The 200624-nt window shown below is 59.4% G+C and carries 179 protein-coding genes, 3 tRNA genes, 1 rRNA gene, 3 pseudogenes and 1 riboswitch (1 of these 187 running past the window's edge); of the genes and pseudogenes, 91 read left to right on the top strand and 95 right to left on the bottom strand.

The genetic code is table 11. The features are described from left to right. The first annotated feature begins 4 nt into the window (after positions 1 to 4). From rrf to KUV52_RS07565, 4 genes are all read left to right on the top strand, one after another. Positions 5 to 119: ribosomal RNA gene (rrf, locus tag KUV52_RS07580) — 5S ribosomal RNA — on the top strand. A 72-nt stretch (positions 120 to 191) separates the two neighbouring features. Next, positions 192 to 267 (top strand) — tRNA-Thr (locus tag KUV52_RS07575). 321 nt (positions 268 to 588) lie between these two features. Next, positions 589 to 2424 (top strand): AMP-dependent synthetase/ligase, encoded by a 1836-nt coding sequence (locus tag KUV52_RS07570; RefSeq protein ID WP_222525331.1) that lies wholly within the window; start codon positions 589 to 591, stop codon positions 2422 to 2424. A 72-nt stretch (positions 2425 to 2496) separates the two neighbouring features. Further along, on the top strand, positions 2497 to 2907 hold the full coding sequence (locus tag KUV52_RS07565) for an acyl-CoA thioesterase (protein ID WP_222525330.1): 411 nt from the start codon (positions 2497 to 2499) through the stop codon (positions 2905 to 2907). A gap of 46 nt (positions 2908 to 2953) precedes the next feature. On the opposite strand, the gene KUV52_RS07560 is transcribed toward KUV52_RS07565, so the two are convergent. From KUV52_RS07560 to hutI, 3 genes are all read right to left on the bottom strand, one after another. Further along, positions 2954 to 3340: a hypothetical protein gene (locus KUV52_RS07560; RefSeq protein ID WP_222525329.1), complete on the bottom strand. Its 387-nt coding sequence runs from the start codon at positions 3338 to 3340 to the stop codon at positions 2954 to 2956. Between the two features lie 14 nt (positions 3341 to 3354). Then, a complete protein-coding gene (mtnC, locus tag KUV52_RS07555) occupies positions 3355 to 4032 on the bottom strand; it encodes an acireductone synthase (protein ID WP_222525328.1) in 678 nt (225 codons plus the stop codon). Positions 4033 to 4120: 88 nt separating this feature from the next. After that, positions 4121 to 5350: an imidazolonepropionase gene (gene hutI, locus KUV52_RS07550; protein WP_222525327.1), complete on the bottom strand. Its 1230-nt coding sequence runs from the start codon at positions 5348 to 5350 to the stop codon at positions 4121 to 4123. A 111-nt stretch (positions 5351 to 5461) separates the two neighbouring features. Here hutI and hutC point away from each other — a divergent pair, with 111 nt between their 5' ends. The 4 genes from hutC to KUV52_RS07530 all read left to right on the top strand — a co-directional run bounded on the left by hutC (position 5462) and on the right by KUV52_RS07530 (position 10790). Beyond that, entirely contained in the window at positions 5462 to 6175 is a 714-nt protein-coding gene (gene hutC / locus KUV52_RS07545; protein WP_222525326.1) for a histidine utilization repressor, read from the top strand. 10 nt (positions 6176 to 6185) lie between these two features. Next, on the top strand, positions 6186 to 7865 hold the full coding sequence (hutU, locus tag KUV52_RS07540; RefSeq protein WP_222525325.1) for a urocanate hydratase: 1680 nt from the start codon (positions 6186 to 6188) through the stop codon (positions 7863 to 7865). Continuing rightward, positions 7865 to 9403: a histidine ammonia-lyase gene (gene hutH / locus KUV52_RS07535; protein ID WP_222525324.1), complete on the top strand. Its 1539-nt coding sequence runs from the start codon at positions 7865 to 7867 to the stop codon at positions 9401 to 9403. Before hutU ends, hutH begins: the two co-directional genes overlap by 1 nt. Before the next feature lie 109 nt (positions 9404 to 9512). Next, complete coding sequence (locus KUV52_RS07530; protein ID WP_222525323.1) at positions 9513 to 10790, top strand: mechanosensitive ion channel family protein; 1278 nt, start codon at positions 9513 to 9515, stop codon at positions 10788 to 10790. Positions 10791 to 10838: 48 nt separating this feature from the next. On the opposite strand, the gene KUV52_RS07525 is transcribed toward KUV52_RS07530, so the two are convergent. Genes KUV52_RS07525 through KUV52_RS07515 form a run of 3 tightly spaced genes read right to left on the bottom strand, consistent with a single transcriptional unit; the run spans position 10839 to position 13406 of the window. Then, entirely contained in the window at positions 10839 to 11405 is a 567-nt protein-coding gene (locus KUV52_RS07525) for a lysophospholipid acyltransferase family protein (protein ID WP_222525322.1), read from the bottom strand. Between the two features lie 11 nt (positions 11406 to 11416). Then, the gene (locus tag KUV52_RS07520; protein WP_222525321.1) at positions 11417 to 12193 is read right to left on the bottom strand and encodes a hypothetical protein; all 777 of its coding nucleotides are present in this window, start codon (positions 12191 to 12193) and stop codon (positions 11417 to 11419) included. A 46-nt stretch (positions 12194 to 12239) separates the two neighbouring features. Next, entirely contained in the window at positions 12240 to 13406 is a 1167-nt protein-coding gene (locus tag KUV52_RS07515; RefSeq protein WP_222525320.1) for an HD-GYP domain-containing protein, read from the bottom strand. A 120-nt stretch (positions 13407 to 13526) separates the two neighbouring features. Between KUV52_RS07515 and KUV52_RS07510 the strand changes: the two genes are divergently transcribed. Then, positions 13527 to 14117, top strand: coding sequence for a YhgN family NAAT transporter (locus KUV52_RS07510; RefSeq protein ID WP_222525319.1), 591 nt, complete (start codon positions 13527 to 13529; stop codon positions 14115 to 14117). A gap of 34 nt (positions 14118 to 14151) precedes the next feature. Here the strand turns inward: KUV52_RS07510 and KUV52_RS07505 are convergent, their stop codons facing one another. Then, complete coding sequence (locus KUV52_RS07505; RefSeq protein ID WP_222525318.1) at positions 14152 to 14418, bottom strand: DUF1145 domain-containing protein; 267 nt, start codon at positions 14416 to 14418, stop codon at positions 14152 to 14154. Next, positions 14415 to 15035: a 16S rRNA (guanine(966)-N(2))-methyltransferase RsmD gene (gene rsmD / locus KUV52_RS07500; protein WP_222525317.1), complete on the bottom strand. Its 621-nt coding sequence runs from the start codon at positions 15033 to 15035 to the stop codon at positions 14415 to 14417. Before rsmD ends, KUV52_RS07505 begins: the two co-directional genes overlap by 4 nt. Before the next feature lie 115 nt (positions 15036 to 15150). Between rsmD and ftsY the strand changes: the two genes are divergently transcribed. The 5 genes from ftsY (at position 15151) to KUV52_RS07475 (ending at position 19675) form a co-directional block, all read left to right on the top strand. Continuing rightward, positions 15151 to 16764 (top strand): signal recognition particle-docking protein FtsY, encoded by a 1614-nt coding sequence (ftsY, locus tag KUV52_RS07495; protein WP_222525316.1) that lies wholly within the window; start codon positions 15151 to 15153, stop codon positions 16762 to 16764. A 3-nt stretch (positions 16765 to 16767) separates the two neighbouring features. Continuing rightward, entirely contained in the window at positions 16768 to 17436 is a 669-nt protein-coding gene (gene ftsE, locus KUV52_RS07490; RefSeq protein WP_222525315.1) for a cell division ATP-binding protein FtsE, read from the top strand. Further along, positions 17433 to 18377, top strand: a complete 945-nt coding sequence (ftsX, locus tag KUV52_RS07485; protein ID WP_222525314.1) for a permease-like cell division protein FtsX — start codon at positions 17433 to 17435, stop codon at positions 18375 to 18377. Before ftsE ends, ftsX begins: the two co-directional genes overlap by 4 nt. Before the next feature lie 115 nt (positions 18378 to 18492). After that, complete coding sequence (gene rpoH, locus KUV52_RS07480; RefSeq protein ID WP_222525313.1) at positions 18493 to 19353, top strand: RNA polymerase sigma factor RpoH; 861 nt, start codon at positions 18493 to 18495, stop codon at positions 19351 to 19353. Between the two features lie 61 nt (positions 19354 to 19414). Then, positions 19415 to 19675 carry a YkgJ family cysteine cluster protein gene (locus KUV52_RS07475; RefSeq protein WP_222525312.1) on the top strand — a complete coding sequence of 87 codons (261 nt, stop codon included), beginning with the start codon at positions 19415 to 19417 and terminating at the stop codon, positions 19673 to 19675. Here KUV52_RS07475 and KUV52_RS07470 read toward each other — a convergent pair. The 4 genes from KUV52_RS07470 to gpmM are packed head-to-tail and all read right to left on the bottom strand — an operon-like array spanning position 19629 to position 24249. Continuing rightward, the gene (locus KUV52_RS07470; protein WP_222525311.1) at positions 19629 to 20333 is read right to left on the bottom strand and encodes a divergent polysaccharide deacetylase family protein; all 705 of its coding nucleotides are present in this window, start codon (positions 20331 to 20333) and stop codon (positions 19629 to 19631) included. The genes KUV52_RS07475 and KUV52_RS07470 overlap by 47 nt on opposite strands. 19 nt (positions 20334 to 20352) lie before the next feature. Next, positions 20353 to 21558, bottom strand: a complete 1206-nt coding sequence (locus KUV52_RS07465; RefSeq protein ID WP_222525310.1) for a S41 family peptidase — start codon at positions 21556 to 21558, stop codon at positions 20353 to 20355. Between the two features lie 34 nt (positions 21559 to 21592). Further along, positions 21593 to 22720, bottom strand: a complete 1128-nt coding sequence (locus KUV52_RS19020; RefSeq protein ID WP_222525309.1) for a murein hydrolase activator EnvC family protein — start codon at positions 22718 to 22720, stop codon at positions 21593 to 21595. Next, positions 22717 to 24249, bottom strand: a complete 1533-nt coding sequence (gene gpmM, locus KUV52_RS07455; RefSeq protein ID WP_222525308.1) for a 2,3-bisphosphoglycerate-independent phosphoglycerate mutase — start codon at positions 24247 to 24249, stop codon at positions 22717 to 22719. The genes KUV52_RS19020 and gpmM overlap by 4 nt, the downstream gene beginning before the upstream one ends. A 197-nt stretch (positions 24250 to 24446) precedes the next feature. On the opposite strand from gpmM, the gene KUV52_RS07450 reads away from it, so the two are divergent. From KUV52_RS07450 to KUV52_RS07410, 10 genes and pseudogenes are all read left to right on the top strand, one after another. Next, positions 24447 to 24884: a rhodanese-like domain-containing protein gene (locus tag KUV52_RS07450; protein WP_222525307.1), complete on the top strand. Its 438-nt coding sequence runs from the start codon at positions 24447 to 24449 to the stop codon at positions 24882 to 24884. A 153-nt stretch (positions 24885 to 25037) separates the two neighbouring features. Next, entirely contained in the window at positions 25038 to 25532 is a 495-nt protein-coding gene (secB, locus tag KUV52_RS07445) for a protein-export chaperone SecB (RefSeq protein WP_222525306.1), read from the top strand. A 20-nt stretch (positions 25533 to 25552) separates the two neighbouring features. Beyond that, positions 25553 to 26557, top strand: coding sequence for an NAD(P)H-dependent glycerol-3-phosphate dehydrogenase (gpsA, locus tag KUV52_RS07440; protein ID WP_222525305.1), 1005 nt, complete (start codon positions 25553 to 25555; stop codon positions 26555 to 26557). Positions 26558 to 26630: 73 nt separating this feature from the next. Continuing rightward, positions 26631 to 27812, top strand: coding sequence for an NAD(P)/FAD-dependent oxidoreductase (locus tag KUV52_RS07435; protein ID WP_222525304.1), 1182 nt, complete (start codon positions 26631 to 26633; stop codon positions 27810 to 27812). A gap of 318 nt (positions 27813 to 28130) precedes the next feature. Beyond that, positions 28131 to 34751, top strand: coding sequence for an FG-GAP-like repeat-containing protein (locus KUV52_RS07430; protein WP_222525303.1), 6621 nt, complete (start codon positions 28131 to 28133; stop codon positions 34749 to 34751). Then, positions 34748 to 35215 (top strand): hypothetical protein, encoded by a 468-nt coding sequence (locus KUV52_RS07425; RefSeq protein WP_222525302.1) that lies wholly within the window; start codon positions 34748 to 34750, stop codon positions 35213 to 35215. The genes KUV52_RS07430 and KUV52_RS07425 overlap by 4 nt, the downstream gene beginning before the upstream one ends. Before the next feature lie 403 nt (positions 35216 to 35618). After that, positions 35619 to 35753, top strand: a pseudogene (locus KUV52_RS19015) (transposase); the annotation flags it as partial. A 968-nt stretch (positions 35754 to 36721) separates the two neighbouring features. Beyond that, positions 36722 to 36976: pseudogene (locus tag KUV52_RS07420) on the top strand (transposase); the annotation flags it as partial. Positions 36977 to 37018: 42 nt separating this feature from the next. Beyond that, positions 37019 to 37138 (top strand): annotated as a pseudogene (locus KUV52_RS07415) (NAD(P)/FAD-dependent oxidoreductase); the annotation flags it as partial. A gap of 126 nt (positions 37139 to 37264) precedes the next feature. After that, positions 37265 to 39769, top strand: coding sequence for an EAL domain-containing protein (locus KUV52_RS07410; protein WP_222525301.1), 2505 nt, complete (start codon positions 37265 to 37267; stop codon positions 39767 to 39769). Here the strand turns inward: KUV52_RS07410 and KUV52_RS07405 are convergent. From KUV52_RS07405 to KUV52_RS07395, 3 genes are read right to left on the bottom strand one after another with little or no spacing between them, the layout of a single operon-like run. Further along, a complete protein-coding gene (locus tag KUV52_RS07405) occupies positions 39681 to 40634 on the bottom strand; it encodes an alpha/beta fold hydrolase (protein ID WP_222525300.1) in 954 nt (317 codons plus the stop codon). The two genes, KUV52_RS07410 and KUV52_RS07405, sit on opposite strands and share 89 nt — an antisense overlap. After that, positions 40631 to 40939: a DUF1244 domain-containing protein gene (locus KUV52_RS07400; protein ID WP_222525299.1), complete on the bottom strand. Its 309-nt coding sequence runs from the start codon at positions 40937 to 40939 to the stop codon at positions 40631 to 40633. The genes KUV52_RS07405 and KUV52_RS07400 overlap by 4 nt, the downstream gene beginning before the upstream one ends. 53 nt (positions 40940 to 40992) lie before the next feature. Beyond that, on the bottom strand, positions 40993 to 42720 hold the full coding sequence (locus KUV52_RS07395) for a DUF885 domain-containing protein (protein WP_222525298.1): 1728 nt from the start codon (positions 42718 to 42720) through the stop codon (positions 40993 to 40995). A 124-nt stretch (positions 42721 to 42844) separates the two neighbouring features. Between KUV52_RS07395 and add the strand changes: the two genes are divergently transcribed. Continuing rightward, complete coding sequence (gene add / locus KUV52_RS07390) at positions 42845 to 43852, top strand: adenosine deaminase (RefSeq protein WP_222525297.1); 1008 nt, start codon at positions 42845 to 42847, stop codon at positions 43850 to 43852. A 47-nt stretch (positions 43853 to 43899) separates the two neighbouring features. Here the strand turns inward: add and hemN are convergent, their stop codons facing one another. Then, the gene (gene hemN / locus KUV52_RS07385) at positions 43900 to 45303 is read right to left on the bottom strand and encodes an oxygen-independent coproporphyrinogen III oxidase (protein ID WP_261389915.1); all 1404 of its coding nucleotides are present in this window, start codon (positions 45301 to 45303) and stop codon (positions 43900 to 43902) included. 85 nt (positions 45304 to 45388) lie between these two features. Between hemN and KUV52_RS07380 the strand changes: the two genes are divergently transcribed. Further along, the gene (locus tag KUV52_RS07380; RefSeq protein ID WP_222525296.1) at positions 45389 to 45712 is read left to right on the top strand and encodes a hypothetical protein; all 324 of its coding nucleotides are present in this window, start codon (positions 45389 to 45391) and stop codon (positions 45710 to 45712) included. Positions 45713 to 45715: 3 nt separating this feature from the next. On the opposite strand, the gene KUV52_RS07375 is transcribed toward KUV52_RS07380, so the two are convergent. From KUV52_RS07375 to KUV52_RS07360, 4 genes are all read right to left on the bottom strand, one after another. Further along, positions 45716 to 46153, bottom strand: a complete 438-nt coding sequence (locus KUV52_RS07375) for a DUF2489 domain-containing protein (RefSeq protein WP_222525295.1) — start codon at positions 46151 to 46153, stop codon at positions 45716 to 45718. A 2-nt stretch (positions 46154 to 46155) separates the two neighbouring features. Next, complete coding sequence (gene yihI / locus KUV52_RS07370; protein WP_222525294.1) at positions 46156 to 46674, bottom strand: Der GTPase-activating protein YihI; 519 nt, start codon at positions 46672 to 46674, stop codon at positions 46156 to 46158. A gap of 33 nt (positions 46675 to 46707) precedes the next feature. Then, complete coding sequence (locus tag KUV52_RS07365; RefSeq protein ID WP_222525293.1) at positions 46708 to 47343, bottom strand: class I SAM-dependent methyltransferase; 636 nt, start codon at positions 47341 to 47343, stop codon at positions 46708 to 46710. 769 nt (positions 47344 to 48112) lie between these two features. Beyond that, complete coding sequence (locus tag KUV52_RS07360; RefSeq protein ID WP_222525292.1) at positions 48113 to 48739, bottom strand: c-type cytochrome; 627 nt, start codon at positions 48737 to 48739, stop codon at positions 48113 to 48115. A 169-nt stretch (positions 48740 to 48908) separates the two neighbouring features. On the opposite strand from KUV52_RS07360, the gene yihA reads away from it, so the two are divergent. Next, positions 48909 to 49547 (top strand): ribosome biogenesis GTP-binding protein YihA/YsxC, encoded by a 639-nt coding sequence (yihA, locus tag KUV52_RS07355; protein WP_222525291.1) that lies wholly within the window; start codon positions 48909 to 48911, stop codon positions 49545 to 49547. A 401-nt stretch (positions 49548 to 49948) separates the two neighbouring features. Here yihA and polA read toward each other — a convergent pair whose 3' ends face one another. Then, complete coding sequence (polA, locus tag KUV52_RS07350; protein ID WP_222525290.1) at positions 49949 to 52702, bottom strand: DNA polymerase I; 2754 nt, start codon at positions 52700 to 52702, stop codon at positions 49949 to 49951. A gap of 439 nt (positions 52703 to 53141) precedes the next feature. Here polA and elbB point away from each other — a divergent pair, with 439 nt between their 5' ends. Continuing rightward, positions 53142 to 53801 carry an isoprenoid biosynthesis glyoxalase ElbB gene (gene elbB, locus KUV52_RS07345; protein ID WP_222525289.1) on the top strand — a complete coding sequence of 220 codons (660 nt, stop codon included), beginning with the start codon at positions 53142 to 53144 and terminating at the stop codon, positions 53799 to 53801. 138 nt (positions 53802 to 53939) lie between these two features. On the opposite strand, the gene KUV52_RS07340 is transcribed toward elbB, so the two are convergent. The 3 genes from KUV52_RS07340 to KUV52_RS07330 are packed head-to-tail and all read right to left on the bottom strand — an operon-like array spanning position 53940 to position 55698. Then, positions 53940 to 54386 (bottom strand): GNAT family N-acetyltransferase, encoded by a 447-nt coding sequence (locus tag KUV52_RS07340; RefSeq protein ID WP_222525288.1) that lies wholly within the window; start codon positions 54384 to 54386, stop codon positions 53940 to 53942. Then, positions 54383 to 55036, bottom strand: a complete 654-nt coding sequence (locus KUV52_RS07335; RefSeq protein ID WP_222525287.1) for an HD domain-containing protein — start codon at positions 55034 to 55036, stop codon at positions 54383 to 54385. Before KUV52_RS07335 ends, KUV52_RS07340 begins: the two co-directional genes overlap by 4 nt. After that, complete coding sequence (locus tag KUV52_RS07330; protein WP_222525286.1) at positions 55036 to 55698, bottom strand: 7-cyano-7-deazaguanine/7-aminomethyl-7-deazaguanine transporter; 663 nt, start codon at positions 55696 to 55698, stop codon at positions 55036 to 55038. Before KUV52_RS07330 ends, KUV52_RS07335 begins: the two co-directional genes overlap by 1 nt. A gap of 185 nt (positions 55699 to 55883) precedes the next feature. On the opposite strand from KUV52_RS07330, the gene moeA reads away from it, so the two are divergent. Both moeA and moeB read left to right on the top strand, forming a co-directional pair. Continuing rightward, entirely contained in the window at positions 55884 to 57128 is a 1245-nt protein-coding gene (gene moeA, locus KUV52_RS07325) for a molybdopterin molybdotransferase MoeA (protein WP_222525285.1), read from the top strand. Continuing rightward, positions 57128 to 57877 (top strand): molybdopterin-synthase adenylyltransferase MoeB, encoded by a 750-nt coding sequence (gene moeB / locus KUV52_RS07320; protein WP_222525284.1) that lies wholly within the window; start codon positions 57128 to 57130, stop codon positions 57875 to 57877. The genes moeA and moeB overlap by 1 nt, the downstream gene beginning before the upstream one ends. Before the next feature lie 49 nt (positions 57878 to 57926). Here the strand turns inward: moeB and KUV52_RS07315 are convergent, their stop codons facing one another. From KUV52_RS07315 to moaA (KUV52_RS07260), 12 genes are all read right to left on the bottom strand, one after another. Further along, a complete protein-coding gene (locus tag KUV52_RS07315) occupies positions 57927 to 58091 on the bottom strand; it encodes a YqaE/Pmp3 family membrane protein (protein ID WP_222525283.1) in 165 nt (54 codons plus the stop codon). Between the two features lie 39 nt (positions 58092 to 58130). Beyond that, positions 58131 to 58808 (bottom strand): TIGR01621 family pseudouridine synthase, encoded by a 678-nt coding sequence (locus tag KUV52_RS07310; RefSeq protein WP_222525282.1) that lies wholly within the window; start codon positions 58806 to 58808, stop codon positions 58131 to 58133. Positions 58809 to 58849: 41 nt separating this feature from the next. Then, entirely contained in the window at positions 58850 to 60172 is a 1323-nt protein-coding gene (locus KUV52_RS07305) for a sensor histidine kinase (RefSeq protein ID WP_222525281.1), read from the bottom strand. 2 nt (positions 60173 to 60174) lie between these two features. Continuing rightward, positions 60175 to 60852, bottom strand: a complete 678-nt coding sequence (locus KUV52_RS07300) for a response regulator transcription factor (RefSeq protein WP_222525280.1) — start codon at positions 60850 to 60852, stop codon at positions 60175 to 60177. Between the two features lies 1 nt (position 60853). Next, entirely contained in the window at positions 60854 to 61384 is a 531-nt protein-coding gene (locus KUV52_RS07295; RefSeq protein ID WP_222525279.1) for a PepSY domain-containing protein, read from the bottom strand. Between the two features lie 68 nt (positions 61385 to 61452). Next, on the bottom strand, positions 61453 to 61923 hold the full coding sequence (locus KUV52_RS07290; protein WP_222525278.1) for a hypothetical protein: 471 nt from the start codon (positions 61921 to 61923) through the stop codon (positions 61453 to 61455). A 66-nt stretch (positions 61924 to 61989) separates the two neighbouring features. Beyond that, positions 61990 to 63282, bottom strand: coding sequence for a DUF5666 domain-containing protein (locus KUV52_RS07285; protein WP_222525277.1), 1293 nt, complete (start codon positions 63280 to 63282; stop codon positions 61990 to 61992). Positions 63283 to 63458: 176 nt separating this feature from the next. Continuing rightward, positions 63459 to 63905 carry a molybdopterin synthase catalytic subunit MoaE gene (moaE, locus tag KUV52_RS07280; RefSeq protein WP_222525276.1) on the bottom strand — a complete coding sequence of 149 codons (447 nt, stop codon included), beginning with the start codon at positions 63903 to 63905 and terminating at the stop codon, positions 63459 to 63461. Position 63906: 1 nt separating this feature from the next. Further along, complete coding sequence (gene moaD, locus KUV52_RS07275) at positions 63907 to 64155, bottom strand: molybdopterin synthase sulfur carrier subunit (protein WP_222525275.1); 249 nt, start codon at positions 64153 to 64155, stop codon at positions 63907 to 63909. An 11-nt stretch (positions 64156 to 64166) separates the two neighbouring features. Further along, positions 64167 to 64649, bottom strand: coding sequence for a cyclic pyranopterin monophosphate synthase MoaC (gene moaC / locus KUV52_RS07270; protein WP_222525274.1), 483 nt, complete (start codon positions 64647 to 64649; stop codon positions 64167 to 64169). Beyond that, positions 64646 to 65176, bottom strand: a complete 531-nt coding sequence (gene moaB / locus KUV52_RS07265) for a molybdenum cofactor biosynthesis protein B (RefSeq protein ID WP_222525273.1) — start codon at positions 65174 to 65176, stop codon at positions 64646 to 64648. Before moaB ends, moaC begins: the two co-directional genes overlap by 4 nt. A 29-nt stretch (positions 65177 to 65205) precedes the next feature. Further along, positions 65206 to 66186 (bottom strand): GTP 3',8-cyclase MoaA, encoded by a 981-nt coding sequence (moaA, locus tag KUV52_RS07260; RefSeq protein ID WP_222525272.1) that lies wholly within the window; start codon positions 66184 to 66186, stop codon positions 65206 to 65208. Further along, positions 66174 to 66319: riboswitch (molybdenum cofactor riboswitch) on the bottom strand. It overlaps the preceding gene by 13 nt. Positions 66320 to 66522: 203 nt before the next feature. Here moaA (KUV52_RS07260) and KUV52_RS07255 point away from each other — a divergent pair. After that, the gene (locus KUV52_RS07255) at positions 66523 to 68157 is read left to right on the top strand and encodes an electron transfer flavoprotein-ubiquinone oxidoreductase (protein ID WP_222525271.1); all 1635 of its coding nucleotides are present in this window, start codon (positions 66523 to 66525) and stop codon (positions 68155 to 68157) included. A gap of 46 nt (positions 68158 to 68203) precedes the next feature. Here KUV52_RS07255 and KUV52_RS07250 read toward each other — a convergent pair whose 3' ends face one another. From KUV52_RS07250 to KUV52_RS07235, 4 genes are all read right to left on the bottom strand, one after another. Continuing rightward, positions 68204 to 69262: a GGDEF domain-containing protein gene (locus KUV52_RS07250; RefSeq protein ID WP_222525270.1), complete on the bottom strand. Its 1059-nt coding sequence runs from the start codon at positions 69260 to 69262 to the stop codon at positions 68204 to 68206. 69 nt (positions 69263 to 69331) lie between these two features. Continuing rightward, positions 69332 to 70174 carry a PfkB family carbohydrate kinase gene (locus KUV52_RS07245; RefSeq protein ID WP_222525269.1) on the bottom strand — a complete coding sequence of 281 codons (843 nt, stop codon included), beginning with the start codon at positions 70172 to 70174 and terminating at the stop codon, positions 69332 to 69334. Positions 70175 to 70285: 111 nt separating this feature from the next. Then, on the bottom strand, positions 70286 to 71620 hold the full coding sequence (locus KUV52_RS07240; RefSeq protein WP_222525268.1) for a coproporphyrinogen III oxidase family protein: 1335 nt from the start codon (positions 71618 to 71620) through the stop codon (positions 70286 to 70288). 317 nt (positions 71621 to 71937) lie between these two features. Beyond that, on the bottom strand, positions 71938 to 74502 hold the full coding sequence (locus tag KUV52_RS07235) for a TonB-dependent receptor (RefSeq protein ID WP_222525267.1): 2565 nt from the start codon (positions 74500 to 74502) through the stop codon (positions 71938 to 71940). 356 nt (positions 74503 to 74858) lie between these two features. Between KUV52_RS07235 and KUV52_RS07230 the strand changes: the two genes are divergently transcribed. Beyond that, the gene (locus KUV52_RS07230) at positions 74859 to 75155 is read left to right on the top strand and encodes a DUF1496 domain-containing protein (RefSeq protein ID WP_222525266.1); all 297 of its coding nucleotides are present in this window, start codon (positions 74859 to 74861) and stop codon (positions 75153 to 75155) included. Positions 75156 to 75171: 16 nt separating this feature from the next. Here the strand turns inward: KUV52_RS07230 and uvrD are convergent, their stop codons facing one another. The 3 genes from uvrD to KUV52_RS07215 are packed head-to-tail and all read right to left on the bottom strand — an operon-like array spanning position 75172 to position 79075. Continuing rightward, on the bottom strand, positions 75172 to 77337 hold the full coding sequence (gene uvrD, locus KUV52_RS07225) for a DNA helicase II (RefSeq protein ID WP_222525265.1): 2166 nt from the start codon (positions 77335 to 77337) through the stop codon (positions 75172 to 75174). A gap of 44 nt (positions 77338 to 77381) precedes the next feature. Further along, the gene (locus tag KUV52_RS07220) at positions 77382 to 78089 is read right to left on the bottom strand and encodes an HAD-IA family hydrolase (protein WP_222525264.1); all 708 of its coding nucleotides are present in this window, start codon (positions 78087 to 78089) and stop codon (positions 77382 to 77384) included. Positions 78090 to 78148: 59 nt separating this feature from the next. Next, positions 78149 to 79075, bottom strand: coding sequence for a GGDEF domain-containing protein (locus KUV52_RS07215; RefSeq protein WP_222525263.1), 927 nt, complete (start codon positions 79073 to 79075; stop codon positions 78149 to 78151). A gap of 210 nt (positions 79076 to 79285) precedes the next feature. Here KUV52_RS07215 and KUV52_RS07210 point away from each other — a divergent pair, with 210 nt between their 5' ends. Then, positions 79286 to 79621 (top strand): DUF2956 domain-containing protein, encoded by a 336-nt coding sequence (locus tag KUV52_RS07210; RefSeq protein WP_222525262.1) that lies wholly within the window; start codon positions 79286 to 79288, stop codon positions 79619 to 79621. Between the two features lie 22 nt (positions 79622 to 79643). Here the strand turns inward: KUV52_RS07210 and xerC are convergent, their stop codons facing one another. The 5 genes from xerC to lptM are packed head-to-tail and all read right to left on the bottom strand — an operon-like array spanning position 79644 to position 83454. Then, positions 79644 to 80537: a tyrosine recombinase XerC gene (gene xerC, locus KUV52_RS07205; RefSeq protein ID WP_222525261.1), complete on the bottom strand. Its 894-nt coding sequence runs from the start codon at positions 80535 to 80537 to the stop codon at positions 79644 to 79646. Beyond that, positions 80530 to 81192 carry a DUF484 family protein gene (locus KUV52_RS07200; protein WP_222525260.1) on the bottom strand — a complete coding sequence of 221 codons (663 nt, stop codon included), beginning with the start codon at positions 81190 to 81192 and terminating at the stop codon, positions 80530 to 80532. The genes xerC and KUV52_RS07200 overlap by 8 nt, the downstream gene beginning before the upstream one ends. Beyond that, positions 81189 to 82016: a diaminopimelate epimerase gene (gene dapF, locus KUV52_RS07195; RefSeq protein WP_222525259.1), complete on the bottom strand. Its 828-nt coding sequence runs from the start codon at positions 82014 to 82016 to the stop codon at positions 81189 to 81191. Before dapF ends, KUV52_RS07200 begins: the two co-directional genes overlap by 4 nt. Positions 82017 to 82052: 36 nt before the next feature. After that, complete coding sequence (gene lysA / locus KUV52_RS07190) at positions 82053 to 83297, bottom strand: diaminopimelate decarboxylase (protein WP_222525258.1); 1245 nt, start codon at positions 83295 to 83297, stop codon at positions 82053 to 82055. Between the two features lies 1 nt (position 83298). Beyond that, the gene (gene lptM, locus KUV52_RS07185; protein ID WP_222525257.1) at positions 83299 to 83454 is read right to left on the bottom strand and encodes an LPS translocon maturation chaperone LptM; all 156 of its coding nucleotides are present in this window, start codon (positions 83452 to 83454) and stop codon (positions 83299 to 83301) included. 72 nt (positions 83455 to 83526) lie between these two features. Between lptM and cyaY the strand changes: the two genes are divergently transcribed. Beyond that, complete coding sequence (cyaY, locus tag KUV52_RS07180; protein ID WP_409996470.1) at positions 83527 to 83844, top strand: iron donor protein CyaY; 318 nt, start codon at positions 83527 to 83529, stop codon at positions 83842 to 83844. A 39-nt stretch (positions 83845 to 83883) separates the two neighbouring features. Here cyaY and KUV52_RS07175 read toward each other — a convergent pair whose 3' ends face one another. The 3 genes from KUV52_RS07175 to KUV52_RS07165 form a co-directional block, all read right to left on the bottom strand. Then, complete coding sequence (locus KUV52_RS07175) at positions 83884 to 84942, bottom strand: DUF3541 domain-containing protein (protein WP_222525256.1); 1059 nt, start codon at positions 84940 to 84942, stop codon at positions 83884 to 83886. A gap of 66 nt (positions 84943 to 85008) precedes the next feature. Next, complete coding sequence (locus KUV52_RS07170) at positions 85009 to 85425, bottom strand: DUF3429 domain-containing protein (RefSeq protein WP_222525255.1); 417 nt, start codon at positions 85423 to 85425, stop codon at positions 85009 to 85011. Positions 85426 to 85460: 35 nt separating this feature from the next. Next, the gene (locus KUV52_RS07165; protein ID WP_222525254.1) at positions 85461 to 87839 is read right to left on the bottom strand and encodes an adenylate cyclase; all 2379 of its coding nucleotides are present in this window, start codon (positions 87837 to 87839) and stop codon (positions 85461 to 85463) included. Positions 87840 to 88058: 219 nt separating this feature from the next. Here KUV52_RS07165 and hemC point away from each other — a divergent pair, with 219 nt between their 5' ends. From hemC to KUV52_RS07145, 4 genes are read left to right on the top strand one after another with little or no spacing between them, the layout of a single operon-like run. Further along, positions 88059 to 88991: a hydroxymethylbilane synthase gene (gene hemC / locus KUV52_RS07160; RefSeq protein WP_222525253.1), complete on the top strand. Its 933-nt coding sequence runs from the start codon at positions 88059 to 88061 to the stop codon at positions 88989 to 88991. Next, the gene (locus KUV52_RS07155; protein WP_222525252.1) at positions 88991 to 89755 is read left to right on the top strand and encodes a uroporphyrinogen-III synthase; all 765 of its coding nucleotides are present in this window, start codon (positions 88991 to 88993) and stop codon (positions 89753 to 89755) included. Before hemC ends, KUV52_RS07155 begins: the two co-directional genes overlap by 1 nt. After that, a complete protein-coding gene (locus KUV52_RS07150; protein ID WP_222525251.1) occupies positions 89709 to 91019 on the top strand; it encodes a uroporphyrinogen-III C-methyltransferase in 1311 nt (436 codons plus the stop codon). Before KUV52_RS07155 ends, KUV52_RS07150 begins: the two co-directional genes overlap by 47 nt. After that, positions 91016 to 92179: a heme biosynthesis HemY N-terminal domain-containing protein gene (locus KUV52_RS07145; protein WP_222525250.1), complete on the top strand. Its 1164-nt coding sequence runs from the start codon at positions 91016 to 91018 to the stop codon at positions 92177 to 92179. Before KUV52_RS07150 ends, KUV52_RS07145 begins: the two co-directional genes overlap by 4 nt. A gap of 3 nt (positions 92180 to 92182) precedes the next feature. Here KUV52_RS07145 and rarD read toward each other — a convergent pair whose 3' ends face one another. Continuing rightward, entirely contained in the window at positions 92183 to 93088 is a 906-nt protein-coding gene (gene rarD, locus KUV52_RS07140; RefSeq protein ID WP_222525249.1) for an EamA family transporter RarD, read from the bottom strand. Positions 93089 to 93163: 75 nt separating this feature from the next. Further along, positions 93164 to 93619, bottom strand: a complete 456-nt coding sequence (locus tag KUV52_RS07135) for a thioesterase family protein (RefSeq protein ID WP_222525248.1) — start codon at positions 93617 to 93619, stop codon at positions 93164 to 93166. Between the two features lie 96 nt (positions 93620 to 93715). On the opposite strand from KUV52_RS07135, the gene recQ reads away from it, so the two are divergent. Further along, positions 93716 to 95542 carry a DNA helicase RecQ gene (recQ, locus tag KUV52_RS07130; RefSeq protein ID WP_222525247.1) on the top strand — a complete coding sequence of 609 codons (1827 nt, stop codon included), beginning with the start codon at positions 93716 to 93718 and terminating at the stop codon, positions 95540 to 95542. Here the strand turns inward: recQ and KUV52_RS07125 are convergent. After that, positions 95539 to 97308, bottom strand: coding sequence for a tetratricopeptide repeat protein (locus KUV52_RS07125; RefSeq protein ID WP_222525246.1), 1770 nt, complete (start codon positions 97306 to 97308; stop codon positions 95539 to 95541). The genes recQ and KUV52_RS07125 overlap by 4 nt on opposite strands. A gap of 369 nt (positions 97309 to 97677) precedes the next feature. On the opposite strand from KUV52_RS07125, the gene leuA reads away from it, so the two are divergent. From leuA to KUV52_RS07100, 5 genes are all read left to right on the top strand, one after another. Continuing rightward, positions 97678 to 99231 (top strand): 2-isopropylmalate synthase, encoded by a 1554-nt coding sequence (leuA, locus tag KUV52_RS07120; protein ID WP_222525245.1) that lies wholly within the window; start codon positions 97678 to 97680, stop codon positions 99229 to 99231. Continuing rightward, positions 99228 to 100325: a 3-isopropylmalate dehydrogenase gene (gene leuB / locus KUV52_RS07115; RefSeq protein ID WP_222525244.1), complete on the top strand. Its 1098-nt coding sequence runs from the start codon at positions 99228 to 99230 to the stop codon at positions 100323 to 100325. The genes leuA and leuB overlap by 4 nt, the downstream gene beginning before the upstream one ends. Then, complete coding sequence (gene leuC / locus KUV52_RS07110) at positions 100325 to 101734, top strand: 3-isopropylmalate dehydratase large subunit (protein WP_222525243.1); 1410 nt, start codon at positions 100325 to 100327, stop codon at positions 101732 to 101734. The genes leuB and leuC overlap by 1 nt, the downstream gene beginning before the upstream one ends. Then, the gene (gene leuD, locus KUV52_RS07105) at positions 101734 to 102336 is read left to right on the top strand and encodes a 3-isopropylmalate dehydratase small subunit (protein ID WP_222525242.1); all 603 of its coding nucleotides are present in this window, start codon (positions 101734 to 101736) and stop codon (positions 102334 to 102336) included. The genes leuC and leuD overlap by 1 nt, the downstream gene beginning before the upstream one ends. Before the next feature lie 295 nt (positions 102337 to 102631). Next, on the top strand, positions 102632 to 103951 hold the full coding sequence (locus KUV52_RS07100; RefSeq protein WP_222525241.1) for an OmpP1/FadL family transporter: 1320 nt from the start codon (positions 102632 to 102634) through the stop codon (positions 103949 to 103951). A 58-nt stretch (positions 103952 to 104009) separates the two neighbouring features. Here KUV52_RS07100 and KUV52_RS07095 read toward each other — a convergent pair whose 3' ends face one another. From KUV52_RS07095 to KUV52_RS07085, 3 genes are all read right to left on the bottom strand, one after another. After that, positions 104010 to 104534, bottom strand: a complete 525-nt coding sequence (locus KUV52_RS07095; protein ID WP_222525240.1) for a porin family protein — start codon at positions 104532 to 104534, stop codon at positions 104010 to 104012. Between the two features lie 133 nt (positions 104535 to 104667). Then, positions 104668 to 105204 (bottom strand): porin family protein, encoded by a 537-nt coding sequence (locus KUV52_RS07090; protein WP_222525239.1) that lies wholly within the window; start codon positions 105202 to 105204, stop codon positions 104668 to 104670. A gap of 72 nt (positions 105205 to 105276) precedes the next feature. Continuing rightward, positions 105277 to 106164, bottom strand: coding sequence for a LysR family transcriptional regulator ArgP (locus KUV52_RS07085; protein WP_222525238.1), 888 nt, complete (start codon positions 106162 to 106164; stop codon positions 105277 to 105279). Positions 106165 to 106275: 111 nt separating this feature from the next. On the opposite strand from KUV52_RS07085, the gene KUV52_RS07080 reads away from it, so the two are divergent. Further along, positions 106276 to 106878 carry a LysE/ArgO family amino acid transporter gene (locus tag KUV52_RS07080; RefSeq protein WP_222525237.1) on the top strand — a complete coding sequence of 201 codons (603 nt, stop codon included), beginning with the start codon at positions 106276 to 106278 and terminating at the stop codon, positions 106876 to 106878. Between the two features lie 222 nt (positions 106879 to 107100). On the opposite strand, the gene KUV52_RS07075 is transcribed toward KUV52_RS07080, so the two are convergent. The 4 genes from KUV52_RS07075 to KUV52_RS07060 form a co-directional block, all read right to left on the bottom strand. Further along, positions 107101 to 109155, bottom strand: coding sequence for a S9 family peptidase (locus KUV52_RS07075; protein ID WP_222525236.1), 2055 nt, complete (start codon positions 109153 to 109155; stop codon positions 107101 to 107103). A 60-nt stretch (positions 109156 to 109215) separates the two neighbouring features. Continuing rightward, on the bottom strand, positions 109216 to 110043 hold the full coding sequence (locus tag KUV52_RS07070) for a hypothetical protein (RefSeq protein ID WP_222525235.1): 828 nt from the start codon (positions 110041 to 110043) through the stop codon (positions 109216 to 109218). A gap of 3 nt (positions 110044 to 110046) precedes the next feature. Further along, positions 110047 to 110439 (bottom strand): nitrous oxide-stimulated promoter family protein, encoded by a 393-nt coding sequence (locus KUV52_RS07065; RefSeq protein ID WP_222525234.1) that lies wholly within the window; start codon positions 110437 to 110439, stop codon positions 110047 to 110049. Between the two features lie 91 nt (positions 110440 to 110530). Beyond that, positions 110531 to 110890: a DsrE/DsrF/TusD sulfur relay family protein gene (locus tag KUV52_RS07060; RefSeq protein ID WP_222525233.1), complete on the bottom strand. Its 360-nt coding sequence runs from the start codon at positions 110888 to 110890 to the stop codon at positions 110531 to 110533. A 77-nt stretch (positions 110891 to 110967) separates the two neighbouring features. Here KUV52_RS07060 and KUV52_RS07055 point away from each other — a divergent pair, with 77 nt between their 5' ends. The 5 genes from KUV52_RS07055 (at position 110968) to KUV52_RS07035 (ending at position 114775) form a co-directional block, all read left to right on the top strand. Beyond that, complete coding sequence (locus tag KUV52_RS07055; RefSeq protein WP_409996473.1) at positions 110968 to 112362, top strand: protein adenylyltransferase SelO; 1395 nt, start codon at positions 110968 to 110970, stop codon at positions 112360 to 112362. Further along, positions 112326 to 112655 carry a DUF3630 family protein gene (locus tag KUV52_RS07050; protein WP_222525232.1) on the top strand — a complete coding sequence of 110 codons (330 nt, stop codon included), beginning with the start codon at positions 112326 to 112328 and terminating at the stop codon, positions 112653 to 112655. Before KUV52_RS07055 ends, KUV52_RS07050 begins: the two co-directional genes overlap by 37 nt. Further along, positions 112648 to 113643: a serine/threonine protein kinase gene (locus KUV52_RS07045; protein ID WP_222525231.1), complete on the top strand. Its 996-nt coding sequence runs from the start codon at positions 112648 to 112650 to the stop codon at positions 113641 to 113643. The genes KUV52_RS07050 and KUV52_RS07045 overlap by 8 nt, the downstream gene beginning before the upstream one ends. Before the next feature lie 56 nt (positions 113644 to 113699). Continuing rightward, entirely contained in the window at positions 113700 to 114311 is a 612-nt protein-coding gene (locus tag KUV52_RS07040) for a thiol:disulfide interchange protein DsbA/DsbL (protein WP_222525230.1), read from the top strand. Between the two features lie 263 nt (positions 114312 to 114574). Beyond that, a complete protein-coding gene (locus KUV52_RS07035) occupies positions 114575 to 114775 on the top strand; it encodes a DUF1107 domain-containing protein (protein ID WP_222525229.1) in 201 nt (66 codons plus the stop codon). A gap of 44 nt (positions 114776 to 114819) precedes the next feature. Here the strand turns inward: KUV52_RS07035 and KUV52_RS07030 are convergent, their stop codons facing one another. Next, positions 114820 to 115047 carry a cell division protein ZapB gene (locus KUV52_RS07030; protein WP_222525228.1) on the bottom strand — a complete coding sequence of 76 codons (228 nt, stop codon included), beginning with the start codon at positions 115045 to 115047 and terminating at the stop codon, positions 114820 to 114822. A 105-nt stretch (positions 115048 to 115152) separates the two neighbouring features. Then, a complete protein-coding gene (locus KUV52_RS07025) occupies positions 115153 to 115599 on the bottom strand; it encodes a DUF2784 domain-containing protein (protein WP_222525227.1) in 447 nt (148 codons plus the stop codon). A gap of 62 nt (positions 115600 to 115661) precedes the next feature. Between KUV52_RS07025 and KUV52_RS07020 the strand changes: the two genes are divergently transcribed. The 3 genes from KUV52_RS07020 (at position 115662) to KUV52_RS07010 (ending at position 117773) form a co-directional block, all read left to right on the top strand. Further along, a complete protein-coding gene (locus KUV52_RS07020; RefSeq protein ID WP_222525226.1) occupies positions 115662 to 116156 on the top strand; it encodes a CIA30 family protein in 495 nt (164 codons plus the stop codon). 118 nt (positions 116157 to 116274) lie between these two features. Next, entirely contained in the window at positions 116275 to 117264 is a 990-nt protein-coding gene (locus KUV52_RS07015; RefSeq protein ID WP_222525225.1) for a sensor domain-containing diguanylate cyclase, read from the top strand. A 110-nt stretch (positions 117265 to 117374) separates the two neighbouring features. Further along, positions 117375 to 117773 (top strand): glycine zipper domain-containing protein, encoded by a 399-nt coding sequence (locus KUV52_RS07010; RefSeq protein ID WP_222525224.1) that lies wholly within the window; start codon positions 117375 to 117377, stop codon positions 117771 to 117773. A gap of 128 nt (positions 117774 to 117901) precedes the next feature. Here KUV52_RS07010 and prpF read toward each other — a convergent pair whose 3' ends face one another. From prpF to KUV52_RS06985, 5 genes are all read right to left on the bottom strand, one after another. Then, entirely contained in the window at positions 117902 to 119077 is a 1176-nt protein-coding gene (gene prpF / locus KUV52_RS07005) for a 2-methylaconitate cis-trans isomerase PrpF (protein WP_222525223.1), read from the bottom strand. Continuing rightward, on the bottom strand, positions 119074 to 121698 hold the full coding sequence (gene acnD, locus KUV52_RS07000; protein ID WP_315900191.1) for a Fe/S-dependent 2-methylisocitrate dehydratase AcnD: 2625 nt from the start codon (positions 121696 to 121698) through the stop codon (positions 119074 to 119076). The genes prpF and acnD overlap by 4 nt, the downstream gene beginning before the upstream one ends. 70 nt (positions 121699 to 121768) lie before the next feature. Beyond that, complete coding sequence (gene prpC, locus KUV52_RS06995) at positions 121769 to 122893, bottom strand: 2-methylcitrate synthase (protein WP_222525221.1); 1125 nt, start codon at positions 122891 to 122893, stop codon at positions 121769 to 121771. A 51-nt stretch (positions 122894 to 122944) separates the two neighbouring features. Next, positions 122945 to 123817 carry a methylisocitrate lyase gene (prpB, locus tag KUV52_RS06990; protein WP_222525220.1) on the bottom strand — a complete coding sequence of 291 codons (873 nt, stop codon included), beginning with the start codon at positions 123815 to 123817 and terminating at the stop codon, positions 122945 to 122947. Continuing rightward, positions 123814 to 124482, bottom strand: a complete 669-nt coding sequence (locus KUV52_RS06985) for a GntR family transcriptional regulator (protein ID WP_222525219.1) — start codon at positions 124480 to 124482, stop codon at positions 123814 to 123816. Before KUV52_RS06985 ends, prpB begins: the two co-directional genes overlap by 4 nt. Positions 124483 to 124675: 193 nt before the next feature. On the opposite strand from KUV52_RS06985, the gene KUV52_RS06980 reads away from it, so the two are divergent. Further along, positions 124676 to 125176, top strand: coding sequence for a DUF523 domain-containing protein (locus KUV52_RS06980; RefSeq protein WP_222525218.1), 501 nt, complete (start codon positions 124676 to 124678; stop codon positions 125174 to 125176). Here the strand turns inward: KUV52_RS06980 and KUV52_RS06975 are convergent. The 3 genes from KUV52_RS06975 to KUV52_RS06965 form a co-directional block, all read right to left on the bottom strand. Continuing rightward, on the bottom strand, positions 125106 to 126062 hold the full coding sequence (locus tag KUV52_RS06975) for an acyltransferase (RefSeq protein ID WP_222525217.1): 957 nt from the start codon (positions 126060 to 126062) through the stop codon (positions 125106 to 125108). The two genes, KUV52_RS06980 and KUV52_RS06975, sit on opposite strands and share 71 nt — an antisense overlap. Continuing rightward, on the bottom strand, positions 126063 to 126953 hold the full coding sequence (locus KUV52_RS06970) for an acyltransferase (RefSeq protein WP_222525216.1): 891 nt from the start codon (positions 126951 to 126953) through the stop codon (positions 126063 to 126065). A gap of 76 nt (positions 126954 to 127029) precedes the next feature. Beyond that, positions 127030 to 128547 carry a YifB family Mg chelatase-like AAA ATPase gene (locus KUV52_RS06965; RefSeq protein ID WP_222525215.1) on the bottom strand — a complete coding sequence of 506 codons (1518 nt, stop codon included), beginning with the start codon at positions 128545 to 128547 and terminating at the stop codon, positions 127030 to 127032. Between the two features lie 419 nt (positions 128548 to 128966). On the opposite strand from KUV52_RS06965, the gene ilvC reads away from it, so the two are divergent. The 10 genes from ilvC (at position 128967) to KUV52_RS06915 (ending at position 143307) form a co-directional block, all read left to right on the top strand. Continuing rightward, complete coding sequence (ilvC, locus tag KUV52_RS06960; RefSeq protein ID WP_222525214.1) at positions 128967 to 129965, top strand: ketol-acid reductoisomerase; 999 nt, start codon at positions 128967 to 128969, stop codon at positions 129963 to 129965. A 4-nt stretch (positions 129966 to 129969) separates the two neighbouring features. Continuing rightward, positions 129970 to 131616 (top strand): acetolactate synthase 2 catalytic subunit, encoded by a 1647-nt coding sequence (ilvG, locus tag KUV52_RS06955; protein ID WP_222525213.1) that lies wholly within the window; start codon positions 129970 to 129972, stop codon positions 131614 to 131616. Further along, positions 131613 to 131876, top strand: a complete 264-nt coding sequence (gene ilvM, locus KUV52_RS06950) for an acetolactate synthase 2 small subunit (protein ID WP_222525212.1) — start codon at positions 131613 to 131615, stop codon at positions 131874 to 131876. The genes ilvG and ilvM overlap by 4 nt, the downstream gene beginning before the upstream one ends. A gap of 21 nt (positions 131877 to 131897) precedes the next feature. Next, positions 131898 to 132869: a branched-chain amino acid transaminase gene (locus KUV52_RS06945; protein WP_222525211.1), complete on the top strand. Its 972-nt coding sequence runs from the start codon at positions 131898 to 131900 to the stop codon at positions 132867 to 132869. Positions 132870 to 132957: 88 nt separating this feature from the next. Then, positions 132958 to 134793, top strand: coding sequence for a dihydroxy-acid dehydratase (gene ilvD, locus KUV52_RS06940; RefSeq protein WP_222525210.1), 1836 nt, complete (start codon positions 132958 to 132960; stop codon positions 134791 to 134793). Next, on the top strand, positions 134790 to 136334 hold the full coding sequence (ilvA, locus tag KUV52_RS06935) for a threonine ammonia-lyase, biosynthetic (RefSeq protein WP_222525209.1): 1545 nt from the start codon (positions 134790 to 134792) through the stop codon (positions 136332 to 136334). Before ilvD ends, ilvA begins: the two co-directional genes overlap by 4 nt. A gap of 255 nt (positions 136335 to 136589) precedes the next feature. Continuing rightward, complete coding sequence (locus KUV52_RS06930) at positions 136590 to 137663, top strand: efflux RND transporter periplasmic adaptor subunit (protein WP_222525208.1); 1074 nt, start codon at positions 136590 to 136592, stop codon at positions 137661 to 137663. Positions 137664 to 137678: 15 nt separating this feature from the next. Beyond that, positions 137679 to 140747, top strand: coding sequence for an efflux RND transporter permease subunit (locus tag KUV52_RS06925; protein WP_222525207.1), 3069 nt, complete (start codon positions 137679 to 137681; stop codon positions 140745 to 140747). Positions 140748 to 140886: 139 nt separating this feature from the next. Beyond that, positions 140887 to 142017 carry a pyridoxal-phosphate-dependent aminotransferase family protein gene (locus tag KUV52_RS06920; RefSeq protein WP_222525206.1) on the top strand — a complete coding sequence of 377 codons (1131 nt, stop codon included), beginning with the start codon at positions 140887 to 140889 and terminating at the stop codon, positions 142015 to 142017. A 225-nt stretch (positions 142018 to 142242) separates the two neighbouring features. Then, the gene (locus KUV52_RS06915; RefSeq protein ID WP_315900190.1) at positions 142243 to 143307 is read left to right on the top strand and encodes a nitronate monooxygenase; all 1065 of its coding nucleotides are present in this window, start codon (positions 142243 to 142245) and stop codon (positions 143305 to 143307) included. Positions 143308 to 143418: 111 nt separating this feature from the next. Here the strand turns inward: KUV52_RS06915 and nrfD are convergent, their stop codons facing one another. The 4 genes from nrfD to KUV52_RS06895 form a co-directional block, all read right to left on the bottom strand. Beyond that, on the bottom strand, positions 143419 to 144366 hold the full coding sequence (gene nrfD, locus KUV52_RS06910; protein WP_222525205.1) for an NrfD/PsrC family molybdoenzyme membrane anchor subunit: 948 nt from the start codon (positions 144364 to 144366) through the stop codon (positions 143419 to 143421). Beyond that, entirely contained in the window at positions 144363 to 144935 is a 573-nt protein-coding gene (locus KUV52_RS06905) for a 4Fe-4S dicluster domain-containing protein (RefSeq protein WP_222525204.1), read from the bottom strand. The genes nrfD and KUV52_RS06905 overlap by 4 nt, the downstream gene beginning before the upstream one ends. A gap of 12 nt (positions 144936 to 144947) precedes the next feature. Then, positions 144948 to 147227 (bottom strand): thiosulfate reductase PhsA, encoded by a 2280-nt coding sequence (gene phsA, locus KUV52_RS06900; protein ID WP_222525203.1) that lies wholly within the window; start codon positions 147225 to 147227, stop codon positions 144948 to 144950. Between the two features lie 238 nt (positions 147228 to 147465). Further along, positions 147466 to 149217, bottom strand: a complete 1752-nt coding sequence (locus KUV52_RS06895) for a sensor histidine kinase (protein WP_222525202.1) — start codon at positions 149215 to 149217, stop codon at positions 147466 to 147468. A 156-nt stretch (positions 149218 to 149373) separates the two neighbouring features. On the opposite strand from KUV52_RS06895, the gene KUV52_RS06890 reads away from it, so the two are divergent. The 11 genes from KUV52_RS06890 to KUV52_RS06840 all read left to right on the top strand — a co-directional run bounded on the left by KUV52_RS06890 (position 149374) and on the right by KUV52_RS06840 (position 160654). Then, the gene (locus KUV52_RS06890; RefSeq protein WP_222525201.1) at positions 149374 to 149964 is read left to right on the top strand and encodes a response regulator transcription factor; all 591 of its coding nucleotides are present in this window, start codon (positions 149374 to 149376) and stop codon (positions 149962 to 149964) included. Between the two features lie 79 nt (positions 149965 to 150043). Continuing rightward, a complete protein-coding gene (locus KUV52_RS06885; protein ID WP_222525200.1) occupies positions 150044 to 150307 on the top strand; it encodes a chaperone NapD in 264 nt (87 codons plus the stop codon). Next, positions 150304 to 152784: a nitrate reductase catalytic subunit NapA gene (gene napA, locus KUV52_RS06880; RefSeq protein WP_222525199.1), complete on the top strand. Its 2481-nt coding sequence runs from the start codon at positions 150304 to 150306 to the stop codon at positions 152782 to 152784. The genes KUV52_RS06885 and napA (KUV52_RS06880) overlap by 4 nt, the downstream gene beginning before the upstream one ends. Positions 152785 to 152794: 10 nt before the next feature. Next, entirely contained in the window at positions 152795 to 153181 is a 387-nt protein-coding gene (locus tag KUV52_RS06875) for a nitrate reductase cytochrome c-type subunit (RefSeq protein WP_222525198.1), read from the top strand. 65 nt (positions 153182 to 153246) lie between these two features. Further along, positions 153247 to 153996, top strand: coding sequence for a molybdate ABC transporter substrate-binding protein (modA, locus tag KUV52_RS06870; protein WP_315900189.1), 750 nt, complete (start codon positions 153247 to 153249; stop codon positions 153994 to 153996). A gap of 174 nt (positions 153997 to 154170) precedes the next feature. Continuing rightward, a complete protein-coding gene (locus KUV52_RS06865) occupies positions 154171 to 154437 on the top strand; it encodes a chaperone NapD (RefSeq protein ID WP_222525197.1) in 267 nt (88 codons plus the stop codon). After that, positions 154437 to 156917 carry a nitrate reductase catalytic subunit NapA gene (gene napA, locus KUV52_RS06860; RefSeq protein ID WP_222525196.1) on the top strand — a complete coding sequence of 827 codons (2481 nt, stop codon included), beginning with the start codon at positions 154437 to 154439 and terminating at the stop codon, positions 156915 to 156917. The genes KUV52_RS06865 and napA (KUV52_RS06860) overlap by 1 nt, the downstream gene beginning before the upstream one ends. A 13-nt stretch (positions 156918 to 156930) precedes the next feature. After that, positions 156931 to 157296, top strand: coding sequence for a nitrate reductase cytochrome c-type subunit (locus KUV52_RS06855; protein WP_261389911.1), 366 nt, complete (start codon positions 156931 to 156933; stop codon positions 157294 to 157296). Positions 157297 to 157531: 235 nt separating this feature from the next. Continuing rightward, complete coding sequence (locus KUV52_RS06850; RefSeq protein WP_222525194.1) at positions 157532 to 157801, top strand: chaperone NapD; 270 nt, start codon at positions 157532 to 157534, stop codon at positions 157799 to 157801. After that, a complete protein-coding gene (napA, locus tag KUV52_RS06845) occupies positions 157798 to 160278 on the top strand; it encodes a nitrate reductase catalytic subunit NapA (RefSeq protein ID WP_222525193.1) in 2481 nt (826 codons plus the stop codon). The genes KUV52_RS06850 and napA (KUV52_RS06845) overlap by 4 nt, the downstream gene beginning before the upstream one ends. Before the next feature lie 10 nt (positions 160279 to 160288). Further along, on the top strand, positions 160289 to 160654 hold the full coding sequence (locus KUV52_RS06840; RefSeq protein WP_222525192.1) for a nitrate reductase cytochrome c-type subunit: 366 nt from the start codon (positions 160289 to 160291) through the stop codon (positions 160652 to 160654). A gap of 36 nt (positions 160655 to 160690) precedes the next feature. Here KUV52_RS06840 and KUV52_RS06835 read toward each other — a convergent pair whose 3' ends face one another. The 5 genes from KUV52_RS06835 to KUV52_RS06815 form a co-directional block, all read right to left on the bottom strand. Then, positions 160691 to 161299, bottom strand: a complete 609-nt coding sequence (locus tag KUV52_RS06835; protein ID WP_222525191.1) for a molecular chaperone — start codon at positions 161297 to 161299, stop codon at positions 160691 to 160693. A 72-nt stretch (positions 161300 to 161371) separates the two neighbouring features. Next, complete coding sequence (locus KUV52_RS06830) at positions 161372 to 161989, bottom strand: DMSO/selenate family reductase complex B subunit (RefSeq protein ID WP_222525190.1); 618 nt, start codon at positions 161987 to 161989, stop codon at positions 161372 to 161374. Positions 161990 to 162008: 19 nt separating this feature from the next. Then, a complete protein-coding gene (locus KUV52_RS06825; protein ID WP_222525189.1) occupies positions 162009 to 164462 on the bottom strand; it encodes a DMSO/selenate family reductase complex A subunit in 2454 nt (817 codons plus the stop codon). Positions 164463 to 164477: 15 nt separating this feature from the next. Further along, the gene (locus KUV52_RS06820) at positions 164478 to 166475 is read right to left on the bottom strand and encodes an MtrB/PioB family decaheme-associated outer membrane protein (RefSeq protein ID WP_222525188.1); all 1998 of its coding nucleotides are present in this window, start codon (positions 166473 to 166475) and stop codon (positions 164478 to 164480) included. Positions 166476 to 166487: 12 nt separating this feature from the next. Next, a complete protein-coding gene (locus tag KUV52_RS06815) occupies positions 166488 to 167417 on the bottom strand; it encodes a DmsE family decaheme c-type cytochrome (RefSeq protein WP_222525187.1) in 930 nt (309 codons plus the stop codon). 414 nt (positions 167418 to 167831) lie between these two features. Between KUV52_RS06815 and KUV52_RS19010 the strand changes: the two genes are divergently transcribed. Genes KUV52_RS19010 through KUV52_RS06795 form a run of 4 tightly spaced genes read left to right on the top strand, consistent with a single transcriptional unit; the run spans position 167832 to position 170741 of the window. Continuing rightward, positions 167832 to 168497 carry a Crp/Fnr family transcriptional regulator gene (locus tag KUV52_RS19010; protein ID WP_222525186.1) on the top strand — a complete coding sequence of 222 codons (666 nt, stop codon included), beginning with the start codon at positions 167832 to 167834 and terminating at the stop codon, positions 168495 to 168497. Continuing rightward, a complete protein-coding gene (gene modA, locus KUV52_RS06805; RefSeq protein WP_222525185.1) occupies positions 168494 to 169246 on the top strand; it encodes a molybdate ABC transporter substrate-binding protein in 753 nt (250 codons plus the stop codon). The genes KUV52_RS19010 and modA (KUV52_RS06805) overlap by 4 nt, the downstream gene beginning before the upstream one ends. After that, the gene (gene modB / locus KUV52_RS06800; RefSeq protein WP_222525184.1) at positions 169227 to 169916 is read left to right on the top strand and encodes a molybdate ABC transporter permease subunit; all 690 of its coding nucleotides are present in this window, start codon (positions 169227 to 169229) and stop codon (positions 169914 to 169916) included. Before modA (KUV52_RS06805) ends, modB begins: the two co-directional genes overlap by 20 nt. A gap of 12 nt (positions 169917 to 169928) precedes the next feature. After that, on the top strand, positions 169929 to 170741 hold the full coding sequence (locus KUV52_RS06795; protein WP_222525183.1) for an ATP-binding cassette domain-containing protein: 813 nt from the start codon (positions 169929 to 169931) through the stop codon (positions 170739 to 170741). A gap of 5 nt (positions 170742 to 170746) precedes the next feature. Here the strand turns inward: KUV52_RS06795 and KUV52_RS06790 are convergent, their stop codons facing one another. Continuing rightward, positions 170747 to 171193, bottom strand: coding sequence for a hypothetical protein (locus KUV52_RS06790; RefSeq protein WP_222525182.1), 447 nt, complete (start codon positions 171191 to 171193; stop codon positions 170747 to 170749). A 461-nt stretch (positions 171194 to 171654) separates the two neighbouring features. Between KUV52_RS06790 and KUV52_RS06785 the strand changes: the two genes are divergently transcribed. Next, the gene (locus KUV52_RS06785; RefSeq protein WP_222525181.1) at positions 171655 to 173628 is read left to right on the top strand and encodes a BCCT family transporter; all 1974 of its coding nucleotides are present in this window, start codon (positions 171655 to 171657) and stop codon (positions 173626 to 173628) included. Positions 173629 to 173661: 33 nt separating this feature from the next. Here the strand turns inward: KUV52_RS06785 and KUV52_RS06780 are convergent, their stop codons facing one another. The 3 genes from KUV52_RS06780 to ubiK form a co-directional block, all read right to left on the bottom strand. Next, positions 173662 to 174177 carry a hypothetical protein gene (locus KUV52_RS06780; RefSeq protein WP_222525180.1) on the bottom strand — a complete coding sequence of 172 codons (516 nt, stop codon included), beginning with the start codon at positions 174175 to 174177 and terminating at the stop codon, positions 173662 to 173664. Positions 174178 to 174257: 80 nt separating this feature from the next. Further along, positions 174258 to 174695, bottom strand: a complete 438-nt coding sequence (locus KUV52_RS06775; protein WP_222525179.1) for a GNAT family N-acetyltransferase — start codon at positions 174693 to 174695, stop codon at positions 174258 to 174260. Positions 174696 to 174742: 47 nt separating this feature from the next. Then, a complete protein-coding gene (ubiK, locus tag KUV52_RS06770; protein ID WP_222525178.1) occupies positions 174743 to 175012 on the bottom strand; it encodes a ubiquinone biosynthesis accessory factor UbiK in 270 nt (89 codons plus the stop codon). A gap of 125 nt (positions 175013 to 175137) precedes the next feature. Here ubiK and rep point away from each other — a divergent pair, with 125 nt between their 5' ends. Further along, complete coding sequence (gene rep / locus KUV52_RS06765; RefSeq protein WP_222525177.1) at positions 175138 to 177153, top strand: DNA helicase Rep; 2016 nt, start codon at positions 175138 to 175140, stop codon at positions 177151 to 177153. Positions 177154 to 177156: 3 nt separating this feature from the next. Here the strand turns inward: rep and KUV52_RS06760 are convergent, their stop codons facing one another. Beyond that, a complete protein-coding gene (locus KUV52_RS06760; protein ID WP_222525176.1) occupies positions 177157 to 179688 on the bottom strand; it encodes an EAL domain-containing protein in 2532 nt (843 codons plus the stop codon). A gap of 285 nt (positions 179689 to 179973) precedes the next feature. On the opposite strand from KUV52_RS06760, the gene KUV52_RS06755 reads away from it, so the two are divergent. Together KUV52_RS06755 and KUV52_RS06750 are read left to right on the top strand one after the other, a co-directional pair. Next, positions 179974 to 180050: transfer RNA gene (locus KUV52_RS06755), tRNA-Arg, on the top strand. A 52-nt stretch (positions 180051 to 180102) separates the two neighbouring features. Beyond that, positions 180103 to 180178 (top strand) — tRNA-His (locus KUV52_RS06750). Between the two features lie 183 nt (positions 180179 to 180361). Here KUV52_RS06750 and KUV52_RS06745 read toward each other — a convergent pair. From KUV52_RS06745 to KUV52_RS06715, 7 genes are all read right to left on the bottom strand, one after another. Continuing rightward, positions 180362 to 181030 (bottom strand): DUF3313 family protein, encoded by a 669-nt coding sequence (locus tag KUV52_RS06745; RefSeq protein WP_222525175.1) that lies wholly within the window; start codon positions 181028 to 181030, stop codon positions 180362 to 180364. Positions 181031 to 181166: 136 nt separating this feature from the next. Then, positions 181167 to 182153, bottom strand: a complete 987-nt coding sequence (gene moaA / locus KUV52_RS06740; protein WP_222525174.1) for a GTP 3',8-cyclase MoaA — start codon at positions 182151 to 182153, stop codon at positions 181167 to 181169. Positions 182154 to 182162: 9 nt separating this feature from the next. Beyond that, positions 182163 to 183956: a bifunctional molybdopterin-guanine dinucleotide biosynthesis adaptor protein MobB/molybdopterin molybdotransferase MoeA gene (locus KUV52_RS06735; RefSeq protein ID WP_222525173.1), complete on the bottom strand. Its 1794-nt coding sequence runs from the start codon at positions 183954 to 183956 to the stop codon at positions 182163 to 182165. A gap of 20 nt (positions 183957 to 183976) precedes the next feature. Then, complete coding sequence (gene mobA / locus KUV52_RS06730) at positions 183977 to 184570, bottom strand: molybdenum cofactor guanylyltransferase MobA (RefSeq protein WP_222525172.1); 594 nt, start codon at positions 184568 to 184570, stop codon at positions 183977 to 183979. Next, on the bottom strand, positions 184567 to 185244 hold the full coding sequence (locus KUV52_RS06725; protein ID WP_222525171.1) for an energy-coupling factor ABC transporter ATP-binding protein: 678 nt from the start codon (positions 185242 to 185244) through the stop codon (positions 184567 to 184569). Before KUV52_RS06725 ends, mobA begins: the two co-directional genes overlap by 4 nt. A gap of 2 nt (positions 185245 to 185246) precedes the next feature. Beyond that, complete coding sequence (locus KUV52_RS06720; RefSeq protein ID WP_222525170.1) at positions 185247 to 185957, bottom strand: ABC transporter permease; 711 nt, start codon at positions 185955 to 185957, stop codon at positions 185247 to 185249. Further along, positions 185954 to 186763 carry a substrate-binding domain-containing protein gene (locus KUV52_RS06715; RefSeq protein ID WP_222525169.1) on the bottom strand — a complete coding sequence of 270 codons (810 nt, stop codon included), beginning with the start codon at positions 186761 to 186763 and terminating at the stop codon, positions 185954 to 185956. Before KUV52_RS06715 ends, KUV52_RS06720 begins: the two co-directional genes overlap by 4 nt. A gap of 250 nt (positions 186764 to 187013) precedes the next feature. Here KUV52_RS06715 and KUV52_RS06710 point away from each other — a divergent pair, with 250 nt between their 5' ends. Together KUV52_RS06710 and KUV52_RS06705 are read left to right on the top strand one after the other, a co-directional pair. Next, positions 187014 to 188381, top strand: a complete 1368-nt coding sequence (locus KUV52_RS06710) for a sigma-54-dependent transcriptional regulator (RefSeq protein ID WP_222525168.1) — start codon at positions 187014 to 187016, stop codon at positions 188379 to 188381. Continuing rightward, positions 188375 to 190453 carry a HAMP domain-containing sensor histidine kinase gene (locus KUV52_RS06705; protein WP_222525167.1) on the top strand — a complete coding sequence of 693 codons (2079 nt, stop codon included), beginning with the start codon at positions 188375 to 188377 and terminating at the stop codon, positions 190451 to 190453. Before KUV52_RS06710 ends, KUV52_RS06705 begins: the two co-directional genes overlap by 7 nt. Before the next feature lie 47 nt (positions 190454 to 190500). On the opposite strand, the gene KUV52_RS06700 is transcribed toward KUV52_RS06705, so the two are convergent. The 3 genes from KUV52_RS06700 to KUV52_RS06690 form a co-directional block, all read right to left on the bottom strand. Further along, a complete protein-coding gene (locus KUV52_RS06700; protein ID WP_222525166.1) occupies positions 190501 to 192012 on the bottom strand; it encodes a hypothetical protein in 1512 nt (503 codons plus the stop codon). Positions 192013 to 192733: 721 nt separating this feature from the next. Next, positions 192734 to 193639, bottom strand: a complete 906-nt coding sequence (locus KUV52_RS06695; protein ID WP_222525165.1) for a helix-turn-helix transcriptional regulator — start codon at positions 193637 to 193639, stop codon at positions 192734 to 192736. After that, positions 193636 to 194469 carry a formate dehydrogenase accessory sulfurtransferase FdhD gene (locus KUV52_RS06690; RefSeq protein ID WP_222525164.1) on the bottom strand — a complete coding sequence of 278 codons (834 nt, stop codon included), beginning with the start codon at positions 194467 to 194469 and terminating at the stop codon, positions 193636 to 193638. The genes KUV52_RS06695 and KUV52_RS06690 overlap by 4 nt, the downstream gene beginning before the upstream one ends. A 278-nt stretch (positions 194470 to 194747) precedes the next feature. Between KUV52_RS06690 and KUV52_RS06685 the strand changes: the two genes are divergently transcribed. The 6 genes from KUV52_RS06685 to KUV52_RS06660 all read left to right on the top strand — a co-directional run. Further along, positions 194748 to 195206, top strand: a complete 459-nt coding sequence (locus tag KUV52_RS06685; RefSeq protein ID WP_222525163.1) for a DUF3305 domain-containing protein — start codon at positions 194748 to 194750, stop codon at positions 195204 to 195206. Then, the gene (locus tag KUV52_RS06680) at positions 195203 to 195823 is read left to right on the top strand and encodes a DUF3306 domain-containing protein (RefSeq protein ID WP_222525162.1); all 621 of its coding nucleotides are present in this window, start codon (positions 195203 to 195205) and stop codon (positions 195821 to 195823) included. The genes KUV52_RS06685 and KUV52_RS06680 overlap by 4 nt, the downstream gene beginning before the upstream one ends. A gap of 191 nt (positions 195824 to 196014) precedes the next feature. Continuing rightward, positions 196015 to 197703: a 4Fe-4S binding protein gene (locus tag KUV52_RS06675; protein ID WP_409996469.1), complete on the top strand. Its 1689-nt coding sequence runs from the start codon at positions 196015 to 196017 to the stop codon at positions 197701 to 197703. A 13-nt stretch (positions 197704 to 197716) separates the two neighbouring features. Beyond that, the gene (locus tag KUV52_RS06670; RefSeq protein ID WP_222525161.1) at positions 197717 to 198343 is read left to right on the top strand and encodes a molecular chaperone; all 627 of its coding nucleotides are present in this window, start codon (positions 197717 to 197719) and stop codon (positions 198341 to 198343) included. A 93-nt stretch (positions 198344 to 198436) separates the two neighbouring features. After that, positions 198437 to 198631, top strand: a complete 195-nt coding sequence (locus tag KUV52_RS19060) for a twin-arginine translocation signal domain-containing protein (RefSeq protein WP_222525160.1) — start codon at positions 198437 to 198439, stop codon at positions 198629 to 198631. Between the two features lie 11 nt (positions 198632 to 198642). Beyond that, positions 198643 to 200624, top strand: partial view of a formate dehydrogenase subunit alpha gene (locus tag KUV52_RS06660; protein WP_222525159.1) — the 5' portion only. The gene runs 883 nt beyond the window's last position; the window shows 1982 of its 2865 coding nt (coding positions 1-1982); its start codon is at positions 198643 to 198645; its stop codon lies beyond the right edge, outside the window.

Below are 200624 nucleotides of genomic sequence, written 5' to 3'. Positions count from 1 at the left end.
TTTGCCTGGTGGCAATAGCGTTGTGGTCCCACCTGATCCCATGCCGAACTCAGAAGTGAAACGCAACCGCGCCGATGGTAGTGTGGGAGTTCCCATGCGAGAGTAGGTCACCGCCAGGCACCCATTCAGACGAAGCCCAGCATTATGCTGGGCTTTGTTGTTTCAAGCGGACTGCGCCGTCCCTTGGAGCTGCTGATATGGCTCAGTTGGTAGAGCGCACCCTTGGTAAGGGTGAGGTCCCCAGTTCGAATCTGGGTATCAGCACCATCTTTCAGAACCCAGCCTAACGGCTGGGTTTTGTCGTTTATCCCTTCGAAAAAAGGTTCCTCTCCCGATCCCCTGGTCGATACTCATATCGGAAAAGTGGCTGAATTAGGTTTTTTGCTCTAAAAACTGATAGGTACAGCTGTTAACTCAGTTGTCGCAGCTGTGAAATTGGCTGCCAACAGGCTGAAAATAGGGCTGAACGTGTGCTGAAAAAGTGTGCGACTGTACGCAAAAGTGCTCGAATTTACTGCTCCAACGGGAACAATATGGGTACTATGCGCAACCAAAGAGTGTACATGTGTACGCTAAACAAAAGTTACGATGGGGAAGAGTGTGGTGAAACCGTCATTAGAGCAACTGCATCTGGTTAAGGTCCTGCGAGAGCGGATCGCGCAACGGGGCGATGCCCCTGCCCTGCGTCATCAGGTTGCCGGCCAATGGCAGGATATCTCCTGGAAACGCTTTGGTGAGCAACTGGACGCCCTGTCCCGCGCTCTGCTGGCCCTTGGGGTCCAGGTGCAGGATAAGGTCGCCATCTTTGCTCAGAACGGTGCTGAGTGGGCCATTGCCGATGTCGCCAGCATGCAGTGCCGAGCCGTCATTGCGCCGATCTATCCGACCAACACCGATGAACAGGCGGCCTACATCGTCAATGATGCGGGCGCGAAGGTGCTGTTTGTCGCCGGAGAGGAGCAATACACCAAAGCTTTGGCTCTGGTGCCACACTGCCCGACTCTGCAGCACATCGTGTTGATGGAGGATGATCTGGCTCCTCAGGAGTGTGAGGTCACCATTCATCATCAGTCTGCGCTGATTGCAGCGGGGCACGCCGCGTATCAGGCAGAGCTGGATCAGCGTATCGCAGATCGCCAACTCGATGACCTGCTAACCCTGATCTACACCTCCGGCACCACCGGTGAACCCAAAGGCGTGATGTTGGACTACCGCAACTTTGCCAGCACCGTTCGCCAGCATGTTGAGTTTCTGCCGTTCGGCGAAGGGGATGTTTCCCTGGCGTTCCTGCCCCTGTCTCACGTGTTTGAGCGTGGCTGGAGCCTCTATGTGTTGACTCAGGGTGGCACCAACGCCTATCTGGCCGACCCAATGAAGGTTCAGGATGCCCTGGCCGAGGTTCGTCCTCACGTGATGTGTGCCGTGCCCCGTCTGTACGAGAAGATCTACTCTGCCGTGATGGAGAAGCTGGAACAGGCTCCGGCCCACAAGCGTGGCCTGTTTATGTGGTCTCTGAAGCAGGGTCTGAAACGCTTTGAAGCGGAACAGGGTGGCCCGGCTCTGGGGGCGTTTGCCCGCGCCAAGCTGGCGCTGGCCGACAAACTGGTTCTTTCTAAGGTCCGCGAAAAGCTGGGCGGACGCATCCGCTTTATGCCCGCTGGTGGTGCTGCGCTGGATCCGGTTGTGAACGAGTTTTTCCAGTCTGTTGGGCTCACCGTGTTGTGCGGCTTCGGCATGACCGAAACCACCGCTTCCGTGACCGCCAACCGCATGGGTGGCATTGGCATTGGCACCAACGGTAACCCGCTGCCTGAAGTGCAGGTCAAGATCGGTCCTAACGATGAGATCCTGGTGAAGGGCGATACGGTGATGCGTGGTTACTACAACCGCCCGCAGGATACCGCTGAGGCTTTTGACGCGGATGGTTGGCTCAAGACCGGTGACTGTGGTTACCTGGATGCGCAGGGTCGCCTGCTGATCACCGACCGCATCAAAGAGCTGATGAAGACCTCTAACGGCAAATACATCGCACCTCAGCGCGTCGAAGGGATGGTATCCCGGGATCCGCTGGTGGAGCAGATCGCCATCATCGCCGATGCCCGCAACTATGTGTCAGCTTTGATCGTTCCGGCATTTGAGTCCCTGGAGCAGTGGGCGCGCGATGTGGGCATTCAGTACAAGGACAAGCTGGACCTGGTTAACCATGCGACCGTTAAGGCCCATTTCGAGGAGCGCCTGAAAGCGGTGCAGGCGGAACTGGCCCGGTTTGAACAGGTGAAGCAGTTTACCCTGCTGCCTCGCGAGTTCTGCATGAAGCGCGGTGAACTGACGCCGACCATGAAACTGCGTCGCAAGGTGATCAACCAGCGCTTTGCCAAAGAGATTGAGGCGATGTACCGAAAGGTTGCCTCCGCCAAGGCGTAACCGTCCAATCAGAAGGGCCCCCAATGGGGGCCTTTTTTGTTATAACGGAACACCACATTGGCAGGAGGCTGGATGTTTACCACCCAATTTGATCCCCGGTTTATGGAAACCGACGCCCTTGGGCACATCAACAACACCGTGATTCCGGTGTGGTTTGAGGAGGGGCGAACGCCCATCTTCGAGCTGTTTGTCCCTGAGTTGGATCTGAGCCGCTGGAACCTGATCCTGGCCAGCGTCCATGTGGACTTTCTGGCTCAGACCTATTACGGCAAGCCGGTGACCGTCGAAACCCGCCTCTCCCGCCTGGGTAGCAGCTCCTTCGATGTCAGTCAGCAGGTGGTTCAGGACGGCAAGGTGACGGCCAGAGGAAAGGCGGTGATGGTGCACTTTGACTATCAGAGCAACCAGTCAGTCCGCATTCCCGACACAATTCGTCAGGCGCTGGAGGCCCATCTGAGTGCCTCAGAGACCCCTGAGGATTAAGCCTCGTTGAAACAGAAAAGGCGCCATTGGGCGCCTTTTGTCTTTTTTAGCGAACGACATCCTCAATGGCGTCCTTCACCAGGCGGAACAGAATGGCCAGGACCGCCAGCAGTTTGGAGACTATGCCACCAAACAGCAGCGTAAAGGCACAGAGGTAATAGACTGCGGGATGGGGACGACGACGCAGGCAAAGGGCAGCCCCCAGGAACATGCCGCAGCCCAGCCACAGTGTGTTGAGGATAAGCAGCCCGGCGGTGGCCAACTGCACCTGCCAAACAGGGGTGTCGCCGCCAAGAAACTCTCCGACCGTCAGATTGAGCAGTGGCCATTGCCACAGGCTTTGCATCCAGATCCCACCGCTCAGTATCAGGATGGCAGCGCCGATGAGTGGGCCAGCCCAATGGATGGCCCGCTTTCCGTTAGAGGCTTTCACGATTGGCTTCGTTATCAGAGCTTCAGTTGGCTGAAGTCATCCACGACGTTGTGATCCCCCTGGCGGACACCTTCGCCACGGACCACCTGACAGGTGCGCAGGCCCGCTTCCCGAGCGGCGTTCAACTCCTCCACATCGTCGGAGATGAACAGAACATGCTTGGGCCACAGGCTCACCACGTTCAGGATATTCTTGTAGGCCTGAACGGTTTTTTTCTGCCCTAGGTTGGTATCAAAGTGGCCGTAAAACAGGGCACTGAGGTCGCCCTGGTCACTGTGTTTAAACAGCAGATCCTGAGCATCGGCAGAGCTGGAGGAGTAGCTGTACAGGCGCTTGCCCTGCCCTTTCCAGTTTTTCAGTGCTTCGGCGGCATCGGCATAGACGTGCCCCTTGAACTCGCCCTTGAGGTACCCCTGCTTCCAGATCAGTCCCTGCAGGGTTTTCAATGCGGTGATCTTCTTGTCCTGGGCGATCCACTCGCGGATAAGCCCGGTCAGTTGCTCCAGGTCTGCATCGGGTTCACCGGCATGAGCACGCAGATCCGCCAGCAGATTGCTGACCGCAAAATCGTTCTGGTGCTGGTCCAGGAAGTCCGGAAGGGCGTCGGCAGAGTAGGAGAAGAGTGTGTCCTTGATAAATTGGAAATCGGTCGTGGTGCCAGCGGTATCCACGATGATGGCTTGAACTCCCATACGTCCTCTTCAAGTCGTTTTTATTCCGGTTGATAGTAGCCCCCGGCCCCCGGTGATGCCAGAAAAACCCGGGGGCGATTAGGACTCATTATCTCAGCGTCACCATCTGGCCGTGCTTCATCACCTCCCGGCAGGGGTTGCAGCCGTACTGCCAGGCCAGCTCTGCGGGCTCATCAATCTCCCATAACACCAGGTCCGCTTCCATGCCGACCCGGATCTGCCCGACCTGCTCTTGCAAACCCAATGCCTGGGCGGCGCAGCGGGTGACACCGGAAAGCGCTTCTTCGGGTGTCAGGCCAAACAGTGTGCAGCCCATATTGAGCATCAACAGGGTAGAACAGAGTGGCGAACTGCCGGGATTGAAGTCTGAGGCCAGCGCCATCGGCACCCGGTGCTGCCGCAGCAGGTCGATTGGGGGCAGTCGGGTCTCTTTCAGGGTGAAGAAGGCACCTGGCAGCAGCACCGCGACGGTACCGGATTCCGAAATCGCCTTCACGCCAGCTTCGTCGAGGCATTCGATGTGATCCACGGACAGGGCTTGATAGCGGGCTGCGAGGGCAGAACCACCCATGTTGGAGAGCTGCTCTGCGTGCAGCTTAACGGGCAGATCATGGGCCTTGGCTGCCTGGAACACCGCTTCGGTCTGGGCCAGGTCGAACGCAATATTCTCGCAGAACACGTCCACCGCATCCGCCAGCCCCTCGGCGGCAATGGCTGGCAACTGCTCCTCGATCACATGGCGAACGTAACCTTCGGCATCGCCTTTGTACTCTTCGGGCAGGGCGTGGGCGCCCAGAAAGGTGGTGACCACCTCTATCGGGTGCATGGAGCCCAGGTGACGAGCTACCTCCAGCAGACGGCGCTCCGTTGGGAGGTCTAATCCATAGCCGGATTTGATCTCCACCGTAGTGACCCCTTCACGCAGCAGGCTGTTGAGACGCTTTCGCCCACTTTGAAACAGGGATTCCTCATCGGCCGCACGGGTAGCGCGAACCGTTGATAGGATGCCGCCACCGGCCCTGGCGATCTGCTCATAGGTCGCGCCATTGAGTCGCTGTTCAAACTCACTGGCCCGGGTACCGCCGAACAGCAGGTGGGTGTGGCAATCGATCAGGCCGGGTGTCAGCCATCCGCCGTGGCCCCGGTAAACCGGCAGTGAGAAGGGGTCGAACTCTGGCAGGGCGCTGCGTGGACCCACCCAGGCAATCTTGCCGTCCTTGATGGCCACTGCGCCGTCCCGAATCGCGCCATAGGCGCCCTCCTGGTCTGGATCCATGGTGGCCAGGTTGACCTCAATCCAAAGCTGATCCCAATCCATCGCGTCGCTCTCCACTGCCAATGTCGTTATCGCATTGTGGCGGTATATTCTTGTATATACAACCTTGCTGTGACATGGTGATAACCAGAACGGACAGGATGAGGGGCCGGAGTGATCCCAAAATTCGAGGCCATTAAGCAGGCCATCAGTGAAGAGATTGAGCAGGGCCATTGGCAGGAGCATGAGCAGGTGCCGTCAGAAAATGCACTGGCGGAGCGCTTTGCCTGCAGCCGCATGACGGCCCGACGAGCCTTGACTGAACTGGTGGAGCAAGGGGTGCTGGTGCGCAGTCAGGGGCTAGGCACCTTTGTGGCGCCCTTCAAGTCTCAGGGCAGCATGATGGCGATCCGCAATATTGCTGAAGAGATCAGCGAGCGCGGCCACCAGCACAGCGCCCAGTTGCTGTTGCTCAAGCCCGTTGCGGCGGAGGCTGAGGTGGCGATTGCCCTGGCGGTACCCGCTGGCAGCACCATCTTCCGCTCCTCACTGCTGCATCTGGAGAATGGCCAGCCGGTCCAACTGGAGGACCGCTACGTCAATCCGGCGCTGGTGCCGGATTACCTGGAGCAACCCTTCTCCAGTCAAACGCCCCATGAATACCTGTCCCAGGTGGCCCCGCTGACCCAGGCGCACCACCTGATTGAGGCGGTGGCCCCCAGCGAGGTTCAGCAACGGTTGCTGTCCCTGGAGGGGCCGGAGCCCTGTTTGCAGATCTGTCGCCGCACCTGGTCCTCCCAGGGAGTGGTGAGCTACGCCAGGTTGTTGCACCCGGGAAGCCGGTTCCGGCTCGGTGGCCACCTGATGGTTGAATCAACATCACGATAAGGAAGTAACGATGAGTAAGGACCCGCGTCATGACCCTAGCCGGGTGATCCGCGCCCCCCGTGGTACTGAGCTGTCTGCCAAAAGCTGGTTGACTGAAGCCCCGCTCCGCATGCTGATGAACAACCTGGATCCCGAAGTGGCCGAGCGCCCGGAAGACCTGGTGGTGTATGGCGGTATTGGTCGTGCGGCCCGTGACTGGCCCTGTTTCGATAAGATTGTCGAGACCCTGAAGCGCCTGGAGGAGGATGAGACCCTTCTGGTTCAGTCCGGTAAGCCGGTTGGCGTATTCAAAACCCATGCTGATGCGCCACGGGTGCTCATCGCCAACTCCAACCTGGTGCCTCACTGGGCCAACTGGGACCACTTTAACGAGTTGGATAAGCTGGGTCTGGCAATGTATGGCCAGATGACCGCGGGCTCCTGGATCTACATCGGCAGCCAGGGGATTGTGCAGGGCACCTACGAAACCTTTGTTGCGGTTGCCAAGCAGCACTTTGACGGTGTGGCCAAAGGGCGCTGGATCCTGACCGGTGGTCTGGGTGGTATGGGTGGCGCTCAGCCGCTGGCTGCCACCATGGCGGGCTTTGCCTGTCTGGCGGTGGAGTGCGACGAGACCCGCATCGATTTCCGTCTGCGCACCGGTTACGTCGACAAGAAAGCCCTCTCCCTTGATGAGGCCCTGACCATCATCAACGAGGCGACCGCCAAGGGTGAAGCGATCTCTGTAGGTTTGCTTGGCAATGCGGCAGACGTGTTTGCCGAGCTGGTTGAGCGCGGCATTACACCCGATGTGGTGACCGATCAGACCTCCGCCCATGACCCCTTAAATGGCTACCTGCCTCAGGGCTGGACTCTGGATCAGGCCAAAGCGATGCGCGAGTCCGACCCGAAAGCCGTTGTCGCTGCCGCCAAAGCTTCCATGGCGGTTCAGGTGCAGGCGATGCTGACCCTGCAGGAGCGTGGCGCCGCCACTCTGGACTACGGCAACAACATCCGTCAGATGGCGTTTGAGGAGGGGGTGAAGAACGCCTTCGATTTCCCCGGGTTTGTGCCTGCCTATATCCGTCCGTTGTTCTGTGAGGGCGTGGGGCCGTTCCGCTGGGTCGCTCTTTCCGGTGATCCCGAAGACATCTATAAGACCGATCAGAAGGTGAAAGAGCTGATCCCGGACGACCCGCATCTGCATAACTGGCTGGATATGGCGCGCGAGCGGATCCAGTTCCAGGGGTTGCCTGCCCGTATCTGCTGGGTGGGTCTGAAGGATCGTGCCCGCCTGGGCCGCGCTTTCAACGAGATGGTCAAAAACGGCGAACTTAAGGGGCCGGTGGTGATCGGTCGTGATCACCTGGATTCTGGCTCAGTAGCTTCCCCCAACCGGGAGACCGAGAGCATGCAGGATGGCTCCGATGCCGTGTCGGATTGGCCGTTGCTGAACGCCCTGTTGAACACTGCCGGTGGCGCCACCTGGGTGAGCCTGCACCACGGTGGTGGCGTAGGGATGGGTTTCTCTCAGCACTCCGGTGTGGTGATCTGCTGTGATGGCAGTGAAGCCGCAGACAAGCGCATCAGCCGTGTACTGTGGAACGACCCGGCCACTGGTGTCATGCGTCATGCGGATGCCGGCTATGACATTGCGAAGAACTGTGCTCGAGAGCAGGGGCTGGACCTGCCGATGTTGGAGGACAACTGATGCTGAACCTGACTTTGACTCCAGGGCATCTGACCCTGACCCAACTGCGTGCTGTCAGCCGCGACGGGGTGAAACTGACTCTGGATGAGAGCGCCTATCCCGCCATTGATGCCAGCGCCGCTGCGGTGGCTCAAGTGATTGAGCGCGATCAGGTGGTGTATGGCATCAATACCGGCTTTGGTTTGCTGGCCAATACCCGCATTGCCAAAGAGGACCTGGAACTGCTGCAGCGCTCCATTGTGCTCTCTCACGCGGCCGGTACCGGCGAGCCAATGAGCGACGCCACCGTTCGCCTGATGATGGTGCTGAAGATCAACTCCCTGGCCCGCGGCTTCTCCGGTATTCGCCGGGAGGTGATCGATGCGCTTATCGCTCTGGTTAACGCCGGGGTTTACCCCATTGTGCCGGAGAAGGGCTCCGTCGGCGCCTCGGGCGATCTGGCCCCGCTCTCCCATATGGTGCTGCCGTTGCTGGGTGAAGGTGAGGTGCGTTACCACGGGCAGGTGATTCGGGCCAAAGATGGCCTGGCCAAGGCGGGCCTGAAGCCAATGACCCTGGCCGCCAAAGAGGGCCTGGCGCTGCTTAACGGCACCCAGGCTTCCACGGCACTGGCGCTGGAGGGGCTGTTCCATGCGGAAGACCTCTGGGCTGCCGGCTCCGTGGTGGGCGCCATCAGCGTTGAAGCGGCGCTGGGTAGCCGCCGCCCCTTTGATCCTCGCGTTCATGAGGTGCGGGGCCAGAAGGGGCAGATCGATGCCGCCGCCACCTTCCGTCATCTGCTGGGAGCCCAGTCTGAACTGGGTGACAGCCACGCCAACTGTGAAAAGGTGCAGGACCCCTACTCTCTGCGCTGTCAGCCCCAGGTGATGGGCGCCTGCCTGACCCAGATCCGACAGGCGGCTGAGGTGCTGTTGGTGGAGGCCAACGGCGTAACCGATAACCCGCTGGTCTTTCCGACTGATGAGGGAACCGATTTCATCTCCGGTGGTAACTTCCATGCCGAACCGGTGGCGATGGCTGCGGATAACCTGGCGCTCGCCATCAGTGAGATCGGTGCCCTGGCGGAGCGTCGCATTGCTTTGTTGATTGATCGCCACCTCTCCGGCCTGCCCGCCTTCCTGGTGGATAATGGCGGCGTGAACTCCGGCTTTATGATCGCTCAGGTAACCGCTGCCGCGCTGGCCAGTGAGAACAAGAGCCTGGCTCATCCGGCCTCGGTGGACAGCCTGCCCACCTCCGCCAACCAGGAGGATCATGTTTCCATGGCCACCTTCGCCGCCCGCCGTTTGCGTGAGATGGCGGGCAACAGCCGTGGTGTACTGGCGGTAGAGCTTCTGGCGGCCTGTCAGGGGCTGGATTTCCGGGCGCCGCTCAAGGCCAGTGAGGCGGTGGAGTCTGCCAAAGCGGAGCTGCGAGAGAAAGTGGCGTTCTACGACAAAGACCGTTTCTTTGCGCCGGACATCGAGGAAGCAACCCGGTTGCTGGCCTCTGCCAGTTACAACCGTCTTATCCCTTCACTGCTTCTCCCGTCGCTGTAAGCCTCGGATGAAAAAGAGAAAGCCCCCGCAATTGCGGGGGCTTTTGGTTTCTTAAGACGGTTTCGGTCGCTATCCTGATGGGTAATCACCTGACTTAAGAGATACGGAATTGGATACTGAAATTCGCTCCGGGCTGCGCCACCGACTGGTGGATACCTTGCAGCAATGGGGCCTGCCAGTGGAGAGCAGCGACTGGCAAACCTTTGTTGTACTGGCCCTGGTTGCGCTGGTGATCGCCTGGGTGGGCCACGCGGTACTGAAGCGGATAGCCGGGCGTGCCATCAATACGCTGAGCGACAGGCTTGTCGGGCCATGGGCGGGGCCCTTTAAGCAAAACCGTGTGGTTGAGAAGACGGCAATCATTGTGCCGCTGGTGATTCTGGACCTGTTCACGCCGCTGGTGTTTGCGGCCTGGCCCTGGTGGGATCATGCCGCCACCATGGCGCTGGAGTTGTTGATCCTGGTGGTGGTGATCCGCCTGATTTTCGCCGTATTGGATACGGTGCAGGCTGTGGCATTGCTGAGTCCGGTCAGCCGACGCTTGCCGGTGCAGAGTTTTGTCCAACTGGGCAAACTGTTCCTGTTCCTGGTCGCCTTCATCCTCTTTATCTCCGTACTGCTGGACAAGTCACCGTTCTACCTGTTATCCGGTTTGGGTGTGGCCACCGGTTTGTTGTTGCTGGTGTTTCGCGACACGATTCTGGGGTTTGTGGCCGGAGTGCAGCTGTCGGCCAACCGCATGGTCAGCCGGGGTGATTGGGTGCAGATGGATAAGTACGGCGCCAATGGCGACGTTATCGAGGTGAGCCTGACCACGGTGAAGGTGCAGAACTTCGACAAGACCATCACCATGATCCCGGCTCACGCTATGGTGGCAGACGCATTCCGCAACTGGCGGGGAATGCAGGAGGCTGGCGGACGCCGGATCAAACGCTCCCTGTTGCTGGACCTGCACTCCGTACGTTTTCTGGATGAGCCGTTGTTTGAGCGGCTGGATCAGATCGAGTTGATGCGGCCCCATCTGGCCTGTAAGCGCAAGGAACTGACCGAAGCGAATTCGGGAGTGACCCACCTGGAACAGCCCGCTAATGGCCGCAGGCTGACCAACCTGGGCTGTTTCCGGGCCTACCTGCAGGCCTATCTTGAGCATCACCCGATGATCCTCAAGGAGATGACTCTGATGGTGCGCCAGCTGGAGCCCACGGAAAATGGCTTGCCCATGGAGATCTACTGCTTTACCAACGACACCCGCTGGCCCATCTACGAGGGGATTCAGGCTGATATCTTTGATCATGCCCTGGCGGTGCTGCCCCAGTTTGACCTGAGGGCGATGCAAAGGCCGACTGGTGCGGATCTGCGTCAGATGGGACGGCCCCTTTCCGGATAACAAAAAAAGCCCCGAATTCGGGGCTTTTTTCTGCCAGGGGATCCCGGTTTAGGGCTGCTTGTCCCGAGGCTGATAGTGAGGAATGGGTTGAGCAAAGCGTCCGCGATGTGGGCGGAAGAACGCCAACAGCTGAGCCATGTCCGCCGCCTTGCTGTCACCGGCCATCAGGGGCTCCCCAATCACGATGCACTTTTTACGGAAATCCAGTGCTACCGGGACGATGGGCACTTTTGCCCCTTTGGCGATGTGGTAGAAGCCGGTTTTCCAGCGTGTCACCGGTTTGCGGGTCCCCTCCGGTGCCAGCGCCAGGACGAACTCCTCCTCCTGATTGAAGAGCTTCACCACCTCCTCCACCAGATTGTTGGACTGGGTCCGATCCACCGGGCGACCGCCGAGGGCACGCATAAACCAGCCCAGCGGAGGGCGAAACAGCTGATGCTTGCCAATAAAGCGGGCGGGAACCTTAAGCTGGAAGCGGGCGAGCAGACCAAGGATAAAGTCCCAGTTGCTGGTATGCGGAGCAACGATGGCAATGTACTTATGCCGCTCTGGCAGCTGGCCCTGAATCGACCAGCCAAATCCCTTGAGGATCCAGGCTGAGAGAGTGGCAAGCATCCGCGGCCTCCTTAATGTTCGCCTTGGTCGTGGACCGCCGATTGATGACTGTGGCCATGGTGGCTGTGGTCATGATCGTGGTGAGAGAGCATCACCAATACCAGGAAGATCAGCGCCAGTGCACTGCCCAGGTAGTGGCCCCGACCGAGGCGCCAGCGACTGTGACCATGGTGGTGGTGTGCGCCATGGTGGTGCTCATGGGGGCGGTGGACCAATACGTGCAGGATAGAACCGGTCACAAAGGCTTGCAGGTAAACCGAGCCAGCGACACTGATCATCGACAGTATCTCATCGCCGAGGAAGAAACCCACTACGGTAAAGGCCATCAGGGTCGCCAACATGGCGGCGGCAGGCGCGCGACCAAACTGGGGACGAAGCAGCCACCAGATCGCCAGACCCGCTGGCAGGTTATGGAGCACCACGCCCAGTGCCAGCAGATCATTGGCCTGCTGCTGACTCACCAGGTAGATGGCGCTGCCGTCGGTCAGCGTGTGGATCAGCAGGCCGGTCAGGCCCAGAGCCAGAGTCAGGTTGTGGGCCAGCCGGGAGTGCCGACGAAACGCTTTCTCCGCCAGAGTGGGGCCGAAAAAGCCTAACAGAATCGTGGGAACAACCCAGAAACCACCGTGGTACCAAAGCTCCGGAAGGATGTCGAACAGGACCAGGCCGAACAGGGACACCACCACGAAGGCGCCGATGGCATCCAGCAGCCGGGTTTGGTTTCGAAAGCCGTGATACAGCAACGGGCCAACAGCCAGAATCAGAACACTGGCGATCAGGTAGTTCATTGTGGTCTCCGGAGATACCTTGGCGGGGGGCGCCAAGGTATAGCGCTTAGAGATAGTTGTCCAGTTCCAGCCGGTGATCCCGGGGATTTACGGCCCGGACGATCTGCTCTTTACAGTGCGGGCTGGAAAGGTCCAGTAGTGTCGCCATGATATGGGTGCGACTGTTGGGATTGTAGACCGCTTTGACTATGGGTTTCAGCGGTTTACCTTCATTGGACTCCTGAACCACAGCCAGCAGGCCGCTGGAGAGTTCGACCATGGTGCCGGCTGGGTACACGCCGATACACTGGATAAACTCCTGAACCAACTCCCGATCCAGCTGATGTGGGGTCATCTCCAGCAGACGCTTCAGCGCGACAGTGGGTGGCGCCCCTTTGTGGTAGATGCGATCCGCCGTAATGGCATCGTAGATGTCACAGATGGCGATCATGCGTCCATAAGTGGTGATCGAGTCGCCCTGCAGCCCTTCCGGGTAGCCGGTGCCATCCAGCTTCTCATGATGCATGGCGGCCACGTCCAGGCTGATGGGACTGATCCCCGGAGTGCTCTTGATGATGTCGCGGCTATGAGCGGCGTGGCTACGCATAATCGCAAACTCCTCATCGGTGAGCTTGCCCGGCTTATTCAGAATCTCTACGGGGATCATCACCTTACCGATGTCGTGCAGCAGTGAGCCAACACAAATTTTGTGCAGAACGCTGCCGCTATACCCCAGTTGGCGGGCAAACAGGGTCATCAGGATCGCCACTCCGATGGAGTGCTCCAGGAGATAGTCGTCCTTATCCTTGATCAGACGGAGGCAGTTCAGGGCGCTGCTGTTGCGGAACACGCTGTCGATAAATTGGTCCGCCATCTGCTCGACAGGTTCGAGCTCCAGCTGTTTACCCAGTTTAACGTCATGCATCATCCGCTGTTGCAACTGGCGAGCGCGGTTGTAGAGCTTTCTTGCCCGCGGCAGTTCCTCTTTCAGGCTGGCTTTCGCCTGAGCGGGTTTACTGGCCGCAGCGGGTTGAGACGGGGTTGGTGTTGAAGCGCCGGTTTGAGACCGGCTGGTATCGATAAGCACTGACTTGACCCCCTGCTTACGCAAGAGGGCCAGCATTTCCGGCGTACGAATATATCCTTGCTGGCGGATGGCCATTATGGAGTGACCAGGAATATCCACCACGTACATGCCCAGAGTCACTTGGTGAACCGGCAGGTTTTTTAACATAGTTTTTGTGTGTTGCAGCCACGGATTGTGTGCTGGGTGGTACCATTTTGCTGTGACGAATAAATTATACTTTTGTTCGCTAAAACAGAAGTCTGAAGCAGATAAATTGGAGTTTTCTTAATGGATATCCTCTCAGCGGCGGTGATGCTGTTCCTGATCATGGATCCTCTGGGCAACATGCCGATTTTTTTATCGGTATTGCGCCATGTGGAGCCCAAGCGCCGCCGTATCATCCTGATCCGTGAGCTGCTGTTCGCCCTCGGCATCATGCTGATTTTCCTGTACGCCGGTGAAGCGATGCTCTCATTCCTGAATCTGCGTACCGAGTCGGTTTCCATTGCAGGCGGTATCATCCTGTTTTTGATCGCCATCCGGATGATCTTCCCCAGTCCCGGCGGGGTAACGGGTCTGGATGCGGGCCAGGAACCGTTCCTGGTACCCCTCGCCATCCCTCTGATTGCGGGCCCCTCCGTGTTGGCCGCGCTGCTGCTGCTTGCGCATACCGAACCGGGCAAAATGATGGACTGGACGGTGGCATTACTGCTCTCCTGGGGCGTATCCGCGGCGATTCTGATGTTCTCCGGGGTGTTCCATCGGTTGTTGGGCGAACGGGGCCTGGTTGCGCTGGAGCGCCTGATGGGGATGGTGCTCGTGATGATCTCGGTGCAGATGTTCCTCGATGGGATCGCTCAGTACCTCGGCGCCAGTTAACGAAACGGGAGCCAATCGGCTCCCGTTTTTTGCGTTACTCGCCAGAGCGGCTCTGATTGCGCCAGCTCAGCAGGGCAAAGACGCCGTACAGCATCATCTCCTGATAGTGTGCCCAGGTCAGGGGCTTGCCCTGGCGGACCCGGAAACCGGCGCAGATGGCCAGGTGACCCGCAAGGGTGATCTGCAGCAGGATCTGCAGGGCCAGGTGGTAGGGCGCAGGCCAGGGGAAGATCAGGTTCACGATCATGATCAGCCAGGCCGCGGCCATGCCGGCCTTGGCCCAAGAGAGAAACTGGGTCATTCGGTGGTCTCTGTGGGTCGGTATTGATAGAGGCGGTAGGCCACCTGTCCCGCGATCTTCTCACGGTGCAGGGACCAGCCAGCGGGGAGTGGCGGCAGCGCCAACTCCACTTCGGTTTCCAGGTAGATCCAGCTGCCCGGCTTCAGGTAGCCATTGTTGTTCAGCTGTTCGATACAGGGTTGCAGCAACCCTTTTCGGAACGGCGGATCAATAAATACGATGTCAAAAGGGGCCTCAGCTGGCCGGGCCAGATAGGCCAGGCTGTCCCCGGCGATAACGGAGGCGTTATCCGCTTTCAGGGTGCTCAGGTTGCGACTGAGTTGTCTGGCAGCCGCTTGATCCAGCTCCAGCATGGTGGCGCTTTCGGCAAAACGGGAGAGCGCCTCCAGAGAGAGCGCGCCGCTGCCGGCAAAGCAATCCAGCACCCGGGCACCGCGAGTCTCCTGCATCAGCCAGTTGAACAGGGTTTCACGTACCCGGTCCGTGGTGGGGCGCAATCCGGCCACGTCTGTTACCGGCAATTTGCGGCCACGCCACTGACCGCCAATCAGGCGGATCTGTCCCGGAGTTCGGGATGCTGGAGTGGACGCACTGTTGCGACGTGGGGCTCTCGCCATGGTGACCTCGGCTTTTTTGGCAATTCTGGGTAGACTAGGGCGCCAGAAAAATCGCTATTTTAGCAAGGCCCGGGCGGGTGTTGTCAGCCCGGCCGGCAGTAAAGGGTAAGAAAAGATGGCCAAAGGCTTATTTTCCTGGTTCCGCCGGGAGAAAAAGGAGGAGACGCCAGAGCGTCCCGAAGTAACCGAAACGGCCCAGCAGGCTGACGCTGAGGGTGTGGCTGCTGAACAGGCCGAAGCCGCTCGTCTGGAGGCGGAGCGTGTGGCCGCCGAGCAGGCCGAAGTCGCTCGTGTGGAAGCGGAACGTGTAGCCGCAGAGCAAGCGGAAGCCGCCCGTGTGGAAGCGGAGCGCGTTGCTGCCGAGCAGGCCGAAGTCGCTCGTGTGGAAGCGGAACGTGTGGCCGCTGAGCAAGCGGAAGCCGCTCGTGTGGAAGCGGAACGCGTTGCTGCCGAGCAGGCCGAAGCCGCCCGTGTGGAAGCGGAACGCGTTGCTGCCGAGCAGGCCGAAGCCGCCCGTGTGGAAGCGGAGCGCGTTGCCGCTGAGCAGGCCGAAGCCGCTCGTCTGGAAGCGGAACGCGTTGCTGCCGAGCAGGCCGAAGCCGCCCGTGTGGAAGCGGAGCGCGTTGCCGCCGAGCAGGCCGAAGCCGCTCGTCTGGAAGCAGAGCGCGTTGCTGCCGAGCAGGCGGAAGCTGTGCGTCTGGAAGCAGAGCGCGTTGCTGCCGAGCAGGCGGAAGCTGAGCGTCTGGAAGCAGAGCGTGTAGCTGCTGAGCAAGCTGCTCAACCGAGCGAAGAGCCGGAAAAGCAGGGTTTCTTTGCCCGTCTGAAAGCGGGGCTGCGTCGCACCAGTGAGAACATCGGTGGCGGCTTTATTGCCCTCTTCAAAGGCAAAAAGATCGACGACGAACTGTTCGAAGAGCTGGAAACCCAACTGCTGCTGGCGGACGTTGGGGTAGAAACCACCTCCCGCATCATCGACAGCCTGACCGACAAAGCCAGCTTCGGCGAATTGAAAGATTCCGATGCCCTGTTTGCGCACCTAAAGCAGGAGTTGAAAACCACTCTGAGCAAGGTGGATCAGCCGCTGGTCATCGAAAACCCCAACGGACCCTTCGTGATCCTGATGGTGGGCGTCAATGGTGTGGGGAAAACCACCACCATCGGTAAGCTGGCCAAGCAGTTCCAGGCTGAAGGCAAGTCTGTGATGCTGGCGGCCGGGGATACTTTCCGTGCCGCTGCGGTGGAGCAGCTGCAGGTCTGGGGCGAGCGTAACAGCATCCCGGTGATCGCCCAGCACACCGGCGCCGACAGTGCCTCCGTAATTTTCGACGCCCTGCAGGCTGCGAAAGCCCGTAATGTCGATGTGCTGATTGCGGATACTGCGGGTCGCCTGCAGAACAAGGCCCACCTGATGGACGAACTGAAGAAGATCGTCCGGGTGATGAAGAAGCTGGATGAGAACGCGCCCCACGAGGTGATGTTGACTCTGGACGCCAGCACCGGCCAGAACGCCATCAGTCAGGCGCAGATCTTCAATGAGGCGGTGGGTCTGACCGGCCTGACCCTGACCAAGCTGGATGGCACCGCAAAAGGGGGTGTGATCTTCGCTCTGGCAGATAAGTTTGGTATACCAGTACGTTATATCGGTGTCGGTGAAGGGATCGACGATTTGAGACCCTTCGACAGCCAGGCCTTTATCGACGCCCTCTTCAGTGAGCAGGAGTCCGCGTAAGCGATGATCCAGTTTGAGCAGGTCAACAAGATCTACCCCGGCGGCCGGATGGCCCTGGAGCAGGTGTCATTTGGTCTTAAGCCCGGTGAGATGGCTTTTCTCACTGGCCACAGCGGCGCCGGGAAAAGCACCCTGCTCAAGCTGATCACCGCCATCGAGCGCCCCTCCACGGGCAAGGTGACCATTAACGGTCAGGACATCGCCAAGCTTAAGCGCGGCGATGTGCCCTATCTGCGTCGCAATATCGGCATCATCTTTCAGGACCACAACCTGCTGATGGATCGCAGTGTCTACGACAACCTGGCCCTGCCGCTGGTGATTGAAGGCTTTAAAAGCAGCGAGATCACCAAGCGGGTGGAAGGGGCTCTGGATATGGTTGGCCTCGGCGATAAGGCGGCTTACGCGCCGATTCAGCTTTCCGGCGGTGAGCAGCAGCGGGTTGGTATCGCCCGGGCGGTGATCAACCGGCCTCCTCTGCTGCTGGCGGATGAGCCCACCGGAAACCTGGATCCCAAGCTCTCCATGGACATTCTGCGCCTGTTCGAAACCCTCAATGCGTCCGGCACCACGGTGCTGATCGCCACCCACGACCTGGGCCTGATCGCCCGCATGCGCTACCGGACCCTGACCCTTCGTCACGGACGCATGGTGAGTGAGGAGATGGCCCTGTGAAGCCAAAACTGCCTTTTACTCAACGGCTGAAAAGCGGCTGTCAGCAGCACGTTCGGCAGGCCCTGAGCAGCCTTGGTGAGCTTTGGCGCACACCGATGACCTCCCTGATGACCATGCTGGTGCTGGGGTTCAGCCTCTCTCTGCCTGCGCTGCTGATGGTGCTCTCAAACAACGCCGCCAAGGTGGAGGCTCAGTGGCAGAGTGCGGCGGAGATCAGCCTGTTTTTGCGACTGGATCTTAATGAAGCTCGTCGTCAGGGGCTGGTGACTCAACTGCGCTCCATGCCGGAGATCATAGAGGTGCACTACCTCAACCCCGATCAGGCGTTGGCGGAATTCCAATCCCACAGCCAGTTTGGTGAAGCCCTGAAGTACCTCGACAGCAATCCGCTGCCGGCGGTGGTTCGGGTGCTGCCCTCGGCCCGCCACAGTGATGCAGATGCCGCCCGGGCACTGCGTGATCGGCTGGCTCAGTTCAACGAAGTGGCGATGGCCCGGCTGGATCTGGACTGGTTGCAGCGCCTTCAGGCGCTGGGACAGGTGGGCCGGCAATCCGGCAGTGCACTGGCGGCTCTGTTGATTCTGGCGGTGGTGCTGATCACCGGCAACACCATCCGTTTGGCGATCATGCAACGCTTTCACGAGATCAAGGTGATGAAGCTGGTGGGTGCCACTGAAGCCTTTATTCGCCGCCCCTTCCTCTATGGCGGGATCTGGTTGGGACTGCTGGCAGCGTTGATCGCCATGGTATTGGTGAACGGCATGCTGATCTGGCTGGATGGGGCGGTGGCTCAGCTGCTCAGCCTGTATCGCAGCCAGATCCGTCTTGAGGGATTGACCGGCAGCCAGAGTGGCAGCCTGATCCTGTTCTCCTGCGCATTGGGTTGGTTGGGGGCTTGGCTGTCGGTTCGACGCCACCTGCGCGCCATTGAACCCCGCTAGGGAACCCGGCCAGCCAAATGGAGTCTGAACCCGACGTTTGCCGCACAGAGGGGTTCTTACCCTTTAACCGGCGAGCGTGCTAGACTCCCCATCCCTGCAACAAACGAGGTACAGCATGAGCGACAACCGCCCAAACATGGCCTTGATGGTGGTGCCCCAAGGGCACGGCACCCTGGAGTCCTATATCCAGGCGGTCAATGCCATCCCCATGCTGTCTGCCGAAGAGGAGCAGTACCTGGCTCGTCAGGTGGAGCAGGGTGATCTGGATGCGGCCAAGCAACTGATCATGGCACACCTGCGCTTTGTGGTGCATGTGGCCCGCAGCTATTCCGGCTATGGCCTGCCGCAGGCGGACCTGATCCAGGAGGGCAACATCGGCCTGATGAAGGCGGTGAAGCGCTTCGACCCCAATATCGGGGTACGGCTGGTCTCCTTTGCCGTGCACTGGATTAAGGCGGAGATCCATGAGTACGTCCTCAAAAACTGGCGCATCGTCAAAGTGGCCACCACCAAGGCTCAGCGCAAACTGTTCTTCAACCTGCGAAAGGCCAAGAAACGTCTGGGCTGGTTCAGTGCTGAAGAGGTCAGTACGGTGGCGGACGAGCTTGGGGTCAGCGAAAACGAAGTGATGGAGATGGAGGCCCGTATGGCCGCTGTCGACGCCGCTTTCGACATCGCCCCGGAGCGGGATGACGATGAGGGCAGCTACGCCCCGGCTCTCTATCTGGAGGACAAGCAGTCCGACCATGCCGAGACGCTGGAGCAGGAGGATTGGGAGCGTCGCTCCCAGCAGAAGCTGCACGCCGCACTGAACACCCTGGATGAGCGCAGCCGGGATATTCTGACTGCCCGATGGCTGGATGAACCCAAAGTCACGCTTCAGGAACTGGCGGATCGCTATCAGGTCTCTGCCGAGCGGATCCGGCAGTTGGAAAAGAACGCCATCAAGAAGCTGAAAACAGCGATGGAAGTGTAAACCACTGAATTGTTGAAAAAACGGGCCGAGCGGCCCGTTTTTCTGTTATCCGGAGTCCATCATGCAGTGTCGTCTGGGATGCGGGGCCTGTTGCATCGCCCCCTCCATCACCTCCCCCATTCCCGGTATGCCCCAAGGCAAACCGGCCGGGGTGCGCTGCATTCAGCTGGATGAGCGGAATCTGTGTAAGATCTTCGGTCAGCCCGGCCGCCCGGCGGTGTGCAGCAACTTTAAGCCCGACCCCGATATCTGCGGCAGCACCGATGCGGTGGCACTTACCGTGCTGACTGAGCTGGAAGCGGCAACAGTACGGGCGGGGTGAACAGGGCTGACATCGGCACCAGCTCAATCCCCTGATCAGACAGCGCGGGCAGTGCCGTTTCCAGAAAGGCCAGGGTCTCCGGATAGGGATGCCCGATCACCAGCACCTCTCCTCGTCGCTGAGCCTGCTCCAGCGCTTCATTCCACTGAATCTCCAACGTGCCCGGCTGTCGGTCCGGGTCGAGGAACACGTCCCGTTTCTGGCTGGCAATCCCCCAGGCCTGAGCCTGTTCATACGCCCGGCTGTCTGAGGTGGTCAGACTGTCCACAAAGTAGAGCCCCTTAAGACTGAGCACTTCCATCACCCAGGCCATGCGGTCCGGATCCGGGGTGACGGCACTGCCCATATGGTTATTAACGCCACTGACAAAGGGGATGTCCGCCAACGCTTTTTTCACCCGGTACTGCACTTGCCAGCGATCCAGCTCCGGCTCAATGGCCCAGGGGCCGGGAGACTTTGGGCCGGTGGTGGCCATCGGCAGATGCAGCATCAATTCCCGGTCTTCGCGCCAGGCGGCCAGCGCGAATTCGCGCCCCCAGGGGGTGTGGGGAAGAAACGCCAGGGTGACGCTGTCAGGAAGGTCGAGGGCGGCCCGATCAGCTTCCCGGGCGCCAATGTCATCAATGATCAGGGCGAGGCGCGGTCCGGCCTGCGCCATTCCGCAAAAAAGCAACAAACTAAGGGCGGCCGCGATGAGCGGTTTTCGGCACCAGCAGGTTGTAGGCGGCCAGCAACTGAGGATCATCCTGAAGACTCAGCAAGGGATTGTTATTGCTGATTATATCGCCATCTTTTTGGGCTTCCACCAGGATGTCGGGATTGATCCCCTGCTGGTCGATAAAGGTCCCGTTGGGGGTAGCGTAACGGGCTGTGGTCAGCTTGATTGCCCCACCGCCATAAAGGAGTGGGATCAGGCTCTGCACCGTACCCTTGCCAAAAGTGCGCTCGCCCACCAGTACCGCTCGGTTCAGATCCTGCAAGGCTCCGGCCAGGATCTCTGCGGCGGAAGCACTGCCTTCATTGATGATCACCACCACAGGGAGATCGCCAAACAGGCTGAAGCGGGAGGCCTGGTAAGCGCTGTTGGCGTCGAAGAAGCGGCCGTGGGTGGTGACGATGGTGCCCTGGGTCAGGAACATGTCTGCCACTTGTACGGCGGCGTCGAGCAGTCCTCCGGGGTTGTTGCGCAGATCCAGCACCAGTCCATCCAGAGGGGTCTCGGCAAACTGATGTGCCGCGGCCCGGATCTCTGAGGCTGTGCGCTGGTTGAAACTGGAGATCCTCAGGTAACCGATGTTGCCGGGCAAACGATGGGACTGGCTTGATATCACTTCCACTTCGGAAGGGATCAGCTGCAGGACTACCGGGTCGGGCAGAGGATCCCGCTTCAGGGTCAACAGCAGGGGGCGATCATCCAGGCTGGCTTGTTTGATGTAGGCGATCATCGGGTCGAGATCGTCCGGATCCGCTTCCAGTTCGTCCACCTTGAGCAGGACATCTCCCGGTTGCACACCGGCCACTTCGGCGGAGGAGTTGGCCATAGGTGAAATCACCCGGATCTCCCCTTCATCAACGGACACCTCAAGGCCATAGCCATAGTAGTGGCCACGGTTGTTGTCCCGAAGCAGAGAGAGGGTATGCGGACGCAGGTAAGTGGAATGGGGGTCCAGCACCTCCAGCATTCCCTTCAGGGCCCCATCCAACAGAGCCTGTCGATCCACCTCGTCGACGTAGTAATCCTCGATCAACTCCTGAACGGCGCCGATCAGAGCTTGGCTATCCTGGTGAGTCGGCTTGGCCGCATCCTTGTGTAACTCCTGTCCGGCATACGCGGTGGTAACGCAAAACAGAAGGCCGACCAGAAAGGGAAGAATGCGCCGCATGGGCTGCCCTCCTGATCAGGAGGGCTGGCCAGCGTTACCCCTTTTTGAGGTAGGGACGGGGATCGATGGCACGCCCTCGATGGCGTATCTCGAAGTATAGACCTGGTTGTTGGAGGCCACCGGAGCTGCCGGTCAGGGCGATCACCTCGCCGGGTTTGACCGTATCTCCCACCTGTCGCAGCAGGGCCTGGGCGTGTCCGTAGAGGCTGAGGTACTGCTCGCCGTGGTCAACCACCACCACCAGGCCAAAGCCTCGTAGCCAGTCGGCAAACACCACCTGACCGGCACTGATCGCTTTCACTTCCCGTCCTGCGGGTGCTTTCAGCAGCCAGCCGTTCCATTTGAGCTGACCCTCACGATGACTGCCAAACCCTTTGGAGAGTGAGCCTTTTGTGGGCCAGGGCAGGCGCCCTTTGCTGTCCGCCAGACCATCCAGCGCCGCGTTGCGGGCGAGGGCCTCCAGCGCCTGAGCGATGGCACGCTCAAGTACCTCACGGTCCTCCTGCATCAGGGCCAGTTGATTGCTGTCCCGTTTCAGTTGCCGCTCCAGCTTGGCCAGGGCCGCTTCACGATCTTTCTGGCGTTGCGCCAGTCGAATGCGCTCCTGCTCCTGCTGTTTAAGCAGGTCAGCCTGGCGATCCCGTTCCGTCTGTTGCTCGGCGATCACGCTGGCCAGTTCGCTGGCGGTGACCTTCAGGGCATCAAGGGCATCGATTCGGGCCTGGTTCAGATACTGGTAGTACACCAGCATCCGCTCCAGGGTGGCCGGGTCATCATTGCCCAGTAAAAGCGCGGTGTGATCCTGTCCGCCACTCATCCAGGCGGTGCGAACTTGGGCGGCGAGCTGATCCCGCTGTTGTCGTTGCCGTGTCTCCAGCTCCCCCTGGCGCTTTTCCAGTTCACTCAGGGTCGCTTCGCTCTCGGTCAGCGCCTGCTGTTGCCGCTTGAGGGACTGGGCACTGTCACTGATCGCCTTATCGGTGCGACGCAGCTCCGCCATCAGTCCATCTTTGGCCACCTGGGCTTCAGAAAGCTTGGCCTGACGCTGTTTGATCTCCCGGCTCAGTTTGTCGAGCTGGGCCTGTTGTTGGGCCACCTCGTCCTGACCGGCCACCGGAGTGGCCAGCAGGGCGAAAAGAGCCAGGGGCAGGAGTCGTTTCACGATTTGAGGGTCACCAGGGGCTGGCCGGTCATCTCAACCGGAATGGGCAGGCCCATCAGATACAGCATGGTGGGGGCGATGTCAGACAGGGCGCCGTCTGTGCGCGGCTCGGCATCCCGGCCAACGTAGATCAGCGGCACCGGCTCACTGGTGTGGGCGGTATGCGCCTGGCCGGTGCTGGCGTCGCTCATCTGCTCGGCGTTGCCGTGGTCTGCGGTGATCAGACACTCGCCGCCCACCTTCTCCAGTGCCTCAACCACACGGCCGATGCAGTGGTCCACCGCTTCACAGGCTTTCACCGCCGCCTCGTAGTTGCCGGTGTGACCCACCATATCGCCATTGGGGTAGTTGCAGATGATGGCGTCAAACTCGCCGGACTCAATCGCGGCCACCAGTTTGTCGGTCAGCTCTTCGCTGCTCATCTCCGGCTGGAGGTCATAGGTGGCCACTTTGGGAGAGTTGATCAGGATCCGCTCCTCCCCTTCAAAGGGCGTTTCCACACCGCCATTGAAGAAGAAGGTGACGTGGGCGTACTTCTCGGTCTCACTGATGCGCAGCTGCTTTTTGTCGTGCTTGGCCATCAGTTCGCCGAAGGTGTTGACCAGGTCTTCCGGCGGGAAGGCGCAGGGGGCATCGATGTCCGCCGCATACTGAGTCAGCATCACGAAGTTGAGCTTCGGGGTTACCGCTCGCTCGAAGCCGGAAAATGCCGGGTCCACAAAAGCACGGGTCAGCTGGCGGGCACGGTCGGCGCGGAAGTTCATAAAGATCAGCGCGTCGCCGTCGGCCATCGCTGCGCCTTGGCCAATTACGGTAGGGGCCACGAACTCATCGTTCTCATCCCGGGCGTAAGCGGCGTGCAGGGCATCGACGGCGCTGTCGGCCTGATGCGCGCCCTTGGCTTCGGTCAGCAACTGGTACGCCTGTACCACGCGCTCCCAGCGCTGATCGCGATCCATGGCGTAGTAGCGCCCCACCACGCTGGCGGTGGCGCCTATACCCAGCTCGGCAAACACAGCGTCAAAGCGCTTCAGTGACGCTTCGGCGCTGCGGGGCGGAGTGTCACGGCCATCCAGGAACGCGTGCAGGTAGATGCGTTCGGCACCGCGTGCTGCGGCCATCCGCACCATCGCTTCCAGGTGATCTTCATGACTGTGGACGCCGCCCGGGGAGAGCAACCCCATAATGTGCACTGCTTTGTCTTTTGCGACGGCGTTGTCCACGGCCTTGGCAATGGCCGGGTTGTGCTGGAATTCACCATCACGGATCGCTTTGCCGATGCGGGTCAGTTCCTGGTAGACCACACGTCCGGCCCCCAGGTTGATGTGGCCCACCTCGGAGTTGCCCATCTGACCGTCCGGCAGGCCCACGTCCAGGCCGGAGCCGGAGATCAGGGTGCTAGGGCGCTCGGCGAAGAGCTTGTCCAGGTTCGGGGTGTTGGCGTTGGTAATGGCATTGTCAGCGCTGGGGGCGCGGTAGCCCCAACCATCCAGGATGATCAGCGCCAGGGGTTTGCGGGCGACAGTCATGGTGAATCCTTGCGTTGGGCGCCGTCGGGATCGGGGCGCCGATGTCGATTAGCTGAGTGTGACTCAGTGTACACCGATGGCCAAGCCGCAAACCAGCATCCGCCCGGTGCAATGGCGACAACGCTGCATCCAATGAAATGACAAGGTATACTTGCTGCCCGTTATTTCACTCGCTGAGTCAGTTAACAGGCCTTTTCATGCAGGAATACATCGATTTTTTTGTCCGCAACCCCATCCTCAGTCTGATCTGGGTGGCTCTGCTGGCGCTGTTCATCATGTCTCTGGTTAAGAGCAAGCTGAGCAAGTTCAAAACCGTTTCCCACCAGCAAGCCACCATGCTGATCAACCGTCAGGATGCGAAGGTGCTGGACGTCCGTGGGGCCGACGAATTTAAGAAAGGCCACATCGTAGACGCTATCAATGTGCCCCTGTCTCAAATCAAAAATAATGAGTTGGGTGCGGTTGAAAAGTTTAAGAACGCCCCCATCATTGTGGTGTGCAACGCCGGGATCAGTTCGTCCCAGGCTGCCCAGGTACTGGTTAAAGCCGGGTTCGAGCAGGTCTACAACCTGCACGGTGGCATGACCGACTGGAACGCCGCGAATCTGCCGGTGGTACGGAAGAAAAAACGCTGAGTTGATGGCCGGTCGCCCAGGCGGCCGGTTGAGACAACGAGCGACCCCTGATAACGGGGACCCGTCCGCAGCAATGTTGGCCGCCTAACCCTTTGGCGTCCGGCTCGGCGAATGGAAGCCCGACAAACGAACACAATTAAGGTAGGAAAGACAATGGCTGAAGCAACCAACAACGCCGCCACCAACGAACAAGCGGCTCCTCAGTTCCAGATCCAGCGCGTTTACACCAAGGACATCTCCTTCGAAACCCCGAACTCTCCGGCCATTTTCCAGAAAGAGTGGAAGCCGGAAGTGAAACTGGACCTGGACACCCGCTCTGCCAAGCTGGCTGACGACACCTATGAAGTGGTTATCTCCATTACCGTAACCACCAAAGTGGGCGAAGACGTTGCCTTCCTGGCCGAAGTTCAACAGGCCGGTATCTTCACCATTGCCAACCTGCCTGAGCCGCAACTGGCCCACGCTCTGGGCGCCGGTTGCCCGAACATCCTGTTCCCGTACGCTCGTGAAGCGGTAGCCAGCCTGGTAAACCGTGGCACCTTCCCGCCGCTGAACCTGGCTCCGGTGAACTTCGATGCCCTGTTTGCTCAGTACCTGCAGAAGCGCCAGCAAGAAGCGGCCGCTGAAGGTGCGCAGGCAGACGCCTAATCAATTCAGGAGCTTTTCAGTTGACTGAACAAGCCGCGATTACGGTACTTGGGGCGGGGTCTTACGGCACCGCCCTTGCCATTTCCCTGGCCCGCAACGGTCACCATACCGTGCTGTGGGGCCATGAGGCCGACCATATGGCTCGCTTGCAGCGTGATCGCTGCAACGAGGAGTTTCTTCCCGGTGCCGCTTTCCCCGATCCTCTGGTGATTGAGAGCGACCTGGGTAAAGCGCTGGCGGCGTCCCGCGATGTTCTGGTTGTGGTGCCCAGCCATGTGTTTGGTGAAGTACTGAACCAGGCCAAACCGCTGCTCCGTCCGGATGCCCGTATTGTCTGGGCAACCAAGGGGTTGGAGCCGGAAACCGGCCGTTTGCTTCAGGATGTGGCCCGGGAGATCCTCGGCGATCAGATCCCGCTGGCGGTGCTTTCCGGTCCCACCTTCGCCAAAGAGATGGCTGCGGGTCTGCCTACCGCCATCTCCCTGGCGGCGACCGATACTGAGTTTGCCGAGGATATGGCGCAGCTGCTGCACTGCGGCACCTGGATGCGGGTTTACATCAACCCCGACTTTATCGGCATGCAACTGGGTGGTGCGGTGAAGAACGTGATCGCCATTGGTGCCGGTATGTCTGATGGCATCGGCTTTGGCGCCAACGCTCGTACCGCGCTGATCACCCGTGGTCTGGTGGAGATGTGCCGCCTGGGCTGCTCCCTGGGTGCCGATAAGGACACCTTTATGGGGATGGCAGGTCTGGGTGACCTGGTGCTGACCTGTACCGATAACCTCTCCCGTAACCGCCGCTTCGGCCTGGCCCTGGGCCAGGGTAAAGGGGTGGAGCAGGCGATGGAGGAGATCGGCCAGGTAGTAGAAGGCTACCGTAACGCCAAAGAGGTTTACCTGCTGGCCAAGCGTCAGGGGGTGGAGATGCCCATCACCGATCAACTGTACCAGGTGCTCTACGAGGGCAAACCGGTTCAGGAAGCGGCCCGAGCCCTGTTGGGCCGGGATATGAAGCCGGAGTGATGCGGCGCTAAGGTTACAAGGGGATGCCGAGGCATCCCCTTTTTGTTCATCTGAGACCCAACGGAAATCGACAATGCAGACAGACGTGGTAGTGATCGGCGCCGGTGCCGCCGGCCTGATGTGTGCAGCCACTGCGGCGGCCCGGGGACGCCGGGTGCTGGTGCTGGACCATGCCAAACAGGCGGGTAAGAAGATCCTGATCAGTGGCGGCGGCCGCTGTAACTTCACCAACCTGTATATGGAGCCGGCCAACTACCTCTGTGCCAACCCGCACTTTCCCAAGTCCGCCCTGGCCCAGTACACCCAATGGGACTTCATCGATATGGTGGTGCGTCACAACATCGCCTATCACGAGCGGGACCATGGCCAGCTGTTCTGCGACGATTCCGCCAAAGAGATTGTCGCCATGCTGCTGGCGGAGTGCGATAAGGGGCAGGTTCAGATCCGTCTGCGCACCAGCATCGAAGCGGTCAGCAAGAGTGAAGAGGGGTTCAGCGTGGCCACCAGTGCAGGTCGGATCCAGTGTCAGTCGCTGGTGGTGGCGACCGGTGGCTTATCGATGCCCAAGCTGGGTGCGACCCCGCTGGGCTATCAGATCGCGGAACAGTTTGGCCTGAAAATGCGCCCGACTCGTGCCGGATTGGTGCCCTTTACCCTGCAACCCGCAGAGAAGCAGCACTTTGAACCTCTGTCCGGGATCAGCCTGACCACCAGCATCCAGGCGGCCCGTGGCCCCAGCTTTACCGAGCAGATGCTGATTACCCACCGTGGACTGTCCGGCCCCTCCGTGCTGCAGGCTTCCAACTACCGGCAAACAGGCGAAGCGGTCACCATTGACCTGCTACCATCCGTCGATGCCGCAGAAGCTCTGGCAGAAGCGCGACAGCGCTCGCCGAAGCGCCAACTGCTGACTTGGCTGTCCGAGCACTTCCCCGGCCGTCTGGCCGAGGCACTGATCGCCTATCACGGCTGGCAGAACCTGCCCCTGGGTCAGCTTAATAAATCCGCGTTGGACTCGATTCCGTCCATGCTGAACGGCTGGCAACTGAAGCCGGCTGGTGACGAGGGATACCGGACGGCGGAAGTGACCCTGGGCGGTGTGGACACCGATGAACTCTCCTCCAAAACCATGGAGTGCAAAACGGTTCCCGGCCTGTTCTTTGTCGGTGAGGTGATGGATGTCACCGGATGGCTTGGTGGATTTAACTTCCAGTGGGCCTGGAGCAGCGGCTATGTGGCGGGCCAGAACGCCTGAGAACAGCATAATTGCACAAGGATGTGAAGCTGAAATATAGGAGCCTAAGGAAACGTGCCCTTAGGTTTGCTCTTAAACACTATTCCCCCACCCCCTCAATAGCTAAAGCTGAATAATTAAAAATAAGCTTGCCCTTCCACCGGCTTTTTATAGTTGAGAGCTGGATATCTGTACCTAACCCAACTTCGAAGAGAGCATTCACATACGAACTGTCTGCTCATTCCTACCTGATCAAAAGCCACCCCAATAATAGTTTTGAACTGATTTCTCTGAGTCTCACTTTTGTTCATCTAACAGCCCAAGGATTGGGGGTGGATTATGCGTTGGAGTCTCCTTTTGCTCTGTGGTCTTTCCTTATTGACCGAAGCATCGACTGTTCCGCTTAGCGGGCAGTTTCGCGTTGACGAACAGGGAGCGGCGACTTACCAGCTACCGTTGGCGCTGCCAAAGGCCAGGGCTAACGTAGCTCCAAATGTTGTCATTACCTACTCTTCATCCAATAGGCAAGACGGCTATCTGGGTGTGGGGTTCGGCATAAGCGCACAGTCGATGATCAGCCGGTGTCCGCAGTCGATCGCAACTGATGGTGCTCTTGTTGGTGTCGATTTGTCAGGATCGGATCGCTTTTGCTTGGATGGACAAAGGCTGGTTCTGGCAACAAATAGTCCTGCGGGTTATGGCGAGCCAAACTCTGTCTATAGAACAGAAATTGAGTCCTATCAGAAGATAACCGCAAGGGGGCAGGCGCAGGGAGGAGGGCCTCTGGCCTTCAAGGTAGAAGGTAAGGATGGGGATGTTAGGTACTTTGGCAATCCGTCATATTTTGGTGTCGCATTTAAGGATACCGATGGGACGACGCTCGGCCCTGATTCAATGCGTTTTGCTAATTACCAGCAACAGGGGAGCGTTGCGCTATTCTGGGCACAAAGTGGTACTGTCGACGTCTTTGGAAATTACATTGCCTACCGCTATCGTCGCGATGGTAGTAAAGGGGAACATTATCTTTCGGCCATTGCTTATGGGGGCCATGGCAATGAGTTACCCTATCAGCGAGTTGAATTTCAATATAACAATAAGAGTAAGCCGACCAGAGGTTACTATCTCGGCGCTTTGATAGGAATGAATAAGCTTCTTCGGTCTATCGAAGTATCGACAGATGGTGAATTGTCGTCAAGATATGATCTCAGCTACGATGAGGCATTTAACCACCTAAACAAAAATCGATTGGTGTCGATCCGACGCTGCGTTGAGCCATCTTCATCAAATTGTAGCGCGCCGATTAACTTCACTTGGAATCGCTTTCTAAGCACCACAAGTAACTTCCAACTTTTTGCTCCGCCTCAGAGCGAAGCTGCATCAACGAGCAATCGTCACACTGCACGTTTTTTCGATATGACCGGTAATGGCCGGTCAGACATGATTTACTCAACGGGTAGCCAGTGGAAACTCCATAATTTTGAAAACAACAGTTCGGTCATTATGGGTTCCGTCGGTGCTGCTCAGCCACAATATGCCCACGTGATCAATTTCACCGGCCAGGGACAGCGTGATCTTCTTGTGTCAGGAGGTGCTGACAGCAATTGGTTTGTATTGACGTATGAACTGAACACTGAAGAAGTGCCTTACTGTTCAAATAGGGATGCTCATAGTGTCAGTGGTGCCTCCATTGCCAATGAAATGCTTGAAGAGTGTGACACTTTTGAACGGACTACCTATTATCGATCAATCCCAACAGGAAAAAGAGCGATAGGGTTTGAAGGCCAAGTACTGATTGCCGATCCTGATGGTGACGGACTGGAGGACATTCTATTTACTGAGAACGGTTCATTAAATTGGTACAGAAATGATGGAGGGGAACTACAAGCAAAACAAACATTGTTAAATTTTCAATCAGATCTACAGCTCAACAGCGGTATATCAAGTCACTCAACACTAAAAAATAGTGCGCTGCTCGACTTCAATGGCGATGGAAAGACAGACCTTTTACTTAAAGTAACTGAAGGGCGCTGTCAAATAAACGGCAGTGGGGAGCACTTATCCGGCGTGGCGGATGCCTCCGAGTGTCGAGAAGATTACACAAATACTACTTGGGAAACGACTTCTTCGTGGCGCCTATACGTATCCCAAAGTGGAACATATACTGAGCGTCAAACTGTTAGCGATGTTGGAGAGTCAGCAAATGTTAGGGCGGCTGACTTTAATGGTGACGGTCTAACTGATATTGCTTATGTTAAGAACAACCGTTGGTATGTAAGAGTGTCAAACGGAAATAGGCTAAATAATCCGATAGATACTGGAGTGTCGATCACTAATTCTGACATATCAAAAACCTATTTCTTTGACGTTAATGTAGATGGAAAAACCGATATTATAGTTCCTTATGGGAACCAGATAGTACGATTTCATGTAACAGAATTTAATACTGCTGGACAGTTGTCTTGGCCAAATAGAGGAAGTCAGTCAATATCCAGCTATGAGGTATTAAGGATAGCGGATACACAAGGAGAAGGTATACCACAGATGTACTCCGCGACCAACTCTGCTTGGCACCGGTATGATTCCTACATTTCAATCAATTCAAGTTCGATTTCAGATATATACGATGGCCTTGGAGGGAGAACTCAGATAAGCTACGGGAGACTTACTGATAAAGTTGACGGTGAGTATCCTGTTTATCCAATACAAAGCGCCAGCATTGAAGTTGAAAATGGTAACTTTGGTCTGATATCGCCACTTATGGTGGTTAAGCGTGTGCAAACCGAAACCGGAGATGACAGCACTGTATCCGTTAGTTATCGCTATGGTGGTTTTGCACTAAATCGACTCGGCCGAGGAGCATTGGGGTTTGAATTTCTTACTTCAATTGATGAGCAGACGGGAATAGAAACAACTACGCATTACAATCAATTTTTTCCACTGGTCGGCACACCATCAAGTACTAGTCAATTCCATCAGGGAGAGCTACTAAATAGCTCGACAAATATATATTCATTTGGTGTCTCCGCCCATTCAGATAACGCCATGTTTTCTCTACTTGTAGAAAGTAATGACACCAAGCGTGAGAGAGGAACAAATGGTGTTATCTACAAAGTTGCCAAAAGTCAGACGGAAACCGATTATGACGACTACGGTAACGCCATCGATATTTTGATCACGCAGTTCGATCCTGATAACGGAAATACATTGCTAACTACCCGAACAGAAAACAGCTATCAAGGGGATGGCGGTGGTGCAGAAAAAGGTAGACTGAGTGAAACTACCATAACGAAAACGCGTATGGGACAAGTTGCAATAACTCGGAAATCTGCATTCATTTACGATGATCGTGGAGTGATGTTTGAGTCGACAATGGCTCCCGATGAGCCTCTCTACGAAGTAAAAACACAACTTGACTTTGATAGGTACGGAAATCAGATATCTAGCTCAGTTACAGCTGGTATCAATTGGAATGGCAGTAGTAAGTCAACTCGAGTGACCACTCAAAGTTGGGGGAATAATGGTCGCTATTTGGAAAGTAAAACCAATCCCGTCGGTGATACAGTAACATACCAATACAACGGTGTTTCAGCGGATGAGGTGCAAGGCAAGATCCTAACCGTAACCATGAATGACCCCAATGATCGAAGCACTATAACCACTTATGATGTATGGGGAAGGGAAATAAGGATTAGACCTCCTACCGGTGGAACAGTAGCCACTTACTATCAACTTTGTGGTTCTTGCAACAATATTAGTAATGCCTACTACTATATTGAGAAGCGCCAAAGCGGTGCACCAGACCACAGAACGATATTTGATAAGTATGGTCGGGTAGTTGCAAAATCAAAGCGACACTTTAATGGGAATTGGGTAGTATCCAAAACGGAATATGACTCGCTAGGGAGAGCAGTTGGAAACTCTGAACCTGGTATTGGATGGCCATCAAACTATAAAACAACCTTTACCTACGATATTCACTCCAGAGTCAAAAGGCAGCACACGCCTAGCGGTGCTCTGACTACAACAAGTTATCGCGGCAGGACTGTGCAGGTTCTTGATGATAATGGCAATAGAAAGACGAAGGTTGTGAACGGACTGGGAGAAATATCCTATGTTGAGGACGAACTAGGAAGTCGAATTTATCATCGATATGACTCGTATGGAAATGTGATATCCACTCAAGTTGAGACTGATTCGCGATCACGGTTTACCAGAACCTTCAGTCGCTTTGATAAATATGGCAGAAAATACCAAACCACGGATATTGATAAGGGAACCTGGAACTATCAATATAATGCACTTGGAGAGCTATTGAGTCAAACTAATGCTTTGGGTCAAATTGTTAGTTTTGAGTATGACAACCTTGGTAGAAAAATAAAGAGAATCGAACCGGAGGGGGTAACTTGCTGGAGGTATGGAAACCGAAACAGTAATACCGCTGGTTTACTTGTTGAAGAAAAGAAATTGGCAACAGGTGTTACGAGTTGTACTAGCGCAAATGTCGAAACTAGAAAATCATATGATTACTATACAACGGGGTTGGTGCGCCGAATTCGGATTAAGTTAAATGGAAGCACCTATAGCATCGGTTACAGCTACGATAATCTTGGAAGAGTTTATCAAATAAATTATCCAGACAGTCAAGTAAAAGTTCGGAACGAATATAACTCATCAGGTTACTTAAGGAGACGGGTTGATCCAGTGTCAAATCGTCCATATATGACGATTAATAATATGGATTCGCGCGGTAATATTGTATCGGCGACATATGGTAATAATGTTATTGAAAATCGAGATTACAAAGCGCGAACCGGATTTATCGATAGCATTTTACTGAGGAAAGGGGGGAATACCCTTCATGATTTGAGCTATCAGTTTGACGAACTAGGTAATCTGACACATAGGTCGATGAACCTATCGACTGCCTCTCTGAATTGGAATAACGGATATGCGTATGATGAACTCTATCGATTGTCAGAAGTAACTACCAGCCATGGTCTCGGAGAGCAAATTGGATATGCCGTTCAATATGATGAGCTTGGTAATATAACTAATAAGGAAGGTGTGGGTCAGTATATCTACGATTCGCAGAACCCTTATCGACTCAAGCAAGTTCAGCTAGAGTCTTCAATAACGGTTATTGAGGTTACACCGAGTCCTGGGGATGGCTGTGGGCCAACCCCGGGACCTGGCCCAGTGTTGATGTCCTCTTTCTCAATCTTTTCTAGTCGAGTCGTTACGGCGCAGCCGTGCAACCCATCAGTAGGGCCTTATAGTTCGCAGAGTCGAAACTTATCGATATCAATAGTGCCCTCAGGCAGTGAGACTCGGGGATTTACTTATGATAGCAACGGAAACATTCGTAGCGATGGAATAAGAACCTATCAATATACCTCTTACGATAGGGTTAAACGGATCAACAAAGGCCAAGAGTTCAGTAGCTATAAATATGATCAAAATCGTAATCGTTACTATCGTTACGATAAGAAAATGGAAAATGGATCGGCAGTTTACTACGCAACGACCTATGTGTCTGGCTTATATGAAAAGATTGTTCGAACAGGAAGTAGTGTTTCCAATTTAACTGAACATAAATACTATGTTGGAAACATCATCATTACTAAGCGTAGTAATGGATCTTCCGACCGATTTTATCTTCATAATGATCATCAAGGTTCGGTTACTACAGTAACGAACCAGAGCGGACGAGTTGTACAGCAATTTTCCTATGATGCATGGGGTAAACGTCTACAAACATTTAGCAGCTCAATACTTGGAGTAGCCATATCCCCGTCTCTTAATAATGGCTATACCGGGCATGAACAACTTTCTCACTTGAATATCATCCATATGAATGGTCGGATCTATGATCCGACCCTTGGCCGGTTCCTACAGGCCGATCCAAATATCCAGGCACCGAATAACTTGCAGAACTACAACCGGTATAGTTATGTGTTGAACAATCCGATGAGCTATACCGATCCCAGTGGGTTCTTCTTCAAAAAGCTCTTTAAAGCTATCAAGAAGTACTGGCGTCAGATAGCAGCTATTGCCATCAGCGTTTGGCTTCCTGGTGCAGGAGGGTTATTGGCGAACGCTTTTGGTATCGGTAACGTAGTGGTTCAAGGGGCAATAACTGGTTTCGTTGCAGGCGGAGTAGCAACTGGTTCCTTGAAAGGTGCATTGGTAGGAGCATTTACAGGTGCGGCATTTGGTGCTTTGCATGGTTGGGATGTCCAAGGTTTTAATCTTGGTAAAGTTGCTGCTCACGGGGCAGTTGGTGGAGTGAGCAGTGTCTTGCAAGGTGGTAAGTTTGGTCATGGGTTTGTGGCAGCAGGTTTCGTGCAAGGCGTTGGTCAAGTAGGTGGCGACAGTTTGTTTGTTGATGGAGCAACAGAGATTGGAGACCGAGTTGGTAATGCGGTCAAAGCTGCGCTTATTGGTGGTACGGCTTCTGCAATCAGTGGTGGCAAGTTTGCTAATGGAGCTGTTACTGGTGCTTTCTCTCGATTGTTGAACGATGATGCTCGAGCGAGGTTAACAGAAAGACATCGGGCTAAGATAAATAATGAGATTGAATCAGAAGCTTATGAAAAAAGAATGCTAATCAAGAAGTTGGTTGGTGCCAATGATGTTGAAGGGATTCGAGCAAACTTTCCAGAGCTCGCTCACAGAGATGATGAATCTGTTTTGTTAGGCGCCCAATTGTACTCTAGTGATTTACGTCGTATTCAGGCGCTAGCGGTGAATGGTAACCTATCTGCCAATATGGAGTTGACAGCTAATACACTTCTTAAATCTGGTGTAGACGCTTTAGTTAACCCCAATAAAATGGGTTTGATAAGTAATGCAATTGGCGCCTTCAATGACTTGATGGGAGTTGCGCCTCCGCCTCCTTTAAGACACAGGTTTGTGTATGATAGCTACGGGCGAGTTGATGTGGAGTTTATAAAAAGATGAGAGCATTTTTTTTAGTATTTTTCTTATACCTTTTTTCTAGCATATCTATGGCGGATTGTAGGTCAGAATACATTTCTGAAAATATGGCAGTTAACTCTGATAGAGAAATTTATATGTTGACGTCGAAAAACTTCAGCAAGAAATATGGTAATCCTTTAGAGTTCTTCAAGTCGGGTGGTATAGATGCTATCCCATTCGATGAAAGAGATAACTTCTTATCTGAATATGGCGAGTTCTTGATAAGTCATGCAGCAAACTTTCACCAATTCGATGATGTCAAAAAATTAATGCGACTTGGAGTTAAACCATATGCTGTCTCGGGTTACTTTGAGTCAGTCTATATTACTATTGTTCTAGATAGTGAGAGCTCTGTACTAGCGGAACTTTTCGATTATGTGAACAAAGACTCGCGTAGCGATATAGCGGAATATGAAAAAGCCCGTGCTGCTTTAGATTGTAACTAGAGCGAACCATAGCCTCACCTTAGTGATGTCCAGCACTAGTCGAACCGACCAGCCTGTTCCAGCAGGCTGGTCGGCGCTGGCCAGCGCCGCTAATTATCGGTGCCGGTGCGACTGGTCACTTCTACTGGTTTGATCTGGACGGTATGCTATGAAGCTCTGGATGACATACTGTTTCAAACTGCACATTTAAAGGAAGGATTTTCGAAAGCGGTGAGGTGACGAATCTCGATTTTCCTGGAATAGCTTTACTTTCTCTTCAATTACTTTGATTCTTCTCTTTGCGTACCGCGATAATTCTACGAGGACACCCACTTTAATCTTATTTAACTCGAAGTTGCGATGATTCAGGTTAGGACCAGGGTAGGCTGTTATTTAGTGACCAACCCTGACCCCGCAGTGTTCCATACCCCAGCCCCATCGAAATCAAGTCAGTTTGCAGGATTCCTGCTATTACCACTGCGTCAGTTGCTGTGTGCGCCGAAGCTTTTTGTGTGGGCAGGACCATTATACGGGCAAGAGCTATGAACACCGGCGGGGGGGTTAAGATTAACCCAAAAGGCTCCTCAAGAAGGCTATTCTTTTTATAATAAAATATATGATATGCGAGATATTTAAACGATGTTTATAAAGTTCATGACTTCAGTAATTCTGACATTTCTAAGTTGTTCGGTTTTCATGGATACGACAATGCAACAGGTATGGTAATTTGGGCTGGAGAGGCATACAACACTGCTTTTCAAGCCTGGAGCCTATTAGGAACAGTTCCTGCTGCTGCCTACACTGCAGTAGGTTATACAAGCTATGCACCATATGTTTATGGTTTTGGCAGGAGAAGATTTTATGATTAGTATAAAAAGCAAGTTCATTATTGCTGCTTCTATAGGTTCCATTTGTAGCTGTGTAGCAGTCCAAAACAGGTTTTATGATTTTGGGAGTGAATGGCAATCTTCTATGGTTGAGCTATATGGGCCTGGAAAGTATTATCAGTTTCAAGTATACGACTTTGAACAAGAAGAGAAAGAAAGCCCTAGTTTGGAAAGGATACTGAAACTGCTTCAAGATTTCAGCCCCAAACCTGTGGAATGTAAAGGTCACTATGAAGTAATTGAACAATCGCGAAGTCGGTACGAGGGGGGATCGGAGTCGATTTTGGTAAAATGTAAATAATGATGGGCTAATGTGACACCCGTGGACCGATTAATTGGACACCCGCTTTTAATTTACATAACAAGTCCAGGAAGTGGTATTTTTAGCTAGATGCGGTAGGGCACAGAACGAAGTGGGCAGCATTTATATAGTTAATCCAGTCTTCTTGGTTGATATGTGAACAAGGCCCCTAAAACGCACGATTATCTAAATTCAGATATTTCATCGCTAATAAGGGCTATAAGGCTAATAAAAGCTAATAAGACACCAGTAATTTAGTTGGTTTTATGAAATTTAACAGCGGCTAATTGCTATGGCTCTTAGGCTTACTGAACAGGGAGCGTGCTTGAGGACAGGGAGATGCCGAAGGCCAGAAGCCAACAGGTCAGTTTGCAGGACACATGCTACTACCACTGTGTCAGTCGCTGCGTCAGGCGCAGCTTTCTATGTGGGCAAGACCCCTACAGTGGCAAGAGTTACGAGCATCGTCGCCAGTGGGTTGAAGAGCGCTTGCTGCAACTGGCAGAGGTGTTTGCCATCAGTGTGTGCGCCTTTGCGGTAATGAGTAATCACACTCATGTGGTGCTGTGTATTGAGCCAGAGCAAGCCGAACAATGAGACACCACAGAAGTGATTCAACGCTGGCGCCGACTGTATTGCAAATCGGTTCCCGGCCTGTTCTTTGTCGGTGAGGTGATGGATGTCACCGGATGGCTTGGTGGATTTAACTTCCAGTGGGCCTGGAGCAGCGGCTATGTGGCGGGCCAGAACGCCTGACACTCGCACACATCTCCATGAATCCAAGGCAAATTGACAGGTAATTGCGTTCACTTTTCCGCCTCTTTGATCGAGGGTGGGGGACCGGTATGCTAGGGGTTGGAACCCTAACAAGGAAGTCAGGCCGTGACACCCTCTTTGCCCTCGTCCCGGTCGCTGTTGGCTCGCCTACCCCGACCTCGCTGGCCGTTGCTGCTGGTGATGGCAGTGGCACTGCTGCTGTATGTCGTGACTTTGGTGGGGGTGGATTTTGTCCTGGGACGGGACATGATGCGAAGCCATCTTCAGGATGCACAGCGCCACCTGTTGAAACAGCGCGCCCAACAACTTGAGCAGTTGCTGGTGACCGCCGGCACCAGCCGCACCGCAGAAGTGGCTGAGCAGATCATGCTGCAGTGGACTCATGACAGTAATCTGCTCTCGGCTGCCATCGTGGACCGTGACCAACGCGTTTATCTGGGCAGCCAGATGATCTGGCGTGGTGGACAAGCCACCCTATTGCTGGATGGATACCAGAGCGAGTTGGCCGGTAAGGCGTTGCTGGAGGGACGGGCTCAGTTCCATCAGGATCCGCTTCGTGGCAGCCTTCAGATCTATTACCCGCTGGTGCAGCTCAAGCCCCAGTTGATCCCCCGTCTGCTTTACCTGGAGCAGGATCTCACCCCTCTTAATACCATCACACAGCAGCAGTTTGTGGATCGTCTCTCCTGGCTGTGGGCCCTCGCGCTGTTGCTGGCGGCCAGCATGTTGCTGCTGGGGTATCGATTCTTAGCGGGCCCCCTGCAGGCGTTGTCCCGACAGCTGCCCCGGCTTGGAGAGCCGGAGCTCAGGTTACCCACGGAGTTTCGCATCGCTGAGTTGGCGACACTCAGTCACAAAATGACCCAGAGCAACCATCGCCTGAGGGAAAGTTATGCCCAGTTGGTGGCCAGTGAGCAGCGTTGGCTCTATGCCGTTGAGGGGTTAAAGCTTGGGGTATGGGACTGGCGGCTGGACACCAATACGGTTTTCCTCTCCCACCACTGGAAAGCGATGCTGGGGTATCGCGATGATGAGCTGGTCTCCAGTTTCGATGCCTGGGAGCAGCGCCTTCACCCGGAAGATCGCGGGCGGGTGCTGAAGCAGCTGCAGGATTACATTGACGGCACCACCGGAGAATTCGAAAACCTGCACCGCTTATGCCACCGGGATGGTCACTACATCTGGGTGCTGGATAAGGCGATGATGGTGGATTGGGACCGGGATGGGCGGCCCCGCCGAATGATCGGGACTCATACCGACGTCACCAACGATCAGGGCCAGCCGCAACTGGGACTGAGCGGAGAAAATCACGCTTCCGGCCTGAACCGCCCGGCACTCCTGCATCGCCTGGGTCCGATGGTGATGACTGCCGACGTGGAATCGGATGGGGCACTGCTGCTTTATCTCGACCTGGATGACTTCAAGGTGGTCAATGACGTTCATGGTCATCAAGCCGGGGATCGCCTGCTGGAGCAAGTGGAGCGTCGGCTGAATAAGCTGGTGCCAGAAGCCACTGCGATGCTTCGGCTGGAGGGGGATGAGTTTGCCATTCTGGTTGCCGGGCGTCCGGGCCTGAGTCTGTCAGAGCAGGCTGAGCTGCTCGGAGAGCGGCTCCATAAGGGCTTGGCCAAGCCTTGGATTGTCGAAGGTACGCCGCTTCGCATGGGGGCCACCATCGGGATCTGTCACTTTATTCCCGGCCCCGGACAGGATACCAACACGGTATTGGCGCAAGCAGAGCTGGCGGTGTTTAACGCCAAGGAGCAGGAGCGCAGCAGTACCCGGATATACCATCCTGGTCTGCACCAGGATGCGCGCCACCTGCTGTGGCTTCGGGACAGCCTGCATCATGCCCTGGAAAACAACCAACTGCGTTTGCACTATCAGCCGATCATGGACAGCAACCGGGAGATCCTCACCGTAGAGGCGCTGCTGCGTTGGCATCACCCCGAGCGGGGGGAGATCCTGCCTGAAGAGTTTCTGCCAACCCTTGCCCGGTATGGCCTCAGTGACCGTCTGACTGAGTTGCAGTTGGAGCAGGCCTGTCGGGATCTGGCTTCGTTGCGTCGTCATGGCATCGACCGGATGAGCCTGAACTTCTCTCTGCGCCAGATCATGGCCAGAGGGTTTGTGGCGCGCCTGAAGGAGGAGTTGGAGCGGCACGGCATCGGCCGTCGTGCGCTGGCGATCGAAGTGTGTGAGCGGGAGTTGCTGGGCTGTACCGAGGACGAACTGGTGGTATTGGCTGAGTTGGTGGATAGCGGCGTTGAGTTGGTGCTGGATGATCTGAGCAGTGGCCTGATGGCACCGGCTCAGTTGCTGGCTCTGCCCTTGACTGAGGTGAAACTGGATTGCCGCCACTTTGGTTCACTGGCTAAGCCCCAGGCTCAGGCCCTGCTTCGTGCTCAGGTTCAGGTTGTCCGAACCCTGGGCCTGCCCTGGAGTGCTCACGGTGTGGATGAGGAAGCCTGCTACGATATCCTGCTGGGTCAGGGCGCGCAGCGCTTCCAGGGGTACCTGTTCAGCGCTCCGCGGCCACTGGACTCGCTGCTGAAACGGTTGAAGATGCAGCAGCACCATGGCGAACCCACCACTGCTCTGCCGCATTGATGGCGGCGGAGCGGATAGGGTCCTGCTCAATCAGAATCTCGTGTCGGGCGCCTTGGTACGTCAGCAACTGATGATGTGGCTGGCGTTCACAGAACGCTTGCTGAGCCTCGTTATCCACGATGTTGTCGTCCCCCGCCTGCAGGACAAGAATGGGGACGGAGACCGTCATCCTGGTCAGCTTATCGATCTGCTTCAGAGCCTGTGCCAGCCACCCCAGGCTGGGATCCCCCAGTTTTACGCCGGGCCAGGCTTCGTATAGTGCCCGGAACTCCGCGTATCGGCGGGCATCGCCGGTCAACTCATTCTCCTCAAACCGAACCGGATCGTAGTCATTGCCACCGGGGACATAACGTCCTGGGGCAAAGGTCGCCATCAGTGCAACCAGGGGCTGAAGCAGTGCCTTGGGGGCAGGCAGAAGAATGCCGTACATCGGTGCGGACAGCACGGCAGCCTGGAAGTGATCGGGATAGCGCTGCAGATAGGTGGTGGCGATAGCCCCGCCCATGGAGTGTCCCAGCAGCGCCAGGTGGCGGTGGCCCGCCGGGGCGATCAGGGTCTGGTAAAGCTCATGCATGTCCGCCACGTAATCGTCGAAGCGGGCCACATGGCCGACCTGAGGGTTTGCGAGCATGCGGCCGGACAGCCCCTGTCCCCGGTGATCCCACAGGTAGAGTGTGAAACCCATGCCGTAGAGATCATCAACCAGCTCATGGTATTTCAGATAGGTTTCAACCCGGCCAGTACAGAGCGCGATGGCGCCCCGCTCTTGAGGGTGACGAAGCACGGCGTAGTGGATAGGCACGCCATCCACCCCGGCGAAACTGCCCTGCTCCGCCTGTTGCCAGATGAGGCTCGCAACGCTCATGAGTTGGCTTTCTTGGCTGCCTGACGGGCCTCAAATGCGGCCATCTGCTCAGGCGTTGCATCCATCTGGTGCTTGGCTTTCCATTCGCTGTAGGGCATGCCGTAGATCGCTTCTCGCGCGGCATCATAATCCACGTCGACACCCCGCTCTTTCGCTTCCGCCATATACCACTTGGCTAGACAGTTGCGACAGAAGTCAGCGAGGATCATCAGGTCGATATTCTGAACCTCCTTGTGGCTGTCCAGGTGACTGAGCAGACGGCGCAGAACAGCGGCCTGCACTTCGGTTTCAGTGTGCTTATCCATAAGGGCTCCCTACATTGAGCGGGGCCATAGGCCCCGCGGATCATGGACGGAGTTTACCCCTGGCGCTGGGTGGCGATCCAGGCGTCCAACTGACGCTCCAGTTCGGCGAGGGGCATGGAGCCACCGCCGAGAACCTGATCGTGGAAGGCACGAACATCAAACTGATCGCCCAATTCGGCTTCCGCCTTGTTGCGCAGCCGCCACAGCGTCAGCTCTCCCACCTTGTAAGACACTGCCTGACCGGGCCAGGAGATGTAGCGGTCGATCTCGGTTTGGACGTTGTGTAGGGAGAGCGCCGTATTGTCAGCCAGGAAAGCGAGTGCCTGATCCCGGCTCCAGCCTTTGGCGTGCATGCCGGTGTCCACCACCAGGCGACAGGCGCGCCACATCTCGTAGGTGAGGCGGCCAAAGTTGCTGTAGGGGTCCTGGTAAAAGCCGCCTTCAAGGCCGAGTTTCTCTGCGTACAGGCCCCACCCTTCGCCAAAGGCGCTGATGTAGTGGTTGCGACGCAGCAGATGGACGTCCTGCTCCTGGCTCAGGGCGATCTGCAGATGGTGACCGGGAACCGCTTCATGCAGAGTCAGGGCCTCCATCTCGTACAACGGGCGCTTATCCAGAGCGTAGGTGTTGACCCAGTAGTAGCCGGGCTGGTCGTCATTGCTGGAGCCGGAGTAGCGCCCGGTGGTGTATTTGGGCGCGATTTCGGCGGGTACTTCTTTGATGCCGTAAGGGGTGCGCGGCAAGGTTTTAAAGAAGCGCGGCAGCATGGCGTCCGCCTGCTTGGAGAGAAAGGCGGCGTAGCGCAGCAGTTCATCCGGCGTCTGCGCGTAGAAACGCGGGTCGGTACGCAGGAAATCGAGGAACTCCGCAAAGCTGCCCTCGAAACCCAGCTCAAGGATCACCTGCTCCATCTCGGCACGGATCCGGGCTACCTCTTCCAGCCCCAACTGATGCACCTCGTCGGCGGTCATACCCAAAGTCGTGAAGTGACGAACCCGGTTCTCATAGTAGTCTCGGCCATCGGGCAGTTCGCTGGCGGCGATGGTCTGGCGGGCTGCCGGTTGATACTCGTTGATAAAGAAGTCGTAGAAGGCCTGATAAGCCGGAATCACCTGCTCCTGCACCAGAGTCAGACCCTGCTTCTTGGCGTCGGCATGCGCTTCACCCAGAGCGTCCAGGGGGCGGTAGTAGAGGCTCTGCTCAGGGGTGTCCGGAATAAAGGCAAGGATGCTGTCCTCAAAGCCGGGCAGCACCACCTGGGGTACGGTGATCCCCTCTGCCATCCCCTGTCGCATCCAGGCGATCTGCTGGTCAAAGTAAACGGGCAGGGCCTGAAGGCGGCTGAGGTAGTGCTCGATCGCCTGCTCGTCGGTCAACCGGGCGTTGCGGGCAAAGCTGGCGATGTAGGCGTGAAAGCCACCCTCGGAAGAGATGGGAACCAGGTGCTCTTTGAAGCGGTAGCTGTCGACCTGGTTATTAAGAATCCCCAGCAGGATGGCCAGATCCACCTGTTGTTCGGCTGACAATTCGTCGCTCTGAAGCGCGTTGGCGCGCGCCAGCAGGTCGAGATAAGCCTGATGCTGACTGGCCAGGAATTGCGGGGAAGTATCGGCCAGACGACCTGCCGCGTCGGCGTCGCCGTATCGGTGTGCCAGGCTGGGATACGCTTCCAGTTGCTGTTGCCAGGTGGCGTCCATCAATTGATTCAGTTCATCGGTCGGGGTGGGGGTTGAGGCGCAGCCCGCGAGCAGCAACAGCGCCATACCCAGGCACTTTTTCATCGTTTTTTTCCTTGTTTTCTATATCCTTGTGCACCGACCCCTGGGAGCGGGGTTGCGCCATTGTAACGGATCCGTTAGTCCAATTGGGAGGGAGTAACGGAGCGATAAAAATAGAACTGTACCCATGACTGATCCCACTCTGGTGCTGACTGATCTGCATCGACACCTGGACGGCAGTGTTCGTCCCGAAACCGTGCTGGACCTCGGCCGTCACTTTAATATCCCCCTTCCTGCCAACACCCTGGCTGCGTTGCGACCCTACCTTCAGGTGATCGACCGCTGCCCTTCCGTTGAGGCGCTGCTGGCTAAGCTGGATTACCAGGTGGCGGTTCTGGGTGACCTGAATGCCGTGCATCGGGTCGCGCGCGAAAACGTGGAAGACCTGGCGCTGGAGGGGGTGGACTACGCTGAGCTGCGTTTCTCTCCCGCCTATATGGCCGGGCCGCATGGCCTGCCTCAGGAGGGTGTGGTGGAAGCGGTGATCGATGGGGTGCAGAGTGCGGCCCGCGCCACCGGAGTCAAAGTGAACCTGATCGGGATCTTGTGTCGCGGGGATGGCCAGGAGGCCTGCCATCGTGAGCTGGATGCCATCCTCAGCCAGCGGGACCACTTTGTCGCCTGTGACCTGGCGGGGGACGAAGAGGGTTTTCCGGGTACGCTGTTTGTTGACCACTTTAAACGGGTCCGGGATGCCGGGCTGAACGTGACCATTCATGCCGGCGAGCCGGGACCGCCAAGCAGCATCTGGCAGGCGGTACAGGAGTTGGGCGCCACCCGTCTGGGTCATGCCACAACGGCGACCCAGGACCCTCGCCTGATGGCGTTCCTGGCGGAACGGGGCATCGGCATTGAGTCCTGCCCCACTTCAAATGTGCACGCCAACTCCGTGGCAGACTATGACGTACATCCCATCCGCCAGTTTGTGGAAGCGGGCATTAAGGTGTGTCTGAACACCGATGACCCGGGCGTATCGGCCAACTCGGTGCCCTTTGAGTACCGGATGGCCCGAGAGCGCATCGGCCTGAGTGAGAGCCAGCTGCGTCAGATCCAGCTCAACGGCCTTGAACTGGCGTTTCTCAGCGAGTCAGAGCGAGAAGCGTTGCGGGCTCGAAAAGCCGGTCGCGCACGCTGATCAAAAAAGCCGCCCATCGGGGCGGCTTTTTGTTAGAGGCTCAGACGTCAGATAACGCGGCTGAACTGCTGCTGGCGAGCTTTCTCACGCAGGTAGCGGTCGAAGCACATGCAGATGTTGCGGATCAGCAGGTTGCCCTGAGAGGTGACGCGAATGATGGTGCCATCCAGCTCCACCAGCTCGTCCTCGACGAAGGGGGTCAGCAGTTTAAGATCTTCGGCGAAGTACTCGTCGAAGTTGATGTCCCACTCCTCCTCAATGACGCGCTTATCCATTTCGAAGTGACAGATCAGCTGCTTGATCACGGCACGGCGGATAAAGTCGTCACGCTCCAGAGAGCAGCCCTTCACCAGGGCATGGCCTTCGGCATCGATGGCATCGTAGTAGTCTTTCAGCGCCACCTGGTTCTGAGCGTAGGCGTTACCGATGCTGGAGATGGCAGAAGCGCCCAGGCCCAGCAGATCCGCGTCGGGCTGAGTGGTGTAGCCCTGGAAGTTACGGTGCAGCTTGCCAGCGCGTTGCAGCTTGGCCAACTCGTCATCCGGCTTGGCGAAGTGGTCCATACCGATGAACTGGTAGCCTTCGTCGGTCAGCGTGTTGATGCTGGTTTCCAGGATCTTCAGTTTCTGCTGCGGGCTCGGCAGATCCTCTTCGTGGATCTTACGCTGCGCGGCAAAACGGTGCGGCAGGTGCGCGTAGTTGAAGATGCTCAGACGATCCGGGCTCAGATCCTTGATGCGCTCCAGGGTCTTCACGAAGGTTTCCGGAGTCTGGTGCGGCAGGCCGTAGATCAAATCCACGTTGGTGGACTCAAAGCCCTGTTCGCGAGCGTACTTGATCAGGTCAAAGATGAACTGCTCATCCTGCTCACGGTTTACCGCCTTCTGAACCTCTTTGTTGAAGTCCTGAACGCCCACAGAGATGCGGTTGAAGCCCACCTCTTTCAGTACATCCACGGTTTCCAGCTCGATTTCGCGGGGATCGATCTCGATGGAGAACTCACCTTCGTCAGCAAAGTTGAAGTGTTCCTTCAACAGGCCGGTCAGGCGGCGGATCTGGTCGTTGTTGAGGAAGGTGGGAGTACCGCCGCCCCAGTGCATCTGGGTAACGGTGTAATCCTGGAACAGGGGCGCCCGGTTCTTAATTTCACGCTCCAGGTAATCCAGGTATTGGTCTGCCTTGTGCGGATGGCGGGTGATGATCTTGTTGCAGCCGCAGTAGTAGCAAAGCTTGTGGCAGAAGGGGACGTGGATGTAGAGCGAGAGATCCCGCTTATCGGAGCCAGTAATCGCCTGGCGCAGATCGGCATCGGAAAAATCTTTATGGAACTCGATGGCGGTGGGGTATGAAGTGTATCGGGGTCCTGAGTAGTTGTATTTCTCAATCAGGGCCTGATTCCAGCTGATTTTATCCTGCACGAAAGCGTCTCCTTGGGATCGGAATGTCCGCATTATGCACCTTTTGTCCGAACTCGCCATTGATCATGGCCCCAAATTTGACCAATGTGGCAACAGAATTGCGAAGGAGGTGTTGTTAATGCTAGGGAGAGTTGTGACAGCGGTGGCATTGAGTGGACTGGTTGTGGCCAATGCACAGGCAAAGGTGTGTGAGATAGGTAAAAAGGCGCAGCCGCTCAGTTATTGGCAGCAGGCAACGGAGAGTGAGTTGAACCATCGCTGGTGCCGGGTTGAGTCACTGGCGGGATTACACAGGATGGACGTGGACAAGTACCAGGATAAGGGGTGGGACTCCGTGGCGAGGGCGTCGCAACAGGCACTGGACGCCTGCACCAAGGAGCAAAAAGCGCTGAAGGCGCTGTACGAGTCGCGCGAGCTGGCTCTACCGGAGTGCCCGCGCTGACCGTTACTGGATCTGGGACAGCGCCAGCAGTTCCGGGTCCAGTTTTGGCCCCAGGCGGGATTCCCAGTGCGCCCGCTCCATATCCAGCTTCATCCGCTCGTTGCGTTTCAGCGCTTTGCGCGCTTCAAGAATGGGCTGGTCAGCCACTTTGTCGTAAAGCTCGTGGAGCACCGGGTACTGTTGACGCAGGGCGTCCATCTCAGCGTCCGGCAGGGCCCGGAGCAGATTCACCAGGCGCAGAGCGGCCTCGGACGGCTCGCACTGCTGTTGCTGACAGGCTTTGGCGATCAGCTGGATGTGCTCCACCAGAGTCGCCCGGCGTTCCGCTTTCGCTTTGGCCTGACTCTGGCGTTGCTGGCGGAGTTGCCACAACAGATAGGCGGCGTAGCTTGCCAGGGCGAGAATGATCCCGGTGGCAACGGCCACCATCCATGTCGGCATGATTACTCCTTGTATTGATCCAGCAGGTCGGCGCCCTGTTCAAAGCGACTGAGCAGATCCGGTTCGTCAGACTCCGGCTCCTCTTCGTACCCTTCGTCGTCGACATCCAGACCCAGCTGATGCATCAGGTCCGCAATGCGGTCCAGGGTTGCATCCAGCCACGCCTGATCTTTCGGTTTCAGGGTTTCGCCAGACTCGGTTCGCTCCAGCAGGTTATTGAGGCGCGGATCCGCTTCCAGCTTCGCCAGCTCAACATCCGGGGCCAATGCCTTAGGTGCCGCTTTAGCAGGGGCAGTGGCGTCCACAAAGAGCGCAATGGGAGTCTTGCTGCCCAGGCGAGGATCTTTGGTAGCAGCCTCCTGGCGAGCCAGAGCCTCTTTGCTTTGGCTGTGGCGGCTGCCGCTGGTCTGTCCTTTACCAACTTTCTTGCCGGTGTGCTTGGCACGGGCGCTGGCCTTTTCCCGGGGGGGGCGGGCCGGGCCATTGTTGTTCACTTTGCGGGATTTCTTAATTCGGGTCATAGAGCCTCCAATCGGGGGCGGGTTTATATCAGATTATGCCGGTTTTTGCAGCAGAATAACGTCGGCGCCGATGAACTCCAGGCGCAGACCATCACGTTTGGCCAGGTACTCGAAGGTGGCCTGGCTGAAGAAGCTGACGTGAGTGGGGTCGTTTTTGTAATGCCATTGGGCAAACGCCTGAGGGCCACGCACCAGCTTGGTCATCAGTCCCAACCAGCCGCCGGGCTTCAGCAGCGTCACCAGCAGGTGCCACTCACGGGCCGGTCGGTAGAAGTGCTCAATCGCCTCGGTGCAGGTGATGAAGTCGTACTGGCGACGCAGTGGTGTGCGGTCCGGTGCGAAATAGGGATCGTAGACTCCGGTAGGATAGCCCGCTTCAGACATCATCAACGACAGGGTCGGGCCTGGGCCACACCCGAAATCCAGGCCCTCTGAGCCCGATGGAAGTCTGGCTTGCAGCGGCTCAGCCACTCGGGACAGAAAGCGACGATATCCGGGATCGCCCGGGTCATTATTGTGTTTGTCGTACTGATCCTTCTCTGCATGGGCCGGCAGCAGCGCAGCAGGATCCGCAAACACCAGGCTGCAGCGTTGGCATTGGAAATAGTGGCGTCGCTTGTCCTGGTGATAATGGCCGGGGTCGGGGTGCTGGCACAGGGGGCAGAGCATGGAGTTTCCTGTCTGGACGTCGATGGGGGCCATTATATGCAAAATGATGATAAAAAAGGCGGCAGATTACTCTGCCGCCTTATAAGGGTGTCTTAGACACTCCCCTATTCTTTAACCAGGCATTCCCTACCTGCGATGAGACTTCCCGGTCTGATTTCCGTCTTATTATTGCCTGCTTCCATGCGTGCAGTTCTTGTTTGTGGTCACTCCGGACCTTTATTTTCTTTCCTGTGTTGTTATCCGTAACACAGTAGTCAGTCGTCATCCTAACGACCACGTCATCCTGACGTTCAAGGTACCATCCTTGTTAACCCAATATTCCTTGGGTTCGGACTCTCCGGTCCGTCTATTCCTTAGTTGGCTTCCAGTGCCGCTCTTCATCCTGAAGAGTTTCCTGGTGAGAGACACTCATCCTGAGTCGCCCCTCGTTCCGTTTCGGTGCTTACTCTACGTAATTTGAGCTGGATCGCAACTTTTTTTGTGGTGGGATGTAACTCAATATTTTTTGTTAAAACTATAAGGTAATGATTTGGAAGAGGTTATGAGGGGTTGCGGCTGTAACAAAGCAAACATCACCGCCAGCAACTATGGCAAATGTCTTACAAGTCGACGGGCTGATGGATGTAGCCAGATTGTATGCATTGGTGAGTTGTTCTGACGTTGGTCTTACCAATGAGGGGATTTTCTATTTTTTGTGGGGCTGGGAGTCATATGCACTGCAAAAAGAAAGCGGGCCATTAGGCCCGCTTTGCTGTCCCACGTTGTGGGCTTATTCGATGGCGCTGAGGTACTGAGACAGTACAGCGATGTCTTCGTCGCTCAGGTTCTTGGCAACGCCGCCCATCATGCCGTTCAGGTCGTTGTTACGCGCACCGCTGCGGAACTTTTCCAGTTGGGCTTTGAGGTAAGCGGGGTGCTGATCGGCAACCGCGGGGTAACCGGCCAGGCTCATGCCTTCGCCTTTCACGCCGTGACAGGCAACGCAGGCGGTAATCTGGCGGGCAGCATCGCCACCCATATAGAGCTGGCGACCCTTCTCCAGAATGGCGGCGTCAGCGGCCGGAGCCGGGCTGATCGGCTGGCTGGCGAAGAATGCTGAAATGTCAGCAATGTCTTCGTCGCTGAGGGCCATAGCCATGCCGCTCATGATGGGGTCCATGCGACCTTCCTGGCCACCGGTTTTGGCAGCCTGACGGAACTCGGTCAACTGCTTAACCAGGTAACCGGTGTGCTGACCGGCGATTTTGGGGTACATCTCGATGGGGCTGTTGCCGTCCGCTCCGTGGCAGGCGATGCAGGTTACGGCTTTCGCCTTGCCCGCTTCGGCATTGCCCTCAGCCTGAGCAAGGGTGGAGAACATGGACAGCACAGCAAAGACAACAGCAAACTTTTTCATGGTGTTCCAACTTATTATATCGGTGGCGTTTCTTTCCCTGCGGCATGGGTCCCCTGTTACACTGTGGGGAGCACGCAGCGGCATTTTACACGAAATCTGAGCCAGGTCTAAGCTCGGGGTTGTTTTGTGATCCCGGCCCGCTGCTCTGTTGACCTGATTGGAGACTCCCGTGACCGAATTCCAAGTCGATTTCCGTCGGGCGCGTTTTGTAACCAGCGCCCCGGATATCCATCATCTGCCGCCCGACGAAGGGGTGGAGATCGCCTTTGCTGGCCGATCCAACGCCGGCAAATCCAGCGCCCTGAATACCCTGACTGATCACAACGGTCTGGCGCACACCAGTAAGCGTCCTGGCCGGACGCAGCTGATCAACGTGTTCTCTTTAACGGAGGGCAAACGTCTGGTGGATCTGCCGGGATATGGCTTTGCCAAGGTTCCCCTTGAGATGAAGATCAAGTGGCAGCAGGCCCTGGCCGAATACCTGGAGCATCGTCAGTGCCTTAAGGGGCTGGTTGTGCTGATGGACGTGCGCCACCCGCTTAAGGATCTGGACCACAACATGATCCGTTGGGGCGTTGCCGCAGGCATGCCGGTTCTGGTGCTGCTGACCAAAGCAGACAAACTGAAGCAGGCGGAGAAGAATAAGACTCTGCGTCAGGTAAAAGAGACGCTGGCTGAGCTGGAAGGCGAAGTGGTGGTTCAGTTGTTCTCGTCGCTCAAGGGCACTGGACGTGAGCCAGCGCTGAAAGTGCTGAACGAGTGGCTGCACCGGGATGAGCTTGCTGGGCAGATTGGCGAGGCCGAATAAGAAAAAAGCCGGCGACCAATAATCGGCGCCGGCAAGTAAAAGCTTTTATGGGGAGAAGCTTTTCAACGATAACAAGACTAAACCGACACTTGGGAAGGCCTAGTGGTGACAATGTAACCTACTCAAATGTTGATTTAAAGTATTTACTCTAAAAAATCAGGCCAATCCCCAAATTCAGGCACAAAAAAACCCCGGCAACAGCGTTGCCGGGGTGCCAAATTTTGGCGATCACCAAAAGGTGATCATAAATAGGTCTGAAAGATAGAACATCTTACCTCTGTACCCTACCGGACTAGCATACCCAAAGCGCTGACGAGGTCAAAGCTCTGTCGCACGTGAATGCTATTTTTTGTGATGACTTTCACAGGGCGCAATCGGTTTTGCGCCCTTTAAATGCCGAATTAGTGGGCCTGATCCCAGTTGTCGCCCAGCCCACCCTCGGCCAGAAGCGGCACATCCAGTTGCGCAGCCTGGCTCATCAGGTCGCACAGCGCCGTCTTGTGTTGCTCAGCGACAGCTTCGCGAACTTCAAACACCAGTTCATCGTGCACCTGCATGATCAAGTGGATCTCACCTTCCGTTTGTTTCGCCACGTAGTCGGCCACCAGCAGCATCGCCTTTTTGATGATGTCTGCAGCGGTGCCCTGCATCGGAGCGTTGATGGCGGTTCGCTCAGCAGCCTGCTGCCGCATCTTGTTGCGGGCGTTGATCTCCGGCAGATGCAGGCGACGACCGTACAGGGTCTCAACGTACTCCTTGTCGTGGGCCTGGGCGCGCGTGCGATCCATGTAATCCAGCACGCCGGGATAGCGGTGGAAATAGCGGTCGATGTAGTCCTGGGCTTCCGCACGGCCGATATCCAGCTGCTTGGCCAGGCCAAAGGCGGACATGCCGTAGATCAGGCCGAAGTTGACCGCTTTGGCACGACGGCGCTGCTCGCTGGTGACCTCATCAAAGGACACACCAAACACTTCCGCCGCAGTGGCTTTGTGAATGTCTTTGCCCTGTGCAAACGCTTCCAGTAGCCCCTTGTCCTGAGACAGGTGGGCCATGATACGCAACTCGATCTGGGAGTAGTCGATCGCCAGCAGCTTGTAGCCCTCGGGAGCAATAAAGGCCTGACGGATGCGACGCCCCTCGGCGGTGCGGATCGGAATGTTCTGCAGGTTCGGATCGGAGCTGGACAGACGGCCTGTGGCGGTCACTGCCTGGTGATAGCTGGTGTGCACGCGACCGGAGGGCTTCACCAGTTGAGGCAGCTTATCGGTATAGGTGTTCTTGAGCTTGGCCAGGCTGCGATGCTCAAGGATGATCTTGGGCAGCGGGTAATCCAGCGCCAACTCCTGCAAAACCTCCTCGGCGGTCGAGGGAGCGCCTTTGGGGGTCTTTTTCAGGATCGGGTAGCCGAGCTTCTCGAAGAAGATGGTCTGCAACTGCTTGGTGGAGCCCAGATTGAACACCTCACCGGCGATCTCATGCGCCTGCTGCTCCAGGCTGTCGAGTGTGGTAGCAATCTCACTGCTCTGCTGATGCAGCTGGTCGGCATCGATCAGCACGCCATGGCGCTCCATGGCGGACATGATCGGCACCAGCGGCAGCTCCAGCTCCTGGAACACCCGGGTCGGCCCTTCCAGCTCCTGCAGGCGGGGCCAGAGGTGCTGATGCAGCCGCAGGGTGATGTCGGCGTCTTCGGCAGCATAGGGTGCCGCTTCTTCCAGGGTGATTTGATTGAAGGTCTTCTGCTTGGCGCCCTTACCCGCAATCTCCTCAAAGTGGATGGTCTTCTGGCCCAGATACTTCAGCGCCATGTCATCCATATTGTGGCGACCTGCGGTGGAGTTGAAGCAATAGGACTCCAGCATGGTATCGAAGGCGATCCCCTGCAGGTTGATGCCGTATTTGGCCAGCACCGACATGTCGTACTTGAGGTTCTGGCCCACTTTCTGCGGCTCAGACTTTTCCAAAAGGGGTTTGAGCTTGGCCAGCACCTGATCGCGATCCAGCTGTACCGGGGCACCGTCGTAATCATGAGCAACCGGTACATATGCCCCTTTGCCCGCTTCCACGGCGAAGGAGAGGCCAACCAGCTCCGCCGCCATGTAGTCCAGGCTGGTGGTTTCGGTATCGATGGCGAACAGTTCGGCGGACTGCAACCTGGCGATCCAGTCGTCCAACTGGGACTCGGTCAGAATCAGCTCATGCTCAGTGCCGGTTTGCGCCGGTGCGGCGCTACCGGGATTGGACTCACCGTTGCCCGCGGGCAACACAGCACCGCCATCCAGCACCTCATTAAGCCAGCGACGGAACTCCAACTCGCCGTAGAGTTTGGCCAGGGCATCTCGATTCGCTTCGCCAATCACCAGGTTTTCCGGCTTCTCGTCCAGCTCTACATCGGTCTTGATGGTGGCCAGTTTGTAGGAGAGGAAGGCCGCATCTTTATGCTCGGCCAACTTCTTCGGCATGGTTTTGGCGCCGCGGAAGGCCAGGGCGGCAACGGCGTCCACATCCTGATAGATGGTTTCCAGGCTGCCGAGGCCTTGCAGCATCGCCAGTGCGGTCTTTTCACCGACTCCGGGCAGACCGGGAATGTTGTCCACTTTGTCACCCATCATTGCCAGCAGATCGATGATCAACTCCGGACCCACACCAAACTTGGCGTGAACCCCGGCGACATCCAGGTGTGTGTCGGTCATGGTGTTGATCAGGGTGATCTTATCGGTCACCAGCTGAGCCATGTCCTTATCACCGGTGCTGATCACCACATCGTGCCCGGCCGCCGCCGCTTGTTGGGCCAAAGTGCCGATCACATCATCCGCTTCGACGCCGGCAATGGAGATCAGTGGCAGACCCAGCGCACGAATGATCGCGTGCAGCGGTTCGATCTGGCAGCGCAGATCATCCGGCATCGGTGGACGGTGGGCTTTGTACTCCGCAAAGATATCGTCGCGGAAGGTCTTGCCCTTGGCATCAAACACCACGGCCATATGGCTCGGCCCATACTGCTTCAGCAGGCTGCGCAGCATGTTGACAACTCCATAGATGGCGCCGGTGGGCTCACCCTTGGAATTGGTCAGATGCGGCGGCGCATGATACGCGCGGTACAGGTAGGAGGATCCATCAACCAGGATCAGTGGGGCTTGAGCAGAAGGGGACATAGAAGCCAGTTTCATCAGTGGATATGAGGCGATAAGAATGCCATGTTACCGGGCCCCGATTCCAGTGGATCGGGCAGGGGAAATCCCAGCGATCAAGCTGTGGATAACTTTGTGTACAGTGGTTGTGGACAATAGGATCGGGATCCGTGATCCGGATCGCTGTTTTTCCTGTAAGCCCAGTTTTTATGCGGGATCGCGGGGATCGCCGCTAGACTTCTTGACGCGATCTAGCCGAACACAGCAATGTGGATATTGACATTGACAGTGGACTGATATCGGCAGGGAAGGGGGGAAACAACGACAGGTTCCTTCCTGAGGTCGATGGATAACTTAGCATACTATTTAACCAGGTCTACCCCGCGGTAAACATTTTGTTAAAACCCTTCGTCATAAAGAGGGGCTTAACCCTTCAACTAACGGAATAACAAGGAGTCTTTCCATGAAACCCATTGCAGTGATTTTGAGTGGATCGGGTGTGTTCGATGGCAGTGAGATCCACGAAGCGGTGCTGACCCTGCTCTCCTTGTCCCGGGCCGGAGTGGCATACCAGTGCTTTGCACCGGATCGGGATCAGCGTCATGTGGTGAACCATCTGACCGGCGAGGTCGTGGAGGGGGAGCGTCGCAACATTCTGGTGGAGGCCGCCCGTATCGCTCGAGGCGAGATCAAGCCGCTGGCTGAACTCAATACCGACGAGTTCGCTGCCGTGATCCTGCCTGGTGGCTTTGGGGCCGCAAAGAATCTGTGTGATTTTGCTGTCGCAGGGGCTGATTGTCAGATTGAGCCGGATCTGTTGGAGGCGTGTCGCGCCTTTGTCGCGGCCGGAAAGCCGGCAGGGTTTCTTTGCATCGCGCCCATCATGCTGCCGCTGATCTATGGCGAGGGGGTGAAAGGCACCATTGGAATGGACGCTGGAACGGCTCAGGCGTTCAACCAGTTGGGTGGCGCGCATCAGGAGTGTCCGGTGGAGGGCATTGTGGTCGACACCGAGCATAACGTGGTATCGACACCGGCTTACATGCTGGCGGGCAACATCGTGGAAGCGGCCGAAGGGATCGACAAGCTGGTGCGCGAAGTCGTATCGATGTGCCAAAAATAGCGAAAAAAAACAGGCCAGTGTGAGCGCTGGCCTGTCAATGTGTGAGCAATGTGCGTTGCGGGTGAGTGTGAGCGGCTCACCAGATTGGAACGCAAGTAAACGATAATCAATATCATTTACTTTGGCAAGAGTGTTGGCTCACTTTTTCAGATCTTTGTGCAGATGGATGCGGTGGTCAGCCACCGTGTCCCCTTTCGGCTCAAAGTGCTCAATCTGGTAGCCGTGGCGAAGCAGCATCGCCACCATGGTGGCGTAGCGGTTACGGCTTTTGACCTTCAGGCTGTGGTAGCCCTGCTCTGAGGCCCATTGCTCCTGAGCCTTCAGCATCTGGCTGGCCAACCCCAAGGCACGGAAGTCGGGATGGATCCCCCCCATCCAGGAGTAGAACACGCCGCTCTCCAACTGGTAGCCCACTTTGAAGCCAGCAGCCTCGCCCTCCACTTCGGCAATCTGGATCAGATGCACGGTGTCACGCAGGCGGCTCTGGTACTCGTCTTTACCATAGGGGTTGTCGAATTCCGGGATCTGCTGACTCAGGGCCACCACCTCTTCAATGGTGCCTGGACGGATGGTCTGTTGAATCATGGGTTAAGTCCGAGTTCGAGGGCCAGCTGATCGAGGTAGCCCTGCATCCAGGCCCAGCGTCGCTGGCCTTCGGCACGGCCCGCATCGGTGCGCAGCTGATCCGGAAGGTGCTGCAGCTTGATGAACAGGTGGTCCAGGTTGTACTGATTGTCGTCCCAATCGCGCGACTGACCCAGGGGATCCGCGTCGTGATAAAGCGCGCGATTCCACTGGCCACCCAGCATCAGGCAGCGGGACAGCCCGATGGCACCGAGTGCATCAAGGCGGTCCGCATCCTGAACAATCTGGGCTTCCAGCGTGGTGGGCTCAATTCCGGCAGACCAACTGTGGGAAACAATCGCGTGGTGGATCGCTTCCATATGCTCTGCGGGATAACCGGCTTCGCCAAGCAGGATAACGGCCTTATCGGCACTCAGTAGTGAGGCCTGATTGCGGCGCGGGTCGCGCTTATCGACCAGCACCACATCGTGCAGCCAGGCGGCCGGCAGAATCACATCCAGGTTGGCGTTGGCCTCCTGGCCAAGTCGGGTGGCGGTGGCCACCACCCGCTCGATATGGGTCAGGTCATGGGCGCCATCACTGCCCGCGGCGGCGGCCCATTCGCGGCAGCGCTGCTGCCAGTGTGTGTCGAAACTTGAAGCGTTATTCATCAGGCCAGAGGGTGTTGTTGAGGGTTCTGGCGGAGAATCCTATCGGTCAACAGCTTCAAAAGCACCCCGTAAGCCGGCAAAAACAGCATGAGGCTGATCGCAAGCTTAAAGACGTAGTCCACGGTGGCGATCTCCACCCAGTGTTCGGCCATGAACGGGTCGGCACTGGCGTAGAACGCCACCGAGAAAAACACGGCCGTATCCACGAAATTGCCGATCACCGTGGAGGCGGCGGGCGCGACGAACCAGGCGGCCTGCTGGCGCAGTTTGGCAAACACCTTGATGTCCATCAGCTGACCAAACAGATAGGCCGCGAAGCTGGCCAGGGCGATGCGAGCGACAAAGGTGTTGAACTCGGTCAGGCCCGAGAGGCCGACGAACTCGCCGTTATGCCAGATCACCGAGACCAGGTAGGAGATGATCAGGGCCGGGAACATGGCACCAAAGATGATGCGACGAGCGGCTGGCGCCCCAAAGATCCGGACGGTCAGATCCGTCGCCAGATACACGAAGGGGAAGGAGAACGCGCCCCAGGTGGTGTGGTACCCGAACAGCTGGAACGGCAACTGCACCAGGAAGTTGCTGGAAGCGATGATCAGAATGTGAAAGCTGACCAGAACGGCCAGAGCGCGCTTCATCTGCGCACCGGTAAGGGAAAGCATCAATGTCACCTTTTTGGTTAACGGGGTGAGGGAACCCGGACTTCATGATTACTGGCATGGGCCAGCGAGGGGCGAAATTATAGGCAGGGCCGCCGCCAATGCAAGGCTTTATTGATCGATGTGGCAGCACATTGCTCAACCGGTGGCATAATGTCGAACAAACCCGTGGAAACTGAGACAAACCGATGAGTCACGATTGCTGTAGTCAACCCGGACTGATGTTGCCCGCCGACGCTCTGGCCCGTATGCGCCAGCAGGTGGCCCCACTGGATGCTGAAGAGTGGGTGTCGCTGGAACAATGCCCTGGCCGGGTGCTGGCCCGGGATATCTCTGCGGCCATCGACCTGCCCCCCTTCGACAACTCCGCGATGGACGGTTATGCCGTTCGGGCGAACGAAGTGGCACCCGGTGCGGAACTCACCGTCGCAGGCAAGGCCTTTGCGGGTGCGCCCTTTGAGGGCGAGTGCGGACCGGGCCAGTGTGTGCGGATCATGACTGGCGCCGCTCTGCCGGAGGGGCTGGACAGCATCGTGATGCAGGAAGTGGTGCAGGTGGAGGGTGATAAGGTTCGCTTCACCGAGACGGTTCGCCAGGGGCACTTTGTTCGTGGCCGCGGCAGTGAGTTGAGCGCCGGGACCGTGGTACTGAAAGCGGGCACTCGGATCTCTGCCGGCGAAGTGGGCGTTCTGGCCACCGTCGGGGTTGCTGATGTTCCGGTGCGTCCCAAGTTGACTGTGGCTCTGTTCTCCACCGGTGATGAACTTAAGGCTCCGGGTACTCAGCTTGCCCCGGGTGAGATCTATGACTCCAACCGCCATGCGTTGCGTACCATGCTGTCCGCCATGGGCTGTGAAGTGCGTGACCTGGGCGTTATCCCCGATGATCTGGAGTTGGTGCGGGACGCATTTCGCCGTGCTGACGCCGAGGCAGACGTGGTGATCACCTCCGGTGGCGTGTCTGTGGGAGAGGCGGACTTTATCAAGGTGGTGCTGGATGAGATGGGGCAGATCAGCTTCTGGAAGCTCGCCATCAAGCCCGGTAAGCCGTTTGCCTTTGGGCGCCTGCCCAACGCCTGGTTCTGCGGTCTGCCGGGCAACCCGGTTTCCTCCATGGTGACCTGCTACCAACTGGTGCAGCCGCTGCTGTCCCACCTTGCCGGTGAGCCTGCCCAACCTGCGCTGACCCTGGAAGCCCGTTTGCAGGACAATCTGCGTAAAGCGCCAGGGCGTCAGGAGTATCAGCGCGGCATTCTGAGCCGTGATGAGGATGGCAGCCTGGTGGTGACCTCCACCGGCGCTCAGGGCTCCGATATGACCACCTCCATGAGCCGCGCCAACTGCTTCATCATCTTGCCCCATGACCAGGGCGATACCGAGGCAGGCAGCTTGGTCACCGTGGAGCCCTTTAACGCGGTGCTGGGAGGCCTGTAATGGACGACATCCTGTCTGATCAGGAACTGCTGCGTTACAACCGGCAGATCGTAATCCGTGCCTTCGATATCGATGGTCAGGAAGCGCTGAAGCAGTCCAAAGTGCTGGTATTAGGGGCTGGCGGACTGGGCTGTGCCGCCGCCCAGTATCTGGTGACCGCAGGCGTTGGCGAGATCACTCTGGTGGACTTCGACCACGTCGAGCTCTCCAACCTTCAGCGTCAAGTGTTGCACCGCGACAGCCGCATTGGCATCAACAAGGCCCGCTCTGCTGCAGAGGAGCTCTCCGGCCTGAATCCGCACGTCACTCTTCATGTGGTGGATCGTCTGCTGGATGAGCCTGAATTGGCGCAGGCGGTGGCGGCTCACGACATCGTGCTGGATTGCACTGATAACCTGATGACCCGGGAGCAGCTCAACCGATTCTGCTTCCAGGCCAAGGTGCCCCTGGTGTCAGCGGCAGCCATCCGTATGGAAGGTTTGGTAACCGTGTTCGATTACGCGGAGGACAAACCCTGCTACCAGTGTTTTGCCAGCCTGTTCGGGGACCAGCAACTCTCCTGCGTTGAGAGTGGCATTCTGGCGCCTGTCGTGGGGATGGTGGGCTGTCTTCAGGCCACCGAAGCGGTGAAACAGATTGCCGGAATGGGACGCACCCTGTCCGGTCGTATTTTGATGATCGACGCCATGACCATGGAGTTCCGCGAGATGGGACTGCCCAAACGACCCGGTTGCCCTGTGTGCGGTTAACCCCGTTTTGGAACCTCAACGCCAGCCCTCGGGCTGGCGTTTTTGTTGGTTACCGGGTGACCACGTACAGCGCGTGAAGGACACCGGGTATCCAGAAGAAAAGGCAGAGCAGGATATTGATCACCAGGTCCTGGCCTATGCCGCGATGCAGGAATACCGCGACCGGGGGCAACAGAATGGCCAGAATCACCAAGATCAGCTTATTGAAATCCATGGCGAAGGCTCCAGATGGCAGAGCCTCCAGTATAGCCTCTCAGTTTTGTGGCCAGTCAGGATCATTGCTCTGCCACTGTGACAGAAGGGGGGCCAGTTCCTCCCCCCAGACCTCCCCCTGACGAGGAGAGAGCCAGAACTGCTGCCACTCTCCCTGCCAGTCAAATCCCAGGCTCCAGGCGTGCAGATAGGTGCGATCCGCCTCGTCACCGCCATAGAGCGCATCACCCAGAATTGGGGCTCCAAGGCTCTTCAGAGCGACCCGTATCTGATGGGTTCGGCCTGACCGTGGACGCAGCAGAAACGCTCTCACACCGGGTCTGAGGCTGTGGCTGATAAACTGAGTGATGGCGAAGTTCTCCCTCTCCTGGGTTAACTTCCAGGCGCCTCGCCGGGCTTTGGCCATGCCCCCTTTGATGGTCCCCTGCTTCTTTTTCGGTTTCTGTGTCGACAGGGCCAGGTAGCGCTTTTCCACCTGATGAGCGGTGAACTGTTCGGTCAGGGTGGCCGCGGCTGCCGGGTGCCGGGCTAATACCACCAGGCCGGAGGTAGGGGTATCCAACCGGTGTACCGGGTACAGGGACTCGCCAAGCTGGGCTTCCAATTTGGCGACCAGGCCCGCATTGCCATCCTGGCTGTGGAAGTGCACGCCTGCAGGTTTGTAAACCACCAGGAAGTCGGGGTGGGTATGTTCGATGGTGGGGATCAGGCTGGACATGGCGGCTCATGTTGGAGGTGGAGCCGCCATTATAACCGTGCTCAACCCTGGGTGGGCAGATCCATGGTGACGCGCAAGCCGGGGTGATTGGACTCAATGTGAAGGGTGCCGCCGTGGGCGTGGCAGATCGCCTTTACCATAGCCAGCCCCAGACCCAGGCCCGGTTGCTGCCGACTGGCGTCGCCCCGGTAGAGGCGCTGATCCAGCTTTTCCCGTTCAGTGGCACTGACCCCCGGGCCGTTGTCGGCGACGGTGATCCCCTGCGGCCCGGCACTCAGGGTGATGGTGGCGCCCTGACCCGCATATTTGATGGCGTTATCCACCAGGTTGAACAGGGCCTGGAACAGCAGGTTCTTGTCTCCCTCCAGCGAGCCATGCAGCGGGGACTCCACGACCAGCTGCTGGTCATACAGCTCTGCAGAGGGCTGCATCATCTCCACCACATCGTCGACCAGAGTGGGCAGGTCGATGGACGCACGCTCTATCTGACGTTGCCCCTTCTCCAGTCGGGTCAGGGCCAGCATCGCCTCGAAGGTGGCGAGAATCGTATCCAACTGCTCCAGCTCCTGGCCGATAGTGGGGTCGCTCTCCAGACGCTGTTCCAGTCCCAGGCGCAGACGGGTCAGTGGGGTACGCAGGTCATGGGCGATGTTGTCGCTGATCCCCTGCACGGTATCCAGGCTGGCGGTCAGGTTGTTGAGCACGCGGTTGAAGTGGCGGGCAAGCTGATCAAACTCGTCGCCGTTGGGGCGGGATGGCAAGCGGGCGTCCAGTTGGCCCTGCTCAACCCGCTCGGCCAGTTGATTGAACTGGCGCAGTCGACGGAGCTGGCGGCGGGCAAACAGGTAACCCAGGGCCAGGGTCAGCAGCAGGGTGACCCCGGCTGCAACAGCCGCCGTCTGAACAAACTGCTCAATCAGACGGCTCAGTTGTTGGGTGGAGACTGCCACCATTACCGGGCCATGCCGGGTGTCGGCGATGCCGGACGTGAACAGCAGGATCTGCTTTTGGCGGGGGTCCAGCACCGGGATCACCGCAGTGCGGGGCAGGCGCGGCACATTGGGGGGCAGCAGACTGAAGGGACCTTTCACCTCCTCCGGGCCCTGCCAGGCAAAGAGTACTGAGCTCTCCTTCAGCTTGATCTCCATCTGGTCGGCAAATTGCTGGGGATTCAGCTGTTGTGCCAGCTCCACCAACTCCTTGGCCTCGTCATTCAGACGGCGATCGACCTCCCGCTGTTGAGCGCCAAGCAACAGTTGGTAGAGCAGCACCATGGTCACCACCAGCATCGCTGCAGTCAGCGCGGAGAGGCCCAGAGTCAGGTGCCAGACGGAGCTGCGGCTCGGGGAGGTGCGGCCAACCATGTTCAGGAAGCCGGCCCGATGCGGTAACCGGCGCCTCGCACGGTTTCAATGTGCACACGGGCTCCCGCTTCCTGCAACTTCTTGCGCAGGCGGGCGATGTGAACATCGATGACGTTGGTACCGGGATCAAAGTGGTAGTCCCACACCGATTCAAACAGCAGGGTGCGGGTCAGCAGCTGCCCCTGGTGCTCCAGCAGGAAGCGCAGCAGTTGAAACTCCTTGGGTTGCAGCGCCATCGGACGGTCATCCACCCGGGCCTTATGCGCCAGCAGATCCAGATGCAGGTTAGCCAGGCTGAGTTGGCTTGGGCGACTGTCGCTGCTTGGTCGCTCCATCAGGTGTTGGGCGCGGATCAGCAGTTCCGCAAAGGAGAAGGGTTTGACCATGTAGTCGTCACCACCGGCCCGCAGCCCCTTGATCCGCTCATCCACATCACCCAGCGCTGATAAGATGATCACCGGCGTTTTGTTGCCGGTAGCACGCAGTGCCGCCAGCAGGGCAAGCCCTTCCAGTTTGGGAAGCATCCGATCCAGTACGATCAGACGGTAGGGTTCAGTGGTGGCCAACATTAGCCCCTGTTGGCCATCCTCGGCGGTGTCTACCACATAACCTTGCTCAGTAAAGCCCTTGCTCAGGTACTGGCGGTTGGTGGTGTCGTCTTCGATGATCAGAATCTTCATATCAGTCCCATTGCAGGATTGGCAGTGGTTCACCGGTGGCCAGATCGACCGCCAGTTTACGCTTCCCCTTCTCGGTCAGCAGTTCCACTTCCAGATAACTGATCCCGATGTTGTGCTCTAGCTGCGCTTCCAGCAGGAAACCGGAATGCTTGCCGATCGCTTTCTCGACCAGATCAGACACTTTCCAATTTTTCTCCTCCAGCGCTGCCAGGGCTTCCAGGTCGGATTCGTCGTCCACCTCTCCAGACTCCCGTTCTCGCTCCAGCACATTGCCGTAAGCATCCAGAGTCAGTTCCAAGAAGCTGTTTTCATCGCTTTGACCCAGACTGACCTCATAGGTCAGTACCCCTCTCTCCACCTCCAGCTCAAACTCCACGATGCGCCCTTCATTCTGATAGCGCTGCTCGACCTGCTTGAGGATCTGCAGAGGTGTTGGGGCGTCGTTATTCACCAGCTGTTCATAAAGCCGGGAAGAAGCCTGGGCTGGCAAAGTGATGGCCAGAATTAAGGGTAGCCAAGTCAGGTATTTCATTGGGGTGTCGTTATCGTCATTTGGCCCTGTGGCTGAACTCTACCACAGGGCCGAAAGTTTCAAAGGGATCACTCTTCCAGATGGCACTGGCTGATCCGGTGGCCATCAATGCTCAACTGGCACTCCAACTGAACCCATTGATTGTTAAAGGGGATCAGACTGTTGTCCATGCCCTGAAAACCCCACAGCCTGTTGTCTTGCACCAGACCGGTCAGTTCCACGTCGTTATCGCGATTCTCACCATCGATCTCACTGACCTGGAATCGACCATCCTGATGGAATCCCTCCACCTTGACCCAGCGGCCATTCAGGGTGGATTTGCCTAACCACCAATCCTCAAATTTGCTGGTGTTGTCCAGTTGCAGTGCAACGTCATTGACCGTCAGCTTGCCCGCCTGATAGTGGGCGATGCCCTCGACTTCAAAGGGTTGGATCTCGGTAGTAGGCGAAGCGGTTACTGCGGTGGCATGGGCGTGGGAAATGGCCAGGGAAAGGGCGATGGCAAGAGCCGAGGTGGCGCGGGTAAGTGTGCGGGACATCGAGTCTCTCCTTGAGAGTTCGGAAGGGTGGCCCGGGGGGAGACCCCGGGCCGGGGAAGCGTGGAATCAGCGGTCCAACTGGCAGGCACTCAGACCCTTGGTGGCGATGTCGTAATGACACTCCAGGTCAACCCACTGGCCGGCGCAGCTGTCTAGGCTGTTGTCGCTGGCGCTGTAGCCCCACAGAGCAACCGGATTGGCGCTGACTGGGCCTTCCAGCTCAATGGTCATCTCCGGCAGATCGCTCTCCACTTCCATCACCAGGAACTGGTCGCCCTGTTGGTAACCCTCCAGCTGAAGGAACTCGCCATTCAGAGTGGTTTCATTTAGGCCATCTTCGAACTGGGTGTTCGGAGTCAGTACCAGCTCGATACCGTTGATGGTCAGGCTGCCGTTCTCAATGTTGGCGTAGCCTTCCACCTGGAACTGGTTCGGGTGGTTGTGGTCAGTATCACCCTGATCCAGACCTTCGATGTCGATCTCGGTGGCGCGAATGCGGCTGTTGTCTGCTTGCCAGAGGCCATCCACTTCCACCAGTTGGCCAACGGCCAACTGACTGCGGTTCTCACCGTCGTCGAACTGGGTCTGGCTGTCGATGGCGACTTGCCACTGCTGGTTCAGGGTCATCAGGCTCTGGTCGTCGTTGATCCAGGTGATGGTGCCCTCCAGCTCAACGCTGTCGTCTTCGTCAAAACCGGGCGCTTGTTCCAGTTCCACTTCGCGGGCGGTCAGAGACAGCTTGTTCAGTGTGCCCTCAACCTCTACCCAGGCGCCGTTGCTCAGGCGGTCTTCGACATACGCATTGCCATAGTTCACGGTCAGCTGACCCAGGTTGAACAGCTTGGCGTTGGTGTCCAGGTTGGTCATCTGGCCTTCCACTTCTACGAAACCGTCGTCAGTGGTGCCTTCAATGAAGCTGGCCTGGATGGCGTCGGCCTGGTAGTGACCGCTTACGGCAACGTAGTCACCGGTTTTGAACTCACTGGCCTGCTGGCTCATTACGGTCTGACCAGCAACCACCAGGGCGGCGGCAGAGGCTTCGGATACCGGCCCTTTGAGCAGGGTGTCGTAGTCCACTTCAACCGCTTCGAAACCGTTGGTGTCGATGTCCAGTACCATGCCCGGCTTCAGGTCGCTCAGGGCAGCACGCTGATCATCAATTTCCACCTGAACATTCTTGGCGGTGGGGATCTTGGCGCCATTCACGTACAGGTTGGTGCCTTCAACCTTCTCCAGCGCGCCTTGAATGGCGGTGGGCAGAGTGGCGTGAGGCGGCAGCGGGTTGCTGCTGTCGCTGGAGCTGGAACCGCAAGCGGCCAGAGTGGTGGCCATCAGGGCCGGGATGATCAGCTTTTGCATGGGGAATCTCTATATCGTCATTGATGAAACTGACGGTAATGTAATGGGTTACCCCTATCCCCAAGGTGGCGGGAAAATTAACCTTTGTTCATCTTGATGATGGCCAAACCGCAGGGCTTTCGTTGAGCATAAAAAAGGCCCGCGATAGCGGGCCTCTTCTTACCGGGAGTGTGTGTTCAGCGTTTCCACTGTTCAGCGGCTTGCTGGTCGGCGTCCTTGGCGTCCACCCAGACGGTGCCGTCGTTGCTGGTCTCTTTCTTCCAGAATGGGGCGCGGGTCTTGAGGAAGTCGATCAGAAACTCACAGGCATCAAATGCCGCTTTGCGGTGCGCGCTGGATACGCCGATAAAGACGATCTGGTCGCACAGTTGGAGTTCGCCCACCCGGTGGATGATGGTGACCTCGTCTACCGGCCAGCGGCTGCGGGCTTCCGCTTCAATCTGGCCCAGTACCGCTTCGGTCATGCCCGGATAGTGCTCCAGGGTCATGGCGCTGACGCCCCGGCTGTCACCGAAATCACGCACTTTGCCCACAAAGGTCACGACTGCACCGCAGCCCGGATTGTCCGCCAGTTTGGCGTACTCGTCAGCGACGCTGAAGTCCTGAGTCTGTACCGAAATCATCTTAGCCTCCGGTGACCGGCGGGAAGAAGGCCACTTCGTCGCCGCTGGTCAGTGTGGTGTCCCAACCGGACAGCGTCTGGTTAACGGCCACCAGCACATTTTTGTCTTCCAGTGCCAGACGCCACTTGTCGCCGCGCTCCAGCAGTTGCTGGCGCAGCGCATCGGCGGTCAGCCCTTCACTGGCGTCTACCGCCAACTTATCGACCCCAATCACTTCCCGGATTTGAGCGAAAAACAACACGTTGATCATGATGGGGCCCCTTACTGCTGTTCAATCTTGAAGTGACCGGATTTGCCGCCGCGCTTCTCCAGCAGGCGCACGCCTTCGATCACCATATCTTTTTGTACTGCTTTGCACATGTCGTAGATGGTCAGTGCGGCTACCGAGGCGGCGGTCAGCGCTTCCATCTCTACACCGGTCTGACCGGCCAGTTTACAGATGGACTGAATACGAACCCGGTTGTGCTCCGGCTCGGCCACCAGGTCCACTTCCACCTTGGTCAGCATCAGCGGATGGCACAGCGGGATCAGATCAGACGTTTTTTTGGCCGCCATGATGCCAGCGATGCGGGCGGTGGCAAATACGTCACCCTTGTGGTGACGGCCTTCCATGATCATGGCCAGAGTTTCCGGGGCCATCACAATGGTGGCTTCGGCGCGGGCTTCCCGCTCGGTGACCGACTTCTCGGTGACGTCCACCATGTGGGCATCACCTTGGGCATTAATGTGGGTGAATCCGCTCATGCTTCTACTTTTACCGCTTTCAGATGGGTGACGAAGTTGCAGGGACGATGGGTGGCGTCCAGCTGCTCTTTGATGATCTTGGTCCAGCCGGTGCGGCAGGCGCCAGTGGAACCGGGCAGACAGAAGATGGCGGTCTTGTTGGCCATACCGCCAATGGCACGGGATTGTACCGTGCTGGTGCCCAATTCCTGATAGGTGATGTGACGAAACAGCTCGCCAAAGCCTTCGATGGATTTATCAAACAGCGGGGCGACGGCTTCCGGCGTGGAGTCCCGGTCGGTAAAGCCGGTGCCACCGGTGGTGATGATCACCTGAACCTCGTCAGAGGCGATCCACTCCGACAACACGGCGCGGATGGTGTACTTGTCGTCCTTCACGATGCGGCGGTCAGCCAGCTTGTGACCCGCTTCCTGAAGGTTGTCCGCCAGGTACTGACCCGATTTGTCGGTGTCCCAGTCGCGGGTATCGGAAAGCGTCAGAACGGCGATGTTCAGGGGGATAAAGTTGGCTTGAGAAAGGTGTCCCATAAAGGTGTCTCTGTGCTTCGCTTTTATAGTTATCCGCCGATGGAGGCCAGGTGCGGCGTGGCACCGGCGTCCCCCTCGTGGAGGTAGTGGGTTTGGTGTTTTTGCCCCAGAGCCGCATGCAGTCTGGCAATCAAAGCGTCCTGATGCTCATCACTGCCAAGCAGGTCCCTGAGTTCAATGCCGGCCTCGGTGAACAGACAGAGGTGGAGCTTACCGATGGCCGACACCCGCAGCCGGTTGCAGCTGGCGCAGAAATCTTTGGCGTAGGGCATGATCAGGCCGATGCGCCCGGCGTAGTCCGGGTGGCTGTAGTTCAGGGCCGGGCCATCATCGCGACCACGGGGGTCCAACTGCCAACCCTGGAGCTCCAACTGACTCTGGATCACGGTGCCGGGCAGGTGCTGGGCCTTGAAGTAATCGTGATGCAGGCCAGTTTCCATCAACTCGATAAATCGAAGGTCCACCGGGTGGGTCTTGATGAAATCCAGAAATCGGGGGAGTTCGCCGCCGTTCAGTTCCTTCAGCAACACCACATTGATTTTGACCTTGTGGTAGCCCTCGTTGAGCGCCGCGTCGATCCCCTTCATCACCAGATCAAAGCGGCTGTCGCCGGTAATCCGCCGGAACTGCTCCGGGTCGAGGCTGTCGACGGACACATTCACCTGGGACAACCCCGCCTGATGCCACGCACGGGCATGTTCCGCCAGTCGATAGCCATTGGTGGTGGTGGCGATGGTTTCCACGCCTGGGGTATTGGCGGCAATGTGGATCACCTCTTCGAAATCTTTACGAAGGGTGGGTTCGCCGCCGGTAATCCGCACTTTTCGCATTCCGACTGTCGAGAAGGCATGCAAAACCCGCCGGATCTCATCCAGCGTCATAAAACGGGGTTTGCCGTCAGGGTGGTAGCCGTTAGGCAGACAGTACTGGCACTTGAAATTGCAGGCGTCGGTGATCGACAGGCGCAGATAAGGGAAGCTGCGGCCAAATCGGTCCTGGAGCTCTTGCATGTGTCACCTTTCCTAAAATAGAGGAAGGCAGATTAACTTTCTCAATCTACCCCGGTGGCCTTTCGCCACGGCCCGCCTACCATATCCCTTGCTGGACTTAGGTGCTGACGGGCTCGGTTCACAACTGCTAGCAGTGTAAAGTATAGCCAGCGGCTCAGACAATCAGATGGGATCACATTTTCACGGGCCGCTGTGAGTGGATCCTGCCTAAATTGCCACCCGAAACGCCCCCTCTCTCACTGTTCCTGCTGTGCCCTCTGTGAACTTGGTCACTTTTTCAGTAAGCTGACGATAACGTAAACGTAAGCTCCAGCAAGTGTCGGACGAGGAAAAGTGATGGAACGCGAGTCGATGGAATTTGACGTCCTGGTGGTGGGAGCCGGTCCGGCTGGCCTCTCTGCCGCCATCCGCCTGAAACAGCTGAACGCGGATCTCAATGTCTGTGTGGTTGAGAAAGGCTCCGAAGTGGGTGCCCATATCCTCTCAGGGGCCGTATTTGAAACCCGCGCCCTGGATGAACTTTTGCCCCAGTGGCAAGAACAGGGTGCCCCCCTCACCACTCCGGTCACCGATGACGAGATCTGGATGCTGGACGCCAAAGGGGGACGTCAGTTCCCGAACTGGCTGACCCCTAAAACCATGCACAACCAGGGCAACTACATCATCAGTCTCGGTAACCTGTGTCGCTGGCTGGCGGAGCAGGCCGAGGGGCTGGGTGTGGAGATCTACCCCGGGTTTGCTGCCTCAGAGCTGATCGAGGAAGCGGGTGTGGTAGCTGGTGTGATCACCGGTGACATGGGCGTGGCTCAGGATGGCAGTGAAAAAGACGGCTATATGCCAGGCATGGCACTGCGGGCGCGTTACACCCTGTTTGCTGAGGGCTGCCGGGGACACCTGGGTAAGCAACTGATTGCCCGTTACCAGCTGGATGAGGGGCGCAGCCCCCAGCATTACGGCCTGGGCTTCAAGGAGATCTGGCAACTGCCGGAGGGCGCTACCCAGCCGGGCAAAGTGGTGCACACCGCTGGCTGGCCGTTGGCTGAAAACGGCGCTTCCGGGGGCAGCTACCTCTACCACGCTGAAAACAATCAGATCCTGGTGGGTCTGATTGTCGACCTGAACTACAACAACCCCAACCTCAATCCGTTTGAGGAGTTCCAGCGCTTCAAGACCCATCCGGTGATCGCCAAGCACCTGGAGGGGGGGGAGCGGATCGCCTACGGCGCCCGAGCCATCACCAAGGGGGGCTTCAACTCGCTGCCTAAGATGAGCTTCCCGGGTGGCCTGTTGGTTGGCTGTGATGCTGGCACCCTGAACTTCGCCAAGATTAAGGGCAACCACACTGCCATGAAGTCCGGCATGCTGGCGGCTGAAGTGGTGGCAGAAGCGCTGAAGGAAGAGGGTAATGCAGGGCAGGACCTGACCACGTTCGAGGCGCACTTTAAGTCATCCTGGCTCTACGAGGAGCTGTATCGCTCCCGCAACTTCGGACCCGCACTGCACAAGTTTGGCAGCATGGTTGGCGGCGCCTTCAATACCCTGGATCAGAACCTGTTTGGTGGCCGTATTCCGCTGACACTGAAGGATGAATTGATCGACCACGCCCAGATGAGAACGGCGTCGGAGTGCCCGGTGATCGATTATCCCAAGCCGGACGGTAAGCTCAGCTTTGATCGCCTCTCTTCGGTGTTCCTCTCCAACACCTACCACGATGAGGATCAGCCCTGTCACCTGCGTCTGACAAACCAGACCATTCCGATTGAGGTTAACCTGGCCCAGTTTGACGAGCCGGCACAGCGCTATTGCCCTGCCGGGGTGTATGAGGTTGTGCAGGAAGGGGCGGAGAGCCGGTTCCAGATCAACGCCGCCAACTGCCTCCACTGTAAAACCTGTGATATCAAGGATCCGAGTCAGAACATCACCTGGGTCACCCCGGAAGGGGGCGGTGGGCCGAATTACCCCAATATGTAACCCACGAAGAAGCGCGCCGGATGGCGCGCTTTTTTATTGGCCGGGATCAGGCGGCGTTGATGGTGTTCCGGCCCGAAAGCTTGGCCTCGTACATCGCCTTGTCGGCCTGGTGAAGCAGTGCCGAGCCGGAGAGTCCGGGATGCCACTGGGCGATCCCCTGACTGAGGGTCACCCGCGTAGCGATGCCTGACTCCGGGTGATCCAGATTGGCATCCTTCAGGCGGGACTGGATCTCCTCCGCCAGTCGTTGAGCCCCCCGTTTATCGGTATTGGGCAGCAGCAGGACAAACTCTTCACCGCCAAGGCGGGCCAGTGTGTCGGACTGGCGGCGGCTACTCCGTCGCATGATCTGCGCCACGATGCGCAGGCATTCGTCGCCCGCCTGATGGCCGAAGTGATCGTTGTAGCGTTTGAAATAGTCCACATCGAGCAGGATCAGGCTCAGGGCGTTCTTGCTACGCTTGGCCTCATTGACCGACTGCTCCAGGCGCAGGTCGAAGTAGCGACGGTTGGCCAGCCCGGTCAGGGCATCCTGGTTGGACAGAGTTCGGAACTTTTCCAGCAGGCGTTTGTTCTGGCGCAACTGGGCTTGACTCATCCGCATCCAGAGATTGATCTGGCGTCGGGCGGCGAGCCCCAGATAGAGGGCAATGGCCAGCACCGCCAACTCCTGCCACCAGAGCACACCACTGGGCCACAGCAACACCAGAGTGGGGGGAATGATGCACAGCAGCAGAGCCCGGTCTGCACTGTGCAATCCGAGAACTGACGCGAAAACAAACATGATGTAGGCGGAAAATATCGGCATGGCCGGTTCACCGTCAGCGCCAGACAATCGAATCGCCACGACGGTGGAGAGAGCGAGGCCTAGCAGTAGCCCCTGAACGTCAATGGGGAGGGCGAGCCGGAAGCGCTTGCGTTGATGGGACCAGCGGTTCAATCCCCAAAGCGTAAGCGCCAGCAGAGCGCTCGCCAGATAGGGCAATTGATTAAGCAGCGGCTTCGACCACTCATACAGAACGATGTTGGCCAGCGGCGTTAGGGTGGCAAAAATCAGCAGCCATTGCAGTCCCTTGTATTGCACAGGCCTGGGGTCCAGTTCCATCCGACTCCGTGGATTAGCGCTCAATATTCAGACAGGTAAACTGGTTATCGACCATAACAGGGCTGTGCGTCAAGTTGAGGCCAGATACTGCTTCAGCGTTTCCGGTGGGATGGAGCGCTCGGCGGAGACCGCAAACGCCGCCCAACGTGCTGCCTCCGCCATCGCCTGGCTGAGGTCACTCTGGCTGAGCAGGCCATGAATAAGACCCGCTGCATAGCAGTCACCCGCTCCGGTGCTGTCCACCAGCGTGGCGGGCACCGCGCTTTGGTGCAAGTCGGTCGAAGCCAGATAGGCCCGGGCGCCGTGAGCCCCCTCTGTGACGATAAAGGCGCGCAGTTGCTCCCCGGCGATGCTCTTGGCCCACTCGAAGCTGGGGGCAATGCCGTGTTGGGCCAGATCGTCGTCGGAGGTGATCAGGTAATGGCAGGGGCGGGCAGCCAGGTCTTTGGGAAGTTGCGCCACCACCAGCGCGTGCTCGAGAGCTTCGCTCATCAGTCGCGGCAAGTGTTCGGCGGAGAGATTCACATAGAGGGCATCCACCGGGGACCAGTCGATGCGTTGAGGCAGCAACAGGCGTGGTCGATTGGGGCGCAGAATGGTGCGTTCACCATTGGGCTCCATCAACAGTTGCAGTGATTGGGTCGGGCCCACCAGTCGGTGTACCTGCTGACAGCCCAGGCCCAGCTTCGCAGCCTCAGCCAGCAACCAGTCCCCCAGTTTGTCATCCCCCACCTGGCTGAGCAGTTCCACCTGGTGCCCGGCCCAGACCAGACCCAGTCCGGTATTGGTGGCGCCGCCGCCAATACGATGACCCAGATCTTCGTAGTGAATCCGGGCTCCGGAGCTTAAGGGGCGGCTCAGGCGCAGGATGTGATCGCAGTTGAGATTGGCGATGATCAGGATCTGGCTCATGGCGTTATTCGCTGTCACAGAAGTGCACCGGATTATCGCCATGCAAACCGCAATTGTCATCTCCCGGTCAAAAAAAGGGCGCCCCTGGGGCGCCCTGATGACGAACCTGGATTACATATCCTTGGCGCCCAGAGGGCGACGCAGCTCGGCCCGCACATTGTCCATGCCGGCGTAGAAGTTCTTCATCATCAACAGGCCCATCATCAGGCCGTTGGGGGTGGCTTGCAGCTTATCCGGATCCTGGGGGTCCTGCTTCAGAGAGCCGGTAGCGTGCATAAACGCCATCTCCTTGGCCAGGCCCAGGTAGGGGCTGACGCCAAACTGCTCTTTGAAGTAGCTCTTGGAGAGACGACCACCAAACAGATTGAGCAGGAAGCGGTACTGCATCACGGCGTGGCGGGTGTAATGCTTGGAGGACTCCACGCCCATCTTACCGGCGGCGATACGCTCCTGATAGCGACGCAGGGAGAAGCTGTTCACGTACAGGGTGTCGTGCAGGAAGCTGAAGCTGCCGGAGCCCAGACCCAGGTAGTCGTCGTAGTTGACCACGTACTCGTCGAACCCTTCCTCGTTGCTCTTGCCGAAGGACCAGGCGGTCAGCTGGTCGTAGTGACCCTTCAGGGTGTTGAGGATCAGCTCATAGTCCTTACGGATGTCCTGGTTGGCTGCCGCCAGATTGCCCTTTGCGCTCTTGCGGGTCTGGTGGGTCACCATCAGCGGATAGGTGGTGATCTGGCGCGGACCCAGGCGAGTCAGCATATCCATGTCTTTCTGCAGCACTTCGGCAGTTTGACCCTGGAAACCAAAGATCATGTCCACGTTCAGGATCGGGAAGTTGTCTTTGGCGCGCAGCAGCTTCTCGTACACCACTTCGGGCTCACCAAACTTCTCCAGACGATCGGTGCGGGCCAGGATATCCCGGTCAAAGCTCTGAACACCGACGGAGAGGCGGTCCACCAGGCCATGAAGCTGAGTGAACTCGGCGGAGGTCAGGTGCAGCGGGTCGGACTCACAGGAGACCTGTTTGATACCGGGGAACAGGTTGCGGGCGTGCTCAATGGTGCGGGCCAGCTCATCCACCAGAACCGTGGTGGTGCCGCCGCCGATGTAGAGCTCTTCAAAGTCGTAACCCAGCGCCTTGGCCATCTCCATCTCTTTGCGCAGGCTGACAAAGTAGGCGCGGGCTTTCTCTTCCTTGAACAGGAAGCGATGGAAGGTGCAGAAGGAGCACAGCGTGTGGCAGAAGGGCACATGCATGTAGAGCATGTACTTGCGACCGGGCATAGGGGCCGGAAACGCATCGCACGCCTGGGTATCAAGGCACAGATGGCGTTTGGTGTAGAACTGCATCATGTGCTCAAGACCATCCAGCATCCAGCGGGGGGTGGTGATCTTGTTGCTTTCGCGGATGGCGGCGTTATTCAGGGCGCGTTCGGCTAAGGACATTGAGTCTCCCATGGGTGACGGCGCGGCGGGGTTTCCTCGCCGGTGACGGTTGCGCTTGAGTCACGTTCTTTGTTAGGTGGCGATCAGCATATTGATTACGCCGGTGACTGGGGAGTGGATGGGTCACAGTGTGAGTGTTCCGGTGATGGCCAAATCTCAAAACTGCGATCTGGTCAACATTTCATCCCTTTGCCAAGGTCGTTATTGGGGGGATTTCGATGGGGCAGGATCTCGCTTTTGTGACCGAGGTTTGGTTTTGCCTGGCTCGGGGGGAAGAAGTTTCAGGGGCCGATCCTGAAGGACCGGCCCCACAAGCGTCAGAAACGGTAACTGACTTTGGCGTAAGTGAAACGTCCTTGTGCAGAATGGGTTTTCTGGTCATAACCCATAAAGGTGGCCTGGGAGAACGGAGGCTCCTCATCCAGCACATTGTTGGCGCCCAGGGTAAAGCGCCAGCTGTTCCACAGGTAGCTGGCATTCAGGTCCAGCGTCACCATGGAGTCGATGGTGCCAGTTGCCCCCGCATCGACGTCATCTTCCATCTCACCGATGTAGTTCACCCGAGCGGAAGCCAGCCAGGCATTCATGCTCCAATCCGCCGCAGCGGTCCAGCGGTATTCCGGGTGCTGGTAGGCGCCATTCAGATCCCGAGCGGTGCCATCCTCCCGGATCTCCTCGAAGCTGTTGACCCAGGTCAGGTTATAGCTGAACCGGTAATCACCCAGGCCGTTGGTTGCCAGCGTGTACTGGGTGTCGAAGTCGATGCCGTCGGTCTTCTGCCCACCGAGGTTGCGGAAGCTGTCATAGATCTCAATGATCTGACCGGGGATACCGTCTACGGTCGGCTCACGCTTGACCACATCGGGGTTGGTGCCCTGAGTATCCAGCAGGAACTGAGTGTCAGAGGTGATCAGGTTGTCCTGATCGTAGTTCCAGTAATCGACCGCCAGAGACCAGTTGTCGACCAGTTCCCAGACGATACCCACGTTATAGGAGGTGGACTCTTCCGGCTTCAGGTCCGGGTTACCGGAGAAGATGACCGTTCGTTCCTGAGCTGTACAGTCAAACTCCTCTCCGGTCAGAGGGCAACGAGTGGTGTCGACCAGGCCAGGTGACTCCTGAGTGGCGCCCAGGCCCAGCTGAACCAGTGAGGGAGCACGGAACGCCTCACCCCAACTGGCGCGGAATGCCAGGTTGTCCAATGGTGCCCAGCGAACCGCAAACTTGGGGCTGGTGTTGGTGCCAAAGTCAGAGTAGTCCTCGTAGCGAACCGCCAGCTGCACATCAATGGTGTCGAACAGGGGCAGTGCCAGTTCGGCGAACAGGGAGGTTTGGTCCCGGCTGCCCGCGGCTTGTGTCGCTTCTGTGCCGAAAATCTCGCCCCGCAGGAACAGCTCGTCCGGATTGTCCTCCAGGCTCTCTTCCCGATACTCAAAGCCTACAGCGATGGCCGCCATGTTGCCGCCCAGTTCAAACAGGTCGCCGGTAATTTTTCCGTCCCACGCCTCTGTCGTGGACTTGCCATCGCGGGTGGTGCTGACGGTAATGCGGTCCAGCACCTCAGGGCTTTGGGTGGTGGAGAAGGGATTGAAGCTGCCATCGTTGATCGCGTCCTGAAGCTCCGGTGTCCAGACAAACCCCTGCTGCCCATATTCGTTGGAGCGGCTCCGGCTGTAGGTGTAGGCCAGCTCCCACTCCCAGTCGGAGAAATTGCCGTTCAGTCCCAGTACGGAGCGGGCGTTATCGGTTTCCACCTTCTTTTGCCGCCCACCGGTTTCTGTCAGACGCCGACGCATGGTGATGTCCTGGCCGGGGAAGGGGTTGGTGGCTTCACCGGACAGGAAAAGCGGGTTGTCGGCCAGCATGTAAAACTCGCTGAATGAGGGGCTGGCGGCCCCCTTCACGACGGTGTTGTTGTGCTGGTAGGAGAGTTCCGCAAAGAACTTAAGACGATCGTTGAACTGGTAGTCCTGCAGAACCATCAGACCTGCTCGTTCCGTTTCAGGAATGGAGGTCATAAAGGGGGCGTAATCGAAGCGGCAGAACGCGCCAGCAATGCGATCGTCCGGGCAGTTGGCGTCCGGTTGCCAGTTGCCGTCTGCCAGGATGGAGCCATCCTCTCCGATGGTGGCTGAGCTGAAAGAGCCCGGGTTGCCTGAGGAGGAGCGGAAATCGAAACCACCACGGGCGGTCTGGTTGGCGGAGCGGGAGTAGGACCGATCAGCAAACAGGGTCTCCTCCCGTTGGAAGTAGTCCAGTACCACGGTGGTATGGCTGCGCTCACCTTGTGTTCCCCAAAGGGCGGACAAACTGGTCTCCTCCCCACCCGCTTCGCTGGTGTCACCATAGCCGGCAGTCACTTCGAACCCTTCAAAGTTGTTCTTGAGGATGATGTTGACTACCCCGGCGATGGCATCCGAACCGTAGGTGGCTGAAGCCCCATCTTTCAGAATTTCGATGCGCTCAATGGCGGAGAGAGGGATGGCATTGATGTCGACGAACGCGGTGTCGATCTCTTTGGCAAAGGCAGACACAGAGATGCGTCGGCCGTTGAGCAGCACCAGAGTGGAATCTGCCCCCAGGCCACGCAGTGAGATGGCGGCCCCGCCGTTTCCGGTGTCATCGGAGTCGTTACCCTGAGTGGAGAAAGTCCCGTTACCGGAAACAGGCAGCTTACGCAGTAACTCGGAGATGTCTTGTGCACCGGCACTCCGGATGTCGTCCTCATCAATCGCCAGGATGGGAGAGGGACCCTCCAGGTCGGTTCGCTTGATGTGGGAGCCGGTGACTTCGATTCGCTCAATGTTTTCTTCGGCGGCGATCGCGTTACCCAGAGGCAGCAGGGTGGCACTGATGGCGCAGGCCAGGATGGATGGTTTCATAGTGACGCTCTTCCCTCGGTCATTTTCGTGTTATTGCTTTCACTGCAGGAACAACGACAACCTTCTGTTCTGAAAGCCTCCTTTGTGTTTTTCCGCTACGAAGTTAGGGACTGAAACAGATAAGTCAACGAGAAAGATTCGTAAGTGAGTGTTTTGTGGGGGGATGCAGCCAGGTGCAGAGAGGCCTTCAGCGGGATGTGGCCTTAACCGCGGAGTTCGATCGCTTACCGTGGCTCAATGGTGTGCGCTGATGGGTCGCCTATTTGTCTGGACAGGCACGACTGAATCGGGGCATGGTCACGCTATCCTATTGTTATGTCAGACGGCTTTAACGGATGCCAGGAATGGAGGGTGCGATGAGAGGAGTGATTGTTTTGATGCTGTTGCTGCTGCCTTTTGGGGTGATGGCAAACGGTGAGCGCTCAAGTCGGATCATCACCACCGGACCTAAAGTGGTTCCGGTGGTGGATGGGGCAGAGTTTATCCGGGCCTGTTGGTATCAGGGCCAGCAGTATTCCGAGGGAGCACCACTGGAAGTGGCGGGGCAACTGCTCTACTGCCAGCCGAAAAACGACTTTGAGAGCAATGGCCCGCTGATCTGGCGCTCCGCCGATGAACCGGCAAAGCCCGCCAAGATCCGGGTGACGCCCTGACCCGACAGGCTGGCGCTTAACGCGCCTCCAGACGGGCGTAAGCCACCACCAGCCATTTGACGCCCATGCCGTCGAAGGCCACCTGGACGCGGCTTTGCGGGCCGGAACCTTCGTAGTTGATGATCACCCCGTCACCAAATTTGGGGTGGTGCACCCGTTGGCCCAGGCTGAAGCCTGTGTCGTTAAAGCGCTGCTCAGACTGGTTGAATCGGTTGTACTGGCGCGGCTGGGAGACCTGGGTGGTCATCCGCACCTCCTCCAGGAACTCCTGGGGGATCTCCCGGATAAAGCGGCTCGCTTTGGCGAAGGTTTCCCGGCCATAGAGGCGTCGGGATTCCGCGTAGGTGATGTACAGCTTCTGCATTGCCCGGGTCATCCCCACATAGCAGAGTCGGCGCTCCTCTTCGAGTCGATCACCTTCATCCAGCGCCATCTGGCTGGGGAACATCCCCTCCTCCACACCGCACATAAACACCAGTGGGAACTCCAGTCCCTTGGCGCTGTGCAGAGTCATCAGCTGGACCGCGTCATCGTTGTCATCCGCCTGACCCTCGCCCGCCTCCAGTGCGGCGTGCGACAGGAAGGCGTTCAGCTCACTCATCTCTTCGGTGTCTTCCGGTTTCTCGAAGGAGCCCGCTGCCGTCACCAGTTCGTTCAAGTTCTCAATGCGTGCTTCAGCCTTTTCACCTTTCTCCGCCTCGTACATGGCGCGGAGCCCGGAGTGGTTGATCACATGGTCAGCCTGACGTTTCAAAGGCGCATCCATCACCTCCTCTTCCAACTCGTCGATCAGGCTCATAAAGGCTGCCACGGCGGAGGATGCCCGACCCGCCAATCCCCGCTCGGTCAGCAGGCGCTGACAGGCGCGCCACAGAGTGATCCCTTCTGAGCGGGCGGTGGCACGGACGATGTCGAGGGTACGGTCGCCAATGCCCCGGGTCGGGGTATTTACGATACGCTCGAAGGCGGCGTCGTCCCCCCGGTTGGCGATCAGGCGCAGGTAGCCCAGGGCGTCCTTAATCTCCTGGCGCTCGAAGAAGCGCAGGCCGCCGTAGATCCGGTAGGCCACGCTCTGATGCAGCAGCGCCTCCTCCAGCACCCGTGACTGGGCGTTGGAGCGATAGAGAATGGCGCAGTCAGACAGGGCGCCGCCACCATCCAGATGCTGCTTGATGCGGCCAACGATGTAACGGGCTTCCTCCAGCTCATTAAAGGCGCAGTAGAGGCTGATCGGTTCGCCGCTGGCGCCCTCGGTCCACAGCTCTTTGCCCATCCGCTCCGCATTGTGGGCGATCAGGGCATTGGCGGCGCTGAGGATGGTGCCGGTGGAGCGGTAGTTCTGCTCCAGACGAATGGTTTCAGCGCCGGGGAAATCGTCGAGAAACTTCTGCAGGTTCTCCACCCGGGCGCCGCGCCAGCCATAGATCGACTGGTCATCATCCCCCACGATCATGATGTGGCTGCCATTGCCTGCCAGCATGCGGATCCAGGCGTACTGGATGGCGTTGGTGTCCTGGAACTCATCCACCAGAATATGGCGGAAACGTTGCTGGTAGTGGCGCAGCAGATGGGGCTGCTTGAGCCACAGCTCATGGGCACGCAGCAGCAGCTCGGCAAAATCCACCAGTCCGGCGCGGTCACAGGCTTCCTGATAGGCCTGATAAATCTGCAGAAAGGTTTTCTCGACCGGGTGGTAGCCCGCGTCGATGTGCTGGGGGCGCAGGCCCTCATCTTTCTTAGCGTTGATGTAGCCCACGGCCTGTCGGGGTGACCAGCGCTTCTCGTCCAGTTGCAGGCTTTTTAGGATCCGCTTGACCAGACGCTGTTGGTCATCGCTGTCGAGGATCTGAAACCCCTCCGGCAGACCCGCTTCCTGGTAATGCGCGCGCAGCAGACGGTGGGCCAGACCGTGGAAGGTGCCGATCCACATGCGGTTGACCGGACCATGAATCAGGTCCTCGATACGGTGGCGCATCTCCGCGGCGGCTTTGTTGGTGAAGGTTACCGCCAGAATGGCATAGGGGCTCTCGCCCTGCTCCTCCAGCAGCCAGGCGATGCGGTGGGTCAGCACCCGGGTCTTGCCACTGCCCGCCCCAGCCAGCACCAGCACGGCGCCGGGTGCCGCTTCGACGGCGGCACGCTGTTTGTCATTGAGGGTGTCGAGCTGCAATCTGGAGGTCATCTCTGGCGCCTGCGGAGTATCAAAAGGGGCGCCATTATACCCTGTCACAACAGCTGACGCAGGGCCTCGAGTGAAGCCAGCTCCAGGGTGGGCAGAGCCGGCCCGCTGGGGCGGGTACGACCATCAGCGCCGGGCCTCAGCAGTGCAGCCTGACAACCGGCATTGATGGCACCGAGCACATCTTTGCCCGGATGGTCGCCAACATGGAGCAGCGCGGAGGGAGGGATGCCCAGCTCGTCACAGCAGCGTCGGAACAGGTCAGGTGCGGGTTTTTGCGGCCCGTGGGAGCCGGCGCTTTGCACGCTGGCAAACGGGATCTGGGACAGGAAACGGGAAACGTCGGCGTTGCCGTTGGTGATCACCGCCAGGGGGTAGCGTCGGGCCAGATCGGTCAGCAGCGTCACCACCTCTGTCGGTACCGTGATGGCGCTGCGCCAGGTGAGGAATTCGGTCATCAGTGCATCGCTGGCGGCCACGGGATCCTGATGTCCCAGCTCGCTCAGTCCCCGCCGTAGGGTCGCCCGGCGGGCCTCTGTCGTATCGTGGATAAGATGAGGTGTGGCGTGTAGAGTGGTGGCTTTCTGCTGCTGCCACCAGTGGGGGTCCCGGGCGCGGGGATCCGCCAACTCAGACGCCAGTCGCTGCAACAGGCGCGATTCGGCGTTAACCAGAACGGGCCTGTTGTCATAGAGGGTGTCATCGAGGTCAAAGCTCAGGGCCTGCACCGGTTGCAGGCGACGGTAAAAGCGCATCGGGCCTCCTGTGGATTGCCCCGATGATGCCCGTTTGGTGCGGGTTCTGTCCAGAAGCCCTAAACGCTGCGCAACGGTGTAACTGCCTCCCCAACCAACTGCAAGCCGCGCCGTTGCGGTGGCATGGCTGACTCTGTTACTGGCAGTGGTGCGGCCAGTTGGCAGCGATTTCGTCCCTGTGCTTTGGCGGCATAAAGCGCCTCATCAGCCAGGGCAACCAGATCATCAGGGCCATCCAGCTCCGGCCCCAGTACCGCGATACCGATGCTGACGGTTTGCGCTTCGGGCAGAGCGGAGGTGTTGCGCTGCCATCGGGTGCGGATCCGTTCTGCCAGCGCCATGGCGCCTTCACCGTCGGTATTGGGACAGATCAGCATAAACTCCTCGCCGCCATAACGGCCCGCCAGGTCGTATCCACGGCAGCACTGCCCCATCAGGGCGGCGAAGCGGATCAGCAGGGCGTCTCCTTCAAGATGGCCCAGGGTGTCGTTCAGGCGCTTGAAGTGGTCCAGATCCAGCATCAGTACGGCCAGACTCTGGTGGTGGCGTCGTGCCTGGAGCCAGGCGCGACACAACTGTTGATTCAACTGGCGGCGATTGGCCAGTCCGGTAAGCGGGTCGGTCTGCGCCTGGGCCGTGAGCTGTTGCTGCTGACGTTCCCAGCGTTGCAGAACCTGGGCGCCGGGCAGGGCGACCAGCAATACGGTACCGAGGGCACTGCCTCGTTGACCTGACAGGCTTTCGCCAAGGGTATGAGCGGGGTCCAGACCCGCAGCAACCAGCAGCAGACCCGCTGAGGCCAGGCCCAACCCCAGCAGCGCCATGCGGTCACGTTGATAGAGGCAGACAACCAGCACGGTGGCATACAGCAGGGGGCCGATCGCTTCAGGAGTCGCGCTGATATCCAGCACGAAAGCCAGCACCACCAGTGCCACCAGCGCCAGGCGTATGGGCAGGCTTGGGTATCCGGCAGCTCGCATTGTCATGGGTGATCCTTCACTTCCGGAGGACGCTGTGCGTCCGATGACATTCTAAAAAGCAAAAGTTACGCCAAAAATACAACATGCTTACATTGTGCGGTTTTGCTGGCGATAGACGGAATTTTGACGCTGCCGGTAAGTTGGCGGGTCGGTGCGGTGGCAGAAATTTGCCGCCGCTGGGTACAATGAGTGCCTTGCTATGGAGGAACCGTCAAGATGGCCAAACCCAACGCCCAATCTGTTTCAGCCGAAGTGGTGGCAGAGTCAATGCGAATTGCCCGGGGCACTCAGCAGCCGGGTCAGACCAAAGAGCAGACGAAGCTGATCGCCAAAGGGATCGAAAAGGGCATTGCCGAATACAAGAAGCAGCAAAAAGCGAAAGCGAGAGCGGCAGACAAGGCAAAGAAGCAGGAGCGTCGGGCTAAAGCCCGGACTGAGGAAGAGATGGAGGCGGTGCAGGAAAGTGCGGCCGGTACCTCTTCAAATCGATTGCCGTGGTTGCTACTGGCTCTGAGTTGGGCCGGATTTATCGCTTTCCTCACCCTGTCCTGACCGGCAGATCTTTCCTTCGACCTTACTTCTTCTTCGCCCTGGGATGGGCGTTGTCGTACACCGCCGCCAGATGTTGAAAATCCAGATGGGTATAGATTTGAGTGGTGGAGAGGTTGGCGTGGCCCAACAGCTCCTGAACCGCCCGCAGGTTCTTGGATGACTCCAGAAAGTGGGTGGCAAAACTGTGGCGAAGTTTGTGGGGATGCACCTTGCTGTCGAGCGCCTGATGCTGCCCCCACTTGGTCAGTCGGGCCTGAACGCTTCGCGGGCTGAGGCGGGTGCCCCGGCTGGAGAGAAACAGGGCGTCGGTGTCACTGCCTTTCAGCAAAGCGGGACGCTGAACCAGGTATTTTCCCAGCCACTCCCGCGCTTCTTTACCGATGGGCAGTTGGCGCTCCTTGCCCCCTTTCCCCATCACCCGAACGGTGCCGGATTTGAGATCCAGTTGAGGGCAGTCCAGTCCCACCAGCTCCGCCAAACGCAGACCTGCGGTGTAGAACAGCTCCATCATGGCCCGATCGCGGATTGCCAGCGGGTCGTCTTTTTCGTCGAGGGTGAGCAAGCGGTGCACCTGGTCCACATCCAGGTTTTTCGGCAGAGGACGACCCTGTTTGGGGGCTTGCAGGCCGGTCATGGGATCGTGGTTTAACTGGCCCTCCCGCAGCAGAAACTTGATCAGCTGGCGGAGTGCCGAGAGGGTCAGAGAGAGGGAGCGGGGGGACAGCCCCTGCCGGTGCAATTTGGCAAGCAGTGCCTGACAGTGGGCTGTGCGAAGTTCAGTCCACTCCCGGACGCCCTGCTCGGTCAGCAGTGGCAGACAACGCTCCAGCTCCTTCAGATAGTTGCGAACCGTATGAGGCGAGTACTGGCGCTCATCTTCCAGGTAGCGTTGAAAGGCGTTCAGTGCCCTATTCATTCGCGATCAGCTGGCGCACCTGGTAAGTGAGCAGGTGTTTGAGCTGGTCCAGCAACAGGGTGTCCATGTCTGCAACAAAGTGGCCGGGATCGTGAGAGGCGATCGCCACCACGCCATGCCAGTTGTTGTGTTCACCCAGGCCAATCAGGGCAACGGAACCGGTTTCCAGGCCGACCATCAGCTGCGCTTCGGCGGAGGGCAGGCGACCAAGATAGTAGTTGTCGCTGCTCAGGCGACGGCGCAAAACACCGTGGATCGCATCGTGTTCAAACTGGTTGGGCTGATGGGCGACGTGCAGTCGCACGCGGCCAAAGCGGAAACGCTGACGCAACTGCTCCGCCATCTCCCGCTGCAATGCTTCCAGCGACTCGCAGGCCATCAGATCGAAGATCAGTTTGCCGTAGAAGCGGTAGATCTCCTCGTTTCGGGCGGCGATCGCCAGCAGCGAGGTGATCTCCTCTTCAAGCTGACCAACCCGCTGACGCAACATCATCATCTGTCGCTCGACCAGTGACACGGTGCCCCGCTCCGGATGGGAGATCCGCAGGGAGAGCAGCAGCTCCGGGTAGCGTGCGAAGAAATCTGGGTGATCCAGCAGGTACTCGCGTACTAGGATGGGGTCCAGCTGGCTGGGGTCAGTCAGGCCTTGAGTCATAGTTCGATCTGCCCGTCATACACGTGCACGGCGGGGCCGGTCATATAGACCGGTTTGCCCTCTCCGGCCCAGCGGATCTGCAGGGTGCCGCCGGGCAGATCCACCCGTACCCGCTCACCCAGCAATCCCTGGAACTGGCCAACAACAGCCGCAGCGCAGGCGCCGGTGCCACAGGCCTGGGTTTCACCCGCACCGCGCTCAAACACTCTGAGCTTGATGTGGTTGGGGTTCAGCACCTGCATAAAGCCCACGTTTACCCCTTTAGGGAAACGCTCATGGCGCTCCAGCAGCGGGCCAACGCTCTCCACTGGCGCGGAGTTGATATCCTCCACCCGGATCACGCAGTGCGGATTGCCCATGGAGACGGCACCTGCCAGAACGGTTTGGGCCTCGGTGGGAAGCAGGTAGGTCTTCTCCACCTTATTGGCGCGGAACGGCAGAGCGCCCGGTTCAAAGTTGGGCACACCCATATTGACGGTGACCCGGTCCTCGCCCTCAAGGTCGAGCACCAGAGGGCCGCCTTGAGTGGAAACCTGGATCCGGTTTTTGTGAGTCAGCCCCTTAAGGCGCACGAAACGGGCAAAGCAGCGGGCGCCATTGCCGCACTGCTCCACTTCACTGCCATCCGCATTGAAGATCCGGTAGTGGAAGTCCTGGTCCGGGTCGTAGGGGGGCTCAACCACCAGCAGTTGATCGAAGCCGATGCCGAGGTTGCGGTCCGCTAACTGGCGGATCTTGTCCGGCGACAGGTAGAGGTTCTGGGTTACCCCATCCACCACCATGAAGTCGTTGCCAAGCCCGTGCATCTTGCTGAAATGTATCAAGTTGATACGCCTTAATCCTGAGGTTATCCGGCTAGTTTACGGCAGGAGGCTTTCGCCTTGCCACAGTTGTTCCACGGTTTCCCGGGCACGGATGGGATGATGGGTCTCACCATCGACCATCACTTCCGCAGCCCGGGGCCGGCTGTTGTAGTTGGAGGACATGGTAAAGCCGTAGGCACCCGCGCTCCGAACCGCCAGCAGATCGCCGGGTTCAATCACCAATTCCCGCCCTTTGCCAAGGAAGTCACCGGTTTCACACACCGGTCCCACCACGTCATAGGGCACCGCTGTCCCTTCTCGGGGCTCTACCGGGATGATCGCCTGCCAGGCGCTGTAGAGGCTGGGGCGGATCAGGTCATTCATTGCCGCATCGACGATGGCGAAATGGCGGTCCTCGCCCATCTTCAGATACTCAACTTGGGTCAGCAGTACACCGGCATTGGCCATGATGGCGCGTCCCGGTTCCAGGATCAGAGTGAGCGGCCGATTCCCCAGACGCTCGCGCAGTGCGCGGGCATATTGATCCGGCTCAGGCGGCGTTTCGTCGTCATAGCGCACACCAAGGCCGCCACCCACATCCAGGTGGGAGAGCACGATCCCCTGCTCCGCCAGTCGATCCACCAGGGCCAGAAGCCGGTCCAGTGCATCGATAAAGGGGGGCAGGCTGGTGAGTTGGCTGCCGATATGACAGTCCGCCCCTTTGACCTTGAGGTTGGGCAGGGCGGCGGCGCGCAGGAACACCTGTTCGGCACGCTCCATGGCGATGCCAAACTTGTTCTCTTTCAGGCCGGTGGAGATGTAGGGGTGGGTGCCGGCGTCCACGTCCGGGTTTACCCGCAGTGACACCGGGGCCTGCATGCCCATCTCACCCGCAACGCGATTGAGCCGTTCCAGCTCCGCTTCGGACTCGACGTTAAAGCAGTAGATCCCCGCTTTCAGTGCCTGGCGCATCTCTTCCGGGGTTTTGCCCACGCCGGAGAACACCACTTTTTTCGGGTCCCCGCCCGCCTTGATTACCCGGGCCAACTCGCCACCGGAAACGATGTCGAAGCCACTGCCCAGCCGGGCCAGCAGGTTCAGCACCGCAAGATTGGAGTTGGCTTTCACTGCGTAGCAGATCAGGTGAGGGTGATCCCCCACGGCACGGTCGAAAGCGTGATAGTGGCGCTCAATGGTGGCGCGGGAGTATACGTAGCAGGGGGTGCCATAGGTCCGGGCGATATCGGCCAGTGGCACGGCTTCAGCGCACAGCGCTCCCTGTCGATAGCTGAAATGGTCCAACTCAATTCCTTTGGTCGTGGTTTTCGGTGGCCGTTTCCGGGCTTTGCTGAGTTTGGGTCTGGTTGGTGTCAGGCTCGTCCGGCAGATAGAGCGGACCTTTCTGACCGCAGGCGGAGAGCCCAAGCAGCAACAGCAGAGCCAGAGTAAGTCGTTGCATGATTGGGGCAGATTTTGTTCGTGATGGTCGTATAATCGCATCGACACAGCTAATTGCAAAGAGACAACCCCTATGGCCCTGGATCACAGCCAATATCATCAGCTCGCGGACGCCGTACTGGAGCGCATCACTGAAACCATCGACGACGCCGGACTGGACCTGGATTATGAGCAATCCGGTAATGTTCTGGAGCTGGAGTGCGCCGACGACAGCCAGATCATCATCAATAAGCAGGAAGCGATGAGCCAGATTTGGGTGGCCACCAAATTTGGTGGTTTCCACTTCTCCTACGAGGATGGTGAGTGGAAGGACGACCGCAGTGGCGAAGAGCTCTATGGCTTCCTGGCCAGCGCCATCGCCAAGCAGGGCGGTGAGGTTATCCGCTTCTGAGGCCACAACGCGGGCATAACGCCCGCGTTGTTCTCTGCCCTATTTGGCGACCAGCCCAAAGGGCAGAGGCGCAAACCACTTCGGGTGTTGGGCAACATCCGGGCCTGGTCGGGTGCCTTTCCAGTCCAGCAGCATAATGGCCAGCACATTGCGGTGCTCTCCTCCCTTGAGATCCAGCCCACCCGAGACCGAAGGGATCATCCCTGCTTTCGGGTCCAGCGCAGAGGCGATGGCGGCGCGGGTCTTGGCAACCACGGGATCCTGCTCCAGCCCCGCCAGCAGAAAGCTCAGTCCCACTTCGGCGATGATGTCCTCTTTGCAGCGGCGCAAAATGGTGTCGATCTCCCGACGGAAGTAGTCGTAGATCCAATCAAACGCTTCGGCATCGACCTGATACTGGTAGTACCCGGAGGCGGCGAAGATCAGATGGGTCAGGCCGTAGATCTTATTGCCGTACTCTCGCTCTGACAGTTGGGCATCCAGATCGTCCGGATAGACCGCCCGGAAACGGCGGACAAACCCCTCCACGTACTCCCCCTCACCCAACTGGCGCAGCCAGTAGACCTGATTCGCCAATTGAGCCGCCCAGACCCGTATCAGGGCCGGGTCTTCACTGTAGTGGGCGAAGTCGTACTGTCGCAGCAGGGCACGCAGTTGGGCATCCTCCCGATGCTTCAGGCCGTACTCATCGGCTCGGGCCATGGCGCCGAGCAGGGCGACCCCCAGCATCAGGTATTCCGGCTTTTGAGCGGTGGCGGCCTGACGGGCCTTGCGACGCTCCGGATCGCTGTCCTGGTAGTGTTCAAGGCGCCTCGCACCTTCCGCTCGTAACGCCGCTGGCGTCGGGAACTGTTCCGCTGTCTGGTTCAGTGTGCTGGCGACTCGGGCCATATCCTGCCAGATGGCGGCGGCGTATTTGGGATCACCACTTTGCCGGTACATGCGCAGCCCAAAGTGGCCCGCTTTGGTGGCCGGAAGGGTATAGAGCTGACTTTGATAGGTGTGAAGGATGCGTTCGGCGATCTGAGCGTTATCGGCTCTGACCGGAATGGTGAGCAGGGTCAGCAATGCCAACCCGATAAGCGAGTGACGGACCATGACGTCAGGGCTCCCTGCCAAAAAATCCCAGCATAGGGTCTGGGTGCCGGGGCGTCACCCCATCTCTCAGATCAGCGCCATCCAGCCGTGGCAAATCACCGCAACGGTGGTCAGTGTGGTACGCAGGTTCCAGTAGCCCGGAGGGGGGGAGAGGGTGCGGAAATCGTAGATAAGCAGAGTGACAAAGCTCAGGGCCAGAACCACCAGGGCGAAGCCTGTGGGCAGCAGCACCAGGGCAAGCCAGGCGATGAGGGAGGGCAGCATGGCACTGTAGGTTTGAGTGGGCTCAGGGCGGGCGATCACGCTGGCGTACCAATGGATGCCGCCGAGAAAGGAGAGAATCACCGCACTGTAGGCGAGGAAGGCGCTTTGCGCCGCCTCGATACCGAGCAGCCCCAGACCGGCCAGCAGGGGGAGGCCCCAAAAGGGGGTCAGCCCGGCGACGCCGAGCCAGTGAGCGTGGGGATGCATCGTAAACCTCATCTGGCGAAAACCCTGTGTACGGGTCGACAGCGGGATCAGATCGCCAGTGGCTCCACCATCAACTCACCGCCTTCGGTTCGGGCCAGCCGGTAAAACTGGGGCAGGTTGAAGCAGCCTCCAGCCCCAAAGGTGGCACGCTGGTTACTGCGCTGAAACGCGTACAGGTGGCTGAACTCCTCCACCAGACCATCCAGCCCCCGTTCGCCACTTTTCAGGCGCTTCAGTTCATTGCGCTCATCCAGCAGGTAGATATCCAGCCCCGATGGGCGCTCCCGGACAAAAATCTGCACCAGCCCCTTACGGGCATATTGACCAAGAATGGCGGGAGCGCCGGCGTAGGGATCCTCCCCCAGATCCGGCTTGGGCAGTTCCACCATGCCGTGACGCCTGAGCTGGCCCATCAGGGCCTCGGCCTTGTCGAGTCGCTGCCAGCGCAGGCCGCGAGAGTCGACAAAGAGGCCATATTGGCGGTGGCCAATCGCCAGGGGCCAGACCTGGGTGCGTTCGACGGTGGCCTGGCAATAGAGGCGTTGCACTCTGTCCAGCAGGTGGCTGAGCGAATCCTCGATCTGGCGGCGCAGACGTTTGGCACCGCAATACACCTGAATGGGCAGTGGGCCCAGGGGACGATCCAGCCCACTGAGCAGCTGCGCCATCAGTTTCAGCAGCCCCTCCTCCTCTTCGAAGCGGAAGCAGTGGCGTTCCCCCCAGGAGTTCTCCGTCAGCAGGGTGAGGCTGCCCACCAGGTTGCGCTTGGGGCGACCCGCCGCAAACACCGGCGCTCCCTGCAGGTCCAGCATCAGGCTCTGGCCATGCCAGCTCAGGGTTGGGTCCTGCTCAACATTGGAGAGCACCACCACCTTGGTGTAACGCCAGGGGGACTGCAACGCCTCCAGAGAGGGCTGCTCCGGCGGGGTGATCACGCCCCGCAGGCGCTGGCACAGTTCAGTCAACTTCTGGCTGTGCCAGCTCTGACCGCCCTGGTGGCAGTGGATTCGGGTGGCTTCCCCGATCAGACCGTTGGTGAGCGCCCAGGCCAGACACGCCAGACGCGAGTCGGCGTGATACAGCGGGCTCTCCCCAAAAAGTTGGTTGTCCTGAGGGGGGCGTCGATAGAGGTACCAGCCTTTGGGGTGGCTGGGGTTGTCCTTTACCGCCACCAGCGTCAGAGCCGCTTCCTCCAGGTCCCCACTCCACAGCGGGTTGAGCAGCGGGATCTTGGCGGGCTCCGCCTCAAACTTGGTATAAAGCTTACGGGTCAGCACCCCCAACTCATCAAACTTGAGGCGGCTGCGCAGGCGCTGACGCGCGGCGAACCCGGTCAATCGCTGGTAGGCGGTCAACATCAACTGATCCAACCGCTCATTGCACCAGCGCAGCTGACCCGCATGCCAATGACGGGCCTGATCCAGGCTGAGGATCAACTCCCGGGTCCAGCGCCACTGATCCGTCAGGGCGCGCAGAGTGGGGTAACGCCAATCGTTGACGCTGTCCGGCTGACTTAACGGCAGGGCGCACTTCAGGTAGAAGCTGCGCTGCACCATGGTAAGGCGGCGGCGATCGCTCTCCCTTTCCAGGTAGTCGCTGACCCGCTGGTAAAGCATCAGGTAGGGGTCCAGGGCGATCAGGGAGTGGCCGGCACGCAGGCGGTACCACAGTTGGTCGCGCAGAATGCGCTGGTCGGGATAGTCCGCCACGTAGGCTTCCAACAGCAGCACTTTGAGACCCGCCTTGTGGGGGTTATCCAGCCCTTTGAACAGCTGCCAGAGCGCCGCACCAAAGAACTCGGAGGCGGGCAGATGGCTCAGTTGCCCGAGGCTGAGCAAGCCGGGGTGGTTCTGCGGGGCGCCCGGCCACCAAGCCAGGGGATAACCCGCCAGCCGGATATGGGTGCGATAGAACTCCTCCAGCAGAAGCCAGTTCTGGGCGGAGCCACTGTGCTCGGCTGAGAGCTGATCCTGCTGCCCGTGTACCAAAAGGTCCGGGCTGATGAGATAGAGATGAAGCTCCAGCCCGGCTTGGGCAAAGTGAGTTTCCAGCGCTTCGCATTTGCGCGCCAGCGCCTCCCTGCGGTCTGGAGCCAACGCTTGCGGGTGGACCACCCAGCAGTCCAGATCCGAATCCGGGCTCTGGCCGAAGGTGCCGGTACTGCCCATGGTGTAGAGACCAAGCAGGTCATATTGCTCAGTCTCCAGCCCCTGCCAGTCAGCGGGGCGTGGCAGCAGTGGTTCGATCGGGAAACCCGCAGGGGCATTGGGCACAAAACCGGGGAGATCCGGGTGATTGATCTGCAGCAGCCAGGGCAGCTGATGAAACGCGCCCAAACGCGCCTGGCCCAACTGTTGCTGGGCCAGGGAAAGGCGATGTTGATTAAGCTGGTCGCTCAGCGCGATGTCGGACTGCAGATCTCGCAACGGCTTTCAGAGAGTTAACTGGGAAAAGTGTGACCATGGTAACACTTTTATCTGCTGGAGAGGAAAGCGTGAGTTGGTTCACCCTTTTGCTCGCTTGATAGGGGGTTTTGTGGTCAGGGTGAGAGCCGATTCCTTTTATGTGGCCCTAAAGACTGGCAACATGACCGCCACAAGCGTACCAACACCGGTACAAAGTTCAGACAGCCAAGGGAAAGTTCGATGGCCCGTAAAGAGATCCGTATCGCAACCCGGAAGAGTCCGCTGGCCTTGTGGCAGGCCGAGTTCGTCAAGGCCGAGCTGGAGAAGGCTCATCCAGGTCTCACCGTTACTCTGCTGAAGATGTCCACCAAGGGAGATCGGATTCTGGACACGCCACTGGCCAAAGTGGGTGGTAAGGGTCTGTTCGTGAAGGAGCTGGAAGTGGCCATGCTCAATGGCGAGGCCGACATTGCTGTGCACTCCATGAAGGACGTGCCGGTAGAGTTCCCGGAAGGACTGGGTCTGGCGGTGATCTGTGAGCGTGAAGATCCCCGCGACGCTTTTGTCTCCAACACCTACAAGAACCTGGATGATCTGCCCCAGGGCGCCATCGTAGGCTCCTCCTCTCTGCGTCGTCAGTGCCAGCTGCGCGCCATGCGCCCGGACCTGGATGTACGTGATCTGCGCGGTAACGTCGGCACCCGTCTGTCCAAACTGGATGCGGGCGAGTATGACGCCATCATTCTGGCTGCCGCAGGCCTGAAGCGTCTGGAGCTGGAAGAGCGCATCACCGCCTTGATCGAGCCGGAGCAGTCCCTGCCCGCCAACGGCCAGGGTGCCGTGGGCATCGAGTGCCGTCTGGACGACGCCGAACTGCTGGAGCTGATCAGCGTACTGAACCACGCGCCGACCCACTCTCGTGTGGTAGCCGAGCGCGCAATGAACACCCACCTGGAGGGTGGCTGTCAGGTGCCGATTGGCGCCTACTCCGTGATCGAAGGTGACACCCTGTGGCTGCGTGGCCTGGTGGGTGACCCGGATGGCAGCAAGATCATCCATGATGAACTGCGTGGCCCGGTGGCGGACGCCGAGCAACTGGGTATCGAGCTGGCTAAGCGCCTGCTGGACCAGGGTGCTGGCGAGATCCTGAAACGGGTGTACGGAGACGCCTGATGCACCTGCTGCTGACCCGTCCCGACGGGCGCAATGCGCCGCTGGCCGAACGGCTGGCGGCGATGGGGGTGCGCACCAGCAGCGCCCCCATGATCTCCCTGGTGGACAATCCGGAAGCCGGCCCCAGCCCCCTCGACTGTGTGGATGGGGCTTTTTTTGTATCTCCGACCTCTGTGGCGTATGCGGATCGGCTGCTGCAGGGGCAGTGGCCTGATATCGCCTACTTTGCGGTTGGTGGTGGCACCGCTGCGGCGCTTCGGCGCTGCGGGATCGAGCCGTTCTGCCCACCATTTGGTGAGGAGACCACCGAGGGGGTGCTGGCGTTGCCCCAGTGGCAGAGCCTGCCGGGCAAGCGCATTGCGATTGTCCGGGGCGTAGGCGGACGACCTGTGATGGCTGCTGCTCTGCGAGCGGATGGCTACCAGGTGCAGTTCTGGGAGCTCTACCGCCGGGAATGCCCGCAGTGGTCGGCGGAAACGGTGCAAAGCTGGCGTCAAAACGGGGTAGACGTCATACTGGCTACCAGCGGCGAAATCCTTGAAAACCTCTTTGCAGTAACGCCTTTATCGGATCACCCCTGGCTGCAGCAGTGTCTGTGGTTGGTGCCGGTGGAGCGGGTGGCTGAGCTGGCGCAGCGGCGCGGCTGTCAGCGGATCCAGATAATGGGCGGAGCCGGGGATGACGCCATTGTCCGCTGCCTAGGAAGTATGAATCACTATGGAGAAGACCCCGAAGGATCCGAGGGATCCCCAGGCCCGTCCTGACGAACAGGTTGAGACTCCGGCGATCGAGCCGACTACAGAGTCCACGTCTCAGGCGGACAAGCCTGTGCACACTGCCGATTCGGCTGATACCCCACCGGTCGAATCGGCCCCTTCACAGCCGGAAACGGACACCTCCTCTGTTGAGAGCCAGGTGCCGCCGGTGACCTCCTCCTCCGAGCCCGATCCTGAACCGATGCCCAGCGCCAAGGCGGAAATCCCGGTCGTCCCCTCTTCCTCCGCCAACGGCTCCAACAATGGCTCCGGTAACGGTGGCTTGTACGTTGGCCTGCTGGCTCTTGTGGTGGCGATTGGTGCTGCGGTCTTTGTCGGTTGGCAGTGGCAACAGGAGCAGGAACTGCGTCAGGATAACGCCCTGTTGCTTGGGCAGCTGCAGGAGCTGAAGCAGGCGATGGCTCAGCGCAGCGATACGCTGGAGCGCCGTATTGAGCGTGGTGAGTCGGCTCAGAGTGATCACCAGATGGCTCTGGTTTCCCTGCGTGAGCAACAGCTGGAAGCTCAACGCAGGGCCGCCCAGCGTCAGCCCAGTGACTGGATGCTGGCGGAGGCGGATTACCTGGTGCGCATGGCGTCCCGAAAACTGTGGCTGGAGCATGATCCGGATACCGCGCTGGCGCTGCTGAAAGATGCAGACAACCGATTGCAGACTTTGGGACAGGATGACCTGCTGCCACTGCGTCAGGCGCTGGCGGACGATATGGCCTCCCTGTCTGCCCTGCCTCGACTTGATCGCGCTGGCCTCTCGCTGGGGATCGAGTCTCTGATCAAGCGCATTGATACCCTGCCGCTGAACACCGTAACGCTGCCGGAGGCGGTGGAATCCCCTGAGCGGGGTGAGCCGTCCACAACGGTCAGTGACTGGCGCACCAACCTGGCCAAGAGCTGGCACGCCCTGACCGATGATTTCATCACGGTACGGCGTCGTCAGGGAGCGGTGCAACCGCTGCTCGCCCCCGAGCAGGAGTGGTATCTGCGTGAGCATCTCAAAGGCAAGCTGATGCAGGCGCAACTGGCGCTGTATCAGGGCCATACCGACGCTTTCAAGGAAGCACTGAGCACCGCAAGATTGTGGATCAGCGACTACTTCAATCTGGATGACTCCGCTGTACAGGGGGCGCTGGCCCAGTTGGATCAGTGGTCCGATACCCAGATTGGGCTGACCACACCGATCCGCTTCACCGTGGCGGACCCTCTGGCCAAGCTGGTGTCGGAACGCCTGGGTCGTCGTGAGGGAGTGGCGCAATGATCCGGATTCTGTTCTACGCCGTGCTGGTGCTGGCTGGCCTGCTGGTCGGGCCGACATTGGTGGCGAACAAGGGCTACGTGTTGGTCGCCATCGGAGAGTACACGGTGGAAACCTCTGTGGTTGGGGCGGTGCTGGTGCTGCTGGTGGCCTTTGGTCTGCTGCAACTGCTGGAGTACCTGGTGGTCAAGCTGATCAACCTGACCGGCTTTACCCTGGCCTCCCCCAAGCGCTGGCGCCGCAACCGCTCCCGCAAGCACACCCTGCAGGGGGCGTTGGCGCTGGCGCAACAGGATTGGGATGCGGCTGAGCGATCGATGTCTCTGGGGGCTCAGGCTGGAGAATACCCGGTCATCAACTACCTGGCGGCTGCGCGGGCGGCGCATCACCGCGGCGATCCTGAAGCTTGCGAACGCCATCTGGCCGAAGCCGAAAAGCTGCCTGGCGCGGACAAAGCGGTTCGGGTTACCCGCCTGCGTTACCAGATTGATGATGGGGAGCTGGCGCTGGCCCGACAGGGGCTGGAGGCGTTGGATCCCAAGCTGCGACAGCAGCCTCAGGTGTTGAAACTGGCATTGGATCTCTACCGTCGTCAGCAGGACTGGGATGCTCTGGCCCGGCTGGTGCCCGCGTTGACCAAGCACAAAGTGCTGTCTGAGTCGGAGCTGGCTGCCCTGCCCGAAGAGATTGAAGTGGCATGTCTGGCGCAATGTCCGGACATGCCCGCGTTGGAGCAGCGCTGGCAGGGGCTGTCGCGCCGCCTGAAACGCGCGGAACCGGTGCTGGTGGCCTACGTTCAGGGGCTGGCGCGGTTTGGCGAGATGGCCCAGGGGCGCAAGCTGTTGCTGGAGCATCTGGATAAGAGTGCACCGCAGCCGGAACTGTTGGCACCGCTCCCGGCCCTGTCGCAGGATGCGGCGGAGTCCGTTGTCCATATTCTGGAGCGCAAGTACCCCGAGTCAGATTCTCTGGCGCTGATCGAGTGTTATGCGGCGCTGGCGGAGCAGGATAGAGCCTGGCGCCGGGCCAAGGAGTGGCGCCAGAAAGCGGTGGAGCAAGCGCCGACCGCCGGTCGCTACCGTGCCCTGGCACAGGTGCAGGAGCAACTGGGCGAGCGCGAAGGCGCGCTGCACAGCTACCGTCAATTGCTGAGCCTGAGTTGAGCCTCAGGCAGCCTGTTTCAGAGCCCGGCGCTTGTGTCGGGCTTTTTTGATCCCATCAAAGGAGAGCAGCAGCAGGGCTGACCAGATAAAGCCGAAGGTCAGCAGTTGCGGGGCGGACAGGGTTTCCCCAAACAGGCTCAGCGCCATTACAAACATGATGCTGGGGCCGATGTACTGCAGCATGCCCAGCAGGTAAAGGGGGATGCGAATGGCCGCTGCCGAGAATGCCAGCAGAGGCAGAGTGGTGACAATGCCAGCCGCCAACAGCAGAAGGTTAAGAGAGAGGCTGTTGCTGGACAGATCCGACGTCGGGCTGTCGAGCAAGGTCCAGTAAACCAGGGCCAGGGGCAGCAGAATGGCGGTTTCCACCAGCAGGCCGGTACTGGCCTGAAGGTTCACCTGTTTTCGCAGCAAACCGTAGATGCCGAAGCTGCCTGCCAGTGCCAGGGAGATCCAGGGTACCGAACCATACTGAATCAACTGCACCACCACACCGAATGCGGCAACCCCCACCGCCAGAAGTTGCAGCCGACCGAGGCGCTCACCCAACACCAACATGCCCAATGCGACACTGAGCAGGGGGTTGATAAAGTAACCTAGGCTGGCGTCCAGCACATGATCATTGGCGACCGCCCAGATGAAGATAAGCCAGTTGGCACCAACCAAGAGTGCGGTCAGGGTCAGAATTCCCAACTTTTTAGGCTGACGCAGCAGGGCGCGAACCTCAGCCATCCGACCACCAAACCAGACCAGGGCACTGACCAGGAAAAAGGACCAGATCACCCGGTGCATCAGGATCTCGTCCGGGGCGACCGAGGCGATCGCTTTGAAGTAGAGCGGCGCGAAGCCCCACATCAGGTAGGCACTGATGGCGTACAGGGTGCCCTTACGGGCTTCGGTATTGGGCATGGCGCTGGCGTCTATGGGTTGGTCTGGACAGGCCGGGCATTATGCCACCGCCGTGTGACACGTCACCAGCTTGAGTTAGCCCACCATGTAGGTGCCGGTGCCAAAGGCGATGTGGGTGCCCGACTCGTTGTGCAACTCCATCCGGCAGACCGCCACCTTGTTGCCGGTGCGGATGATGGTGCCGGTGGCGATAAATTGCGAACCCCGGCCGGGACGAAGGTAGTCCACCCGAAGGTCGATGGTCCCAAGTTTAGGCAGCTTTTGCTCCAGCAGTGCCATCGAGGGGGCCTCTTCGCGGGCCACCACACCGGCAAATGCGGTGAGGCCACCGGTAACATCCAGCAGGGTGGCGGTGACGCCGCCGTGCAGGATCTGCTGATGAACATTGCCGATCAGGTGGTCGGCCATATCGATTGCGACCTCTACTCCTTCGGCATCATAGCGTGTAACCCGAAGCCCCAGGTGCCGGTGAAAGGGGAGGTGATCATTAAAGATGGTGCTGACCTGATCCAGAATCGCTTGCTGTGTCATAGGCCCTCCTTTGGCCTCAGTTCCCCCTGCCGGGCAGACAACCCGGGACGGGATAAGTAGAATAGCGCCCATTCGTGACCACCTCTAGCCGCATCGATGGACGCCACTGCCCCCACTTTGTTGACCAATCAGGAACTTGCCCTCAACACCCTTCAACAGGTGTTCGGTTTCCGTGACTTTCGTCCGGGGCAGGATGAGGTGGTGGCACACACTCTGGCGGGTAAAGATTGCCTGGTGATCATGCCCACGGGCGGAGGAAAAAGCCTCTGTTACCAGCTCCCTGCCCTCGTTTTACCCGGGCTGACTCTGGTGATCTCACCGCTGATCTCCCTGATGAAGGATCAGGTGGACGCCCTGCGGGAGTCCGGAGTGGCAGCGGCCGCGCTGAACTCCAGCCTGGAGCGTCATGAGGTGGTTGAGCTGCTGGGGGCGGTGCACCGTGGCGAGATAAAACTGCTCTACATCTCCCCCGAGCGTCTGCTCAGTGCCGACATTCAGGAGCGTCTGGCGCACTGGCCGCTGTCACTGGTGGCGGTGGACGAGGCGCACTGCATCAGCCAGTGGGGGCATGATTTCCGCCCCGAGTACGCCCAGTTGGGTTGGCTGAAGCAGCGGTTTCCCCAGATTCCTGTGATGGCGTTGACCGCGACGGCCGATGGGGCGACCCGTCAGGACATCTGTCAGCGCCTGAACCTGAATGCCCCCTTTCACCACCAGTCCAGTTTTGATCGGCCCAACATCCGCTATACCGTGGCGGAAAAGCTGCGCCCACTGGAGCAGTTGACCGAGTACCTGAAGCAGCAAAAGGGCAACGCTGGCATCGTCTATTGCGGCAGTCGCCGCCGGGTCGATGAGGTGGCGGAAAAACTCCGTCAAAAGGGGTTTGTGGCGGCCGGTTATCATGCCGGGATGACATCGGATGAGCGCGCAACGGTGCAGGAGGCGTTCCTGCGCGATCGGGTGGATATCGTGGTGGCTACCGTGGCGTTCGGTATGGGGATCAACAAATCCAACGTGCGTTTTGTGGTGCACTGGGACCTGCCCAAGTCGATTGAGGGTTACTATCAGGAGACCGGCCGGGCCGGTCGTGACGGCCTGGAGTCCGAAGCGCTGTTGCTGTTTGATCCGGCAGACATCGCCCGGATCCGTCACCTGTTGGAGCAGGGTGAGCAGGAGCCCAACCCGGTGGATATCCATAAGCTCAATGCCATGGCGGCGTTTGCCGAGGCGCAGATCTGCCGCCGCCAGGTGCTGCTCAACTACTTTGATGAGCCCAGCCATGAGCCTTGCGGCAACTGCGACATCTGTCTGGATCCCCCCAAGCGCTACGATGGCACCGAAGAGGCGCGTAAAGCGCTCTCCTGTGTGTACCGGGTGGGACAGCGGTTCGGCATGGGCCATGTGATTGAGGTGCTGAGGGGCAGCCAGGCCCACAACGTGGTGGACCGAGGGCATCACAAGCTCTCCACCTGGGGCATTGGTAAGGAGAAGAGCCATGACCACTGGCTGTCGGTGCTGCGCCAGTTGATCCATCATGGCCTGCTGACCCAGGACATCACCCGCTCTATGGTGCTGACGCTCAATCCGGCAGCCAGGGCGGTGCTGAAGGGCGAGCGGGAGCTGGAGCTGGCAGAGCCACGATTGGCCCTGCAAAAGTCCACCAGTCGCCGCAGTCGCGCCCTGCCCAGCCAGTATGACCGTAAGCTGTTTGCCAAGCTTAAGGCGCTGAGGCGTGAGCTGGCGGACGAAGCGGGCGTGCCGCCCTATGTGGTCTTCAATGATGCCACCCTGGCGGAGATGGCCGCGCAACTGCCCTCATCGGAATGGGAGATGCTCGCCATCAACGGTGTTGGCGAGCGCAAGCTGGAGCGTTACGGGCGTGCGTTCCTCAATCTGATTGAAGATTACAGCGACGCGCTTTAAAGCAGGGCGTGAGGCTCTGGGCGGTTGGGGATAGCCTGGCTGATCAGCTCATACTCCAGACGAGTGAGCAGGGAGTCCGGGTCGTCAAACCCATGCACCCGGGTTTTGGCCAGCACCACGTCCGAGCGCCCGGCACTGCGTAACAGGTCCGAAATTGAAGCCAGGCGCCAGGCCAGTTCCCCCTCCGTAGCTTGATCCAACAGCAACAGTGCGGTGTTCTGATCGGGCTGCAGCACCTGATCATCCGGGCGCAGATCCCGGGCCAGCTGAGGCAGAATGCTCTCGATAGGCTGATTGGGATTGCGGGCCAGGATCACTGACATGGAACGCTCGTGCTGTCGGGATTGAGTCAGCGCTTCGACCAGTCGATCCCGCCAGTTTTGGGGGGCGCTCGATTGAGAGGTTTTCGGGGTTGTTGGCCAGAAGTGCCAGATAAACAGGCCCAACAGAATCAGCCCCAATACTACGGTACTGCCCCGCCACATCAGCAGCGACTGCTGAAGCTGAAACTGCGCTTCGCTGCTGCTGGCCAGACGCTGGCGGTGTCGGTCTATCTCCTGACTCAACTTTTGCTGCTGCTGTGCCAGCTCGGATGCTTGCTGAATCTCCATGTAACGGGAGAACACCACAGCATACTGCTCCATCGCCAGGTAGGCTTCTTGATCATTGCCACTGTCGTGATGATGCTTTGCCGCCCAGCGCCAGCTTTTGGCCAGGTATCTCCAGTCACCCTGGCCATCCTCAGCCTCATTCATCAGCTTCTGAGCCTCATTGATGGCGGCCCAGCCCGCCTCCCTCTCTCCCAGCAACACTCTGGACTGGCCTTCAATGATCAGTGCTTTGGCATAGGGCACCAGCAGGTCGACCCGGGCGAAATCCATGGCGGCACTGCGGGCAAAGGGCAGCGCTTTGGCGGGTTGGTTCAACTGGAACAGAAGGAATGCCTGGAACAGGTCCACATAGCCTTTGTAGAACTTGCCAAAGTGAGGGGGGCGGTTGTTGAGTTGGTCTAACTGGTACTGCGCCTCATCCAGACGCTCCTGCCTCGCCAGGATGCCGGCGTAGTTAAAGCGAATAAACCAGGCCAGAGGAGCATCCTTCGGAACCATCTGAATTGCCTGACGAATGGCTTCATCAGAGCTGGTGTAGTTCTCCAGGTAGTAAAAGGTCCGGCCAAAGGAGAAGTAGACCTGCGCAAGCGATATGGAGAGCCAGGGAGTGTGTTCAGCCAGATCGGCGTGTCGCAGTGCCAGGGTGTGGTCATCCATCGCCTGAGCAAAGTTGTGTTGGTCGCTGAGGGTGACGGCTCGGGAGTTGTAAGCAAGGCTTAAAAGGGCAGAGTCTTGGACCTTATTGCCCACCTCAATCGCTTCATCAAAAAGCGCGATCGCCTCGTCATATCGGTCTTGTGAAAAGTTCAGGCTGCCCTTGCACAGAGCCAGATAACCCGGGACAACGACATTGCCGATGGAGGCGGCCAGCTTATTGCCCTTGGTGACCTGCCGCATCACCTCCTCGCTGTCTGACTCCAGGTGGGCGACTTCGCAGCGCAGCAGGTGCCAGCGCAACTGCCAGTTGGTGGGGGCATGGGAGTAGTAGTGCGACCAGTACTCATCCAGTACGGCGGCCTGGGAGGAGTCCATGTTAACGACCGCATCGGCGACGGGATCCAGCGAAGGAAGGGCATTACCGAGGGCGGGCACCGGAAAAACGATGCTCAGCCATAGAGTAAGCAGCCCTAACAGGGCATGAGGTCGGTTCGACAAAATGTCATTCCTTAGCGCGTTATCATCCTGATCACATCGGCAGGCTATCGCGGTCACCGGGACCGATCAAGCAGCAAACCTCATGACGTGCTGGCTGTACATTTTTGGTTCAAAAAGCGGTTGACAAACGTGCTAGGGGTCGCAAGTATGAAAAAGACTTTTGAGCACTACAACACAATAACGAGACTGATGACGCACTTCGCCCGCCACCACCTACTAACTCTAGCCCTAGCAGGACGCTGCGAGGGTGCAGAGGGTGTGGCAGGCTGACAGAGCTCGAGCAACAGACTCTAACCCGCGCAGATTGTGCGGGTTTTTTATGCTTCAAGCAAAAACCCGCGTTCTGTGTAGCGACGAACGGAGGAAAGGATGTCAGATCGGGTCATTTTGTTTGATACCACTTTGCGGGACGGTGAGCAGGCGCTCGCGGCCAGCTTGTCGGTCAATGAGAAGCTGCAGATTGCCCGTGCACTGGAACGTATGGGGATCGACATCATCGAAGCGGGGTTTCCGGTTTCATCTCCCGGGGACTTTGATTCGGTCCAGCAGATTGCCCGCACCATCAAAAACAGCCGTATCTGCGCGCTGTCCCGGGCGGTTCAGGGAGACATCGACGCCGCAGCCCAGGCGCTGAGCGTGGCGGATCAATTCCGCATTCACACCTTTATCTCCACCTCCAGCATCCACGTCGAGAGCAAACTGAAGCGCAATTTTGACCAGGTGCTTGAGATGGCCACCGACGCGGTGAAGTACGCCAGACGTTTTACCGACGATGTTGAGTTCTCCTGTGAAGACGCCGGTCGAACCCCCATCGACAACCTGTGTCGAATGGTGGAGGCGGCGATCAAAGCCGGAGCGACCACCGTCAATATCCCCGATACCGTCGGTTACACCACACCCAGCGAGTTTGGCGGCATCATCACCAACCTGTTTGAGCGGGTGCCCAATATCCACAATGCGGTGATTTCGGTGCACTGCCATGACGACCTCGGCCTCTCCGTGGCCAATTCCATCGCGGCCATCGAAGCCGGAGCCCGCCAGGTTGAAGGCACCATCAACGGCATTGGCGAGCGAGCAGGCAATGCGGCGCTGGAGGAGATCATCATGATCCTCAATACGCGCCAAGCCCATTTCGGGTTGACCACAAACGCCAATCCCACCGAGATCTACCGCACCAGTTCCCAGGTCAGCCGCCTCTGCAACATGCCGGTTCAGTCCAACAAGGCGATCGTAGGTAACAACGCTTTCAGCCACAGCTCCGGCATCCATCAGGATGGGGTGCTCAAGGCTCAGAACACCTATGAAATCATGACTCCGGAGTCGGTGGGCCTGCCGCGCAATACCCTTAACCTGACCTCCCGTTCCGGCCGTCATGTGATTAAGCACCGCATGGCCGAACTCGGTTACCAGGAGCAGGACTTCGATCTGGACACCCTCTATCAACGCTTCCTGGAGTTGGCGGATAAGAAGGGCCAGGTGTTTGATTACGATCTGGAAGCCCTGTTGTTTTTCGAGAATCAGCGGGAAGCGGACGAGCACTTTGTGCTGCGTCAGCTCAATGTTCAGGCGGGGAGTAACCACTTTGCCACCGGCTCGGTGGAGATCGGGATTGGCGATACGGTAGTGACGGAAGCGGCCACGGGGAATGGGCCGGTTGATTCGGTCTACCGGGCCATTGAACGCGCCACCGGCCAGAAGATCACGATTCAGAGCTTCGACATTGAAGCCACCGGTGAGGGTCATGATGCGCTGGGTCAGGTCGACATTACGGCGGAGTACCAGGGGCGCACCTTCCACGGAATGGGCCTGTCCACTGACATCATCGACGCGTCCGCGCGGGCGCTTATCCACGTTTACAACCTGATCCATCGCCAGCAGCGCATCGATCAGCAGAAGCAAGACAAAGCCATGGGGGACGCATGAGGGAGCACAAGATCGCCATCCTGGCCGGTGACGGCATCGGGCCAGAAGTGATGGTGGAAGCGGAAAAGGTGCTGGCGGCAGCCGGGGCCAAATTTGGTTTCCGCATACAGGGAGAACATCGTCTGGTTGGTGGTGCCGCCATCGACGCCGAGGGCTCCCCCCTCCCCACAGACACGCTGGCGGCCTGTGAGGCCTCCGATGCGATTCTGTTTGGCTCCGTTGGTGGGCCGAAATGGGAAGGTCTTCCTCCCAACGAGCAGCCCGAGCGTGGATCTCTGCTCCCCCTGCGTAAGCACTTCAACCTGTTTTGTAACCTGCGCCCGGCCAAGATCCATCCCGGTCTGGAACACCTCTCCTACCTGCGCAGCGACATCGCTGAAAAAGGGATGGATGTGCTGGTTGTGCGGGAACTGACCGGCGACATCTACTTTGGTCAGCCCCGTGGGCGCGAGGGCGAAGGTGAGCAGGAGTTCGGTTACGACACCATGCGTTACAGCCGGTTTGAGATCCGCCGTATCGCCCGCATGGCCTTTGAGGCCGCCCGTAAGCGTCGTGGTCGGGTGCTCTCTGTGGATAAAGCCAATGTGCTGACCACCTCAATGTTGTGGCGCGAGGAGGTGATCGCCATCGCCGCTGATTACCCGGACGTGGCGCTGGAACACATCTACATCGACAACGCCACCATGCAGTTGCTGCGTCGGGCCAGTGAGTTCGACGTGATCCTCTGCGGCAACCTGTTTGGCGACATCATCTCCGATGAAGCGGCGATGATCACCGGCTCCATGGGGCTGTTGCCTTCAGCCAGCCTCAATGAGTCCGGGTTTGGCATGTATGAACCCGCCGGTGGCAGTGCGCCGGACATTGCGGGCCAGGGTATCGCCAACCCGGTGGCCCAGATTCTGTCCGCCAGCCTGATGCTGCGCCATAGCCTGGGCGAGCCCGCTGCGGCGGATGCCATTGATGCAGCCGTAAGTCAGGCATTGGCTGACGGTTGCCTGACCGGAGAGCTGTTAACGGCCGATGCACGAGAGCGTGCCCTGACAACCGCCCAGATGGGCGATGCCATTGTTGAGCGAATTAAGGAGGCCCGCTGATGGCGCAAACCCTGTATGAGAAGATCTGGCAGAGCCATCAGATCGCGACCCCTGCCGGGGAAACTCCCCTTATCTATATTGATCGCCACCTGGTGCATGAAGTGACGTCGCCCCAGGCCTTTGATGGCTTGCGCCAGGCAGGCAGACCGGTGCGTCGCCCTGATCGCACCATCGCCACCATGGATCACAACACCTCCACCACCAGCGCCTCCATCGAAGCGCTGCCCGCTCTGGCCAGAACTCAGGTGGAGACCCTGCAGCAAAACTGCGAAGAGTTTGGCGTCACCCTGTTTGATATCCACCACCCCAACCAAGGCATTGTGCATGTGATGGGGCCGGAGCAAGGGTTGACCCTGCCGGGCAGCACCATTGTGTGCGGCGACTCCCACACTGCTACCCATGGGGCTTTCGGGGCGCTGGCGTTTGGCATTGGCACCTCGGAAGTGGAGCACGTGCTGGCCACCCAAACCCTGCGCCAGCGTCGCGCCAAAACCATGAAAATTGAGGTTCGTGGTCAGGTCGGTCCGGGCATTACCGCCAAAGACATCGTCTTGGCGATCATCGGCAAGGTGGGGCACGGTGGCGGCACCGGCTATGTGGTGGAGTTTTGCGGCGAGGCGATTCGTCAGCTCTCTATGGAGGGGCGGATGACCGTCTGTAATATGGCGATCGAACTGGGGGCTAAGGCGGGCTTGATCGCCCCGGATCAGACCACCATCGACTACCTCGAAGGTCGCCCCTACGCCCCCAAAGACGAAGCGTGGCAGCAGGCGCTGAACGATTGGGCTCAGTTGTGCAGTGATGAGGGTGCCCGTTTCGATGCGGACGTGGTGGTGGAGGCGGCCGATATTGCGCCGCAGGTGACCTGGGGCACCAACCCGGGCCAGGTGATGGCGGTAGACGACGTGATCCCGGACCCCGGCAGCTTTGCCGACCCCATTGAGCAGAGCGCCGCGATCAAAGCCCTCGCTTACATGGGGCTGGAGCCCAATCAGAAGCTCAGTGATGTGACCATTGATGCGGTCTTTATCGGCTCCTGCACCAACTCCCGGATTGAGGATCTTCGCGCGGCCGCCGCGGTGGCCCGGGGCCGAAAGGTCGTTGCGGGCGTGCAGGCGATCGTGGTGCCGGGCTCCCACAAGGTGAAGGCTCAGGCGGAAAGCGAAGGGCTGGATCGGATCTTTACCGATGCCGGTTTTGAGTGGCGACTGCCCGGCTGTTCCATGTGTCTGGGCATGAATGAGGACCGTCTGACCGCTGGCCAGCGCTGCGCCTCCACCTCCAACCGAAACTTTGAGGGGCGCCAGGGGCGAGGCAGTCGCACCCATCTGGTCAGCCCTGCCATGGCCGCCGCTGCCGCCGTGACGGGTTATTTTGCCGATGTTCGCCAGTTTGAGGAGATCCAGTAATGCAAGCCTTCACTCAACACCGGGGCATCGCGGTCGCGCTGAACCACGCCAACATCGATACCGACCAACTGATCCCCAAGCAGTTTCTGGCTAAAGTGACCCGCGAGGGCTTTGGGGTACATCTGTTTCACGATTGGCGCTACCTGGATGAAGCGGGTGAGCAGCCCAATCCGGAGTTTGCCCTGAACCAGCAGGAATACGCTGGCGCCAGCATCCTGTTGGCGGGGGAGAACTTTGGCTGCGGCTCCAGTCGGGAGCACGCGCCCTGGGCCCTGGCGGACTTCGGTTTTCGCGCTATTATCGCCCCCAGTTTTGCGGACATCTTCTATCAGAACGCCATCAACAATGGTCTGCTTCCGGTGGTGTTACCCGAAGCTCAGGTGCAGGCGCTGATGGCGACGGTTGCTGAACAACCGGGCTGTTCGCTGACGGTGGATCTGACCCGCTGTGTGGTGGAGGACAGCCAGGGGCAGAGCTACCCCTTCACCCTGGATGCTGCCGCCCGGCAGAACCTGCTGGAGGGTAAGGACGCCATCGGCCAGACCCTGGCTCAAATTCCTGCTATTGAGGCGTTTGAAGCCTCCTCTCCCAACTGGCGCTGAGCCGGATTCGAGTGCCAGTTCAGCGAATTCTGCTGGCTGGCACTCCTCTTACCACTTGAATCCACTTCCGAATTAACTCTTTTTGTATCAAAGAGATAGAATTTCATGTTACGAGTGTTCGCTCTAATTTTTTCAAAAAAGCTAGAGCTATAGCTCTAAATTCTGGTACAACCCCCCGCCTCGCGCCGGATCCGCAGCAGGATCGCCCGAATCGATGTTAGGGCATTGTGTCTGTGTGTGTCGTTCTTATGATGGCGCGGATCACAAAAAGCCAATTTATGGAATGGGGAAGTGTATGAAGTACCGTTTGTTGTCTGGAGTTATCGCTGGCCTGCTGGCAAGCCAGGCCAATGCCGCTGGCTTCCAACTGGCGGAAACCTCTGCGACTGGCCTTGGCCGCGCCTTCGCGGGCGAAGCCGCAATTGCTGATAACGCCGCTGCACAGGGCCGTAACCCGGCACTGCTGACCCAACTGGAGGGTCGTCAGCTTTCCGTGGGCGCCATCCTGGTGGCTCCGGATGTGGCCGCAAAGGGCACCATCACCCACCCGGCACTGACCGCCAATGGCCTGGGCACCAAGACCATCGACGCCAGCGAAAATGACCTGGTACCTAACGCGGTAGTACCCAACTTCTTCTACAGCAACCGTCTGAATGATCGTTGGGCTTACGGCCTGGCAATCAACTCCAACTACGGCCTGAAGAGTGAACTGCCCGCGACCCATCCGGCTGCGATCTTCGGCAGCAACACCGAAATCACCACCATCGAATTCAACCCCAACGTGGCGTTCGCGGTAAACGACCAGTTCAGTCTGGGTGCTGGCGTGCGCTTCGTGTATGGCGATGGCGCCATCAGTGGCACGGTTCCGGGTTGGGTCGAGGACCCGGCGGTACAGCCTCTGCTGGGCATGCTGGATCTGCCGCCGGTGGCTCCGGGTACCGAACTGAAATCCCTGTCCGGCGATGACTACGCCTGGGGTTACAAGCTGGGTGCCACCTGGCAGCCGGCTAAAGGCCACACTATCGGCCTCTCCTACCACTCTGAGGTGGAGTTGAACCTGGAAGGGGATGCGGGTGGCCTGCTGTACGCTCCGGATGGCCTGGCCAAGCCGGGCAAACTGGCTCTGACTCTGCCAGCGTTCGCTGAGCTGGCCTCCAGCCATCAACTGACTGACGCCTGGCGCCTGTCCGCGTCCATCAACTGGACCCAGTGGAGCCGGTTTGATGATCTGGTGGCGGAGTTCCCGGATGGCACCAGTGACCTGGTAAAAGCTGAGCAGTTTGAGGACAACTGGCGTTTCGCTGTGGGTTCCGATTACCGCCTTAACGACAAGATGGTGGTGCGTGCCGGTGTGGCTTACGACATGACTGCGGTAGAAGATGAGCACCGCACTCTGAGCATTCCGGACTCCAACCGTCTGTGGATCAGCACTGGTATGGGTTACGCCTTCAGCGACCGCCTGAACTTGGATCTGGCCGTTACCTACATCCACTCTCAGGGCGATGCGCCGATCAATGAAGCCTTTGAAGTGGGTGGCAATACTCTGGCTCAGTACAACGGTGAAGTGACCGGCAGCGTATGGCTGGCGGGCGCACAGCTGAGCTACAAGCTGTAAGCCAATGGCTTAAGAAAAAACCCGCCGAAAGGCGGGTTTTTTTGTGTTTGCTGTTTGCCTAGAAGCGATAGGTGAAGCCCAGGTTCAGCGTATCGATATCGTCGAACATCACCAGATATTCCAGCGTAAAGGCGGCGTTTTCGGTGCCATACAGTTTCAGGCCAGCGCCATAGCTGAATTCACTGTCGCTCTCACTTCCTTTTTGGCTGTCGATTTTTGCTGAGACTTTGGCATCGGTAAATCCCGCCATGCCGTAGATGGCAACCCAATCTGACAGGGGGGCGGTAGCCACCAGGTAGCCCCCGAAATAGCGGTCCAACTCAAAGGAGACATCATTGGACCACATCTCCAGATTGTCATCGGTCATGCCGATGCCGACTCGACCTTCCAACGCTAGGTAGGGGTTAAACTGGTAGCCCCCCAGAACGGTTAAGGCCATCGGGTTTACGTCACCAAACCCGGTATCGAAAGTCATGTAGTTTAATTGGCCGCCGAAGTATCCGTGGCCTTGGTTCAGTTCAGCAGCGGCAGGACCGGCCAGCAGGGCAGCACCCAGGGCCAGCGTCATCAAAGTGCGTTTCATAATTACATCCATGTGGTGAAAAACCGCCCCAAGAGTGCCGCAAAAACGACCTGCTCACCAGTGGTGTTGAGCAGGAAGTTGATATGTATCAGATGTTTCACTGGAGGAACTGAATGCCGGCCGGCTTTGGGGCTTAGAAGTCGTATCGCACGCCCAGGCTCATCCCTGCGACATCAAACTGCCCTTTATCAAGCCACTGCACCGCTTCCAGTGTGATGGCAAACTGCTCAGTCGCCAGCAGGCTGAGGCCGATACCATAGCTGAGATCCGTGGTGCCGAAGGTGTCGCTTCGACTGTCGAGATCTTCCTCCAGAGAGAGGTCCGTCACCCCGACCAGTGCATACAACCTCACCCAGTCTCCCATCGGCAGGGTGCCAGTCACGTAAAGGCCGTAGTAGGAGTCGATCTCGACGTGGATGCCATCGGCGGCTTCATCATCGGTCAGGCCCAGACCAATCCTGCCCTCAATACCGATGTAGGGGTTGAACTGGTAGCCCCCCAGAAAATGGAGCGCCAGGGGGTTGGCGTCACCAAACTGAGTATCCACCCAGCCGTAGTTGAATTGGCTACCCAGATACCAGTTGCCCTGGTTGATGGCACTGAAGTCCCAGTCGGCCCGTACCGGCAGGGCCAGCAGTACCAGTGTCATGATGATGGCTCGTAACCGCATGACTTATCCCTCATTATCCGCTCCCTGAGTGTAAGGGTGGCAGGTTGTGACGGGCTTGCCAGTCGAATTGCGTTATCCCCTCAACTGGGTCTTGGCTTCCTGAATTAACACTGCGGCCAGATGGGTCATGGTTGGCGATTCCAGGCGCCAGCTGTGCCAGTAGAGGGGCACATCCAGATGGTGATTGCTTGGGCTCACCAGGGCCCCCGAGCTTTGGTAGGGCTCCAGTTGAACGGCCGGGATCAGCGCCCAGGTAATGCCCTGCAGGGCCAGGTTGACGAACGCCTGGGCGGAGGGCACTTGGTGATGCGGAGGAAGGTGGCCGAGATCCGGATAGTGGCGGGCCAGAAAGCGGCTCATTAAATCGTCGTGCTGGCTGTAAACCACCGTTGGCGCCTGGGCCAGGGTGCTGGCGGTGACCCCCTCTGAAAAATAGCGAGCGATAAAGGCGGGTGATGCCGCCATGCGGTAGCGCAGCGTGCCGAGCCGCTGGGTGCGGCAACCCTGCACCGGCTTGGCGATGGCGGAGATGCAGCCAGCCACTTCACCGGACTTGAGTCGGTTCAGCGTGATGTCTTCATCCTCGACAATCAGCTCCGTCAGCAATTGGTGCTCGTCGAACAGTCGTCGCAGCGCCTGGGGCAACCAGGTTGCCAGGCTGTCGGCGTTGACGGCCAGGGCGATCCGTTCGAAGGTGGTCCGCGCTCCCGTCAGCAGCGCATCGGAGAGATTGGCCTCCATCAGCGCTACCTGCTGTTGATGCCGCAACAGCAGCAATCCAGCCTCGGTGGCGCGCACCGGGTTGGCTCGAACCAATAAGGGCCGACCTACCCGCTGCTCCAGGGTGCTTATCCGCTGTGAAACCGCAGATTGCGTCAGGTTGAGCTTGCGTGCCGCCCTATCAAAGCTGCCCTGACGCACCACTTCCGCCAGAGCGTGGAGGAGCTTGTAATCCAGCATCCCGACCCACCGAATTTGTTAATTAAAAAAACTTATATTGAATAAGGATTATTAGATTTTCTCCATGCTGTCGCAACCCTACACTGCCGCCTCAACATACAGGAGGGCAAGATGGTTACGGCGTTTGTGAATGGATTAGGGATTGGTGGTGCATTGATTATGGCGATTGGTGCTCAGGGCGCCTTCGTGCTGAGTCAGGCCCTTAAGCGTCATCACCACCTGCTGGTTGCTCTGATCTGCACTGTCTGTGATGCCATCTTGATCGGCCTTGGCGTGGCTGGCGTAGGCGCGATCATCAGTGAGAGTGAGATGCTGATGGCGGTTGCTCGCTATGGCGGGGGCGCCTTCCTGTTGATCTTTGGCTTAAGCTCGCTGCGTCGCGCCATCAAGGGCAGCCGCTTGCAGGCAGAGGGCGGTGCCATAGGGTGTCGTCGCACTGTTATCATCGCCACTCTGGCAGTGACACTGCTCAACCCTCACGTTTATCTGGACGCATTGGTGCTACTTGGCTCCATCGGCGCGCAGTTCGGTGATGAGCGCTGGTTCTTCTTTGCCGGCACCCTGACCGCTTCGACCTTGTGGTTCTTTGGGCTCAGCCTGGGTGCGGCCCGATTGGCGCCGGTACTGGCTCGTCCCGCAGTGTGGCGGGGCATTGATCTGATGGTCTGGGCCCTGATGTGGGGCATCGGCCTGAAGCTTTTGCTGGTGGGTTAAAAAATTTTTAAAGTTCTCTGCAGCAGGGTCGTTTTTCCTTATTGAGACCACGCTGGACGGGCAAGGATGCTCAGCCGATAGCCATCGGCCAGTGCCTGCGTCGGTTTTGGGTCAGTGCCCAACTGGCCCCTCCAATGCCCAAGTCCCAAGGCCGCCCTCCCAGGCGGCCTTTCTTGTTTCTACCGGCATTAAAAAGGGCCGCGAGTGCGGCCCTTTTGTGTGTTACTCCACCGGTTTTTCCAGCACATAGTGCTCAAACCAGGATAGGTCCCACTGCATCTTGGCCAGCTTGTGCTGGTAGGTGGTGAGGCCGTGTCCCTCTCCCGGGTAGATCAGCAGCTCCGTCGGCACATTCAGGTACTGCTGCAGGGTGCGATAGAGGCCATAGGCGTGCGGTGCCGGTACCCGGGCGTCATTCTCCCCCATATGGATCAGGGTTGGGGTTTTGATGCTGGCGGCGTGGCTCAGGCTGGAGCCGTGGTCGTAGGCTTCCGGCTGCTCCCAGGGCAGCCCCTGCATAAAGTTGATGACGTGTCCCGGGGTGTCCTCCAGCATCCACTGCAGGCGCTGATCCCAGACGCCAGCTCCAGAGCTGGCGGCTTTAAAGCGGTCGGTGGTGCTGATCAGAGCGTTGGTCAGGTAGCCACCGTTACTCCAGCCCATCACGGCCAGCTTGTCGCCATCCACAATGCCGTCGGCGATCAGCTTGTCGACGCCGGAGACGATGTCCGCCACCTCGATGTCGTGCTCACGGCCAACCAGATCGACCAGGAACTTGTCGCCAAACCCGGTGGAGCCCCGGTAGTTGGGGGAGAGCAGTGCCCAGCCTCTGGCAGCAAAGGTGCTGCGGCCATAGGTGCGATGTTGCAACGAGTAGGGGGTTGCGGCGGTGGGGCCACCATGGATCTGTACCACCAGAGGCAGCGGACCATCACTCTTCTGGTAGCCCGGCGGCAGTTCCAGGATACCTTCAACCGGGGTGCCATCCGGTGCGGTCCACCGGACTATGCTCAGTTGCGGCAGCTTCCAGCTGGCCACCTGGGGGTTGAGGTCGGTGCGGCGGGCGGGGGTTTTGCCCACCCGTCCACTGTAGATCTCGTAGAAGTGCTCCAGGCCGTTGTGGGTCAGCGCCAGCTCCTTACCGTTATCGGAGAAGGCGTAGCCGCCCACCACAAAGTCGCCCTCGGTCAGGGTGCGGGTTTCCCCCTGCTCGGTACCCTCCATCTCGGTGCAGTAGAGGCGGACCCGGGCATGCTCGCTGCCGCGATAGCAGATCTCATCACTGCCGGGACGCCAGGCGATGTTGTCGCCATTCAAGGTGACATCGCCTGAGCGGGCCAGATCGGCCTGACCAACCACTTCGCCCTCGGCGCTTAATTCGGTAATAAAGAGCTGCCCTGGATAACCATCGTAATCGATACGGAAAGCCAGCCGATCCCCGTCGGGGCTCCAACGGGGCTGCATCAGCCAGCCGTAGGGAGAGGGCGCCTCGGCACGCCAGGCCTGATCCGGCAGGGTCCAGCTGCGCTGCTGGTTGCGGTCATAGACGGCAATATCAGACCACCCCTCAAGGTGAACCAGTTCATTGTCATCGGTGACCACTCGGGCGATGCGGTTGCCATCCGGACTGACGTCAAAGCCCCACACCACCTTGTTGTCATCCAGTACCAGTTCGGTTCGGTAGCTGCTCAGATCGAGACGGTAAAGCGGATTGACGGTCACCTTGCCATGGCCATACTGCGGGGCACTGTGGGCCTGACGCAGGCCGGCGAAGGGGTCCTCGTTGTGATACTCCTTGTTGCCGGTATACCAGAGTGCCTGGCCCTGGGGCCCCAGAGAGAACTGGCTTACCCCCTCCTTCTCCCGGGTCAACGGCACCACCTCTCCGGTGGCCAGCGTCAGGCGAAACACCTGAGATTTGCCGTTGTAGGGGGCGTTGCTCTCTTCGCCGCGTTTTTCCGCCTTGAGAAAATAGAGGTGATTTCCGTCGAGACTGAACTGAGGGGCACCCTCATTCTCTTCGCTGAAGGTGAGGCGTTCCGGTGTCCCTTTGGGCAGGCTCATCCGCCAGAGATCTTTTTTCTGGCCGTCGCTCTCTTTGTCCCAGTAGGACTGCACCCAGGCAGCCCGCTTGCCATCGGCGCTGATGGCGATGCCGCTGGGGTGGGCGATGGTGAAGTAATCTTCGGGTGTGATCTGATGGTCTCGGGGGGCCGAATGGGCAGCGGCAGCCATCGCCAGTAGCGATAACGCCACAGGTAGACGTCCTGTTGTCATTGTTTTAACTCCTTGTGATTTATCGCCGAGGGTAGCGAAAAACCCCAGAGAGCTGAAGGGTTAGTTCTTTTTGTTGAGATCCCGCAAGAACGTCAGCTCTTCGGGGCTCAGTACGGACTCGGAACGTGGCTTTCTCGCCTTAGTGCGGGGGCGGGTACGCCGGCGTTGTACCCAGACGGAGCTGGTGATCTGGCGCAGCCCGTAGGCCAACCCGAAAAGCAGCAGGCCGATGATGGCAATGCGCTTGCTGACGTGCACCCATGGTGCAAGCGGTTGGCCGTTCCAGAGTGGAATCGAAACGCCGATCAGGCGCAGCAACCAGACCAGGCCGGAGGTGATGGTCAAGGTCAGCAGCCAGGCATAGTTTTGTGTTCTGGGCCGGGCTGATGTCGTGGCATTCGGGTAGCCCCAGCGTCGCCAAAGCTGCCAGGTGGCTCGGGCGTAATAGAGGTACTGTGCCAGGGCACCCAGAGGAAGCAGCGCCAGCAGATACTCATCCGCCTCAAGGTGGCCTCCCATCTGGTGAGAAACATGAAACTGGACGGTCGCCAAGGCATAAAGGGACAGGGCGGCGGGAATGGTCAGGTGCCAGCCCGCTCTCACTCTCCGGCGGCGCAGTTGTGCCTCAAGGTAAAGGTAAAGACAGGGGAGGGCGAAAAACTGCAGGGTGTAGGCTGGCAGCAACACGGTGGAAGGAAGTTGATTAGGCACCAGCCCAAAGTAGAGCGCCAGCAGCGCGAGCCAACTGGCGAGATATCGCTCTGACCGAAATGGGTCTCGATAGAAGTAGAGCAACAGAACCGCCAACAGTAAGCAGTAAAAGCTGCCAATTAAGGCAATTCCCAGATGCAGCCAGGTGAGTAAATCGAGGACTGGCGGCATCGTCATAGGTCAGCTTCCGTCGGTTGGCCGGTTGCGTCGCCGGTTGGCCCGCATCGGTGGTTTTTCTGGCACCGGGCGTCGTTCATCCAGCAGGTGCCGGATCGCCTCAATGGGGTGACGCAGCAGCATGCGTGGCCCGGCGTAACGCATCACCTGGCGTACCCGCTCTTTGGGCTCCGGTTTGTAGCAGTGGATGGGGCACTTGGCGCAGGTCGGTTTGGTGTCTCCGTAGGGGCAGCGGTCCAGCTTCTGTTCCGCATAGGCCAACAGCTCATGACAGCACCCACACAACCCGTTTTCACGGGGCACCTGGCCGCAGTGATCCTTGCAGTAGATCTGCATCATATGGGCGATGGTGCGGTATTCCTGGGCCAGTCGGCCCTCAAGCCGGTCGCTTTTCATGGTATAACCTAGTGTGCCAGTCGGATTTACGCTCATCCTACCCGGCCGGTGGCCGGGTCATAAGGAGTATCCACAGGATTCGCGATCCAGATCAAATGTGGATCACTTTATCCGCCGCCAGGGTGTGCCGGGTCAGATCCACCAATGTGCCGATGGTGATGCCCTCGATCAGCCGATCCTGGCTCAGTCCCCGGGCTTCGGCGCAGGTTCGGCAAACGGCGATCTCAACCCCCTGGGCCAGCAGGATCTCCAACATCTGGCCGATGTGGTAGCTCAGATCCGGGGTTTGCTGTCCGGACAACGCGGCGACGGTGGCGTCGGACATCAGGAACAGCTTCTGGGATACCGGCGTCTCAGCGTGCTCCTGGGTTGCCAGGGCGATTCGAAGGGCATTGTAGAGACGTTCACTGCCGTAGGGGCTGTCGTGAGCAACCAGCAGGATGGATGTCATGGGTTCTCCAAAAGATCAAAAGGGAATAGCAATTGAGTAAGACTCTGACGGAAAAGGACACAGCATGGCAAGGGGGTATTGGCCAACGGTTGCCCTGGTTGGGCAGCGCTGTGATGCCAGCTCCTCTGGATAATCCACGCTGGGTGGGTTGGAGCGAGACGATGGGGCAGCGCCTCGGGCTGGAACAGAATGATGCCTCCTTGTCGTTGCTGTCAGGCTCGGCCTCGCCCCTGCCCTGGCCGTCCTTTGCCCAGGTTTACAGTGGCCATCAGTTTGGGGGATATACCCCGCGACTGGGCGATGGGCGTGGGCTGCATCTGGGGGAGCGAAATGGGCTGGAGCTTTTCCTCAAAGGCAGCGGCCCTACTCCCTACAGCCGGGGCGGTGATGGTCGGGCGGTGCTGCGCAGCGCCATCCGGGAATTCCTGGCCAGCGAGGCGCTGCACCACCTGGGGATTGCCACCACTCGGGCACTCGCAGTGATTGGCTCGGAGACGCCTGTCTGGCGGGAAACTCAGGAAACCGGTGCCATCACGGTGCGCGTCAGTCCCAGTCATCTGCGCTTCGGCCACTTTGAGTACTTTCTCTACACCCGTCAGGAGGAGAAGCTGGAGGCGTTGATTGAAGACACGATTCAGCACCATTTCCCTGAAGTGAATGGGGAGGGGGATCCCAAGCTGGCGTGGTTGCGAGCGGTGGTTGCCCGTACCGCAGAAACCGTGGCCGACTGGCAGGCGTTTGGCTTCTGCCATGGGGTGTTGAACAGCGACAACATGTCGATTCTGGGCGAGACCTTTGATTACGGCCCCTTTGCCTTTATGAACACCTTCAATCCCGGCTATGTCTGCAACCATTCGGATCATGAGGGGCGGTACGCCTTTGACCAGCAGCCCGGCATCGGCCTGTGGAACCTGAATCGGCTGGCCGTCACCCTGACCCCATGGCATGACGATGAGGGTCTGAAGGCGGCGCTGAGCGATTACGAGCCGGTGCTGATTGCCCGCTACCTCTCCCGAATGGGGGCCCGACTGGGGATTGAGGAGGCGACGGCGGCGGACCTGCCGCTGATTGGCGGATTGCTCAACCTGATGGCGGCGGCCGGAGTGGATTACAGCAACACTCTGCGCACCTTTGCTCAGTTGGACCCCGGCAGCAAGGATACCCCGTTGCATCCGCTTCTGGGCCAGCAGGAGGGGTTCGAACAGTGGTGGGCACAATACCAGGCAAGAGTAGGGAATCCCGGGACCCTAAGCCACTGGCAAGCGGAGCGGGCCCGGGCCAACCCGGCCCTGATTTTGCGAACGCATCTGGCTCAACAGGCGATTGAGGCGGCGGAGCAGGGTGATAACGGACCCCTGGCTCGCTTGCACCGAGCCTTATGCCGACCCTATGATCCTGAGCCTCAGTACGACGATTTACGAGGCGATGCGCCATCATGGAGTCAACAGATCACCCTCTCCTGTTCAAGTTAGGGCAACCCCAGTTCAGCACAGAGCGACAGCAGTTGCTCTGGCACTGCCCTTTGAGTCAGGAGGAGACGGAATCCCTGGCGCCGCTGTTAATGGCGAGGCTTGAGTGTCAATTGGGCCCGGTTGAGCTCGGCGCGGACCGCCTCTTCTGGCCCGTCACCTTTGAGGACACCCCCTTGAGTCTGCAATACGAAGCGCTGTGCGAAACCCTATGGCTTCAACCCGGAGAAACCGCTGAAGAGGGGGCGGAAGTGGTGGCGTTTATCGCCGCACAAGTGAGGGCTGAACATGTCTGAAGCCCGCTTTGATTTTCACTCTCTGACGCCGGATGTGGTGCTGGATGCGGTCGAGAGCCTGGGCGTGTACCCGGAAACCGGCCTGTTGCCGCTGAACAGCTATGAGAACCGGGTATACCAGTTTCGGGCTGAGGATGGCCGTCGCTACGTCACCAAGTTCTATAGGCCTCAACGCTGGAGTGAGGCGCAGATCCGTGAAGAGCATCAGTTTGCCCAGGAGTTGGCGGACAGTGAGGTTCCGGTGGCGGCACCGATCAGCATTGAGGGTGAGACGCTGTTTGAGCATCAGGGCTATCGGTTCGCTCTCTGGTACAGCGTCGGTGGGCGCCAGTTTGAGGTGGATAACCTCGATCAGCTGGAAGCGGTGGGCCGATTTATCGGTCGACTTCATCAGGTGGGCCGCCGCACCCCATTCGCCCACCGTCCTGCACTGAGTCTTGCTGAGTTTGGCCATCAGGCCCGGGATCTGCTCCAGCGTCAGGCCGAGTTGGGGCCCCATATCGAGACCCCGTTTTTTACCGTGCTGGATCAGGTACTGGCTCGCATTGAGGCGCCCCTTTCTCAGCCCTTCACCACTCTGCGATTGCACGGTGATATGCATCCGGGCAACATCCTCTGGGTGGATGAAGGCCCCAGCTTCGTGGATCTGGATGACGCCCGATCCGGTCCGGCGATTCAGGACCTATGGATGATGCTTAATGGTGACCGCGCCAGTCAGCTGTTGCAGCTGGATGTGCTGCTGGAGGGGTATGAGACTTTTGCCTCACTGAACAGCGCAGAGCTCAGGCTGATCGAGCCTCTGCGGGCGCTGAGAATGATCAACTATCTGGCGTGGCTGACAAAGCGCTGGAGTGATCCGGCGTTTCCCCGGAACTTTCCCTGGTTTGGTACGGACAAATTCTGGGAGCAGCAGGTGCTGGCGCTTAAAGAGCAGTTGGCGGCGCTGGATGAGCCGCCGCTCTCGTTGGCTCCGGGCTACAATCCCTGACGAACCTGTGGCACTCTTGGTGCTGCATCTTTCTGTTAACTCGAAGAGAACACCCAATGAAAAAGTTGCTGGCCATCGCCTTTGCCCTGGTTCTGGCGCCCCTGAGTGCCTTTGCTGCAGACTTCCAGGAAGGCACTCATTACACCACCTTCAATCAGAGCCCCTACACCGGGCAGCCTACCATTACTGAGTTTTTCTCCTTCTACTGTCCCCACTGCTACACCTTTGAGAAGAACTACGTCCCTCAGATCAAAGCTGGCCTTGCTGAAGGCGTGAAGTTTGAACAAAACCATGTGGACTTCATTGGCCGTGAGATGGGCCCGGAGATGACTCGCGCTCTGGCCATTGCTCAGGTGCTGAAGGTGGATGACACCATTAAGCCAGCCCTGTTCTCCGCCATCCACGATGCGCGCCGCAACTTCGCTTCCAGCAATGATGTGCGCCAGGTGTTTGTGGACAACGGCGTCTCCGCCACTGACTTTGATAAAGCTTCCAGCAGCTTTATGGTCAACAGCATGATGAAGAAGTGGAAGAAGGCGCAGCAGGACAGCGGCATTCGCGGCGTACCGGCCCTGATGGTCAACAGTAAGTACGTGGTGGATGTGGGCAGCGTTCAGTCTCTGGATGAGCTGGTTGAACTGCTGAACTACCTGGCCAAGAAAGGCTAAGTCGCGAAAATGCTGTAAGCTTTTCTGTACAGAAAAGGCGGGCTCCAAACGGGAGGCCGCCTTTTTTTTCGTCCGAAAGTCCGTACTATTCCCGCGGCTTTTTTAGAGCAAATGCAACGAAATCCGCAGGATGCTAAAGGTCAGACCAAGCAGTCTGAACTGAAACTTCTCCCGCATGCGAATTTTTGTTCTGGGAAGGAAACCGCTTGCGCTAAGATCGGTCTGAACTGGCGTAAGAGAATCAACGAGTAAAGGATGTCGCCGTGAGAATTTTTCCGCTTTACGCTCCCAGGTTGATTGCCAAACACGCGCGCATTTTTCGTGACGGTGTGGTGATGGTGAAACACCTTGGGACACTGGAGTTTCGGAATGGGCGTTTTGTGATGCCGCAGCGACCGCTGCCAAAAGTGCGCTCAGCCATTACCGAGCTTAATGAGATTCTGACTCCGGCTCCGGGGTGTTAAGCGGATAAAAAAAGGGTGGGGTTGTTCCCACCCTTTTTTGATCCTCAGGCCACGCTGTCAGTGGGCAGGCGCCCCAGCAGGCCTTCGATCTTACTGCGCCAGGCGGACAGCTCTTGTCGCAGTTGCTGGTTTTCCTGTTCCAACTGCTGCTGCTGTGACGCCAGTTCGCTGCTGCGCTGTTTCTCTTCCTCAAGCTCCAGCTGCATCAGCTCCATGGTGTCCAGGGCGTTTTGTACCCGGGACTCCAGTTGCTCCAGTAACTCCAGGCTCATCTGTGTCAGTCCTTACTTCGGTGTCAGGGCTCGATTTTAGCAATCCCAACGCCCGTGGGATATGCCTCTGATAACGACTGGCGACGGAATGAGCAGGTGGATTAGTCACCGAATTTCAGTGTTTTTGGCTGATTTGCTCGCCGACGATTTTGGGGCGACGTTGCGTGTCGGGGGGATGTACCACCAGGTGAAAAGGACAAGCAGGCCAAATCCGGTGTAGGCCAGAACAAATGCCCACCAGGGTGCCTGAAAGTAGAGCCACTGATTCAGGTAGTGGGCAATAAAGCTGCCCTGAAACCCGGACTGTTCCGCTTCCTGTCTGAGCCACTGCTCCAGCCGTGTGAGGGGGCAGATTTGCCCCAGCCAGGACTGGGCCACCACCACGCCGATTGCCGCCAGATGGAGCCAGCGGAATCCCCGGTGACGCACCCAGCGCCAGTTCCAGACATTTCCCAGCCAGATCAGCAGCAGTCCGCCTACGACGAAAAGCACAAACAACCAGTGTGTCACCAACACCAACTCTGCAGCCCAGGCCCAGAAAATATTCGGCATGATTTGCCTCCCGGGTTCAGTATAAGTAGGAGACCGAGGGAACGACGGAGCGGAGCGTCAGGATGTGGCAACTCAATCTTCAGGAAGAATCCCCCTGGCGGGCAATCAACGATGGTGTGATGGGCGGAGTGTCCCAGGCTCGATATCGGGCGTGCGAAGCGGGTGGGTGCTTTGAGGGCAATCTGTCGTTGGCTAATGGCGGCGGTTTCGCTTCAGTACGCCGCCCCGTGCGACTGCCAGACCAGACTGGAGCGCTGCGATTAAGGGTGCGTGGTGATGGCAAGCGTTACCAACTGCGGTTGCGTACCCACTCGGCACTGGATGGGGTGGTCTACGCCGTGGTGTTTGCTGCGCCGGCGGAGACGTGGCGGGAGGTAACTTTCTCGCTCAAGGACTTTACCGCGACCTATCGGGGCCGCCCGGTTGATGATGCTCCGCCGTTGCAATGGTCTGAGGTGCAGCAGTTGGGTTTGCTGATCGCCCATCAACAAGCCGGCCCCTTCGCGTTGACGCTGGCCTCAATCCAGGCGGTTCAGACAGAAGCCTTTTCCCACTAACGCATTCAAGTTGCTGGTGAACTCTCAGATTTGCTCCCTTCCTCTGGCGCGCCATATTGGCTGGGTTAAAGTGGCGTTCTTTGGGGCCTGAGCGGCGGCTAGCGAGAGGAAGAGTGAAGTGATAGTACCGGCCTGGCCCCTGGATGAGCATCAACGCCTGGCCAGTCTTCGTGGCCTGCATCTGCTGGACACTCCGGTGGAGGAACGATTTGACCGGCTGACCCGTCTGGCCCAGCGCCTGTTTGATGTGCCCATCGCCATCATCAGCCTGGTGGATGAACATCGCCAATGGTTTAAGTCCCGTGTCGGGGTTGATGTGATCCAAACCCCGCGGTCGATCTCCTTCTGTGGCCACGTCATTCTGGATGATGACCTGTTTGAGGTCTCGGACGCATTGACCGACTCCCGCTTTGAGCAGAATCCCATGGTGGTGGGTCACCCCAACATCCGCTTCTACGCCGCTTGCCCGCTCACCTCCCTGGATGGACAGCGGATCGGCGCTTTCTGCATCAAGGACACCAAGCCTCGTACCCTGTCTCCCGCTGAGCGCCAGGCCCTGTGGGACCTCGCCCGCATCACCGAGCGCGAAATCAATGTGACGGAGCTGGCCACCCGGGACGAACTGACCGGCCTCTCCAACCGCCGTGGTTTCATGATGATGGCAGAGCACGCCCTGACACTCTGCGCCCGTCGCCGCAGCTCTGGCGTTCTGGCCTACCTGGATTTCAACGGCTTCAAGCAGATCAACGATACCTATGGTCATGCCGAAGGGGATGTCGCCCTCAAATTGATGGGGCAGGCGATGCAGGAAACCTTCCGGGTCAATGACCTGACCGCCCGGCTTGGGGGCGACGAGTTCGCGGTACTCTTTCCCCGCAGTCGACCGCAGGCAGCCCAGGCTCTGATTAAACGGTTACGCAACCGGCTGAGAGTGCTTTGCGAGGAGAAGCCCTACCAGGTGGAGTTTGCCTGCGGCCTGGTGGAGTGGTCACCGGATGAGCCTGTGCCGCTGGATATGTTGCTGATGGAGGCGGACCGTCGTATGTACCGGGACAAGCCGGGAGCGATGTCGGCCTCGCTAGCACAGATGGCGGAGCTGGACGCTTAATTGTTTATTAAGTAGCCCGGGATTCCATCCTCCTGCACACTGCGTCCCTAATTTCGAAGGCCAGTAGTTGCGAGCCTGTCACCTTGACTGAGTTCCCGGAGGACGTCGCCATGAAACGCACCCTGATTGCCCTGTTTGCCTCTGCCCTGATGGTGGGCTGCGCCAGTCCGGCGTTTGACCATGACAATGAGAACGTGTCCCGTAACAAGGGCGCGGCTGGTGGAGCGCTGATTGGCCTGACTGCCGGAGCTTTGACCGGCGATGCGGAACTGGCCGCCAAAGGGGCCGTTGCCGGTGCCGTTGCTGGCGGTGTAGCGGGCACCATGCACGATACTGAGCAGGCCCGGGAGAACGCCCGAAATGCCCAGACCGCCGATGCCCTGAAGCAGGACAACCGCAGCGATGCCGAGAAGCGGGCGGATGAGCTGGAAGCGGAGCTGAGAATCCTCGAACTGGAGCGCCAGATCGCCGAAATGAAGGCACAGCAACCCAGCGTCGAAGCGGAGTAACCCACCGTTATCAAAGAGCGCGGCCAGTGAGCCGCGCTTTTTTGTGCCCGGAACCGGACATCAAAAAAAGCCCCGCGGATGCGGGGCAATGGTTTGGGTGGGGACCCGATATCTCTTCTGGCGCCAGGTCACTGTGGAATGCGCACCAGCCCTTCCATCAGCACCCGGGCACTGCGGCTCATGGTGACGGAGCGAGCCTGCCAGTGACCCGCCTCCTGCACCACTTCCGCACCGACTTTAAGGGTACCCGAGGGGTGGCCAAAGCGAACTCCCTCTTGGACCGGCTTGCCAACTGCCTCGTTGACCAACGTACCGGGAATGGCGGCGGCCACGGCGATGGCCACCGCGGCAGTGCCCATCATGGCGTGGTGCAGTTTGCCCATGGAGAGCGCCCGTACATTCAGGTCGATCTGATTGGCATCGATCCCTTTGCCACTGGAGGCGGTGTACGCCTTCGGGCCGGATACGATGGCGATCTTCGGCGTATGGGCCCGGGTGGCGGCTTCGCTGAGATCCTGGATCAGACCCATCTTCAGGGCGCCGTATGCCCGAAGCTGCTCAAAGCGCTCAAGCGCGGCGGCATCCCCGTTGATCGCCTCCTGCAACTCGGTGCCGGAGTAGCCAAGATCTTCCGCCCGGGCGAACACGGTGGGGATACCGGCGTTGATCAGCGTCACCTCAAGTTGGCCTCCGGCCACCAGATGCTCAGGCACCTCAAGGGTGTCGACCAACTGCCCGGTGGGAAACAACGCCCCATCGGCCGGATCGCTGAAGGTGACCGCAACCTCGGCAGCGGGGAAGGTCACCCCGTCCAGCTCAAAGTCGCCGGTCTCCTGCACCTGACCGTCGCTGATCGGCACCCGGGCCAGAATGGTTTTGCCGATGTTGGCCTGCCAGATCCGCACAGTGCAGAAGCCGTTGTGAGGGATCCGCTCCGCCGCCACCAGCCCATTTTCGATGGCAAAGGCCCCTACGGCAGCGGTCAGATTGCCGCAGTTGCCGCTCCAGTCGATAAAGGGTTTGTCGATCGCCACCTGACCAAACAGGTAGTCCACATCGTGTTCCGACCGCTCGCTTCTGGACAGGATCACCGTCTTGCTGGTGCTTGAGGTGGCGCCGCCCATGCCGTCAGTGTGTTTGCCATAGGGATCGGGGCTGCCGATCACCCGCAGCAGGATGGCGTCCCGCTCCGGGCCGGGAACCTGCGCTTCTGGTGGCAGGTCGTCCAGCCTGAAGAACACCCCCTTGCTGGTGCCACCCCGCATGTAGGTGGCGGGGATTTTCCGTTGGGGAAGGTGGCTCATTGTGCCCCCTCACTGGCCAGGAAGTCCTTGGCAAAGCGTTGCAGCACGCCGCCCGCCCCGTAGACCGAAACCTCTTCGGCGGTGTCGAGGCGACAGGTCACCGGCACCTCAACGGTTTCGCCATTGGCGCGGTGAATCAGCAGGGTCAGCGTTGCGCCGGGGGTGCGTTCGCCCAGCACATCGTAGGTTTCGGTACCGTCGAGACCCAGGGTGAGGCGGGTGGTGCCGGGTTTGAACTCCAGCGGCAGCACGCCCATGCCCACCAGGTTGGTGCGGTGGATCCGCTCAAACCCTTCCGCCACGATCGCTTCCACACCCGCCAGACGTACCCCTTTGGCCGCCCAGTCACGGCTGGAGCCTTGACCATAATCGGCGCCTGCCACGATGATCAGCGGTTGCTTACGATCCATGTAGGTTTCGATCGCCTCCCACATGCGGGTGACCTGACCCTCCGGCTCGACGCGGGCCAGTGAGCCCTGGCGCACCTCCCCTTCGGCATCCCGCACCATCTCATTGAGCAGTTTGGGGTTGGCGAAGGTGGCGCGCTGGGCGGTGAGGTGGTCACCACGGTGGGTGGCGTAGGAGTTGAAGTCCTCCTCCGGCAGGCCCATCTTCGCCAGGTACTCCCCGGCGGCACTGCTGGCCAGAATGGCGTTGGAGGGGGAAAGGTGATCGGTCGTGATGTTGTCACCCAGCAGAGCCAGCGGACGCATCCCCTTCAGGGTACGTTCACCGGCCAGGGCACCCTCCCAGTAAGGGGGACGACGGATGTAGGTGGACATGGGGCGCCAGTCATACAGTGGGTTGTTCTGCTCACCGTAATCCACGGTGAGGTCAAACATCGGCTCGTAGACAGAGCGGAACTGCTCCGGCTTCACACAGTCGCGGACGATGGCGTCGATCTCCTCGTCGGAGGGCCAGAGATCCTTGAGGGTGACCGGGTTGCCCTGGGCGTCATGGCCCAACACATCCTGCTCGATATCAAAGCGCACGGTTCCGGCGATGGCGTAGGCCACCACCAGCGGGGGCGAGGCGAGGAACGCCTGCTTGGCGTAGGGGTGGATACGTCCGTCAAAGTTACGGTTGCCGGAGAGCACGGCGGTGGCGTAAAGATCGCGGTCGATGATCTCCTGCTGGATCACCGGATCCAGCGCGCCGCTCATGCCGTTACAGGTGGTGCAGGCGTATGCCACGATGCCAAAGCCCAACTTTTCCAGTTCCGGCAGCAGACCGGCGGCTTCCAGGTAGAGCTTGGCCACCTTGGAGCCCGGCGCGAAGGAGGACTTCACCCAGGGTTTACGCACCAGCCCCAGATCATTGGCCTTCTTGGCCAACAGACCCGCAGCCACCACGTTACGGGGGTTGGAGGTGTTGGTGCAGCTGGTGATGGCAGCGATGATCACCGCACCATCCGGCAGCTTGCCTTCCGCCTCCTCCTGTTGAGCCTCCGCCAGATGACCGGCGACACCCCGCTGGGCCAGATCGCTGGTAGGCAGACGGCGGTGCGGGTTGGAGGGGCCCGCCATATTGCGGCAGACGGCGGAGAGATCAAACTCCAGCACCCGCTCATAGTGGGCGGTTTTCAGGTCATCGGCCCAGAGCCCGGTGGTTTTGGCGTACTGCTCCACCAGCTTCACCTGCTCCGGCTCGCGGCCAGTCAGGGTGAGGTAATCCAGGGTTTGCTGGTCGATGTAGAACATCCCGGCGGTGGCGCCAAACTCCGGCGTCATATTGGCGATGGTGGCGCGATCACCGATGGTGAGGCTGTCCGCCCCTTCACCAAAGAACTCCAGGTAGGCGGAGACCACCCGCTGCTGACGCAGGAATTCGGTCAGTGCCAGCACGATGTCGGTGGCGGTGATGCCGGGCTGACGTTGGCCGGTGAGTTTGACGCCGACAATCTCCGGCAGTCGCATCATGGAGGGGCGACCCAGCATCACGGTTTCCGCTTCCAGACCGCCGACGCCGATGGCGATCACGCCGAGGGCGTCCACATGGGGGGTGTGACTGTCGGTACCAACGCAGGTGTCGGGGAAGGCGATGCCGTCCCGGGCCTGAATCACCGGGGACATCTTCTCCAGGTTGATCTGGTGCATGATGCCGTTACCGGCGGGGATCACATCGACGTTCTTGAAGGCGGTTTTACACCAGTCGATAAAGTGGAAACGGTCGGCGTTGCGGCGCTCTTCGATGGCGCGGTTCTTCTCAAACGCCTCGGGATCAAACCCGGCGTGCTCAACCGCCAGGGAGTGATCCACGATCAACTGGGTCGGCACGACGGGATTGACGGCAGCGGGATCGCCACCTTGCTCCGCAATGGCGTCACGCAGCCCTGCCAGGTCCACCAGCGCGGTCTGACCGAGGATGTCATGGCATACCACCCGGGCCGGGTACCAGGGGAAGTCCCGGTCACGCTTACGCTGGATGATCTGCTCCAGGCTGGCGGTCAGTTCCGCCGGGTCACAGCGGCGCACCAACTGTTCAGCCAGCACACGAGCGGTGTAGGGCAGGGTCAGGTACGCGCCGGGCTGGATCGCCTCGACCGCTTCGCGGGTGTCGTAGTAGTCCAGGCCAGTGCCGGGCAGGGATTTACGGTATTCGGTGTTGTTCACAGCAGGCACCTTAACTTATCGGGCGCACCCTCACCGCCGGGGGTGAGGGCCAAAAAGGGGGCCGATGGCCCCCGTTCTTTCAGGGGCGATCTTCGATGTTCACCCAGTCGGCACTGTCCGGGCCGGTGTAGTCGGCGCTGGGACGGATGATGCGGTTGTTGGCCCGCTGCTCCATCACGTGTGCGGTCCAGCCGGAGACCCGTGAACAGACAAAAATGGGGGTGAACAGCTTGGTGGGGATCCCCATAAAGTGATACGCGCTGGCGTGGAAGAAGTCGGCGTTGCAGAACAGCTTTTTCTCGCGCCACATTACCGCTTCCACCCGCTCGGATACGGCGTACAGCTTGGTGTCGCCCACCTGCTCGGCCAGCTTCTGGGACCAGGTTTTGATGATGGCGTTGCGGGGGTCGGATTCACGGTAGATGGCGTGACCAAAGCCCATGATCTTCGCTTTGCGCTCCAGCATGCCCATGATCGCGTCTTCCGCTTCGTCGGCGGTGTTCCAGTTTTCGATCATGTCCATGGCGGCTTCGTTGGCACCACCGTGCAGCGGACCACGCAGGGAGCCGATGGCGCCGGTAACGCAGCTGTGGATGTCGGACAGGGTGGAGGCGCACACGCGAGCGGTGAAGGTGGAGGCGTTGAACTCATGCTCGGCGTAGAGGATGAGGGAGGCATGCATCACCCTGACGTGCAGCGGGTCCGGCTTGGCGTCGTGCAGTGTCCAGAGGAACTGCTCGGCGATGGAATCCGCCTCGGTTTCGACGTTAACGCGCTTGCCGTGGTGGCTGAAGTTGTACCAGTAGTTGATGAGACCGGGGAAGATCGCCAGCATGCGGTCGATATGGTCATGCTGTTGGCTGAAGTCCTGCTCCGTTTCCAAGTTGCCCAGCATGGAGCAGCCGGTACGCATCACATCCATCGGGTGTGCGTCCGCGGGGATCTGCTCCAGAACGACCTTAAGGGCGTCCGGCAGGGCGCGCATCCCCTTCAGGCGAGCCTTGTAGGCGGCCAGCTCGGCCACATTGGGCAGCTTGCCGTAGAGCAGCAGGTAGGCCACCTCTTCAAACTCAGCTTTGTCCGCCAGTACCGCGATGTCATAGCCGCGGTAGGTCAGGCCGGATCCGGTCTTGCCTACGGTACAGAGGGCGGTTTCACCGGCGCTTTGGCCACGAAGGCCGGCGCCACCAAGAGGCTTAGTCATGTTAACGCTCCTTATCCTTTTTCTAATCCGTCAGTTCCGATTGATGAGGGCTTACTTGTCCTGCTTGAACAGGGTGTCCAGCTTGTCTTCGTAGCTGTGGTAGTTCAGGAAGTCGTACAGCTCCGCGCGGGTCTGCATCGCTTCCACCTGGCTGCGCTGGTGACCCTCCTGCATCAGGGCTTCAAACACCTTCAGGGCGGCGGCGTTGGCGGCACGGAACGCGCCCAGTGGGTAGAGCACCATGTCTGCGCCTGCCTGGAACAGATCTTCCTTATCGAACAGTTCGGTCTTACCAAACTCGGTCATGTTGGCCAGGATCGGGGCGTTGACCTTGGCCTTAAACTGGCGGTAGTGGTCCAGTTCGGTCAGGGCTTCGGCGAAGATCATGTCCGCTCCGGCTTCCAGGTAGGCCTGAGCCCGCTCAATGCCGGATTCCAGCCCCTCAACCGCTACCGCATCGGTGCGGGCCATAATGACGAAGCTGTCATCGGTACGGGCGTCGACGGCGGCTTTGATGCGGTCGCACATTTCGTCGATGCTCACTACGGCTTTGTTGGGGCGGTGACCACAGCGCTTCTGAGCCACCTGGTCCTCCATATGCACCGCAGCCACTCGCGCTTTCTCAAACTCTTTGATGGTGCGGGCGATGTTGAAGGCGCCGCCCCAGCCGGTGTCGATGTCCACCAGCAGCGGCAGATCGGTGGCGGAGGTGATCCGCGCGGCGTCGATCAGCACGTCGTTCATGGAGGTCATGCCGAGATCCGGCAGGCCGTAGGAGGCGTTGGCAACGCCCGCTCCGGAGAGGTAGAGGGCCTTATGCCCAACCCGCTCTGCCATCAGGGCAAAGTAGGCGTTGACGGTGCCGACGATCTGCAGGGGCTTGGCGGTCGCGACGGCGTCGCGGAATGATTGTCCTGGGGTCATGCGGTTAACTCCTCCATGGTTTGACGCAGCACGTGAGCGGTATGGCGGGCGCCAGCCTCGATATGGCGGCGCATCAACAGGGCGGCGAGTTCGCCGTCGCCCTGAGCTACGGCCTCCAGAATCCGGCGGTGTTGCGCCAGGGCTTCCAGAGGTCGGCGTCCACTGCTGCATTGGTAGCGGTACATTTGTAGCTGGTGGTAGAGATCGCCAGTCAGTGTGGTGATCAGCGTGGTGTTGCCACTGGCCTGGATCAGGCCAAAATGAAAATCGATGTCATCCTGGAATGGGGGAAGCGGGTCCTGGGAGAACACCACCTCCTGACGATCGAGCAGGTCAGAGAGGGCATCCAGTTGGGCTTGCGTGATGTTCTGTGCCGCCAGACGGCAGGCCATCGCTTCAAGTTCGGCGCGCACCTGGTACAGGTCAGCCAGCTTCTCCGGGGTCAGTCGAACCACCCGGGCGCCAACATGGGGGACGCGCTCCACAAGGCGGCGCTGCTCCAACCGCTGCAGGGCTTCACGCAACGGACCCCGGCTGACGCCATAACGGGCGGCGAGCTCCTGCTCGGAGATTTTGCTGCCCGGGGGCAGTTCGCCCTGAACGATGGCGCGTTGCAGCTCTGTCAGCGTGCGGTCAGCCAGCGTGGGTTGTTTGGGATCGCTCACAATCTGTCCTGTTGACGATTCGATGCGTAAGAAATGGTGCAAAAACTGTGCGCCCAATCACTCTTTTTGTCAACAATGTGTTGACGTTGACGTCAGGTTTTCAGTGGCAAGATGACGCAACAAATGGTGTAAAAGTCGATTAAAATCGAGGCTTTGAGTTTGATTGTTAGACTTTGGGCCAATGGGGGGTGAGATGGATTGTCGACAATCTTCGGAGTTTCGGGTGTTGGTTAGCGGCTGTCTGCTGGGGCAGCCGGTTCGCTACGACGGTCAGGCGAAAGGGGTGTCCGATCCCCGCCTGGAGGCGTGGCGGCAACAGGGATGGCTGTTGAGTGTCTGTCCGGAGGTGGAGGGAGGGTTAGCGATTCCCCGTCCACCGGCTGAGCGGCGCGCAGACGGGCGGGTGGTAACCGCAGAGGGGCTAGAGGTCAGTGAGGCTTTTTATCGCGGGGCGCGGATCGCACTGGCGCTGTGTCAGCGCTACGGCATTGAGCTGGCTCTGCTGAAAGCCAACAGCCCTTCATGTGGTAATCGGCGCATCTATTCGGGTCGTTTTGATGGCACTCTGATTACCGGAGAGGGGGTAACCGCCGCGCTGCTCCGGCAGCACGGCATTCAGGTGTTTAACGAGTTTCAGCTGGACGCGCTGACTCAAGCCCTTGATAGAAGTCCGGCAAAGCGGTGTTCTGATTAAGGACCTGAGTAATGGTACGGTCTTTATCCAGCCAGAGACCGTTAAGCCAGTGCTGGAACTCCACCCGGTACGCCTTGTCGTTGTCATAGTCACCGACCGGCACATCGCTGATGGGCAGAGTGCGCACCGCAACGTGGATCCGCTCCAGTTTGCCCCCCAGCATTGACCACATGATGTTCTCCGGAGCATCGGGGTAGATGATGGTGACGTCCAGCAACTGGTCGAACTGCTCACCCAGAGTATTGAGGGCGAAGGCGATGCCTCCCGCCTTGGGCTTCATCAGGTAGCGGAAGGGGCTGCGCTGGCGCTGGTGCTTGCTGGGGGTCAGTCGTGAGCCCTCAACAAAGTTGATGACACAGGTCGGCAGATCCCGGAATTTTTCGCAGCTGCGGCGGGTGGTTTCAATGTCCTTGCCCTTTAGCGCGGGGTTCTTGGCGATCTGGCTCTTGGTGTAGCGGCGCATAAAGGGCATATCCAGTGCCCAGCAGGCCAATCCCATCACGGGGATGTAGAGCAACTGCTGCTTGAGGAAGAATTTCAGCATCGGCACGTGGTTACGCAGAACCACGGTCACCACCACAATGTCCGCCCAGCTCAGGTGGTTAGCCAGCACCAGGTACCAGCCTTGCTTGGAGAGGCCACTCTCAGACAGCCCTTCCACTTCCCAGCGGGTTTTGGTGGTGGCTCGAAGCAGGTAGTAGTTGACCGCTACCCAGCCGTGCATAAAGGCGTTACACAGAGCCGTGACCTGCCGCCGCAAGGCTGGAATGGGCAGCAGTTTGATTGGGGCGGCGAGCAGGATCAGCCCTCCCCAGAACAGTACGTTCAGGCTGGCCAGTAAGGCGTTGATCGGCGCCAATATCGGTGCAGGCAGAAACGACAACATTCAGCGGTCCTGTGTCTCTTGGTGATATTCCAGGGCGGCAAGCTTACCCGCTTTCTCGGTCCAGATCTGGTTTAACCAGCTTTGATACGCGCTTTTATCTTCACGTTTTTGGTAATCCAACTGATTAACCGATTCCAGGCAACGCTCCTCAACCCAGACATCCACCCGGGGCACACGGCCGCACAGATAGTCCCAGAAACTGGGGATCCCGGCGGGGTAGTAGATGGTGACATCCAGCAGCTTTTTGAGCTTCCCTCCCATCGCATCCAGGGACATCGCTACCCCACCCACCTTGGGTTTGAGCAGGGTAGGGAAGGGACTTTGCTGACGAGCCTGCTTGATCGGGGTAAAGCGGGTGCCTTCGACAAAGTTCATGATGCTTACCGGCTGGTAGTGGAACTTCTCACAGGCTTTCCGGGTGGCTTCCTGGTCTTTGCCCTTCAGGTGGGGATTCCTGGCCAGAAAACTCTTGCTGTAGCGGCGCATAAAGGGGAAATCGAGCGCCCACCAGCACAGCCCCATAAAGGGAACGTAGATCAGTTCCTGCTTAAGGAAGAACTTGAGAAAGGGGATCTTGCCGTTAAACAAGCGCTGCAGCATCAGGATATCCACCCAGGACTGGTGGTTGGCGATCACCATATACCACTGCTTGGGGCTCAGTTCTGGCAGGTTGTGGGTGATCACCCGGGTGCGCGAGAGCAGACGCTGGTTGAGGTTATTGATGCCGATCCAAAGGCTGGCGATGCCATCCAGAAGGCGAGTACAGCCCCGGCGGAGCGGCGCCACCGGCAACAGCTTCAGTACGCCCAGCACCAGCACCCAGGGAAACCAGAACAGGGTATTGATGACGTAGCCACTGAACGACAGCAACCCACGCAGTGTGGATACCATAACCACTCCTTTCTATCCATCTCGAAGGCTATGGTAAACAGTGCATCTGCAGCGAACAAGCGCCGATTGGACGTCATTATCCAGTCATTGATGACAATTCCCTGAGCAAACGGTCCATCGCCCGATAGCCCAGCGCCTCCGCCATATGGGCCTTGCCCACTTCCGCCTCACCAGCCAGATCCGCAATGGTTCGGGCGACCCGCAGAATGCGGTGATAGGCCCGTACCGACAGCTCCAGTTTCGTGACCGCCCGTTCGGCATACGCCAGCCCCGCCTTGGGGATGCCCACCTCCGGCCCAAGCCGATGACCGGGCAGCGCTTGGTTCAGGCAGCCCTGACGATCCAGGGCGCGCTGGCGGGCGTTTTCAATCTGTGTGCGGGCCTCCGCGCTAGTCAGACTGTCCGGTTCTGGCTGAGAGAGGCTGCCGGGTGGCAGTCGGGGGACCTCAATGGTGAGATCAAAGCGGTCGAGAAAGGGGCCGGAAAGACGGCCAAGGTAGCGGCGGATCTGCTCCGGCGTATCGCGACTGTGTTGACCGACTTCGCCGGACGGAGCCGGATTCATCGCTGCTACCAACTGAAATCGGGCCGGGAAGGTGAGTTTGGCGCTGGCCCGGGAGATCACCACTTCGCCGGATTCCAGTGGCTCCCGCAGACTGTCGAGTACGGAGCGGGGAAACTCCGGCAGTTCATCAAGGAACAGCACGCCATGGTGGGCCAGGGAGATCTCGCCGGGTCGGGGAATGCTGCCGCCTCCAACCAGCGATGCGGCGGAGCAGGAGTGGTGCGGTGCCCGAAAGGGACGTTGATGGCGATGCTGGCGGGTTCGGGCCAGACCCGCCACCGAGTGGATGGCAGCTACCGCCAGGGCCTGTTCCGTGGTGAGAGGCGGCAGTAAGGTGGCAAGGCGGCTGGCCAGCATGGTTTTCCCGGTGCCGGGCGGGCCCATCAGCAACAGATGATGGTTGCCTGCGGCGGCGATCATCAGGGCGCGCTTGGCGTGGGCCTGTCCCACGATGTCACTCAGGCAGGCTTCCGTTTCATTGGCGGGGACTGGTGATGCCACGGGGACAGGCAGGGGCTGCTGACCAAGCAATCCCGCCACCAAAGTCAGCAGAGAGGTGCAGAGCTGGCTGTCCGCTTCCGAAACCAGGGCCGCCTCCTCGCCGTTCTCCTCTGGCAGGTAGAGCCGATGTCCGACCTGGTGTCCGGCCACAATAGCAGGCAGCACGCCGGTGATGGCACGGACTTCGCCTGATAGGCTGAGTTCGCCATAAAATTCACGATTGTGCAGGCAACTGTCGGGAAGTTGCTTTGATGCTGCGAGAATGCCAAGAGCTATAGGAAGGTCAAACCGTCCCCCTTGTTTGGGCAGATCCGCCGGGGCCAGATTGACCGTGATACGACGGGCGGGAAAGTCGAATCCGGAAAACTGCAGCGCTGCCCGGACCCGCTCCCGGGACTCCCGAACCGAGGCCTCTGGCAGGCCCACAATGGTGAAGCTGGGCAAGCCACCGCCCAGATGCACTTCTACCGTGACCTGAGGGGCTTCCACGCCCAGTTGGCCACGACTTAACACACGGGAAAGACTCATGTTTCCACCTCCAAGTGGTGAGCCAACCCTCTCGCTTAGTCAAAAAAATTATTGGTTATTCAGGGATTTTAGTGATTAACAGGCTATCCAATGATAAATAAACATTTTGTTACATACTGATTTTCCGTTGAGTGCAAATTAATCTTTGCATCTGAAAATCCGCTGTGCTAACTCTAAAAAAGCTCATAAGTTGAGCACCAAATTTTTCACTTTGTTGAGAGCTAAATCATGTTCCGTTCTGCCATTGAACTAGTGCTAGTCGTGATTACCGTGGTGATTATTGTCACCTGCGGGGGTCAGGGTGTGGCACGCGGCAGAGCCAGAAGCTAGCAACGAAGCCAAACGACACCAAGCCCCCCGCACCGAAAGGTCCGGGGGGTTTTTTGTTTTCAGGTCATTTACTTACGGAGAGCCACACCATGACCCAGATGTATCACCAAGCGGACGCCAATCCGAGTTTGCTGGAAGGAAAAACCATTGCCGTACTGGGTTACGGCAGCCAGGGTCGGGGCCAGTCTCTGAACCTGCGGGACAGCGGCGCCAACGTGGTGATTGGACTGCGTCCTGGTGGCCCGAGCTGGCAGCAGGCGGAATCGGAAGGCTGGCAGCCGGTGCCCTTCTCCGATGCGGTTAAGGACGCCGACGTCATCATGATGCTGACCCCGGACATGGCTCAGGCGGAGATCTACAAGGAGCACGTTGAACCGAACATCAAGCCGGGCGCGATGCTGATGTTCAGCCACGGCTTCAACATCCTGTATGACCTGATCAAGCCCTCCCCCGAGATCGACGTGACCATGGTGGCGCCGAAGGGCCCCGGCTACCTGGTTCGCACCGAGTATGAGCGCGGAGCCGGCGTACCCTGCCTGATGGCGGTACATCAGGACGCCACTGGCAGCGCCCACGCCAAGGCACTGGCCTACGCCGACGCCGTTGGCGGCACCCGCGGTGGCGTACTGACCACCAACTTCAAAGAGGAAACCGAAACCGATCTGTTTGGTGAGCAAGCGGTGCTGTGTGGCGGTGCCATTGCGATGGTGCGTAAGGGTTGGGAAACCCTGGTGGAAGCCGGTTACCAGCCGGAGCTGGCCTACTTCGAGTGCTTGCATGAGCTGAAACTGATCGTGGACCTGCTCTACGAAGGGGGCATCAGCCGCATGCACCAGTTCGTGTCTGACACCGCCTCTTACGGCGCCCTGACCCGCGGTGATCGCATTGTCGACGACCGCGCCAAGGAGACCATGAAGCAGGTACTCAGCGAGATCCAAACCGGCCAGTTTGCCCGCGAGTGGATCGCCGAATATCAGTCCGGTAATGCCGATTACCATCGCCGTAAGACCGAAGAGTGCAGCCACCCCATCGAGGCGGTAGGTGCGGATCTGCGCGGTCGCATGAGCTGGTTGAAGCGGGGAGAGTAAGCCCATGATGAGCGGAGCGGAGGCGGTAGTACGCGCGTTATCGGAACAGGGGGTTCGCACCCTGTTCGGATACCCTGGCGGCGCCATCATGCCAATTTACGATGCCCTGTATGACAGTCCGGTTGAGCATCTGCTGTGTCGGCATGAGCAGGGTGCGGCCTTTGCGGCTATCGGCTACGCCCGTGCCTCCGGCAAGGTGGGGGTCTGCATGGCCACCTCCGGCCCGGGGGCGACCAACCTGATCACCGCTCTGGCGGACGCCATGATGGACTCCATCCCGGTGGTGGCCATTACCGGTCAGGTGCCCAGCGTGGCGATCGGTACCGATGCCTTTCAGGAGATCGACGTGTTGGGCCTCTCCCTGGCCTGCACCAAGCACAGCTTTCTGGTGGAGTCAGTGGACACCCTGTGTGAGACCCTGCATCAGGCGTTCGAGCTGGCGATGGAGGGGCGTCCCGGCCCGGTGCTTGTGGACATTCCCAAGGACATTCAGCAAGCGATGGTGACTTATCAGGGACGCCAGCCAGCCCTGCCGGAAGCGGCCAACGACACCTTTGAACTGGAGGTGGCGCAGGCGATGTTGGCGGAATCCCGCCGCCCCCTGCTCTATGTTGGCGGCGGTGTAGGCATGGCCGGTGCGGTGGCGGAGTTGCGGGAGTTTATCCGCATCACCGGGATGCCCTCGGTCACCACCCTCAAGGGGATCGGCGCCATCGCTCACGGCACACCGGGCTTCCTCGGCATGCTGGGGATGCACGGCAGCCGGGCTGCCAATCAGGCGGTACAGGAGTGTGACCTGCTGATCGCCGTCGGCGCCCGCTTCGATGACCGGGTGACCGGCAAGCTGGATGCCTTTGCCCCCAAGGCCAAGGTGATCCATCTGGATATCGACCCGGCCGAGATCAGTAAGCGTCGGGAAGCGATGGTCTCCTACTGTGGCGATCTGCGTCGGGTGTTGCCGGCCATGGCGATGCCGATGGACGTGGTGGAGTGGCGTGATCATTGCGATGAGCAGAAACAGCAGTGTGCTCATCGCTATGACCACCCCGGCGCCAACATCTATGCCCCGGCTCTGCTGAAGCGGCTGGCGGAGCGTCTGCCCCGCAACGCTATGGTCTCCTGCGATGTGGGCCAGCACCAGATGTGGGTGGCGCAGCATATGTGGTTCGACAGCCCCTGCAACCACCTCTCCAGTGCTGGCCTCGGCACCATGGGATTTGGCCTGCCGGCGGCGATTGGCGCCCAGTTGGCCCGTCCCGACGACCTGTCGGTACTGGTCTCCGGTGACGGCTCATTCATGATGAATGTGCAGGAGCTCACCACCATCAAGCGGGCTCGGTTGCCATTGAAAATCGTGCTGCTGGATAACCAGCGTCTGGGCATGGTGAAGCAGTGGCAGGAGCTGTTCTTTGAGGAGCGGTTCAGCGAAACCGACCTCTCTGACAATCCGGATTTCGTCACCATGGCGGCGGCGTTCAACATCCCGGGGCGTCATATCTGGCGTAAGGACCAGGTGGAGGAGGCGCTGGCGGAGATGCTGGCCAGTGAAGGCCCCTATCTGCTGCACGTCTCAATTTCGGAAAAGGAAAACGTCTGGCCGCTGGTTCCGCCCGGTGCGTCCAATGATGAAATGATGGAGGAGAAACGATGAGCGAGCACACCTTGTATATCGAGATGAACCCGAGCCCGGAAGTGCTGGAGCGCGTGCTGCGGGTGACCCGCCATCGCGGCTTCACCATCCGAAACATGAATATGGCCTATCGCGGCACCCAGTCTCAGATGGCGGTGACCGTCAGCAGCGAGCGGCCTATTGATCAACTGACCCGTCAGTTGGATAAATTGTTTGATGTGACCGATTGTCGCATCGAAACGGCTTGTGAGTCGGCCCCCGCCGCCGCAGCCAACGCTTAAGTCTTTAAAGGAGTATTCACCGTGAGCCAAGCCGATTACATCTGGTTTAATGGAGAGATGGTGCCCTGGCAGGAAGCCAAGGTGCACGTGCTGTCCCATGCCCTGCATTACGGTTCGTCGGTGTTCGAAGGGATCCGCGCCTACCAGACCCCGAAAGGGCCCGCTGTGTTCCGGTTGCAGGAGCACGTTCAACGCCTGTTTGATTCCGCCAAGATCTACCGCATGCCGATCCCCTGGTCCCCTGAGGAGATCGAACAGGCCTGCCGCGACTCCGTCGGCAAGAATGGTCTCGACAGCGCCTATATCCGCCCCCTGGCGTTCTATGGCCACGTTGGCCTGGGCCTGAATGTTCCCGCTGGCAGCGAGGCGGAGGTGATCGTGGCGGCCTTCCCCTGGAACGCCTATCTGGGTGACGAAAGTGCGCAAAGCGGCGTGGATGTCTGCGTTTCCAGCTGGAATCGACTGGCGGCCAACACCATGCCCACTGGTGCCAAGGCGGGCGGTAACTACCTCTCCTCCCAGCTGATCTCCGGTGAAGCAAGACGCCATGGCTACGCCGAGGGGATCGCCCTGGATGTGAACGGCCAGATTTCCGAAGGGGCCGGGGAAAACCTGTTCCTGGTGAAACAGGGTGTGCTCTATACCCCACCGGTCACCGCCGCCATTCTGCCGGGCATCACCCGGGATACGGTGATCACTCTGGCCCGGGATGCGGGTTACCAGGTGCGAGAAGAGGCACTCTCCCGCGAAGCCCTCTATCTGGCGGACGAGATCTTTATGACTGGCACCGCTGCCGAGATCGTTCCGGTGCGTTCCGTGGACGGCATCACCGTGGGCGAGGGCAGTCGCGGCCCTGTTACCGAGGCGATGCAAACCGCATTCTTCGGCCTGTTCAATGGCCAGACCGAAGACAAGTGGGGCTGGCTGGACTATGTCCACACCCCCGCCGATGAGCAAGCCTTTGCCGCCCACACCATGGCGGTGGAGCTCTGAACCACCTTTGAGTTAAACCGGGGCCCCTGACTTCGGGGCCCCTGTTCCATCCAGTGTCCGGGGCAAAGCCCCGAGAAAGGAATTCCCTATGCCGAAGCTTCGATCTGCCACCACCACCGCCGGCCGCAATATGGCAGGGGCTCGCGCCCTCTGGCGTGCCACCGGGATGACTGACGACGACTTTGGTAAGCCGATCATTGCCATTGCCAACTCCTTTACCCAGTTTGTGCCGGGTCACGTCCACCTGAAAGATATGGGTGATCTGGTGGCCGGGGCGATTAAGGAAGCGGGTGGCGTGGCCAAAGAGTTCAATACCATCGCGGTGGATGATGGCATCGCCATGGGGCACGGCGGCATGCTCTACTCCCTGCCCAGCCGGGAGTTGATTGCGGATTCCGTGGAGTACATGGTCAACGCCCACTGTGCCGATGCGCTGGTGTGCATCTCCAACTGCGACAAGATCACCCCCGGGATGCTGATGGCGGCGATGCGCCTCAATATCCCCACCATCTTTGTTTCCGGTGGCCCGATGGAAGCGGGCAAAACCAAACTGTCGGACCAGATCATCAAGCTCGATCTGGTGGACGCCATGGTGCAGGCGGCGGATCCCGAGGTGTCTGACGCCCAGAGTGAGCAGGTGGAGCGCAGCGCCTGCCCCACCTGCGGTTCCTGCTCCGGCATGTTTACCGCCAACTCCATGAACTGTCTGACCGAAGCCCTTGGTCTGGCGCTGCCCGGTAACGGCTCCCTGCTGGCGACCCACGCGGACCGCCGAGGGCTGTTTCTGGAAGCGGGCCGACGCATTGTCGATCTCTGTCACCGCTGGTATCGCCAGGAGGATGACACGGCACTGCCCCGGGGCATCGCCAATCGACAGGCGTTTGAAAACGCCATGGCGCTCGACATCGCCATGGGAGGTTCCACCAACACCATTCTGCACCTGTTGGCGGCCGCTCAGGAGGGGCTGGTGCCCTTCACTATGGACGACATCGACGTCCTCTCCCGTAAGGTGCCCAACCTGTGCAAAGTGGCGCCGGCCACACCCAAATACCATATGGAAGATGTGCACCGCGCCGGTGGCGTGATGGCGCTGCTGTCGGAGCTGGCCCGCGGCGGCCTGATCCACACTCAGGTGCCTCATGTGGCGGGGCAGTCCCTCGCAGCGGTGTTGGCGGAACGGGATGTGGCCAATGCCCCCTGCGCCAGCGTGGCCGAGTTCTATCGGGCTGGCCCGGCGGGTATCCGCACCACCCAGGCCTTCTCTCAGGATTGTCGCTGGCCCACTCTGGATGTGGACCGGGAGAACGGCTGCATCCGCGACATCGACCACGCCTACAGTCAGGACGGCGGATTGGCGGTACTGTCCGGCAACCTGGCCCCGAACGGCAGTGTGGTTAAGACCGCCGGCGTGCCGGATTCCTGCCTGACCTTCACGGGCCCGGCCCGGGTCTACGACAGCCAGGATGCGGCGGTTAACGGCATTCTGGGTGGTGAGGTCAAAGCGGGCGACGTGGTGGTGATCCGTTACGAAGGCCCCAAAGGGGGTCCGGGTATGCAGGAGATGCTGTACCCCACCAGTTATCTGAAATCGATGGGGCTCGGTCAGGCCTGTGCCCTGATCACCGATGGTCGCTTCTCCGGCGGCACCTCCGGCCTCTCCATCGGCCATGTCTCTCCGGAAGCGGCCAGCGGCGGCGTGATTGCGCTGGTGGAGGATGGCGACCTTATTGCCATCGACATTCCTAGCCGCACACTCGAGCTGCAGGTTTCCGCCGAGGAGCTGGCGACACGGGCAGAAAGCTGCCGTTATAAGCCGAACCGGGAGCGTCAGGTATCACCGGCCCTGAAAGCCTATGCCCATCTGGCAACCAGCGCGGACAAGGGGGCGGTACGCAACCTGTCACTGCTGGAGGAGGGGGAATGAGCGGCAGTAACCCCGATGGTCTGGCCCAGCATCTGGTGCAGCAAACGCTGCGTCAGATCCTGCTCGCGCCGGTCTATGACGTGGCGGTACAGACCTCGCTGGACCCGCTCAGCCGTCTTTCCAATCGGCTGGGCCGTTCGGTCTGGCTCAAGCGGGAGGACCAGCAACCGGTGCACTCCTTCAAGCTGCGTGGCGCCTACAACAAGATCCACAGCCTGAACGAGGAGCAAGCCAGTGCCGGTGTGGTGGCGGCCTCGGCGGGTAACCATGCCCAGGGGGTCGCTCTGGCGGCAACGGCCAAGGGGATCCGGGCTGTGATCGTCATGCCCCTGACCACACCGGACATTAAGGTGGACGCGGTGCGCCGACATGGTGGCGAGGTGGTACTGCATGGCGACAATTTTGATGCCGCCTATCAGCACGCGCAGCATCTGAGCGAGAGCGAAGGGCTCACCATGGTGGCCCCTTTTGATGATGCGGCAGTGATCGCCGGACAGGGCACCGTGGGTCAGGAGTTGCTGCAGCAGAAGCGGGATCTCGATGCGGTGTTTGTGCCCGTTGGTGGGGGGGGATTGATCGCCGGCGTGGCAGCCTATCTCAAAGCACTGGCGCCCCATATCAAGGTGTATGGGGTGGAGCCGGAGGACGCCGCCTGTCTGCAAGCGGCGCTGGAGGCCGACACGCCGGTGACTCTGCCCCGGGTCGGTTTGTTTGCCGATGGCGTCGCGGTGAAGCGGATTGGCGATGCCCCCTTTGAGTTAGCTCGCCACTGCGTGGATGGGGTGATCACCGTCAGCAGTGATGAGATCTGCGCGGCGGTGCAGGACATCTATGAAGATCGTCGGGCCATTGCCGAACCGGCCGGGGCCCTCGCTCTGGCGGGGCTGAAACGCTACTGCGCGGACGGGGGAGAGGGGCAGCAGCTGGCGGCCATTCTGTCCGGTGCCAACGTCAACTTTCACAGCCTGCGCTATGTCTCGGAGCGCTGTGAGCTGGGTGAAGGCAAAGAAGCGGTGCTGGCCGTGACCATCCCGGAGCGGCAGGGCGCGTTTCTGCAGTTCTGTCGTCTGCTTGGACGACGGCTGATCACTGAGTTCAACTACCGCCTTTCCGGACGGGATCGGGCCAATGTCTTTGTGGGTATCCGGCTGAAAAGTCAGGAGGAGCTTGGCCAGATCCGGGCTGCGCTTACCGAGGCGGGTTATCCCCATCAGGACCTGTCCGGGGATGAAACCGCCAAGCTGCACGTCCGCTACATGGTGGGGGGACTGCCGCCGGAACCGCTGGATGAGCGACTGTTCCAGGTTCGCTTTCCGGAAGCGCCGGGAGCACTGGAGCGCTTTCTGGCGGATCTGGGCTGTCGCTGGAACATCTCCCTGTTCCACTACCGCAACCATGGTGCGGCGGCGGGACGGGTACTGCTGGGTATGGAAGTGAGCGATGGCGACTTCGCTGAGCTCTGGGCCCAATTGTGTGCGTTGGATATGGACTGTGAAGAGGTGACCAACAGTCCCGCCTACCGATTTTTCTTACGGGGTTAACCGGTTTTCTTCACATCAGGGGGCGAAAGCCCCCTTTTTCTTAATCTTCTTAGCAACCTACTCAGCTGTAGATGAAAAAATGTTCTGCTTCTTAACAAAATGGTGAGGCAGTTCAGCTTAATTTCAGCATCCTTGTGGTTTCATTTACCGTCGGAAATTTATGTTTATCTGAACGGGATTACCGTTCCAGCATTTCTCGGTTTTGTAACGCCACGGTTCTGTGGCGACCCCGGTCTTTAGAAAGGAAAGCAGTGGATGTTTAAACGCAGTGCGTTGGTCATTGGAGGCCTTTTGCTCCTCCTTCTGGTGCTTGGTGGCATCAAGTATCAGCAGATCCAGCAGGGTATGGCCCAGCTGGCCAGCTTTGCACCGCCGCCCGCAACGGTTTCCGTGGTGGAAGCTGAATCACAGCAGTGGCGCCCGGAGATCGCCTCCGTGGGTACCCTGACTGCCAAAGCAGGTATCGATCTCTCCGCTGAAGTCAGTGGCCTGGTGGAAGGCCTGTACTTCCGCAGTGGTCAGAAGGTCAATAAAGGCGAGCTTCTGCTGCAACTGGACGATGGTGTTGAGCAGGCCAACCTGCAGAGCTACCGCGCCCAGGCTGAGCTGGCCAAGGTCAAGTATGACCGTAACCAGACCATGTATGAGCGTCGCAATATCTCCGAAACCGAGTATGACGAGTCCAGTGCCAACCTGAAGGTGGCCCTGGCCGCTGTGGCTCAAACCGAAGCGACCATCGCCAAGAAAGCGGTGAAAGCGCCGTTCTCCGGTGTACTGGGTATCCGTAAAGTGGACCTGGGCCAATACGTTCAGGCCGGCTCCAACCTGGTGACCCTGCAGGACGTATCCAGCCTGTACGCAGATTTCTCCGTGCCGGAGCAGCATCTGCCGTCCCTCTACGTGGGCCAGACCGTGCTGTTCTCCACCAGCGCGTACCCCGGCGTGGATTTTGAAGGCAAGGTGATCGCTCTGGACGCCAAGGTGGATGAGAACACCCGTAACATCGCCATTCGCGCCGAAGTGCCGAACGCCGATGGCCGCCTGACTCCCGGTATGTACGCGGACATCCGTCTGCTGAAGCGTGATCCGATCACCCCGGTAACCGTGCCCTCCACCGCCATCACTTACAGCCCCTTCGGCGATGCCGTGTTCGTGGTTCGCAAGGACAACGAGGGTCAGCTGCGCGCTTACCGTCAGTACGTGAAAGTGGGCGAGCGTCGTGGTGACACCGTAGCCATCATGTCCGGCCTCAATGCCGGTGAGCAGGTGGTCAGCGCGGGCACCATGAAACTGGCCAACGAAGCGCTGGTACAACTGGCCAAGCTGTAATTCGAGGCGTTCTGAATGTTTACAGACATTTTTATTCGCCGCCCGGTACTGGCAATCGTACTGAACGTACTGCTGCTGGTATTTGGTGTGCGAGCGCTGATGGATCTGCAGGTCCGGGAGTACCCGGACATGGAGATCGGTCAGATCAATGTGACCACCACGTACCCTGGTGCCAACGCCGAGTTGGTTCAGGGCTTCGTGACCACCCCGATCCAGGAGGCGATCGCCTCCACTGAGGGGATCGACTACATCAAGGCGACCTCCCGCGCCAGCTTCTCCCAGCTTGAGGTGTTCCTGCAGCTGGGCTACGACGCCAACACGGCGATGGCGGAGATGCTGACCAAGCTCAACGAGGTGAAGGGGCGACTGCCTACTGACATCGATGAGCCGATCATCGCGAAAGAGACCGCCGGTGGCGGCGCCATCATGTATCTGGCTTACACCAGTGAAAACATGAGTGGCGTACAGGTGACCGACTACCTGCGTCGCGTGGTTCAGCCCAAGCTGACCGAAGCGGACGGCGTGGCTGAAGCTGAGATCATTGGTGAGCAGCAGTTTGCCATGCGGATCTGGCTGGACCCGGTGCGCATGCGCGCCAACAGCGTTTCTGCGGATGACATCAACCGAGCGCTGGCCAGCAACAACTTCCAGTCTGCTGCGGGTGAGATCCGTGATTCCCTGACTGTGACTCCGGTTCGTGCCTCCACCTCTCTGCAGGACGTGGACTCCTTCCGCAACATCACCGTGAAGACCGATGGTCAGCAGGTGGTGAAGCTGCAGGATGTGGCCCGCGTTGAGCTGGCCTCCAAGTCCGACAAGGTGATCGTGGTTTACACCGGTAAACCGGCGGTATACATCGGCATTCAGACCACTCCGGACGCGAACCCGTTGGACGTGGCCAAAGATGTGCGTGAGATTCTGCCGAACATCGCCCGCGATCTGCCGCCGGGTATGGAGCAGCACCTCTCCCACGACTCCACCGAGTACATTGAGGAGTCGATCAACGAGGTGGTGATGACCCTGGGTGAAGCGGTCGTGATCGTGATCCTGGTGGTGTTCCTGTTCCTGGGCTCTCTGCGCTCCGTACTGATCCCGATCGTGACTGTGCCGCTCTCCCTGGTGGGTGTGTGTCTGTTTATGATGGGCATGGGATTCTCCCTCAACCTGCTGACGCTGCTGGCGATGGTAATGGCCATCTCCCTGGTGGTGGATGACGCCATCGTGGTGGTGGAAAACGTCCACCGACACCTGGAAGAGGGTCTCTCTCCGGTGCGTGCGGCCGTGGTGGGTGCCCGTGAGATCGCCATGCCGGTGATCGCCATGACCATCACCCTGGCGGCGGTGTACGCGCCCATCGGCTTTATGGGCGGCCTGACCGGCTCCCTGTTCTCCGAGTTCGCCTTTACCCTGGCGGGCGCGGTACTGATCTCCGGCTTTATCGCACTGACCCTCTCCCCGGTGATGTGCGCCAAACTGCTGAACAAGCAGGCGCTGGAGGGCAAGTTCGTTCACTGGCTGGATGTGAACTTTGGCCGCCTGAAGGATGGCTACCACAACCTGCTGGAGCACATTGTCCGCGATTACAAAGGCCCGATTCTGGGGGCGGCGGTTCTGCTGCTGTTCGCCATCGCCGCCATGTTTATGCTGACCCGCTCCGAACTGGCGCCCACCGAGGACCGTGGCTTTATCTTCAACATCGCCACTGGCCCCGACAACGCCAACGTGAACTACAGCTTCGAGTACGCCAAGCAGTTCCAGAAGATGGCGGAGAGTCTGCCGGAATACGAGCAAACCTTTATGTTTGCCGGTTACCCGACCGAGAACCAGTTTATGTCCGGTATGGTGCTGAAGCCCTGGAGTGAGCGTGAGCGCACCCAGATGGAGGTACAGCCCATCCTGCAGAACATGGTGAAGTCGATTCCGGGTATGGATGTGTTCTCCGTGAACCCGCCTGCCCTGCCGGGTACCGCGATGGGTCTGCCGGTGGAGTTTGTGATCACCTCTACCATGGATCACGCCCAGCTCTATGAAGTGGCTGAACAGCTGAAAGAGGAAGCCCTCAAGTCCGGCATGTTCATGGTAGTGAACAACACTCTGAAGCTGAACAAGCCGCAGGTGCACGTGATGATCGACCGCGAGAAAGCCGGCCAGCTCGGCATCTCCATGCAGTCCATCGGTGCTGTGCTGGCCGCTCAGTTGGGTGATTTCCGCACCAACTACTTCGATATGCAGGGCCGCAGCTACGAGGTGATCCCGCAGGCCGATGGTCCGTTCCGGATGACTCCGGAATCGATTGCCGACCTGTATGTGCGTACCGAGTCCGGCCAGCAGATCCCGCTCTCCACGGTCGTGACCGTGAGCGAAGAGGTGATCCCCAATGCGCTGACTCAGTTCCAGCAGCTGAACTCTGCCACCATCGAAGCGATGCCGATGCCGGGCGCCGCTACCATCGGTGATGCGCACCAGTTCCTGTCCAGCAAACTGCTGGAGATCGCGCCGTCCGGCTACGCCTACGACTTTGGCGGTCAGAGCCGTCAGTACGAGCAGGAGGGCTCTGCCCTGTACGTCACCTTTGTGTTGGCGCTGGTGGTGATCTTCCTGGTACTGGCCGCTCAGTTTGAAAGCTGGCGTGATCCGGTGGTGGTTCTGGTGACCGTACCGCTCTCCATCTTTGGTGCGATGATCCCGCTGTTCCTGGGCGTAGCGACGCTGAACATCTACACCCAGGTGGGTTTGATCACCCTGGTGGGCCTGATCTCCAAGCACGGTATTCTTATCGTGGAGTTCGCCAACCAGCTGCAGCGTACCGGTAAGGATAAGGCGGCAGCAGTGATCGAAGCGGCCGCGCTGCGTCTGCGTCCGATCCTGATGACCACCGCCGCGATGGTGCTGGGTGTGATGCCGCTGGTGCTGGCGGATGGTGCGGGTGCGGTTTCCCGCTTCAACATCGGTCTGGTGATCACCGTGGGCCTCTCCATCGGTACCCTCTTCACCCTGTTTGTGGTGCCGGTGATGTACGCCCTGTTTGCCAAGACCATCGACAACGATGCTGAGGCCAAACTGGCGAAAGAGACCACCGAATAAGGGTTGAAAAATCCCGACACAAAAACCGGCGCACCGCGCCGGTTTTTTTATGCTCAGTTCGCCGAAAAGTGCCGGAGATCTATGGTAACGTGATGCATCTGACCCTGAAATTTGCGTCAACGAGCAGGAATCGCCAGCGATGATAATCCAACCTTTTAACCCACCGCGCCGGACCCTGATGGGCCCGGGTCCCTCCGACGTACACCCGCAAGTACTGCACGCTCTGGGCAAGCCCACCATCGGTCACTTAGACCCCGCCTTTGTCGGCATGATGGATGAGGTAAAAGCGCTGCTGCAGTATGCCTTCCAGACTGAGAATGCCTTTACCATCGCCGTTTCAGCCCCGGGCAGCGCGGGCATGGAGACCTGCTTCGTCAATCTAATGGAGCCGGGTGATAAGGTGATCGTCTGCCGTAACGGCGTGTTCGGAGAGCGGATGCGTCAGAACGTCGAGCGTCTTGGTGGCGAAGCGGTGGTGGTGGATGATGCCTGGGGCACGCCGGTTTCCGTCGACAAAGTGGCGGACGCGCTGAATCAGCACCCGGACGCCAAGTTCCTCGCCTTTGTGCACGCCGAAACCTCCACCGGTGCCCTGTCCGATGCCAAAGCCCTCTGCGCTTTGGCCCGCGAGCACGATGTGCTCTCCATTGTCGACGCGGTCACCTCCCTCGGTGGGGTGGAGCTGAAGGTGGACGAGTGGGGCATCGACGCCATCTACTCCGGCAGCCAGAAGTGCCTCTCCTGTGTGCCCGGTCTGGCACCGGTCTCCTTCTCTCCCCGCGCGGTGGAGAAGCTGAAGGCCCGTCAGGCGCCGATCTCCAGCTGGTTCCTCGACCAATCCCTGGTGATGGCGTATTGGTCCGGTGATGGTAAGCGCAGCTACCACCACACCGCCCCGGTAAACAGTCTCTACGCCCTGCACGAATCCCTGCGTCTGCTGCAGGAGGAGGGGCTGGAGAACGCCTGGGCCCGCCACCGCACCATGCACGACAAACTCAAGGCAGGTCTGGATAAGCTGGGTCTGAACTTCGTGGTGGAGGAAGCCTATCGCCTGCCGCAGCTGAATGCCGTCTATATCCCAGAGGGTATCGACGATGCCGCCGTACGCAGCGCCCTGCTTAACCGCTTTAACCTGGAGATCGGTGCCGGTCTGGGTGACCTCGCCGGTAAAGCCTGGCGTATTGGCCTGATGGGCTACGCGGCCCGGGAGGAGAACGTCACCCTCTGTCTGGCGGCGCTGGAACAGGTGATGAACGAAGCGCGCCAATAAGCGCTTTGATAGCAAGAAAACGGCACCTTAAGGTGCCGTTTTTGTTTTTGCAGGTTGGCGATCACTTCGCCTTTGGAACCTGATTTGAAGGGGGGTGTGGATTGTTCCTCCCGCATCAAAGTCTGAAACAGGGAAATTAACAGGATGGGCCCAAAGGCGGATTGCCGTGACCGAGTTTTTTGGTCCTAATGGGTTAAGCCGACACGCAGCGGAGAAGGAGATCCCGTGACCGTAATCCACCCCTTGCTGGCCCGGTTGGGCCTGCGTTATCCCATCATTCAGGCGCCGATGGCGGGCGTATCCACACCCGCTCTTGCCGCTGCGGTATCCAATGCCGGCGGGCTGGGGTCTCTGGGCCTTGGCGCCAGCACGGTCGAGCAAGCTCGCCAATCGATCGTCGCGACCCGGGCGGAAACCGATGCGCCTTTTAATGTCAATCTGTTCTGCCATCAGCCGCCGCTGCGCAATGCCCAGCGGGAAGCGGACTGGCTGGCTCACCTGTCTCCCCTGTTTACCGAGATGGGCGCCGAACCACCCGCCCAACTGGACACCCTCTATCCCAGCTTTCTTCAGGATGATGCCATGCTGGAGATGCTGCTGGCAGAGCGGCCTGCGGTGGTGAGCTTTCACTTCGGTATTCCGGATGGGGATCGCCTGTCTGCACTGCGACAGGCGGGGATCCACACCCTGGCCACCGCCACCAGCGTGGAGGAGGCGGAACAGATAGAGGCTGCCGGTGTGGGGGGGATTGTGGCCCAGGGGATTGAAGCGGGTGGTCATCGTGGGATCTTTGACCCCGAAGGGCCGGACAAGGCACTGCCAACCGTCGACCTTGTGCGGATTCTGGTCAGCCGTACTTCGCTTCCGGTGATCGCCGCCGGGGGCATTATGGATGGTCATGATATCCGCACAATGCTGGCTCACGGGGCCGCTGCCGCGCAGCTGGGCACCGCCTTTATCCTCTGTCCCGAGTCTGCGGCCAACGCCGGTTACCGGGCCCGGTTGCAGAGCGAGTATGCCGGGGAAACCCGGATGACCGCCGTACTGTCCGGACGTCCCGCCCGGGGCATTGCCAATCGCTTTATGACGCACTGCGACAGCGATCCCGCCGTTGTACCGCCCGCCTACCCAATTGCATACGATGCTGCCAAACGGCTGCATGCGCTGGCGACCCGACGGGATAACCACGAGTTTGCCGCCCACTGGGCCGGTACCGGCGCGCCCAGGGCGAGAAAGATGACGGCAGCGCAGTTGATGGCGGCCCTGATTGAGGAGCTCGGTTTGGCATAAGACGCCAGCGATCAGCCATGAACCGGTAATGGTGCCCTTAGGGCGAAGAGAGACTGAAACACAAAAACCCCCGCAGGTGCGGGGGTTTTTAGTTGCTGATTCAAGCAGGGATCAGCTGATGTAGCTCTGTCCGGCGTACACCACGAAGTGGCGGAGGGAGAGCACCCCGATGATGGTGCAGCAGGAGACAGCGATCAGGAAGCCGCGGCTGTGCTTCAGTTTGGCCGGGGTGAGAACACTGGCCAGCACTGGCACCGCCAGACCCAGGCCCACCACGCCGATCCAGAACACGCTGGCCCAGGTGCCGGTGGTGATGGCGGCGGTGGCAGCCTGTGCGGCCGGACCGGAGAAGTTCAGGCCGACAAACAGCAGCACCAGGCAGAGGGCTTCGTTGAAGGCCACCGGGTACTCGATGCGGTGCACCTGCTCGATGCAGTCTGAGCCGCTCTTGTTGAAGAACAGGGTGGCCACCAGGATGTTACCGGCAGAGCCCACGCTCAGGGCCGAGGCCAGGAACAGCGCAGGCAGTACGGCCGTGTTGAGGATCGGGTAGCTCACCATCGCCGACAGCAGGAAGCCGGTATAGACGCCCACCGCCAGAGCCAGGGCGAAGATCAGCTTGAGCAGAGTGCCCTCCATGGTGCGGGCAACTCGCAGCAGGCCAGCCAGGGCAGGTACCTTCTCCACCAGCGGTCGTTCAAACACCAGCGCGGAGTAGATGAACACCAGAGGGATGTAGACCAGCAGCGCGATCACACCCCAGGCCATCACCGAGGTCAGGTTGTAGTTGATCAGGATGAGGTAGAACTCAAACGGTTTGGTCAGGTCCAGCACCAGCAGCGCCATACCGGCACAGATCGCCAGCGGGCCGATCAGGGCGGAGGCCTTGATCACCGGCAGTCCCTCAACCGGCAGACCGCGCTTCTCCTTGTACCAACGCAGACCAATGGCCACCAGCAGGCTGCCGGCGGAGAGGCCCGCCATAAACAGGTAGACGGCGATGATCCAGTTCCACACGACGGGATCGTATTGCGACATGTCGCCCCAGATATTGTTCATGCGGTGATCCCTCCCTTACGGCCCGGGATGCGGTACACCCGAGGCTTGGTGCCCAGATGGGCCTTGTTCTGGAAATTGATGGATGTGTCCAGCAGCTCGCGCACCGGGCTGTTGGGGTCGTTGGCGTCGCCAAAGGTCAGTGCCTGGGTCGGGCAGACGCTGACACAGGCGGGCAGTTCGCCACGGGCCAGACGGGTGTCCTTACAGAAGTTGCACTTGTCCGGTACCCGGGTTTCCGGGTTGATAAAGCGCACTTTGTAGGGGCAGGCCGCGACGCAGTAGAGGCAGCCGACGCACTTCTCTTCCTTGATGGAGATGATGCCGTCTTCGCCTACGTAAGCGGCGCCGGTCGGGCACACCTTCACGCAGGGGGCGTCTTCACACTGCTCGCAGGAGACGCGGTTGTATTTGAAGTGCAGGTTCGGGAAGTTGCCGTGGGGCCCTTCAATACGGACCTGCAATCGGGTGACGCCTTCCGGTGTCTGGTTCTCACTGCGGCAGGCCACGTTGCAGGCCTGGCAGCCGATGCACTTGTTCTCGTCGTGCACCATCACATAACGCTTGTTCATTGCCATCTCCGATTAACGCTTGCTGATCTTGACGCCGGTGGTGTGCAGGTTCATGCCGGTCACCGGGGAGGTCACGTGGGGCAGCAGGTTGCCGCAGTGCACGCCGCGTCCGGTGGCACGGGCCAGCTCCTTGTTCTTGGAGCCGAAGCCCATGTAGGCGAACACGGTGTCAGGACGGATACCCGGGGTCACCAGGGCGTGGCCCTCTTCGCTGCCGGTGTCGTTGTGCAGACGGATGGGATCGCCGTTTTCGATGCCAAGCTGACTGGCGGTAAGCGGGTGGATCCACACCGCGTTGTCGGACATCAGGTTGGCCAGCATCGGGATGTTGTGGGTGGCGGCGTTGGTGTGGATGGCCACCTTGCCCTGGATAAAGAACAGTTCGTCAGCCTGCTTCAGGCGCACTTCGCGATAGCGGATCACACCGCGACCCGGTGCCATCCCTTCCACTTTGGCGGAGGTCAGCTCGATCTTGCCGCTGGGGGTCTTGAAGGTCAGCGCGCTGCTGTAGGTGCCGTCGGCATCCGGAGTGCGGGCTTCCGGGTAAGCTGCGACAAAGTCACTCACCATCTTGGTTTCACGCAGCATCAGCGGTTTGCCGTAGCTGACGAAGCCTTCCGATTTGATCTCCTGCAGCCACTTGGCGTCGCCTTTCACCTGCACCATCTGCAGGGCTTCCATGCTGTCCCAGGGGAAGAACTGGCTCAGGCCGAGGGCATCGCCCAGCTCTTTCCAGATCTGCCAGGAGGGCTTGGCATCACCCAGCACATCCACCACTTGCTGACGGACGTAGTAGGCGGGGTTCTTGCCGGATTTGTCGCTGACCTCCTCGTCACGCTCGAGGTAGGTGCACTCGGGCAGGATGAGGTCGGCGTAAGCGGCGGTTTCGCTGATGTAGACGTCGCAGGCCACCACGAAATCCAGCTTCTTCAGCGCTTCCACCACGCGGCTGCGGTCGGTCATGGTCTGCATCGGGTTGGAACGGCTGATCACCCAACCTTTGAGGTGGTAGGGCACGCCTTCCAGAGTGGCATCCAGTACGGTCTGGTAGATGCCGCCGGAGGACCAGCACAGAGCGTACTGCTCATCCACCTGGTCGATGCGCTTGGCGTTGGCTTTGGGCATCCCTTCCACGCCGGGCTTGCCGAGAGAGGGCGTGACATTAGCGCCAGCCAGCTTGTTGTAGGTGCCCGCTTTCTTACCGAAGTAGAGGCCACCCTTACGCTCGATGTTACCTATCAGCACGTTGGCGGCGTACAGGGCGCGGCGCAGCTCGAACTCTTCGGTGGTGAAGGAGGCGCGGTGACCGAAGTCGACCACGGCATGGGGGGCGGCCGCAGCGTACTCATGGGCGATACGGCGAATGTCCGCGGCAGGCACATCGCTGATCCGCTCCGCCCACTCCGGGGTGTAGGCTTTCATCTCCGCGGCGAAGGCGTCGAACCCTTCAACATACTGCTCAACAAAGGCCTTGTCGTAGAGGTTGTCCTCAATCAGGACGTGGCACAGGGCCAGCGCAACGGTCACGTCGGTGCCGGGTTTGATGGCGTACCACTCGTCCGCCTTGTCGGCAACGATGGAGAAGCGCGGCTCAAACACCACCAGCTTGGCACCTTTGTCCATCTGGGCTTTCATCATGCCGCGGGTCTCGGACATGTTGATCCCTTCGTACAGGTTGTGGCCGAAGTTGATGATGTACTTGGAGTTGCTCAGGTCACGTTTGATCTTGCCACCAAACATCGCCTTGGCTGCTACAACGTAACCCGCCGGGCAGGTGCTGGCGTGGGTAAAGGTGTTCGGGCTGCCAAACGCTTTGGCCAGGTGGAACAGGTGACCGGAGAGGGAACCGGACTTGGAGGAGAAGGCGACGGCTTCCGGACCATGCTCCGCTTTAATGCGGTTCAGGTTCTCGGCGATCATCTGGTACGCCTCAGACCACTCGATGGTTTTCCACTTGCCTTCGCCACGCTCGCCGGCGCGAACCAGGGGCTTCACCAGACGCTGCTTGTCATACAGCAGGCTGTGGCCTGCACCACCACGGGCGCATACGGCACCGCCAAAGGACTTGGCTTTCGGGTTGCCCAGAATGGACATCGCCTTCTCGCCCACCACGCGGGCGGAGATAGGACAGCGGGTGGAGCACATCTCACAGATACTGGCGATCTCCTCGCCCTTGGCATTGAGTGCGCCGGGCTCCATGGCCCCCACGCTGCCGGGCAGGAGGGTGGCCAGGGCGCAACCGGCGGTGCTGGCACCGGCCCCTTTGATGAATGTTCGCCGATCGAGTTTCATCGCGATTCCCCTTGTACGACCCGGCTCCGTGCCGGGCGATGACGATTGCTGAGGTGGCGGTGCCACCGGACTCGGTTAAGAGATACCGAAGGAGGGCGGGAGGCAGACATTGTGGTAAACCACATAATCACCGGTGCAGCTGATGAATTTGTGAACTGGATCGGCAGGCTGGCGGCCCCTGCAGGGACCGCCGGTGGGTGTCAATTGTGGTGAACCACAATGGCGGAAATGGGGTGGTTCAGCGGGTTTGGCGAGGGAGGAATAGGGTCGCCTGGCAGCCGCCTTCCGGGTGGTTTTCGATCTGGAATTCGCCGTCGTGGGCCTTGGCGATGTCGGTGCATATTGCCAGCCCAAGGCCCAGCCCGTCAGGCTTGGTGGTGATGAACGTCGCCATCAACTGCTCGCCAGGCTGGCTCAGACCGGGGCCGTTATCCGTCACCTGCAGAGTGACCTGGTTGGGCTCAAAGTGCAGGGTGATCCAGATGGTGGGTGGCTGCTCCGGCGGGTGTGCCTTGAGGGCATCCAGGCTGTTCTTCAGCAGGTTCACCATCACCTGCTGCATCCCCACCGCATCCGCTTCCACCACATAGGGTTCGCCGGTTACCCGGGAGCGGATCGGGATGCCATGCCGCTCACTTTCGGACCGCAGCAGGGCCAGGCTCTCATCCACCAGGGTCAGCAGGTTGGTTTTGCCGAACACCGCTTCCCGCCGCTTCAGCAGACCGCGGATCCGGTGGACAATCGCCCCGGCGCGGGAGGATTGCTGATGGATCTTATCCAGCAGTGCCAGCAGCTCGGTATCCGGCTTGGTCTGGCTCTGCAGCCGCATCATGCCGCCTTCACTGTAGTTGGTGATGGCCGCGATGGGCTGGTTGATCTCATGGGCCAGACCCGCGCCGATCTCGCCAACAATGGCGGCGCTTTGCAGCCGCTCCATCTGCAGCGCTTTCTGCTTCAGCGCCCGCTCGGTTTTCACCAGGGTTTCACTCTTCTGGCGGAATTTGTACTCCAGCCAGAAGTGGTAGAAGGTGGCGGCCAGAAACATCACCAGTGCCAGCATCCCCCAGTGGCGGTTCTCCTTAAGCCAGTTCTGGAAATGCTGCCAGTAGGTGACGCGCTCCGGTTTGCCCTGCAGTTCGCTGAACAGCTGGATCACCTTGAGCTGGCTGATGGGGGAGGTCCAGCCCCAGAACTGGCCCTGAACGGCGGCGGGGTGCTCCGGAGTCAGGTCCATCAATGCCTGGGTGATCGCCTTGGTGATGCGGATCTCCACGCTCTCACTGGCCGCGAACGACCAGTTGGGATAGAGCGCGGTACTGACCTGACAGTCATAGCCCGGGGGACGACTGGGGTTCAGCACCCGGTAGTCCTCGGGGTTCACCAGCCCTCGCTTCACCATCTCCTCAAGAGTGCAGAAGGGGGTGATGGCGGCATCCACCTGACGGTCGCGCACCTGGTACACCAGGGGGTCCAGCGGGAAGCCAAGGAAGTTGACCTGCTTAAAGAAGGTTTCCGGTCGCATTCCCAACTGGCGCATCAGGCCCACAGCGGCCTGGTAGCCCCCCAGAGCGTGGGGCCCGGAGGCGGCCACGGTGCGGTTTTGCAGGTCATAGAGGGTGCGATAGGGGCTGTCCGCCCGCACCAGAATGGCAGAGCCGATGGCATAAGTGGTGCCGTGATGCTGGCGTGATCGCATGGTGGCCAGCCAGGACAGAGGGTACTGGTTGGAGAGGTAGAGGTACTGGCCCGGGTTGGTAACAATAAACTGGATCTTGCCCGATTCCAGCGCCTGATTGAGCTGCTCAAAGGTGCCGGGATAGACGGAAAATTGGGTGCCGGGGATCTCCGATTCCAGGTAACGCATCAGCGGCTGCCAGCGCTCCTGGGCGGCCTGGTAGCCCCAGTTGGCCAGCACGCCGACGGTCAGATCAGCGCCATGGGCGGGGGTCATCATCAGGCTCAGCAGCAGTGGCAGCAGATATTTGGGCATCGGGGGCACCGGGCAACTCCGTGGTGGTGAACCCCCGCAGCTTATCGGCTCCCCTGTTGCGCGAATGTGAACCTGTTCACTCTTGGAACAGCCGGACTCGCGCTGATTCGAAAAATGCGATACCTATCTGGAGATCGCCCTTAAAAGGAACGCCAAATGACAACTCCCGCCATCTATCTGGTGGATGACGACAGCGCCATTCTCGATTCGCTCAGTTTTTTGATGGAGAGTTACGGCTTCACGCTGACCCCCTTCTCCAACGGTGAAGCGTTTCTGGAACAGGTGGACCTCACCCAGCCCGGTTGCGTGATTCTCGACAGTCGCATGCCGGGATTGACCGGGCAGGATCTGCAGCGTCAACTGGTGGCCGCCAACAGCCCACTGGCGGTGATCTTTCTGACGGGCCATGGTGATGTTCCGATGGCAGTGGACGCCTTTAAATCTGGGGCGTTCGACTTTTTCCAGAAACCGGTCAAAGGGCAGGATCTGGCCGCATCCCTGCGCAAAGGGCTGGAGCACAGCCAGGCCCGCTTTGACGCGCAACTGCAGAAGGCCCGGCTGGATACCCTGAGTGACCGTGAGCGGGCGGTGTTCAAACTGGTGGTGCAGGGCCACACCAATAAACAGATGGCAGACAGCCTCTGCGTGGCGGTGCGAACCATCGAAGTGCACCGCGCCAATATGATGAAAAAACTGAACGTCGATTCCCTCGCCGCCTTGATGCAGCTCGCCCAGCTGGCGGACTGACCCTCCGGCCCGCTCTCTCCCGGCGGGCCCTTTCTTTTCAACTATCTTCTATAGACGTCTCGCCATCGAAGAGGGAGCCATGGCGTCTGAATATCACATCAGCAGTCTGGTGGTGCAGTGCCAGCCCAATGCTGAACCCGCCGTCCTGAAGGCGATCGCTGCGCTGGATGGCGCGGAGGTCCATGCCCAAACCCCTGAACACAAGTTGGTGGTCACCCTGGAGAGTCGGGATGGCCAGGTGATCCAATCCCTGGTGGATGCCATCCGCGCCCTCAGCGGCGTGCTGAGCACCATGCTGGTTTACCAACAGGTGGAACCGATTGCAGAGGAGGAGTGGTTATGAAGGTGTCACGTCGGAGCTTTTTGAAAGCCAAGGCGGCGTTGGCGGCCGCCTCCGTTGCCGGGGCCACGTTGCCATCGGCCCTGCTGCGCGCTGCTGAAGGGGGCACGGAGCCAAAGTGGCAAAAAGCCCCCTGCCGGTTCTGCGGGGTGGGTTGCTCCGTGATGGTGGGGACTCAGGATGGCAAGGTGGTGGCGACACAAGGGGACCTGGAAAGTCCGGTAAATCGCGGAAAAAACTGCGTAAAAGGCTACTATCTTGCCAAGATCATGTATGGCGATGGGCGCGTGACCCAACCTTTGCTGAGAATGAAGGATGGCCAATACCACAAAGGCGGTGAACTGACCCCCATCAGCTGGGATCAGGCGTTCGACCTGATGGCGGAGCGATGGAAAAGCTGCCTGAAAGCCAAGGGGCCGACCTCGGTGGGGATGTTTGTGTCCGGTCAGTCCACCATCTGGGAGGGGTATGCCGCCATCAAGCTGATGAAGGCGGGTTTTCGCTCCAACAACATTGAGCCCAACGCCCGCCACTGCATGGCATCGGCGGTCGTCGCCTTTATGCGGGCCTTCGGCATCGACGAGCCCATGGGCAACTTTGACGACATCGAGCACGCCGATACCTTCGTGCTGTGGGGGTCGAATGCCGCTGAGATGCACCCGGTACTGTGGGATCGGATGACCGCCCGCCGCTTGTCTCATGAGGGCTGTCAGGTCCACGTCTTGTCGACCTTCCCCAACCGCAGTTTTGACCTGGCGGACAACGCCATGATCATGGCCCCCCAGTCCGATCTGGTGATCCTCAACTACGTCGCCAACTACATCATTCAAAGCGGTGCGGTGAACGAGGCGTTCGTTAAGAAACACGTGAAGTTTGCCGAGGCCACCCCGGATATCGGTTATGGCCTGAGGGAGGATGATCCTCGTGAAAAGGCCGCCAAGAACCGGGGTTCTGGCGCCACCAAAGCGATGACCTTTGACCAGTTCAAGGCGTATCTGGCGGAGTACACCGTGGACAAGGCCGCGGAGATGTCCGGTGTACCGAAAGAGAAACTGGAATTGATGGCCAAGGCGTACGCCGACCCCAACAACAAGGTGATGAGCCTGTGGTGCATGGGCTTCAATCAGCATGTTCGGGGCGTCTGGGCCAACAACTCTGTCTACAACCTGCATCTGCTCACCGGCAAGATCTCGGAGCCGGGCAACAGCCCATTCTCCCTGACCGGCCAGCCTGCAGCCTGCGGCACAGCCCGGGAAGTGGGGACCTTCTGTCACCGTCTGCCCGCCGATATGGTGGTGATGAATCCAGAGCATCGGGCCAAGGTGGAGAAAGCCTGGAAGGTGCCGGAGGGGACCATCCCCCCGAAAGCGGGATTCCATGCGGTACAGCACTGTCGCAAGCTGAAAGACGGGGTGATGAACTGCTACTGGACGCAGACCACCAACAATCTTCAGGCGGGTCCCAACACCAACGATGAAGTGCTGCCGGGTTACCTGAATCCCGACAACTTTATCGTGGTGTCGGATCCCTATATGACGGTGACCGCGTCGATTGCCGATCTGGTGCTGCCCACCGCCATGTGGGTGGAGAAGGAGGGCGGCTTCGGTAACTCCGAGCGCCGCACCCATTTCTGGCATCAGATGGTGAAGGCGCCGGGTGAGTCCCGCTCCGATCTCTGGCAGATCATGGAGTTCTCCAAGCGCTTCAAAGTGGAGGAGGTGTGGCCCGAGGAGCAGTTGGCTAAGGCGCCGCAGCTGAAGGGGAAAACCCTCTACCAGATCCTGTTCACCAATGGTGTGGTAGACCAGTTCCCAAGTGAGCAGTGCCAGTCGCCGCTGAATGATGAATCGGACGCCTTTGGATTCTATGTGCAGAAGGGGCTGTTCGAAGAGTACGCCAACTTTGGCCGCGGCCATGGCCATGATCTGGCGCCCTTTGAGGTGTACCACGAAACCCGAGGTTTGCGCTGGCCGGTGGTCGATGGCAAGGAAACCCCCTGGCGCTTCAAGGTGGGGGAGGATCCCTATGCCAAGGGCGAGCTGGTCAACTTCTACGGTCATGCGGATGGCAAAGCGGTGGCGATCGCCAACCCTTATGAACCCCCCGTTGAGAGCCCGGATCAGGAGTATGACCTCTGGTTCTGTACCGGACGGGTACTGGAACACTGGCATACCGGCACCATGACCAACCGGGTGCCTGAGCTGCACAGCGCCTACCCCAACGCCAAACTCTATATGCATCCGGAAGACGCCAAGGCGCGGGGACTGAAGCGCGGTGATGCGGTGGTGGTCACCAGTCGTCGTGGCAGCATCCAGACCCGGGTAGAGACCGAGGGGCGCAACAAGCCGCCACAAGGGCGCACCTTTATGCCGTTCTTTGATGCCAGCCAGTTGGTGAACAAACTGCTGCTGGACGCGACGGACCCCATCTCCAAAGAGACCGACTTCAAGAAGTGTGCGGTCAAGGTCAGCAAAGCCTGAGGAGGCCATCATGACCCATTGGAAACGGATTGCAGTGGTGATGCTGGGCCTGTCCGGCCTGGCCTGGGCGGCCGAGTTGCCGCAGTCACTGCGGGGGGCGACCCCGGTATCGGATAGCGCGTCACCGCCGCCGATGGCGCAGTACCCCGCCAAAGGCGCAGCGCTGCCCCGAACCCTGGAGCATCAGCCGCCGCTGATCCCCCATAAAGCCAGCTACCCCATCACCCTGGAGCGCAATGGTTGTACCGGCTGCCACGACCCGCAACGGGCCGCGAAGATGAAAGCGACGCCGACGGATCCTTCGCACCTTGATGGCCAGGGCAAGCTTAAGAACGAGTACTACTTCTGCAAGCAGTGCCACGTTCCTCAGCAGTCGGTTGCACAAACTTCGCACTGAAGCGGTAACAGTGCAGCGCGGTGCCTGCTATGATGGCGCCGCGTTGTCTGTATGAGGAGTGCGCGGTGTTTCGGTTATTCCGGTCCTGGCTGGGCTTCCTGTTGCTGTGTGCAATGCCCGTGGGCGCCACGGAGCTCAAGGTGGCGGTGGCCGCCAACTTTCACCCCCTGTTTGAACAAGTGGCGGAAGCGTTTGAGCGCGAAACCGGCATTGTTGTGAAGGTGGCCAGCGGTGCCAGCGGCGCCCTCTATACCCAGATTGTCCATGGGGCACCCTTTGACCTCTTCCTCTCCGCAGACAGCGAGCGGCCCGAGCGGTTGGAGCAGCAGGGCCTTATCCTGCCCGGTTCCCGCGCCACTTACGCCGTCGGTATTCTGGCTTTCTGGAATCGCAGCGCCCCCGCCACCGAGCAGCAATTACGCGACTGGAACGCTCGCCTGGCCATCGCCAATGCCCGCACTGCGCCCTATGGTGCTGCCGCAGAGGCAGTCCTCGATCGACTGGCATTGAATGGCGTGCTGAAGGGCAAGGTACTGCGGGGCAACAGTGTGGTGCAGGCGTTCCAGTACGTGGACAGCGGCAACGTCGATGGTGGGCTGGTGGCCCTCTCTCTGTTGAAGGCCCGTGGTGTGGCGGACGAACACTACTGGACGGTTCCGGCCCAGTGGCATGGTTCCCTGGAGCAGCAGGGCGTCATCCTGAAGCGGACCGAAGAACCGGAAGCCGCCAAAGCGCTGATGCGCTATCTGCTGGAGCAGCGCCCCCTGCTTACCCGCTCCGGATACTCCCTATCTGAGCACGCTGTCAGTCTCTGATCCCGTTCGTTGCCCACCTCCCATTCCCGGCGAATGGGAGGGAAACATCTTTTCCCCTTTTTCCCCACATTTTTGATACCTGGCGACTTTTTCGCCATCTACCCCCAACTGGGTATATCTCCAGAATAACCCTGTTTTCATTATGGCTTTGCAAGGTCAGCAAAGGAGATCCCCGTGACGGACCAATATCACATCGGCAGTTTTGTGGTGCATTGCCAGCCAGGCCAGACCAACTCGGTACGCCGGGCCATCGGCGCGATGCCGGGAGCGGAGATCCACGCCTGTACCGAAGACGGCAAGCTGGTGGTGACGCTGGAGCGGGAAGATCGGACCGATATGCAGGTCGGAATGGAGGCGATTGCGACTCTCTCCGGCGTTCTGTCGGCGGCCCTGACCTATCACCGGGTAGAAGCTTTAGACGAGCTGAGGGAGAACGGATAATGAAACTGGATCGTCGACATTTTATTAAAGCCAACGCCGCCCTGGCTGCGGCCACGGCCGCCGGGACAAGCCTGCCAGCCAGTCTGGCACGCGCCGCAGAGGGGCCGGATGATGTTCACTGGGACAAAGCGCCCTGCCGCTTCTGTGGCGTGGGTTGCTCCATTATGGTGGGCACTCGTGACAACCGCATTGTGGGCACCCGGGGTAACCCGGACAGCCCGGTCAACAAGGGCATGGCCTGTGTGAAGGGCTATTTCCTCTCCAAAGTGATGTATGGCGAAGGGCGCCTGACCACTCCGCTGCTGCGGATGAAAAACGGTGAGTACGCCAAAGATGGTGAGCTGACCCCGATCAGCTGGGATCGTGCCTACGACGAGATGGCCCAGCGCTGGAAAGCCAGCCTGAAGGCCAAAGGCCCCACCTCTGTCGGGATGTTCGGTTCCGGCCAATGGACCGTGTGGGAAGGCTATGCCGCCGCCAAACTGATGAAGGCGGGCTTCCGCTCCAACAACATCGACCCCAACGCCCGTCACTGTATGGCCTCCGCCGTAGTGGGCTTCCTGCGCGCCTTCGGCATCGATGAGCCGATGGGCTGCTACGACGATATTGAGCACACCGACACCTTCGTATTGTGGGGCTCCAACGCCGCCGAAGCGCACCCGGTGCTGTGGAACCGCATCACCGACCGCCGTCTGTCTCACCAGGGGTGTGAGATCCACGCTCTGTCCACCTATCAGCAGCGCTGTTTCGAGATGGCGGACAACGGCATGATCTTCCGTCCCCAGACCGACCTGATCCTGCTTAACTACATCGCCAACTACATCATCCAGAACGATGCGGTGAACTGGGACTTCGTGAACAAACACACCAAGTTCGCCATGGCGACGCCGGACATCGGTTATGGCCTGCGCCCCACCGATCCCCGCGAAAAGGCGGCCAAAAATCCGGGCTCCGGCAAGACCACCGGCATCAGCTTCGAGGAGTACGCCAAGTTCCTGGAGAAGTTCACCCTGGAGTACACCGCCGAACAGACCGGTGTGCCTGCCGATGCCCTGTTGAAGCTGGCCAAGGTCTACGCCGATCCCAAGCGCAAAGTGATGAGCCTGTGGTGCATGGGCACCAACCAGCACGTCCGTGGCGTGTGGGCCAACAACTCCATCTACAACCTGCACCTGCTGACCGGCAAGATCTCCGAGCCGGGCAACAGCCCCTTCTCCCTGACCGGTCAGCCCTCCGCCTGTGGTACCGCCCGGGAAGTGGGCACCTTCGCCCACCGTCTGCCCGCCGACATGGTGGTGATGAAGGATAAGCACCGTGAGGTGACCGAGAAGCGTTGGAAAGTGCCTAGCGGCACCATTCCCGCCAAGCCCGGTTTCCACGCCGTAATGCACAACCGCATGTTGAAAGACGGGGTGATGAACTGCTACTGGACCCAGTGCACCAACAACCTGCAGGCGGGGCCGAACATCAACGAAGAAGCGCTGCCGGGCTTTACCAACCCCGACAATTTCATCACCGTTTCCGACGCCTATATGACCGTCACCGCCTCCATGGCGGATCTGGTCCTGCCCACCGCCATGTGGGTGGAGAAAGAGGGTGCCTACGGTAACGCCGAGCGCCGCGGTCAGTACTGGCATCAGATGGTGAAGCCGGTGCCCGGCGCCCGCTCCGATCTGCGTCAGGTGATGGAGTTCTCCCAGCGCTTCGTGATGGAGGATGTGTGGCCGGAAGAGCTGCTGGCGCTGGCCCCGGAGTACCGCGGCAAGAGCCTGTACGAGGTGATGTTCGCCAACGGCGAGATCAACAAGTTCCCGACCCGCGATTGCAAGGGCCGCTTCAACGACGAGAACCAGGCATTCGGCTACTACGTGCAGAAGGGGCTGTTTGAGGAGTACGCCGGCTTTACCCGCGGCCATCAGCACGACTTGGGTGATTTCGACGCTTACTTCGGTGAGGGGCTGCGCTGGCCGGTGGTCGATGGCAAAGAGACCCTGTGGCGCTTCCGCGAAGGTTTGGACCCGTACGTCGAGAAGGGCACCGGCTTCCAGTTCTACGGCAAGCCCGATGGCAAGGCGGTGATCATCGCCAACGACTACGAGCCGCCGGCAGAGAGCCCGGATGAGGTACACGACCTGTGGATGTGCACCGGCCGTATTCTTGAGCACTGGCACACCGGTTCCATGACCCGTCGGGTACCGGAGCTGAACAAGGCGTTCCCCAATGGCCAGGTCTTTATGAACGCTGAAGACGCGATGGCCAGGGGCCTGGAGGAAGGGGATGAGGTGATCGTTTCCAACCGTCGTGGTGAGGTGCGCAGCCGGGTGACCACCGACAGTCGCTACGTTATGCCTCGCGGTGTGATCTTTATGGCCTTCTTCGACTCTGCTCAGCTGGTGAACAAGCTGATTCTGGATGCGACGGATCCGATCTCCAAAGAGACGGATTTCAAGAAGACCCCGGTGAAAGTCACCAAGGCCTGAGGAGGAAAGGATGATGAAAAAGACACTGACCCTGATGGCCCTGATGGTGGCCCTGAGCGGTTGCCAAAGTGGTGGTGAGCCCGCACAGCCGACGCCGCAATCTCTGCGCGGCGAGGTGCCGGTTGCCGTGGATTCCCCCGCTGCCCCCGTGGCGAGCTATCCCGATAAAGGCGCTTCGGTGGCGGTGGTCTCGGTGGGGCAACCACCGGTGATCCCGCACACGGCGGATTACCCGATTAACCTGGACAAGAACGGCTGCATCAGCTGCCACCGAGGCGGTAAGCAGAAGATGGCGGAGAGCCACTTCGAAGCCGGTAAGGTGGATGGCAAGTACTACCAGTGTACGGTGTGCCACGTGTCCCAGGCGCAAAACTACTGAGCCAACAAACAGCATAACCGCCCTTCGGGGCGGTTTTTTTTGGTCTGAGCACAGATTGGTGCAAGAGGCCGGGTCTGATCGCACCCTGGCCAGGGTTCGAATGAAATTCTTTTCCAGCATCCCTGCAAACTCTTGAGGGAGTGCCGCCTTTTTACCCATATATCCCCCTTGGGGTATACCTCCCCTAATCCCCTACTTTCATCATGTTGCGCCTGTTCTGTGAAGGGAGATCCCTGTGTCAAACGAGTATCACATTGCCGCCCTGGTGGTGCATTGCCGCGCGGAATCCAAAGCCTCGGTGTGTGAGGCCATCGAGTCGATGGAAGGCGCCGAGATCCACACGGCTACCGAAGAGGGCAAGCTGGTGGTGACCCTGGAGCAGAGCAACCGAGTCGATTTGCAGTCCGGAATGCACGCGCTGTCTGTGCTGCCCGGTGTGCTGTCTGCGTCATTGACCTACCACCGGGTAGAGAACCTGGACGAGCTGGGGGAAACCAACGAATGAAATTGGATCGCCGACACTTTATTAAAGCCAACGCCGCACTGGCGGCCGCGACCGCGGCCGGCGCGGCGCTGCCGACAAGCCTGGTACGTGCGGCAGAGGGGCAGGACGACGTCCACTGGGACAAAGCGCCCTGTCGCTTCTGTGGCGTGGGCTGCAACATCATGGTGGGCACCCGCGATAACCGCGTGGTCGCCACCAAAGGCAACCCGGACAGCCCGGTCAACAAGGGCATGGCCTGTGTGAAGGGATCCATGCTGTCTAAGGTGCTCTATGGCGAAGGCCGCTTGTCCACTCCGCTGCTGCGGATGAAAAACGGTGAGTACGCCAAAGACGGTGAGCTGACCCCGGTCAGTTGGGATCGTGCCTACGACGAGATGGCCAAGCGTTGGAAAGCCAGCCTGAAGGCCAAAGGCCCCACCTCCATCGGAATGTTCGGTTCCGGTCAGTGGACCGTGTGGGAAGGCTACGCCGCCGCCAAACTGATGAAGGCGGGCTTCCGCTCCAACAACATCGACCCCAACGCCCGTCACTGCATGGCGTCTGCCGTGGTCGCTTTCCTCCGCGCCTTCGGCATTGATGAGCCGATGGGCTGCTACGACGACATCGATTACACCGACACGTTTGTGCTTTGGGGCTCCAACGCCGCTGAAGCGCACCCGGTGCTTTGGAACCGCATCACCGATCGCCGCCTCTCTCACAAAGGCTGCGAAGTGCATGTGCTCTCCACCTTCCGCAACCGCAGCTTTGAGATCGCCGATAACGGTCTGGTGTTCCACCCGCAGACCGACCTGATCGTCCTCAACTACATCGCCAACTACATCATCCAGAACGATGCAGTGAACTGGGAGTTCGTGAACAAACACACCAAGTTCGCCATGGCGGAAGGGGACATCGGTTACGGCCTGCGTCCGGAAGACCCGCGGGAAAAAGCCGCCAAGAATCCAGGCTCCGGCAAGACCACCGGCATCAGCTTTGAGCAGTACGCCAAATTCCTGGAGAAGTTCAGCCTGGAGTACACCGCCGAACAGACCGGTGTGCCTGCCGATGCCCTGTTGAAGCTGGCCAAGGTCTACGCCGATCCCAAGCGCAAGGTGATGAGCCTGTGGTGCATGGGCGCCAACCAGCACGTGCGTGGTGTTTGGGCCAACAACTCCATCTACAACCTGCACCTGCTGACCGGCAAGATCTCCGAGCCGGGCAACAGCCCCTTCTCCCTGACCGGCCAGCCTTCCGCTTGTGGTACCGCCCGGGAAGTGGGCACCTTCGCCCACCGTCTGCCCGCCGATATGGTGGTGATGAACGACAAGCACCGCGCCGTTACTGAGCAGCGCTGGAAAGTGCCCTCAGGCACCATTCCGGCCAAGCCCGGTTTCCACGCCGTGATGCACAGCCGCATGTTGAAAGACGGGGTGATGAACTGCTACTGGACCCAGTGCACCAACAACCTGCAGGCGGGTCCGAACATCAACGAAGAAGCGCTGCCGGGCTTTACCAACCCCGACAACTTCATCACCGTTTCCGACGCCTACATGACCGTCACCGCCTCCATGGCGGATCTGGTCCTGCCCACCGCCATGTGGGTGGAGAAAGAGGGCGCCTACGGCAATGGTGAGCGTCGTGGTCAGTACTGGCATCAGATGGTGAAGCCGGTGCCCGGCGCCCGCTCCGATCTGCGTCAGGTGATGGAGTTCTCCCAGCGCTTCGTGATGGAGGATGTGTGGCCGGAAGAGCTGCTGGCACTGGCCCCGGAATACCGTGGCAAGAGCCTGTACGAGGTGATGTTCGCCAACGGCGAGATCAACAAGTTCCCGACCCGCGAATGCAAGGGCCGCTTCAACGACGAGAACCAGGTGTTTGGTTACTACGTGCAGAAGGGGCTGTTTGAGGAGTACGCCGCCTTCGGTCGTGGCCACGGTCATGATCTGGGTGACTTCGACGCCTACTTTGGCGAAGGCCTGGTTTGGCCGGTGGTCAATGGCAAAGAGACCCTGTGGCGCTTCCGCGAAGGGCTGGACCCCTACGTCGAGAAGGGCACCGGCTTCCAGTTCTACGGCAAGCCCGATGGCAAGGCGGTGATCATCGCCAATGACTACGAGCCGCCAGCAGAGAGCCCGGATGAGGTACACGACCTGTGGATGTGCACCGGTCGGGTTCTGGAACACTGGCACACCGGCACCATGACCACCCGCATTCCGGAGCTGCGTAAAGCGGTACCGCACGCCCAGGTGGTGATGAATGCGGAAGACGCGGCGGACCGTGGCCTGAAGGAGGGTGACGAGGTGATTGTCTCCAACCGCCGTGGCGAAGTGCGCACCCGGGTGAGCACCAAGAACCGCAATACCATGCCTCGTGGCGTGGTGTTTATGGCCTTCTTCGACTCCAGCCAGTTGGTGAACAAGCTGATTCTGGATGCGACGGATCCGATCTCCAAAGAGACGGATTTCAAGAAGACCCCGGTTAAAATCACCAAGGCCTGAGGAGAGGACGATGAAAAAGACACTGACCCTGATGGCCCTGATGCTGGCCCTGAGTGGTTGCCAGAGTGGCGGCGAAGCGGAGCAGCCAGCGCCGCTCTCCATGCGCGGAGAGGTGCCGGTTGCGGCCAGTTCTCCGGTTGCTCCAGTGCCGGTTTATCCGGCGAAGGGCACCTCGGTGGAGCGCTCCGTTCTGGCCCAGCCGCCGGTGATCCCCCATAAGGCGGATTACCCGATCAACCTGGACAAGAACAGCTGCATCAACTGCCACCGTGGCGGCAAGCACAAGATGGCCGCGAATCACTTCGAGGCGGGCAAGGTGGATGGCCAGTACTATCAGTGCCGCGCCTGCCATGTGCCCCAGGCCCAGAACTTCTGATGCGATAACAGAAAACCGCCCTTCGGGGCGGTTTTTTTATTTGTGCAGAACCAGCGTGTCTGGTGTCACATCCAGTGCCTGCTGCCAGTCCTTGAGCAGCATCGCGGTCAGTTCACCAAAGCCTCGGTAGAAACCGGTTTGGGCCTGTGCCGCCATCTCTTCGGTGACGCGATGGCTCCAGGGCAGCAGATGGTGGGTCAGCAGCGCTTTGATGGCCACCTCACTCTCTGCTTCAAACAGCTGCCCCAGTACCGCCAGAACCAGGCCGATGTGGTCTTCCGGTTCATTGTGGTCCAGTTCAAAAGCGATGCCCTGTTCTCGACAGAACTGGTTAAAGGCGAGAGTGGTTGCGCCACAGACCAGGTTTTCCTTATCGGTGTAAACCGAGCCCCAGGGATAGGCCGCCATCGGGCCAGGGCCCACAAACAGCCGGTAGTAATCCCGCTCAATAGCGTCGAACTCATCCTGCTCCAGGCTGGACCGGATCTGTGTCAGTGCGGGGGTCGGATCGGTACCGAAATCTGGCCACCGGTCCGGCAGATCGGCCGAGGCCAGCTCCGCCAGAAACGCCTGCGTGGGTTTGCGGTAAAACACGTTATGCAGTACGCGACAGGCAACGGCCGCGTAGGGAAACTGTTCAGTCATTGGTGTCTCCATGATGGATGGAGTCAGAGTAGCTCAGATGGGGGTCAGCGGATGCCGACCCCCGTCAGGGTTTTACACTTCGAACCAGTTCAGCACTTCGCCACCGGACTGAGCATTACGGTTTTGCTTAATGCACAGGTTGGGTGCCGTGATGCTGGCGGAGGGCAGCGGGCTGATGTCGGCGTTACTGCCGTACTTGGCGCGCAGTTCGTCGATCGGGCCGAAGTCCAGAGCGCGAAGCGGGCAGGACTCAACGCAGATCGGCTTGCGATCTTCAGCGATGCGCTCATAGCAGCCGTCGCACTTGGTCATGACGCCGCGATCCTTGTCAATCTGCGGAGCGTCGTAAGGGCAGGCGCGGGCACAGGATTCGCAGCCAATGCAGATGCCCTGGTCCACATGCACCAGGCCGTCACTGCGACGCTTATACATGGCGCCAGTGGGGCAGGCTTTCACACAAACCGGGTTGCTGCAGTGGTTACAACCGATGGAAACGTAGTAGCTGAAGATGTTCTGCTCTACGGTGCCATCACCATTTTCCTGCCAGCTGCCGCCGCCGTACTCGTACACACGACGCCATTTCACATCCTTGGGCAGATCCTTGCGGTCTTTGCAGGACACGTGACAGGTCTTGCAGCCGGTGCATTTGGTGGTATCGACGTAAAAGCCGTACTGCTTGGGTTCGTTCATGGTCAATCTCTCCAAAATCTTAAGCGGTCACTTTTACCCGGATGGTGTGCTGCGGGTTGCCCTTGGATACCGGCGTCGGGTGGTATTTGGTCAGTGCGTTGATGCAGCCGCCCTGATCCACTTCACCGGCACGGGTGCCCTGGTACCAGGCGCCCTGAGCCATGGCGACAACACCGACCATCACCCGCGGGGTGATCTTGGCGCGGACACGGATGGCGCCCTGGGGGCTGGTCAGAGTAATCATCTGGCCTTTGTTGATGCCGTATTTTGCGGCGTCTGCCGGGTTGAACCACGCGGCGTCTTCAACGGCTTCACGCAGCCACTCGACGTTGTGGTAGCTGGAGTGGGTACGGCCTTTGGTGTGGTAACCCACGATCTGAAGCGGATACTCGTCGCGAGTCTCTTCATCTTCGTAGCCCTGCCAGGCTTCGGTGTACTGCGGCAGCGGGGTGATCTGGTCGTAATCCTTGTCGGAGGCGGGGATCCACTCATCGCGCTTCTTGGCCCAGTCGAGGGAGTAGATCTCGATCTTGCCGGACGGAGTGGACAGGGCTTTGCCGTCTTTGACGAAATCTTTTAGTGCGACATACGTATCCGGGCTGTGGCGGCGGTAGAAGCCCACCTTCTGTGCTTCGGCGTAGGTGGCAGGGAGGTTCAGCTCAGGGTTGCTGTTGCGGGTGCCCGCGTAGAGGTGATCCAGCCACTCTGCTTCTGTACGGCCTTCGGTGTATTCCGCTTCCTTACCGAACACTTTCGCCAGGCCCAGACCGATCTGGTAGAGGTTGCGGCAGTTGTACAGCGGATCCAGGCTACTGGACATAAAGGTGAGGTAGCCGGTTTCGCCGGAAGCGTAGCTGTCGTTGGCTAGGTCGTTGGATTCCACCCAGGTGGTATCCGGCAGAATGTAGTCCGCAAAACGGGCGCTGGCGGTCATCCAGCAGTCGGCAACCACAATCAGCTCACACTTCGACTCATCTTCCAGAATCTGACGGGTGTGGTTAATCTCTGAGTGTTGGTTGATCAGGGCGTTGCCGGAGGAGGAGAACACCGCTTTGATGTTTACGCCCAGCTTTTCGTCGTCGCCCAGACCCTTTACGCCATCGGAAGTGGCGTCCATCTCTTCGCCGCGCTCGATGGCTTCAGCCCAGGTGTGGAAACAGATGGAAGCGGATTCCGGGTTGCTGCCGGCGCCCATGCCGGAGCGGCCAAGGCCAAAGTTGCGCGGCAATTCACCGTTGTTCACACCACTTTCGCCCAGCTTGCCGGTCAGGATCGGCAGCATGTAGAGGGCACGCATGGTCTGTTCGCCACAGGCGTGACGGTTACAGCCGGCACCGATGGTGATGTAGGGCGTCTTGGCATTCATGATCTTTTCAGCCAGAGCCACGATCTGGTGAGAGGGCACGCCGCACTTGGCTGCCGCCCAGTCCGGGGTGCGGGCCAGAGTGTAGATCCCTGCGCCCATGATGTAGTCGTGGTAGTTCTCATCAGAGTTGATCAGGGCGGCGTAATCCGGATTGTCCACCTTGGCCTGCTCCAGGGACGCCTTGTCGTAACCAATGGCGTGTTTGTCCAGGAAGGCTTTGGCGTTCTGTTCTACCCAGCCGGTGCTGATCATCTGGTAGGCGATCGCTTCAGCCAGAGCGCCGTCGGTACCCGGGCGGATCGGCAGCCATTGATCCTCTTTACCCAGAGTGGTGTCGGTGTAGCGCGGGTCAACGATGATCACTTCCAGATTGCTGGTCTGACGACGGGCTTCGATGGCGTTGAGAAAGTCGATCTGTTCGCCGGACCCGGACATGCGGATCTCGAACGGGTTGAAGCCGAAGCCCACAACCAGATCGGAGTGGCGGATCTCGGACAGGCGGGTACCGCTGGTGCCGCCGGTGCCGAAGGTGGCGGGGCTGGCGACATTGAGCTGGGCCCAGGAGTAGTTGCCGTAGTAGTTGAGGTGGCCACCAGACAGACGCAGAGCACGCTGGATACAGGAGCTGCTCGCGAAGCCGTAGTAAGCGCCGGAGCCATAATGGTGGTAGATGGAACGCGGACCGTGGTTAGCCTGCAGTTCCATCACCTTCTGGCCGATCTCGTTGAACGCCTGCTCCCAGGTGATCTCTTCATAGATGCCTGCGCCGCGCTTGGTGCCCGCCTTACGTTTCATGGGCGCTTTCAGACGGTCAGCGGCGTAGGTGCGCTGTTTGATGGAACGGCCACGCAGACAGGCGCGAACCTGGTGATCACCGTACTGGTCGGTACCGGAGTGGTCGGTCTCAACGCGGACAATGCGACCATCCTGACTGAACACTTTCAACGGGCAGTTTGAGCCACAGTTCACCAGGCAGGCGGAGAAGTTCACGTTCTCTTCGGTTGGCACTTCCGGGATGACGTTTTCGGTTTTCTTGCCACCACAGGCGGTCAGGCAGGACACCGCCCCGGCGGTGGCACTCAATTTCAGAAAATCACGACGTTGCATAGGTCACCTCAATGGTTAAAGCGAATAGGTCAGGGTCAGCATCAGCAGGTGGGCGTTGTAGTTGTGGCCCATATCGCCCAGGGTGATGAGCCCGGGAATGCTGTCGCTGGCGACATCGGCGTAATCCGTGTCGTAGTAGCGCTCGTAGCGGTAATCCAACCGCACGTTGGTGCGCTCCGAGAGGATGTAGTCGGCGTAGGCGCGCACGCTGTGGGCCCACTGGAAGTAGTCGCCGTAGGGCTGGCCCTCAGACACCTGGGTGTCGGAGCTGGACTCGGTGTACTGGTAGTCCGCGCCAACGGTCAGACGGTCCTGCATCAAGCCGCTGTAGCGGGCACCGATGCCGGCGTAGTCAAAGCGGTCTTCGATGCGGTAGGTCCAGTCCGGAGCGGCAAAGCTCTGGCTGCCCGCCTGGTTGGACTCAATCCACTGCTGACCGGCAAAGGCATGCAGGTTCAGCGCTTTGCTGATCCGGTAGCTGGCGGCCAGGTCGTAACCCAGGTCGTCCGAATCCAGCAGGCCGATCTCCGATTCGCTGTAGTCGTCCTTGGCATAACGCACGGTGGCATCCAGGGTCAGATCGGCCAGCGGGTTGTAGCTCACATCGAAGGTCAGTTCGGTGCGGTCCCGGTCCGCCAGGTAGTACTTGCGCAACAGGGTGTTGTCTTCGCTGGAGGTACTCTCGCTGGCCTGATAGCGGGAGCCGTCACGCTGGCCATAGCTGGCCTTCAGGGAGAGGTCCAGGTTATCCAGGGCAGTGACGCGGGTCCGGGCCCAAAGGGTGTTGTCTTCGGTGGTTTCCCGCACGCTGTGGTTGCGCTCGGTACGTTCACCCTGGTAACCCGCTTCCAGCGCCACGCGCTGAGACAGGCGGGTGCTGGCGTCCAGTCCGTAGCGATGGCGTGTGGTGTCCAGCGGCGTGTTCATCCGGGCGGTGCCGCTGAGGGCGTCGATCGACACGTCCTGCTCATAGGCGAACACCGGGGTGCGGTTGTCGCGGTCTGAGTAGTCGTATTTGGCGGCCAGGCGCACTCCGCCCAGGGCACTGGTCAGGCGCAGGTTGGCGCCCTGGGTACGCACTTCACCATTGGCGTGAGTGATGCCGTTCGGCGCTGCCAGCGGGTCCACAAACTGGGTGTCGTTCTGATACAGCCATCCCTGAGTCAGGCGGCCGGTCAGGCGGGTTTTGCCCATCCGGTACTGGCCGGACAGAGCCACCAGGTGCGCTTCGTTGTTGGGGGCCAGGGCCTGAACCGCGCCGCGCTCACCGTTGTAGAGGCCGTCATAGGCGTTCTCAAACAGGGAGCCCTGATAGCTCAAGGCGGTCAGCCAGTTCTGGCCACCCAACTCGGCACCGGCATTAAAGGTCTGGGTGGTGGTGTCCACCGGCGCGGTGATGTTGACCGGGCTCTTGATAAATTGGGTGCTGCTGGACTGGAAGCCGGTTTTGGCTTCGTGGTCGTAGCGGGCGTAGGTGCGCCAGTTCAGCTCCGCGAACCGGTTCTGGTAGGCCAGACCTAAACCGGTGCGCTCACGGCGCTGCTCCAGGTCAACGTCAATCGGCTGTTCCAGGGCCACCAGGTTGCGGCCATCGAAACCGTATTGGGTCTGCGCGGTGGCATCGACGGTGCGCAACTTGGCGTAGTCGAACCGGGCATCGATATGGTTGTCGCGATAACGGGCGCTGCCGTAGCCGCTGCTCATCCCCAGTTGGTCGGCGTTGAGATCCAGACGGCCATCCGCGTCACCATTGAGGGTGGCGTCGGCGTTGATGCCAGCCGTGGCACCGTCTTTGGCGCCGAATCGATTGGCGGCATGGTCATCGTTGCTGCTGACCGCACCGGCACTGAGGCCGATGGTGCTGCTGGCCTGCGGCGCGTCACAGCGTTTGCAGGCCCAGCCGGACTTGTCCAGTTGCTGAGTATTGGCTTCTGACAGGGCGAAACTGGCGCCCTGAGCCGGGGCCATCACCGAGAGGATGGCCAGGGCAGTCAATGAGAGTTGCGCTTTCATCACGGGATGTCCTTATTTCTCAAGCAGGCTGCCGGCGGGGTGGTTGGAGCCGTGCACCTGGCTGTGGCAGTTGAGGCAGCTTTGCCCGGAGACAAAGGCGTTGCTCTGGCCGTCGTAGACGCGACTGGCGTGGCCGTCAGAGGCGTGACAGCTCTGGCACAGTTGCGGTGCGCGGCGGGTCAGCATGGCGTCATTGACGCTGCCGTGAACGCTGTGGCAGCTGGCGCAGTTGTCGGTCACCGGAGCGTGTTCCCAGACCACCGGCCCGCGCTTCTCGGCGTGGCAGCTGTAGCAGGTGTCGTTGAGGCTCACGGCTTTCAGGGCAGATTCGGTCAGGCTGCCGTGGGCGCTGTGGCAGCTGGTGCAGCTCATGTCGCTGCCGCTGTGCAGGCCCGCCATCGGGTGGGCGGAGCGCTTGTTCATGTCCGCCGCTTCGCTGCTGTGGCAGCGGGTACAGGTGGCGATCTCCCCTTCGGGCGAGAGCACCGGATCACTGGCGGTGTGGATCTGGTGGCAATCGCTGCAGGCCACTTCGGAGAAGTCATGGCGGCTGCCGTGCCAGTCGCGGCGCTCGCTGTCTTCGTGGCAGCTCAGACAAACGGAGTTTTGCAGCTCGGCGCTGACGTTGGCGTCGTTGCCGAAGTTGATCATCGGCTCATTCTTGCCACGGTGCTTGCCCTGGGGGCCGTGGCAGGTTTCGCACTGCAGCCTGGCCATCGGACTGGCGCTGCTGTCCAGGCTGCCGTGGGGTGAGGCAAACAGGGCTTGCACCTGTTCATCCCGGCCGTGGCACATCAGACAGCCGTCTGCGCCTTTGCCGGAGTACTGTCCCTGCTGGAACTTGTCGATAAGCTGAGTCTGAACATTGTCACTGGCGTGGGCACTGAAGGCCACGGCACTGACCAGCAGACTGGTGCTCAGAAGACGGGAGAGTTGTTTCATCGGTTACCCACCGTAATAAATGAAAACCGTTCTTATTTAATTTTCTGGTAGGCCAAAATGGATATTTGTCGTCCTGACAATGTGCGGGGAGGCGCGGATATTCCTTCGTTGGCCAGACACTGTTTTCCCCGGGGGAGGGGCGACGGAAATTATCTTCAAATGGGATATTTTAGAATGTCATCCTGTTTGCATTTGGCGGTGCAGTGAATCGGTTCTGTGATCCTGGTGACAAAAAATTATCAAGGGATAATTATGGTATCCGAAATGCCTGTTTGGGCAATTTGAACCTGAATCACATTAAGGCCGTGATGGGGCCTTTACCCTGCCTCACTGACACAGGGGGGGGTGGTCATGAGATACCGGGGAGAGCGGGCCTTGCCTGCGCGCTTGCGTGCACTTGGCCTGAGTGCCGGGGTGATAGATACCCTGGGCCAACACGCACAAACACTGATTCTGGAAAGAGGCAAAGTGCTTTGCCCGGCCACTGAACGCGTTGGCCTGGCGCTGGTCCAGCAGGGCACTTTGATCCGTCAGGTCAGCTTCCATGATGGCAGCGTTGCGAGTACTGAACTGCTGTTTGCTGATCAGTTTCTCTTTTCCAGTGGCACAACAAGTGGTGCGGATCACAATGTTGGTTATCGAGCGCTTGAATCAACCGTCATTGAATGGATTGGAACGGATCATATTTATGAGATTTGTCGAAAAAATAACGGGTTTATTGAATTTTACCTGGAGAAGAAACACCGTTATTCGCGAATGGTGGAAGACCACTTAATTCTCCGCTCCATATTAAGTAAAAAAGAGCATCTTCTGATGACATTGGCGATGATTTTTTCCGCAAAACTGCGGCGAAATGAGTGCGCTATAAAAATCACCATTGAAGAGCTCTGTTCTGTGACCGGCAGCACAAGGCAGTACTGCAGCAAGGTCATTGCGGAGCTTTGCGAACAAGGTATCGTTATCAATCATTACGGCGGATTAGAGTTGTGTGACTATGCCGCCCTGAAAACCCAGCTTGGGACCGATGCGCGGCGGCACTATGACCTGTTCCGCGCCAAGCCCCCCAAGGAGGTGGCATGATTCGATGGTTTCGAGCCCTGTTTGCACTGTGTCTATTCAGCCTGGCAATTCCCACACAGGCGGCAACGGTTACCGTGGCGGTGGCAGCCAACTTCAAGTCGACGCTGGAACAGGTAGCCAAAGGGTTTACCGAGCAGACGGGTATCCAGGTTCAGATCTCATCCGGAGCCACCGGCGCGCTGTACACACAGATTCTGCATGGTGCTCCCTATGACCTGTTTTTGGCTGCCGACGATGAGCGGCCTGCCCTGCTGGTCGAAAAGGGGTTGGGTGAACCCGATACGCTCAATAGCTACGCCGTAGGATTACTGGCGTTCTGGGTGCCGGGGCAGCAGCCGGATGAAGCGAGCCTGACCCATTGGCAGGGGCGATTGGCCATCGCCAATCCCCGAATTGCCCCGTATGGTGCAGCAGCCGAGCAAGTCGGTGAACATCTTGATATCCTTCACAGGTTGAGGGGCAATATCGTGCGGGGAAACAATATCCTGCATACCTTTCAATACGTACAGAGCGGCAATGTGCCAGCGGGCCTCGTGGCGCTGGCGCAGCTCCGTCAGGCGGGGATACCGGACCAGGAGTTCTGGCTGGTTCCCCCCCAATGGCATGACAGTCTGCAGCAACAGGCGGTGGTGCTGAAGCGCAGCAAGCACCCAGCCGAAGCGCGGGCGCTGCTGGATTACCTTATGGCCCAGGACGATCTTCTGTCCCAAGCTGGATACGCGATCCCGGATGACCATCAATCCCTCTGATCTTGAAGCCCTCTGGATCACTCTGAAACTGGCGGCCATCAGCACTGGATTACTGCTGCTGGTGACACCTCCTCTGGCCTGGTGGTTGGCACACAGCCGGGCGCGTTGGCGCCCTATGGTTGAAGCGCTGGTGGCGCTGCCGCTGATCCTGCCCCCCACGGTGCTGGGCTTTTATCTGTTGCTGCTGTTCTCCCCGCTCTATCTGCCGGGACAATGGATGCAGGCGCTCACCGGTACGACCCTGGCCTTCTCCTTCTCTGGCCTGGTGATCGGTTCCATGATCTACTCTCTGCCCTTCGTGGTGCAGCCGTTGCAGTCGAGCTTTGCCACGCTGGGCAAAGGGGAACTGGAGGCGGCGGCCACCCTGGGCATGAATCGCTGGAAACGGTTCCACTACGTGGTGTTCCCGATGACCCGCCACAGCTTTGTGCTGGCCGGTATGCTGGGGTTTGCCCACACCCTCGGGGAGTTTGGCGTGGTGTTGATGATCGGTGGCAATATTCCGGGAGAAACTCAGGTGATCGCCATCGCCCTGTTTGAGCACGTCGAAGCACTGGATTACGCCAGTGCCCACCTGTTGGCGGGCCTGATGCTGGCCACCTCCCTGGCGCTGCTGCTGTTCATCTATGTTGGGATGGACCGGCGAAAGCGCGCCTGGGGTTACTGGTAAGGAGAACGCTCAGTGAGTTTGGAGCTCGAGCTTAAAGGGCAGCTGGGTGAGTTCGCCTTTGATTTATCCCTCTCCGTCCCTGTGCGGGGGGTGATTGGGGTGTTTGGCCCCTCCGGGGTGGGTAAGACCAGCCTGTTCCGGGCGATCTGTGGACTGGAGCGAGGGCTCCAGGGGCGCATCGTACTGAATGGCGACGTGTTGCAGGACAGCGAAAAGCGGGTCTTTATGTTGCCGGAGCATCGCAAGATCGGTGTGGTGTTCCAGGACAGTCGCCTGTTCCCCCATCTGACGGTGCGTCAAAATCTTCGACTTGCCCAGCAGCAGGCGGCTCAGCCCCAGTTCGGGATTGAGGAGCTGGCGGAGGCCTGTCAGTTTACCGAGCTGCTGGATCAGCCCGCGCCGTCGCTCTCTGCCGGACAGCGTCAGCGAGTGGCGATCGCCCGTGCCTTGGCGGCTTCCCCCCGTCTGCTGTTGCTGGATGAGCCTTTGGCGGCGTTGGATCTGGCCAGTCGCCAGCACTTGATGGCGTTTCTGAACAAGGTCTCGGAGCGGATCCCGATGCTCTTTATCAGCCATTCGGTGTCGGAGACCCTGCATCTGTGTGACCCCATCATCACCATGGGGAACGGTCATATTGAGCGGGTAGGTGGCCCGGATGAGATTGGCCAGCATCTGCCTCGTCGCCGGGGCCATGGTCGGGTGGTACGCTATAACCCGGAAACCGGTGAGCTGGTGTTGCAACTGGACGACTTTGCGCCGGATTTCGAAGCCAACCAAACCATCGGTCTGGTCAGCCAGCCGTCCTGGCTGAAGGGGCGGGACTGACCTTCCTACTGGTGTCGCATCATATTTCTGCTGGCGTTGCGCTGCTCGGTCTTGGCCGTATCCCAGCGCTGGTAGAGGTCCAGAATACGGGCCTTCATCGCCCGGTAGGGCTCAGGCAGATCCTTTGGGTCAGGCTGTGCAGCCAGGTGTCGGCTGACCGGGATGATCAGGTGCTCGATCTGAGTGAGGCGTTCCCCTTGCAGGCTTTTCACTACCATCAGTTGAAACGCGATGGAGACCACCGGCAGCAGCGTCCACTCATCCACGCCCTCTTTCAGTAACTCCGGCGCTTCAGCAAGCGTGAGCGTGATGATCTTCTCCGCCACCTGGTCCAGGGTGGCTGCCCCGGAAAACAAGCGGTGTATCTCCATCTCCTTGGCCAGTTCCACGGTCAAGGCTTCAGCCAGTTCGGCAACGGCCCATTTTGAGCCCAGAGTACGGATCAGTGTCATGGTTTTCGCACGCAAGCAGCAGAGATCCCAAGCCTAGCAGCCGACTTCTGAACCGGGTGTGGTCACGCGCATTGTTGTGACAAGCGGTTCGATTTTATTTGATTAAAGTGTGATGCGGGTCTCATTGGCTAGACTGAATAGGTCTCCCAGGTCACTGATGTGGGGTGTCGGTTTGCGCCAAAGTGGTCGTTTGTTCATACTGTTGCGCGTTTTCCCATCGTTTGGTCCTCGCTGGATCGAACCCATCTACTCTGTGATGCGGTGCGGGCGTATACCCCGGATCGGATTGCCTACAATGCGCCGACGCGGTTCGAGCGATGCAATTCTCTGGGGTTCTCCCAGCGTCTTTGGCTTTCTAAGCATCTCCCCTGCTGATCTCCATGGGCTTTTTGTCGATCCCGTCTGGCGCCGACATGTCGTACCGAAGCCAAAGCTTCGGAGTCTGAGACAAAGGAGGAAACATGTCTGATGCGCCCAGTACGCGCTCAACACTGAATCGACCGGTATTTTTCTGGTCAACGGGACTGATCCTGGCCCTGGTGGGTTATGCGGCCCTGTTCCCTGATGCTTCCGCAGAGCGCTTCAGCGCCATCCAATCGTCCATCATCACCAATGCCGGCTGGTTCTACGTTCTGGTCGTCGCCCTAATCCTGATCTACGTGGCTTTCCTGGGCCTGTCCCGCTTCGGCGACATCAAGCTGGGTCCCGACCACGCCGAGCCCGCTTTCAACAATAAATCCTGGTTCGCCATGCTGTTCTCCGCCGGAATGGGGATCGGCCTGATGTTCTTCGGGGTGGCTGAGCCGGTGATGCACTTTATGAGCCCACCGGTGGGTGACCCGGCAACGGTGGAGGCGGCCAAGGAAGCGATGAAGCTGACCTTCTTCCACTGGGGTCTGCACGCCTGGGCGATCTACGCCATTGTGGCGCTGATCCTCGCCTTCTTCGCTTACCGTCACGGCCTGCCTCTGACCCTGCGCTCAGCGCTCTATCCGCTGATTGGCGACCGGATCTACGGCCCCATCGGCCACGCCGTGGACATCTTTGCCATCATCGGTACCGTGTTTGGTGTGGCAACGTCGCTGGGCTTCGGTGTGCTTCAGGTGAACAGCGGCCTGCACTACCTGTTTGATCTGCCGGTGAACGCCAACATCCAGGTGATACTTATTATCGCCATTACCGCCCTGGCCACGCTGTCGGTGGTGTCCGGGCTGGATAAGGGGATCCGCCGCCTGTCGGAGTTGAACCTGTTGCTGGCGGTCGGCCTGATGGCGCTGATCCTGATTTTAGGCCCCACGGTTCTGTTGCTGCAGACCTACGTCCAGAACACCGGTGGCTACCTGTCTGAGATCGTCAACAAGACCTTCAACCTCTACGCCTACGACCCGACCGACTGGCTCGGGGGATGGACTCTGCTGTACTGGGGCTGGTGGTTGTCCTGGTCGCCCTTTGTGGGGATGTTCATTGCCCGCATCTCCCGTGGGCGCACCATCCGTCAGTTCGTGATGGGGGTACTGTTTGTGCCCGCAGGTTTCACCCTGGCCTGGATGACGGTGTTCGGTAACACCGCCATCGATATGATCCTGCATCAGGGGATGACGCAGTTGGGTGACATCATCAGTGAGGACTCCTCTCTGGCCCTGTTTGTGTTCCTGGAACAGTTCCCACTCTCCAGCCTGCTCTCAACCATTGCCATGCTGATGGTGGTGGTGTTCTTCGTCACCTCGGCGGACTCCGGCTCGCTGGTGGTGGATATGCTGGCGTCCGGTGGTAATGACCACACCCCGCTGTGGCAGCGCATCTACTGGGCCGCCAGTATCGGTCTGGTGGCCGTGGTGCTGATGATGGCCGGTGGCCTCTCATCACTGCAGACGGCGGTGATCGCCAGTGCCCTGCCGTTCGCCATGGTGCTGCTGGTTGCCGCGTATGGACTTCAGCAGGCCCTGCAGGTGGATCTTCACAAGAAGGAAAGCCAGCAAAGTGCCAACCTGGCCCCTCGGGTTACCCGCAACCCGGTGCCCTGGCAGCGCCGCCTGCGCAACACCATGCAGTTCCCCCGCCGGACTCATGTGAACCGCTTTATCGATGAAGTGGTGTACCCGGCCATGGAAGAGATGCTGCTTGAGCTGCGCAAGCAGGGGGTGGAAGTGAACCTGCACAAGGATGACGATACCCATCGTACCCGGCTCGAAGTGCTGTTTGGGGCTGAGATGGACTTTGAGTATGAAGTGCGTCCCCGTGCCTACCAGCGCCCCTCTTTTGTTCTCACCGAAGAGGACGATGACGAGGAGAGCAAATACTTCCGTGCCGAAGTACACCTTCGCGAGGGTGGGCAGGATTACGATGTGATGGGCTGGAGCCGGGAACAGGTTCTCGGTGACATTCTGGACCAGTACGAGAAGCACCTGCACTTCCTGCACATGGTGCGGGAGTAAAGAGAGAGGGCGGCCTTGGGGCCGCCCTTTTTGTTACGCTTTTTCCTGATAATCCGGGTTGGCCGGGTTATTGGCCGACAGAGGCGCCTGCCCGACTTTTAGCGCGGTACGCAGACGCTTTTCCTGTTCAGCGATGCGTTCCGCCATCTTGGGCTGGCTGGCTGCCTGACCCAGCAGCACGGCGCAGTGCAGTGCCCGATGGTAGAGTGCCCAGGTCTCATGGCCATGCGCTTTCTCCGCCCCCTCCAGGTAATCCCCCAGCAGGGTTCGCATCACACGGGAGTCCGGCTTCTGGGGCTCGCCTTTCAGGCCGCTGCCAAATTCAAAGGCGGCCATCAGGCCCGCTTTGAGCGCGGCTTTGGCATCGTGATCCGGCTCGGCCGGCGAGGCCCAGTCCTGACACTGCTTTCGTGCCTCGGCCTCCAGTTCATTCAGTTTGGCTTCGGCCCGCTCATTGGCGGCTTTGTGTTCCTTTTGGAACTGGCGGGATTTGTAGGCCAGATAGAGGGTAATCAGAGCAACAAATATCAGAATGGGTTCAAGGGCCACGGTGTACTCCCTAGGTGGCGGTTGAAGTTACTTTAAGGATACGGCCTGGCGGTAAAACTGGCCAGTTCAGTGAGGCGATGTCAGCCTTGGTAGCACCTGGGGCGGTGGCGGGTCAGGATCCGGCTTGGCACGGCCGGGTCATCAAAGCCAACGGCCCGGTAGAGCGGATGCGCATCCTTGGTAACCAGCATAATGCGACGCAAAGGCACGACCTGAGGGTGGGCCATGATGCAGGTCATCATCCATCGGGCCAGCCCCTGGCCCCGGTGTTCCGTTAAAACGTACACATCCGCCAGATAGGCAAAGGTGGCGTAGTCGGTGATCAGCCGGGCGAAGCCAACCTGCTGCTGGCCCAGGTAGAGGCCGAAGCAGAGGGAGTGGTCGAGGGCGGTATCGAGCAGTTCGCGGGGGATGCCCAGAGACCAGTAGGCCTCTTCACTGAGGTAGCGGTGGATCGCGGCTCGGTCGAGCCGTTCCGGGTCGGTACTGACCAGATAGTCGCCCTTGTGCCACTCCATCTCTGCCCCCGCATAAAAATGGCGGGTCAGGTGCCCGCCAATATGGATCAGCTGTTGTCGCTGCCGTCCTGCTCGGACTGAGCCGCTTCCAGCGCGGCAAGGCGCGCTTCCAGCTGCTCCACCATCATGCGGGTTTTGGCCAGAACGGCGGCCTGGCGGTCAAACTCTTCCCGGGAGACCATATCCAGCTTGGAGAGCTGGCTCTGCAGAATGGTCTTGGCTTTGGCCTCAAAGTCGTCTGCGGCGCTCTTCAGACCCGGGGGCAGGGCGCTGCCCAGTTGCTGTGCCAGTTGCTCCAGTTTGTTGGGGGTGATCATAATAGGGTTCCATTGGTCGCTGTTGGATTCATGGTAACAGAAAAGCGGCCCGGTACAGGTGGCCAAACTCCCCCGATTTTGCATAGAATGCGCGCCCTCGAATCGGCGTGCACACAGGTAGGACGATGAAACTCAATCCGGCGCAACAAGAAGCGGTGAACTACGTCTCCGGGCCCTGCCTGGTACTGGCGGGGGCCGGCAGTGGTAAAACCCGGGTGATCACCAACAAAATCGCCTACCTGGTGCAGCGTTGCGGCTATAAGGCCCGCCATATTGCGGCGGTAACCTTCACTAATAAAGCCGCCCGTGAGATGAAGGAGCGTGTGGCGCAGACTCTGGGCAAAGGGGAGTCTCGTGGCTTGTGGATCTCCACCTTCCACACCCTGGGTTTGGACATCATCCGGCGTGAGCACAAGGTTCTGGGCCTGAAACCCGGCTTCTCCCTGTTTGACGATCAGGACACCCTGGCGTTGCTGAAGGAGCTGACGGAGAACGAGCTTAACGAGGATAAGGATCAGCTGCGCATGCTGATCACCCAGATCAGCAACTGGAAAAACGATCTGGTGTTGCCGGAGAAGGCGCTGACCCTGGCCCGTGATCCCCAGCAGATCCTGCACGCTCAACTGTATGAACGCTACCGCAGCCACCTGATTGCCTACAACGCGCTGGATTTTGACGATCTCATCATGCTGCCGACCCTGCTGCTGGCCTCCAATGCCGAGGTGCGGGAGAAGTGGCAAAACCGCCTGCGCTATCTGCTGGTGGACGAATACCAGGACACCAACACCAGCCAGTATGAGCTGGTGAAGCTGCTGGTGGGGGAGCGTGCCCGTTTTACCGTGGTGGGAGATGATGACCAGTCCATCTACTCCTGGCGTGGTGCCAAGCCCCAGAACCTGGTGCTGTTGGGTAAGGACTTCCCCAGCCTCAAGCTGATCAAGCTGGAGCAGAACTATCGCTCCTCCGGTTGCATTCTGAATGCCGCCAACATCCTGATCGCCAACAACCCCCACGTCTACGACAAGACCCTGCGTTCGGAACTGGGGTACGGCGAAAAGCTCAAGGTGATCATGGCCAACAACGAGGACCACGAAGCGGAGCGCGTGGTGGCGGAGCTGGTGCGCCACAAGTTTGTTAACCACGCCAAGTTCAAGGATTACGCCATTCTCTACCGGGGCAACCACCAGTCCCGCCTGTTTGAGAAGGCGCTGATGACCAACCGGATCCCCTACAAATTGTCCGGTGGCACCAGCTTCTTCAGTCGCTCAGAGATTAAGGACATCATGGGTTACCTGCGTCTGCTGGTGAATCCGGATGACGACAACGCGTTTCTGCGCATCTGCAATGTGCCCAAGCGAGGCATGGGGCCGGCCACTCTGGAGAAGTTGGGTCGACTGGCGAATGAGCGCCAGATCAGCTTGTTTGCCGCGGCGTTTGAGCCGGAACTGGAGCGGGTTCTGCCTCCTCAGGCGGCGGAGACCGTGATGGTGTTTACCCGCTGGCTGGTCGAGCTGGGGGATCGGGCCGAGCGGGGAGATACCCTGGCGGCGCTGAAGGATCTGGTGCGGGAGATCAACTACGAGGATCACCTCTACGACACCTCACCCAGCCCCAAGGCGGCGGAGATGCGGATGAAGAACGTCTCCGAACTCTACCGCTGGATCACCGACATGCTGGAGGGGGATGAGCTGGAGGAGCCGATGACCCTCAACCAGGTGGTAACCCGTCTCACTCTGCGCGACATGATGGAGCGCAACTCCGAAGAGGAGGAGGCGGACCAGGTGCAGATGATGACCTTCCACGCCTCCAAGGGGCTGGAGTTCCCCTACGTCTTTATGGTGGGCACTGAGGAGGGCTTGCTGCCCCATCAGAGCAGCCTGGATGAGGGCAATGTGGAGGAGGAGCGGCGTCTGGCCTATGTGGGCATCACCCGGGCTCAGCGTGAGCTGATTTTCACCCTCTGTCGCGAGCGCCGCCAGTTTGGTGAGCAGATCCGCTGTGAACCCAGTCGCTTCCTGCTGGAGCTGCCCCAGGATGATCTGGTGTGGGAAAACCGTCAGCGCCAGCCCTCGGAGCAGGAGCGGATGAGCACCGGCAAAACCAATGTCGCCATGCTCAGAGCGATGCTGGCGAAAAAGTGAGGCTCAGCCTGAACGGCTGAGCTCCGCACTGGTGGGCAGGGCTTCCGGCGCACGGAACAGATAACCCTGACCCCAACGGCACCCCAACCCTTTGAGCAGCTGGTGTTGACCCGGCTGCTCAATCCCCTCCGCACTGACAACAAATCCCAGCTGGCCAGACAGAGCCACCAGGGATTGAAGCACCGCTCGGTGGCGTTCACAGTCGGTGCTTTTCTGGCTGTAGTGCTTATCCACCTTAACGAAGTCCAGCGGCAGCAGCGGCAGCATCGCCAGGGCGCTGTAACCGGTCCCCACATCATCCAGCCCCAGCTTAACCCCCAGGCACTGCAGCCGGTTCAGTCCCTCATGCAGGGTGGGTTGATCCACCATCAGGTCGCGTTCGGAAAACTCCAGTGCCAGTTGTCCTTTCGGCAGGGTCAGTGACTCGATGCAGCGTTCCAGCTTCTCCAGCTTGCTGTTGGAGCGCAGGTGGGTGAGGTCCAGATTGACGTGCACCCAGCCGCGATGGCCTATCTGTTGGCGCAGTTGCGGGTAGTCCCGACAGACCTGACGGAGCACATAACAGTCCAGCTCCGCCACGGCACCACTGTGGCAGGCCTGAGGCAGAAACTGGTCCGGGGTCAGCTCCCCCAGTTGGGGGTGGTGCCAGCGGGCCAGGGCTTCCATCCCCACCACCTGCTGCTGCTCCAGATCCATTACCGGTTGGTAGTGAACGGTGATCTGGCCCTGGTTCAACGCTTGTCGGAACTGCGCTTCGCGAGTCAGATCGGCGACCGCTTCCGCATGCATCTGCTGGTCAAAGAACTGGAAGCCACCCCGGCCAGCGGATTTGGCGTGGTAGAGGGCCGCATCCGCATCCCGCAGCAGGGTTTGGGGAGAGGCGTTCTGGTGGGGATCCGCCAGAGCGATACCGATGCTGGCTCCGGGAAAGAACTCCTTGCCCTCCAGCTTCAGGGGCTGGCGCAGCTGTTCCAGAAGCCGTTCCGCGGCCTCCTGAACATGCTGGCGGTTGCGGATCCCATCCAGCAGAATCACAAACTCATCGCCCCCCAGACGGGCCAGAGTGTCGTTGTCCCGAACACATCGACTGAGGCGCTGCGCCACGGTTTCCAGCAGGGTATCGCCCGCCAGGTGGCCGAGAGAATCGTTGACCAGCTTGAACCGGTCCAGGTCGATAAACAGCAGCGCGAAGCGCTCATCAGGGTGCCGCTTGATGTGCTTCAGGGCCTGATCCATCCGGCTGAGCAGCAGTGCCCGGTTGGGGAGGCCGGTCAGGGTGTCATGGAGTGCGTCGTGCCGGAGCTGACTTTCCGCTTTGCGACGCTGAAGGATCTGGCGGTGCAGGTCCACGTTCATGGCGTGAACTTCACGAGTGCGCTCCGTCACCTTGCGTTCCAACTCCTCCCGGTAACGGGCTCGTTGCTCCAACGCCTGACGGCGTTCAATGGCGGTGCTGATGTGCTGGGAGACAAACCCCAACACATCCAGATCTTTATCCTCATAGCCGTAATCGGGGTGCTGGCTGAACACGGCCAGCACGCCCCGGATCTCACCATTGATCACCAGTGGTGCCCCCATCCAGTCCCTGAGGTCAATCAGGCAGCGGTCCACCGACTGCCCGAGGGAGCCATCCCGGTAGCGGGAATCAATGGTGTCACGACAGAGTCGTAGGGGGCGCTGGGCGGCCATCACCTGCTCCGTCAGGCCATCCCCCGGTTTCCGGGGTGGCGGCGCTTCCAGGGCATCGCCCACCTCGAAATAGGGGAAGGTGAGGTGCTCACCTTCCGCATCCAGCAGGGCAACAAAGCAGTTTTCGGCATAAAGCAGATGACGCAGTACCGAGTGAATCGCCCGGTAAAAGCTGTCGATGTCCCGGCCGCTGGCGGTGATCTCGGTGATCTCCAGCAGGGCATTCTGTAGCCGCTCCGCCCGACGGCGCTGTGCGACCTCCTGCTGCAGCGCCTTATTGGCCCGGCTCAGTGCCCGGGTGCGATGTTCAATCAGTCGTTCGGTCTGGGCCCGCAGCTTCAGACGCTCCATCGCAGTGATCAGGTGCTGGCCGACAAAAGTCAGGAACTCCAGCTGGGCTTGCGTGTAGCGAAATCCGGGTTGGTAGGATTGCAGCACCAGAACCCCAATTACTGTCTCTTCCTGCTTCAGGGGGACTCCAAGCCAGGCTTCCGCAGGGTGGCCCAGACGTTGCACCTCGCCCTGCTCAACCAGTCTGGCCAGCGTGGCATTGTCAGCATTCAGCGGTTTTCCATGTCGATACACGTATCCGGTGCAGCCAGCCAATAGATAGCGGGTGTCGACATGGGGAGAGCTGTCCCGCTCGTCGAGAAAGAAGGGGAAATCGAAACGTTCGGTGATGGGGTCGAAGAGGGCGACATAGCAGTTTGCGGTGCCCGGAAACTGCTGAACCAGCGGTGCCAGCTCCTGATAGAAGCGCTCCATGGTGGGACTGTGGCTGGCAAGCTCGGAGACTCGGAACAGGATCGACTGCAGTGAGGCCGCGGTTTTGTAGTGGCTTGCCATCCTCTTCAGTCGATTAACACGCCTTTCTAGTGATGCTGTTACCGATTGCGGCGACAGAGCCTTCCCTTTGGGCATTCTGCTGCTGTCCTTGCTGGTGATGTTAACGTGGGAGTCGAATCGAGACAGATTGACCAAAAAAGCGGCACGCTTCAATGTTTTTTGTTGTTTTCACTATGCTTTTTTACATGGTCTAGTTAAAATTCCACCACTTGACCGACACGGTGCCAAAAATACGTGGACTGGGGGGGGCCCCTTACGTATTATGTCCGCCGTCGAAGTGAGTGAGCGCCCATAGCTCAGCTGGATAGAGCGCTGCCCTCCGGAGGCAGAGGTCAGAGGTTCGAATCCTCTTGGGCGCGCCATTCGAAGGTTTCATTTCGACACTAATCTGGATAGCCAGATGTCCCGACAGTGGTGGCTGTAGCTCAGTTGGTAGAGTCCCGGATTGTGATTCCGGTTGTCGCGGGTTCAAGTCCCGTCAGCCACCCCACTATTCAGAAAAAGCCCCGGTTTTACCGGGGCTTTTTCGTATCTGCTCTACGGTCTCACTCTGTTCTGGTTCCGCCTTTGGTTCCACCTTTCCCGGCCCCTGCCATCCCAAAAGGGGAACCTCGCTTTACCGCCCTCCGGGTTCGAGTGGCGCTTACTCTCCTGCTATTCGTCCAACGCAGGACTAGGGTTTCGCTTCGTTCAGGGCCTTCACCAGCAGGTCTGCCCATCGTCTCAGGATACGGTCCGCTTCCGCCCGGTTGGTCACTTTGTTGGCGTACTGGAATGTACCGGTGTCCCGTGCAGAGCGTGAATCCACCACCCGTCCAATCAGGTCCCGCGTCTCTGAGTCGTAGAGCTCCATATAGAGTGTCATGGAGCCCGCTGAGGCGACGTAGTTGCGCTGGAACTGGGTTCCCTGCAGGTCCGGCGCGGTGATGTCGAGATTGATGATGGCGGGCCTGAGCAGCAGGACGTCCTGGTCCCGAACTTCCGGGCTGACGACCTCATAACCGCCCCGTTCCTCCAACTCTCGGGTGAACACCGTCATAAACTCTTTGGCCAGCTCCTGCTGAATCTTCTCCATCTCCTTGCCGCTGATGCGTTGGGACAGTTCGCGTCGGCCGCTGTTGTAGTCACGTTGCCAGTCTTTTTTGAACGCCACAAAGCAGTCCAGGATCGCCACCCGGGTATAGGGCGCCAGCGTGGCGCCTTCAAGCCAGTACGCCGCCTGAACCTGTTCGGAGGGGATCCGGGTCAAGCCATCATCGGTCCGGTCGGGAAAGTCATCCTTGGCTTGTGCCATGGGCAGCAGAAGACAGAGTACAGAGAGAATCATCAGTGCGCGTCGCATGGCAACCTCCACAGCGATATCAGTGCTTAAGGTATAGACGGGAGGGCCGGAATCCCCAACTGTCAGAGGCCGCAAGAGGACAAACAAAAAAGGCCAGCCCGATGGGCTGGCCTGTAAGGCGTTTTGCGGAGGTGGATTAGCCGCCAGTGAAGCTCATAAACCGCAGGATCTGAGTCTCACCGTCGGTACGGAACTCGTGCTTCTCCGGCTTCTTCATCATGGCGTCCAGGATCGCCTGCTTCAGGCACTCAATATCGCCGGGGTATTCGCGAACGATCGCCTTGAGATCCACGGCGTTTTCGTTGCCCAGACAGAGCAACAGCTGGCCGGTGGTGGTGACCCGAACCCGGTTGCACTCGCTGCAGAAGTTGTGGCTGTGGGGGCTGATAAAGCCGATGCGGATATCGCTGTCCGGCATCCGGTAATAGCGGGCTGGGCCACCGGTGTTCTCGGTTGTGGGGATCAGTTCGTAGCGCTCCGACAGGATCTCGCGCACCGCATCGCTGGTCAGCAGGCTCTGCTGACGGCGATCCGCATCCAACTGGCCCAGGGGCATCTCTTCAATAAAGCTGATGTCCACGCCCTTCTCACGCGCAAAGGCGACCAGATCCAGGATCTCGTCATCGTTGCTGCCCTTCATCGCCACGGTATTGAGCTTGATGCGCTCAAAGCCCGCTTCGATGGCGGCGTCGATGCCGGCCAGAACACGATCCAGCTTGCCGTTACGGGTCACTGCGGTGAAGCGCTCCGGGTCAAGGGTATCCAGGCTGATGTTGATCCGCTTCAGGCCCGCTTCTTTCAGCGGTTGCGCGAATTTTTTGAGGCGTGACCCGTTGGTGGTCAGACAGAGGTCTTTCAGCCCGGGCAGATCCGCGATCTGCTTAACCAGGTAGTCCAGGTCACTTTTAACCAGGGGCTCTCCCCCGGTCAGACGGATCTTCTGTACACCCAGTTCGGTAAAGGCCTGGGCGATCTGGTGCAACTCCTCAAGAGAGAGCACCTGGTCACGGGGCAGGAACTTGGGGTCTTCATCCATGCAGTAGACGCAGCGGAAGTCGCAGTGGTCCGTTACGGACATGCGCAGGTAGCTGATTTTGCGTCCAAAGCCGTCAGTTAATGACATCGACGTCTCCTACATCAGGTCTGCAAATGGTTGCACCCAGACGGCATCGCCGGGGCGGACGAGGTCGATCGCTTCCTCGATAACGATCAGGCAGTTGGCCTGCACCATGGAGCTCAGGATGCCACTGCCCTGACTGCCGGTGGTGCGTACCTCCAACTGGCCAGCGGCGCCCAGGGTGGCGATGCCACGGCTGAACTCGGTGCGACCGGTGCGGCTGCGCATCGGCTCGGTGGCAACGGCTTTCACCAGGCGCGGTGCCCAGTGGCTTTCACCGGCCAGCTTGCGCAGAGCGGGTTGGACGAACTGCATAAAGGAGATCATCACGGCGACCGGGTTGCCGGGCAGACCAAAGAACAGGGCGTTGCCAATGGTGCCGAACGCCAGGGGGCGACCGGGGCGCATGGCGATCTTCCAGAAATCGATGGTGCCGAGGCGGGCCAGGGCATCCTTAATAAAGTCGGCGTCCCCGACCGATACGCCACCGGAGCTGATCACCACATCCGCCTGGGAAGAGGCCTGTTCCAGTGCAGTGACCATGGCATCTTCGTTGTCTTCGATGATGCCGAGGTCGATCACCTCACAGCCAAGCTGAGCCAGCATACCGTGCAGGCTGAAACGGTTGGCGTCGAAGATGCAGTTCTGCTTCAGAGGGGCTTCCGGGGCACACACCTCATCGCCGGTGGAGAAGATCGCCACCTTGGGGCGACGCCACACGGTGGGCTGGGCCAGGCCCAAAGAGGCCAGCAGGCCCATCTCCGCCGCGCTGATGCGGGCGCCCTGAGTCAGGGCGGTGGCACCGGTCCGGATATCTTCACCGGCCTGGCGGACATTTTGTCCCGGCTCGATGGCGCCTTCAAAGCGCACCCGGCCATCCTGCTCGGTGGCCAGCTCACGCATGATCACCGTGTCCGCACCGGCCGGCAGAGGAGCGCCGGTCATGATCTTGACCGCTTCACCGGCCGCGACAGTGCCGTCGTAGGCGTGGCCGGCAAACACCTCGCCCACCACCTTGAACTCATCAGCGTCACCGTGGGCAATGGCGTAGCCGTCCATTGCGGAGTTGGTGTGTTGAGGGACATTGATGGGGGAGATGGCGTCCTGCGCCAGAACACGGCCCAGGGCCTGAGTCAGGGGCAGGGATTCGGTTTCGCTCAGCGGCGTGACCTTGCTGAGGATGCGGGCCACACCCTGGTTCACCGACAGTTGCTTGCGCTCCACGCTGTCACAGCTGGGCCCAAGAGGGGCGGGCGTAACCGGCGTCCATTGAGCGATAAAGCGCTGGATAAAGTCAGCGATGCCGTCGACATCATTGATGGAGAGTTGAGGCAGGGTGCAATCCGAGGGCAGTCGGGTCGCTTCGTCGCAGGCGATGGCCTGGATCAGGGGGTCATGGGTAAACACAAAGGGTTTGCCCACTTCCGCCCGGTGCAGCTCCAGCTTGGGCAGGGCCAGTTTCTTAAAGCCTTCCACCAGGATCATATCGATGCGGCTCTGGTCGATCATCGCCAGCAGCTCTTTGAGATCCGGGTCGCCCTCAACCGGGCGCTCCATCATCAGGGCGCGGCGGTTGCTTGAACCGATCAGCATCTGATCGGCACCGGCCTTTCGCAGCTCGAAGCTGTCCTTGCCGGGCTTATCCACTTCAAAGTTGTGGTGAGCGTGCTTCACCACCGCCACTTTCAGCCCCCGGCGGTTCAGCTCGGGCAGCAACTTCAACAACAGGGTGGTTTTGCCTGTGCCACTGTAAGCACAAATCCCCAGAACGGGAACTCGGCAATCGGACAGGAGGGTGTCTGCGCTCATGGACTCTCTCATCTGTACTGTCAGGCCAGCAGCTGCTGCTCCAGCTCCTGACGCTGCTCTGGAGTATTGATGTTGGCAAAGGCGTCGGCTGCGCCATTGAAAACGCACCGGGCCACTTTATGTTGGCCATACCAGAGGTCAATCTTACGATCCCCGGCAGCCAGAAACTGCTCAATGGATCCCAATAACTCCCGCTTCAGCAGGATCACCACCGGGTGTTCCCGCTCATCATCACAGGCCACGGCGGCCTCGGCGTCGCTGCTCTGCATCGCGGCCAGCAGTCGCTCTGCCAGATCGGCGGGCAGGTTCGGGGTGTCACAGGGACAGATCAGCACCAGCGGGGTGGTCGCTTCCGCCATGGCAACCGCCATGCCCGCCATCGGACCCATAAAGCCGGGAATGGTGTCGTTGTGCACCGGCAGGCCAAGCTCGGCGTAGCGTGTCTGGTTGCGGTTGGCGATGATCATGCCCGCCATGCCGGGTTGGCGAACCCGATTGAGAACGTGTTGGATCATGGGTTGTCCGGCAACCGGGATCAGTCCCTTGTCATCGCCGCCCATACGACGGGCTTGGCCTCCGGCCAGCACCGCCAGGGTGATGTCATTAAGCGTCATGCTCTGGCTTCCTGCTGATCGACCATGTTCAGGCAGATCAGGCTTTGGTTATCCAGGACCCAGTGCTCTTCGCACCGGTCGGTAAGTTCGGTTTGCTGGTGGCTGGTGATCACCAGGCCACAGCCACGTTGGTACAGTTGATCCACCATCTCGGTGACCAGGCCCAGCGAGTCCGGATCCAGGTTGGCGCTGGGCTCATCCAGCAGTAGGAACCGGGGGTTCAGTACCCAGGCGCGGGCCAGGGCCAGGCGTTGTCGCTCGCCACCGGACAACACCTGAGCGGGACGCTCTGCCAGGTGCTCCAGGCGGGCCAGTCCAAGCGCTTCGCGGATGCGAACTTCGCGCTCCGACACGGACAACGCCAGATTGTTGAGACCGTAAGCCAAATTGTCCCATACCGTGCCGTTAAACAGGTAGGGGCTTTGATGCAGATACACCACCTGGCCGAGGGGAGAGCCATCCCGGCGCCAGCGACGGCTTGGGGCACCGCGCAGCACCACCTGGCCGGTCGTGGGACGGGACAGGCCCGCCAGGATCTTCATCAGCGTGGTTTTGCCCACGCCGTTGGGGCCTTTCAGCCAGATCCGCTGGTGGCCGCTGAGCATCAGATCCGGGATCCGGAACAGCAGTTGTTGGTTAAAGCGCATCTCCAGCGCAGTCGCGGTCAGTTGCATGGTTATCCTCGACGCAGGCCTTCCTGCTGATTACGCAGGCTACCCAGGGAGAAGTTGATCATCAGGGCCAGCAGCAGCAACACGGTACCCAGTGCCGCTGCCTGGGCAAACTCGCCTTTGCTGGTTTCCAGAGCGATGGCGGTGGGGATGTTGCGGGTCACATTGTGAATGTTACCCCCCACCAGCATGGAGGCGCCCACCTCAGTGATGATGCGGCTGAATGCCGCGATAACGGCCACCAGTAGGGGTGCCCGCAGTTCATGACAGAGAGTGAAAAAGGCGCGGTGGCGCGGTGCCCCCAGAGTACGGGCGGTTTCCCAGGCGCGCCAGTCTCCACTGGAGAAGGCGCCGTAACTGAGGGAGACCAGAACCGGCATCGCCAGGAACACCTGGGCCAGCACCATGGCGTTCTGGGTAAACAGCCAGCGCAGGTCACCCAGGATCCCCTGGCGGAACAGCAGCAGATAAGCGATCAGACCCACCACGACTGTGGGGATTGCCTGGAGCGTCTGGAACAGTGAGATGATGACGCTACGGCCCGGGAAACGGGTAACGGCCAGTGCAAAGCCCAGCAGGATACTGGGAAGCAGAATGATCGCCATGGCGCGCAGGGAGACGCTGAAAGAGACACCGATGATGGCCCAGACGTCAGGGTCAAAACTCAGCAGCAGCATCAAACCCTGCTGGAATACGGAAAACATGCCGTCGCTCATTCGGAAGCCTTATAGGTCGCCTGAAACAGCTGCTCTCCCTGCACGCTGAAATCATTGATCATCGCCTGTCCTTTGGCGCTGACCAGCCAGTCACTCAATGCCTGAGCGCCAGCGTGGTTCCGATCCGGGTAGATGGTGTCGCTGATCAGGATCACCTGGTAAGGGTTGAGCAGTCTGGCGTCGCCCTGATACAGCACTTTCAAATCCAGCTTGTCTTTGAACGCCAGGTAGGTGCCTCGGTCGGCCAGCAGATACCCTTGCATCTCGCTGGCGGTCAGCAGAGCCGGGCCCATGCCCTGACCGATGGCGGCATAACCGGTGAAATGGGTATCCACCCCGGCGGATCGCCACAGCGCCAGCTCTTTAATGTGTGTGCCGGACTCATCGCCCCGGGACACAAAAGGGGTTTTGGCATCGTGGATCCGCTTCATTGCGTCGGCCACGCTCTGTGCCGATGCGATGTGTGCGGGGTCACTGGCGGGGCCGAGCAGGATAAAATCGTTGGCCATCAGTTGGCGCGGCAGGCGGCCAAAACCGTCCTCCACGAACTTGGCCTCAGCGGCGGGAGCGTGAGTCATCACCACATCCACGTCGCCATTGCGGCCGTGACGCAGCGCCTTACCGGTTCCGGTGGCGATCACCTGCACCTGGTAACCACTGTCTTTCTCAAATTCCGGCAGCAGGTAAGCGAGCAGGCCGGAGTTGTCGGTGCTGGTGGTGGTGGCCAGACGCACCGGCTCTTTTGCCAGCGCCAGGCCGGGCAATAATGCCAGCAGCAACAACACTTTTGAGAGTGTACCTTTCATTCGTTAACTATCCTGTCGAACCCAAAACGTGGCAGACGCGTAAGTGACAACATGGCGCGTCTCGGCCCGCTCAAACCGTGCAAAGATAATGCCAATCGCTGTAAGAGGGGGGATTTTTGCCCGGGATCACACTTTCTCGCTGGCCAATAGGGTCAAAATGACGCACCTTTACGCTACCTATGGGCAAATTGACCCTGGCGGGACAATTTGTACCAATCTGCATCCCTGATATTGGAGATTCTCAGCGGTTATGGTCGATAAGCTTCCTCCCTCGACAGCGATGTCGGTTTTGGTGGTGGACGATGAGTCCGGCATGCGTTCGTTTCTGAAGAAAGCGTTGAGCAAACGCTTCGCACTGGTGGAAGTTGCCGGCAGTGTGGAAGAGGCGGAGCAGCTGCGCAGTCGTTGCCACTTCGACCTGCTGATCGTGGACATCAGCCTGCCGGGCCGGGATGGCATTGAGTGGCATGAGGCGCTGGACATGGACACCCGTCGCTCCGACGTGATCTTTATGACCGGCTTTGCCGATATGGAAACCGCCATCCGTGCCCTGCGCGCCGGGGCCGTTGACTTTATTCTCAAACCCTTCCGTCTGGAGCAGATGATGCAGGCGGTGGACCGCTGTATCGAACGCCGTCTGTTGCGCCGGGAAAATCTGCTGCTGCGTCGCGAAGTGGCCCACAGTCACCCCAACACCATCATCGGCAACAGCGCCGCCATGGCGGAGGTGAAGTCGGTGATTGGTCGCGTGGCTGCCACCAATGCGGTGGTGCTGATTGAGGGCGAATCCGGAACCGGTAAAGAGCTGGTTGCCCGCTCTCTGCACCAACTGTCGGGTCGCAGCGGCTCCTTTGTGGCCGTGAACTGCGGTGCGATTGCCCCGGAGCTGTTGGAAAGTGAGCTGTTTGGCCATGTGGCTGGTGCCTTTACCGGTGCCCGTGGGGCCCGCGAAGGCCTGTTCAGCTTTGCTTCCGGCGGCACCATCTTCCTGGACGAAATTGGCGAGATGCCGCTGCAGATGCAGACCGCACTGCTGCGGGTGCTGGAACAGCGCACCATCCGCCCGGTGGGCTCAGAGAAGGAGTCGCCGGTGGACGTGCGCGTGGTCGCCGCCACCAACCGGGAGTTGCAGCAAGAGGTTGAGGAGGGGCGTTTCCGTCGCGACCTGTTCTACCGTCTGAATGTGCTTAATATCCGCATCCCCAGTCTCCGTGAGCGCCCCGATGATGTGGTGGATCTGGTGCACCACTTTACCCGCCAACTGGCTACCGAGCTGGGGTTGCGGGAGGTTGCCTGGAGCCACGAGGACCTGCAGGTGATGCAGAGCTACGACTGGCCCGGCAACATTCGCGAACTGCGTAACCTGGTGGAGCGCTGCCTGCTGTTGGGTAAGCCGCCGGCAGAGTACTGGCGAAGCCAGGAAACCCCGGTGGTGGAGGTCCCGGCTGGGGCCGGTTACCCGGACGATATGGAGTTGAAAGAGGTGGAGCGCCTGCATGTGATGCAGGTGGTGACGGCGCAGGAGGGCAATAAGTCTGCGGCGGCACGGGTGCTGGGTGTGTCCCGGAAAACCCTCGACCGGAAATTTAAAGAGTGGGGTCAGGAAGGCGGATGCTGAAACGCTGGCGCCACCATTTCACCAATGACGTCAAGGTGATGACCAGCACAGTACGGTACCGTTTGCTGGTGCTGATGCTGCTGCCTGTGCTGGTTACCCTGGCCAGTCTGGTGTTTATCACCATCTACTGGAACGTCACCTACACCGGCAAGCAACTGTTTATGAAGGTGCGGGCGGATCTGGCAGTGGCTCAGGGGGTGCTGGCCAATCAGGCCGAGGCGCAGGAGCGTGCCTTGCGTCAGACCCAGCACGCCTGGGACTTCACTCAGCTTATCCAATCTCTGCAGTATTCCGACCGCTCCCTGAACCGGCTGCTTGAAGCGCACCGGGATCGCCTTGGCCTAGACTTTCTGCGCCTGGTCAGCCTGGAGGACGCGTTGGCGGAGCCCAAGTTGCGCCAGCTGATCCCGGATGAAAATGACGACGCCCGCTCTGGTTTGCAGGTGCTGTCCCGCAACCAGATGCTGCGGATCAGCCCGTCGCTGGCCCGATTGGCCTCCATGCGCCTGAAGCCCACGCCGATGGCGCCCCAGCCTCGGGAGGGGTTTGAGCAGCGGGGCATGGTGATCCGCAGTTTGATTCCGGTAAAAGGGCCGGATGGTGAGCGGATCGGGTACCTGGATGGCGGTTCACTGATGAACCACAACACCGAGTTGGTGGACACCATCAAGGCGCTGACCTACGCCGATGGCACCCTGCCTGCCCGGGCCCGTGGTGCGGTGACCCTGTTCCTCGACAATGTGCGGATCAGCACCAACGTCCCGGACGATGAAAACGGGCGGGCGGTGGGCACGCTGGTGTCGGAGCAGGTGCGGCTGAAGGTGCTGGAGCAGGGCAAGCTGTGGGTGGACCGGGCGTTTGTATTCAACGACTGGTACATCTCCGCTTACGCGCCATTGCTGGACACCAAAGGGGAGCGGATCGGCATGATCTACACCGGGTTTACCGAGGCCCCCTTTGTACTGAACTACCTGATCAACATCATTGAGATGGGCACCATCCTGCTGCTGGTGATGCTGGGTTCCGGTCTCGCGGTATACCGGGGTGCTTCGGGTTTGCTCAAGCCGATCGACCGAATTCATAACGTCGTCCGTGAAGTTCAGGCGGGGCGAAATCGCCGCATTGGCGATCTCGGTCTGGACCCGGCCAACGAGCTGGCCCAGTTGGGCCGTCAGTTTGACCTGATGCTGGACCAGTTGCAGGAGCGCAACCAGCAGATCCAGGCTGCCGCATTGCAGTTGGAGCAAAAGGTGGAGGAGCGCACCTTCAGCCTGAAGCAGCGGACTCAGGAGTTGAAACGCAACATCCGCCTGTTGGAGGAGACCCGACAGCAGATGGTGACCAACGAGAAGTTGGTGGCGCTGGGCGAGCTGACGGCGGGGATCGCTCATGAGATCAATAACCCGACGGCGGTGATCCTGGGCAACATTGAGCTGATCAAGATGGAGCTGGGGGACGAGGAGCCGGATCTTAATGAGGAGATCGAGCTGATTGTCCAGCAGGTGCAGCGCATCAACAGTATTATCCAATCGCTGTTGCAGTACGCGCGACCGGGCGATCTGGCGATGCCGCTGGAGCGCCAGCCGGTGAATCCCATCCTTGAAGAGATGCTGGTGCTGGTGCGCCACTCTCTGCGCAAGCAGTCGGTGGATGTGGACCTGGATCTGGGCGCCACTGCGCAGGTGGAGGTGAACCGCCAACAGCTGCTGCAGGTGCTGATCAACCTGGTGGTCAACGCCGCCCATGCCCTGAAGGGCTCGGGGCAGGTGCGTGTAGCCAGTGGCGACTGGATGGACGGCGACCAGCCCAAGGGAGTGTGGATCACCGTGGCGGACGATGGTTGCGGTATCGCCCCGGAGGTGCTGTCGCGCATCTTTGACCCCTTCTTTACCACCCGTAAGCAGGGCACCGGTCTGGGTCTTTCCCTGAGCTACGGCATCATCCGCCGCTTTGGCGGTTTGCTGGAGGTGGAATCGGAACTGGGTAAGGGCTCGGTCTTTACCATCAAGTTGCCGATGCAGTGTCCGGCGATGTCAGAACCCCAGGGCGTGCAGCTGAGCGTTCGTTCCTGAATCAAAACGCCCCACCAATCGGTGGGGCGTTTTTTGAGGCTTAACCCTTACTCATCCTCATATTCATCGTATTCGTCATCCTCGTCACAGCCGTGCCAGCCCCGAATGTGGCTCTCCAGCGCTATCACGCCGGGATCCTCCGCCCCGTAATACTGGACGATGGTGCCCAGCAGTGACTCCTCTACAAACAACTCATGGTCGAGATCTAGCGCTTCAACGTATCGGGTCAGCAGAGGCAGATACTCAGGACAGCTGGTCATCGCCAGTGCTTTGGCCACATGGCACAGGGCGGCGTAACCGGCGTTCAGATCGTCGTACAGCATCTCATCCAGGGCGATGAACGCCTCCAGCATGGCAGCCAGTTTGGCGTGGTGCTCCGATGCCACCCGCTGGAAAAATGCGGCCTGTTCGACGGGGCTGCCGTCACTGGTCATCAGAGCAAACGCAAATCGCTGACCACGGCGCTGACGGTCGATGTCCTCGCAGGCCTGGCCCATCTGGCGCAGGGTGCGCTGGTCATCGTCGCCTACAAACAGCGGGATGCGGCCTTCAAGATCGCGGTCAAAAAGGGCCAGCGGGGTCCATTCGTATGGCTGTGATGGCATCTCCTGAAAACCCTGTTGTTCCCCGTTGGCGAGAATGCGGAGATGTTGACCATCCTCAAAGTGCAGACAGAGGGTGTCGTCCTGCCAGTGCATCCGGGTCAGGGCTTCGAACAGGTCACCCTGTGCTTCGCGGTAGTCATCATCGAGTTCCGCCTCGGGATCGAGCAGCAGGTCGGCGTCGGCATGCCAACGCTCCAGCGCGGCGCGGTCAAAGTGGCGTGTCGCTATCCGGCCCTGCTCGGAGAGGTCGTCCAGACTGAATCGGGTCAGGCAGAGTACCGCTTCCGGCTCGCCGGCGTCGTTGGTGACGATAGGCAGGCGACCCCAGTCCAGCATAACGCCCAGGTTCCGTTCGCCGTTGAGGGCGGGCAGGCAGTAGTCATCATTGGCATTGCCCAGGCCCGGAAGCTCCTGGAAATCCGCTTCGCCGGTGGTCAGGTTGAGCTGGTAAAAGGCCTGCTCTGCGGGTGAATCGAAACCGAAGCTGGCTTCGCAGTCGTAAAACCAGAGCTGGTCGGGGTAAGGTGCGAAAATCTGGCGGAGCGTCAGATCCAACTGGGTGAACTCTTCCCGATCGGGCAGTTCAAAGCGCTTCAGGCGGGTGAGGGTCATGGCATCCAGGATCTCCAGCATATCGACGCGGTAGTTGTCGTCGTCCGCGTAAGCCACCTGGATGGTTTGGCCATCGGTGGCCACCCGGGCACCGATGCGGATATCGGCGGCCAGCTTCTGCTGTGCGACGCGATTACGGGTCGGCAGGTGGTACAGCTCAATGCGGCCATTCCAGTCTGCCACCACCATATGGTCGTCACCCACCTTCTCCAACAGGATGAGCGGCGCGCTGTGGCGCCAGGTCAGGTGCCAGATAACCTTTTCCTTTCCATCGTCGCCGCTCTCCAGCACCAATACCGTGGGTGTCGGGTCGGTGACTCCGGGCTCAATTCGATAGCGCATAGATACTCCTGTAATGTCGCCACCAGCTTACGTGACTTGCTGGGCTAAAACGTCGACATAACAGGCATTTGGATGAAATTCAGAGCCAAAAAATGTTCTTCGCTCATTAGTGGGAATTCAATACATAAGAGGTTGCATTCTGAATGCAAGCCCATCTCTGAAGGTCTCCTTCCAACTACGTCGTAATGTGTTTTGGAATCAGGACACTGATACAGACATCGCACTTTAGTGTCACGGCGAAAGCCGTCCACTGTGGCCGACTCGCGGCGCCGAGCGGGAGCGACTGAGAATGAGGCCGAGGGCCAGGGGTGAGAGCCGATAGGCACGAACGCGAAGCCAAGGATGGCGTAGCCGGGCTTTTGAACGGAGCAGGGACTGCGCAGTGAAAAAGGGCCGAGTAGCCAGCCGAGCATGGGTGAACGCCGATAGGCGTGAACGCGGAGCCATGGAGGGCGGAGCCGGCTTTTTGGAAAGGGTATGGATAGCCTTTTCCAAAAACGAGTCTGGCTAGTGCTGAAATGGAAAGGAGAGGGAGTGAGGGGCTTACGCCGCGCCGGAGGCAAAGGGGAGTCCAGAGGGGCGATAGCCCTTCTGGCGGCCGCCGGGCCGCTCCCGGCAAAGGCCTAAGAGTTACCGCAAAGATAACAGCCAGAGGCTCCCAAGGAAATTTTCGATGGAGCAAAAAAACGGGCTCAATTGAGCCCGTCGGGGAGGAAGCCGGTCAGACCGGGCTCCAGATCAACTTGCCGCAGTCAGTCAGGTCATAGCCGCCAAGGCGCTGGGCCTGGGACAGGGTATCCGGGCTCTGCATCACTGAGAACAGCTGCTGCAGGTGCTGGCGGAAGTAGACGCCCTGAGGCATCACCAGATCGAAGGATTCCCGACCCAGAGGCACAAAGGCCAGCCCCATCTCACCGGCGATACCGTGACAGCCAAAGCCAAAGTCCGCTTCACCGCGGGCCACTGATGCTGCCAGTTCCCGTTCGCTGAAGGCGGTGCCGACGATGTTCAGGTCGGTGCCTGCCATGCCACGCTCCGCCAGCCAGTTGTCGAAGTGATAGCGTGCTCCGGCGCCCTCCTGTCGGGTCAGCCAGCGGTAGCGCAGGGAGAGTGCCTGCTCCACATCCTGTCCCAGGTGGAGATGTTCATTGCGCATCATCAGGCCGAACTCACGGCTGGCGGCATGCACCATCACCCACTGCTTGTGCAGGGCGTGGCGTTTCAACAGCGCCGGATGGCGCAGATCGCGCTCTGACTCGTTGCCCCAGTGCAGGCAGCAGATGTCAGCCAGGCCTTGTGCCAGCAGGGAGAGACCCAGGCTGGAGTTGGTGGCGGAATAGTTAACCAAACCGCTGCTGCCAATGCGCTGGCTGACTCGACCCACCGCCCAGTGCAGCAGGGGGTCGTCTGAGCCGGTGATGATCAGGCGGTCGGACAGCATGCCGCTGTGGCAGGACTCCATCACCCAGCGGTCAATCAGGGTTTTGGGGAACAGCCATTTACCGGTGATCTTGGTGCCCGGCAGCTGGCGCTCATTGGCCATGGCGTACACCTTCTTCTCATTGAGATCGAGGTAGTCCGCCACCTGCTTGGCGTTCATAAAAAGGTTATCGGTTCCCTGGGTCATGCCTCGGCTCCGTCAAATTCAATGGTTTCTGCACCGTGGTAAACCAGGAAGTGCCGCCCCTTGGCGCGCGCAATCATGGTGATGCCCAGTTGTGTTGCCAGACTCAGACCCATCTCGGTTACACCGGAGCGGGACAGCAGCACCGGGATCCCCATCTTGGCCACCTTGATCACCATCTCTGAGGTGAGTCGACCTGTGGTGTAAAACACCTTGTCGCCACCCTCGAGCCCCTCCAGCCACATCTCGCCGGCTAGGGTATCCACCGCATTATGGCGGCCGACATCCTCAACGAAGCTGAGGATTCGCTCACCCTGGCAGATGCTACAGCCGTGAACGGCACCGGCATTCTTATAGGTGTCGTTGTACTGGCTGAGGTTCTTGAGCAGGGCGTAGATCCCACTCTGACTCATCGCGGGCGTGGGCAACTGAATCTCGTCGAGACCGGCGGTAAAGCTGCCGAACACCGTGCCCTGGCCACAGCCGCTGGTCACCGTCTTCTCCTCAAGCTTTTTCTGAACGTGGGTGACGTCCTCTTTGGTGATCACCGCCGCGGAGTTTACCTCCCAATCGACGATCACCGACTCCACCAGCTCGATGTCACGGATAAAGCCCTGGTTCTTCAGGTAGCCCAGCGCCAATGCTTCCGGACGGGCGCCCAGAGTCATCAGGGTCACGATGGGTTGCCAGTTGAGATAGAGAGTCAGCGGACGCTCACAGGCGATCTGCTTCTCCTGCACCTGGCCTTTTTCGTCCACCGCGGTAACGGCGATGGTCAGGGGCGCTTCCGCATGGGTGCGGGTGAGTCGGGGTCGTTTCAGGGTCGTGGTCATTCAATAGCTTGCCAAGGGATCTAAACTCGGTTTTGGGAAATGCAAAACCTGTTCCAGCTGTGTATGGGCCGTTCAGTGAGATCTGGATCACCGACTGACTGACCCACTGCCCCAAGCTGTCCCACCTGCTCCGGACAAAATGTCCCACCCGGGACAAAAAGCGTGAAGAGGATCATCCTGTGGCAACGGATTTAAAGTGGAACAATACTTGCAGTGGCCAGAGCAGTTAGGATTTTCGGTGGCCCTGTCCCCAATCCACTTCGACATGGGAGCGTGGAATGCAACACAGCGAATCGATCTGGCCCCTCTATGTAACCCTCCGAGCCAAGGAGGTAACGGTAGGCCGTTGGACCCAAACCAACTGGGAAGTAGACCAACTGCTGCCCGCTACCGGTGAGAAACCGGAAGGGGGTCACCTGGTGGCTATTGAGCTGTTCCTGGATGAGCGGGCCAACTACCGCCTGAATCTGGACCTGGCGAACCCGAAGCTGTTTATCATCTGTGATGACAAGGGGGATGGCGTGCCGGTACCGATGTCCGTGACCGCCAACCAGAACATTGCGGCTGGCGCGCTGGAGGGGGATACCCCGGTGCTGACCTGCGCGATCCCGGAAGCGATTGGTTGCTGGATCGAATCCTTTATCACCCGCCACGGCGAGGCGCCGATCCAGGCCCACCGCCGCAAGCACATCGATGTGCGGGGTGAACTGAAATCTCGTGGGGAGAAGCCGGAATGAGTTTTCTGTCCCGATGGCAACTGCGTAAGGCGGAGGTCGCTCGTGAAGAGGAGGAAGCCAAGGCTCCTGAGCAACCGACTGTAGATCCCGTGGACACCACAACTGAAGCCGAAGAGGCCGACGTTAAGAAGGCGGATGCCCCAGAGGTGGAAGCGGCCTCGGCTGCAGAGGGTGAAGAGGCTGCCCTGCCGGATCCCGAATCCATTGAGCAGGGTGGCAGCTTTGCCGATTACCTTAAGCCGGGGGTGGATCCCACCCAGCGAAAAGACGCGCTGCGGGCACTGTGGAAACAGCCTCAGTACAACATCCGTGACGGCCTGTGTGAGTACGATCTGGACTACGCTGCCCAGCCGAAACTGAGTGCCGCCGTGGCGGCCGAGTTGGCCAAGAAGGTGTTCCGCCATGTGACCGAAGCGGCCGAAGAGGCGGATAAAGTGGTGGCGGGTCAGCCGGAGTCTCAGGGCGAAGCGTCCCTTGAGCAAGCGGTCGATGAGCCCCAGCTGGCTCAAGCCGAATCTGCCGAAACTCCGTCAGAATTACCCACTGTCCGTGAGGATATTGGACAAAATGACCCGCAGGATCCGGAGAATCGCGCCGGATCTCGGAGCGAGGCGTAATTAAGACGACTAAACCTTTATCAGTGCTGGTACACCCCTTGCAGAACTTGCAGTGAGTGAGCTATCGCGCGTGAGCGCCAAATGTGAGCCTCTGAGCCCGGCCTGCCGGGAGTTAAGGGAGCGTTGCCGGCACCCTGGCGGACCATCCGCCTCTGTGACATCAAGAGCAACGACCGACTAGGAAACGTAGAGTGAGCAATAGCCAAATTCCGGTGATGGACCCGGCCCGTGAGCAAAGCCTGGCCCAAATCACCATGCTGGAGAACCTGATCCCGCAGACGGTCTCCTACAATACCGCCGGCCACCTGCTGATAATCGGGCCGGAAGATATGATTCGCCTGGCCGCCGCCCAACTGGAAGGCATGGCCAGCCGTACCCTGGTGGCCACCGAAGCGGTGACCAGCCAGGACGAGGCCCACCTTGAGAAGGTGATGGCCGCCGCCGAAGCCACCGAATCTCTGCCGGCCTACTTCAGCCGCACCGTCTCCCTGAAAGGGTTCCTGGGCCAGTTCCAGGCTTTCATCAAGGTGGACGGCGTCGAGCAGGAGCTGGCGCCCGGCGCGGTGCGTCGCCCCCACTATGACCTGGTGCTGGACCTGGGCCAGCAACCGGTGATGAACCTGGAGCTGCTGCCGCCGGGTTACTTCTTCGTGGGCGATGACGCCGACAAACTGGCTGCCGCACTGGCTCAGCTGCCTGAGCTGATTGGCCAGTTCGACAAGCCCCGTTACGTGAAGGTCAACTACGACGTCTGTGCCCACCACTCCAGTGGCATCGACGGCTGTACCCGTTGTCTCAATGTCTGCCCGGCGGACGCCATTGAGAGCGTGGACAACCGCATCGAAGTGGACCCGCATCTGTGCCATGGCGCAGGCAGCTGTACCGCCGCCTGTCCGACCGGCGCCCTGACCTACGATCAGCCCACTCCGGCGATCCTGAAGGATTACGTAAAGCGTCTGCTGACCCGCTATCTGGAGCTGTCTGAGCAGCGTCCGGTGGTGCTGCTGCACGACGAGAGTGCGGGTGAAGCGGCACTGAACGCCCTGCGTCAGCTGCCCGGCGGTGTTCTGCCTATCGCTCTGGAAGAGGTGGCGGTGGCGGGTATCGACAGCTGGCTGGCCACCCTGGCCTGGGGAGCCCGTCAGGTATTGGTGCTGACCACTGAGCAAACCCCGGAAACCCTGATGGCCCTGCTGCGCAGCGAACATCAGCTGGTGACGACTCTGCTGGAAGCGGTGGGTGAGCAGGCGGATCGCGTTCGTCTTATCACCACCGCCGAGCTGGATCAGCTGGACGCGGTGCTGGCACAAAGCGCCACCTTTGCTGAACTGCCGGTAGCGGCTTTTGGTAAGGACCTGGCCAAGCGCGACACCCTGTTCAACGCCCTGGACCACATCAATGGCGCCAGTGCAGGCAGCACCGAGGTGCTGAGCCTGCCCCGCGTGCCCTACGGCACCGTGAACGTGGATGTGGACAAGTGCACCCTCTGCATGAGCTGTTCGGCCCTGTGTCCGACCCGCGCCCTGATGGACGGCGGCGACTCCCCGGCTCTGAAGTTCACCGAGCAGGCCTGTGTGCAGTGTGGTCTGTGTGAGCGCGCCTGTCCGGAGAAAGCGATCACCCTGACCTCCCAGGTTCAGTTGGACCGCGAAGTGCGTCAGACCCAGCGGGTGCTGAAAGAGGAAGAACCTTTTGAGTGCATCACCTGCGGCAAGCCGTTTGCCACCAAGGCCGTTATCGAAAAGATGACAGTGGCCCTGTCTGGCCACAGCGCCTTTGCCGGCGATGCCCTGAACCGTTTGAAAATGTGCGAAGACTGCCGGGTGAAAGATATGTTCACCGACATTCTGAACGATCCCGAGAAGCAACTGCGGGTCTAAATTAGAGGTAGCGATGACTGAACAACACACCACTCGGGTCGTATCTGAACACCAACAGCTTCGCGCTGATATCTATCAGTTGCTGTCGGCACTGCTGCGCCAGGTGCCCAACCCGGAACTGATGCAGTTCCTGGCCAACCTGGAGCTGGACGAAGAGAACGACAGCGACATGGGTAAGGCCTGGCACGGCCTGAAACTGGCAGCCCAGACCCATCTGGACAGCCAATTGGATGATGAGTATTTCAATCTCTTCATCGGTCTGGGTCATGGGGAAGTGATCCCCTACATCAGCTGGTACCTGACCGGTTCCCTGATGGACCAGCCCCTGGCGCTGCTGCGTCAGGATCTGACCCGCCTGGGCTTTGCCCGTGAGGAGAATGTGAAAGAGCCTGAGGATCACCTGGCTGCTCTGTGTGAAGTGATGGCGTTTCTGCTGCTGGAAGGCCGGCAGCAGGACCAGATCCCCTTCTGGCAGAAGCACCTGGCCCCTTGGGTAGACCAGTTCTTTACCGATCTGGCCAACGCAAAACACGCCTCCTTCTACGTTGCTGTTGCAGCGCTGGGACAAGCGTTCTTTGCCGCGGAGAAGGTGGAGTTTGGCAACCTGATCCTGGATGTGCAGGTAGAACAGGCCGGCTGATTTCCGCCTGTGCCAGACCGGATGGGTAAAGGTTCCGGTGGTGGGGCAGAGGGCTGTTGCCCCACCTAAATCCCTCAACACCACGGAGGTGTTATGAACGATCGGCAAACCCGATTGGACCGCCGCCGCGCGCTCAAGGCCCTGGGCCTTGGAGCGGGCGCTGTTGCCCTCTCAAGCGGTACGGTTCAGGCCCAGACGTCCCCGGCTGAGGCCAAATCCGACACGAAGTCGTCCGGCTATCGTGAATCCCCTCATGTCCTAACCTACTACGCCACGTTGCGGAAATAAGGAGGTTCAGGATGAAAATTACACGTTCAGTTCCAACAAAAGCAGTCGCTTGCGAGAAGGAGTCGTTAGGGCTCAATCGTCGCCAGTTCCTCAAGAATGCGGGTATCACCGCAGGCAGCATCGCTGCGGCCTCCATGCTGGGGCAGGGGATGGTACGTAAGGCCGAGGCGGCCACCGCTTCCGGCAGCGGCGACATGAAGACGGTGAAAACCATCTGCTCTCACTGCTCTGTGGGCTGCGGTCTCTATGCCAAGGTGCAGAATGGCGTCTGGGTTCACCAGGAGCCCGCCTTTGACCACCCGATCAACCGGGGCGGCCACTGTGCCAAGGGCGCTTCCCTTATCCACCATACCCACAGTGAAAAGCGGGTGAAGTACCCGATGAAACTGGAAGGCGGTAAGTGGAAGAAGTTGTCCTGGGACGAGGCGGTCAATGAGATTGGCGATTTGATGCTCAAGATCCGCGAAGAGTCTGGTCCGGATTCCATCTACTTTATGGGCTCCGCCAAGACCAACAACGAGCAATCCTATCTCTACCGCAAGTTCGCGGCGATGTGGGGCACCAATAATGTGGACCACTCCGCCCGGATCTGTCACTCCACCACAGTCGCCGGTGTGGCCAACACCTGGGGCTACGGCGCCATGACCAACTCTTACAACGACATGCACAACTGTAAGAGCATGATCTTCATCGGCTCCAACCCCGCTGAAGCGCACCCGGTAGCGATGCAGCACATTCTTACCGGCAAAGAGCGCGGTTCCAAGATGATCGTGGTCGATCCCCGCTTCACCCGTACTGCAGCGCACGCTGACGAGTACGTGCATATCCGACCCGGCACGGACATTCCGTTCATCTATGGCCTGCTCTGGCACATCTTCGAGAATGGCTGGGAAGACAAAGACTTCATCTCCCGTCGTGTCTGGGGCCTTGAGGCGATCCGTGAAGAGGTGAAGAAGTATCCGCCGGATGAGGTGGAGAACATCTGCAGCGTTGGCGAAAAACAGGCTTACCGTGTGGCGAAAATGCTGGCGGATAACCGTCCCGGCACCATCGTATGGTGTATGGGGGGAACCCAGCACACCATCGGTAACGCCAATACCCGCGCGTACTGCATCCTGCAGCTGGCGCTGGGCAACATGGGCGTATCCGGTGGCGGCGCCAACATCTTCCGTGGCCACGATAACGTGCAGGGCGCGACCGACTTCGGTCTGCTGTTCGATAACCTGCCCGGTTACTACGGTCTGTCGGAAGGGGCCTGGCAACACTGGTCACGGGTTTGGGAGCTGGATTATGAGTGGGTGAAATCCCGCTTTGACCAGGGCACCTACCTCGGCAAACAACCGATGACCTCTGCGGGCATTCCCTGCTCACGCTGGCATGACGGTGTGATGGAGGACAAAGCCAAGCTGGGTCAGAAGGACAACATTCGTCTGGCGTTCTTCCTGGGTCAGTCGGTGAATACCGAAACCCGGGGCCGTGAGGTTCGAGCGGCGTTGAACAAGATGGACGCCGTAGTGGTGGTGGATCCCTATCCCACCATGGCGGGGGTAATGAATACCCGCACCGACGGCGTGTACCTGCTGCCGGCGGCCACTCAGTTTGAAACCTACGGTTCGGTGTCCAACTCCAACCGCTCTCTGCAGTGGCGCAGCCAGGTAGTGGAGCCGGTGTTTGATTGCAAACCGGACCACGAAATCATGTACCTGTTCGCCAAGAAGCTGGGCTTCTCTGACCAGATGTTCAAGAACATCGAAGTTCAGGGCAGCGTGCCGCTGATTGAGGACATCACCCGTGAGTACAACCGTGGCATGTGGACGGTCGGATATACCGGTCAGTCCCCTGAGCGTCTGAAGCAGCACCAGGAGAACTGGGGCACCTTCGAGTGGGAAGATCTGCAAGCCAAAGGTGGTCCCTGCAAGGGCGAAACCTACGGTCTGCCGTGGCCCTGCTGGGGTACCGCAGAGCTGAAGCATCCCGGTACTCATATCCTGTA

Origin of the sequence: Ferrimonas balearica, from assembly GCF_019802055.1 — a bacterium.
Classification (GTDB): Bacteria; Pseudomonadota; Gammaproteobacteria; order Enterobacterales; family Shewanellaceae; genus Ferrimonas; species Ferrimonas balearica_A.
This window is presented reverse-complemented; position numbering and strand designations above follow the sequence as displayed.

Excerpts from the sequence above, each read along its gene's own strand:
- KUV52_RS07570 (WP_222525331.1), top strand. The coding sequence starts at position 589 with ATGGGGAAGAGTGTGGTGAAACCGTCATTAGAGCAACTGCATCTGGTT.
- KUV52_RS07565 (WP_222525330.1), top strand. The coding sequence starts at position 2,497 with ATGTTTACCACCCAATTTGATCCCCGGTTTATGGAAACCGACGCCCTT.
- mtnC (WP_222525328.1), bottom strand. The coding sequence starts at position 4,032 with ATGGGAGTTCAAGCCATCATCGTGGATACCGCTGGCACCACGACCGAT.
- hutI (WP_222525327.1), bottom strand. The coding sequence starts at position 5,350 with ATGGATTGGGATCAGCTTTGGATTGAGGTCAACCTGGCCACCATGGAT.
- hutU (WP_222525325.1), top strand. The coding sequence starts at position 6,186 with ATGAGTAAGGACCCGCGTCATGACCCTAGCCGGGTGATCCGCGCCCCC.
- hutH (WP_222525324.1), top strand. The coding sequence starts at position 7,865 with ATGCTGAACCTGACTTTGACTCCAGGGCATCTGACCCTGACCCAACTG.
- KUV52_RS07525 (WP_222525322.1), bottom strand. The coding sequence starts at position 11,405 with ATGCTTGCCACTCTCTCAGCCTGGATCCTCAAGGGATTTGGCTGGTCG.
- KUV52_RS07520 (WP_222525321.1), bottom strand. The coding sequence starts at position 12,193 with ATGAACTACCTGATCGCCAGTGTTCTGATTCTGGCTGTTGGCCCGTTG.
- KUV52_RS07515 (WP_222525320.1), bottom strand. The coding sequence starts at position 13,406 with ATGTTAAAAAACCTGCCGGTTCACCAAGTGACTCTGGGCATGTACGTG.
- KUV52_RS07510 (WP_222525319.1), top strand. The coding sequence starts at position 13,527 with ATGGATATCCTCTCAGCGGCGGTGATGCTGTTCCTGATCATGGATCCT.
- KUV52_RS07505 (WP_222525318.1), bottom strand. The coding sequence starts at position 14,418 with ATGACCCAGTTTCTCTCTTGGGCCAAGGCCGGCATGGCCGCGGCCTGG.
- rsmD (WP_222525317.1), bottom strand. The coding sequence starts at position 15,035 with ATGGCGAGAGCCCCACGTCGCAACAGTGCGTCCACTCCAGCATCCCGA.
- ftsY (WP_222525316.1), top strand. The coding sequence starts at position 15,151 with ATGGCCAAAGGCTTATTTTCCTGGTTCCGCCGGGAGAAAAAGGAGGAG.
- ftsE (WP_222525315.1), top strand. The coding sequence starts at position 16,768 with ATGATCCAGTTTGAGCAGGTCAACAAGATCTACCCCGGCGGCCGGATG.
- rpoH (WP_222525313.1), top strand. The coding sequence starts at position 18,493 with ATGAGCGACAACCGCCCAAACATGGCCTTGATGGTGGTGCCCCAAGGG.
- KUV52_RS07475 (WP_222525312.1), top strand. The coding sequence starts at position 19,415 with ATGCAGTGTCGTCTGGGATGCGGGGCCTGTTGCATCGCCCCCTCCATC.
- KUV52_RS07470 (WP_222525311.1), bottom strand. The coding sequence starts at position 20,333 with ATGGCGCAGGCCGGACCGCGCCTCGCCCTGATCATTGATGACATTGGC.
- KUV52_RS07465 (WP_222525310.1), bottom strand. The coding sequence starts at position 21,558 with ATGCGGCGCATTCTTCCCTTTCTGGTCGGCCTTCTGTTTTGCGTTACC.
- gpmM (WP_222525308.1), bottom strand. The coding sequence starts at position 24,249 with ATGACTGTCGCCCGCAAACCCCTGGCGCTGATCATCCTGGATGGTTGG.
- KUV52_RS07450 (WP_222525307.1), top strand. The coding sequence starts at position 24,447 with ATGCAGGAATACATCGATTTTTTTGTCCGCAACCCCATCCTCAGTCTG.
- secB (WP_222525306.1), top strand. The coding sequence starts at position 25,038 with ATGGCTGAAGCAACCAACAACGCCGCCACCAACGAACAAGCGGCTCCT.
- KUV52_RS07435 (WP_222525304.1), top strand. The coding sequence starts at position 26,631 with ATGCAGACAGACGTGGTAGTGATCGGCGCCGGTGCCGCCGGCCTGATG.
- KUV52_RS07430 (WP_222525303.1), top strand. The coding sequence starts at position 28,131 with ATGCGTTGGAGTCTCCTTTTGCTCTGTGGTCTTTCCTTATTGACCGAA.
- KUV52_RS07425 (WP_222525302.1), top strand. The coding sequence starts at position 34,748 with ATGAGAGCATTTTTTTTAGTATTTTTCTTATACCTTTTTTCTAGCATA.
- KUV52_RS07405 (WP_222525300.1), bottom strand. The coding sequence starts at position 40,634 with ATGAGCGTTGCGAGCCTCATCTGGCAACAGGCGGAGCAGGGCAGTTTC.
- KUV52_RS07400 (WP_222525299.1), bottom strand. The coding sequence starts at position 40,939 with ATGGATAAGCACACTGAAACCGAAGTGCAGGCCGCTGTTCTGCGCCGT.
- KUV52_RS07395 (WP_222525298.1), bottom strand. The coding sequence starts at position 42,720 with ATGAAAAAGTGCCTGGGTATGGCGCTGTTGCTGCTCGCGGGCTGCGCC.
- add (WP_222525297.1), top strand. The coding sequence starts at position 42,845 with ATGACTGATCCCACTCTGGTGCTGACTGATCTGCATCGACACCTGGAC.
- hemN (WP_261389915.1), bottom strand. The coding sequence starts at position 45,303 with ATGCGGACATTCCGATCCCAAGGAGACGCTTTCGTGCAGGATAAAATC.
- KUV52_RS07380 (WP_222525296.1), top strand. The coding sequence starts at position 45,389 with ATGCTAGGGAGAGTTGTGACAGCGGTGGCATTGAGTGGACTGGTTGTG.
- KUV52_RS07375 (WP_222525295.1), bottom strand. The coding sequence starts at position 46,153 with ATGCCGACATGGATGGTGGCCGTTGCCACCGGGATCATTCTCGCCCTG.
- yihI (WP_222525294.1), bottom strand. The coding sequence starts at position 46,674 with ATGACCCGAATTAAGAAATCCCGCAAAGTGAACAACAATGGCCCGGCC.
- KUV52_RS07365 (WP_222525293.1), bottom strand. The coding sequence starts at position 47,343 with ATGCTCTGCCCCCTGTGCCAGCACCCCGACCCCGGCCATTATCACCAG.
- KUV52_RS07360 (WP_222525292.1), bottom strand. The coding sequence starts at position 48,739 with ATGAAAAAGTTTGCTGTTGTCTTTGCTGTGCTGTCCATGTTCTCCACC.
- polA (WP_222525290.1), bottom strand. The coding sequence starts at position 52,702 with ATGTCCCCTTCTGCTCAAGCCCCACTGATCCTGGTTGATGGATCCTCC.
- elbB (WP_222525289.1), top strand. The coding sequence starts at position 53,142 with ATGAAACCCATTGCAGTGATTTTGAGTGGATCGGGTGTGTTCGATGGC.
- KUV52_RS07340 (WP_222525288.1), bottom strand. The coding sequence starts at position 54,386 with ATGATTCAACAGACCATCCGTCCAGGCACCATTGAAGAGGTGGTGGCC.
- KUV52_RS07335 (WP_222525287.1), bottom strand. The coding sequence starts at position 55,036 with ATGAATAACGCTTCAAGTTTCGACACACACTGGCAGCAGCGCTGCCGC.
- KUV52_RS07330 (WP_222525286.1), bottom strand. The coding sequence starts at position 55,698 with ATGCTTTCCCTTACCGGTGCGCAGATGAAGCGCGCTCTGGCCGTTCTG.
- moeA (WP_222525285.1), top strand. The coding sequence starts at position 55,884 with ATGAGTCACGATTGCTGTAGTCAACCCGGACTGATGTTGCCCGCCGAC.
- moeB (WP_222525284.1), top strand. The coding sequence starts at position 57,128 with ATGGACGACATCCTGTCTGATCAGGAACTGCTGCGTTACAACCGGCAG.
- KUV52_RS07315 (WP_222525283.1), bottom strand. The coding sequence starts at position 58,091 with ATGGATTTCAATAAGCTGATCTTGGTGATTCTGGCCATTCTGTTGCCC.
- KUV52_RS07310 (WP_222525282.1), bottom strand. The coding sequence starts at position 58,808 with ATGTCCAGCCTGATCCCCACCATCGAACATACCCACCCCGACTTCCTG.
- KUV52_RS07305 (WP_222525281.1), bottom strand. The coding sequence starts at position 60,172 with ATGGTTGGCCGCACCTCCCCGAGCCGCAGCTCCGTCTGGCACCTGACT.
- KUV52_RS07300 (WP_222525280.1), bottom strand. The coding sequence starts at position 60,852 with ATGAAGATTCTGATCATCGAAGACGACACCACCAACCGCCAGTACCTG.
- KUV52_RS07295 (WP_222525279.1), bottom strand. The coding sequence starts at position 61,384 with ATGAAATACCTGACTTGGCTACCCTTAATTCTGGCCATCACTTTGCCA.
- KUV52_RS07290 (WP_222525278.1), bottom strand. The coding sequence starts at position 61,923 with ATGTCCCGCACACTTACCCGCGCCACCTCGGCTCTTGCCATCGCCCTT.
- KUV52_RS07285 (WP_222525277.1), bottom strand. The coding sequence starts at position 63,282 with ATGCAAAAGCTGATCATCCCGGCCCTGATGGCCACCACTCTGGCCGCT.
- moaE (WP_222525276.1), bottom strand. The coding sequence starts at position 63,905 with ATGATTTCGGTACAGACTCAGGACTTCAGCGTCGCTGACGAGTACGCC.
- moaD (WP_222525275.1), bottom strand. The coding sequence starts at position 64,155 with ATGATCAACGTGTTGTTTTTCGCTCAAATCCGGGAAGTGATTGGGGTC.
- moaC (WP_222525274.1), bottom strand. The coding sequence starts at position 64,649 with ATGAGCGGATTCACCCACATTAATGCCCAAGGTGATGCCCACATGGTG.
- moaB (WP_222525273.1), bottom strand. The coding sequence starts at position 65,176 with ATGGGACACCTTTCTCAAGCCAACTTTATCCCCCTGAACATCGCCGTT.
- moaA (WP_222525272.1), bottom strand. The coding sequence starts at position 66,186 with ATGCAAGAGCTCCAGGACCGATTTGGCCGCAGCTTCCCTTATCTGCGC.
- KUV52_RS07255 (WP_222525271.1), top strand. The coding sequence starts at position 66,523 with ATGGAACGCGAGTCGATGGAATTTGACGTCCTGGTGGTGGGAGCCGGT.
- KUV52_RS07250 (WP_222525270.1), bottom strand. The coding sequence starts at position 69,262 with ATGGAACTGGACCCCAGGCCTGTGCAATACAAGGGACTGCAATGGCTG.
- KUV52_RS07245 (WP_222525269.1), bottom strand. The coding sequence starts at position 70,174 with ATGAGCCAGATCCTGATCATCGCCAATCTCAACTGCGATCACATCCTG.
- KUV52_RS07240 (WP_222525268.1), bottom strand. The coding sequence starts at position 71,620 with ATGTCCTTAGCCGAACGCGCCCTGAATAACGCCGCCATCCGCGAAAGC.
- KUV52_RS07235 (WP_222525267.1), bottom strand. The coding sequence starts at position 74,502 with ATGAAACCATCCATCCTGGCCTGCGCCATCAGTGCCACCCTGCTGCCT.
- KUV52_RS07230 (WP_222525266.1), top strand. The coding sequence starts at position 74,859 with ATGAGAGGAGTGATTGTTTTGATGCTGTTGCTGCTGCCTTTTGGGGTG.
- uvrD (WP_222525265.1), bottom strand. The coding sequence starts at position 77,337 with ATGACCTCCAGATTGCAGCTCGACACCCTCAATGACAAACAGCGTGCC.
- KUV52_RS07220 (WP_222525264.1), bottom strand. The coding sequence starts at position 78,089 with ATGCGCTTTTACCGTCGCCTGCAACCGGTGCAGGCCCTGAGCTTTGAC.
- KUV52_RS07215 (WP_222525263.1), bottom strand. The coding sequence starts at position 79,075 with ATGACAATGCGAGCTGCCGGATACCCAAGCCTGCCCATACGCCTGGCG.
- KUV52_RS07210 (WP_222525262.1), top strand. The coding sequence starts at position 79,286 with ATGGCCAAACCCAACGCCCAATCTGTTTCAGCCGAAGTGGTGGCAGAG.
- xerC (WP_222525261.1), bottom strand. The coding sequence starts at position 80,537 with ATGAATAGGGCACTGAACGCCTTTCAACGCTACCTGGAAGATGAGCGC.
- KUV52_RS07200 (WP_222525260.1), bottom strand. The coding sequence starts at position 81,192 with ATGACTCAAGGCCTGACTGACCCCAGCCAGCTGGACCCCATCCTAGTA.
- lptM (WP_222525257.1), bottom strand. The coding sequence starts at position 83,454 with ATGCAACGACTTACTCTGGCTCTGCTGTTGCTGCTTGGGCTCTCCGCC.
- cyaY (WP_409996470.1), top strand. The coding sequence starts at position 83,527 with ATGGCCCTGGATCACAGCCAATATCATCAGCTCGCGGACGCCGTACTG.
- KUV52_RS07175 (WP_222525256.1), bottom strand. The coding sequence starts at position 84,942 with ATGGTCCGTCACTCGCTTATCGGGTTGGCATTGCTGACCCTGCTCACC.
- KUV52_RS07170 (WP_222525255.1), bottom strand. The coding sequence starts at position 85,425 with ATGAGGTTTACGATGCATCCCCACGCTCACTGGCTCGGCGTCGCCGGG.
- hemC (WP_222525253.1), top strand. The coding sequence starts at position 88,059 with ATGGCCCGTAAAGAGATCCGTATCGCAACCCGGAAGAGTCCGCTGGCC.
- KUV52_RS07155 (WP_222525252.1), top strand. The coding sequence starts at position 88,991 with ATGCACCTGCTGCTGACCCGTCCCGACGGGCGCAATGCGCCGCTGGCC.
- KUV52_RS07150 (WP_222525251.1), top strand. The coding sequence starts at position 89,709 with ATGGAGAAGACCCCGAAGGATCCGAGGGATCCCCAGGCCCGTCCTGAC.
- KUV52_RS07145 (WP_222525250.1), top strand. The coding sequence starts at position 91,016 with ATGATCCGGATTCTGTTCTACGCCGTGCTGGTGCTGGCTGGCCTGCTG.
- rarD (WP_222525249.1), bottom strand. The coding sequence starts at position 93,088 with ATGCCCAATACCGAAGCCCGTAAGGGCACCCTGTACGCCATCAGTGCC.
- KUV52_RS07135 (WP_222525248.1), bottom strand. The coding sequence starts at position 93,619 with ATGACACAGCAAGCGATTCTGGATCAGGTCAGCACCATCTTTAATGAT.
- recQ (WP_222525247.1), top strand. The coding sequence starts at position 93,716 with ATGGACGCCACTGCCCCCACTTTGTTGACCAATCAGGAACTTGCCCTC.
- leuA (WP_222525245.1), top strand. The coding sequence starts at position 97,678 with ATGTCAGATCGGGTCATTTTGTTTGATACCACTTTGCGGGACGGTGAG.
- leuB (WP_222525244.1), top strand. The coding sequence starts at position 99,228 with ATGAGGGAGCACAAGATCGCCATCCTGGCCGGTGACGGCATCGGGCCA.
- leuC (WP_222525243.1), top strand. The coding sequence starts at position 100,325 with ATGGCGCAAACCCTGTATGAGAAGATCTGGCAGAGCCATCAGATCGCG.
- leuD (WP_222525242.1), top strand. The coding sequence starts at position 101,734 with ATGCAAGCCTTCACTCAACACCGGGGCATCGCGGTCGCGCTGAACCAC.
- KUV52_RS07100 (WP_222525241.1), top strand. The coding sequence starts at position 102,632 with ATGAAGTACCGTTTGTTGTCTGGAGTTATCGCTGGCCTGCTGGCAAGC.
- KUV52_RS07095 (WP_222525240.1), bottom strand. The coding sequence starts at position 104,534 with ATGAAACGCACTTTGATGACGCTGGCCCTGGGTGCTGCCCTGCTGGCC.
- KUV52_RS07090 (WP_222525239.1), bottom strand. The coding sequence starts at position 105,204 with ATGCGGTTACGAGCCATCATCATGACACTGGTACTGCTGGCCCTGCCG.
- KUV52_RS07085 (WP_222525238.1), bottom strand. The coding sequence starts at position 106,164 with ATGCTGGATTACAAGCTCCTCCACGCTCTGGCGGAAGTGGTGCGTCAG.
- KUV52_RS07080 (WP_222525237.1), top strand. The coding sequence starts at position 106,276 with ATGGTTACGGCGTTTGTGAATGGATTAGGGATTGGTGGTGCATTGATT.
- KUV52_RS07075 (WP_222525236.1), bottom strand. The coding sequence starts at position 109,155 with ATGACAACAGGACGTCTACCTGTGGCGTTATCGCTACTGGCGATGGCT.
- KUV52_RS07070 (WP_222525235.1), bottom strand. The coding sequence starts at position 110,043 with ATGACGATGCCGCCAGTCCTCGATTTACTCACCTGGCTGCATCTGGGA.
- KUV52_RS07065 (WP_222525234.1), bottom strand. The coding sequence starts at position 110,439 with ATGAAAAGCGACCGGCTTGAGGGCCGACTGGCCCAGGAATACCGCACC.
- KUV52_RS07060 (WP_222525233.1), bottom strand. The coding sequence starts at position 110,890 with ATGACATCCATCCTGCTGGTTGCTCACGACAGCCCCTACGGCAGTGAA.
- KUV52_RS07050 (WP_222525232.1), top strand. The coding sequence starts at position 112,326 with ATGGAGTCAACAGATCACCCTCTCCTGTTCAAGTTAGGGCAACCCCAG.
- KUV52_RS07045 (WP_222525231.1), top strand. The coding sequence starts at position 112,648 with ATGTCTGAAGCCCGCTTTGATTTTCACTCTCTGACGCCGGATGTGGTG.
- KUV52_RS07040 (WP_222525230.1), top strand. The coding sequence starts at position 113,700 with ATGAAAAAGTTGCTGGCCATCGCCTTTGCCCTGGTTCTGGCGCCCCTG.
- KUV52_RS07030 (WP_222525228.1), bottom strand. The coding sequence starts at position 115,047 with ATGAGCCTGGAGTTACTGGAGCAACTGGAGTCCCGGGTACAAAACGCC.
- KUV52_RS07025 (WP_222525227.1), bottom strand. The coding sequence starts at position 115,599 with ATGCCGAATATTTTCTGGGCCTGGGCTGCAGAGTTGGTGTTGGTGACA.
- KUV52_RS07020 (WP_222525226.1), top strand. The coding sequence starts at position 115,662 with ATGTGGCAACTCAATCTTCAGGAAGAATCCCCCTGGCGGGCAATCAAC.
- KUV52_RS07010 (WP_222525224.1), top strand. The coding sequence starts at position 117,375 with ATGAAACGCACCCTGATTGCCCTGTTTGCCTCTGCCCTGATGGTGGGC.
- prpF (WP_222525223.1), bottom strand. The coding sequence starts at position 119,077 with ATGAGCCACCTTCCCCAACGGAAAATCCCCGCCACCTACATGCGGGGT.
- prpC (WP_222525221.1), bottom strand. The coding sequence starts at position 122,893 with ATGACTAAGCCTCTTGGTGGCGCCGGCCTTCGTGGCCAAAGCGCCGGT.
- prpB (WP_222525220.1), bottom strand. The coding sequence starts at position 123,817 with ATGACCCCAGGACAATCATTCCGCGACGCCGTCGCGACCGCCAAGCCC.
- KUV52_RS06980 (WP_222525218.1), top strand. The coding sequence starts at position 124,676 with ATGGATTGTCGACAATCTTCGGAGTTTCGGGTGTTGGTTAGCGGCTGT.
- KUV52_RS06975 (WP_222525217.1), bottom strand. The coding sequence starts at position 126,062 with ATGTTGTCGTTTCTGCCTGCACCGATATTGGCGCCGATCAACGCCTTA.
- KUV52_RS06970 (WP_222525216.1), bottom strand. The coding sequence starts at position 126,953 with ATGGTATCCACACTGCGTGGGTTGCTGTCGTTCAGTGGCTACGTCATC.
- KUV52_RS06965 (WP_222525215.1), bottom strand. The coding sequence starts at position 128,547 with ATGAGTCTTTCCCGTGTGTTAAGTCGTGGCCAACTGGGCGTGGAAGCC.
- ilvC (WP_222525214.1), top strand. The coding sequence starts at position 128,967 with ATGACCCAGATGTATCACCAAGCGGACGCCAATCCGAGTTTGCTGGAA.
- ilvG (WP_222525213.1), top strand. The coding sequence starts at position 129,970 with ATGATGAGCGGAGCGGAGGCGGTAGTACGCGCGTTATCGGAACAGGGG.
- ilvM (WP_222525212.1), top strand. The coding sequence starts at position 131,613 with ATGAGCGAGCACACCTTGTATATCGAGATGAACCCGAGCCCGGAAGTG.
- ilvD (WP_222525210.1), top strand. The coding sequence starts at position 132,958 with ATGCCGAAGCTTCGATCTGCCACCACCACCGCCGGCCGCAATATGGCA.
- ilvA (WP_222525209.1), top strand. The coding sequence starts at position 134,790 with ATGAGCGGCAGTAACCCCGATGGTCTGGCCCAGCATCTGGTGCAGCAA.
- KUV52_RS06930 (WP_222525208.1), top strand. The coding sequence starts at position 136,590 with ATGTTTAAACGCAGTGCGTTGGTCATTGGAGGCCTTTTGCTCCTCCTT.
- KUV52_RS06925 (WP_222525207.1), top strand. The coding sequence starts at position 137,679 with ATGTTTACAGACATTTTTATTCGCCGCCCGGTACTGGCAATCGTACTG.
- KUV52_RS06920 (WP_222525206.1), top strand. The coding sequence starts at position 140,887 with ATGATAATCCAACCTTTTAACCCACCGCGCCGGACCCTGATGGGCCCG.
- nrfD (WP_222525205.1), bottom strand. The coding sequence starts at position 144,366 with ATGAACAATATCTGGGGCGACATGTCGCAATACGATCCCGTCGTGTGG.
- KUV52_RS06905 (WP_222525204.1), bottom strand. The coding sequence starts at position 144,935 with ATGAACAAGCGTTATGTGATGGTGCACGACGAGAACAAGTGCATCGGC.
- phsA (WP_222525203.1), bottom strand. The coding sequence starts at position 147,227 with ATGAAACTCGATCGGCGAACATTCATCAAAGGGGCCGGTGCCAGCACC.
- KUV52_RS06895 (WP_222525202.1), bottom strand. The coding sequence starts at position 149,217 with ATGCCCAAATATCTGCTGCCACTGCTGCTGAGCCTGATGATGACCCCC.
- KUV52_RS06890 (WP_222525201.1), top strand. The coding sequence starts at position 149,374 with ATGACAACTCCCGCCATCTATCTGGTGGATGACGACAGCGCCATTCTC.
- KUV52_RS06885 (WP_222525200.1), top strand. The coding sequence starts at position 150,044 with ATGGCGTCTGAATATCACATCAGCAGTCTGGTGGTGCAGTGCCAGCCC.
- napA (WP_222525199.1), top strand. The coding sequence starts at position 150,304 with ATGAAGGTGTCACGTCGGAGCTTTTTGAAAGCCAAGGCGGCGTTGGCG.
- KUV52_RS06875 (WP_222525198.1), top strand. The coding sequence starts at position 152,795 with ATGACCCATTGGAAACGGATTGCAGTGGTGATGCTGGGCCTGTCCGGC.
- napA (WP_222525196.1), top strand. The coding sequence starts at position 154,437 with ATGAAACTGGATCGTCGACATTTTATTAAAGCCAACGCCGCCCTGGCT.
- KUV52_RS06855 (WP_261389911.1), top strand. The coding sequence starts at position 156,931 with ATGAAAAAGACACTGACCCTGATGGCCCTGATGGTGGCCCTGAGCGGT.
- napA (WP_222525193.1), top strand. The coding sequence starts at position 157,798 with ATGAAATTGGATCGCCGACACTTTATTAAAGCCAACGCCGCACTGGCG.
- KUV52_RS06840 (WP_222525192.1), top strand. The coding sequence starts at position 160,289 with ATGAAAAAGACACTGACCCTGATGGCCCTGATGCTGGCCCTGAGTGGT.
- KUV52_RS06835 (WP_222525191.1), bottom strand. The coding sequence starts at position 161,299 with ATGACTGAACAGTTTCCCTACGCGGCCGTTGCCTGTCGCGTACTGCAT.
- KUV52_RS06830 (WP_222525190.1), bottom strand. The coding sequence starts at position 161,989 with ATGAACGAACCCAAGCAGTACGGCTTTTACGTCGATACCACCAAATGC.
- KUV52_RS06825 (WP_222525189.1), bottom strand. The coding sequence starts at position 164,462 with ATGCAACGTCGTGATTTTCTGAAATTGAGTGCCACCGCCGGGGCGGTG.
- KUV52_RS06820 (WP_222525188.1), bottom strand. The coding sequence starts at position 166,475 with ATGAAAGCGCAACTCTCATTGACTGCCCTGGCCATCCTCTCGGTGATG.
- KUV52_RS06815 (WP_222525187.1), bottom strand. The coding sequence starts at position 167,417 with ATGAAACAACTCTCCCGTCTTCTGAGCACCAGTCTGCTGGTCAGTGCC.
- modA (WP_222525185.1), top strand. The coding sequence starts at position 168,494 with ATGATTCGATGGTTTCGAGCCCTGTTTGCACTGTGTCTATTCAGCCTG.
- modB (WP_222525184.1), top strand. The coding sequence starts at position 169,227 with ATGACCATCAATCCCTCTGATCTTGAAGCCCTCTGGATCACTCTGAAA.
- KUV52_RS06790 (WP_222525182.1), bottom strand. The coding sequence starts at position 171,193 with ATGACACTGATCCGTACTCTGGGCTCAAAATGGGCCGTTGCCGAACTG.
- KUV52_RS06785 (WP_222525181.1), top strand. The coding sequence starts at position 171,655 with ATGTCTGATGCGCCCAGTACGCGCTCAACACTGAATCGACCGGTATTT.
- KUV52_RS06775 (WP_222525179.1), bottom strand. The coding sequence starts at position 174,695 with ATGGAGTGGCACAAGGGCGACTATCTGGTCAGTACCGACCCGGAACGG.
- ubiK (WP_222525178.1), bottom strand. The coding sequence starts at position 175,012 with ATGATCACCCCCAACAAACTGGAGCAACTGGCACAGCAACTGGGCAGC.
- rep (WP_222525177.1), top strand. The coding sequence starts at position 175,138 with ATGAAACTCAATCCGGCGCAACAAGAAGCGGTGAACTACGTCTCCGGG.
- KUV52_RS06760 (WP_222525176.1), bottom strand. The coding sequence starts at position 179,688 with ATGGCAAGCCACTACAAAACCGCGGCCTCACTGCAGTCGATCCTGTTC.
- KUV52_RS06745 (WP_222525175.1), bottom strand. The coding sequence starts at position 181,030 with ATGCGACGCGCACTGATGATTCTCTCTGTACTCTGTCTTCTGCTGCCC.
- moaA (WP_222525174.1), bottom strand. The coding sequence starts at position 182,153 with ATGTCATTAACTGACGGCTTTGGACGCAAAATCAGCTACCTGCGCATG.
- KUV52_RS06735 (WP_222525173.1), bottom strand. The coding sequence starts at position 183,956 with ATGAGCGCAGACACCCTCCTGTCCGATTGCCGAGTTCCCGTTCTGGGG.
- mobA (WP_222525172.1), bottom strand. The coding sequence starts at position 184,570 with ATGACGCTTAATGACATCACCCTGGCGGTGCTGGCCGGAGGCCAAGCC.
- KUV52_RS06725 (WP_222525171.1), bottom strand. The coding sequence starts at position 185,244 with ATGCAACTGACCGCGACTGCGCTGGAGATGCGCTTTAACCAACAACTG.
- KUV52_RS06720 (WP_222525170.1), bottom strand. The coding sequence starts at position 185,957 with ATGAGCGACGGCATGTTTTCCGTATTCCAGCAGGGTTTGATGCTGCTG.
- KUV52_RS06715 (WP_222525169.1), bottom strand. The coding sequence starts at position 186,763 with ATGAAAGGTACACTCTCAAAAGTGTTGTTGCTGCTGGCATTATTGCCC.
- KUV52_RS06710 (WP_222525168.1), top strand. The coding sequence starts at position 187,014 with ATGGTCGATAAGCTTCCTCCCTCGACAGCGATGTCGGTTTTGGTGGTG.
- KUV52_RS06705 (WP_222525167.1), top strand. The coding sequence starts at position 188,375 with ATGCTGAAACGCTGGCGCCACCATTTCACCAATGACGTCAAGGTGATG.
- KUV52_RS06700 (WP_222525166.1), bottom strand. The coding sequence starts at position 192,012 with ATGCGCTATCGAATTGAGCCCGGAGTCACCGACCCGACACCCACGGTA.
- KUV52_RS06695 (WP_222525165.1), bottom strand. The coding sequence starts at position 193,639 with ATGACCCAGGGAACCGATAACCTTTTTATGAACGCCAAGCAGGTGGCG.
- KUV52_RS06690 (WP_222525164.1), bottom strand. The coding sequence starts at position 194,469 with ATGACCACGACCCTGAAACGACCCCGACTCACCCGCACCCATGCGGAA.
- KUV52_RS06685 (WP_222525163.1), top strand. The coding sequence starts at position 194,748 with ATGCAACACAGCGAATCGATCTGGCCCCTCTATGTAACCCTCCGAGCC.
- KUV52_RS06680 (WP_222525162.1), top strand. The coding sequence starts at position 195,203 with ATGAGTTTTCTGTCCCGATGGCAACTGCGTAAGGCGGAGGTCGCTCGT.
- KUV52_RS06670 (WP_222525161.1), top strand. The coding sequence starts at position 197,717 with ATGACTGAACAACACACCACTCGGGTCGTATCTGAACACCAACAGCTT.
- KUV52_RS19060 (WP_222525160.1), top strand. The coding sequence starts at position 198,437 with ATGAACGATCGGCAAACCCGATTGGACCGCCGCCGCGCGCTCAAGGCC.